The sequence below is a fragment of the Fimbriimonas sp. LA-C6 genome, from assembly GCF_055398105.1.
In genome coordinates this window covers 4015881-4246566 of sequence record NZ_AP038796.1, presented here as the reverse complement: position 1 = coordinate 4246566, position 230686 = coordinate 4015881, and the positions used below count along the sequence as shown (strand labels likewise).

Annotated in this window: 218 protein-coding genes, 4 tRNA genes and 1 riboswitch (2 of these 223 only partly in view); of the genes, 112 read left to right on the top strand and 110 right to left on the bottom strand. The window is 54.5% G+C overall.

Annotated elements, in window-relative coordinates; translation table 11 throughout:
- Positions 1-2191 carry the 5' portion of a WD40/YVTN/BNR-like repeat-containing protein gene (locus tag ACZ51B_RS19580; RefSeq protein WP_464295031.1) on the bottom strand. It extends 470 nt beyond the left edge of the window, so the window shows 2191 of its 2661 coding nt (coding positions 1-2191); the start codon lies at positions 2189-2191; its stop codon lies beyond the left edge, outside the window.
- 171 nt (positions 2192-2362) lie between these two features.
- On the opposite strand from ACZ51B_RS19580, the gene ACZ51B_RS19575 reads away from it, so the two are divergent.
- The 3 genes from ACZ51B_RS19575 (at position 2363) to ACZ51B_RS19565 (ending at position 7327) form a co-directional block, all read left to right on the top strand.
- Complete coding sequence (locus ACZ51B_RS19575) at positions 2363-2977, top strand: PEP-CTERM sorting domain-containing protein (protein WP_464295030.1); 615 nt, start codon at positions 2363-2365, stop codon at positions 2975-2977.
- A gap of 251 nt (positions 2978-3228) precedes the next feature.
- Positions 3229-3999, top strand: coding sequence for a hypothetical protein (locus ACZ51B_RS19570; protein ID WP_464295029.1), 771 nt, complete (start codon positions 3229-3231; stop codon positions 3997-3999).
- A 76-nt stretch (positions 4000-4075) separates the two neighbouring features.
- Positions 4076-7327 carry a glycosyl hydrolase gene (locus tag ACZ51B_RS19565; protein ID WP_464295028.1) on the top strand — a complete coding sequence of 1084 codons (3252 nt, stop codon included), beginning with the start codon at positions 4076-4078 and terminating at the stop codon, positions 7325-7327.
- 1 nt (position 7328) lies between these two features.
- Here ACZ51B_RS19565 and ACZ51B_RS19560 read toward each other — a convergent pair whose 3' ends face one another.
- Positions 7329-9290 (bottom strand): amidohydrolase family protein, encoded by a 1962-nt coding sequence (locus tag ACZ51B_RS19560; RefSeq protein WP_464297203.1) that lies wholly within the window; start codon positions 9288-9290, stop codon positions 7329-7331.
- 360 nt (positions 9291-9650) lie between these two features.
- Between ACZ51B_RS19560 and ACZ51B_RS19555 the strand changes: the two genes are divergently transcribed.
- Complete coding sequence (locus tag ACZ51B_RS19555; RefSeq protein ID WP_464295027.1) at positions 9651-10841, top strand: IS256 family transposase; 1191 nt, start codon at positions 9651-9653, stop codon at positions 10839-10841.
- Between the two features lie 942 nt (positions 10842-11783).
- Entirely contained in the window at positions 11784-12278 is a 495-nt protein-coding gene (locus tag ACZ51B_RS19550) for a Dps family protein (protein WP_464295026.1), read from the top strand.
- Between the two features lie 44 nt (positions 12279-12322).
- Here ACZ51B_RS19550 and ACZ51B_RS19545 read toward each other — a convergent pair.
- Positions 12323-12398 (bottom strand) — tRNA-Lys (locus ACZ51B_RS19545).
- Between the two features lie 65 nt (positions 12399-12463).
- Between ACZ51B_RS19545 and ACZ51B_RS19540 the strand changes: the two genes are divergently transcribed.
- Positions 12464-12982: a GNAT family N-acetyltransferase gene (locus ACZ51B_RS19540; RefSeq protein ID WP_464295025.1), complete on the top strand. Its 519-nt coding sequence runs from the start codon at positions 12464-12466 to the stop codon at positions 12980-12982.
- On the opposite strand, the gene ACZ51B_RS19535 is transcribed toward ACZ51B_RS19540, so the two are convergent.
- From ACZ51B_RS19535 to ACZ51B_RS19525, 3 genes are all read right to left on the bottom strand, one after another.
- A complete protein-coding gene (locus ACZ51B_RS19535; protein WP_464295024.1) occupies positions 12947-14254 on the bottom strand; it encodes a hypothetical protein in 1308 nt (435 codons plus the stop codon). The two genes, ACZ51B_RS19540 and ACZ51B_RS19535, sit on opposite strands and share 36 nt — an antisense overlap.
- A gap of 130 nt (positions 14255-14384) precedes the next feature.
- A complete protein-coding gene (locus ACZ51B_RS19530; RefSeq protein WP_464295023.1) occupies positions 14385-14849 on the bottom strand; it encodes a hypothetical protein in 465 nt (154 codons plus the stop codon).
- A gap of 96 nt (positions 14850-14945) precedes the next feature.
- Complete coding sequence (locus ACZ51B_RS19525) at positions 14946-15674, bottom strand: ABC transporter ATP-binding protein (RefSeq protein WP_464295022.1); 729 nt, start codon at positions 15672-15674, stop codon at positions 14946-14948.
- A gap of 55 nt (positions 15675-15729) precedes the next feature.
- Here ACZ51B_RS19525 and ACZ51B_RS19520 point away from each other — a divergent pair, with 55 nt between their 5' ends.
- A complete protein-coding gene (locus ACZ51B_RS19520; protein WP_464295021.1) occupies positions 15730-16116 on the top strand; it encodes a VOC family protein in 387 nt (128 codons plus the stop codon).
- Here the strand turns inward: ACZ51B_RS19520 and ACZ51B_RS19515 are convergent.
- Positions 16113-16832, bottom strand: a complete 720-nt coding sequence (locus tag ACZ51B_RS19515; RefSeq protein ID WP_464295020.1) for a DUF1003 domain-containing protein — start codon at positions 16830-16832, stop codon at positions 16113-16115. The genes ACZ51B_RS19520 and ACZ51B_RS19515 overlap by 4 nt on opposite strands.
- A 125-nt stretch (positions 16833-16957) precedes the next feature.
- On the opposite strand from ACZ51B_RS19515, the gene ACZ51B_RS19510 reads away from it, so the two are divergent.
- Positions 16958-18571: a DUF3142 domain-containing protein gene (locus tag ACZ51B_RS19510; RefSeq protein ID WP_464295019.1), complete on the top strand. Its 1614-nt coding sequence runs from the start codon at positions 16958-16960 to the stop codon at positions 18569-18571.
- 6 nt (positions 18572-18577) lie between these two features.
- Complete coding sequence (locus ACZ51B_RS19505) at positions 18578-20914, top strand: tetratricopeptide repeat protein (RefSeq protein WP_464295018.1); 2337 nt, start codon at positions 18578-18580, stop codon at positions 20912-20914.
- A gap of 3 nt (positions 20915-20917) precedes the next feature.
- Here the strand turns inward: ACZ51B_RS19505 and ACZ51B_RS19500 are convergent, their stop codons facing one another.
- From ACZ51B_RS19500 to glmU, 11 genes are all read right to left on the bottom strand, one after another.
- Positions 20918-22144, bottom strand: coding sequence for a helix-turn-helix domain-containing protein (locus ACZ51B_RS19500; RefSeq protein ID WP_464295017.1), 1227 nt, complete (start codon positions 22142-22144; stop codon positions 20918-20920).
- A 61-nt stretch (positions 22145-22205) separates the two neighbouring features.
- Complete coding sequence (locus ACZ51B_RS19495) at positions 22206-23813, bottom strand: ABC transporter substrate-binding protein (protein ID WP_464295016.1); 1608 nt, start codon at positions 23811-23813, stop codon at positions 22206-22208.
- A gap of 11 nt (positions 23814-23824) precedes the next feature.
- Complete coding sequence (recO, locus tag ACZ51B_RS19490) at positions 23825-24571, bottom strand: DNA repair protein RecO (protein WP_464295015.1); 747 nt, start codon at positions 24569-24571, stop codon at positions 23825-23827.
- Between the two features lie 49 nt (positions 24572-24620).
- Entirely contained in the window at positions 24621-25355 is a 735-nt protein-coding gene (locus ACZ51B_RS19485) for a hypothetical protein (protein ID WP_464295014.1), read from the bottom strand.
- A 1-nt stretch (position 25356) separates the two neighbouring features.
- Positions 25357-26307, bottom strand: coding sequence for a hypothetical protein (locus ACZ51B_RS19480; protein WP_464295013.1), 951 nt, complete (start codon positions 26305-26307; stop codon positions 25357-25359).
- Positions 26307-27221, bottom strand: coding sequence for a hypothetical protein (locus ACZ51B_RS19475; RefSeq protein ID WP_464295012.1), 915 nt, complete (start codon positions 27219-27221; stop codon positions 26307-26309). The genes ACZ51B_RS19480 and ACZ51B_RS19475 overlap by 1 nt, the downstream gene beginning before the upstream one ends.
- On the bottom strand, positions 27218-28144 hold the full coding sequence (locus tag ACZ51B_RS19470; RefSeq protein WP_464295011.1) for a DUF6754 domain-containing protein: 927 nt from the start codon (positions 28142-28144) through the stop codon (positions 27218-27220). The genes ACZ51B_RS19475 and ACZ51B_RS19470 overlap by 4 nt, the downstream gene beginning before the upstream one ends.
- On the bottom strand, positions 28144-28455 hold the full coding sequence (locus ACZ51B_RS19465; protein WP_464295010.1) for a hypothetical protein: 312 nt from the start codon (positions 28453-28455) through the stop codon (positions 28144-28146). Before ACZ51B_RS19465 ends, ACZ51B_RS19470 begins: the two co-directional genes overlap by 1 nt.
- Complete coding sequence (locus tag ACZ51B_RS19460) at positions 28433-28927, bottom strand: hypothetical protein (RefSeq protein ID WP_464295009.1); 495 nt, start codon at positions 28925-28927, stop codon at positions 28433-28435. The genes ACZ51B_RS19465 and ACZ51B_RS19460 overlap by 23 nt, the downstream gene beginning before the upstream one ends.
- Entirely contained in the window at positions 28914-29858 is a 945-nt protein-coding gene (locus ACZ51B_RS19455; RefSeq protein ID WP_464295008.1) for a ribose-phosphate diphosphokinase, read from the bottom strand. The genes ACZ51B_RS19460 and ACZ51B_RS19455 overlap by 14 nt, the downstream gene beginning before the upstream one ends.
- Before the next feature lie 35 nt (positions 29859-29893).
- Positions 29894-31264, bottom strand: a complete 1371-nt coding sequence (gene glmU, locus ACZ51B_RS19450) for a bifunctional UDP-N-acetylglucosamine diphosphorylase/glucosamine-1-phosphate N-acetyltransferase GlmU (RefSeq protein ID WP_464295007.1) — start codon at positions 31262-31264, stop codon at positions 29894-29896.
- A 114-nt stretch (positions 31265-31378) separates the two neighbouring features.
- On the opposite strand from glmU, the gene upp reads away from it, so the two are divergent.
- Positions 31379-31999, top strand: coding sequence for a uracil phosphoribosyltransferase (upp, locus tag ACZ51B_RS19445; RefSeq protein WP_464295006.1), 621 nt, complete (start codon positions 31379-31381; stop codon positions 31997-31999).
- 3 nt (positions 32000-32002) lie between these two features.
- On the opposite strand, the gene ACZ51B_RS19440 is transcribed toward upp, so the two are convergent.
- The 3 genes from ACZ51B_RS19440 to ACZ51B_RS19430 are packed head-to-tail and all read right to left on the bottom strand — an operon-like array spanning position 32003 to position 34285.
- The gene (locus ACZ51B_RS19440; protein ID WP_464295005.1) at positions 32003-33175 is read right to left on the bottom strand and encodes a glycosyltransferase; all 1173 of its coding nucleotides are present in this window, start codon (positions 33173-33175) and stop codon (positions 32003-32005) included.
- Between the two features lie 4 nt (positions 33176-33179).
- Positions 33180-33836: a glycerol-3-phosphate acyltransferase gene (locus ACZ51B_RS19435; protein WP_464295004.1), complete on the bottom strand. Its 657-nt coding sequence runs from the start codon at positions 33834-33836 to the stop codon at positions 33180-33182.
- Positions 33833-34285 carry an RpiB/LacA/LacB family sugar-phosphate isomerase gene (locus ACZ51B_RS19430; RefSeq protein WP_464295003.1) on the bottom strand — a complete coding sequence of 151 codons (453 nt, stop codon included), beginning with the start codon at positions 34283-34285 and terminating at the stop codon, positions 33833-33835. The genes ACZ51B_RS19435 and ACZ51B_RS19430 overlap by 4 nt, the downstream gene beginning before the upstream one ends.
- Positions 34286-34415: 130 nt before the next feature.
- Between ACZ51B_RS19430 and ACZ51B_RS19425 the strand changes: the two genes are divergently transcribed.
- From ACZ51B_RS19425 to uppS, 7 genes are all read left to right on the top strand, one after another.
- On the top strand, positions 34416-35066 hold the full coding sequence (locus tag ACZ51B_RS19425; protein ID WP_464295002.1) for a YggS family pyridoxal phosphate-dependent enzyme: 651 nt from the start codon (positions 34416-34418) through the stop codon (positions 35064-35066).
- Between the two features lie 37 nt (positions 35067-35103).
- Positions 35104-35520 (top strand): cell division protein SepF, encoded by a 417-nt coding sequence (locus ACZ51B_RS19420; RefSeq protein ID WP_464295001.1) that lies wholly within the window; start codon positions 35104-35106, stop codon positions 35518-35520.
- Positions 35521-35600: 80 nt separating this feature from the next.
- The gene (locus tag ACZ51B_RS19415; protein ID WP_464295000.1) at positions 35601-36683 is read left to right on the top strand and encodes a threonine aldolase family protein; all 1083 of its coding nucleotides are present in this window, start codon (positions 35601-35603) and stop codon (positions 36681-36683) included.
- A gap of 5 nt (positions 36684-36688) precedes the next feature.
- Positions 36689-37003, top strand: a complete 315-nt coding sequence (locus tag ACZ51B_RS19410; RefSeq protein ID WP_464294999.1) for an MGMT family protein — start codon at positions 36689-36691, stop codon at positions 37001-37003.
- Positions 37004-37212: 209 nt separating this feature from the next.
- Positions 37213-37941 carry a UMP kinase gene (gene pyrH, locus ACZ51B_RS19405; protein ID WP_464294998.1) on the top strand — a complete coding sequence of 243 codons (729 nt, stop codon included), beginning with the start codon at positions 37213-37215 and terminating at the stop codon, positions 37939-37941.
- Positions 37941-38501, top strand: a complete 561-nt coding sequence (frr, locus tag ACZ51B_RS19400; protein ID WP_464294997.1) for a ribosome recycling factor — start codon at positions 37941-37943, stop codon at positions 38499-38501. The genes pyrH and frr overlap by 1 nt, the downstream gene beginning before the upstream one ends.
- On the top strand, positions 38501-39256 hold the full coding sequence (gene uppS, locus ACZ51B_RS19395; protein ID WP_464294996.1) for a polyprenyl diphosphate synthase: 756 nt from the start codon (positions 38501-38503) through the stop codon (positions 39254-39256). Before frr ends, uppS begins: the two co-directional genes overlap by 1 nt.
- Before the next feature lie 42 nt (positions 39257-39298).
- On the opposite strand, the gene ACZ51B_RS19390 is transcribed toward uppS, so the two are convergent.
- Together ACZ51B_RS19390 and ACZ51B_RS19385 are read right to left on the bottom strand one after the other, a co-directional pair.
- Entirely contained in the window at positions 39299-40078 is a 780-nt protein-coding gene (locus ACZ51B_RS19390) for a prepilin-type N-terminal cleavage/methylation domain-containing protein (protein ID WP_464294995.1), read from the bottom strand.
- A gap of 65 nt (positions 40079-40143) precedes the next feature.
- Positions 40144-40254: riboswitch (TPP riboswitch) on the bottom strand.
- 12 nt (positions 40255-40266) lie between these two features.
- Complete coding sequence (locus ACZ51B_RS19385) at positions 40267-41289, bottom strand: isocitrate/isopropylmalate dehydrogenase family protein (RefSeq protein ID WP_464294994.1); 1023 nt, start codon at positions 41287-41289, stop codon at positions 40267-40269.
- Positions 41290-41401: 112 nt separating this feature from the next.
- Here ACZ51B_RS19385 and ACZ51B_RS19380 point away from each other — a divergent pair, with 112 nt between their 5' ends.
- The 6 genes from ACZ51B_RS19380 to ACZ51B_RS19355 all read left to right on the top strand — a co-directional run bounded on the left by ACZ51B_RS19380 (position 41402) and on the right by ACZ51B_RS19355 (position 47636).
- Positions 41402-42529 carry a hypothetical protein gene (locus ACZ51B_RS19380; RefSeq protein WP_464294993.1) on the top strand — a complete coding sequence of 376 codons (1128 nt, stop codon included), beginning with the start codon at positions 41402-41404 and terminating at the stop codon, positions 42527-42529.
- A 208-nt stretch (positions 42530-42737) separates the two neighbouring features.
- Entirely contained in the window at positions 42738-43889 is a 1152-nt protein-coding gene (sucC, locus tag ACZ51B_RS19375) for an ADP-forming succinate--CoA ligase subunit beta (protein WP_464294992.1), read from the top strand.
- Positions 43890-43916: 27 nt separating this feature from the next.
- On the top strand, positions 43917-45434 hold the full coding sequence (locus ACZ51B_RS19370) for an ABC transporter substrate-binding protein (protein ID WP_464294991.1): 1518 nt from the start codon (positions 43917-43919) through the stop codon (positions 45432-45434).
- Positions 45435-45669: 235 nt separating this feature from the next.
- Positions 45670-46347: a 50S ribosomal protein L10 gene (gene rplJ, locus ACZ51B_RS19365; RefSeq protein ID WP_464294990.1), complete on the top strand. Its 678-nt coding sequence runs from the start codon at positions 45670-45672 to the stop codon at positions 46345-46347.
- Between the two features lie 39 nt (positions 46348-46386).
- Positions 46387-46779, top strand: coding sequence for a 50S ribosomal protein L7/L12 (gene rplL / locus ACZ51B_RS19360; RefSeq protein WP_464294989.1), 393 nt, complete (start codon positions 46387-46389; stop codon positions 46777-46779).
- A gap of 113 nt (positions 46780-46892) precedes the next feature.
- Complete coding sequence (locus ACZ51B_RS19355) at positions 46893-47636, top strand: alpha amylase N-terminal ig-like domain-containing protein (protein ID WP_464294988.1); 744 nt, start codon at positions 46893-46895, stop codon at positions 47634-47636.
- 53 nt (positions 47637-47689) lie between these two features.
- Here ACZ51B_RS19355 and ACZ51B_RS19350 read toward each other — a convergent pair whose 3' ends face one another.
- The 4 genes from ACZ51B_RS19350 to topA all read right to left on the bottom strand — a co-directional run bounded on the left by ACZ51B_RS19350 (position 47690) and on the right by topA (position 53687).
- The gene (locus ACZ51B_RS19350) at positions 47690-47887 is read right to left on the bottom strand and encodes a hypothetical protein (RefSeq protein WP_464294987.1); all 198 of its coding nucleotides are present in this window, start codon (positions 47885-47887) and stop codon (positions 47690-47692) included.
- 81 nt (positions 47888-47968) lie between these two features.
- Positions 47969-50512: a glycoside hydrolase family 20 zincin-like fold domain-containing protein gene (locus ACZ51B_RS19345; RefSeq protein WP_464294986.1), complete on the bottom strand. Its 2544-nt coding sequence runs from the start codon at positions 50510-50512 to the stop codon at positions 47969-47971.
- A 35-nt stretch (positions 50513-50547) separates the two neighbouring features.
- Positions 50548-50976: a GNAT family N-acetyltransferase gene (locus ACZ51B_RS19340; RefSeq protein WP_464294985.1), complete on the bottom strand. Its 429-nt coding sequence runs from the start codon at positions 50974-50976 to the stop codon at positions 50548-50550.
- Positions 50976-53687, bottom strand: coding sequence for a type I DNA topoisomerase (gene topA / locus ACZ51B_RS19335; RefSeq protein ID WP_464294984.1), 2712 nt, complete (start codon positions 53685-53687; stop codon positions 50976-50978). Before topA ends, ACZ51B_RS19340 begins: the two co-directional genes overlap by 1 nt.
- Before the next feature lie 293 nt (positions 53688-53980).
- On the opposite strand from topA, the gene ACZ51B_RS19330 reads away from it, so the two are divergent.
- The 3 genes from ACZ51B_RS19330 to ispD are packed head-to-tail and all read left to right on the top strand — an operon-like array spanning position 53981 to position 57685.
- Positions 53981-55378, top strand: coding sequence for a transglutaminase-like domain-containing protein (locus tag ACZ51B_RS19330; RefSeq protein WP_464294983.1), 1398 nt, complete (start codon positions 53981-53983; stop codon positions 55376-55378).
- A 4-nt stretch (positions 55379-55382) separates the two neighbouring features.
- On the top strand, positions 55383-56573 hold the full coding sequence (locus ACZ51B_RS19325; protein ID WP_464294982.1) for a PIN/TRAM domain-containing protein: 1191 nt from the start codon (positions 55383-55385) through the stop codon (positions 56571-56573).
- Complete coding sequence (ispD, locus tag ACZ51B_RS19320) at positions 56570-57685, top strand: 2-C-methyl-D-erythritol 4-phosphate cytidylyltransferase (RefSeq protein ID WP_464294981.1); 1116 nt, start codon at positions 56570-56572, stop codon at positions 57683-57685. The genes ACZ51B_RS19325 and ispD overlap by 4 nt, the downstream gene beginning before the upstream one ends.
- Positions 57686-57690: 5 nt before the next feature.
- Here the strand turns inward: ispD and ACZ51B_RS19315 are convergent, their stop codons facing one another.
- From ACZ51B_RS19315 to ACZ51B_RS19300, 4 genes are all read right to left on the bottom strand, one after another.
- The gene (locus tag ACZ51B_RS19315; protein WP_464294980.1) at positions 57691-58230 is read right to left on the bottom strand and encodes a ComF family protein; all 540 of its coding nucleotides are present in this window, start codon (positions 58228-58230) and stop codon (positions 57691-57693) included.
- An 88-nt stretch (positions 58231-58318) separates the two neighbouring features.
- Entirely contained in the window at positions 58319-58813 is a 495-nt protein-coding gene (locus tag ACZ51B_RS19310) for a DUF1854 domain-containing protein (RefSeq protein WP_464294979.1), read from the bottom strand.
- 83 nt (positions 58814-58896) lie between these two features.
- Complete coding sequence (locus ACZ51B_RS19305) at positions 58897-59166, bottom strand: helix-turn-helix domain-containing protein (protein ID WP_464294978.1); 270 nt, start codon at positions 59164-59166, stop codon at positions 58897-58899.
- A gap of 271 nt (positions 59167-59437) precedes the next feature.
- Complete coding sequence (locus ACZ51B_RS19300) at positions 59438-60571, bottom strand: galactokinase (protein ID WP_464294977.1); 1134 nt, start codon at positions 60569-60571, stop codon at positions 59438-59440.
- A gap of 167 nt (positions 60572-60738) precedes the next feature.
- Between ACZ51B_RS19300 and ACZ51B_RS19295 the strand changes: the two genes are divergently transcribed.
- The 3 genes from ACZ51B_RS19295 to ACZ51B_RS19285 all read left to right on the top strand — a co-directional run bounded on the left by ACZ51B_RS19295 (position 60739) and on the right by ACZ51B_RS19285 (position 65623).
- Complete coding sequence (locus ACZ51B_RS19295; protein WP_464294976.1) at positions 60739-62136, top strand: Sapep family Mn(2+)-dependent dipeptidase; 1398 nt, start codon at positions 60739-60741, stop codon at positions 62134-62136.
- Between the two features lie 141 nt (positions 62137-62277).
- Positions 62278-62787, top strand: coding sequence for a glutathione peroxidase (locus tag ACZ51B_RS19290; protein ID WP_464294975.1), 510 nt, complete (start codon positions 62278-62280; stop codon positions 62785-62787).
- Positions 62788-63001: 214 nt separating this feature from the next.
- Entirely contained in the window at positions 63002-65623 is a 2622-nt protein-coding gene (locus ACZ51B_RS19285; protein ID WP_464294974.1) for a glycoside hydrolase family 3 C-terminal domain-containing protein, read from the top strand.
- Here ACZ51B_RS19285 and ACZ51B_RS19280 read toward each other — a convergent pair whose 3' ends face one another.
- Positions 65624-66616, bottom strand: coding sequence for a glycine-rich domain-containing protein (locus ACZ51B_RS19280; protein ID WP_464294973.1), 993 nt, complete (start codon positions 66614-66616; stop codon positions 65624-65626).
- 132 nt (positions 66617-66748) lie between these two features.
- Here ACZ51B_RS19280 and ACZ51B_RS19275 point away from each other — a divergent pair, with 132 nt between their 5' ends.
- Positions 66749-68047, top strand: coding sequence for a bifunctional folylpolyglutamate synthase/dihydrofolate synthase (locus ACZ51B_RS19275; RefSeq protein ID WP_464294972.1), 1299 nt, complete (start codon positions 66749-66751; stop codon positions 68045-68047).
- Here the strand turns inward: ACZ51B_RS19275 and ACZ51B_RS19270 are convergent.
- The 3 genes from ACZ51B_RS19270 to ACZ51B_RS19260 all read right to left on the bottom strand — a co-directional run bounded on the left by ACZ51B_RS19270 (position 68044) and on the right by ACZ51B_RS19260 (position 73395).
- The gene (locus ACZ51B_RS19270; RefSeq protein WP_464294971.1) at positions 68044-68292 is read right to left on the bottom strand and encodes a hypothetical protein; all 249 of its coding nucleotides are present in this window, start codon (positions 68290-68292) and stop codon (positions 68044-68046) included. The two genes, ACZ51B_RS19275 and ACZ51B_RS19270, sit on opposite strands and share 4 nt — an antisense overlap.
- Positions 68293-68390: 98 nt before the next feature.
- Positions 68391-70661, bottom strand: coding sequence for a CocE/NonD family hydrolase (locus tag ACZ51B_RS19265; protein WP_464294970.1), 2271 nt, complete (start codon positions 70659-70661; stop codon positions 68391-68393).
- Between the two features lie 178 nt (positions 70662-70839).
- Positions 70840-73395: a zinc-dependent metalloprotease gene (locus ACZ51B_RS19260; protein WP_464294969.1), complete on the bottom strand. Its 2556-nt coding sequence runs from the start codon at positions 73393-73395 to the stop codon at positions 70840-70842.
- A gap of 133 nt (positions 73396-73528) precedes the next feature.
- On the opposite strand from ACZ51B_RS19260, the gene ACZ51B_RS19255 reads away from it, so the two are divergent.
- Positions 73529-76237 carry an alpha/beta hydrolase family protein gene (locus tag ACZ51B_RS19255; protein ID WP_464294968.1) on the top strand — a complete coding sequence of 903 codons (2709 nt, stop codon included), beginning with the start codon at positions 73529-73531 and terminating at the stop codon, positions 76235-76237.
- A 42-nt stretch (positions 76238-76279) separates the two neighbouring features.
- Here ACZ51B_RS19255 and ACZ51B_RS19250 read toward each other — a convergent pair whose 3' ends face one another.
- Positions 76280-78346 (bottom strand): GH92 family glycosyl hydrolase, encoded by a 2067-nt coding sequence (locus ACZ51B_RS19250; RefSeq protein ID WP_464294967.1) that lies wholly within the window; start codon positions 78344-78346, stop codon positions 76280-76282.
- A gap of 267 nt (positions 78347-78613) precedes the next feature.
- On the opposite strand from ACZ51B_RS19250, the gene ACZ51B_RS19245 reads away from it, so the two are divergent.
- The gene (locus tag ACZ51B_RS19245; protein ID WP_464294966.1) at positions 78614-78799 is read left to right on the top strand and encodes a hypothetical protein; all 186 of its coding nucleotides are present in this window, start codon (positions 78614-78616) and stop codon (positions 78797-78799) included.
- Between the two features lie 139 nt (positions 78800-78938).
- Here ACZ51B_RS19245 and ACZ51B_RS19240 read toward each other — a convergent pair whose 3' ends face one another.
- From ACZ51B_RS19240 to ACZ51B_RS19200, 9 genes are read right to left on the bottom strand one after another with little or no spacing between them, the layout of a single operon-like run.
- Positions 78939-79856, bottom strand: coding sequence for a transketolase family protein (locus tag ACZ51B_RS19240; protein ID WP_464294965.1), 918 nt, complete (start codon positions 79854-79856; stop codon positions 78939-78941).
- The gene (locus ACZ51B_RS19235; RefSeq protein ID WP_464294964.1) at positions 79853-80647 is read right to left on the bottom strand and encodes a transketolase; all 795 of its coding nucleotides are present in this window, start codon (positions 80645-80647) and stop codon (positions 79853-79855) included. The genes ACZ51B_RS19240 and ACZ51B_RS19235 overlap by 4 nt, the downstream gene beginning before the upstream one ends.
- Positions 80628-82442: a GNAT family N-acetyltransferase gene (locus tag ACZ51B_RS19230; RefSeq protein WP_464294963.1), complete on the bottom strand. Its 1815-nt coding sequence runs from the start codon at positions 82440-82442 to the stop codon at positions 80628-80630. Before ACZ51B_RS19230 ends, ACZ51B_RS19235 begins: the two co-directional genes overlap by 20 nt.
- Positions 82443-83777 (bottom strand): class I adenylate-forming enzyme family protein, encoded by a 1335-nt coding sequence (locus ACZ51B_RS19225; protein WP_464294962.1) that lies wholly within the window; start codon positions 83775-83777, stop codon positions 82443-82445.
- The gene (locus ACZ51B_RS19220; RefSeq protein WP_464294961.1) at positions 83774-84472 is read right to left on the bottom strand and encodes an SDR family NAD(P)-dependent oxidoreductase; all 699 of its coding nucleotides are present in this window, start codon (positions 84470-84472) and stop codon (positions 83774-83776) included. The genes ACZ51B_RS19225 and ACZ51B_RS19220 overlap by 4 nt, the downstream gene beginning before the upstream one ends.
- 5 nt (positions 84473-84477) lie before the next feature.
- Positions 84478-84771 (bottom strand): acyl carrier protein, encoded by a 294-nt coding sequence (locus tag ACZ51B_RS19215; RefSeq protein WP_464294960.1) that lies wholly within the window; start codon positions 84769-84771, stop codon positions 84478-84480.
- On the bottom strand, positions 84768-86102 hold the full coding sequence (gene rfbH, locus ACZ51B_RS19210; protein WP_464294959.1) for a lipopolysaccharide biosynthesis protein RfbH: 1335 nt from the start codon (positions 86100-86102) through the stop codon (positions 84768-84770). Before rfbH ends, ACZ51B_RS19215 begins: the two co-directional genes overlap by 4 nt.
- 57 nt (positions 86103-86159) lie before the next feature.
- On the bottom strand, positions 86160-86957 hold the full coding sequence (locus ACZ51B_RS19205) for a class I SAM-dependent methyltransferase (protein ID WP_464294958.1): 798 nt from the start codon (positions 86955-86957) through the stop codon (positions 86160-86162).
- 26 nt (positions 86958-86983) lie between these two features.
- Positions 86984-88033, bottom strand: coding sequence for a LacI family DNA-binding transcriptional regulator (locus ACZ51B_RS19200; RefSeq protein WP_464294957.1), 1050 nt, complete (start codon positions 88031-88033; stop codon positions 86984-86986).
- A 281-nt stretch (positions 88034-88314) separates the two neighbouring features.
- On the opposite strand from ACZ51B_RS19200, the gene ACZ51B_RS19195 reads away from it, so the two are divergent.
- From ACZ51B_RS19195 to ACZ51B_RS19175, 5 genes are all read left to right on the top strand, one after another.
- Entirely contained in the window at positions 88315-88491 is a 177-nt protein-coding gene (locus ACZ51B_RS19195) for a hypothetical protein (RefSeq protein ID WP_464294956.1), read from the top strand.
- Positions 88492-88499: 8 nt separating this feature from the next.
- Positions 88500-90209, top strand: coding sequence for an RICIN domain-containing protein (locus ACZ51B_RS19190; protein WP_464294955.1), 1710 nt, complete (start codon positions 88500-88502; stop codon positions 90207-90209).
- A gap of 71 nt (positions 90210-90280) precedes the next feature.
- Positions 90281-90790, top strand: a complete 510-nt coding sequence (locus ACZ51B_RS19185; RefSeq protein ID WP_464294954.1) for a hypothetical protein — start codon at positions 90281-90283, stop codon at positions 90788-90790.
- A 310-nt stretch (positions 90791-91100) separates the two neighbouring features.
- The gene (locus ACZ51B_RS19180) at positions 91101-91325 is read left to right on the top strand and encodes a hypothetical protein (RefSeq protein ID WP_464294953.1); all 225 of its coding nucleotides are present in this window, start codon (positions 91101-91103) and stop codon (positions 91323-91325) included.
- Positions 91326-91449: 124 nt separating this feature from the next.
- Positions 91450-91677 (top strand): hypothetical protein, encoded by a 228-nt coding sequence (locus tag ACZ51B_RS19175; protein ID WP_464294952.1) that lies wholly within the window; start codon positions 91450-91452, stop codon positions 91675-91677.
- An 863-nt stretch (positions 91678-92540) separates the two neighbouring features.
- Here ACZ51B_RS19175 and ACZ51B_RS19170 read toward each other — a convergent pair.
- Genes ACZ51B_RS19170 through ACZ51B_RS19155 form a run of 4 tightly spaced genes read right to left on the bottom strand, consistent with a single transcriptional unit; the run spans position 92541 to position 96515 of the window.
- On the bottom strand, positions 92541-93314 hold the full coding sequence (locus tag ACZ51B_RS19170) for a class I SAM-dependent methyltransferase (RefSeq protein ID WP_464294951.1): 774 nt from the start codon (positions 93312-93314) through the stop codon (positions 92541-92543).
- 30 nt (positions 93315-93344) lie between these two features.
- Positions 93345-94619, bottom strand: coding sequence for a glucoamylase family protein (locus tag ACZ51B_RS19165; RefSeq protein ID WP_464294950.1), 1275 nt, complete (start codon positions 94617-94619; stop codon positions 93345-93347).
- 52 nt (positions 94620-94671) lie between these two features.
- Positions 94672-95460, bottom strand: a complete 789-nt coding sequence (locus ACZ51B_RS19160; protein ID WP_464294949.1) for a type II secretion system protein — start codon at positions 95458-95460, stop codon at positions 94672-94674.
- Positions 95461-95471: 11 nt separating this feature from the next.
- Positions 95472-96515: a LacI family DNA-binding transcriptional regulator gene (locus ACZ51B_RS19155; RefSeq protein WP_464294948.1), complete on the bottom strand. Its 1044-nt coding sequence runs from the start codon at positions 96513-96515 to the stop codon at positions 95472-95474.
- Between the two features lie 164 nt (positions 96516-96679).
- Here ACZ51B_RS19155 and ACZ51B_RS19150 point away from each other — a divergent pair, with 164 nt between their 5' ends.
- The 4 genes from ACZ51B_RS19150 to groL all read left to right on the top strand — a co-directional run bounded on the left by ACZ51B_RS19150 (position 96680) and on the right by groL (position 99458).
- Positions 96680-96883 (top strand): hypothetical protein, encoded by a 204-nt coding sequence (locus ACZ51B_RS19150; RefSeq protein WP_464294947.1) that lies wholly within the window; start codon positions 96680-96682, stop codon positions 96881-96883.
- Between the two features lie 67 nt (positions 96884-96950).
- Entirely contained in the window at positions 96951-97412 is a 462-nt protein-coding gene (locus tag ACZ51B_RS19145) for a hypothetical protein (protein WP_464294946.1), read from the top strand.
- 109 nt (positions 97413-97521) lie between these two features.
- Complete coding sequence (gene groES / locus ACZ51B_RS19140; protein ID WP_464294945.1) at positions 97522-97842, top strand: co-chaperone GroES; 321 nt, start codon at positions 97522-97524, stop codon at positions 97840-97842.
- A 23-nt stretch (positions 97843-97865) separates the two neighbouring features.
- A complete protein-coding gene (gene groL / locus ACZ51B_RS19135) occupies positions 97866-99458 on the top strand; it encodes a chaperonin GroEL (protein WP_464294944.1) in 1593 nt (530 codons plus the stop codon).
- Between the two features lie 113 nt (positions 99459-99571).
- Here the strand turns inward: groL and ACZ51B_RS19130 are convergent, their stop codons facing one another.
- Entirely contained in the window at positions 99572-100399 is an 828-nt protein-coding gene (locus ACZ51B_RS19130; protein ID WP_464294943.1) for a PEP-CTERM sorting domain-containing protein, read from the bottom strand.
- A gap of 229 nt (positions 100400-100628) precedes the next feature.
- Between ACZ51B_RS19130 and ACZ51B_RS19125 the strand changes: the two genes are divergently transcribed.
- From ACZ51B_RS19125 to ACZ51B_RS19115, 3 genes are all read left to right on the top strand, one after another.
- Positions 100629-101522: an LppY/LpqO family protein gene (locus ACZ51B_RS19125; protein ID WP_464294942.1), complete on the top strand. Its 894-nt coding sequence runs from the start codon at positions 100629-100631 to the stop codon at positions 101520-101522.
- Positions 101523-101882: 360 nt separating this feature from the next.
- The gene (locus ACZ51B_RS19120) at positions 101883-103097 is read left to right on the top strand and encodes a hypothetical protein (RefSeq protein WP_464294941.1); all 1215 of its coding nucleotides are present in this window, start codon (positions 101883-101885) and stop codon (positions 103095-103097) included.
- A 331-nt stretch (positions 103098-103428) separates the two neighbouring features.
- Positions 103429-105033 (top strand): alpha-L-fucosidase, encoded by a 1605-nt coding sequence (locus tag ACZ51B_RS19115; protein WP_464294940.1) that lies wholly within the window; start codon positions 103429-103431, stop codon positions 105031-105033.
- On the opposite strand, the gene ACZ51B_RS19110 is transcribed toward ACZ51B_RS19115, so the two are convergent.
- Complete coding sequence (locus tag ACZ51B_RS19110; protein ID WP_464294939.1) at positions 105030-106166, bottom strand: pentapeptide repeat-containing protein; 1137 nt, start codon at positions 106164-106166, stop codon at positions 105030-105032. The two genes, ACZ51B_RS19115 and ACZ51B_RS19110, sit on opposite strands and share 4 nt — an antisense overlap.
- A gap of 259 nt (positions 106167-106425) precedes the next feature.
- Positions 106426-109161 carry a TIM-barrel domain-containing protein gene (locus ACZ51B_RS19105; protein WP_464294938.1) on the bottom strand — a complete coding sequence of 912 codons (2736 nt, stop codon included), beginning with the start codon at positions 109159-109161 and terminating at the stop codon, positions 106426-106428.
- A 72-nt stretch (positions 109162-109233) separates the two neighbouring features.
- Here ACZ51B_RS19105 and ACZ51B_RS19100 point away from each other — a divergent pair, with 72 nt between their 5' ends.
- The 4 genes from ACZ51B_RS19100 to ACZ51B_RS19085 all read left to right on the top strand — a co-directional run bounded on the left by ACZ51B_RS19100 (position 109234) and on the right by ACZ51B_RS19085 (position 113884).
- Complete coding sequence (locus ACZ51B_RS19100; protein ID WP_464294937.1) at positions 109234-109857, top strand: TMEM175 family protein; 624 nt, start codon at positions 109234-109236, stop codon at positions 109855-109857.
- An 81-nt stretch (positions 109858-109938) separates the two neighbouring features.
- On the top strand, positions 109939-111579 hold the full coding sequence (locus ACZ51B_RS19095) for a M20/M25/M40 family metallo-hydrolase (RefSeq protein ID WP_464294936.1): 1641 nt from the start codon (positions 109939-109941) through the stop codon (positions 111577-111579).
- A 429-nt stretch (positions 111580-112008) separates the two neighbouring features.
- On the top strand, positions 112009-112644 hold the full coding sequence (locus ACZ51B_RS19090) for a formyltransferase family protein (RefSeq protein ID WP_464294935.1): 636 nt from the start codon (positions 112009-112011) through the stop codon (positions 112642-112644).
- Between the two features lie 100 nt (positions 112645-112744).
- Entirely contained in the window at positions 112745-113884 is a 1140-nt protein-coding gene (locus ACZ51B_RS19085) for an esterase (RefSeq protein ID WP_464294934.1), read from the top strand.
- Here ACZ51B_RS19085 and ACZ51B_RS19080 read toward each other — a convergent pair.
- Both ACZ51B_RS19080 and ACZ51B_RS19075 read right to left on the bottom strand, forming a co-directional pair.
- Positions 113881-114972, bottom strand: a complete 1092-nt coding sequence (locus tag ACZ51B_RS19080; protein ID WP_464294933.1) for a metallophosphoesterase — start codon at positions 114970-114972, stop codon at positions 113881-113883. The two genes, ACZ51B_RS19085 and ACZ51B_RS19080, sit on opposite strands and share 4 nt — an antisense overlap.
- Positions 114969-115169: a hypothetical protein gene (locus tag ACZ51B_RS19075; protein WP_464294932.1), complete on the bottom strand. Its 201-nt coding sequence runs from the start codon at positions 115167-115169 to the stop codon at positions 114969-114971. Before ACZ51B_RS19075 ends, ACZ51B_RS19080 begins: the two co-directional genes overlap by 4 nt.
- A 75-nt stretch (positions 115170-115244) precedes the next feature.
- Here ACZ51B_RS19075 and ACZ51B_RS19070 point away from each other — a divergent pair, with 75 nt between their 5' ends.
- Together ACZ51B_RS19070 and ACZ51B_RS19065 are read left to right on the top strand one after the other, a co-directional pair.
- Positions 115245-116636, top strand: a complete 1392-nt coding sequence (locus tag ACZ51B_RS19070; protein ID WP_464294931.1) for an FAD-binding oxidoreductase — start codon at positions 115245-115247, stop codon at positions 116634-116636.
- A 36-nt stretch (positions 116637-116672) separates the two neighbouring features.
- Positions 116673-117764, top strand: coding sequence for a TPR end-of-group domain-containing protein (locus ACZ51B_RS19065; protein WP_464294930.1), 1092 nt, complete (start codon positions 116673-116675; stop codon positions 117762-117764).
- Here ACZ51B_RS19065 and ACZ51B_RS19060 read toward each other — a convergent pair.
- Together ACZ51B_RS19060 and ACZ51B_RS19055 are read right to left on the bottom strand one after the other, a co-directional pair.
- Entirely contained in the window at positions 117744-118283 is a 540-nt protein-coding gene (locus ACZ51B_RS19060) for a DUF1697 domain-containing protein (protein ID WP_464294929.1), read from the bottom strand. The genes ACZ51B_RS19065 and ACZ51B_RS19060 overlap by 21 nt on opposite strands.
- A gap of 18 nt (positions 118284-118301) precedes the next feature.
- Complete coding sequence (locus ACZ51B_RS19055; protein ID WP_464294928.1) at positions 118302-118820, bottom strand: hypothetical protein; 519 nt, start codon at positions 118818-118820, stop codon at positions 118302-118304.
- Positions 118821-118930: 110 nt separating this feature from the next.
- Between ACZ51B_RS19055 and ACZ51B_RS19050 the strand changes: the two genes are divergently transcribed.
- Complete coding sequence (locus ACZ51B_RS19050; RefSeq protein ID WP_464294927.1) at positions 118931-120364, top strand: hypothetical protein; 1434 nt, start codon at positions 118931-118933, stop codon at positions 120362-120364.
- Here ACZ51B_RS19050 and ACZ51B_RS19045 read toward each other — a convergent pair whose 3' ends face one another.
- Positions 120365-121168: a hypothetical protein gene (locus tag ACZ51B_RS19045; protein ID WP_464294926.1), complete on the bottom strand. Its 804-nt coding sequence runs from the start codon at positions 121166-121168 to the stop codon at positions 120365-120367.
- 298 nt (positions 121169-121466) lie between these two features.
- On the opposite strand from ACZ51B_RS19045, the gene ACZ51B_RS19040 reads away from it, so the two are divergent.
- Together ACZ51B_RS19040 and ACZ51B_RS19035 are read left to right on the top strand one after the other, a co-directional pair.
- Positions 121467-122306 (top strand): prepilin-type N-terminal cleavage/methylation domain-containing protein, encoded by an 840-nt coding sequence (locus tag ACZ51B_RS19040; RefSeq protein WP_464294925.1) that lies wholly within the window; start codon positions 121467-121469, stop codon positions 122304-122306.
- A gap of 91 nt (positions 122307-122397) precedes the next feature.
- Positions 122398-123048 (top strand): trimeric intracellular cation channel family protein, encoded by a 651-nt coding sequence (locus ACZ51B_RS19035; protein ID WP_464294924.1) that lies wholly within the window; start codon positions 122398-122400, stop codon positions 123046-123048.
- Here the strand turns inward: ACZ51B_RS19035 and ACZ51B_RS19030 are convergent.
- Complete coding sequence (locus tag ACZ51B_RS19030; RefSeq protein ID WP_464294923.1) at positions 123045-124490, bottom strand: alpha-L-fucosidase; 1446 nt, start codon at positions 124488-124490, stop codon at positions 123045-123047. The two genes, ACZ51B_RS19035 and ACZ51B_RS19030, sit on opposite strands and share 4 nt — an antisense overlap.
- Before the next feature lie 115 nt (positions 124491-124605).
- Here ACZ51B_RS19030 and ACZ51B_RS19025 point away from each other — a divergent pair, with 115 nt between their 5' ends.
- On the top strand, positions 124606-125448 hold the full coding sequence (locus ACZ51B_RS19025; RefSeq protein ID WP_464294922.1) for a helix-turn-helix transcriptional regulator: 843 nt from the start codon (positions 124606-124608) through the stop codon (positions 125446-125448).
- Here ACZ51B_RS19025 and ACZ51B_RS19020 read toward each other — a convergent pair.
- From ACZ51B_RS19020 to ACZ51B_RS19000, 5 genes are all read right to left on the bottom strand, one after another.
- On the bottom strand, positions 125445-126077 hold the full coding sequence (locus ACZ51B_RS19020) for a PEP-CTERM sorting domain-containing protein (RefSeq protein WP_464294921.1): 633 nt from the start codon (positions 126075-126077) through the stop codon (positions 125445-125447). The two genes, ACZ51B_RS19025 and ACZ51B_RS19020, sit on opposite strands and share 4 nt — an antisense overlap.
- Before the next feature lie 259 nt (positions 126078-126336).
- Positions 126337-127236 carry a peptidase MA family metallohydrolase gene (locus ACZ51B_RS19015; protein WP_464294920.1) on the bottom strand — a complete coding sequence of 300 codons (900 nt, stop codon included), beginning with the start codon at positions 127234-127236 and terminating at the stop codon, positions 126337-126339.
- 50 nt (positions 127237-127286) lie between these two features.
- Complete coding sequence (locus ACZ51B_RS19010) at positions 127287-128291, bottom strand: alpha/beta hydrolase (protein WP_464294919.1); 1005 nt, start codon at positions 128289-128291, stop codon at positions 127287-127289.
- 37 nt (positions 128292-128328) lie between these two features.
- On the bottom strand, positions 128329-129606 hold the full coding sequence (locus tag ACZ51B_RS19005; RefSeq protein ID WP_464294918.1) for an AAA family ATPase: 1278 nt from the start codon (positions 129604-129606) through the stop codon (positions 128329-128331).
- Between the two features lie 92 nt (positions 129607-129698).
- Positions 129699-130508 (bottom strand): prepilin-type N-terminal cleavage/methylation domain-containing protein, encoded by an 810-nt coding sequence (locus ACZ51B_RS19000; RefSeq protein WP_464294917.1) that lies wholly within the window; start codon positions 130506-130508, stop codon positions 129699-129701.
- A 103-nt stretch (positions 130509-130611) separates the two neighbouring features.
- Between ACZ51B_RS19000 and ACZ51B_RS18995 the strand changes: the two genes are divergently transcribed.
- The 5 genes from ACZ51B_RS18995 (at position 130612) to ACZ51B_RS18975 (ending at position 135181) form a co-directional block, all read left to right on the top strand.
- Entirely contained in the window at positions 130612-131322 is a 711-nt protein-coding gene (locus ACZ51B_RS18995) for a helix-turn-helix transcriptional regulator (RefSeq protein WP_464294916.1), read from the top strand.
- A 45-nt stretch (positions 131323-131367) separates the two neighbouring features.
- Positions 131368-132426 (top strand): redoxin family protein, encoded by a 1059-nt coding sequence (locus ACZ51B_RS18990; RefSeq protein WP_464294915.1) that lies wholly within the window; start codon positions 131368-131370, stop codon positions 132424-132426.
- Positions 132427-132513: 87 nt separating this feature from the next.
- Positions 132514-132993, top strand: coding sequence for a redoxin domain-containing protein (locus ACZ51B_RS18985; RefSeq protein ID WP_464294914.1), 480 nt, complete (start codon positions 132514-132516; stop codon positions 132991-132993).
- Entirely contained in the window at positions 132990-133541 is a 552-nt protein-coding gene (locus tag ACZ51B_RS18980; protein WP_464294913.1) for a DsbA family protein, read from the top strand. The genes ACZ51B_RS18985 and ACZ51B_RS18980 overlap by 4 nt, the downstream gene beginning before the upstream one ends.
- A complete protein-coding gene (locus ACZ51B_RS18975; protein ID WP_464294912.1) occupies positions 133538-135181 on the top strand; it encodes an FAD-dependent oxidoreductase in 1644 nt (547 codons plus the stop codon). Before ACZ51B_RS18980 ends, ACZ51B_RS18975 begins: the two co-directional genes overlap by 4 nt.
- A 50-nt stretch (positions 135182-135231) precedes the next feature.
- Here ACZ51B_RS18975 and ACZ51B_RS18970 read toward each other — a convergent pair whose 3' ends face one another.
- On the bottom strand, positions 135232-135972 hold the full coding sequence (locus ACZ51B_RS18970) for a PEP-CTERM sorting domain-containing protein (protein WP_464294911.1): 741 nt from the start codon (positions 135970-135972) through the stop codon (positions 135232-135234).
- An 82-nt stretch (positions 135973-136054) separates the two neighbouring features.
- On the opposite strand from ACZ51B_RS18970, the gene ACZ51B_RS18965 reads away from it, so the two are divergent.
- Genes ACZ51B_RS18965 through ACZ51B_RS18955 form a run of 3 tightly spaced genes read left to right on the top strand, consistent with a single transcriptional unit; the run spans position 136055 to position 138006 of the window.
- The gene (locus ACZ51B_RS18965; protein WP_464294910.1) at positions 136055-136819 is read left to right on the top strand and encodes a helix-turn-helix domain-containing protein; all 765 of its coding nucleotides are present in this window, start codon (positions 136055-136057) and stop codon (positions 136817-136819) included.
- 45 nt (positions 136820-136864) lie between these two features.
- Positions 136865-137341: a nuclear transport factor 2 family protein gene (locus tag ACZ51B_RS18960; RefSeq protein ID WP_464294909.1), complete on the top strand. Its 477-nt coding sequence runs from the start codon at positions 136865-136867 to the stop codon at positions 137339-137341.
- 50 nt (positions 137342-137391) lie between these two features.
- Complete coding sequence (locus tag ACZ51B_RS18955) at positions 137392-138006, top strand: hypothetical protein (protein WP_464294908.1); 615 nt, start codon at positions 137392-137394, stop codon at positions 138004-138006.
- Here the strand turns inward: ACZ51B_RS18955 and ACZ51B_RS18950 are convergent.
- A complete protein-coding gene (locus ACZ51B_RS18950; RefSeq protein WP_464294907.1) occupies positions 137989-138849 on the bottom strand; it encodes a site-2 protease family protein in 861 nt (286 codons plus the stop codon). The genes ACZ51B_RS18955 and ACZ51B_RS18950 overlap by 18 nt on opposite strands.
- A 139-nt stretch (positions 138850-138988) precedes the next feature.
- Between ACZ51B_RS18950 and can the strand changes: the two genes are divergently transcribed.
- Positions 138989-139633, top strand: a complete 645-nt coding sequence (gene can, locus ACZ51B_RS18945) for a carbonate dehydratase (RefSeq protein ID WP_464294906.1) — start codon at positions 138989-138991, stop codon at positions 139631-139633.
- A gap of 33 nt (positions 139634-139666) precedes the next feature.
- On the opposite strand, the gene ACZ51B_RS18940 is transcribed toward can, so the two are convergent.
- Together ACZ51B_RS18940 and ACZ51B_RS18935 are read right to left on the bottom strand one after the other, a co-directional pair.
- The gene (locus tag ACZ51B_RS18940; protein WP_464294905.1) at positions 139667-140869 is read right to left on the bottom strand and encodes a hypothetical protein; all 1203 of its coding nucleotides are present in this window, start codon (positions 140867-140869) and stop codon (positions 139667-139669) included.
- The gene (locus ACZ51B_RS18935) at positions 140844-141392 is read right to left on the bottom strand and encodes an RNA polymerase sigma factor (RefSeq protein ID WP_464294904.1); all 549 of its coding nucleotides are present in this window, start codon (positions 141390-141392) and stop codon (positions 140844-140846) included. Before ACZ51B_RS18935 ends, ACZ51B_RS18940 begins: the two co-directional genes overlap by 26 nt.
- Before the next feature lie 303 nt (positions 141393-141695).
- Here ACZ51B_RS18935 and ACZ51B_RS18930 point away from each other — a divergent pair, with 303 nt between their 5' ends.
- The gene (locus ACZ51B_RS18930) at positions 141696-142082 is read left to right on the top strand and encodes an iron chaperone (RefSeq protein ID WP_464294903.1); all 387 of its coding nucleotides are present in this window, start codon (positions 141696-141698) and stop codon (positions 142080-142082) included.
- Here the strand turns inward: ACZ51B_RS18930 and ACZ51B_RS18925 are convergent.
- A complete protein-coding gene (locus ACZ51B_RS18925) occupies positions 142048-142440 on the bottom strand; it encodes an MmcQ/YjbR family DNA-binding protein (RefSeq protein ID WP_464294902.1) in 393 nt (130 codons plus the stop codon). The two genes, ACZ51B_RS18930 and ACZ51B_RS18925, sit on opposite strands and share 35 nt — an antisense overlap.
- A gap of 93 nt (positions 142441-142533) precedes the next feature.
- Here ACZ51B_RS18925 and ACZ51B_RS18920 point away from each other — a divergent pair, with 93 nt between their 5' ends.
- The 4 genes from ACZ51B_RS18920 to ACZ51B_RS18905 are packed head-to-tail and all read left to right on the top strand — an operon-like array spanning position 142534 to position 148813.
- The gene (locus ACZ51B_RS18920) at positions 142534-142953 is read left to right on the top strand and encodes a hypothetical protein (protein ID WP_464294901.1); all 420 of its coding nucleotides are present in this window, start codon (positions 142534-142536) and stop codon (positions 142951-142953) included.
- Positions 142954-143004: 51 nt separating this feature from the next.
- A complete protein-coding gene (locus tag ACZ51B_RS18915) occupies positions 143005-144201 on the top strand; it encodes a TolC family protein (protein WP_464294900.1) in 1197 nt (398 codons plus the stop codon).
- A complete protein-coding gene (locus tag ACZ51B_RS18910) occupies positions 144198-145724 on the top strand; it encodes an efflux RND transporter periplasmic adaptor subunit (protein WP_464294899.1) in 1527 nt (508 codons plus the stop codon). Before ACZ51B_RS18915 ends, ACZ51B_RS18910 begins: the two co-directional genes overlap by 4 nt.
- The gene (locus tag ACZ51B_RS18905; RefSeq protein ID WP_464294898.1) at positions 145724-148813 is read left to right on the top strand and encodes an efflux RND transporter permease subunit; all 3090 of its coding nucleotides are present in this window, start codon (positions 145724-145726) and stop codon (positions 148811-148813) included. Before ACZ51B_RS18910 ends, ACZ51B_RS18905 begins: the two co-directional genes overlap by 1 nt.
- Here the strand turns inward: ACZ51B_RS18905 and ACZ51B_RS18900 are convergent.
- Genes ACZ51B_RS18900 through ACZ51B_RS18890 form a run of 3 tightly spaced genes read right to left on the bottom strand, consistent with a single transcriptional unit; the run spans position 148810 to position 150233 of the window.
- Entirely contained in the window at positions 148810-149238 is a 429-nt protein-coding gene (locus ACZ51B_RS18900) for a DinB family protein (protein ID WP_464294897.1), read from the bottom strand. The genes ACZ51B_RS18905 and ACZ51B_RS18900 overlap by 4 nt on opposite strands.
- Positions 149239-149240: 2 nt before the next feature.
- Entirely contained in the window at positions 149241-149726 is a 486-nt protein-coding gene (locus tag ACZ51B_RS18895) for a DinB family protein (RefSeq protein WP_464294896.1), read from the bottom strand.
- Positions 149727-149753: 27 nt separating this feature from the next.
- Positions 149754-150233, bottom strand: coding sequence for a DUF4188 domain-containing protein (locus ACZ51B_RS18890; protein ID WP_464294895.1), 480 nt, complete (start codon positions 150231-150233; stop codon positions 149754-149756).
- 76 nt (positions 150234-150309) lie between these two features.
- Here ACZ51B_RS18890 and ACZ51B_RS18885 point away from each other — a divergent pair, with 76 nt between their 5' ends.
- Together ACZ51B_RS18885 and ACZ51B_RS18880 are read left to right on the top strand one after the other, a co-directional pair.
- A complete protein-coding gene (locus ACZ51B_RS18885) occupies positions 150310-150882 on the top strand; it encodes a TetR/AcrR family transcriptional regulator (RefSeq protein ID WP_464294894.1) in 573 nt (190 codons plus the stop codon).
- 24 nt (positions 150883-150906) lie between these two features.
- On the top strand, positions 150907-152082 hold the full coding sequence (locus ACZ51B_RS18880; RefSeq protein ID WP_464294893.1) for a glycosyltransferase WbsX family protein: 1176 nt from the start codon (positions 150907-150909) through the stop codon (positions 152080-152082).
- 1 nt (position 152083) lies between these two features.
- Here ACZ51B_RS18880 and ACZ51B_RS18875 read toward each other — a convergent pair whose 3' ends face one another.
- Positions 152084-152305 (bottom strand): RNA-binding S4 domain-containing protein, encoded by a 222-nt coding sequence (locus ACZ51B_RS18875; RefSeq protein WP_464294892.1) that lies wholly within the window; start codon positions 152303-152305, stop codon positions 152084-152086.
- 26 nt (positions 152306-152331) lie between these two features.
- Positions 152332-153909 (bottom strand): GH39 family glycosyl hydrolase, encoded by a 1578-nt coding sequence (locus tag ACZ51B_RS18870; protein ID WP_464294891.1) that lies wholly within the window; start codon positions 153907-153909, stop codon positions 152332-152334.
- A 159-nt stretch (positions 153910-154068) separates the two neighbouring features.
- Here ACZ51B_RS18870 and ACZ51B_RS18865 point away from each other — a divergent pair, with 159 nt between their 5' ends.
- The 10 genes from ACZ51B_RS18865 (at position 154069) to ACZ51B_RS18820 (ending at position 161805) form a co-directional block, all read left to right on the top strand.
- Positions 154069-155583, top strand: coding sequence for a nicotinate phosphoribosyltransferase (locus ACZ51B_RS18865; protein ID WP_464294890.1), 1515 nt, complete (start codon positions 154069-154071; stop codon positions 155581-155583).
- Positions 155573-156367: a hypothetical protein gene (locus ACZ51B_RS18860; RefSeq protein ID WP_464294889.1), complete on the top strand. Its 795-nt coding sequence runs from the start codon at positions 155573-155575 to the stop codon at positions 156365-156367. Before ACZ51B_RS18865 ends, ACZ51B_RS18860 begins: the two co-directional genes overlap by 11 nt.
- A gap of 1 nt (position 156368) precedes the next feature.
- The gene (locus ACZ51B_RS18855) at positions 156369-157010 is read left to right on the top strand and encodes an NUDIX hydrolase (RefSeq protein ID WP_464294888.1); all 642 of its coding nucleotides are present in this window, start codon (positions 156369-156371) and stop codon (positions 157008-157010) included.
- 29 nt (positions 157011-157039) lie between these two features.
- The gene (locus ACZ51B_RS18850) at positions 157040-157555 is read left to right on the top strand and encodes a DinB family protein (RefSeq protein ID WP_464294887.1); all 516 of its coding nucleotides are present in this window, start codon (positions 157040-157042) and stop codon (positions 157553-157555) included.
- A 55-nt stretch (positions 157556-157610) separates the two neighbouring features.
- Complete coding sequence (locus ACZ51B_RS18845; RefSeq protein ID WP_464294886.1) at positions 157611-157949, top strand: YciI family protein; 339 nt, start codon at positions 157611-157613, stop codon at positions 157947-157949.
- Positions 157950-158097: 148 nt separating this feature from the next.
- Positions 158098-158586, top strand: coding sequence for a hypothetical protein (locus ACZ51B_RS18840; RefSeq protein WP_464294885.1), 489 nt, complete (start codon positions 158098-158100; stop codon positions 158584-158586).
- Positions 158587-158603: 17 nt separating this feature from the next.
- Positions 158604-159092 carry a DUF1579 family protein gene (locus tag ACZ51B_RS18835; RefSeq protein WP_464294884.1) on the top strand — a complete coding sequence of 163 codons (489 nt, stop codon included), beginning with the start codon at positions 158604-158606 and terminating at the stop codon, positions 159090-159092.
- An 89-nt stretch (positions 159093-159181) separates the two neighbouring features.
- Entirely contained in the window at positions 159182-159712 is a 531-nt protein-coding gene (locus tag ACZ51B_RS18830) for a hypothetical protein (RefSeq protein WP_464294883.1), read from the top strand.
- Between the two features lie 723 nt (positions 159713-160435).
- Positions 160436-160813 (top strand): VOC family protein, encoded by a 378-nt coding sequence (locus tag ACZ51B_RS18825; RefSeq protein WP_464294882.1) that lies wholly within the window; start codon positions 160436-160438, stop codon positions 160811-160813.
- An 11-nt stretch (positions 160814-160824) separates the two neighbouring features.
- The gene (locus ACZ51B_RS18820) at positions 160825-161805 is read left to right on the top strand and encodes an ankyrin repeat domain-containing protein (protein WP_464294881.1); all 981 of its coding nucleotides are present in this window, start codon (positions 160825-160827) and stop codon (positions 161803-161805) included.
- A gap of 2 nt (positions 161806-161807) precedes the next feature.
- Here the strand turns inward: ACZ51B_RS18820 and ACZ51B_RS18815 are convergent, their stop codons facing one another.
- The gene (locus ACZ51B_RS18815; protein ID WP_464294880.1) at positions 161808-162146 is read right to left on the bottom strand and encodes a DMT family protein; all 339 of its coding nucleotides are present in this window, start codon (positions 162144-162146) and stop codon (positions 161808-161810) included.
- Positions 162147-162198: 52 nt separating this feature from the next.
- On the bottom strand, positions 162199-162387 hold the full coding sequence (locus ACZ51B_RS18810) for a hypothetical protein (RefSeq protein ID WP_464294879.1): 189 nt from the start codon (positions 162385-162387) through the stop codon (positions 162199-162201).
- A 182-nt stretch (positions 162388-162569) separates the two neighbouring features.
- Between ACZ51B_RS18810 and ACZ51B_RS18805 the strand changes: the two genes are divergently transcribed.
- From ACZ51B_RS18805 to ACZ51B_RS18785, 5 genes are all read left to right on the top strand, one after another.
- Positions 162570-163046: a DinB family protein gene (locus ACZ51B_RS18805; RefSeq protein ID WP_464294878.1), complete on the top strand. Its 477-nt coding sequence runs from the start codon at positions 162570-162572 to the stop codon at positions 163044-163046.
- An 83-nt stretch (positions 163047-163129) separates the two neighbouring features.
- Positions 163130-163621, top strand: a complete 492-nt coding sequence (locus ACZ51B_RS18800) for an AAA family ATPase (protein WP_464294877.1) — start codon at positions 163130-163132, stop codon at positions 163619-163621.
- A complete protein-coding gene (locus tag ACZ51B_RS18795) occupies positions 163618-164349 on the top strand; it encodes a tRNA(His) guanylyltransferase Thg1 family protein (protein WP_464294876.1) in 732 nt (243 codons plus the stop codon). Before ACZ51B_RS18800 ends, ACZ51B_RS18795 begins: the two co-directional genes overlap by 4 nt.
- Positions 164350-164522: 173 nt before the next feature.
- Complete coding sequence (locus ACZ51B_RS18790) at positions 164523-164660, top strand: hypothetical protein (RefSeq protein WP_464294875.1); 138 nt, start codon at positions 164523-164525, stop codon at positions 164658-164660.
- A 108-nt stretch (positions 164661-164768) separates the two neighbouring features.
- A complete protein-coding gene (locus ACZ51B_RS18785) occupies positions 164769-165296 on the top strand; it encodes a DinB family protein (RefSeq protein ID WP_464294874.1) in 528 nt (175 codons plus the stop codon).
- Positions 165297-165629: 333 nt separating this feature from the next.
- On the opposite strand, the gene ACZ51B_RS18780 is transcribed toward ACZ51B_RS18785, so the two are convergent.
- Together ACZ51B_RS18780 and ACZ51B_RS18775 are read right to left on the bottom strand one after the other, a co-directional pair.
- Complete coding sequence (locus ACZ51B_RS18780; RefSeq protein ID WP_464294873.1) at positions 165630-166562, bottom strand: hypothetical protein; 933 nt, start codon at positions 166560-166562, stop codon at positions 165630-165632.
- Positions 166563-167263: 701 nt separating this feature from the next.
- Positions 167264-168094, bottom strand: a complete 831-nt coding sequence (locus ACZ51B_RS18775) for an alpha/beta hydrolase (protein ID WP_464294872.1) — start codon at positions 168092-168094, stop codon at positions 167264-167266.
- A 131-nt stretch (positions 168095-168225) separates the two neighbouring features.
- Here ACZ51B_RS18775 and ACZ51B_RS18770 point away from each other — a divergent pair, with 131 nt between their 5' ends.
- Both ACZ51B_RS18770 and ACZ51B_RS18765 read left to right on the top strand, forming a co-directional pair.
- Positions 168226-168687, top strand: a complete 462-nt coding sequence (locus ACZ51B_RS18770) for an SRPBCC domain-containing protein (protein ID WP_464294871.1) — start codon at positions 168226-168228, stop codon at positions 168685-168687.
- Positions 168687-168995: an ArsR/SmtB family transcription factor gene (locus tag ACZ51B_RS18765; protein ID WP_464294870.1), complete on the top strand. Its 309-nt coding sequence runs from the start codon at positions 168687-168689 to the stop codon at positions 168993-168995. Before ACZ51B_RS18770 ends, ACZ51B_RS18765 begins: the two co-directional genes overlap by 1 nt.
- A gap of 104 nt (positions 168996-169099) precedes the next feature.
- Here the strand turns inward: ACZ51B_RS18765 and ACZ51B_RS18760 are convergent, their stop codons facing one another.
- The 7 genes from ACZ51B_RS18760 to ACZ51B_RS18730 form a co-directional block, all read right to left on the bottom strand.
- Positions 169100-169903 carry an SRPBCC family protein gene (locus ACZ51B_RS18760; RefSeq protein WP_464294869.1) on the bottom strand — a complete coding sequence of 268 codons (804 nt, stop codon included), beginning with the start codon at positions 169901-169903 and terminating at the stop codon, positions 169100-169102.
- On the bottom strand, positions 169900-170502 hold the full coding sequence (locus ACZ51B_RS18755) for an ArsR family transcriptional regulator (protein ID WP_464294868.1): 603 nt from the start codon (positions 170500-170502) through the stop codon (positions 169900-169902). Before ACZ51B_RS18755 ends, ACZ51B_RS18760 begins: the two co-directional genes overlap by 4 nt.
- A gap of 390 nt (positions 170503-170892) precedes the next feature.
- Positions 170893-172398, bottom strand: coding sequence for a cryptochrome/photolyase family protein (locus ACZ51B_RS18750; RefSeq protein WP_464294867.1), 1506 nt, complete (start codon positions 172396-172398; stop codon positions 170893-170895).
- Between the two features lie 245 nt (positions 172399-172643).
- Complete coding sequence (locus tag ACZ51B_RS18745; RefSeq protein ID WP_464294866.1) at positions 172644-172994, bottom strand: glyoxalase superfamily protein; 351 nt, start codon at positions 172992-172994, stop codon at positions 172644-172646.
- Between the two features lie 91 nt (positions 172995-173085).
- Positions 173086-173162 (bottom strand) — tRNA-Glu (locus tag ACZ51B_RS18740).
- 51 nt (positions 173163-173213) lie between these two features.
- Entirely contained in the window at positions 173214-175355 is a 2142-nt protein-coding gene (locus ACZ51B_RS18735; RefSeq protein WP_464294865.1) for a penicillin acylase family protein, read from the bottom strand.
- Between the two features lie 46 nt (positions 175356-175401).
- On the bottom strand, positions 175402-175563 hold the full coding sequence (locus ACZ51B_RS18730; protein WP_464294864.1) for a hypothetical protein: 162 nt from the start codon (positions 175561-175563) through the stop codon (positions 175402-175404).
- A 180-nt stretch (positions 175564-175743) separates the two neighbouring features.
- On the opposite strand from ACZ51B_RS18730, the gene ACZ51B_RS18725 reads away from it, so the two are divergent.
- Positions 175744-176607: an NAD+ synthase gene (locus ACZ51B_RS18725; RefSeq protein WP_464294863.1), complete on the top strand. Its 864-nt coding sequence runs from the start codon at positions 175744-175746 to the stop codon at positions 176605-176607.
- 125 nt (positions 176608-176732) lie between these two features.
- On the opposite strand, the gene ACZ51B_RS18720 is transcribed toward ACZ51B_RS18725, so the two are convergent.
- Positions 176733-178436 carry an ankyrin repeat domain-containing protein gene (locus tag ACZ51B_RS18720; RefSeq protein WP_464294862.1) on the bottom strand — a complete coding sequence of 568 codons (1704 nt, stop codon included), beginning with the start codon at positions 178434-178436 and terminating at the stop codon, positions 176733-176735.
- A 181-nt stretch (positions 178437-178617) separates the two neighbouring features.
- Here ACZ51B_RS18720 and ACZ51B_RS18715 point away from each other — a divergent pair, with 181 nt between their 5' ends.
- The 3 genes from ACZ51B_RS18715 to ACZ51B_RS18705 all read left to right on the top strand — a co-directional run bounded on the left by ACZ51B_RS18715 (position 178618) and on the right by ACZ51B_RS18705 (position 183287).
- Positions 178618-181866 (top strand): S41 family peptidase, encoded by a 3249-nt coding sequence (locus ACZ51B_RS18715; protein WP_464294861.1) that lies wholly within the window; start codon positions 178618-178620, stop codon positions 181864-181866.
- A gap of 81 nt (positions 181867-181947) precedes the next feature.
- Positions 181948-182808 carry a hypothetical protein gene (locus ACZ51B_RS18710; RefSeq protein WP_464294860.1) on the top strand — a complete coding sequence of 287 codons (861 nt, stop codon included), beginning with the start codon at positions 181948-181950 and terminating at the stop codon, positions 182806-182808.
- Between the two features lie 5 nt (positions 182809-182813).
- Positions 182814-183287 (top strand): Dps family protein, encoded by a 474-nt coding sequence (locus tag ACZ51B_RS18705; RefSeq protein ID WP_464294859.1) that lies wholly within the window; start codon positions 182814-182816, stop codon positions 183285-183287.
- Positions 183288-183377: 90 nt separating this feature from the next.
- Here ACZ51B_RS18705 and ACZ51B_RS18700 read toward each other — a convergent pair whose 3' ends face one another.
- The 4 genes from ACZ51B_RS18700 to ACZ51B_RS18685 all read right to left on the bottom strand — a co-directional run bounded on the left by ACZ51B_RS18700 (position 183378) and on the right by ACZ51B_RS18685 (position 186095).
- Positions 183378-183563: a hypothetical protein gene (locus ACZ51B_RS18700; RefSeq protein WP_464294858.1), complete on the bottom strand. Its 186-nt coding sequence runs from the start codon at positions 183561-183563 to the stop codon at positions 183378-183380.
- A 101-nt stretch (positions 183564-183664) separates the two neighbouring features.
- The gene (locus ACZ51B_RS18695; RefSeq protein WP_464294857.1) at positions 183665-184090 is read right to left on the bottom strand and encodes a response regulator; all 426 of its coding nucleotides are present in this window, start codon (positions 184088-184090) and stop codon (positions 183665-183667) included.
- A 306-nt stretch (positions 184091-184396) separates the two neighbouring features.
- Positions 184397-185164, bottom strand: a complete 768-nt coding sequence (locus tag ACZ51B_RS18690) for an N-acetylmuramic acid 6-phosphate etherase (RefSeq protein ID WP_464294856.1) — start codon at positions 185162-185164, stop codon at positions 184397-184399.
- A 34-nt stretch (positions 185165-185198) separates the two neighbouring features.
- Complete coding sequence (locus ACZ51B_RS18685; RefSeq protein WP_464294855.1) at positions 185199-186095, bottom strand: N-acetylglucosamine kinase; 897 nt, start codon at positions 186093-186095, stop codon at positions 185199-185201.
- Between the two features lie 108 nt (positions 186096-186203).
- On the opposite strand from ACZ51B_RS18685, the gene ACZ51B_RS18680 reads away from it, so the two are divergent.
- Together ACZ51B_RS18680 and ACZ51B_RS18675 are read left to right on the top strand one after the other, a co-directional pair.
- On the top strand, positions 186204-187112 hold the full coding sequence (locus tag ACZ51B_RS18680) for a glycosyltransferase family 9 protein (protein ID WP_464294854.1): 909 nt from the start codon (positions 186204-186206) through the stop codon (positions 187110-187112).
- Positions 187109-188860 (top strand): hypothetical protein, encoded by a 1752-nt coding sequence (locus ACZ51B_RS18675; protein ID WP_464294853.1) that lies wholly within the window; start codon positions 187109-187111, stop codon positions 188858-188860. Before ACZ51B_RS18680 ends, ACZ51B_RS18675 begins: the two co-directional genes overlap by 4 nt.
- Here ACZ51B_RS18675 and ACZ51B_RS18670 read toward each other — a convergent pair.
- Positions 188822-190498 (bottom strand): M61 family metallopeptidase, encoded by a 1677-nt coding sequence (locus ACZ51B_RS18670; RefSeq protein ID WP_464294852.1) that lies wholly within the window; start codon positions 190496-190498, stop codon positions 188822-188824. The two genes, ACZ51B_RS18675 and ACZ51B_RS18670, sit on opposite strands and share 39 nt — an antisense overlap.
- Positions 190499-190552: 54 nt before the next feature.
- On the opposite strand from ACZ51B_RS18670, the gene ACZ51B_RS18665 reads away from it, so the two are divergent.
- Positions 190553-191167 carry an N-acetylmuramoyl-L-alanine amidase gene (locus ACZ51B_RS18665; RefSeq protein ID WP_464294851.1) on the top strand — a complete coding sequence of 205 codons (615 nt, stop codon included), beginning with the start codon at positions 190553-190555 and terminating at the stop codon, positions 191165-191167.
- Between the two features lie 25 nt (positions 191168-191192).
- Positions 191193-191519, top strand: coding sequence for a hypothetical protein (locus ACZ51B_RS18660; protein WP_464294850.1), 327 nt, complete (start codon positions 191193-191195; stop codon positions 191517-191519).
- A gap of 3 nt (positions 191520-191522) precedes the next feature.
- Here the strand turns inward: ACZ51B_RS18660 and ACZ51B_RS18655 are convergent, their stop codons facing one another.
- Complete coding sequence (locus tag ACZ51B_RS18655; RefSeq protein ID WP_464294849.1) at positions 191523-192764, bottom strand: trans-sulfuration enzyme family protein; 1242 nt, start codon at positions 192762-192764, stop codon at positions 191523-191525.
- A gap of 70 nt (positions 192765-192834) precedes the next feature.
- Between ACZ51B_RS18655 and rpoZ the strand changes: the two genes are divergently transcribed.
- The 4 genes from rpoZ to ACZ51B_RS18635 are packed head-to-tail and all read left to right on the top strand — an operon-like array spanning position 192835 to position 196075.
- Complete coding sequence (gene rpoZ / locus ACZ51B_RS18650; protein WP_464294848.1) at positions 192835-193326, top strand: DNA-directed RNA polymerase subunit omega; 492 nt, start codon at positions 192835-192837, stop codon at positions 193324-193326.
- Between the two features lie 3 nt (positions 193327-193329).
- Positions 193330-194448 (top strand): molecular chaperone DnaJ, encoded by a 1119-nt coding sequence (gene dnaJ / locus ACZ51B_RS18645; RefSeq protein WP_464294847.1) that lies wholly within the window; start codon positions 193330-193332, stop codon positions 194446-194448.
- Complete coding sequence (locus ACZ51B_RS18640) at positions 194445-195380, top strand: 50S ribosomal protein L11 methyltransferase (RefSeq protein ID WP_464294846.1); 936 nt, start codon at positions 194445-194447, stop codon at positions 195378-195380. Before dnaJ ends, ACZ51B_RS18640 begins: the two co-directional genes overlap by 4 nt.
- On the top strand, positions 195377-196075 hold the full coding sequence (locus ACZ51B_RS18635; RefSeq protein WP_464294845.1) for an RsmE family RNA methyltransferase: 699 nt from the start codon (positions 195377-195379) through the stop codon (positions 196073-196075). The genes ACZ51B_RS18640 and ACZ51B_RS18635 overlap by 4 nt, the downstream gene beginning before the upstream one ends.
- Positions 196076-196944: 869 nt before the next feature.
- Here ACZ51B_RS18635 and ACZ51B_RS18630 read toward each other — a convergent pair.
- From ACZ51B_RS18630 to ACZ51B_RS18620, 3 genes are all read right to left on the bottom strand, one after another.
- Positions 196945-198825: a protein-disulfide reductase DsbD family protein gene (locus tag ACZ51B_RS18630; protein WP_464294844.1), complete on the bottom strand. Its 1881-nt coding sequence runs from the start codon at positions 198823-198825 to the stop codon at positions 196945-196947.
- Between the two features lie 77 nt (positions 198826-198902).
- Positions 198903-199991: a 4-hydroxyphenylpyruvate dioxygenase gene (hppD, locus tag ACZ51B_RS18625; protein WP_464294843.1), complete on the bottom strand. Its 1089-nt coding sequence runs from the start codon at positions 199989-199991 to the stop codon at positions 198903-198905.
- A gap of 81 nt (positions 199992-200072) precedes the next feature.
- Positions 200073-200801: a Bax inhibitor-1/YccA family protein gene (locus ACZ51B_RS18620; protein ID WP_464294842.1), complete on the bottom strand. Its 729-nt coding sequence runs from the start codon at positions 200799-200801 to the stop codon at positions 200073-200075.
- 125 nt (positions 200802-200926) lie between these two features.
- On the opposite strand from ACZ51B_RS18620, the gene ACZ51B_RS18615 reads away from it, so the two are divergent.
- A tRNA-Thr gene (locus tag ACZ51B_RS18615) sits at positions 200927-201001 on the top strand.
- 277 nt (positions 201002-201278) lie between these two features.
- On the opposite strand, the gene ACZ51B_RS18610 is transcribed toward ACZ51B_RS18615, so the two are convergent.
- The gene (locus ACZ51B_RS18610) at positions 201279-201695 is read right to left on the bottom strand and encodes a hypothetical protein (protein ID WP_464294841.1); all 417 of its coding nucleotides are present in this window, start codon (positions 201693-201695) and stop codon (positions 201279-201281) included.
- Between the two features lie 391 nt (positions 201696-202086).
- Between ACZ51B_RS18610 and ACZ51B_RS18605 the strand changes: the two genes are divergently transcribed.
- Positions 202087-202266 carry a hypothetical protein gene (locus tag ACZ51B_RS18605; protein ID WP_464294840.1) on the top strand — a complete coding sequence of 60 codons (180 nt, stop codon included), beginning with the start codon at positions 202087-202089 and terminating at the stop codon, positions 202264-202266.
- A 574-nt stretch (positions 202267-202840) separates the two neighbouring features.
- On the opposite strand, the gene pruA is transcribed toward ACZ51B_RS18605, so the two are convergent.
- The 6 genes from pruA to ACZ51B_RS18575 all read right to left on the bottom strand — a co-directional run bounded on the left by pruA (position 202841) and on the right by ACZ51B_RS18575 (position 211787).
- Positions 202841-204469 carry an L-glutamate gamma-semialdehyde dehydrogenase gene (pruA, locus tag ACZ51B_RS18600; RefSeq protein WP_464294839.1) on the bottom strand — a complete coding sequence of 543 codons (1629 nt, stop codon included), beginning with the start codon at positions 204467-204469 and terminating at the stop codon, positions 202841-202843.
- A gap of 74 nt (positions 204470-204543) precedes the next feature.
- Positions 204544-205101 (bottom strand): TlpA family protein disulfide reductase, encoded by a 558-nt coding sequence (locus ACZ51B_RS18595; RefSeq protein WP_464294838.1) that lies wholly within the window; start codon positions 205099-205101, stop codon positions 204544-204546.
- Between the two features lie 42 nt (positions 205102-205143).
- On the bottom strand, positions 205144-206484 hold the full coding sequence (locus ACZ51B_RS18590; protein ID WP_464294837.1) for a TolC family protein: 1341 nt from the start codon (positions 206482-206484) through the stop codon (positions 205144-205146).
- Positions 206485-206504: 20 nt separating this feature from the next.
- Positions 206505-206975: a MarR family winged helix-turn-helix transcriptional regulator gene (locus ACZ51B_RS18585; RefSeq protein WP_464294836.1), complete on the bottom strand. Its 471-nt coding sequence runs from the start codon at positions 206973-206975 to the stop codon at positions 206505-206507.
- Entirely contained in the window at positions 206968-210195 is a 3228-nt protein-coding gene (locus ACZ51B_RS18580) for an efflux RND transporter permease subunit (protein WP_464294835.1), read from the bottom strand. Before ACZ51B_RS18580 ends, ACZ51B_RS18585 begins: the two co-directional genes overlap by 8 nt.
- Entirely contained in the window at positions 210192-211787 is a 1596-nt protein-coding gene (locus tag ACZ51B_RS18575; protein WP_464294834.1) for an efflux RND transporter periplasmic adaptor subunit, read from the bottom strand. Before ACZ51B_RS18575 ends, ACZ51B_RS18580 begins: the two co-directional genes overlap by 4 nt.
- A gap of 195 nt (positions 211788-211982) precedes the next feature.
- Here ACZ51B_RS18575 and ACZ51B_RS18570 point away from each other — a divergent pair, with 195 nt between their 5' ends.
- Positions 211983-212744 carry a prepilin-type N-terminal cleavage/methylation domain-containing protein gene (locus ACZ51B_RS18570; protein ID WP_464294833.1) on the top strand — a complete coding sequence of 254 codons (762 nt, stop codon included), beginning with the start codon at positions 211983-211985 and terminating at the stop codon, positions 212742-212744.
- 13 nt (positions 212745-212757) lie between these two features.
- Here the strand turns inward: ACZ51B_RS18570 and ACZ51B_RS18565 are convergent, their stop codons facing one another.
- Positions 212758-213411, bottom strand: coding sequence for a hypothetical protein (locus ACZ51B_RS18565; protein WP_464294832.1), 654 nt, complete (start codon positions 213409-213411; stop codon positions 212758-212760).
- A 174-nt stretch (positions 213412-213585) separates the two neighbouring features.
- Between ACZ51B_RS18565 and ACZ51B_RS18560 the strand changes: the two genes are divergently transcribed.
- Positions 213586-216225, top strand: coding sequence for a response regulator (locus ACZ51B_RS18560; protein ID WP_464294831.1), 2640 nt, complete (start codon positions 213586-213588; stop codon positions 216223-216225).
- Between the two features lie 5 nt (positions 216226-216230).
- On the opposite strand, the gene ACZ51B_RS18555 is transcribed toward ACZ51B_RS18560, so the two are convergent.
- Entirely contained in the window at positions 216231-217391 is a 1161-nt protein-coding gene (locus ACZ51B_RS18555) for a PQQ-dependent sugar dehydrogenase (RefSeq protein ID WP_464294830.1), read from the bottom strand.
- 188 nt (positions 217392-217579) lie between these two features.
- Between ACZ51B_RS18555 and ACZ51B_RS18550 the strand changes: the two genes are divergently transcribed.
- A complete protein-coding gene (locus tag ACZ51B_RS18550) occupies positions 217580-218584 on the top strand; it encodes a glycoside hydrolase family 130 protein (RefSeq protein ID WP_464294829.1) in 1005 nt (334 codons plus the stop codon).
- 94 nt (positions 218585-218678) lie between these two features.
- Positions 218679-219746 carry a glycoside hydrolase family 130 protein gene (locus tag ACZ51B_RS18545; protein WP_464294828.1) on the top strand — a complete coding sequence of 356 codons (1068 nt, stop codon included), beginning with the start codon at positions 218679-218681 and terminating at the stop codon, positions 219744-219746.
- Here the strand turns inward: ACZ51B_RS18545 and ACZ51B_RS18540 are convergent, their stop codons facing one another.
- A complete protein-coding gene (locus ACZ51B_RS18540; RefSeq protein ID WP_464294827.1) occupies positions 219747-221234 on the bottom strand; it encodes an esterase/lipase family protein in 1488 nt (495 codons plus the stop codon).
- 137 nt (positions 221235-221371) lie between these two features.
- Here ACZ51B_RS18540 and ACZ51B_RS18535 point away from each other — a divergent pair, with 137 nt between their 5' ends.
- From ACZ51B_RS18535 to ACZ51B_RS18510, 6 genes are read left to right on the top strand one after another with little or no spacing between them, the layout of a single operon-like run.
- Complete coding sequence (locus tag ACZ51B_RS18535; protein WP_464294826.1) at positions 221372-221860, top strand: hypothetical protein; 489 nt, start codon at positions 221372-221374, stop codon at positions 221858-221860.
- A 2-nt stretch (positions 221861-221862) separates the two neighbouring features.
- Positions 221863-222333: a hypothetical protein gene (locus ACZ51B_RS18530; RefSeq protein ID WP_464294825.1), complete on the top strand. Its 471-nt coding sequence runs from the start codon at positions 221863-221865 to the stop codon at positions 222331-222333.
- A gap of 8 nt (positions 222334-222341) precedes the next feature.
- Positions 222342-222836, top strand: coding sequence for a hypothetical protein (locus ACZ51B_RS18525; protein ID WP_464294824.1), 495 nt, complete (start codon positions 222342-222344; stop codon positions 222834-222836).
- A gap of 6 nt (positions 222837-222842) precedes the next feature.
- Positions 222843-223376 (top strand): hypothetical protein, encoded by a 534-nt coding sequence (locus ACZ51B_RS18520; protein WP_464294823.1) that lies wholly within the window; start codon positions 222843-222845, stop codon positions 223374-223376.
- Positions 223363-223941, top strand: a complete 579-nt coding sequence (locus tag ACZ51B_RS18515; protein WP_464294822.1) for a phosphatase PAP2 family protein — start codon at positions 223363-223365, stop codon at positions 223939-223941. The genes ACZ51B_RS18520 and ACZ51B_RS18515 overlap by 14 nt, the downstream gene beginning before the upstream one ends.
- Positions 223907-224611 (top strand): M50 family metallopeptidase, encoded by a 705-nt coding sequence (locus ACZ51B_RS18510; RefSeq protein ID WP_464294821.1) that lies wholly within the window; start codon positions 223907-223909, stop codon positions 224609-224611. Before ACZ51B_RS18515 ends, ACZ51B_RS18510 begins: the two co-directional genes overlap by 35 nt.
- Here the strand turns inward: ACZ51B_RS18510 and ACZ51B_RS18505 are convergent.
- Entirely contained in the window at positions 224577-225182 is a 606-nt protein-coding gene (locus ACZ51B_RS18505; RefSeq protein WP_464294820.1) for a hypothetical protein, read from the bottom strand. The two genes, ACZ51B_RS18510 and ACZ51B_RS18505, sit on opposite strands and share 35 nt — an antisense overlap.
- A complete protein-coding gene (locus ACZ51B_RS18500; RefSeq protein WP_464294819.1) occupies positions 225175-226788 on the bottom strand; it encodes an N-acetylmuramoyl-L-alanine amidase family protein in 1614 nt (537 codons plus the stop codon). Before ACZ51B_RS18500 ends, ACZ51B_RS18505 begins: the two co-directional genes overlap by 8 nt.
- Before the next feature lie 90 nt (positions 226789-226878).
- Here ACZ51B_RS18500 and ACZ51B_RS18495 point away from each other — a divergent pair.
- Positions 226879-226954: transfer RNA gene (locus tag ACZ51B_RS18495), tRNA-Val, on the top strand.
- 573 nt (positions 226955-227527) lie between these two features.
- On the opposite strand, the gene murB is transcribed toward ACZ51B_RS18495, so the two are convergent.
- The 4 genes in view from murB to dapA are tightly spaced (at most 20 nt apart) and all read right to left on the bottom strand, a layout consistent with a single transcriptional unit that may run on beyond the window.
- A complete protein-coding gene (gene murB, locus ACZ51B_RS18490; protein WP_464294818.1) occupies positions 227528-228475 on the bottom strand; it encodes a UDP-N-acetylmuramate dehydrogenase in 948 nt (315 codons plus the stop codon).
- Complete coding sequence (gene tsaB / locus ACZ51B_RS18485; protein ID WP_464294817.1) at positions 228468-229025, bottom strand: tRNA (adenosine(37)-N6)-threonylcarbamoyltransferase complex dimerization subunit type 1 TsaB; 558 nt, start codon at positions 229023-229025, stop codon at positions 228468-228470. The genes murB and tsaB overlap by 8 nt, the downstream gene beginning before the upstream one ends.
- Positions 229022-230113, bottom strand: a complete 1092-nt coding sequence (locus tag ACZ51B_RS18480) for a hypothetical protein (protein ID WP_464294816.1) — start codon at positions 230111-230113, stop codon at positions 229022-229024. The genes tsaB and ACZ51B_RS18480 overlap by 4 nt, the downstream gene beginning before the upstream one ends.
- A gap of 20 nt (positions 230114-230133) precedes the next feature.
- Positions 230134-230686, bottom strand: the 3' portion of a protein-coding gene (gene dapA, locus ACZ51B_RS18475) for a 4-hydroxy-tetrahydrodipicolinate synthase (RefSeq protein ID WP_464294815.1). 383 nt of this gene lie beyond the right edge of the window; only the last 553 of its 936 coding nucleotides appear in the window; its start codon lies beyond the right edge, outside the window — the gene reads right to left on this strand; its stop codon occupies positions 230134-230136.

Here is a 230686-nt window from a genome sequence, read left to right as displayed (position 1 = left end):
CAGATGGCTTATAGAACGTCTCACTCGCCCCCAGAGCAGCAGCGTCCATCTGCCTCAACTGAGCAACATCATCCAAAATCCAAAACGACCGACCATGAGTCCCAACCACCACATCGTTCTCATGGATCACCAAATCTCGAATGGAAGTACAAGGCATATTCAGCCGCATGGACGTCCAATGCTCACCATCGTCAACAGAAAAGTAAGCCATCCGCTCCGACCCGCAATACAGAAGCCCCCGGCGAACAGGATCCTCCCGAACCGTATTAATCGGATCAACCTCTAACCCATTCGTGATCTCAACCCAACTCTTCCCAAAATCGTGAGTCCGATAGATATGAGGCCGCATATCATCAAGCCGAATCCGATTCACCGCAGCATAAGCCGTCCCTGCATCAAACCGACCAGCATCAATCATCGACACCTTGCTCCACGCCGACAAACCAGGAGGTGTCACATTCACCCAATGCTTCCCCCCATCCCGGGTCACATGAATCAGCCCATCATCCGTCCCAGCCCATATCACGTTGATGTCCTTGTAAGAAGGCCCAACCGTATAAATGACCCCACGCCGAGCCATCTTAGACATCTCCGGCGTCCGATAAACTCCCACCGACTCAGGAACCTCAAACTGCTCCCGACTCAAATCCGGTGAAATCACCTCCCAGTTCTTAGCTCCATCCGAAGTCCGATAAAGAAAGTTCCCCGCAAAGTACAACACGTGCGGATCCACGGGCGAGAACAGAAGCGGCGCAGTCCGAAGCGCACGCCCACGAGACTTCGGCCCAACATACTCAACAATGCCCGTGCTCTTGTGATACCGACTCACCTTCCCACCATAAACAATGTCGTGATCTAAAGGATCAGGAGCCACATACGCGTACTCCTCAGCTCCAACAGGATGCCACTCGCGGAAAGTGATCTGCCCATCGTTCCCCCGACTGGCCACCCCCGCCGAACCACTCTCTTGCTGCCCACCGTAAACCCAGTACGGAAACTGATTGTCCGTACTCACGTGATAAAACTGAGCCGTCGGCTGGTTGTACCAAGAGCTCCAAGTCTCCCCGCCATTCACCGAAATCGTCGCCCCTTGGTCCGTCGCCAAAAGGATAATGTCCGGGTTCACTGGGTTGATCCAAAACGTGTGGTAATCATCCCCACCCGGAGCACCCTTCCAAGGCTTAAACGTCTTCCCACCGTCAACAGACTTGTAGCTGCAAGTGTTCGCCACGTACAGTGTCTCTCGGTTCTTAGGATCTACCTTGATCTCCGCAAAGTCATCCCCACGTCCAGTAAGCCGCTTGTCCGTACTGATCCGCCGCCAAGAATCCCCCCGATCATCCGACCGATAAATGCCACCCACCTTAGGCTCATCCACCGTCGCATACAAAGTCGAAGGCACCGAAGGATCCACACAGAACCCGATCCGTCCCACTCCCTCCGCAGCCTGAGGCAAACCACCCTTCAAAAGCGTCCAGCTATCCCCACCATCCGTCGATCGATACAACCCGCTATTGGCACCCTGCCAATGCCCGTTCTCCCAAGGCCCCTGCCGCGCAGCCCACATATCCGCATAGATCACCCTCGGATCTTTCGTATCAAACGCCAGTGCCACAGCCCCAGTGTCCACGTCCTTATAAAGAACCTTCTGGAAGCTCTTCCCGCCGTCAACCGAGCGATAAACCCCGCGCTCCTCGTTCGGCCCATAGGGATGCCCCAAAACCGCCACAAACAACCGGTTCTCATCACTCGGATCCACCACAATCGCCGAGATCTGCTGCCCATCCCGCAACCCAAGCCGCACCCAGCTCTTCCCAGCATCCAACGACTTATACATGCCGTTACCAACCGACAGATCTGGCCGCTGCAACCCTTCCCCGCTTCCCACATAAACAACGTTCGGATTCGACGGAGCCACGGCAACCGCACCAATCGATCCAGTCGGTTGATCGTCAAAAATCGGCTTCCACGTCCGCCCCGCGTCGTTCGTCTTCCAAACCCCGCCGTTGTTCACACCAATATAGAAAACGTTCGGTTGAGAAGGAATACCCGCAGCCCCAACTGTACGCCCAGCTCGGTAAGGACCAATCATCCTCCATCTCATCCCACCAATCGCTTCACTCGGAATGGCCTGAGAACATGCTTGAGCAGCTAGAACAGCAAGGAAAAGAAAGGAGGCTTTTCGAAACACGGTGTAGTTCTACTACTTAGCCCAAGATCTTGCAACCCACGCCTAAAACGCCAACAAACGAACCGATAACGCAATGTCACGTTTTTGTCACGCCGAACGCCCGAGCTTGTTACGGCCATCCTGCATTCTCTTCACATTGCTTCCTGAAGCTTCGGGAGCTTGGTGTTTAAAATGAAAAAGAAGATTGTTGCTTCCCTGCTGATCACGACGATCGCGACCTTCGCAAGTGCAAACGCCATCCAGAACTCCGACTTCGGAATCGCAACTGGATCCCTCGCAAACTGGACACTCACCCAAGACTTCGGCGGCAACCCAGCCTCCGGTCTCGTAACGACAACGTCTCAGTACTGCAACTCCACCCGATTCTCAGCTAAGTTCGCAGAGAACTTCTCCGGCACGTCCGCGTACCAATCCATCCGACAAAACTTTGCCGGCCTCACAAACGTAACAGATGTCTCCTTCTACGGACTCAGTTTCGAGCAAGACATCTTTGCAAAGCTACACTACTCAGATAACACAGCCGACCGCTTCCAGATGCACTTCACAAATCTCGATAACTCGGGAGCGCACTGGACAAAGTGGGATCTCACATCCTCAGTCAATAGCGGCAAAATCCTAACCGGCATCGAGATCGGAACCGAAACGGGCATGTTCCATTCCGGAAATGCGGCATTCGTAGACGACGTAAGCGTCACCGGAACCCAAGCCGTCCCAGAACCAGCATCCATGACAATCCTCGGAGCAGGAGCCCTAGCCCTCCTACGCCGACGCAACCGAAAAGCTTAATAGATAACCTCGCAAAAGCTGTTTGTTAGTAATAGGGAGTTCCAAAAGAACTCCCATTTTTTTTGTATCCGCAAAGCTTGTTGGAACACGGAGCAGTCTCCCCTCGCGTCACTACCAGCATTCACCCCTCAACCCAGCAATAAGACCCACAACCGTCCAGTACCCACCGATCCATACCGAAAATACATTCGTTTCAACATGGAACAACAAACGGACCGACAACAACAACCGGTCACTCAATGGGCAATCATATGGACGATCTGAGACAACTGACAACCAAGGGACTACTCTTGATGGCAATGGGCTTTACACTAGCCTCCACAGCACCCGCAACCCACCAACAAGGGAAACAACCCGCATTCAAAGATCCCATGTTGAGTCCCCAAGACTTCACACCAGTCAGCCCATCACACATCAAACAAACCAAAAACGAAACAATCTTCTTCTACTCAGTCCCCAACAAGTGGCAAGTCGAAGTCAGATTCCACAAGTTCAGCAACAACACAGAACTCGGTAAAGCAGCCAACGCCGAACTCCTTAAGGAAGCAACCCAACAGTACAACTACAACGTAGCCAGAGAAAAGTACAGCTTCCAAAACGACGGACCCGAAGACACCGACCACCGCTCAACCTACCTTCTGACCATCAATCCAGAAATCAACCGGCCAGACCTAATCACCTACGTCGAAACCATCACACTCAAAGAAGGTTTCACCGAGCCACCCTTCAAAATCTACGGCGCAATCGGCAAGGTCAACGGAACGTTCAAGAAGCTTCAACTCGAAGACCTATTCCACCCAGGCACAAACCTAATCCCCCAACTCACCGGCGAAGCAACCTCAGATGAAGAGCCAAAAATCGTTCTCCAGCGCTTCAACGACCGCCTACACATCACCGCCAAAGGCCTAGTCTTCGACTTCACAGACGCCGACTCCAAACAAGTCATCACCCTCCCCTACAACGCACTCAAAGACGTAAACTCTACTGGCCCACTATCAGGATTCTTCACCAAGAAACCCTGAGCCATATAAACGCATAATCGTTGCTTAATACACCTTGGATCACGTAACATCCGGACGTCCAAGTACCAAGGTGTCTATGCTCATAACCATCGCACTCCTCGCCACCCTAGGCGCTCCGCAAACGGATACCCTTTCCGCTGCGTTCAAGAATCCCCCAGCCTCCGCCAAACCCCACACCTGGTGGCACTGGGTCGATGGCAACGTCACCAAAGAAGGAATCACCGCCGACCTAGAGGCCATGAAGCAAGTCGGAATGGGAGGCGCCCAAATGTTCAGCGCCGCCCAAGGCTTCCCCGCAGGCGACGCCAAGTACATGAGCAAGCACTGGCGAGACCTCACCACCCACGCCATAAGAGAAGCAGGAAGGTTAGGACTAGAACTCTGCATCCACAACTGCGCAGGCTGGTCAAGCAGCGGTGGCCCCTGGATCAAACCAGAAGACGCCATGCAAGTCCTCGCATGGTCCGAACTCAAAGTCCAAGGCCCCACTCACGTCTCACAGCCCCTTCCACAACCCAAAGCCCCCCAGGTCTACGCCAACGTCCCCTACTACAAAGACATCGCCGTATTCGCCTACCCCACCACCGAAGGCACCACCCGCCTGCCTAACTTCATCGAGCGAACAGGCGTAACCCGAGGCGACGGACTCCACGTAGAAACCACCCCAGTCACCGGAGTCATCAATCCCCAAACGGTCATAAACATTACAGACAAGTTCAGCCCAGACGGAACGCTCAACTGGGATGCACCCGCAGGAAACTGGACAATCCTGCGCATGGGCCACGTCCCCACCGGTAAAGACAACCACCCAGCTCCACCCGAAGGCGACGGACTAGAGGTAGACAAACTCAGCAGTTCCGCACTCGATAAGCACTGGGAAGGCATGATGGCCAAGGTCCTAGCCGATGCTGGCCCACTTGCAGGCAAAGTCCTCAACAACGCCCTCATCGACAGCTACGAAGTCTATAGCCAAAACTGGACGCCCCTCTTCCGCGAAGAGTTCACCAAGCGAAGAGGCTACGACCCACTCCCATACCTTCCCACCATCGCCGGACTCGTAATCGAAAGCCGAGAGCGAACCGAGCGATTCCTCTGGGATTTCCGTCGCACAATCGCAGACCTCTACGCCGACAACTACTACGGCCACTTCCGAGACCTCTGCCACAAAAACGGCCTGCAATTCTCCACAGAACCCTACGGCAACGGCGGATTCGACACCATCCAAAGCGGCTCCAAAGCAGACATCGTGATGGGTGAGTTCTGGATTGGCGGCGGCATGATGGAAACCACCAAACTCGCATCGTCAATCGGACACGTCTACGGACACGAGATCGTCGGAGCCGAATCTTTCACCGCAGACGAAGGACAAGGCCGCTGGCTAGAACACCCCTACGGAATCAAAGCCCTAGGCGATCAAGCATTCTGCAACGGCATCAACCGATACATCTTCCACCGCTACGCCATGCAACCCTGGCTTAACCAAAAGCCCGGAATGACATTCGGCCAATACGGAATGCACCTCGAACGGACACAAACCTGGTGGACCGAGGCCGCAACCTGGATGAAGTACATCTCCCGTAGCCAGTACCTCCTCCAATCAGGCCGATTCGTAGCCGACGCCTGCTACTACTATGGCGAAGATTCCCCAGCGGACCTAGCCTTTGGCGCATACCTCCGCCCCCAACTTCCCAGAGGCTACGACTACGATAGCTGCGACGCCGCCGCACTACTCTCCATGACCGTCAAAAACGGTCGCCTCGTACTCCCCAGCGGCATGTCCTATCCTCTCCTGATTCTCCCAGAGTCCAGATACATGACCCCAGCCGTAGCGCGCAAAGTCCGAGACCTTGTCAAAGCAGGCGCAACCATTTACGGCCCCAAACCAACAGGTTCACCTAGCCTCCAAGACTATCCAGCCTGCGATCAAGAAGTCCGCGCAATCGCCCAGGAAATCTGGGGCAAACCCGGGCTTGGCAAAGGCCATGTCATCTGGGGATCTCCCCTCGCCGAGGTGATGGAACACGCTCGCATCCTGCCAGACTTCGAATACTCCCCCTCTGTCGGAAGCAACAAGTTCATGCACATCCACCGGAAAACCGGCAGCGCAGACATCTACTTCGTCTCCAACCAAAGGTATCGCCCAACAGAAGCCCAGCTAACCTTCCGAGTAACCGGCAAGGTCCCCGAACTCTGGAACCCAGAAACCGGCAAGACCGAGGACGCTCCAGCCTACACCGAACAAGACGGCCGCACGTCTGTCCCCCTCCGTTTCGGCCCCGCGGAATCCATGTTCGTCGTCTTCCGCAAACCAGCTCCCAAAAGCCACCTCAAACACGTCGGCCCAGACCCAACCCTCAGCCCAGCACCAAAGCTGCCAACCGTGCAAATCCTGAAAGCCCGCTACGGCACATCCGACGGCCGAGGAGTAGATGTCACCCAGAAAGTCCGAGCGATCCTCAAAGACGGCCAATTCGAAGTCCCAGCCTCAAACGCCCTCTACGGCGACCCAGCAGTCAACGTAGTGAAACAACTCGATCTCGAATACCGAGTAGGCAACGAAACAAAGAAAAAGACCATCCGCGAGAACGACATCCTCACCTTGATCACCCTCCCAAACATGGACCCAGCCCCCTCCTACGAGGCACACGTGAAAGGCCAAAGCAAGCTAGAGGTCACCGCCTGGAAACCGACCAACCTCCTCATCGCCCCGCCAAACGAGCGATCAAAGGTAATTCGATACGGCACCGATGTCAAGTCAATAGATCTCAGTCACAACTGGCAACTAAGCTTCCCTCCCAACCTCGGAGCACCCGCCACAGCCCAGTTCAAATCCCTCATCTCCTGGCCGACTCATCCCAACCAAGGCATCAAGTACTTCTCCGGCAGCGCACTCTATCAAAAGGAGTTCAACGTCCCCAAGTCCTTCCTCACCTCCGGGAGATCCCTCCGCCTCGACCTCGGCGAAGTCAAAAACTTCGCCACCGTCAAACTCAACGGCCGTGAAGTAGCAGTCCTCTGGAAAGCCCCCTTCATCGCAGACCTAACCGGCCTCCTCAAACCTGGCAAGAACCGCCTAGAAATCAAAGTCACCAACCTATGGCCCAACCGACTAATCGGAGACGAACAACTACCTGAAGACGCTCAGTTCAACGGCCCACAAATCAGCGCCTGGCCCAAATGGCTAACCAACAGCGAACCCCGCCCCAAAACAGGAAGAATCACCTTCACCACCTGGCACCACTACGGCAAGGCTTCACCCCTGCTTGAATCCGGACTCCTGGGCCCAGTCAAGCTCCAATCAGCCCAGAAGAACACACTCCGCTACTAGATCAAGGCTTGAAGCCAACGATCTTCCACAACTCTGCAGGGACATACCGCTTCCCTGCAGAGAACACGATCACCACATGGCGACTCGCCTTAATATCTTCAAGCGGATTCCCATCAACCACAATCAGGTCAGCCTTCAACCCCACCTTAACAGCGCCCGTTTCCTGAGACAAACCCATGTACCGCGCGGGAACAACAGTGGCAGACTGAATCGCCTCGACAGGAGTGAAGCCAGCCTGCACATAAAGCTCTAGCTCCCGGTGCAAACTATGCCCAGGGATCGACTGATCCGTACCCGCCACAATAGGCACGCCAGCCTTGTGCAAAACCCGAATCACGGCCAAGAACTGATCGAAAATCCTCTGAGTCGAAGCCTTATCAGACCCCTCGGCCATCGATTCCATCATCGACTTCAACTCAGGTGGCACCTTCGCAATACCCGGTTCCAACTGCTCCGCAGGAATTGAGGATGAGTGCATCAGCAACTCGTAAAGCGCAACCGTCGGATCTGCAACAACTCCCTTTGCTTTGATATAGGCAATCTTCTGCTGAGTCTCCGGCAGGCTCTCATCAATCTTCCGCTCACTAAATCCGCCCGTCCCAGTTGCCAGGTCAACAAAGAAGTTGTCAATGTGATTGACCTGATCCATCCCCGCCTCAATCCCATCCCGCAACGACATCCCACGAGGGATATGTCCAGTCACAGTCATCCCAAGCTTGTGCGCCTCGTCGCAAACCGCCTTCACGTTGGCAACCTTCATGGAGCTATAGATCTTCATCTGCGAAAACCCAGCTTCCTTGCAACGCCTCACTTGCACGCGAGCTTCCTCAGCGTTATTCACCCGATTCACGCCCAAAGCCATCGGACTGTCCCCATCCACAAGCCCCGCCAGAAGCAGCCGAGGCCCGACGCCCTTACCACTCTGAATAGAGTCGCGAACAGCCGTAATGAACTCAAAAACATTCCCACAATCCCGAACCGTCGTCACCCCAGCAGCCAGATAAGTCGGCCCCCACTCCGCCTGCTCAAAGTGCGCATGCATATCCCAAAGTCCAGGCAGAATAGTCTTCCCCTTGAGATCAAGAACCTCAGCATCCTTCGGAATACCCACACTTGCCATCGGGCCAACCGCCAGAATCTTGTCGTCCTTCAAGATAACGGTCGCATTCTCCGTCGTCTCATACCCATCAAACAGCCGAGCACCAGTCAGAGCAACCACGTGCTTCGTCTTCTTAACCGCATTTCGACTTAGCCGCGCAAGCTCCGCCATCGAGTCCTTCCCAGCCAGTTCAGCAAACTTGGGAAGGTAAGCCTCATACCCATCCCGAACAGCTTCAAAGTGATCAAACTCCGCATCCCGACAAGCCAAACCAACAAGGTTGTAACCCTCATCAGTCCACAAACTCTCAAGCCCCCAAATCAGCCCCCGCACAGAAAACCCGCGAAGCCTGGTCTTTCCATCCGTCCCAAGCCGAACCATGCCCGTCTCCCGAATATAAACCGCCCCAGCCGGAACAAGCTCCATCCTCTGAGGCTTCCCTCGAGAAACCCAAGTCCGAATCAAATTCTGCTGAAACCCAACCGGCGCATATCCAGCAACAGCACAAGCCGAGTCCCTAACCGACTCCGTCCGCGAGTTCTTCCCTTCCTGAATTTGGGCCAAACCATTGGCAACTGCCACGCTCAATTTAATCGGCACCGTACGCGCTGTCTGCCCCCCAAGCACCATGCTCCGAGGACGAAACTTCTCATCAGTCACCAACTTCCCGGTCAAAGCCACAGCCGAGCCTCGATCAGTAAATTTGAACTGAACCTCCGTGCGCCGCTCCCCGCCTGAACGAGTAGTCGTAACCACCTCCTCCCCAATCGGCTGCATAAACTTGTGCAAAACAAAGTGCTCCGTCTGCACCGAAGCATCCTGAGCCACAAAAACGCTAATCAAGAGAGTCGCCAAGCTAAACACGTCCGCCAAGTGTATAACAACAACCCCCACCCAACAAAGCAAATCAAAATCGCCCTCCCCAAATGTTCTTAAGATTCCAATCAAACAAAAAACCGTCCAACCCAACCCCACACAAACCCAGAACCCCACAAACAACGTCCGAAAGCCCTGAAGGGGCGAAATATATCAGCCCAGGTCGGAGCGAAGCGCAGGCCTGGGAAAGCGCAGCTTTAAAATAGGGGTGTGGTGCGGCGAACGCAGCACCAGGGCGGGAACGAAACAGTCCCTTCCTTTAAAAAACCCAAATTAGCGTCCCATTAAGTGGTGTACGGGTTGCCATACCGTCCAGTTTCTTTGATGAGAAGACAACGGATAACGGATATGGCAAATAAGAATATATCTCTTCATGTGGGCGCGCAGGTCAAGGACTTTCTCCTTGAGTTGCTGGGTGAGGCTCTTTCCGAGGTGATGGAACTCGAAGTTCAGGCATTGACAGGCGCAAAGCACGGTGAACGTTGTGAGGATCGCAGGAACTCACGCAATGGCTACCGCGAACGTTCCTACGACTCTCGGATGGGTGAGTTGGCTCTTCGTATTCCCAAGCTTCGTCACGGCAGCTATTTTCCCAGCTTCCTGGAGCCGAGGCGTATGGTTGAAAAGGCTCTGGTCGGTGTCATTCAAGAAGCATGGCTTCAAGGTGTTTCGACACGTTCGGTAGACGAATTGGTTCAAGCTATGGGTTGCTCTGGGATCAGTAAGAGCGAAGTGTCTCGGCTGTGCGCTGAGGTGAAAGGCAGAGTAGATGAATTCCTGGATCGTCCCCTTGAGGGTGCATTCCCTTATGTTTGGCTCGATGCCACTTACGTAAAGGTTAGAGAAGGCTCCCGGATTGTTAGCAAGGCAACGGTTGTGGCCATTGGTCTGGCCGAGCATGGGAGACGAGAGGTGCTTGGGATGAAGGTTGGTCACTCTGAGACGGAAGAGTTCTGGACGGAGTTTCTGCGCTCCCTGCTCGACCGGGGTCTGCGTGGAGTTAAGCTTGTTGTGAGCGATTCTCACAGCGGGCTGAAGCTTGCTATCGCCAAATGTATGGGCTGCTCTTGGCAACGTTGCCGTGTTCATTTCATGCGCAATGTGCTGGCGCGTGTTCCCAGCGGCCGGAAAGAGTTGGTTGCTAGCTTTATCAGGACCGCGTTGGCAGAATCGACTCCAGATGACACGTCAAAGAAGTGGGATGAGGTCGCAGACAACCTTGAAGCTGGCTTCCCAGAAGTAACCAAGCTCATGCGTAGCGCCAAGGAAGATGTTCTTGCCCACAGAGCTTACTCACCCCAGTTGTGGCCCCAACTTGCCTCAACCAACGGACTAGAAAGGCTCAACCGAGAAATAAAACGGCGCTCTGACGTCGTCCAGATCTTTCCCAAAGATGATGGAGTCGTCAGACTCATCGGAGCCATTCTCATGGAGCAACACGATGAATGGCAGGTCGCCAAAAGACAGGCCACATCTTCAACCTTGGGGCTACCCTCAACAAAAAACGATGCACTCGTGGCAAGAGGAAGCGGGCGCTGATATCATGAACTGAACGGCGGCAATCCATACACCACCTGGTTGGACGCGACCCGAAGCAAAGCCCAGTCCCAGAAAAAGGCAGCGCTGCGAGGGCCTAGCCTGCTCCGAATGCGCCGAATGCTGCGGCTCCTGCGCCTGCAGCTAACTCAAGGCCCACACCTCAACCCACGTCCGGTAGCTCTGAAGGGGCGAAATATATCAGCCCAGGTCGGAGCAAAGCGCAGGCCTGGGAAAGCGCAGCTTTGATTAAAGGGGTGGGGTGCGGCGAATGCAGCACCAGGGCGGGAACGAAACCGTCCCTTCCTCATCAAGACAACCCACCAACCTTGAACTCAGGTCACAACGACCATCAACGCAGCTCCCTAACCCCGAACGGGTCGCTCCATCAGAGCGAAGACGCAGTCCTGGTAACAAGACCCCCCACGAAAAACCGCACAAACCACGTCCAAAAGCCCTGAAGGGGCGACCTATATCAGCCCAGGTCGGAGCAAAGCGCAGGCCTGGGAAAGCGCAGCTTTAAAATAAGGGTGGGTGCTGCGAATGCAGCACTTGGGCGGGGACCATAACTGTCCCTTCCTCATCAAGACAACCCACCAACTTTAAACTCAGGTCGCAACAACCACCAATCAAATCCCTAGCCCCGAACGGGGCGCTCCGTCCCAGCGAAGGACACAGTCCTGGTAACCAAACCACCACGAACCCGAAGTGCTTTAGGAACGCTCCTCAACTCAATAAACCCACCAACAACGTCCGAAAGCCCTGAAGGGGCGAAATATACAAGCCCAGGTCGAAGCGAAGCACAGACCAAGGAAAGCATCCCCCAACCAACGGCTACCCGGAACGCAAACCAGCCTAACTCGGAACGATCTGGATAACTGCCAAGGGAGAAACTACACCCAGACCGCGGACCAAACAGTCCAAAACAAGGTCAAGGCTCCTTAGATGTCAACCGAAAAACCAATTCTCATCGAACACAGCTTCGCCGTCGTCCCCGGCCCAGTCCGTGAGCACAACCACAGAGTCCTTCAGCCGATCCTCACGGACCTCATCGCGTTCAGCCTGAATATCAAGCAACTCCATTGGAACGTCACAGGCCCACACTTCAGACCCATCCACCTACAACTGGACGAGATCTACCAGGACGCCCAGCAATTCATCGATGACGTCGCTGAGCGACTCACCGCCTGCGGCCACAGCCCTCTCGGGACATCCACAAGCGTCGCATCCGACACCGAACTCACCGATACAACCCCGGGCTTCCACACAGGCGAGCAAACCCTCCTCCAAGCCAGCCACGGAACCCACGCCCTAGCCGCCCTCATCCGCTCAAGAATGGAAACCATCGAGTCGGAAGACACCGTCACCGCCGACCTACTTCACCAAATCGTGGCCAAACTAGAAAAGCACCACTGGATGCTCCAGGCCCAAAAAAGTTAACTCCCAAAAGCAAAAAAGCCACCCTAAAGGTGGCTTCAAAACTTTGGTGGACCGTGTAGGGCTCGAACCTACGACCCGCTGATTAAGAGTCAGCTGCTCTACCAACTGAGCTAACGATCCGTGAATAAATATGATACTGATTTAGGGCCTCGGAGTCAAGCCTCCAGGTCCGGTACTCTAGAAAAGTGATTCAGGAATGGGCTCCTCAGTATGAACAGGGTGCGATTGACGTCATTCGAACCGTCTACGAAGAATACAACTTCATGTGGGACGAAGACAGCTACCATGCAGATCTCTACAACGTCCCCACCCATTACCTCGCCAACAACTACCCCTTCTGGGTGGCAGTTGTCGACGGTCGAGTAATCGGAACAGTCGCCCTCGAAATCTACCCAACCATCGAAGCCGAAGAAGAAACCATCCAACTCGACGGCATGCTCCGACTCACAGGCACAGACTGCTCCCTGATGCGTCTTTACGTCCACCCCGAAGGTCGCGGAAAAGGCATCGGCTCCAAACTACTCCAAACCGCCATCGACTACGCCAAACAAAAAGGCCTCCAATCCATGGAAATCTGGAGCGACAAACGGTTCCACGACGCCCACCGCCTCTACGACCGCTTCGGAGCCAAAGTAGTCAGCGAAAGAATCTGCGACGACCCAGACGAATCACCCGAATGGGGATTGATTCTCAAGCTTGTCTGAAGACGATTCTGGCCAGAGAAAGCGGCGGTCTATCTTGTAGGTTTTGTGCCCGTCGGTAAAGGTGTCACCTTGAGAACCTGGCTGTGGGTCCCGGTTGGAGATCAGGTATTTGGAAGTTTTGACAGGCTCGCGGTTGAGGTGGAGGATTTCATTCTGCGTCGTGACAACGATGGAATCGTCCTCCACGCGGAACGTCCAATCAATTGTTTTTCGGAACGTGCTTGACTTAACCAGAGTCCAGACGCCAATTCCTCCCGTAAGTAGCAAATTAAGTAGTCCGAGAACAAGCATCATGACTTGATCGATTAAACGATCTGTAGATGCCGCCACGGAAACAACACCGGCCGAGAGCAACACAGCAACACTGATTAGGAACCAGCTAACGCCAACAAACTCCTTTGTAGACGATAGGATGGCGTCTGGGTCAAGATAACGGTAGGTCTTACCAACCTCGAGCTCTTGAGGCTTTGGGTATTGGCTAAGTAACTCAAAGGTCTCATGTAAGGATGGCCCGAAACGGGAGGGTTTCCGCATCCGTTTCTTGACATCCGCTTTCTCGGAAGATGACTCGGCTTTGAAGCTCAATAGGCCAAGCAAACCGAATGCACCGACCATAAGACAAACTATTGACAGGGTAGACGCACCTATTGCCATCCAATCTTTGATAGTCGGAGCATCTGTTAGGGATGCGAGGATATCAGTTGGCCTTCTGAGCAAAAATACACCTGGTAACCCCGCAGCCAGAGTAGCCGTTGAATAGACGAACCACTTCTTGGGATTAAACTCTTTTGCGGGAGGAGAATAGCTTTGCAATTGCCGCTGGAGGAGCTTCGCTTCACGTGTCCCGGATTGCATGATGAGGGTCGGAATTCTGCCCAGCAATCCATCACGTGATCGAATTTCTGAACTGAAGAACCTTGACTTATACGAAGCGATGTCCGTCCACCTGGACTCAAAAACGATGCCATCTACGCCGTAGATAACGATCCTTTGCTGGTCGCACTTAATTTGCGTCCATCGCCAGGTAACCAGGCCACTGTAGAGTCCAATTCCTATCCCAACAATCGATCCTAGGACGATCGTTGCAAGGTAAATCCCTGGCATCGAGAGGTTCGGAAACCAGATTGAGGTGATGGCCATGTACACCACCATAATGGGAATATGGATCAAGAATCCTAAGCTAAAGCCGAATAAGGCTCCATAGCCCACAGCTTGTGGATAAGCGTTAAGAGTGAACTCTTCCTCGGGGAGCTCGACGAGCTTGGACTTCATGGGTCGCCACTGACTACGCCCCATAAGAATATGAAGTTGCAAAAAACAAACAAAAAAAGGGAACGGAGTTCTCGCTTCTCCGCCCCCAAATGCATCTCTGTATGCTTTTACCTATCGGTCATAAGTCGTTTTAGCCGTTGCCGTTTCCAGAAGCCTTGTCAGTAGCCTTGTCACCAGCTTTCTTTCGGCCCTTCTTCATAGCCTCATCGTGGAGCTTGGTGTACTTCTCAAACTGCTCAGGAGTTAGGATTCCCTTCAGGCCATCGTTGTAGCCCTTCTGAATCTCCTTAAAGCCCTTCCGGATTGCTTTCTGGTCGTCCTTGTTCTTCTCATACAGTTCTTTGGTCTTGGCCGCAGTGGTCTTGTCGAGTTCTTTGATCTTGGTCTTCTCTTCAGCAGTCAAATCGAGCTGAGCAAGAATCTCCTGATTGATCTTCGACAACCGCTTCAGCATGTTCGCTGGATTGGCTTTGCCTCGGCCTTGCGCTCGCGCTGCAGGAGCTCCACCAGCTGGGCCAGCCTCCTGAGCGGAAGCGAGTGAGGCCATAGTCAAGGCCGCAACGACGACTGCAAGTGTGAGGGTTAGCTTTTTCATGATTTAAGTTCTTCCTATTTGTTGAAGGCAGTGAGCTTAAACGATAGGAAAAACCAACAGTTCACTAAATCTTCAGAAGATTTTCACGAACCCATCTCATAGCGTCGTCGCACGAGACTTCTCAATCAACTCTCTGATGCTCGGATGGTCCGAAGTCTCAAACTCACTAGGAGTCCCCAAAAACACGAGATGCCCAGCTTCCAAGAACCCAACACGATCCGCCACGCGCATCACCGAACTCACATCGTGGCTCACTATAATGCTCGTCATGTTCAGCTCCCGCCGCAACTGGACAATCAAACTATCAATCGTATAAGTCGTAATCGGATCCAAACCCGTGGTCGGCTCATCATAAAGCATCAACCGAGGCTGCAAAGCAATCGCACGAGCAATCCCCAATCGCTTACGCATACCACCGCTCAAGTCCGCGGGCATCTTCTTCCCGTCTGCCTCAACCAACCCAACCCTCAAAAGCGCATCCTGAATAGCCTGGGTGCGCTCGGCAGACTTCAATTTCAACCGCCGATCAATCCCAAAAGCAATGTTCTCTTCGACAGTCATAAAGTCGAACAAAGCCGCAGACTGGAACACCATTCCCATCCTGTCCCGAGCCTTCTCAGGATCCGTACGGATATCCACGTCGTCAATCACCACGGTTCCCAAAGTAGGAGGCAAAAGCCCGCTGATACATCGGAGAAGGGTGGTCTTACCACCGCCAGAGCTGCCCATCAAGGCCATAATCTGCCCCGGCTCCACCTGGAGATCGATATTGTTCAGAACACGTCGCTCATCAAAATCGCGGCTAAGACCCTGAACACTCACCATCTATCGGAGGTTACCTAGTCTTACCAACAGGATTGGACCTAGTAAGCTCAATCCCATGAAGGTGTTGGAAACCATCCTCTACGCAGAAGACCTCGCGGCGGCACATCAGTTCTACACCAACATCCTGGGCCTAGAAGTGATCGCATTCGATCCCGAACGCGACCTCTTCCTCAAATGCGAGGGAAGCGTGCTGATCATCTTCAAAGCAAGCAAAACCCGGATCCCAGACGCAATAGTCCCTCCCCACGGAACACAGGGCGTAGGTCATGTCGCCTTCGCAGCCACCTCAGACGAAATCGATCAATGGAAACTTAAACTGCGAAAAGCTAACATCGAAATCATCAAAGAAATTGAATGGAAGAACGGAGCCAGGTCCATCTACTTCAACGACCCAGCCCAAAACGTCCTAGAATTCGCCACCCCCAACCTCTGGCCGCTCTAGTCTTTCAGCTTCTGCTTCGTCAGCTCCTCAATCATCTCCATCTGCATCTGCTGAATCTCCAAAAGGTGCTTCCACTGGTCATTGATCAACTTATCCAGCTTCTCATTAATGTGCTGAATCTCCAACTCAGCCTTCAAGTTCACCTTATAATCGTTCTCACCCCGAATCCGGTCCTTAGCCTCCTGCCGGTTCTGGCTCATCATAATCACCGGTGCCTGAATAGCAGCCAAACAAGACAAAACCAAGTTCAAAAAGATGTAAGGGAATGGATCAAACGGCTTTCTCAACAACAATGTGGTGTTAATGCCCATCCAAGAGAACAGCAGAATCCCAAAAAGGATAATGAAAGTCCAGCTTCCGCCAAACGAAGCAACCTTATCAGCCAACCGCTCTCCAGCAGTCGAGTTCTGTTCAAACTCCCGATCAGCGTTCCGAGTCAAAATCTCGTGCTCAATCAAGCTCTTCGCAACCTGCTGCTTCAGCTCAACTAGCTCATCCTTCTCCTGCTGAGACATCGCCTCGGCATGCAGCAAACGAGCCTTGTTCAACTCCGACAACCCGATGTACCCGTTCATGTCCAAATCGCCGTGAAGCTGCTTTAAAGTCGGTATCAGCGAGTTTCGGACAAGGTCCACTGGCACAGCTTCATTCAGAGGAATATACTCCCCAGAAATCTGGCAACGGACAGTCATCTCATCTTGAGAAATAGGTGGCATTCTGATCATTGAGGACGTCTCACTCCCCCAGTTCGATGCACAATCCGACGAACCCGAAATTCCCATAAAATCGGCGAAACCTAAAGCGGATTCATACGACTACAATGGGTTGCTTCCCGCAGAACATGAAGGCCCTATTCCGTCAGCACAAGATTCTCTTTTTCCAGGCGCTCTTCGTCTTCGTGGTGCTGCTTGCCCTCCTACCCCTCGGAAAGCACCTCATCAACAGATTTCGCCCCAAACCGCCCTTCGAGCTCTCTTTCTGGTACTGGCACACCCCCTTCAAACTCTCCAAGCAACAAGAAACCGAACTCAAGAAAGTTGGCATCAAACAGCTCTTTGTCAGAGCTGGAACATTCACGAGCGACGGCAAAAACATCCTCTTGATGCTCCCGCAAACCTACGAATCCAGCACCAAAACATTCAAAACACATCTGGTGTTCAATTTCGATGCAGGCATCGTCAAACACTTCTCCGACTACGACCTCAACCTCATCTCTGGACAAATCACTACCCGCGTCCTAGCCCAAATCAAAAGAGCGAAACAAGCCGGACTCCAAGTCCAAGGCATCCAGTTCGATTTTGACTGCCCAACCCGCCTCCTCCCACGCTACGCCGACCTCGTCAAACGCATCCGATCCTCCGATCCCAGCATCGCCAAAGCCGGAACCCTACAGGTCTCATGCACCGGCCTCATGAGCTGGCTAGGTAGCCGAGGAGTCGTTACCCTCTCCGACCAGTTCGACTTCATGATCCCCCAAGCCTACGAAGGCATCACAGCGAGCAATATCGCCAACATGCGACCCGTGTCCGACCCTCGCGACTTCCAGAAAAGAATCGGACAGGCCGACAACCTCCATTGCCCCTTTTACATCGGAATTCCAGCCTACGGCCACGCCTTCCTCTTCAACGAAACAGGCAAACTGGCCGGCATCTACCGCGGCCTCACCCCCGAAGACGCACTCCGACATCCATCCTTCAAACTCCTCTCAGCATCCGCGTCAGATCGCTTCGGCGCTCCTGCAACCCATCCGCAAGACTCCACCGGCGAAGAGATCCTCAAATTCAAAGCCCTCCTCCCCGCCCCGGATGGCAGAGGACTCGGCTACATGCTCGGCTTCACAGTGCCAACACCAACGCTCCTCAAAAACGTCTTAGAAGACGCACGCCAACACCAATCAAGCAACTGTCTAGGTGCCGTCATCTATCGCCTTTCAGAAGGCGATTCTTCCATGACACTTCCCTTCCCCACCCTTATCGATACCCTCAGTGGCAAAAACCCCAAACCCAACCTGAAGATCGCCGTAAAATCATCCCTCGACAACTACGGTCTCATCGAGTCCGAAAAACCCAGCGACAGCGCCCCCAAAGACGTGTTCCTGGAAATCGAGAACATCGGTCGAGCCAGCACCTTCATCGGCCCAGATGCCATCAAAATCGAACTTGATCTCGATACCATAGGCATAGACGAAGCACGCGCCAGAGACATGGACGCAGTCACATTCAACCATCGAACAACCGACGCCGGCCTCATCCCAAGCCAACCTAGAAACGCCAACCAAATAACTTTCACCAAGAGCTTTCTAGCACCCAACAAAAAACTGTTTATTGGCCCAATAAGGTTATTGACATCGCACTCTAAAACCATCACAATCAAATGGACTATACGAGATAGTGACGGCTTCCAGAGCTACAGTTCAAAGCCAGAAACCTTTCGCCTAGCATCTCCCCCTAAGTAACCTAAAATGGCACATCGCGTTGTCCGCTTGGCTCGTCCTATCTTCGTTCTCGGCGCCGTAGGAGGCGTCATCACTTGTTTCGCATGCTACGGAGAAATAGTCGACTCCGTCCACTTCTACACTGCCTACGACTACCGGGAATTCGACCAGCACCCGATCGATTTCGGTCGCGTTCCCCAAGAAGTACAGATCATCGGCTGGACAGACAATGCACAGCGCTCGGGATGCGACATTTCAAGTGGATGGCACCTCGGAGAGTCTAACGGCGAATACGACACGAACAGCCTCAGGCTAGCCAACCATGCACGCAACTTAGAAGTGAAGGGCAAATTCAAAGAGAGCCTACAGGCATGGAGCCAAGTTCCGGAGTCCGCCAACCTTCGAGCATTCGTCCAAGACCGCAGAGAACTCTTCCAAGGCGAGAACCTCAAACATCCAACGGAACTGCAGGCCTACCTCCGCCAGACAACCATCATCGAATTCGGCGACTCACCCAGTCAAAAAAAGGCCGTCGCAGCAATCCAGAAGATGTCCGCCAACGCACACCTTCAGCCACACATCGACTACGCCATAGTCGAACTTACAGAACACAAATCCCGCCAGGAAGAATCCAATGCCTACCTCAAAGTAGCCCAAAACTACCCTAACTCTCCAAGAGCCGAGTCAGCCCTCGTCATGGCAGCCCGCTCCCTCCTAACCTCGGACCCAAAAACTGTTCCGATCTCCAAAGAAGACATCGAGAACGCAAAAAAGCTGTTCCACATTATCACCACCAAATATCCTCATTCACGCTTCCGAAACAACATCCAAGGTTGGCTCGGCAGGTGCGAATATCTCAGCAAGGACTTCAACAAAGCTTCCAATTACTACAACGCACAAGTCAACACAGCCACCACAGATCAAGAACGCTCCAAAGGCTTCAAATCCCTTGCGCAGCTCTGTCGAGACAGCGGCCTCCAAGACCGTGAAGCACAATACCTTCTGCGCCAATGGGGCCTCAAAGACAACAAGTCCTTGCATCAGGAAACCGGAATCGCTCTACGAAAGACCTTCGCCAGGCTCAACTCAACGCAAGCCAAGAACCTCCAAACCGCCGTACGCAAAGATCCCAAGCTCCTCACAGCCTATCTCGGCTTCCGCATCGAAGACACCACACTCAGCCCCAAGCAAGAAGCAAATCTAGCAACCTTCGCCACCTCAGCCCTAGAAACAACCCACCAAGCCTCAGCGGAACTACTCCAGAGAGTCGCGCAGCTCAACTACAACGTCGGTCACTACGGAGCCGCAAAAAGACTGGCAGCCAAATCAATTCGTCTCGGCCGTAAAACCGTTCCCGGAATGAAAGCGAAATACGTCCAAGCAGCCTCCAACGCCCGCCTAGGCAAATTCAGTCTCGCCCGGACCCAGTACGAAACCCTCCTCACACTCAATCCTCCTCCCTACCTCTTCAATCCAGCAGCCGAAAATCTAGCAGTCCTCGAAGAGAACCATGGCGACCCCGTACGGGCCATGCAACTCTATCACCGTCTGGCACCTGCGAACGAAGACTCAGAGTGCTCAGGTGATGTGAGCTACATGGCAGACGCCAGACTCACCCCCACACAACTTAAAAGATACGCCCTCCAACTTCCAAAATCGGAACACAAGAACGTCATGCTCTACACCCTGGGGATGCGCTACTTAAGGATTGGCCAGTATAAAAACGCCAAGTCAAGCTTCCAAGCCATTCGAGGCGACGATCGATACCGGTGGGGGCTCAACAGAGAAAGCTACAGAGAACTCTTGAAGCGATGGTACGCAGACGACGCAGTCCCTAAACTTCACCACCCTATCCAGATCGCAGACCGCCTCCGCCGATGGGACAACCTCTCCAAGCACGGCAAGACACCCAATGTCCGCGCAAAAGCGCTCTACGACATGGCCAGCTACATCTATCGGGAGCGAGACCTACTCTTCTACTCACCAGGTCTCTGGAAAGGAAACAGAGCAGTCACGCTCAATATTTTCTGGAGCAAGGCCCGAAACACTAAATCCGACAATGCAGCACTCTATCGCCACTCTTACGAGCACGAGTGCTTGGCCCACTCCATGCAACTGTGTGATCAACTGATAAAGAAATACCCTCACAGCAAATACGTGCCCAAAGCACTGTACACGCGGGGAATCTCAGCAGAACGCCTCTCCCACCTCAACAGCTGGTGGCGTAAACACAGCGCACCACTGGTCAAAACAGCGGTCAAATCAATGGAGCGCCTGGCAAAACACTATCCCAAGAACCCACTTGCCAAGCCAGCTAAAAAATACGCAGCCGAGTTCAAATCCGAAGACCGACCCAATTACTGATCACTACTCAATGGTCCGACGAAGGCTCGTCGGACTCACCTTGAACCGCTGCGTAAAAGCGCGGCTAAAGTGCGAAAGCCCAGTAAACCCAACCGCCCGAGCCACCGTACTAACCGCCAAATCGTTCTCCGCAAGCATCTGCCGCGCCTTCTCTAACCGCAACGCCACCAGATACTTGTGGAACGGCTGCCCAGTCGCCTGCTTAAACAAGAACCGAAAGTGCGACGTACTCAAACCCAGCTGACTCGCAACCACAGAATCCGTCAACTCCTTCGCAAAGTTCCTGTCCACAAAAGCGAGTGCCCGATCCACAAGATAAGAAGAAGGCCCTTCAGCTTCCTTAAACATAGGAGCAGCCACCTCTTCCACCCGCCTTCGAGTCACCTCAGCAACAAGCTGTTGAGTGTCAACCTGCTCCAATTCTCGAGCCGCCTCAAGCTGCTCCCGGTGCAACTGCCGACTCCCGCCCATCTCCAACATCCCAGCCGTAACCACCGCCAAAAACGTCAAAGCTTGCCCACGAGCCTCATCCAAATCCGGAGAGATCAAAAGCGAATTCTCAAGCTGAGACAGCGCCTTCGTAAACTTCACACGATCATTCAACCGAACAATCGGCCCAATCTCCGAAAGAGCAATGCCACCCCCCGAAGACCTAAACGGACACCCGCTGGGCACCAGTGTCTCCAAGAACACGTCAAATAGCCAGAAGCTTGCCGCACTGCCCAGATCCTTGAACTTGAAGTGGTCCACCTCAATGTTCTCAGGAACATCAATGCTTAAAAGGTCCACCCGAAGCGGACCCGACATCCCCTCAACCACCCCGACAGACCGAATCTGAGTGCCGTCTCCAGCAAACTGATCCACAGGGTCCAAAATCGAGGCGTCAAAGTAGTGCCGACCATTCACCAAGTCCTGGCGAAACTCAATGTCCTGCCCCTTCAAAAGGTGAACAGAAGCTCCCAACGTCCCAACCGCCTCATTGTCCTTGCCAGCGAACTCAGCAAACACACCCAGCAGGTGAAGTCGTTGAATACTCGACGTAGGCTCAGTAGCCACATCAAGCGTAAAGGGATAAGATCGAGCCGGATGCCCCCTCTGCGGACCTCCATGGCTACGCCAAGCAGGCAGGCAACTGCTTACAAGTTGCTCAATCTTACAGGTGAAGACTGGACTGTCGGCCTGCCGAGTAAAACTCAGTGCCGTAACGTCGGTTTGGGGCTGTCGGGACATCCGTAAATTAACACACTTCAATCTCCCCTCACAACCACACGGTTGTGAGGGGAAACCGATTCTAGTCTAGGGAGACTGTCTTATGAGGCAAGTGACCAAACAGTGACTCACGCAACCCCTTCACACGAGGACGAATCAACTCCGCGTCGCGCTGGATGTAAATAGGAATAAACGGAACATCCTGGATCACGAGATCCTCAGCTTCCGCATATAGCTTCTTACGCTTCTCCTCATCGGTCGAAGTATCTGCCTCGCGGCAAAGCGCATCGAACTTGGCGTTCTTATAGTTGATCTTGTTCTCAGGACCATAAGAAGCCAACAGAGTGCTCAAGAAGTTCTCCGCGTCCAAATAGTCCGCAGCCCATCGCATGTGGAAAATTGGCAACTTCTTGGTGTTGTGCTCATGAAGGTAGGCACCCCACTCCATCTCTTGAATCTTGATGTCCACACCAAGATTCTCTTTCCACTGCCCAACCGCATTCTCCGCAACACGGCGAATGTCAGGTCGGTTGTTTCGGAAGAACATCTTCACAGGCGTCATCCCCTTGCCACCGGGATATCCAGCCTCTGCCAATAGCTTCTTGGCTCCAGCCACGTCAAAAGGAATCCCCTTCACGCCCTCTCGATATCCAAATACGCCAGGAGGAACAATCCCATCCACACGCTTGTTCACGCCACCCAGGATGTCGGCAACAATCTTGTCACGATCCAATCCCATCGCGAGAGCCTTGCGAACGCGAACATCCTTAAACTCAGGAATCACATCGCAGTTGATGCCAATGTAAAACAGCGAAGGACGATCAAAGAACTTGAGGTCCTTGCTCAACTCGGGATCCTTCTGAATCCCATCCACATCCTGGCGCTCCAAAGCCACCAAGTCCACATCGCCCGTCTTATACATGTTCAGACGAGTCGCAGCATCATCCACAAAAGGACGCTCAATTTTATCGATCTTAGGCCGACCGTCGCGGAAGTTATCGCTCGCCACCATCGTAACGATCTGATCCACCTTCACGGTCTCAAATTTATACGCGCCAGTACCTACCATCTCAGAAACCACGCCCATCTCCTTCTTGGTGTCCTTCATCGCTTCTTTCGCGAATACAAACGCCACAGGATAGGTGAGCTTGCCCAAGAAGTAAGGCCGAGGCTTGTCAATCTTGATCTTCAGCGTATAGTCGTCAACGACCGAGATACCAGAGATCGAAGGAGCCTTGCCCTTAATGCGATCCACCACGCCAACAATGTCACTGAGGTAAGTCTCAGCAGTCGGCGAAGTAAAGTTGGGATCACAGTTGCGCTCAATGCAGTCCTTGAAGTCCTGAGCCTTAACCTCACGCCCATTAGAGAACTTCACACCCTTCTTCAGGTGGAACACATAAGTGGTCCCGCCGTCCAACACATCCCACTTCTCAGCAAGCTGGGGAGCGGGTTTGTTGTCCTCACCCCAACCGACCAAGCCTTCGTAGACCTGCTGGATCACGTCGATCGTGTCGCCGTCCTGGACCTTGCCCGGATCCATAGTGGTCGGCTTCGTCACAATCGCGTAGCGAAAAACATTCTTCTTAGCAGCGTTTGACTGTTTTGAGAATCCACCCTTCGAGCAACCTGTTACAACGAAGGAAACACTCGCAACAACAGCAACGGCAATCAATAAACCCTTGCGCATTAACAGCCATATTACATGGTTTCGGCGTGCCGTACATGCGCTACCGCCGTTTCGTTTGCAGGAAGCTGAGCTTCCGCAATATATTTCCAAAATGGCAACAATGTTGCGAGTGATTCTTCAGCAAATCGCAGGTTCGGCGGAGGACTCTCAAACTCCCCAATGCGAGACAATCCATACAAAACCTCAGCCCTCACCTGGAACCGATCAGTAAACGGAATCGCCGCCTCATCACAAACATATCCACCCGCACGAGGCGAAACAAACGCCATCGCCTCCTTCACCGGATTCCCAGTCACCACACACTCGGCAAACTGAGGCATGAACCCACTCACATCCAAAAGCAAGATCTGAGACCACACGGACGCGACAACCGGCTTAGGATGCGTCTCAAGCGCCAACAAACTCCGCATGATCAGCTGATACGCCTCAGGAAACGGCTCCTCCATCGGCAAAACCGCCGCATAAATCTCTGTCAGAGCCAGCGCCAAACACAACCGGTCATAGTCCGTCCGCAACCCGCGAAAGGAGTGGATAGGCTGCGCCTGAGTCACAAACAGCCGCTTCTTCCCCAGCGCCAAGCTCATCGAAGCAACCGAAAGCGGATCACTCGTCCCCGCCAACCGCGAAGCCGCCTTACGCGCACCCTTCGCCGTAACATCCAACTTCCCCAGCTCCTGTGAGAAGATGATCAAAGACCGATCCGACTCCCCACTATCCCGCCGCTTCAAAACCACAGCATGAACGGTTGTTTCAGACATAAGATCTCAACACAAGGCCACAGTGCGGGGCTGCAAACCCCGCACGCAATTACCTATGCAGGAGACCTGACTTCACGAACTCGATCCAGATGAAGTACATCCGGTCAATGAGCAGGGTGAAGCGCATCATGACGGTGGAGCCGAAGATTGCGCCGAAGCCGATCATGAGCAGCCAGCGACCTGAGGTACTGATTCGCAGGATGGCTTTGTTCTTGTGGTCGAAGCTGAACAGGAAGTATCCAACCACACTCAGAAGTGTGATCATGTAGATCCAGTTAGTGAGGGCTTGCGAACCGTAAACGGTGGACTTGACCACTGCGGCATCCGCTTTGCTGAGTCCTGCCAAGGCTGGGCGGAAGAACTCGGACGTTGTTGGCAACAGGGGCCGCATGGCATCGTCCAGCTGGCCGATGTAGCGGTTCTGCCAAGCTGCAAACTGCTGGCCGGAGTACATTCCTAGGATGATGCCGATTGGGATACGGCTGATCCAGTTGTGTTTCTTGTTAAACACAAAGTAGCCCATGAGGCCAATGGGGAGCAGGATCGCGTAGATCCAATAGCCAGGCATTGCAGGGGTCTTCCCTTCTGCGGCATGGCCCACCATCTTGTCCCACCAGTTGCTCTTGAGAGTTTCTGTCCAGATGGTTACCAGTGCCCAACCTGAAGCCAAACCAAGGAACACGTGCTCGAAGAACCGATAGGTCTTGTTCTCTTTGTAAAGAACGGTGTAAAGGCCAAGGGTGGCAATGACACCGATTGCATTCTTAATGAGTAAGTAATCCATCTTAGCGGCCCTTCTTCCGGGCGAGATACATGCCCAAGTTACCTGTCAAGACTGCAAGGACCAGCAAGGCTAAGCAGAAGTGCAAGGTGAGATAGTAGTACGTCCCCATACCCTTATTCGACTTTCCGGGCCAACCTGGAATCGGTTCGGTGTACTTAGAGGAAACAACCCCGTCGGGACCGCCATTATTAATGCCGTGCTCCATCATCTGCTCGATGTCGTACACGCCCTTCACACCACCACACAGACCCTTTAGCTGGCCCGAGTTGTAGTAGTTGGCCTGCTCTGGCACCATGACACCCGTCACAAGGAACAGAAGTGGAACCTTTTTGACACGCTCAATGGTTCGGTTTGCGGTGTCAGAGGCCGTTACCAGGACCAGCGCCTTGAAGTCAGCAACCGACTTGACCCCTTCGAATACAGGAGACTGGAAAACGTCTGTGGCACCAACCCCATCTTTCAGGTCCTTCTTGCCAGCGAATGCCGCCCGGATATCGTTGTTGATGGAGGTGAGGGTCGCCTCTGCGCTTGGGAAGTAGCCAAGACTCACGTAGTCATCGAAAGTCTTGTACTGCTTGCCCCCTTCCTTGGCCGTCTCAAGTGAGATGCGGCTGATTGCGTTGCGTGCAACTTCTGGTGCCTGCGGGTCGCCCACACTGTACACCGCGAACTTGATGTTCTTGCGCATCAGGATTCTGAGGACGCATTCCATCTCACCAAGACTTTCGCCTCGTGTGGAGTTGGTCCAGTCGGAACCAAGGAGCACTTTGGAGCCGTCTGGAATCGCCATCAACTGCGCGTACAGGTCGATGTTGGAATCGACCGGCTTGTTTGGCAGCGCGATTGGGAAGAACAGCGGCACCGATGCCACAACAAAGAGGATGATGTACAGAACCTGCTTCGGAACGGCCTGAAGCCGCTCACCAATACTCATATTCTGGACTTGCGCCATTACCGGTCACTTCCTGTCTTTTCGAGACTCAACCAAATACGAAGGCCCATCGCCATCAGGCCCACACCCACGCCGAAGTCGATGCCTCGAATGCTGGAGCCCTGAACGTTCTTGGTAAGCCATCCACCGATCTCGGTGAGCCTAAAGTTCTGAATAAAGTTGTTGGGATCGTTGTGGGCCAAGGCGTTGATACCCTCGTTCCACTTGTACTCGACCACACCCATGAGTCCAAGCACTACGATGAGTGCAGTGACGAGGAGGATGGTTGCTTCGACGGATCTTGCTCGGAACGCTCGGTAGGCGGCGGAAAGGATGTAGAACGCTACCAACGAGAACATAACCGCGTCCATCTGCTGAAGGAGACCATCAAACAGGAGGTCTTGCGCGTACTGCTGGAAGCCCCAACCTTCATGGATGGCCAACTGCGAACCGCGAGGACCTTGACGGTCGATCCAGTTCCAATAGCCGAAGAACGCCATTAATAGCACGCTGAGTAGAAGAACCACACTGAAGCCCCAGTCGCGCTGTCGCTTCAAGATCTTCTTAAGGTGAATGTTGAACAGCGAGTAGATGCCAAGACCGATCAGGAAGCCTGCCAAAACGTTGGTGAGCGTTCCAACAGGAGTCTGAGCATCTGAGACCCAGAAACTGACACTCTCCGCGATGTTACGGGGTGCATCTCCGGCTTGTCGAGCAACGGGCGCTGGGTACAGCCAAAAAACTACGTAGAACAGTCCGCTGACGAAAGTGACGCCCGAAACGATGAGTCTACGAAGCTGCGGAGGAGCCGCCATACATCCAAAGATGAGGCCAACACCTACCAAGAGGCTGAGGATGATCTTGACCCACAGGCCAATGGAACCGTGCTCTGCATTCCAGAAGGAAGGAGGAGGCACTTGCATAAACAGGTTCACTTGTCACCTCCTTCAGAAGGAAACTCACCAGCCGGGAGTTTATCTCGCTCGACCTTTACCGTTGGATCTGGATCTGGGTTTAGGAGACGACTAATAATCGTATCTTCCTTGCTCTTGTTGCGCTCGGCGCCAATTTCGACCTTTCCTTTGGACCACGTCTCTGTGGTCTTGCCTCGCATGAACACGCCATTGAAAAACGCTCCAAGGAATGCGAACAGCATGATCGCCAGCTTGCACCAGTCCTGACCGACCAGGCTACCGACCAGTACGGGCTGTCGAGTGAGGTAGGCGCTTGCAGCGTAGAACTCGTCGCCGATCAATACGTAATCGCAAGCTGCGATGAAGAACGGAGTCTGTGTGATTTCCGTTGAGCTTGCAACCTGGATAGCACCGATGGTGTTTGCAGTCTCGGCCAAGATCAGAGCTTCTGCGTAGAACTCACCCATGAAGAAACAGGCCGCGGCCTGCTCTCGCATGATCATTCCAGAGACGCCTGCAGCGAAAGCGAACTGGCGGTCTGAGACGAACCGGATGCTATCCGGATCGAAGCGGTCCATGGCTCCTTCCTGCTGGTAGACGTCGCGGATAATCTCTTGGGAGACGGCGAGGATGGATGCGTTGTAGCAGCAAACCAGGATTGGGTTTGCGAACCGCGATGCGACCCTCGACACGTAACCAAAGATATTGATCGCCTGCATGGCTTTGGCGTTGAGGTTCTCGCTTAGGCCAGGAACCATTAAGATTGGCTTCCCTAGCTCTGTTGCACGCCCCACAGCCTCGTCAATGCTGTTGAGTCCCGGAATGCGGCGGATGAATAGTTCCTTGCCGCCCCGGGCCCTAAGAATGTTGATGCAGATAAAGGCCACGAAAGTTAACGTGACCAATATTCCGAACCAACCGGTATCTCGATATTGCTGACCCATTAGGTGTTATCGTCCTTCGTCTCCTGCGCGTCTTTGGGCGGAGACTCTAATCGTTGAAGAAGTCGTTCGACATTGTGCGGGTTTTTGGCGAACCTTGAGTAGTCATTCACAAAGTCGTATCCCAAAAGCGGCACCATGAACGGAGCAAAAATGACGGAAGCCTGCGCACCAAAGCTGGAGAGAGGTTTGTGCATTTCCAGAGCTAAAATCGCAGGCGCAGTGAGGTGGCGGCGTTCGATTTCGTGCGCTGCTTTTTCGATCAGCGCCTCAATCTCTGGCTCTTCCAGTTCACTCTTCCAAAAGTCGAACATTTTCCCCACATTTCTTTCGAATCAGTTCCAATACGTCGGAACGATTCTCTTTCGTTACCCGAAGTCGGACTCCTCGAAAGGCGTCCACTTTGGACTTTTCTGCAAATGGTGAGAGCACCAGCAGCGGTCCATCTTCGTAGACCCGCTTGACCTCCCCCCATGTCATCGACACAACGCTTACCCCAACTCTCGTTGTGGCTCCGTTGTTATCGAGGGTGAACTTTGCCGGAAACAGATGCTCCGCCGCAGACCCCACGATCATAACAAAACCGACCAGCCCGAGCAATAGGTTTCGAAAAACCACGATGCCCACTATGGCTGCTAGGACTGCCACCGCGATGATGACAAACCTTTTTTTAGGTTCACCGTCGGATAGACGGACGGTCCAGCTTAATGATTCGATGCAATTTGAATGATTCTCGGTCTGAGAAGACCCAGAATCATTCGTGATCGGCTGATCATCGCCAGTCATGGAACAGTTCGCTTACCGACTCGTTGAGATGGATTCGGCGAATGGCGTCCGCAATGAGTGGCGCTGACGAGAGCGTCTTGAGCTTGGCAAACTGCTTGGATGGGTCGATCGGAATGGTATCCAACGCGACCACCTGACTCAGGCAGCTGTCCTGAAGGCGCTGAGCAGCATCTCTGCTGAACACTGGGTGAGTACAGCAGGCGATGACCTCTTTTGCACCTCGGTCCATGAGCGCCTGGGCACCCGACACGATTGAGCCACCGGTGTCAATCATGTCATCGATCATCACACACTTCTTGCCAACAAAGTCACCGACGATTTCGACGACTTCAACTTGGTTCGGAGCAGGGCGGCGCTTTGCAATGACAACAAACGGGCACGATAGTCGCTCTGCGAGGGACTTGGCGCGGGTGACACCCGCAACGTCTGGGCTGACGACGACGACGTCCTTCTCATCCCGGAGGCCTTTGCTGACGAAGTAGTTGCCCAGGATGGGGCCTCCGTACAGGTGATCAACGGGGATATTGAAGAAGCCTTGAATCTGGTCGGCGTGCAGATCGATGGCGACCACGCGGTTTGCACCACAGTTTTGGATGATGTCTGCGATGAGACGCGCTGTGATGGGCTCACGGGGCTTGATCTTCTTATCTTGTCGGGCGTAGCCATAGTAGGGCATGACGACCGTGATGCGGCGCGCGGATGCTCGGCGGAAGGCATCGAGCATGATGAACAACTCCATGATGTTGTCGTTCGTTGGGCTGCACGTGGGTTGCAAGATGAAGATCTCGTTACCTCGGGCGCTTTCGTCCACCATGATTCGGATTTCGCCATCTGCGAACCGTGTCGAGGTGAGCTTTCCGAGCTTGACACCAAGATTGTCAGCAATCTTTTTGGCAAGTTCTGGGTGTGCATTACCCGCAAAGAGTTTCATTCCCCCGAGCGCGTCGCCGCGCCCTTCGCTTGTAATTACTTCAGTTTCCGCCAATTAGCTGCCCATCCTTCCTTTGTTTCCTGCCTTGCACGTCCAAACCCTGCCGAATCATCAGGGATTGGTCGTGTGATCACACTACCCGCCGCTACCATGGCGCCGTTCCCTATGGTGAGGGGGGCTACCAGAGTGCTATTTGAACCCACAAAGGCGTCGCTGCCGATTTGAGTTCGGGACTTTACAAAACCGTCATAGTTACATGTGATCGTGCCCGCGCCGATGTTTGTTCGTGCACCGACTGAGGCATCACCGATGTAGGAAAGGTGCGAAACCTTTGACTCTTCTTCGAGGTGACTGTTTTTCACCTCTACGAAGTTTCCGATCTTCACTCCGTTATCGAGTTTCGTTTTCGGTCTTAGGTTTGCAAATGGGCCGCACCAGACTTCGTCACCGAGCGTTGCATCTGCGATGTTGCTCATGAGGATGGTGCAGTTGTCGCCTATTTGTGAGTTGGAAATCTGCGTGTTCGGGCCTATTCGGCATCCTGCGCCCACGGAGGTGTTTCCTTGTAGATAAGTGGAAGGCTCCAACACCGTATCTGGGCCTACGGTAACGTCGACTCCGACATAGGTGGTGTCTGGATCCATGATGGTGACCCCACTTAGCGCGAGGTCTTTCAAAATCGAGAACCGCAATGCCTTTTCAGCTTGCGCGAGCTGCCAGCGGTCGTTCACTCCTACAAGCAGGTCGGGATTGGTCGACACGTAGGCTCCGACTTTTAGGCCACGGCTGGCGAAATTATCCAGAACGTCGGTGAGGTAGTACTCACCTTGAGCATTGTCGTTTTTGAGGTTCGGGAGCGTTTCGTAGAGCTTCTGGGCATCGACGCAGTAGATCGCTGCGTTGATCTCGTTGATTTTCTTTTGCTCTTCCGTTGCATCCTTCTGCTCGACGATCTTGACTGGCTTGTTATCGATGCGAACGATTCTTCCGTATCCGTGGGGGTTATCGATTACCGCCGTCGCAACGGTGAAATCAGCGTCGGCATGGGCTTGGATCAGTTCGCGAAAGATCGTTTCATTCAGGAGGGGTGCATCACCTGGAGCGATCACTACTGGGCCAGGGTGGTTACCAAGCAGGTCTTTGGCCATCAGTGCGGCGTGGCCGGTGCCGAGTTGTTCGCGTTGCCAAACGTATTCGTATTTATCGCCGAGAGCTTGCTGAATGAGTTCGCCGCCGTGTCCGATGACGATAACGATTCGCTCGACTCCGGCCTTCTGCATAGACCTTGCAACCAGTTCCACCATGGGTAGGCCGCCTACTTTGTGCAGACCTTTCGGGAGGTCGGATTTCATCCGAGTTCCCTTTCCTGCTGCGAGAATAATTCCTGCTACGTTCTGGCTATGCATTACGGAAGAGTCCCAGAGGTCGCGTGGACCGGGGACATCATTGTGCCCTTTTAACAACCTTCGGGGCAAGGTTCAGCAACCAAGTTCCGTCCAGTTGTGCGAGAATCGAGGGGTATGTCGCTTCACGTGCTTAACCACCCTCTCGCAAAACACCTACTCGCGGGACTGCGCGAGAAACACACGGCTCCCGAACGATTTCGGACGTTATCGAAGGTGCTCACCACGTTGTTGGTGCTGGAAGCGACGCGCACGATCCGGACTCGCTCCGTGACGATTGAGACGCCGATTAAAGAGACGGAGGTTGAGGTTCTGGATCAGCCTTTGGCCGTGGTGCCGGTTTTGCGGGCTGGTTTGGGGATGTTGGAGCCCGTCGTGGAGCTGTTCCCCGATGTAGCTGTGGGGTACATCGGCCTTGAGAGGCACGAAGATACAGCTATTGCCCGCAGCTACTACAGCAAACTGCCGAATCTGGCGGGTCGTTTTACTTTGTGTGTGGACCCGATGCTTGCGACCGGTGGTTCTGCTGCGCAGGCGATCTCGTTGATCAAGGCGCATGGTGCCGATCAGGTGGTGATGGTCTGTGTGGTGGCTTCGCCTGAGGGTGTGGCGAAGCTGACCGAGACTCACCCAGACGTGCTGATTTTCACGGCGGCTCTTGATGAAGGACTGAACGACCGGAAATACATCGTGCCCGGTCTGGGTGATTTTGGCGACCGGCTTTATGGTACTCAGTAAGAGTTACCGGAGTGAAATGAGACCGCGCAGGGAGTTGTCTTGTGCGGCTACACGTTCGTAGACACGCAGAACGCTTGTGGCCATTTTGTTTGCGGAGTACTCCTGAGATTGGGCTCGGGCGTTTTCTGATAGCTTTGACATGAGCTGGGGGGAACTGAGTGCTTGTTCCAAGGCTGCTGCGAAAGAGTCGGCGTTTAGTGGCACTAGGTAACCAGTTTGTCCTTTCACCACCACTTCGCGGGGCCCTCCGATTTCAATTGCGACACACGGGAGTCCAGCCATCATCGCCTCGACCAAGACCATTCCCTGTGTCTCAGATGGAGAGGGCAGTGTGAAAATGTCGGCTGCGGCGTACCAGTTGCCTACTTCCGCGTGGGGGCGAGCGCCTACAAATTGGACTTTGTCTTTTACACCCAACAGGTATGCCATTTGCTCAAGTTTCTCGCGATCTGGACCTTCTCCTACGAGCACAAGGTGGAAATCCCGGATGCCTTTACGGTTGAGGATTGCCACCGACTGGATTAAGATGTCGAGCCTCTTTACGGGACAGATCCGGCCTACGTACAGCAGCAAGCGGTGTTCGGGGCCGATGGCGAGACTGTTTCGAAGCGAGTTTCGGGCCCCAGGTGAGATCTCTAGCGGGAGTATGCCGCTGGGGATGACGTCGATTTCTCGCGTGACACCTAGCCCTCTGAGGTGCTCTGCGGTGTACTGGGATGGGGCAATGACGGCGCTTGCTGCCTCGCAATAGCGGCGCAAGACTTGCTTAAACATCCGCGTTCCTGGCTTGCGAACCAGTGGAGTTCGCGCATATTGGGCTAGGTCGCCGTATTGAGCGTGGACGGTGTAGACCACGGGGATACTGTTTTGTTTGGCCAACCTCGCTCCGAGTCGACCAATGGTAAATGGATGCTGGCTGTGAATGACTTCGATGTTGAGTTTGCCAAACTCGACCGGCATCTTGGGAAAGGGTCTCGCGTAGTGATAGGGGTGGGGCGGGAACGGGAGTTCCGGTAACCGAATCACATGCGGATCGTCTTTCGGGTGCGGCTTGCCAGGCGTGAAGAGATAGACAGTGTGGCCCCAGCTTTGGAGCGTTTCTCGTAGGGTTACGATTGAGGTAACCACGCCGTTGGTCCATGGCAGATAACACTCAGAAAAAAGAGCTATTCTCATGCGGTTACGTGTCCTGCTTCACCCTCAGTCTTTCTCCAAGCTTGGGTTCTTGGCCATTAAGGAGTCGCCGGATGTTGTTCTTGTGTCTTATGAGAATAAGACTGGACATGCCGAAACTGAGTTCCACGAAGACTGTCTGCGGAGCAGATATCCAGACCAGTATAGGGGCCAAGCCCGTCGCGCACATCGTCGCCGGGGAGATGTAGGACCATTTGCCCGTGAGCAGTTTGGGTCCGAGAAGTCCTGTTATCCAAACTCCTAATACGATTGCCAACACCCAGATCGGAAGCACATGGACGCAGGTGAGTCCGAGCAGCACACCCATTCCGCTTGCGACGCATTTGCCCTCTGAGAACTTCTTTTCCCACAGATAGAAATATATGGAGTAGGCGTGACCGAGCAGAGCAACCCAAGCCAGCAGCGCCACTCCCCAGGGTTCAAAGAATCGGCTTGAGACGACTGTTACGAGGGTTGCTTTGCCTGCATCTGCAAGGATGGTGGCGATTCCTAAAGCTGGACCACCGACACGGAACACGTTGATGGCTCCAACATTGTTTGATCCGTACTTTCTGACATCGACTCGTTTGAAGATACGCACCAAGATGTAGCCGAAGGGGATGGAACCGATCAGGTACGCGATCAGTGCAGCTAGATAGATCATCTGAGAGTTGCGACTCCTTCTTGGAGCCCAATTTTGATGAGCTTGCGTTCGGAGTCTCCGCCTCTAAATTCGGCGGAAAGCCATGTTTCGACGATTTGGACTGCGAGGGATGGGGTTACGATTTGTGCGCCTAGGGTGAGTACCTGCACATGATTGCTTTGTTTCGCTGCCAGTGCAGAGACAGTGTCGGACACGCAGGCTGCTCGGATACCTGGCACTTTGTTTGCGGCGATCGCCATGCCAATGCCTGTTCGGCATATGAGAATCCCTTCGGAGATTTGCCCGTCTTGGACTGCCCTCGCTACGGAGAATGCTATGTCCGGATAGTCGCATGGTTCGTGGGAGTGAACGCCGAAATCGAGCAGTTCTCTTCCCTGGAGGGTTAAAAATCGTTGGAGCGCGCATTTAAGATCTAGCCCCCAATGATCGCACCCAAGACCTATCGCCATAAGTACTTATCAGGATATCAAGTTCTAATGCGATTGCAAGTCTGAATTTACTAAGACCCTTCACAGGAGGAAGGTGGGCGAATCGTGAGTCCGGTGTGTTCTCGGCAAAACGGGTACACCCTCAGTAGTGATGAGTTCACGACGCGAGAATCTCCAACGAATTGAATCTCAGATCGCGGCTGCCTGTGCTTCGGTTGGCCGGCGGCGTGAGGAAGTCACGCTGGTGGCGGTTTCGAAATTTCAACCGATTGAGGCGATTCAGGAGTTGTACGACCTGGGTGTTCGGAACTTTGGCGAGAGTCGGCTTCAGGAGGCTCAGACCAAGATTGAAGCTTTGCCCAAGGACATCATCTGGCACTTCATCGGCCCCCTACAATCCAATAAAGCCAAGAAGATCGCTCAGCTTTTCTCGGTGATTCACACGTTGGATTCTGAGGCTCAGTTGAGGGAGATAGCGAAACAGGACAAAAAAGTAGATGGTTTTATAGAGGTGAACATTGCAGATGAAGCGCAAAAACACGGCGTACTAGCAAAATCACTTGACGATTACCTGAAATCCGTCCTACACTGTAGCCAAGTTCAATACCGAGGCTTGATGACCATTGGTCCAGCCGGCATTGACCTTGAACAGACGCGGGAGTACTTCAAAAGACTCCGCAAGCTGAATGAGGTTCATGGCGGCAGTCAGTTAAGCATGGGTATGAGCGGCGATTTCGAAATAGCTGTCCAGGAAGGAGCCAGCCACGTTCGAGTCGGGACCGCGCTCTTCGGAGCGAGGTAGCTGTAGGTCTTAGCCTGTAGCTTATATAGGAAACATCATGGAAGAACTAGCAATACAAGATAAGCCAGGCATTTTTAGCCGCGTCGCCAACCTGTTTTCTCGCACCGAGGAAGAGTACGAAGACGAAGAAATGGAGCCTGCGCAAGAGCGCAACGCGCCGCTCCAGCTTAAGCAATCCTATCGCTACACCGTCACTGTACGGAAAGACATTCACTCATTTGATGATGCAATGTCGGCAGCAAATGGTTTGAAGCGTGGCGAACAGCAGATTTTGAATCTCTCAGCTACCGACGCACTCACGCGACAGAAGATCGTTGACTTCATGTGCGGCGTCAACTTTGCGCAAGAAGGAACCTGGGAAGAGGTGGGCGACCACATTTTCTTGATCGTGCCTGCAAACGCCTACGTGGAAGTGGCTCCTGCTAGCCCTCGCAGCGCCGCGATTCGCAACTAGTCTTATATCCCTCCTCTAACACACACAAGGACACCCAAATCTGGGTGTCCTTTCTGCTTTGTAAGTAACATGTTTTCAACATGACTCACCAGGAGTTCCAAGAAAGCGTACGTGCATGCACCTCTTTTCTGGGTGACCACTATCCCCGCACGGTTCAAGAGCGGATGGAGGAGATTGCGCGGAGTCCTTATGCTGAACTTCGATCTGACCATTATGGGAAGGGTGGATTCATCTCTGAATTCGAACAAGAAGTGGCGCAACTTCTTGGGAAGGAGTCGGCGGTGTTTATGCCGAGCGGGACGATGGCGCAGCAGATTGCTCTACGCATCTGGGCGGATCGGGCTGGCAACAAGACGGTCGGGTTTCATCCGGAGAGTCACCTCCAGAAGCACGAGCATATGGCTTACCAAGAGCTGCATGGCTTGGAGGCTGAGCTTGTGGGCGACAAGGACAGGCTGTTCACTTTGGAAGATTTGCAAGGGCTGTCCCGTCCGCTTTCCGCGCTTCTCATCGAGCTTCCTCAGCGTGAGATTGGGGGGCAGTTGCCGAGTTGGGATGAGTTGCAGGCCATTTGTTCTTACGCTCATCAGTCAGGCATGAAGCTCCACTTGGACGGAGCTCGACTTTGGGAGACCGGTCCTTTTTATGGTAGGCCGTATCACGAGATCGTGTCTTGCTTTGACTCCGTCTACGTTTCTTTCTATAAGATCTTGGGTGGGCTCGCCGGCGCGGCTTTGGCTGGACCGGCTGACTTTATTGCTGAGGCAAGGATTTGGCAGCGGCGCCATGGCGGGAATCTGGTGAACATGTTCCCCAACGCCATCTCGGCCAAGGTGGGCATGGACAAACACCTTCCGCACATAGGTGCGTATGTTGCAAAGGCTGCTGAGGTAGCTGCGATCTTTCGGGAGACTCCAGGGGTGGAGGTGTTGCCATTACATCCACCTACGAACATGATGCATCTGCGGTTCGAAGCGTCAGAGGCTCAGCTGATTGACGCGGTTGGCTCGATAGCCCAAGAGGAGAAGTGCGCCCTGTTTAAGTGGTTCGCAGACACTCCACGCGGATGCTACACCGAACTGACCATTGGCAGCGCGGCGCTGGATATTCCTACAGAGCGGATCCGCAAGCTGGTTTCTGAATTCGCGGATAAGATTCGGTAATCGCTATGGCACTCTTAAAAGAAAACCCTGAACCGCTTTGGGAGCTAGTGCGTTCGATCCCGCGCGGTCGAGTGGCAAGTTATGGGAGCATTGGGGCGGCGTTGGAGCAGCCTGCTTCGGGGTACATCGTGGGTCGGTACATGGCTAACTGTCCGGAGGGTGTTCCTTGGTGGCGCGTGGTGGCGAAGGATGGGCGTCTGCCTGTGGGTAAAGCGGATCCGGTGGCGGAGCAGAAGCAGGTCTTGAAGCTTCGGGAAGAGGGTGTCGAGATTGTGGATGGCTTTGTGGACATGAAGCGCTACGCCTACGATGTGGGTTGACGCCCACGTTGCAGTCACGCTGTGGGTGCGTCGTGCGATAGCGAGACGCCTGGGTGGGCGGGCATTCGTAACTGTCCCTTCCTTATTTGAGACAGCCTCTCGTGCTTCACGTGCAAGGTTGACGAGCCGACCACCCCTCCCTCCTGGTATACTTACGCACCGTCTGGGGTCGCTCTTGCTGTCCCCACCCAATTCCCCGGAGACGAAATTTGGCCTTAGAACGCAGAAAGTTTAAGCGCGCCCTAGTGAAGCTGAGTGGCGAAGCCCTCGCGGGCAACTTAGGGTTCGGACTTGATCCGAAAATCCTCAAATACATCGCCCACGAAATCGCCGAAGTACATCGCGCAGACGTGGAGGTCGGCATCGTCGTAGGCGGTGGCAACTTTGTCCGGGGCGAAACATTCTCAGTGGAGGGCAGCATTGATCGCACCGTTGCCGACCAGATGGGAATGCTCGGTACCCTCATGAACGCTTTGGCTCTTCAGTCGGCCATCGAACACCAAGGAATCCCTGTTCGTGTCCAAAGCGCTATCAATGTGTCCCAGGTCGCCGAGGCCTTCATTCGAAGAAAGGCGATGCGGCACATGGAGAAAGCTCGTGTGGTCGTGTTTGCCGCTGGAACTGGCAATCCCTACTTCACCACCGATACCGCTGCTGTTTTGCGGGCGCTTGAGATTGAAGCTCATGTGCTTGTGAAGGCCACTAAAGTGGACGGAGTTTACGATTGCGACCCGCGCAAGAACCCTGAAGCCAAGCGATACGATACTCTGGAGTACTCCACCGCTATTGAAAAGCGGTTGGGGGTCATGGATCAGACAGCGTTTACGATGTGCCGAGAGCACAAGCTGCCGCTGATCGTTCTCGATTTCAACCAACCGGGAAGCTTGCTCGATGCCCTCATGGGCGGCGACACAGGCACTCTCGTCGGAGGCGAATAATGTCTATCAGTGATGTATTAAAAGACGCAGAACACAAAATGAAAGGAGCCATTGATGCAATGGTTCACGACTTCGCGTCGTACCGAACCGGCCGCGCTACCCCGGCTGTTCTGGATCGCGTCCACATCGAATATTACGGAGTGGAAACACCCGTCTCGCAGATTGCAAACATCAGCATCCCTGAACCGCGTCAGCTGATGATCCAGCCTTACGAGAAGTCTACAATTCCTCTCATCGAGCGCGCGATTATGAAGAGTGACTTGGGAATCAACCCAGTGAACGACGGCTCCGGCATTCGACTTACTTTCCCTCAGATGACGGAGGATCGACGTAAGGAGATGGTTAAGCAGGTCAATGCTCGAATCGAGCAGGCTCGAATTGCCATTCGCAACGTGCGCCGCGACGCGATGGATCAGGTTAAGGCTCTCGAAAAGAAGAAAGAGATTACTGAGGACGAGGTCAAAGGATCCGAACCGAAGGTTCAGAAGCTCACCGACCAGTTTGTAGCTCAGGCCGAGGACCTTGGCAAGAAGAAAGAAGCCGAACTCATGAGCGTGTGATGGGCGACCTGAAGGTCATTCAACAGCAAGCACAAAGTCTGGGAGTCGATCTCGATCGGCTTCCAAAGCACGTTGCCATCATCATGGATGGCAATGGGCGATGGGCCAATAAGCGAGGGCTTGCCCGACTAAAGGGCCACGCAGAGGGGTACCGGACGCTTCGCGGTGTGCTGCTTGCTGCCGCTGAGCTCGGGATTGAGTACCTGACGGTTTATGCCTTCTCCGCCGAAAACTGGCGACGCCCTGAGGATGAGGTGATGGGCCTCATGAAGTTGATCGAGACGGCTGCTCGTGATGAGCTACGTGCGATGCACCAGAACAACGTTCGCGTGAAGGTGGCAGGGCGAATCGAGCAGGTTCCCGACGGGCTTAGAAAAGCACTGGTTCACGGCATTGAGACCACGGCCAACAACACTGGCATCACGTTTACGCTTGCGATCAACTACGGCGGGCGGGCTGAGATCGTCGATGCAGTGAAAGCGATTGTTGCGAGCGGGATGCCCCAGGATGCCATTACAGAAGAGACTATTTCCGAGCATCTTTACAATCCAGACCAACCTGAACCGGACTTGATGATCCGAACCGCTGGTGAGATGCGCTGGAGCAACTTCCTGATCTGGCAGTCGGCGTATTGCGAACTGGTCGTCACGAATGTGACGTGGCCGGAGTTCACCAGCAGTGATCTCGTCGAGTGCGTCGCTACCTACCAGCAACGCACCCGTAAGTTTGGCGCGGTTGTTGAGCCGGCCTCTTAGTCCACCGCAGCAAGGATTGTTGCTGCGGTGACTTTCAAGCGATCAGTCACACAGGCTGTACCAGGTGCCGCTCCATGCCGATGGGTCGGTGGTGGTTTCTCCTGATTTGTGCCCTGCTGGGTCTACGTAGGTGTTGTCGAACTGGCCCGCACTGTTGATGTGCTTAGCATGGCTGTCGGCGAAGATCATCGAGCCGCCGCTTGGGTCCCAGTTTTGGAAGTACGTGGCGCCGTAGCCGTAGTTTCCTGCTTTATCGATATCTGGGCCGAAGAAACTAAACATCTCCAATCGGATCACTCTTGTCTCGGCTGGGAAGGCGATGGAGGTTTCGGATACGGTGCCTGTTGATTTGTAGAAGCCGTTATTTTGCGACGATTCGTTGGCAGCAGTAGTGAAGTTGCAGTGGCCAAAGCGGTAGGACGTGCCGTAGCCTTCCCAGTAGGTCGTAGGCTTCTTGCTCAGCGATGCGAAGCCTGGGTCGCTAGCCAAATATGGGCTGCCAGTGTCTAGCGGACTCTTAAAGATCTCTTTGCTCTTGCTGTAGGGCAGGAGGAGGACTTCTGTGCCGTGGTGGACTGCCGGCGAATAGATGGTGGGGTCGCTATTGTAGGCGTAGAAAATCGGCATGGTGTCGTCGTTGTCGCCGAGGTAGAGCTTGACGCAGAGGCCGATTTGCTTGGCATTGCTGAGGTCTACGGTCTTCTTTGCCGCGAACTTGGCTTGTGCGAAGACTGGGAAGAGAATGGCAGCGAGGATCGCGATGATCGCGATGACCACCAGAAGTTCAATGAGCGTGAACGCTCTTTTCGAAAGGGAAATCATCAAGGCCTCCTAGGTTTTGTTAAAGACCCGCCCTCGCAGATTGCGAAGACGAGCCCTCCTAGTTCGGAGGCCTGCTTCCACAATCCCTACGCCGGTATTAACCGGATCAGGTTCCTAGGGTTATCTAACATTCCAGTTAGAACTCTCAGCCTATATAGGCTCCCCCTGCGGGCAGATCAATACTCTTATTATACGCTAGCGAGCATGGTGTCGATCACGGCCTTCGTGTATTCGGCCGTATTCGCTGTTCCGCCGAGATCGCCGGTCAAGTGCTTCCCTTCGTTCATCACTTGGAGCACTGCTCTACCGATTCGGTCGGCACGTGCACCTTCGCCGATGTGGCGAAGCATCATGACGGCGCTGAACAGGAGAGCGGTTGGGTTAGCAATTCCCTTACCTGCGATGTCGGGAGCGGAGCCGTGAACGGCTTCGAACACCGCGCATGTCTCGCCGATGTTAGCGCCTGGGGCGATTCCCAAGCCGCCTACGAGTCCTGCACAGAGGTCGCTGACGATATCGCCGTACAGGTTCTCCGTTACGAGAACGTCGAACTGCTCAGGGCGAGTGACCAGTTGCATACAGCAGTTGTCGACGATGATGTCGTCTGCCTGGATATCTGGATAGTCTTTGGCTGCTTTATAGAACTCTTCGAGGAACATGCCATCGGTGAGCTTCATGATGTTGGCCTTGTGAACCGCTGTCAGTCGCTTACGGCCCTGCTTACGAACCATATCGAACGCGTAGTGGCAGAGTCGTCGGCAGCCAGGTCGGGTGATGACCTTGATGGCTTGCGCTACGTCTGGGTGAGCCTGATATTCGATTCCAGCGTAGAGATCTTCGGTGTTTTCGCGAACAATGATGATGTCGATTGCGGTCTCGCTGAAGTGACCTTTAAGTCCGGGCAGCGATCTCGAAGGTCGCACGTTAGCAAAGAGGTCCAAAGCCTTACGGAGAGCGACGTTTGCGCTGACATGCCCTTTACCGATGGGGGTCGCTGTGGGGCCCTTGAGCGCGAGGCCAATTTCTTTCACTTTGTCCAGCGTTTCCTGCGGCATTGCCGGACCGCCCTTGTCCAAACTTGGCTGACCAGCTTCCAAGTAAACGTATTCAGCTTCAAATCCTGCTGCTTCTAGAATGGAGAGGGTTGCGTCCATGATCTCTGGACCAATGCCATCCCCCGGTATAACTGCTAATGTTCGCTTGGACATCATGATAGTTTACTGAGCAGATCGGGAGTTCAGGTGTTAACCTAGAGGGTGATTCTCTACCTTTGCGTAGAAACGGGCGATAATCACCGTCGTCATATAGATAAAGGTACACACGATGAAGAAGTGGACACTGCAATTATTAATCGCTACACTGACAATCGCTGCCGTTGTTACCCCTTCGATTGCACAAGATCCCGGTCTTGGTAAACGAAAACCAGGTAGCGGTGGTGGTGGAAATGGAGGCGGTGGCGGCGGCTCGACACCTCCACCCAAGCAAGATCCTCCTCCCCACACAGATCCCCCTCCACGCAGAAACGATCCCGACCGCAGCAATGGTGGCGGTAACGGTGGTGGAAGTGTAGGCTCTGGCGGTGGGAATGGCAGTGGCTCTGGCGGCAATGAGCGCGTCGAGGAACCCACTCGAACCGGCGGAGACAGCCGTGGCACTGTGATTATCGACCAGGACGGCGGTAAGCGACGTCCTCAGGGCAGTTCCCGAAGCGGTACCGTGCGGTACGGCACCGTCTCCAACGCCTCCCAGCGCGGGAATCCTATCCGAGTGGACCGAGTGCCAACGAATTTAGGAACTCAGGTCAATCGCTCCGAGAGAATCGTGCGATGGGGCACGTTGGACAATGGCATCCGGTACGGCTACTACCAGTATCGACGCGACTGGAGAGACGACTACTTCTGCTATCCGCACTACGTATTCGATCCCTATGCTGGATACAACTGCGTGGTTTCGCCTTGGTATTACTATCCGATGCTCCCACCTTATCTGAGCACCACCCGCGTGGTTTACGTGACGTCGTTCCCAAGCCCCTGGGTTGGCAGCGTCTACGATTACCGCCCGTACGATGAAGTAAGCCGCCGAGACCGTAGCGCGCTGGATGACTCACTCGATGATATGGTCGCTGCTTTCGAGCGCGGTGACCGCAAGGCAGTCGATGCGTTGGTTCCTCGTCGTGGAAGTGTGAACATGTACCAGGACGGTCGATACACCTATTCACTCTCCGTGGACGACTTTTACGACATGTACTATGACGTGATCGACTCGACACGAACGAAGACCTACGACATCGTGGACGTTCGGTGGGACGGAAATGAGGCTGCACGAGTCAAGACTCGCCACAGCTTTACAGACCCATGGGGAACAATTTCCCACGTTTATCACACCTACTACTTGGTGAAAGAGCGACGGAACTTCGTGATCCGCGAGTTCGGCACGAGCAACCAGCCTTAAGTTGCACTTTTGTGGCATTCCAGATTCGGTTCTGGAATGCCATGGCTTATCCATCAAATTACGCTGAGGGGTGCGTCGTGCGCTAGCGAGACGCCTGGGTGGGCGGGCCTACGCGACTGTCCCTTCCTTATTAAGGCAGCTGCCCAATTTCCTCTTAACAACAGGCGAGTACGAGAACGCTTCAAGCGGGTAACCTCTACGCCATACCATGAAGCTCCACGAGTACCAGTCGAAGGAACTACTGTCCCGCTACGGGGTCCCTGTCCCAGCCGGTGATGTCACATCTGATCCCGCCGAGGCGAAGGCGATTGCCGAAAAGCTAGGTGGCAACGTTGTTGTTAAAGCCCAGGTCCTGATGGGAGGCCGCGGAAAGGCCGGTGGCGTTAAGCTGTTCACCGACGCCGAATCTGCAGGTCAGTTCGCGAAGGAGCTCATTGGCAAGAAGCTTGTCAGCATCCAAAACCCCGATGGCATGGTTGTCGAGAAGATCCTCGTCGCCCAGACCGTTGACATTGCAAAAGAGTTCTACGTTTCCGTCCTGATGGATCGAAACATCCAGAAGAACATTGTGATGCTCAGCGCCGAAGGTGGTATGGAGATCGAAGAGGTTGCTGAGACCAACCCAGACGCGATTATTAAGCTCGCGATCGACCCAGCTTTTGGTCTTTGCGACTATGAACTCCGCAAGGCCGTCAAGGACGCGAAGATTCCTAAAGAAGCTGCCAACCAGATGGTTGCGATGATCAAGCAGTTGGTCAAGGCTTACATCGAGGCCGACGCCGAAATGATCGAGATCAACCCATGTGCGTTGGATACCAACGGCAAGTTGATTGCTGCCGACGCTAAGGTCGCGATTGACGAGAACGCTCTTTACCGACACAAGGATTACGCAGAAACCTCCAGCGACAGCGCTGAGGACCCAATTGAGGCTGAAGCCGCTCGACGAGGCATTGCCTACGTTAAGCTCGGTGGCGAGATTGGAATCATGGGCAACGGAGCTGGACTGGTTATGCAGTCGCTCGACGAGATCAACGCAGCCGGCGGACGCCCAGCAAACTTCCTCGACGTAGGAGGCGGAGCTCAGGCGGACCGCGTGAAGAGCTGTGTGGAGCTCATCATGATGGACCCTAACGTAAAGGGACTTCTGATCAACATCTTTGGCGGTATCACACGTGTGGACCAAGTTGCCATGGGTGTTCTCGAAGCATTCAAGCAGATGGATGTCACCATTCCAGTCGTCGCTCGAATTGAAGGCACAGCTGTTGAAGAAGGTCGAAAGATCCTTGAAGGCAGCCAGATCATCGCGGCGGCAACCGTTCGCGAAGCTGCCAAGAAGATCGTCGAACTGGCACACGCCTAAACGCAAGATCTCCCAAGGGCCAGAACTATGTCGTACGCTTTACGAACGGTTCTGGCCCTTTTTCTTTTTGGGGCCCTGCTAGGGTGCTCCAAGAAAACTCACATATCCAATCCAGATGAACTGCGATGTGCCATTTCGACCGACATCCTGACGCTTGATCCGGCGAACGCATCTGAACGGAACACGACGGATGTGTTGAAGCAGGTGGTTGAGACGCTTGTGCAGCTAGATTCTAGTGGCAAGCCCGTTCCTTGTGTGGCTCGAAGTTGGTCGGTAAGTCCAGATGGCAAGACCTACACCTTCCAGCTTGGAAAGCACACGTTTTCTGACGGTTCTCCCGTGACGGCAGAGGATGTTCAGGCCAGCTTTCAGCGCGTGTTTGTAGACGAAGTGAAATCGGCACTTGGCCCGAACTATCTGGGAGACATCGCTAACTCTCAGGTCGTTGATGCGAATACGCTTGTGGTGACACTGAAGACTCCTGCGCGTAGTTTCCTCGCCAAGCTGTCCTATCCTGTGTGCTCCATTCTCCCCAAGAGATTCTTACATCGGGCGATTCAGGATTCGAAGGACCTGATCGGTTCGGGACCCTATGTCGTCGCGAGCTACTCTCCCAAGCAGAGAATTGTGCTCGTTCCAAATAGGTATTGGGGGAGTTCGGGCGGGGCCTACAAGAAGATAGAAGTCTTGCCAATTGTGGATGGTGCCACTCGGCTGTCGATGTTCAGGAGCGGGGATCTGGATATTTGCCCAGTGCCTGTGAAGGATGTCCCAGGCGTTGATGCCGATCCGTCATTGAAGGGGCTCCTGCGCAATGTTCCACAGGCGAAGCTGATCTATCTACAGTTCAACTCCACAACAATGCCTGCTCTCGAGAATCCGATCGTGAGGCGAGCTATGGCGATGGCCGTTGATCGCAAGCGGATTGTGGAGTCGCTGATGTTTGGCAAACCTAAGCTGGCCAACCGCTACGTCCTCCCGCATCTCAACGAACCCGACTGGGCGTGGCCTTACGATTTCAACCCTGAGGAGGCGAGGCGGCTCCTTTCTAAGGCTGGTTACCCGAACGGCCAAGGTTTCCCTGCCATTCAGATTGCTTGCAACGAGACGAATCGGAATATGCCTGCCGTTGAGGCGATTGCAACAGATTTGAAGTCGAACCTTGGGATCAATGCGCAGGTGCATGTTTTGACCAGTGCGGGTCTCATGGACATGAACCAGAAGCACCAGCTTGCTGTATTTTTCACTGGGTGGACAGCTGATTTTGACGACCCGGAGAACACACTGGACGGGCTGTTCCATTCCCAGTCGGGTTCAAATGGTTCGGGCTTTGCGAATGCGAGGGTGGACCAACTTTTGGATGCCGCTTCGACGGAAGCAGATCCTCTGAAACGCTCCAAGAGGTATCGGGAGGCCGAGCAGAAGATCGTGCAGGAAGTGCCCATCCTTCCGCTTTTCTTCCCCGTGGACTCTTTCTTGTTCTCTCATAGGGTGAACGATTTGCAGTACACATCGTTTGGGTTTCAGCCTATTTTGAGGCGGTAACTTTAGCTAGTTGCAAACATTTGCCATCACGTGTCATACTTCGTGAACACTCTTAAGACAGCCGGTGGCAATTTGCCGTAATGAACCCTTGTGGTTCGCCTGCCGAGGGGGCGAAAAGCGTCATTTCGATGATGCCCATAAGGTTTTGAACAGTTGTAAAGCTGTATAGGAGCCTCCGCCATCTCTCGACCTGGGCGGAGGCTCCTTCTGTTTTAAGAGGTAGGTGCACAACACCATGCCAACCACAGAGAAAGCACGCACAATCGAGCAAGCTAAGGAGTGGTATGCCCAGTCCGCCGGTGTAGTCTTCACGGACTACCGTGGACTGAAAGTGAAGGAGATCCAGTCGCTCCGAAAGGACCTTCGAAAGAAGGGTGCTGAGATCCATGTTCTTAAGAACACTCTGTTCCGGATTGCTGCAGGCGAAGAAAATGCCAGCAAGCTGCCAGCAGAGCTTCACAACGGCACCACAGCCTTCGCATTCGTTTTCGAAAACGAGTCCGAAGTAGCCAAGGCTCTTCTCGATTACGCAAAGTCATCCAAGAAGCTCGTTATCAAGGGCGGATTCTTTGGCGGCAAAGCTCTCACTAGCAAGGAAGTCGAACAGCTTAGCGAACTCCCATCACGAGATGTCCTCATCTCGCAGGTGATTGGCGCTATCTCCGCTCCGTTGAGCAACCTCGTTGGAACCATCGAGGCACTCTACGCAGATCCAATCCGCACGATTGGTGCAGTTGCCGATAAGGTAGCTGAGGGAAGCCCACTTCCAGAAGCAACGGCCGAAACAACCGAGGCACCTGTTGAAGCTGCACCCGCAGAAGAAACTCCAGCCGAGGCACCAGCCGAAGTAGAAACCCCTAGCGAGCCTGCTGCAGAAGCATCTGAAGCTCCCGCTGAAACCCCTTCGGAGTAATCCGACCCGACCAAACTCACCAGAAGAATTAATAAAACCATGGCAACCACAGTTGAATCCATCGTAGAGCAGATCAGCGGCATGACTGCCCTTGAGCTTTCCGATCTCAAAAAGGCCCTCGAAGAGAAGTTCGGCGTAACTGCTGCTGCTCCAGCTTTCAACCCAGCAATGTTTGCTGGCATGGGCGGCGGCGCTGCTGCTGCTCCAGCTGAAGAAGAGAAGACCGAGTTCGACGTCATCCTCACCGCTCCTGGCGACAAGAAGCTTGACGTTATCAAGGTCGTTCGCGAGATCACCGGTCTTGGCCTCAAAGAAGCTAAGGACCTCGTTGATGGCGCTCCTAAGCCAGTTAAGCAGGCTATCAGCAAGGACGATGCTGAGAAGATCAAGAAGCAGATCGAAGAAGCCGGCGGAAAGGTCGAAGTCAAGTAAGTCTCGACTTCACTACTTTTCAAAAAATCCCATCCAGTTTTATGGATGGGATTTTTTGTGTTTAGGTTCCGGCTTTTCGGTATCCGAGGGGATCGCCGGGCGTCTTATTCAGTGTGATCACCCTTCTTGCACTGCTCGCTGTTTCTCAACAAGCCAAAGCCATGGAGAAACCTGAACTGCACGTGGTGAAGTTCCGATACAGTGCGCCTGTCGTATGCAAGAGTGTGCACCTGATGGGGAGCTTCAATGGTTGGAGTCGGACCAGTCATCCCATGACTCAATCCGCAGATGGCTTGCGGTGGGAATCTACAGCTTCCCTGCTTCCCGGCGTGTACTCCTTTCGATTTCTGGTGAACTCGCAGGATGAGTTGACAAGTCCGGAATATGCCATCAAGCACACCAAAGATCAGCCGGATGCAAACACCTTAGCGATTCGACCAAACGAGTACAGTCGCCTGCCAGGCCGGTTGGGAGATGGGATTGTTTCTGCGTCGGCACTTCAGCACCGGCCATCCACCGAAGACGTTAAGAGGCTCAGTGATCATGTCATGAAATTAACGTTTCGAACGCGACATTCGGATGTCGAGAACGTGCTGTTAGAGGTTTGGCAGGCAGGTGAACAGAAGATCTATCCGATGGTCCGTGCTGCAGAAGATGAGCTGTTCGATTATCACACGGTTCGCATCTCGGTAGATCCGGCCACCCAGATTGAGTACTTTTTTATATTGAAAGACGGCTTAGAATCCTTTCGATTCTGCAAGGATGGCTTAACACCTAACCTGCTAGTTACGTCTCGGTTCAAGATTCTGCCACGTGAGTATGCGATTGAGAAGAAAACTGAGAGCCTCAAGCACTGAAGGTAACGTGTATGTTTTTACACTAAGAGCTTCCAATTACTTACAACAGTTAATCAAATTAATTGTGTGTTTGCGTCTTTGGCGCTAACGAGTTCCTTCCTGAAGTCACCCTCTCGATTGGATCGGGCAAGTTTGACGTATTGGAGAAGCATCTCAGCGTGGACGGCCAAGAATTCGAGGTCGACTAGATCAGACTGGCCGATGTAGTCATGCAATAGCTCAACTTCTTCCACGGCGTACCGTGTATACATGCACTAACTATACCGAGTTATTACCAGTTTGACAACTCTATATTGCGCATTCAGAAGCAATTTTAACATTCACTCAAACGGTCATCTTCCTATTGTCGTCATGCCGTGAACTCTTAAACCCGCGAAGTTATTGCTTGTTTTTAACAATACTCGTTTAATATTTATAACTTTTTCGCTTAATCCTATCTCGAACGAACTGATACCGTTCTTCCTATCACAATAGAGCGTGGGCCTTGTATCGGTCCTAGCTCGCACATCGCGGCCATAGACAATTTTCTTGAAGAGGGTCTTTCCTTCATCAAGAACCACTTCTACAGTGGCTACTTCAGCACCTTCTTCACATGGAAGCGCACAATCCATGGCTATTGCTATCGTTTTCCCACGAGCTTGTACGTCAACGGCAATTGAATTGGGCAATGAGTAGCTTGACGACACAACTAAACTCTTCAGCGCTAACGGAGGTCCTACGAGATAGTTCACTCTCCCGATACGCATCGACTCTGCGTCCGCAGTGAAAGGTACACATTGCCCTGGTAACGGCTTAAGTTCGGATGGAACGCCGAAATATAGCTTTCGGAACAACTCATTAAAGTCGTAGGGTAGATCCTTCAAGGGTTCCTGTCGACCACTCCAAGAGTAATCCGCTGCCAACACCATGGGTGCAAACTGTTCAAACGCGTCAACGACGGACCGCTCGTTGCTCTCGTAGCCGCACCACGTGGTTTGTAAAGTTCCTACATTCTGGGTAGTCGCGGCGATGTTGAATGCCCTTACGTTCTCCGGTAGGTACCAACTGCTCGCGATGGGTCTTAGGCCGTTGTTCTTCCATAGCCGAATCGATTTTGCGAACTCTTCGGGCTTGGTTTCGGACTTATAGTGCCAGTCGCCAATGTACGCCCCTTTCGGGATGACGTCTCTTCTGGCTTTAGCGTCAGCGGGCGTGTCTCCCAGTGTGGCGTCTACCGCCTCACCCGGTGCCAATCCTTTGTCGCCCCATAGCATCATTCGCTTTTTGTTTTGGATAGCGATATCGCCGAGGAGTGGCAATTGCTTGGTCCATAGCTGGGTTACGAGTGCGGGATCGTGGGGCCAACCTAACATGTCTACTTCATCGAGACCGAAGTGGATCGTGTCAGGCTTTAGTAGACCGATAGCCTCACTCCAGAGAGACCTTAAGACCTGCTCTGTTCGTTCTTTACGTGGGTCCACGGAGTAGGGCACTTCTGGGTTGAAGGCGATGTTTAGGTTTTGCTTATTGGCGAAGATCCACTCCATGTGTCCGAAGCTCTGGATGAGGGGGATGGGTTCGACTCCTCGGTTTCGATACATTTGGAATAGATTGGCCAGTTCCTCGCGAGACATGGTGATGGGCGTTTTGATGCCCGGTAGGGACTTCCAATCGGTGCGCTCACATTGGAGCACTACTTTGTTGAACATGAGAGGCGACAGAACGCGATCCCAAAGCTTCGTTTGAAAAGAGCGCGCATTGGGCCCTACGAAGAGATGAACACCACGCCAAGCCGTGCGAGGCTCGTCCACCAATGTGCCTGTTGGGATCCAGAGTTTGCCGCCTTTGGCGTACACCAGGTTGGCTAGGCGTTGCACTCCATTTCTGAGGCCCTCATCTTCCTCCCCGAGAATGCTGATGGAGTCTCGGGTGATGGTTAACTTGTAGCCTCCTGGGGCCAATCCGAGCTTGGACTGTCCGCCATCCAGGTTCATTCTAGGTGTGGAAGGGGTTGGCTTGGGGAGCACGTATCGCCGACCGACCGATTGGAGAATCTGTTCGCAATGGTCAAATGTTCCTACGGGGTAGTTGAAGGCTGTGGTGAACTCAGTCGGTTCATCATAGTTCAGCTTGGATTTAGATGGGTAAGGCACCAAGGGGAGTTGGGATTCGTCGGGAAGTTTGGCTTGGTTGGTGTCAACGGGTTTCGCCGTTAAGGTTTGAGTTGAGGGGGCAGGATTGGGTTTTGCTTTGATCTCCCAGGTCAGATCGAATGAGGTTGTCTTCCCTTTCTCCAGATCGAGCGAGGGCGCTCCTGCCCACCAAAGCTGCTTTCCGCGTGCCCAATCTTGCGGGTAGTCGTTGCGGGCGTCGAAGAGATTAAGCCCCGCAGTACTGGAGAGACTCAGGGAGCCAAACGGTAGGGTGAACTGATACTCCTTTCCACCCGAGCCGTAGTCTCTGGAGCTGTTTGCGTCGTAAGTTTTAGCTAGGAGTGAGCGCGCGGGCTTTGAATCCACTGTAAGTGAACCGTTCTCTAAAGCTGGTGCCCAGAGGAGGCCAGAAGTGAGTTCCACTTTCGCTGCTTCCTCGCCCGACCAAGAAAATTCGTAGTGCGCGGTGAGCTTGTCCCCTTGGCGGTGGTAGAGGATTTTGCCGCTTGCAAGCTTGTCGGGTGAGGTGAAGGTCAGCTGGACTGTGTCGTTGTCCGGTTTGGTGATCTGCTGATCGTTGTACTGCGAGCTGTAGAAGCCCTTGCTCCAGTTGGGGGCGTAGTATTGGAACCAGCTGCCTTGCACGATAGGAATTCCCTGGACGGAGATCCGAAGTCCATCGCCTGAGCGCACATCGAACTCAAAACCGGGCGTCTGGAGTAGCGGGAGCAAGAGACACAGCACTCTTGATTATTGCCTGATCTAACTGCTGTGTTGCCCTAGATCAGTGACTTGGTCATGAGTTGGTGGGGGATTCCAACTTCCTCAAAGGGATCTCCGCTCGGCAGGTACCCAAGCTTTGTGTAGAAAGGGATAGCCGTATCTCTTGCGTGGAGGATCATTTGGTGGAAGCCTTCCCTTTGGGCGATCTTCTCGGAGAACTCCACTAGGATTCTGCCGATGCCTTTGCCTTGCTCAGCAGCAGCGACAGCCACCTGGCGCATTTGCATGGCACGGTCCGCTCTCGTAAGGATGAGACACGCGATCGCCTTCTGTTCGGCGAAAATTGCCAAGTGGATGTCAGAGGACTCTGCGGCCAGTTGCTCGGGAGTAAACACGAGCCCGAGCGGCTTTCGCAGGATTTCGGTTCTCAGATCCACGGTTCTCCAGTAGTCCGGAGAACCGTGCTCAACCTGACGGGGATCCATTAGCTTTTCTTTTTGGCGGCTGCTTTGGGCTTGGCTTTGGTGGCAGCTGGCTTCTTGGCTGCGGTCTTCCCACGCTTGACAGGTCGCTTCGATGGACCAGCCTCGCGTTTGATGCGCAGCATTTCCGTTGCAGCTTCTGGAGTGAGCTGGGCTGGGTCGGTGCCCTTGGGAAGCGTGGCGTTGGTCTCCCCGTCCGTCACATAGGGGCCGAAGCGACCACTCATGACTTTGACAGGTCCGGCGCACTCGGGTAGCTCACCGAACTCTTTGAGGGCGCTTGGAGCGGAGCGGAAACCTCGGACCTTGGGCTGGCTCAGGATTTCTAGAGCCTGTGCCATGGTCATGGTTTCGGCCATTCGCCAATCTTCCACAGTTCGCCTTTCGGTGCCCATTTCGAGATACGCGCCGAACTTGCCGACCTTGAAGAGAACCGGCTCTTTGGTCTCCTCGTTGATGCCAATGGTTCTTGGCAGCAGGCAGAGGAAGTTGAGGTCGGACTCCGATAGGGTTCTTGGGTCCACGTTGGGCGGAAGGGAGACCCATACAGGCTTCTCCTTCGCTTCAATCTCTTCCGGTGTTCGTTCGGCCTCTAGATAGAATCCTTGGCGGGACTTGAGGAGCAACCGTCGTCCCGAAACAGGGTGGATACCGATGGACTCGGCTGGGGCTGCTTTCTGGTTCAGAAGCTCCACCGCCATTTCGACTGTGAGATCGGCTGGCGCGGTGTCCTCAGGGACGTTGGCGTACTTCTTGGCATCGCCATCGCCTACCTGCAGGAACGGGCTTCCGTCTTTTCCGTTTCGGACAACAATCTGCTCGCCTGTCTCCGGGTGGTTTCCAACGATGAACAACGGATACGGGATCTTGCTCTTGCGTTCGTCGACCAGCTTCTTGAGGCCTGGCTTGTCGTCCTCACCCATGAAGAAGTCTTTGAGGTACTGCTTGCTATCGGCTTTGCCTTCGCTGATCTCGTCGAGCACTTCATCCATGCGCGCCGTGAACCCAAGGTCCATCAGCTCTTGGAAGTTTGTTTCGAGCACTTCCATGGCCATGAACGCCTTGAAGGTTGGCACGAGTTGCTTGACCTGCTTGCGGACATATCCTCGGTCCACGATCACCGAGATGATCGAAGCGTAGGTGGATGGGCGACCGATGCCCTGCTCTTCCAACTTCTTAATGAGCGTCGCATCGGTGTAGCGAGCAGGAGGCTTGGTCGAGTGTCCGAGCGCATCCACTTGGATTCGGTTGACCTCATTACCCTCTTTCAGAAGGGGCAACTTGCGCTCTTTGGGGTCGGCCGCATCGTCATCACGACCTTCGCTATAAACGCGAAGGAAGCCATCGAATGTGATCTGCTTTCCGGAAGCCAGGAAGGCGAGGGCCATGTTCTTGCCATCTTCACCTTTAGCCTGTGTCCCGATTTCAGCTTCTGTTCGGAGCACGCGGGCTGGCTTCATTTGGCAGGCGACGGTTCGTTGCCATATGAGCGTGTAGAGTTTAAGCTGGTCCTCGTTGAGGTGCCTTGCAACATCTTGCGGGCGGCGCTGCACGTCGGTAGGTCGAATCGCTTCGTGAGCTTCCTGCGCGTTCTTGACCTTACTGGTGTATTGGATCGGCTTATCGGGCAGGCAGTCGCTGTAGTCACGCTGAATCAACCCTCGAACACGTTGGAGGGCGTCGGCGGAGAGCGTCAAGCTGTCCGTTCGCATATAGGTGATGAGACCCACGGTCTCGCCGCCTAGTTCGATACCTTCGTAGAGACCTTGAGCAATCCGCATCGTGCGGTCGGCTGCGTAGCCGAATTTACGGTTGGCGTCCTGCTGTAGGGTCGTGGTCATGAACGGAGGCGCAGGCTTCTCGGTGCCTTCCGTAGTCTCCAATCGCGTGACCGTGTATGGCGAAGCAAGGTTTGCGGCCTTCGCAATGGCCTCGGCCTTCACTTGATCGAGCAGAACGACCTTATCTCCCCGACCAACTTTGAGTTCGCCGGTCGTGTCGTCAAAATCGCTTCCTGTAGCCACTCGAACGCCATCGATCAGCTTCAGATCGGCGGTAAATCGGGTTCCGCCGCTTTCCAACTCTGCTCGGAGGTCCCAGTAGCTGGCGCCTCTAAAGTTTCGGCGCTGGATTTCTCTTTCGACGACGAGCTTTACGGCTGGGCTTTGGACGCGGCCTGCGCTAAGGTTCTTGGTGACCCTAGACCAGAGGACTGGAGACAGAGTGTATCCGTAGAGCCTGTCGAGGATACGGCGCGTCTCCTGGGCTTCCACAAGGCAAGAATCGACATCTCTCGGATTGTCGAGGGCCTTCAGAATGGCGTCCTTCGTAATTTCATGGAAGGCGATTCTTCGGACGGTGACGTTCTTGGAAGGTTTCAGTACAGCGAGAAGGTGCCACGAGATCGCTTCACCCTCTCGGTCTTCGTCAGTTGCGAGTACCAGGGTGTCTTTACCCTTCATGGCCTCTTTCAGCTTTTTGACTTGTGCGAGCTTTTCGGATGGGACTTCGTAAAACGGTTCGAAGTTGTTGTCCACATCGACGGCATAGTCGGACCACCATTTCTTGCGAAACTCTTCGGGCAACCCCTTTGCATTGGGCATCAGATCACGGATGTGACCAATACTGGCCTGCACCTCGTAATCGCTACCCAGGTAGCTCCCTATTGTTTTGGCCTTTGCAGGCGACTCGACTATGACAAGCTTTTTAGCCATACGGTAACGTTTCCTAACTGACGCACCCACCACTAGGTGCGTATCCTCCGATTTCTTGCGCGTTAAATCGGTAAAGACGGTTTTTTGAACCCTGCGGACTCTACTTGCGATGCTTCTCTGGTGTCAAGCATCGTCATCTATGTACAGATCGAATCATAGGTCCAATCTGTTCCGACTATAGACTCAATTTGGGTCACTTTTGCGTATTTCGTCGTTGTTATCATTAACGGACGTCTTTTGTTCACTCCCCGAACGTTGTTTTTGCCGGGCTAGTATTAAAGAGGAAGCCACATATGAAATTATTTAGCACTGCGTGCCTTGCTCTGGTCGCCGCCTCGGCGTGGTGCCAGCAGACAACTTATCTCGGCCTTTACATGCAGGGCAAAAAAGTTGGATACGCCTCCTATACGTCTCGAAACGGCAACTATGACAGCAAACCCGCTGTGCGCACTGATAGTGTGACGGTGATGTCTGCTGGAATGCTGGGTTCGGAGATGGATATTCGCATCGATTCCACGACATGGGCCACCAAGAGCGGAGCGCCACTGAAGATGCGGTTCTCCATGAAGAGTGCTGGAAGGGGCCAACTTTTGGATGCAGTCTTTAAAGGAAAGAAGGCGTATCTGTCGATTGACAACTCCGGAACCAAAACCACTCGGACGTTGGACGTTCCGAATGGTCCCATTGTCGATGATCCGGTGACCCTGGTGCTTCATGGCGGGCCGAAGGCTCAGTCGTTCTACATTTTGGATCCGACGACTGCTTCGTTCGTGAAGAACCAGATCCGATTGGTGGGTAAGACCAAGGTCAAAGTCCGCAAGAACACCTTCAACGCATTGAAGGTGATCATCGACGACCCACGCGCTCAGACCACGGTTTACGTCTCTGGTAAAGGCGATCTTTTGAAAGCGGATGGACCCTTGGGCATGGAGATGATCCCGGAGAGTCGCGATGTTGCCCTGAAGGCTCCCGACAAGTATTCGCCGAGCATCGACCTTGCTTTCTCAACTAAGATTGAGACGGACAAGCAGATTGATGATCCTAAGAGCCTGACAGGGCTGAAGCTGCGTTTGACGGGGCCAGACCTATCACGAATTCCCTCTGATGCACACCAGACGGTGACCAAGGGCAGCTCTTCATGGGTGGTAGATGTACACCCAACCCGATTTGAGAACCCCGTTTCGATTGCTCAGGCGGCATCGGAGAAGGGGGATTGGATCAAACCCGGCCTGAATATCCCGTCGGATCAAGCGAACTTCAAAGCTCTTGCTGCCAAGATCGTTGGCGATGCAAAGGACGTCCAAACAGCAAGCCTAGCGATTCAAAGGTGGGTTTATGGGGACATGCACGCCAACGCGGGCATTGGCGTCTTGCGCAACGCAAATGAGATTTTGAAAACAAAAGAAGGCGTTTGCCGCGATTACGCAATTTTAACAGCAACTATTTTACGCGCAGCCCGAATTCCGACCCGTTTAGCAAGCGGACTGGTGAACTGGGACGGTACCTTTTATTATCACGCGTGGAATGAAGTGTGGGATGGCCACCACTGGGTGGGAATCGATTCGACAACTGACTTCACGCGACTTTCAGCCGGCCACGTCAAACTGGCAGATGGAAATGTTGAAGAGGCCTTTACTTTCACATTTCTTGATAAAGTGAAGGTTGAAGTTTTGGATACGAAAAAGGATTGAATAGATGAGTGGACTGAGAAAACGCCTTCAAGCCCTCCCCAATGCTGTCGGAGTGAAAGGTACAGCAAGACTCATTGTCTTGCTGATCTTCTCCGGTCTAGCTGGGTTTTTACTGGGATCAGCTTCCACAAACATCCTCGCCGCGTTGCAGAACGCCATGACGCGGGTGCTTAACTCGAACAGCACGGACGCTGCGCACTATCCGAACAGCCCCATTAATATCGCTCCTTTTGCCCTTCTCGGTGCGATTCTGGGTGCCTATCTTGGGACGCTTTTCCTCAACTGGCTGACCCGCATGGGTGAGCGTTGGGACAAGATGGATGTGGGCGATAAGGTCACGTTCTTTGTTGGGATCTTTGCGGGTCTCATTGGAAGCGTACCGTTCCTGATCCTGTTCCAGGCGCTTGATATCATCAGTATTTACCGTGCTCTCCTGGTGACTGGCATGGTGCTTGGGCTGGCCTCGTTGGCTGTGTACATGCTTCAGTCAATGGGGGACATACTTCCCTGGAATAAGGGCCGCGTTCGTACGAAGCGTAGCGGAATCAAGGTGATGGACACCAACATCATCATCGACGGGCGCATCTACGACATCGCCCAGACAGGGTTTTTAGACGGTCAGCTTTACGTGCCTGGTTTCGTGTTGGACGAGTTGCAATATATCGCGGATAGTCACGATGCCCAGCGCAGACAGCGAGGACGCCGAGGCCTCGAAGTGCTGAAGCACCTGCAGGCCGATTTCCCCCTTGAGGTCCGCATCCACGACCGGCTCGCGCCCGAAATGGATGACGAAGTAGATAGCCGCCTCGTAAGACTTGCTAAGGCTCTCGGAGCGGACATTCTCACGAACGATTTTAATTTGAAGCGTGTTGCCGAGCTGCAAGACGTGAAGATTTTGAGTCTGAACGACCTTTCTTTGGCCCTTCGACCCAACGTTCTTCCGGGTGAAATTCTGCACAGCCTGAAAATTCTTAAGGAAGGAAATCAGTTTGGGCAAGGCATCGGATACCTCGAAGATGGCACAATGGTCGTGGTGGAGAACGGACAGCCTCATGTGAGCGAAACCATGGATGTCGTTGTCACCCAGGTCATTCAAACTGAGAGAGGCAAGATGATCTTTGCGGAAGTAGATGGTGAGGAAGTTCCGATCCGCCCTGCTAAGCGCACCCCAAGCCCTCGAAGAACTCAACTATGAGTGTAACTGTTGCCATACTTGCTGCGGGCCAAGGAAACCGCTTTGGAGCGGACAAAACCGTCACCATCCTCGGTGGACGTCCGCTCTGGATGTGGTCTTTTGAAACCTTTGTTTCCCATCCCGAAGTGGATGAAGTGCTGCTGGTCGGGTCTCCTTCAAACTGCGAAAACCTGAAGTCCGTGAGCCCCAATGTGATTTTGGGCGGCGAGACTCGGCAGGCCAGTTCGCACAATGCGGTTGAGGCCGCCAAGGACAGCGATATCCTGCTGGTCCACGATGCAGCGCGACCGTTTGTCTCTCAACAACTGATCTCCAGCATCATCGCTGCAGCCAAAGAAACCGGAGCTGCTGCCCCAGCCGTCCCGGTGACCGATACCATCAAGCAGATCGCCGACGGCCATGTGACCACTTTGGACAGGACGAAGCTCGTGGCGATGCAGACCCCTCAGGCAGCACGCACTTCGCTCTTACGCGAGGCCCATCGACTGGCCCAACAGGAGTACACCGACGAGATGGCACTACTGGAGGCCATGGGCATAGAGCCTACAATTGTTTTGGGCGAACACACCAATTTCAAAATCACCACTCCCGAAGATCTGTACCGAGCGAAGTCGCTCCTGGGAGCAGGTGAATACCGAAACGGCTTCGGATACGATGTCCACCCGTTCTCCCATGACCCCGAGCGGACCCTGTTTTTGGGAGGCATTCCCTTCCCGGGTCACCCCGCTTTAGATGGTCACTCGGACGCCGATGTTCTGCTTCATGCAGCTACAGACGCTCTACTTGGCGCTGCTGGACTCGGTGACATCGGAGTTCACTTCCCGAACAACGATCCTCGCTGGAAGGGAGAACCCTCGCTTACGTTCCTTCGCCACGCGGCTTCATTGCTTTTAGAAGCCGGATGGAAGTTGGTCAATCTGGATATGACCGTCGTTGCGGAAGCTCCCAAGATCATGGCGAAAGCCATGGAGATCCGCGAGATGATTGCTCAGAACCTCGGGGTCGAGTTCGCGAGGATTAGCGTGAAAGCCACCACCAACGAGAAGCTCGGTTTCATTGGTCGCGGCGAGGGAATCGCAGCGCTCGCAACTGCGACGATTGTTCGACAGTAGTTCGCTTACTGGATCGACTCGCTTGGGTTGCCAGCGAAGGTGATGACTCCAACCTCGGATGCCCCTGCTTCTTTGAGGCATCGCGCGCATTCAAGCGCGGTGCTTCCACTCGTAAGAACATCGTCCACAAGGATACATCTCCTGCCCGCCACATTTTGATGCGCTCGAAAGGCACCTTTCAGGTTCGTCATTCTTCCCTGCAAGTCCAATGCGGCTTGAGGGCGCGTCACCCGTTTCCTTTGGAGTGCCCAATGGGCGATTTCTCTTCCTTCGATCTTTGAACAAAGGAGCTCCGCTTGATTGAATCCCCGCTCGTTCCTCCGGGTCCAGTGAATGGGGACAGGGATGATTAGGTCCTTTTCCTGAGATTTCTCGTGGACCAGCTCAGCCAATTTGCCCGCCATGAAGTCTGCGAGGGTGGTACTCCGCGAGTATTTGAGCCTTCGCACCGCGGTGCCGGCGGCACCTTCATATTCAAAAACGCAGGCGATGAAGGAGATCGACGCCTTGTCGCCGAAGCGGAACTCCTGGGCTAGGGGCACCATGAAGGATACGCAGACTGGGCAAGGATTGTGGTCTGAATCCAGACCACAGATCGTGCATTTTGATGGATAGAGACCATCGAGAATGGCTTTAAAGAAGGAGTTCAAGGAACTTTTGACTCTTCGCATCCAGCGCATCTAGGTTCATGATTTCGTATCGCTGACCGTCAACCGTCTGGATCTGCCATCGGCCAGGTGTCAGTTCGAAAGCCGAGTCACGCCAGTTGCGAACGTAGAACTCTGCGTCTCCTCGCTGAGTGGCGACTTCAAACTTCCACATCCCCGCTTCCTGGCGAAGCAGTTTGATGGTTTGAATCTGCGGGGTGAAGTAGCGTCGGTCGAGTTCTTCGTCTAGCAGGACTTTGGCTTCGGAGGGCAGTCCTTCTGTGGTTCTCAAGATCGCGACTTCTTTGCCATCGGAATCCTGGATTGATAGATATTGATTGGAGTTGCTGAGTGGAAAGGCTCGCTTGATGCGCGCCGCGAGGATGCATCGGTCGTCGGTAATGGTCACGCGCAGATGGACTGCGCCATTGGGTCGCTCTACGCTAATTTGCGCGGGCTCAAGGTATCGGAGTGCAGCCATAACTTCCAAGTATAGAAGGCTGGCAAATAAGAAAGCCCCCGTCTCTTACCAGAACGGGGGCTTTATACTTATTGGTAGTTGATTCAGGCGTCGCCGCGAGCGTGACCAAAGGTCGGCTCGAACGGAATCAGCCCTAATCGTGTCGCTGCCCGGAAAGCTTGTACTCTATTGTTAACCTGAAGCTTATCGTAGATATTCGCAAGATGGAAATCCACGGTTCGCTTGGATACATATAGAGCCTCAGCCGCTTCCTTGCTGCTATGACCCTGCGCGATGAGGCTTAAAACCTCTATTTCTCTCTTTGTTAATCGTACAGCTCGATGAGATCCTTCTGATCGAGTCGTTGTTGGCATTGGCATCTAACCACCCCTCACTGTCTTAACCGCCTGTTATCTTTGTTCCATATAAGCCAGCAGACTTGAGGTCGTTATTAGTGCTAGGTTGAAAAAACACATCTCGAGTTGACAAAGCAGGATCGCGGGCTATCAAGCCGTCAGAAAGGCGACTCGACGCTCAAGTACACACAAATTAATGCATGACCTGTGCCTAATACTAGTGACCAATGGATAATTCCGCCGCATTTAATACATTTTGCGACGTAACGCGCAGAAGCGCAAGGGATCGCTAAAGAGAGCGAGCCCCTTCTACAACGGTGCAGGCGATGGCTTCGCCCTTCAAACCAGATGCGGAATTATAGTTCTCCAATAGTGACTGCTGGAACTGCGGTAATTGTTCCGCGAAAACGAGAGAAACGCACGCGCCGCCGAAACCAGCTCCTGTCATACGTGCTCCAACGCATCCTGGAGCAGCCCATGCGGCCTCGGCCATGAGGTCGAGTTCTTTGCAGCTGACTTCGTAATCGTCGCGTAGGCTCACATGACTTCCCTTCATTAGTTCGCCGACCGATGGGAGATCCGACTTCTCAAGCGCTTCTTTAAAAGCGATACAGCGGGCGTTTTCGGTAATGACGTGCTTGGCTCGTCGGTAGACCACTTCTGAGAGCTGCTCTTTGTGGGCGTCTAGCATAGTCATGTCCGCGTCTCTCAGGGCTTTGACTCCCATAACGGCAGCTGCCGTTTCACACTGGCTTCTGCGCTCGTTGTAAGCAGAGTCGGTGAGTGCGCGGGGTTTCTTGGTGTCGCATAGAACTACCACCAGTTCACTTGGAATCGGTGCGTATTCAATTTGAAGAGTTCGTGTGTCGAGGAACATCGCGCGGTTGAGCTTGCCCATCGCGGAGGCCATCTGGTCCATGATGCCGCTGTTCACGCCCACGAACTTGTTCTCGCAGACCTTCCCAAGACCTGCCATGTCGCTTGGCGAGATCCCGAGTTCGCCGAACTGATTCCACACGACGCCAAAAGCCATCTCCAGCGCCGCGCTGCTGCTCACACCGCTGCCCATTGGGATATTGCTAGACACAACCGCGTTGATATTGGAGACTTGGTGCCCCGCTTCACGAAGCGCCCAACCCATGCCCGCTGGATATTTGCCCCAATCGCCGAGCTGGTTGGGTTCCACAGACTGGACATCAAAAGCAGCAGCCTCGCCCACTTGCAGGGAGAACAGATGTGACTCGGACTCAGAGCGAGACGCCGCAACGTAGGTCACGCGGTCAATAGCAGCAGGGAAAACGAAACCGTCGTTATAGTCCGTGTGCTCACCGATAAGGTTGATACGGCCGGGAGCAATCGCCAAAACTTCGGGCTCAGCACCAAATCGATCTTTGAACGCTGAAGCAATCTCTGTGGGAGTCATCGCAGAGTTGATACCCGTTTCTGAACAAAAAGAGCCAAACCCCGGGTGTATTACCGGGTGGTTTGTACGCTATTTGCGGAAAGTTCCTGGTAGCGTCGCGGGGGCTCTTACCAGCCGCCCGAGTTCCCCGTAGACGTGAACTACTCGAAAGTCGGTAGGCTATCCCTATGCCGGATCCTATCGTCGCCAAGATTCAAGAATGGCTTCGCCTTCACGAGGAAGAGCACCTCGAAGCCACACTCAAGATGCTTCGCATCCCTTCGATCGAAGGCGAAGCTGAACCGAATGCACCCTACGGCCGTGAGAATCGCCGCGCGTTGGACCGGGCCCTTCAGCTGGCGAAGGATGCAGGCATGACCACTACCGACCTCGAAGGTCACGTGGGATACGCCGAGTTCGGACAAGGTGACCGACTCATCATGTCATTGGGTCACCTAGACGTGGTCCCCACCGGTCCCGGCTGGAAACATGACCCATTCGGTGCCGAGATCGACGAGGATTACATCTACGCTCGTGGAAGCCTCGACGACAAAGGCCCCACCATCGCCAGCTTCTTTGCGATGCGCGCCATCAAAGAAGTCGTCCCAAACATCCCAGCCCGTATGCGGCAGGTCTTTGGATGCGACGAGGAGTCCGGTTTCGGCTGCGTGGAGCGGTACATGAAGACCGAGGAAGCACCCACCTTTGGCATCGCTCCAGACTCCGGCTGGCCCTGCTATCACGCAGAAAAAGGCATCGCCGATTTTCAAGTAAGCACCCCACTCAACGTGGGTGCCGAGATGGAGCTGATTGAGGTCACGGGTGGACAGCGGCCTAATATCGTGATCGACAGTTGTGCAGCAAAGGTAAAGGTTTCTGCTTCCGCAAGAAAACACGTTGAAGAGAAGCTGGCCGATAGCTGGGATCGCAATGTCACCTTCGGTTGGGACGGCGACGTCCTGGGTGTCTTTGCCATCGGAAAAGCCTGTCACGGCAGCTACCCCCACGGCGGCGATTCCGCTGCGATCCGGGCGTTCCGATTCCTCAACGAGATCTCGCCCCTCAGCGCGCAGACCTACTTCCAAGAACTGTTCGACACCACCCAGATTGGCGGTGCCGGGCTGGGGATTGCAGGGGCAGACGTGGTCAGCAAAGACCTTACTTCCAACCTGGGTGTCGTCACTACCGAGAACGGCGTGCTGAAGCTACTGTTCAACATTCGCTATCCCGTTACCTGGAAAGGTGAGCAGCTCAAGTCCATGTGCGAGGCGTTCCTTGCCACATTGCAAACCCCTTTCAGCCTCGAAGTGGTTCGAGACAGCCCCTCCCTCTACTTCCCCATCGACCACCCACTGGTCAAGACCATCGTGGATGTGTACGAGGAAGAGACCGGCGAAAGACGAACACCTGGCACGATGGGCGGCGGCACCTATGCCCGAGCGATTCCCAACACCGTCAGCGTAGGGACAGGCTGGGAAGGCGACGGCTACCCTCATGAAACCGACGAGCGGATGAAGGTGGAGCACATCTACAAGATGGCGCGCGTCTACGCCCACATCCTCTATCGCCTCGCGATCATGCCCTGAGTGTTAAAGGGCGATGTAAAAAATCGCCCTTTCCTCCCGCAACCTGCTATAAATTTCTGCAAAAAAGTGTAGAAAGGGTTGATGAAGGGAATTGCTCTCGCTTGCACTCTTACAGCTGCGCTCGGCTGTCAAACTTTAGGAATGGCCACAAGTTCTGAACCCAAAGCCAATACGATTTACGACTTCAAGATGGCAAACATCGACGGCAAGCCTGTCGCTCTCAAGAAGTTTAAGGGCAAGGTTTTGCTGGTGGTCAACGTCGCCAGCCAGTGCGGATTGACTCCACAGTACAAAGGCCTTGAGGAGCTCTACCGCAAATACAAGGACAAGGGCCTCGTGATCTTAGGCTTCCCCGCCAACAACTTCGGCAGCCAAGAGCCTGGAACCAACGCAGAGATCAAGACCTTCTGCTCCTCCAAGTACGACGTCACGTTCCCCATGTTCTCCAAAATCAGCGTCAAGGGCGAGGACACACACGAGTTGTACAGGTGGCTAATTGGAAGCAGCGACCGTCCGAAGGAAGACATCGAATGGAACTTCGCGAAGTTCGTGATTGGAAAGGATGGCAAGGTTGCTAAGCGACTTAAGCCCGGCGATGTACCGAGTTCCACTGCGGTAACAGAAGCTATCGAAGCAGCCCTCAAGGGTTAATCGCGTATTAAGTCCATCAGGTTCTCAACGGAATCTGATGGACTTATGAATTTGGGACTGCTCGAATCTTCCGAAATGCAAAAAACTGACAAATCGATCACCCGAATCAGGTCGAGAAACGAGAATATTCGATCTAAAGGACCAGTTCCGCCTCGTGTCCTTTTATTCGAGTTGATGATTGTTGTGTCTACATGGGTAACGTGAACGCAACGACATGTTTAGCCTTCTTCTGCTCACAACCATCGTCACCCCGCACGACGAAACTGCGCCGAGTTGCTGTGGAAAACAGTTTGTGATCACCGGGGAGATCCAGCACTATAAGAACCCTACCAAGGTGCAGGTCGAGGGTGAAAAGGAATCTGATTTTAGCGAAGAAGTCTTCGGAAGGGACTTCACTGCAACCATCAAAGACCTGAAATCGGGAACCTACCATCTCAAGATTTCCACCATCGAGACGTACTTCCAATCTGCCGGTGCGCGGGTGATGGACGTTGAGTGTGAAGGGGTGGCCGCCAAGCAGTTCGATATCTTTAAGCAAGCAGGCTTTGCGAAACCCGCTTTCATCAAGCTCGTGGTAAACCACGCGGGCGGACCTTTGAAGATCCACTTCAAGGCCATCACGAACAACGCCAAGTTCAACGCGATCCATGTGACAGACGACAAAGGCACTGCGATCGGATGCGTCGCGGCGGCTGATCTGGTCGATCTAGAAGCTGCTAAGGCAAATGTTCCTCCAGTCGTTTCCGGACCGGTTCTCTACACCAATCCCAAGCTAAGCCCCGAAGCTCGTGCCAAGGACTTGGTCCGACGCATGTCCCTGGCCGAGAAGGTGGGACAGATGACCAACACAACCAAGCCGATTCCCCGCCTCAACATCCCCGCGTACGACTGGTGGAACGAGGCTCTCCACGGCGTGGCTCGAAACGGGATCGCTACCGTGTTCCCTCAGGCTATCGGCATGGCAGCAACCTGGGACACGACCCTGGTCCATAGCGTTTTTGATACCGTCGCCACCGAAGCACGGGCCAAGTACCGGGAAGCTGCCGAGAAGGATCAGCGCAACATCTATCAGGGCCTCACCTTCTGGACTCCCAACATCAACATCTTCCGTGATCCACGCTGGGGCCGCGGCCATGAGACTTACGGTGAGGATCCATTCCTGACTTCGGAGATGGGAATTGCCGTCGTGACCGGCCTTCAAGGAAACGATGTTCAGCACCCCAAAGTCGTGGCGACGCCCAAGCACTTCGCGGTTCATAGCGGCCCTGAGCCTCTTCGCCATGTGTTTGATGTCAGCCCAACCGAAGATGACCTGTACGATACCTACCTGCCCCACTTTGAGCGAGTCGTCCGACAGTCAAAACCATGGTCCATCATGGGCGCCTACAACAGCGTGTTCGGCGAGCCTGCTTGCTCCAGCACGTTCCTTTTGAACGACCTTCTTCGAAAAAGCTGGGGCTTCAAAGGCTGCGTTGTCTCAGACTGTGGTGCCATCACAGACATCTGGGCAAACCACAAGCGGGTAGCGACCAAGGCTGAAGCTGCCGCTCGGGCGGTTAAAGCTGGCTGCGATCTTGAGTGTGGTGGCGACTACCCCGCTCTCGTCCAGGCGATCAATCAGCATCTGATCTCCGAGAAAGAGGTTGATCGTGCCGTGACCAGACTGATGGAGGCACGTTTCCGTGTCGGACTGCTGGACCCGATCGGCAGCGGCCCTTACGGATCCATTACCAAAGCCGACTACGACACGCCGCAGAACGACCAACTAGCTCTCAAGGCTTCGCGAGAGTCGATGACTCTGCTTAAGAACGACGGCGTTTTGCCTCTCGATAAGAGCAAGCTTAAGACCATCGCCATCATCGGCCCCAATGCAGATAGCACATCCGTGCTGGTGGGTAACTACAACGGCGATCCTTCCCACCCAGTGACCATCCTGGCCGGAATCAAAGAGAAGCTCGGCGGGCAGGTTGAAGTTCTGTATGCCAAGGGCTGCGACTACGCTTCGAAGAAGGGTGTGGGCGAGATTTCTCAGGATGCAGTCGAACTGGCCAAGAAAGCCGACGTGGTGCTGTTCGTGGGCGGCCTCACCGGTGACTTAGAAGGCGAAGAAGGCGCTGGAGACGGATTTGATGGCTTCCCTGGCGGCGACCGAGCGAAAATTGAACTACCTGCGGTTCAGCTCAAGATGCTGAAGGCACTCGAAGACACTGGAAAGCCCGTGGTGGTGGTGAACTGCACCGGCAGCGCCGTCGCCTTCCCTGGTGTCAACCCGAACGCGATCCTCCAAGCTTGGTACCCCGGTCAGCGCGGTGGCACCGCCGTGGCCGACGTCCTCTTTGGCGACGTAAACCCATCGGGCAAGCTGCCCGTAACGTTCTACGGTTCCACCGCCGACCTCCCCGACTTCACGGACTACTCCATGAAGAACCGCACCTACCGGTTCTTCGAGGGCAAACCGGCCTGGCCATTCGGTCACGGTTTGAGCTACACCAAGTTCACTTATGGACAGGCAAAACTTCTCAATGAGGGCGAAGCGTTTTCGATTTCACTCGATGTGAAGAACACCGGCAGCCGAGACGGGGCGGAGGTTGTTCAGGTTTACGCTCGTCCCGTGACACGCGGCGCCGCCAAACCGATCCAAATGCTCGTGAAGTTCTCGCGAGTAGAACTGGCCTCAGGCGCAAGCAAGTCTGTGACCTTGCAGATCCCACCTCAATCGCTCGCACTCTGGGACAGCAAGAGTAAGAAGCGAGTGGTCAAGCCTGGAGAGTACGAGCTGCTGATCGGTTCCAGCTCCGCCGACGTCCGCCAGAAAATCACCATCGGCGTGAAGTAGCTAGCCGCTACTGCAACTACTCGACGAGCTGCAGCTACTGCTGCTGCAGCTCGAACTGCTACTGCTACAACTGGAAGCGCTACTACACGAGTGGCTACTGCAGCTATGGCTACCACTGTCGTGAGAACCACTGTGGGAACCCGAATCGTGGCCACCGTGGTGCGAGCTATGCGAGTGATCCGTGGAATGGGGATGCTGTTCCCCGCCTGAGTCACTGGGAATGGACGGCGAACTGGTATCTGGAAAGAACGGGATATTACTCGAGCTAGACGTATCGACCGAGTTCAACGGTGGGCAGTCGGATGACCTGGAGTCTTGATTCTGGGAGGCAGCAACCACCGCTGCGATGATGATCATGAGCACCACCCCCAACGCCGCAACCGCGAACACGGTAAAGGTCGCGTCGGGCTGTCCCCCGGCCGCACTACACCCGTAGATGCCGCCAATCAGTAAGACCGCGCCGACCGCCATCATAAGAGTTCGTGACCTCGGCTTAGGCAGCACCCAGTTCCGGTTTGCGTCCACCGTGATCCATTGAGGCCGAACCTCAACTGGCGCACCTGCTATCGGCCAAATGTCTGCCGGTGGCTCCTCTCCAAAGAAGGATCGGTAAGACTCGAGAGTCTTGGTGTAGAGGTCTTCAAACTGCGCTGACTCATTCACTTCCCCTTTGCCCGGATTGTGGTGGAGCGGCTTGCTGAGCACCTTCCCACAAAGCTGGTTCCAGTAAGAATCGGTGTAGCAAAGGTGAAGGTGCCAAGCTTCGTCTACAGGGTTGCTGGGAGTACACGGGTGTCCCGAGGCATCGCATAGAAACAGAAACCGCTTGTACTCTGCAATCACCCGTCTGGTGTGGTGCAGGTCCCAACTGTTCTCCGCTGCAAGTCGCTTTGTGTAGGAGTTACTGGAGTCGATTTGAAACTTTTCGATTTGTGTCCAGAGCGCACTCTGCATGTCATTCATCTTCATCACACTCATGTTATGGGCTGTCATGTTAACAGAATGTAAAGGCCAGGCAAAGCTAGGACGTTTGGTTTTTTGTCCTATCGTAAGCAGACTCAAGGAAGTTCAACCCAGTTCATTTGAATCTGATGGTTTACTATCCCCGTATTCGCACTCCCTCCGATGACTTACTCTCAAGCCCTCGCGTACATTTCCTCCCTTGCTCCACGCGGATGGCGTCTCGGCCTGGACCGAATGGAGGAGCTGTGCCGAAGGGCGAATCTCTATAAGGGTTTAGGGGCGGAAGGCGGCCCGCAGTACATCCACGTTGCAGGGACGAACGGCAAGGGCTCCACCACGGCGTATCTCCAGAGCATTCTAGTCGAGCAGGGTTACCGAACCGGTGCCTTCTTCAGCCCCTACGTGATCGACCCGCGCGAGCGAGTCCAGTTCGGCCGGAACCTTATTGCAGAACAGGAGTTGGTAGACCTCGTGCTCCAACTTCAACCCGCAGCTGAGTCGTTCTCGGAGAAGGACTTCGGCGGCGTCACCGAGTTTGAATTTAAGACTGCCCTAGGCTTCAGTTACTGGATTCAAAAGCAGTGCGAGTGGGTGGCGCTGGAGGTAGGGTTGGGCGGACGATTGGATGCCACCAATGTCGTGACGCCTCGATCGACAGCGATTGTCAGCATCGGCCTCGACCACACCAGCATCCTGGGCAACACCTACGCCCAAATCGCCATCGAGAAGGCCGGTATTGTGAAGGAAGGCATTCCCCTGGTGGTGGGCAACGTGCCACCAGAAGCCCTAGAAGTGATCACAAGGATTGCTCAGGAGATGTCGGCACCTTTATGGAGAATTGGCCAGGAAATCCAATTCGAGAACACGGGTTCGCGTCAGATTTCCGTATCGACTCCCAGCAGCACTTACCTGGATTTAAGGGTCGGACTCCCAGGGGCCATGCAAGATCACAATTTGGCCCTCGCCGTAGCCGCCGCTGAAGCTTCTGGGGCCATTATCAACCCCGACGCAGTGAAAGCAGGTGCCGCAAACGCCTCCATTCCTGGGCGATTCCAAAAGGTGCTCTACCAAGGAAAGACCTTCATTCTCGATGGATCTCATAACGAAGAGGCTGCTCGTGTGCTTCGTCAATCTCTGCTAGAGCTGATCGCCAATGAGGATAGGCCGCCCAAAATCCGGCTGGTCACCAATATGCTAAGCGGACATGATCCCGTTGGTTTCTACAAGGAGATTGCCGATCTCGTCCAAAGCGTAGAAGTGGTCCCTATCGATTTCTTCCGAGCGCTGCCTGTTGAAGAGGCCGTAGCGGAGCTTAAGAAGTTGATGCCTGCTGCGAGGGGCCACGCATCCATAAACGAAGCGATCACCACGGTCTGCTCAGAGTCGAGTGATTCCGAGCTGATCGTGGTGACGGGTAGTAACTACGTGGTCGGAGAAGTGGCGCGGTTGATCCTGCGTTAGGACGCAACCAGGGTCCCTTCAAACACAATGTCGCGTATTTCCGGCCGTTGCCGGATGATGCGCATCACGTGGTGGATCTCTGTATCGAGATCCTGAATGCTGGAGTGCTTAAGCGCGGCAATGGTGCCGCGAAGATAGCAAATTCCGTGTGCCACACGCACATCGGCACGGTTGATATCGATACCTCGCTTCGTCAGCTCGGTACGTACCACACGAAGAGCACGAACGTCGTTCGGGTCAGTCATGGAAGATACCTCCACTGCTATTAGACGATGAAAATCACGTGAAGGGGGACTAATTCCTTAGTTAAATATTCGTTAAGTTCGCCGTTGAACTCAACAAATCACTTCTCCCAGAGCACCTGGAACTGGACCTTACTTGCGTGAACCTTGTCCATCAGAATCGTATTCTTCTGAATCAACATCTTCGTGGCACTAAAGATGGGTTCTGCCGTCCCCAAGTTCCTGGCACACATCGGAAACTCTGAACTCGAAAACAGCACACCAAACCGGTGTCCTTTCTTAAACTCATGCGCGGTATCCCAAGGCTCAACAACCGCCGTGTACACCTTGCCTGGCACAAGCGGTCTCACCTTGTCGTAACCTCCCAAATAGGAGCCGCGCTGCTTTCCGGACGCGCCGATCACCCTCACATCGCCGTTAGGGGCAATGTCTACAAAGCTGGCGAAAAGATCCGTGTCTTTCGCCGAAGTCGTGAAGTGGAACGTAACTTTGATTGGCCCCGTAATCGCAGTATCTTTCTTGAGGACATCTCCGATAAATAGCTTCTCGGCGATTTCCTTCTTGCTGATGTTCCCAACCTTCGTCGTCGCTTTGGTTTCGTCTTGTTTCAGCAACTCAGTGGGCACCTTCGTGTCCTTCGCTGGGTCGTAAGTGTATTTGAGGCTAGGATAGTTCCCCAGCTTCTCCGTGAGCACCTTCTTGTTCGACTTCATCGCGAAGTACAACGTCTTTGTCTTGGTTTGCTTACCGGGCCAATCGTCGAGCGTGACCCATTTGTTGGCTCCCGTGACGAACGCTCGGACATGGGGCACCTTTTCGAGGCCGACATTCTTGCCCTTGAGCCATGTGTCGAACCATCGAATGTAGAGGCTGTCCAGTTCGATAATGGCGTCCTTGCCGTAATCCACATCCCCAAGCCGACTCGTGGTGTTAAACGCGTGTACCCAAGGTCCGTAGATCAGCCACTGGTTCTTCCGCCCCATCTCGCGCATCTTCGCCCAGTTCAGCTTGGTCCCAATGCCATCGCCATCCCACCAGCCGCTAATATGCAGCGCTGGAATGGTTACGTTCTTCAGGTCACCTAGCGTGTCAAAGCCCTTCCAATCCTGGATCGTGGTCCGCTTGAGCCATAAGTCGAAGAATGGAACGTTCGCCCCGAGCACAGCATCGTCCACCTTGCTTAGCGGCAGGGTCGCAAACTTGTCCATGTGGGGCAACCCACCTTTCATGTTGCTCAGGTCCATGCGCTTGCCACTCACAATCTTCGACCACCACAGGTCGGAGTACAGCAAGAAGACCCCGTGATCGTAAGGCAGATTCGTCATCGCGTCGGGCGGGGAAACCTGAGGAATGATGCACTTCAGCCCCGCAGGTTTCTCGACAGCCGCAGCCCATTGCACGTACCCCACATAGCTCCCCCCAATCATCCCGACCTTACCGTCGGACCAAGGCTGTTGCGTAATCCAATTGATGGTGTCTGCCCCATCCTTTCGCTCGTGGACAAATGGATCCCATTCGCCGGTGCTGTCCTCTCGTCCCCGACAGTCTTGGCTAATGAATACATAACCGCGGCTTGCAAAGAACTCCGCTTCGCCCATCACCCCGCCTCGGCCATAAGGGGTTCGAACCAGGATGGTGGGGTACTTCCCTTCCTCAACCGGCCTGGCAATCTCGCAAGCCAACTCCGCGCCGTCACGGGTCTTCACCCTTACGTTGGAAAGCGTTTTCGTCTTGTGGGTGGGCTGGCTCAGCTCTGGGTACTTCGCCATGGGGTCCACATATAGATCCTCATAGCCCGAGCGAACGAATCTCAGCTTTTGAGTCGGAACGTTCATGCCCGCGATGGAGCCATCCGAAGACTGGTAATAGCTGATGTCGAGTGCCCCAATCGACACCTGAAACTGCTGAAGCAACTGCCATGCCCCTTTGATGAATAGCTTCTTCTCGGGCAGGCGGGTTACGTTGGCCACCAACTCCTGCCCTCCGTCTACCATGTAGGTTTTCACTTTTACCAAAGCAGGTGACTTGGGCTTGGCAAACTCTGTCCGGGCCGCATTCAGGAGGCTACCCATGAACTGTGGGTGGAGACTTCCGCTCAGCGAGGTGGTTCCTAACACATAGGGCAAAACCGTCTTCTTGCCCTTGTTGTCCACCGTCAGCTTCCCATCCGCGTAAGACATCTTTAACGAAACGCCCGCATTATTGGAGGTGCATTCGTAAGAGAGAAGCTGGTTGCCTTTCATGAGTCCAGAGATATCGGAGCTAATCTTGGTAGACCCCACATTGAGTACGGTCTTAGAAGAAAACTTCCCATCCGGGGCAAGGTCGTAGATGTTCTGTCCAACAGCTGACCCGTTGAGAGAGATCGACATCGTTACCGTTTCTGCCGAGCAGAAACTTGCGGCAGAAACAAGAAAAGCACACACCAAAAAGCGCATGCATTCATATTACGCCTGCGCCTTAACCAGAAGGGGCATTTAGACCCATGTCTAAATATCTAAGTAAATGCCCCCTCAGCGTACCGTCAAGGAACGCTGAGGGGCGAGGGAATTACTTCCCTGCTTTCAACTCGTCAATCAGAGTGTCGAGAGTGTTGTTAGACCAGCAACCCTTGTTTGAGTCGCCCCGAATTCCCATCAGGAAGTCGAGGATAGAACCGCCGCCGCTGGAAGGAACACTGAACTTCCCTTCCAAGATTCGACCAATGTCGCGTCGAACTTCGGTGAGGTGAAGAGCCGTGATCTTGTTGGCAGACTTCGGAATAGCTGCATCAATCGTCTTCGCTAGCTTACGCAGCGCGACCTTTGCCAGCGGCTTGAAGTCGGTCTTAGAAGCACCAGAACCGTTCACCTTGCCATCGATCAACGTGAGGAAGGAGTTGTGCAGGTTGCGTCGGTGAATATCGCTGTTCACCTTGGCACCTGAAACGTCCGACCAGATGCCTGCAAACAGGTCATCAACCAACTGCGAGATACCGTATGCATTCGCTCCGTACATCGCCTCTGCATCGGCCAATCTCTTAAGCCGAGACTCAGAAGTGAGAACCGTTATGAGCAACGAGTTCAATCCGCTGGCGCGATCCACATAACCCGTAGGGCTGATCTTGTTGATAACTGCGGGGGTGAAGATCTCAGAAGGAGTCTTCATACCCGTCGTCGTGAGGAACCGCACAGCCGCACGCTGCTGCGCTGCTGGCACTGGCTTGAACACATCACCACCACGACCTGCATGGTAGTCGGTCTCCACAACGCCGCCCACAAGGTTTGCCATGTGGATCAGCTCGGTCAGTCGCTGATTCTGCAACTGGCTGGCGTACTCGGTAAGTCGAGAGTAGTCCTCACCAAACCGGACAGTCGAGCTCATGAGGTACTTCGAAGCAATGCGATCGATGTTGAGCAGCCCAAGCCGACCTGCTTCCACAGGATCGTTCGAGATGTTCTCGCTCTGAGTTGTTGGATCGATTCCAGAATACTTGTAGTTACCAAACCGAAGCGTCGGGTCAGTTACCTGCCGAGCCAAGATGGTGTCGAGAGTCGACTTCTCATCATCTGGCTTGGTCGCATTAGGAATCGGCTTGTAGCCGTACTCGATCGCGAACTTGTCGTAAGGGCCGATGATGCCGATCATGCTGGTAACACCGTCGCCCGGCTGAGCCACGTAGTTGTACCGTGAATAGCTCATGATCGAGCCCGCCACGCCATGGGTGTCCGTGAACTTAGGATCTCGGAGCTGAGCAATCGAATAAGCAGTGCTCGCTTTGAAGTTATGCTCCAAGCCGAGCGTGTGACCGACTTCGTGGCAAATAACATACTGCAGAAGACGACCAACCATCGCGTCCGACATCGGCAGCTGTCGCGCCTTCGGATCCGTTGCTGCAGCCTGCGAGAAGTACCAGTTCTCCACGAGCTTCACGATGTCGTTCCACACAATAATGTGAGCCGAAATCGTCTCGCCCGAACGAGGGTCCTGAATGGAAGGTCCCATCGCATTGCCCACCGTCGAAGGTGCCCATCGGATCACGCTATACCGCGCATCTTCTGGATCCCAAGTTGGGTCCTCAGCAACGGTTGGAGCATCCTTCGCAATGATAGCGTTCTTGAAACCAGCTTGCTCAAACGCGGGCTGCCAATCTTCAATGCCCTTCTTGAGCCACTCGCGCCACTTCACCGGAACCTCACGGGACAGGTAGTAAACAATCGGCTTCACCGGCTCGCTAAGAGTGGCCGAAGGGTCCTTCTTTTCCAAACGGAATCGGTTGATGAACTCATAGACAACCGAGCGGTTCTCAGGTCGCCCGTACTCTTCAAAGCCAGTTGTGAAGTACCCAATTCGAGAGTCCTTCAGACGTCCCATCATCGGCTTGCTAGGCAACTCAACAAGGCTATAGTGAACCACGATAGTTGCAGCACTTGCCTCAAAGCCCCCAGGGACGATCATCGTTAGCTGAGATCGAGTCTCGATATTGTGTGGGAAAGCAGTCATGCGCTCGATGTAGGAACGACCTGGATCAACACCCACGCCTCGAACGGCACGCTTCACGCTGAAGTCCTGAGGATCGCTCAAAAACAGCTGCGAGACATCAATGACTACGGACTTACCTTCGCCCTCGGTCTGGATGTCGAACGACATGATGATCGGCTCGATGTTGTTGGCTTCGACACCCAACTTGGTGCCCTCATCGCCGACAGCTCTCAGCGAAGGGTCCACATTGCGCATGAACAACTTGTTGCCTCGTCGAGTGAACCGAATGACGCGAATGCCGGCAGCGGTTCCTGGATAGCCAAGGGCCTTCGGAAGCTGGGCAACCTCAGTCTGCCACAGAAGTTCCACGCCTACCTTGTTGGCAGGGATCTCCCAGAGGGTCTTCTCGTCAATCTTGTGGACCTTGAACAAACCCGTCTGGGTCTTGGCCTCTTTGGTGACGACGTCCTCGTACTTCTTAAGATCACTGGGCTTAGCCGCAGGTGGCTTAGGAGCGGTCTGTTCCGGCTTCTTGGCTGGAGCGTCTGTTTTGGCAGGAGGCGTTTGTGGATGAGCGACACACACCGAAAGGGCAAATGCCACAGCGAGTGCTTGAGTTTTAAGAGAGCTAATGTGCATGTTCATTGCTGAGAGTTCCTAATAGGAAAGGAGCAAATCACGACGAACGCAAATTCGTCATTTTCACCAGTCTACAAGGATCGTGCGTATTTCATACGTGCCAATTTCTTGCATCTGTTCCTTAGGGTAGTGTCTGCAAATGGGACGGGCTGGATTTTTTGGGTTTCGAGCACTTGCTGCTGGGACAATTTCACTTGCAATCATTCAAGGATCGCTGGGCCAAACCACCAAGCGAACCCTCAAGCTGGAGGACTACAAGTCGTGGGAAGTTCTAGGCGAACGATCCATCTCCAACGACGGTCGCTGGCTCACGTACATGCTGGGACAGGTTGATGGCGACCCCACACTCATCGTCAAGAACAACGACGAACCCAAGGTCATCCGAGTCAAAAACGGCGCCCGCGCTCAGTTTAGCGACGACAGCAAATGGTGCGCCTATCTCACTGGCCCAGGCAAAGCAGAGGTGGATAAGCTGCGGGAAGCCAAGAAGCCACCAGAACTGAAACTGACCCTTCTCAACCTGCCTTCAGGTGGAGAGCGTGTATTCGAAAACATCAGCCGCTACCTGTTCATCAAAGGCAGCAAGACCCTACTCGCCCTCAAAGCCCACCCAGGCGGTCGCCCCGATGGAGGCTCGGACCTCATCGTTGTCGATCTAGTCGGTGGCTCCACACTCACCATCGGCAACGTCGCCGATGCCTTCCCCAACCGCAAAGGCACCCTCGTCGCCTACACCGTCCAATCCGACAGTGGCGAAGGCGGAGTCCAACTGCTAGACCCCAACACTTTCTCTCTCAAAACCGTCTACTGGGGCAAAGAGCAGATCCGCCACGTTGACTGGGCCAAAGACACCGACACCCTCGCGTTCCTCGTTGGCAAATCCGACGAAACGCACGAAGGCGACTGGAACCGCATCTTCGTCGCGCACGATCTCAACAAGAAGCCGACCTTCGAAATGTTCGACCCTGAAGGCAAAGACGGCTTCCCCAAAGGATTCCGAATCTCCGAATCCAGGCCGCTCCAGATCAGCGACGACGCCACCAAAGTCAGCTTCGGCATGGCACCCTGGGCCGAAAAAAAGAAGCCAGGCAAACCTGGCGAGAAAGCCTTCCCCGAGGTCTGGAACTCCAAAGACATCCGAGTCGTCCCTCAACAGCGCCTCACCGCCGCAGCCGACCGAAACCGGGCCGACCTCGCGATGTGGAAAGTCGGCTCAAATGCCGTGCTACGCGTCACCGAATCAGACTCAGAAAACGCCTACGTCCTCGATGACTTCGCCCACGCCGTAGTGCTCTCCACCAAACCGTACGAATCCGCCGCCACCAACGGCTTCGGCTACCTGGATATCTGGGTTGTCGATACCGACACCGGCAAACGAACGAAGGTCGTCGAGAAAACCCACTGGAACCCCTCGGCCAGCCCCAAGTCCGGCTACCTGGCCTATTTCAAACAACGAAACTGGTGGGTCTACAACATCCAGAAGGACACGCACCACAACCTCACCGAAAGCATCCGAACCACCTTCGAGAACACCGAGGACGACCATACGGTTCCTGAGAAACCACCCGCAGGCGGCCCCATATGGCTTGCCAACGACGCCGGTCTTCTCCTAAACGACCTGTACGACGTCTATCTGTTCCGCTCAGGAATGCCCGGCTACACGCAAATTACCGACGGTCGCAAAGAGTTTCTCCAGTACCGCTACACCGAGATCGACATCGACCCAGAAAAAGAAGGACCCAACATCAACCAGCCGATGTTCTTCTCGATCTTTAACCGGAAGACGAAGGCCAGTGGGTACGCCACCTACGACGCCCTCGGAAAGGGCAAGACTCTTGCTTTCGACAACATGCGGATCTCCAACCTTCGCAGAGCCAAAGATGCTGATCGCGTTGTGTTCCAAATGGAGAGCTTCGAGAAATCTCCTAACCTGTATATCACCAACCTCGCCTTCTCCGCCATCAAACCCGAGAGCAAAACCAACCCGCAGCAGGCCAACTTCCTGTGGGGCAAAACCGAACTGGTGGATTACAAAAACCGCTGGGGAGTTCCGCTGCAAGGCACGCTCATCTACCCTGCCGACTACGTCAAAGGTCGCCGGTACCCCATGGTCACCTACATCTACGAGCGGCTCAGCGACAACTTCAACGCCTATATCGGCCCCAACGAAGCCAGCGCCTACAACCCGCAGGTCCTCAGCCAAAACGGCTACTTCGTGTTCATGCCAGACATCGTGTACAAAGGCCGAAACCCAGGCCTTAACGCAGTCGACTGCCTGGAGCCCGCCATCTCCGCTGTCCTCGCCAAGCAGGTCGGCGTCGATTCCGAGAAAATCGCGCTCATGGGCCACTCGTGGGGCGCGTACCAGACAGCCTTCGTCACCACGGTCAGCAAAACTTTCAAAGTGGGCGTCGCCGGAGCACCTCTCACCGAGCTCACCAGCATGTACAACACCCACTACTGGAACGTGGGAATCACCAACCAGGTGTTGCTGGAAACAGGCCAAGGCCGCCTAGAAGTCCCCTTCTGGGAAGACCCCAAGACCTACATCGCGAACAGCCCAGTCTGGCAGTCGCAAAAGCGGACCGCCCCCATCCTCATCACATTCGGCAACCAAGACGGCGCGGTGGACTACCACCAAGGAATCGCCCTGTACAACACCCTAAGACGTATGGGCAAGGACTGTGTGCTCCTCATTTACGATGGCGAGAACCACAACTTCACCAAGCGCCCAGACCAGCTAGACTACGCCCGGCGCGTACGCCACTACCTGGACGTGTACCTAAAAGGAGCCAAGCCAGAACCCTGGATCTCCGACGGAGTCCCTTACATCAAAACCCAAGACTGATGGAACTGTGCTGCCTCCCTGAAAGCGGAGGCAGCACAACCCTCACTCACCGTAAACAGAAACGATCTTTTGCCCGTTGATCAACTCCTCATGAGTCACCGACTCTGAGGTCCCCGCCTGGCCACCCACTTCCCGCTTTACAACCGTCTGAGTACTCGGGCTCCATCCGCTGGACTCGATCTCCAACGCACCACCCGACTCCAATTCCACCTTCGCATACTCAAAGATCGGAGCACCCAGCGTGTATTCCGGCTTACCAGGACATAGCGGATAAAGACCCAACGAACTCCAGAGATACCAGGCCGACATCTCGCCGTTGTCCTCGTCTCCAGGGAACTGGTCAGGCGTATAAAGCTCATCCATCACGCGACGCAGGTACTTGTGCGCCAGATCAGGCCGACCCGCTTCCACAAACAGATACAAAACGTGATGCACCGGCTGGTTGGAGTGTGCGTACTGCCCAAAATTGGCCTGCGCCATCTCGGTCATCTCGTGGATCTCAAAGCCGTACTCACCCACGGAGAACTTAGGCTCAATCTCCATCATCTGGACCAGCTTCTTCACGAACGCCTCAGCGCCTCCGTTCAGCTCAATCAGCCCTTGAGGATCGTGCGGCACAGCCCAAGAACTCTGCCACGCTCCACCTTCCACATAAGGCCCACCCCATCGGAACTCATCAAAGTCGGCCCACCTACCGTCACCGTGGCGAGCGCGCATGAACCCAACCGAGGGGTCGTACAGATTCCGATACTTCTGCGCCTCTTCTCGATACTTCGCGGCAACATCACTCTTACCCAGCGCCGCAGCCACCTGCGAGATACAGAAGTCGTCGTACGCATAGTCCAACGACCGCGCGACCGCCCCCTCGCACGTCTCCTCGGCGACGTATCCCAGCTTCAAGTGATCCAGCACACCCAAGCGACCATAGCTGCCCGAAGGATGCCCAACTTGAGTCGCATGCTTCAGCATCCCCTCTAAAGCCAGCTCCGCATCGAACCCCTTCACGCCCTTCACCACCGCATCCGAGATGATCACGTCCACGTGAGTGCCAACCATACAGCCCCGATACCCTGGGCTCGCCCATTGTGGGAACCAGCCACCTTCCTGATAGGCCGCATTCCAACCTTGCATCGCCAGCGAAGAACGCTTCCGGTCGAACAGGTTGTACCAAGGGTAAACGGTTCGATAAGTGTCCCAGAACCCGTTATCCGTCACGGCAACGCCCGGCACAACTTCACCGCTATAAAAGCTGTAATGGTGGGCTACGCCCTCCTGATCAAACTCATGCGTCTCGCGTGGGAACAGGTTCGCCCGGTAAAGACACGTAGCAAACACCTTCAAAGCGTTCGCATTGGGCGTCTGAAGCTCAAACTTCTCGTAAACCTTAAGCCAAGCGTCCAGCGCGGTCTCAGCCGCAGGAGCAAACTCCTGCTCTAGGTTCAACCGAGCCTGCTCGTAACCGATAAACGAAGTCCCTATCTGAACCGCTGTCACATCCCGATCGACCAACTGAACCAAAACGGAGAACTCGGTCTCCTCAAGAACCTCAAAGTTCCCATTTAGCCGAACCACGTAGTAACATGCAAACCCCTCAGGCGCGCCCCCAGAGTTTTGGGAACTGGCCACATGGATCTCGTTCAGATCCGCGCGAACACAGACGGTGGTATGCCCCTTTTGCCCCTCAATGAACAGCTGCGAATGACGCTTGTCCGGATAATGAAGATCGATGTTCGCACAAGAACGGGTCGGGGTCAGCTTCGCACGGATTCCGTACCGCTGTAGATACACATCGATCTCGTGCGGACGAAAAGTCGCCTGATAGCTGGAAGCCCGGCCATCCGCATCCAACCGCTGCGCCCCCGTTAAAGGAAGAATCGTCAGCCGACCGTAATCGCTGATCCAAGGACTCGGCTGGTGGGTCGCCCGAAATCCCTGGAACTTCTTGTGTGAAGAGTTAAAGAACCAAGACCCCTCACTCGTCTGAACAGCCCAATGCGTCAGCCCAAACGGCATCGCCGCAATCGGAAGCGTATTCCCCACCGAGAACCCAAAGTGAGATTGTGTGCCAGCCAAAGTGTTGACTAAGTCGTAAAGTGCCTGTCCTTTCATTGCGTTAAAAAACCCACACGAAGCACCGGCGAGTTTACTGGAAACCACCCCAGCAACATAGGCCCAATCCCGCGGTTTCTCAGCCTGATTCTCTCGGCGTAGTTCCAAACCTTGGTTACTGAGACTGTGTGCCCTATCAGCGGGCCAAACGACGCGCTACTAACGCCTGACATCCCTTGCCGCAATACACCAAATTTTTGAAGTAGAGCTATCAACCTAACCCGAGAGGACACACATACCGATTCCGTCCGAAGCATCCCGAATGGGATGCCAGAAAGTAGCCCTGGGTCAAAGACCCAGGGAAAGCCCCTCATCTACCCGACCCCGAAGGCGGTCGCAGAATGCCTCACTTCCGGAAACCGCAATCCCTCCCGAGCCCCGAATGGGGCGCTCCGTCCCAGCGAAGGGCAAGCGAACGCGCAGCCCTGGTACGAAACCCACATCCTTAGTTAAAGTGTTGTAGGCACGCTCCGAACTCCTTACAACCTCGCATGATGACAGGTCTTTAGGTCAGCCAGGAGGCGCAAGCCTTGGGAAAAACAAAAGCACCCCAAAGATAAAACCTCCGGTTAGACTTCCACTCACCCAAGAACTAAGCCGCCAACAACACATTCCCACGCGCGACCACAGCCGACACGGACAACCCACCCAGCTCACGCAAAGCGTCCTGAGATCCCGCGTGGTGGACCGGCTTCTTCGGGAGATGAAGCGACTGGATCTTCCCTACCCAACCGTGCTGCACCGCCAACTCCGCAATCGCCCCGGCAAGCCCCCCGGGGCCATGCTCCTCAAGTGTCACCAGACCACGGGTCTCACTCAACGCACACGAAATCGCCTCAACATCCAGAGGCTCAACGCAAGGGAAACTCAGTACTCGGACCGAAACACCCTGCGACTCCAACTCGGCGGCAGCGGCCATCGTCATCGCCAAGATCCCGCCAGTGCTCGCCAACGTGAGGTCAGAGCCCTCGCGAACCACAATCGCTTTCCCAAGCTCCGACGAAGGCTCAGCTCCATGAATCACAGGCTCGTTCGCCTTCCCAAGCCTCAGGTACGCCGGACCCGGGTGATGGATCAACCCACGAACCATGGCGCGAGTCTCATGGGGATCCCCCGGGGCGACCACGGCCATGTCTGGCAAGGTCCGCAAAATCGCCAAATCCTCCAGCCCATGGTGGCTGTATCCCAAGCTCCCATAAGCAAGCCCGCCGCCCACACTCACCACCCGAACGGGTAGCTCGTGGTAACAAACATCATTCCGAATCTGCTCCAAACACCGAAGCGTCGGGAAGTTGCCGATGGAGTAGGTGAACGGAATCTTGCCGGTCATCGCCAACCCCGCCGCGATCCCCGTCATGTTCTGCTCCGCAATCCCCACGTTCAAAAACCGGTCTGGAAACCGCTCGGCAAACGGCTCCAAAACGCTGTAACCAAGGTCGCCGGTCAACAGCCAAACTCGTTCGTCTCGCGCCGCCTCCTCAATCAAAGCCTGGATAAAAGCCGTTCTCATAGCTGCGCCAACGCCCTCTGCAAATCCTCATCTGAAGGAGACTTGTAGTGCCAAGCCAGGCTGTCTTCCATAAAGTCCACGCCCTTCCCCTTCACCGTATGAGCCACCACCGCTACGGGTCTATCCGAAACCTCCAAAGCCCCACGCAAAGCGGCATGATCATGCCCATCGACTTCCCGCACTTCCCAGCCAAACGCCCGGAGCTTCTCGTCCAATGGGTCCAGCCGCAAAACCTGGTCCACTGTCCCAAAGCTCTGGATCTTGTTGTAGTCCACCACCACCGTCAGGTTCTTCAAGCAATGGTGAGGAGCAAACAACAACGCTTCCCAATTGGAACCCTCGTCTAGTTCCCCGTCGCTGATCACACAAACGGCACGATTGTTCCGGTTCCCTAGCGCCAGCCCGCAAGCCACTGGAAGCCCATGCCCCAGCGACCCCGTCGAGAGCTCCACACCAGGCACAAAGTGACTCACATGACCGATCAACCGAGACCCATCCTTGCAATAATTCTCCAGCTCCTGAACCGGGATAAACCCGACCTCGGCAAGGATCGAGTACAAACCAACCGCCGCATGACCCTTGCTCACCACGAGTCGATCGCGGTCCTTCCACTGAGGCTCCTGGGGCCGTACACGAAGCACATCCGCATAAAGCACCGCCAGGATGTCGATCATCGAAAGCGCCGACCCGATATGCGAAGCCTTCGCGCGATGAACCATCTTCACCGCATGGATCCGAGCACAGCGAGCTAGCTCAACCGACTCCAGACCCTCAAGCGACCGCGCGACCAAAGCGTGAATCCTCCATCAGCGCACGGATCTGTTCACAAACATATTCCACCTGCTCACGCCGTAAACAAACTCCGCTAGGCAGGTTCAAAGCCTGATCACCAACTCGTCTTGCCACCGGCTTCGGCGCATGCTGAACGGGCCAAACCGGATACTGACTAATGGCCGGAAACACCGGTCGCGTATCCACATTCCGAGCCTTCAACTCCGCCCGAAACGCCTCGCGATCAATCCCCTCCGCCAACTCCAAACTGCTCATCCAGTAGATGCTCTTCGCGTACTCAGCTTCGTTGTTTAGACGAATCCCAGGCACACCCTGCAGACCATCTTCATACCAACTGAACAGCCGTCGCTTCATATGAACCAGCTCGTCCACACGCTCCAGCTGACCAAGCCCAATCGCCGCCTGAACGTTCGACATCTTGTACTTCCAACCCTGATCCGAAATCCAGAAAGTCCGATGAGGATCTCGCCCCTGGTCCCACAAAGATAAAGCCCGCTGGTACAAATCATCGCTGTCCGTCACCAACATGCCGCCCTCACCGGTCACCAAAAGCTTCGCACCCTGAAAACTGAAGCACGCAAATTCACCGAACGTTCCGGCCTTCCGACCGTTCACTTCAGCTCCAATTGCTGGCGCAGCGTCTTCCACCACAAACAAGTTGTGCTTGCGAGCGACCTCCATGATCGGCGCCATCCGAGCCGGATGCCCATAGAGATGGACCGGCATTATCGCCTTCGTCTTCTCGGTGATCAACGCCTCGACACTGTGCGGATCCATGCACCAAGTGTCCGGCTCAATATCCGCGAAAACCGGCGTTGCCCCCACATAAAGAACCGCATTCGCCGTGGCTACCCATGTGGTCTCTGGGACAATCACCTCATCCCCCGGCCCAATTCCCAAGCTCAACAGAGAAAGATGCAGCGCTCCCGTGCAGCTCGAAGTCGCAATGGCATACTTCCGCCCCACATACTCCGCAAACGACTGCTCGAACCGCCGCAGATACTTGTTCCACTGCCCGTTCCAACCGTTCACCGTCGCATCGTGCGCGTAGCTCGCCTCTACCGCCGAGATGGAAGGTCCTGCCGTCAAGATCATCTTAGAGCTATCCCACTTGCTCCTGGGGCAGTACTCCATTCGGATGAACCAGTCGTCCGGAGCCTCGTGATCTCCCTGTGCCACAGGCACATAAGAAGTCACTTCCCCCTCCACCTTCTTGCGCAAAGGCGTTCGAGAAACCTCTTCAAACCCAAGCCGCTGATCGAACTTGATAACCTGCTTCAGCGAAGCCAAAACCCGCAGATAGAAACCGTTCGGCCCCAACGTATCCTGAGCCCAGTTCAGCAGAGCCTCCGTCGCAAGTCGAGTGATCTCCCGATGCCCCTTCAACGATCCGCGCAGCAGGTTATCCAGCTCGAAATCGCCGTCCTCGTTGTCAACGTTCGCAAAACCCACATGCCCAACCGGGGTCCCGATCTTGTCCACGATCAAGAACAACATCCGATTCGGTACATCCAAAAGCCGATGTCGTAACCAAGACCGCGTCCCTTCATCCGTCACCGGAAACTGGGTGGGATACGCGTAATAAGCAGCCTCACGCCACTCTCCAAAAGTCTTAATCAGCGCATCGTCGTGTGTGTGCAACTCACAAACAGGCAAAAGGAACCCCGCGTCTTCCGCAAGAGGGATTGCCTTCGTCCACAGGTCGTTCATATGAGTCGTCGACTTCAAAAAGTCGAACATACGAATCGCAGCGTTCTGAACCGTCTGGTCTGATTTCTCTTGAGTTACTGGCATTTAGGCCACCCGTCGTTTCTTAAATCGGTCAGTGCAAACGTCATCGGCAAGCAGCTCAACGCGTTGCGGAATCATGAAGGAGGGCACTCGCCCCCGTAGCTCGGTCCGCATCCTTGTGCGGAACTCCGCCAAACTCTCACCCGTGTTCAGCACCACACCCACCGCAAGCATCGTGCCCACAATCGCATTCGGAACACCCCGAACCGTCGCACTCACCACCCCGGACAAAGACTCCACCAGACCCTCAATCGTGCTGGGATGAACCTTCTCGCCACCCACATTCAACACCTCTGAACGCCGACCAAGAACCCGAATAAATTCCCCATCCACCTCAACAGAGTCACCCGTTTTCAGCCACCCATCCGGAGTAAACGGCGACGGAGCATTCAGATACCCAAGCATTGCAGTCTGAGCCTTGATCTCCAAAAGCCCCTCAACCACACGCAGCTCAAACTCAGGTCCGCCCAGCTTCATCCACCCGTCCTCGCGAGAACGAGACCGCAACACGCCGAGCTCCGACATGCCGTACTGCTGAAGAAACTCCACGTTCGGCAAACTCGCCTTCAAAGCCGCAAGCGTCGAGTCGCCCATCGGTTCGCTTCCATAGCTCACCAACTTCAGATCCGCCAAACCGCCCTGCTCAAGCTCTCCACTCACCAGCAGTAACCGAAGGAACGTCGGCGTCGCCGGAAGAACTTCCACCCGCTGCTCTCGAACCACCCGACAGACTTCACTCGGACTGCGAGACTCCAACGCCACGAAACACCCGCCATTCGCCAAGGTGTAAAGCAGCGTGTTCAGCCCGCCAATGTGGTCCAGCGTCAAGAACCCAGCCGTCCGATCAGCCCGCCCAACCTTCTCAAACTTGCTCAGCAGGGTCTCAAAGTTGTGAACCACCGCCTTCGGCTCACCCGTGGTTCCAGAAGTAAACAGCACCACTCCCGGCGCGCCGCTCGCCCTCAGTTGGTCGTAAAGCGCGTGCTTGGCCTTCTGGTTGTAAGCCATAAAAATAGGCTGATCGCTGGAAACACGGATCATATACTCCGCACCTGCCAGCTTCCACGCATACTCATACCGAGCCAAATCGCCCAAGCTACAAGGGACCACAATCGCCCCAAGCTCCAGCAGAGCAATGAGCATGGAAACACCCACAGGTGACGGCTCAAACTCTAACGAGACGACATCGCCCGAGGCGATTCCCACCGTCTCAAGCCAAGCCAAGCACTCTTCCACCCACTCCAGGAGGTTGGCGTAGTCCATAGCGCTCTCACGCCAAACCAGAGCCTCGCGGTCTCCGTGTTCACTCAGTCGCTTCAGCAGTTGCTCTGTGTTCATACACCACCTAGATAAATCGTCTGTCCCGTCACAAAATCGCTCTCTGGCCGCAAGAAGAAATCCACCACATTCGCCACGTCCTCAAACGTCCCAAATCGCTTAATCGCCTGCCGATTCAAAAGCGCGTCCATCTTCTCTTTCGGAACGCCCTTGATCAAATCTGTATCCACAGGAGTCGGCCCCACTCCGTTCACCGTAATATTCATCGAAGCAAACTCGCGCGCCAAGATCTCAGTCAGACTCACCACCGCCGCCTTACTCGCCGCATAAACGCTCTCGCCCTCAAGCCTCAAGGGAGTAGCCACGGTCGCAAAGTTCACAATGCGCCCCTTCTTCGCCTTCGCCATCAACCGAGAAGCTTCCCGGCAAAACAGAAAAGTCCCAAACACGTTCGTCTCAAAAATGGTCCGAACCGTGCTCATCGGCACCAACATCGCATGGTTCATGGAGGCAATGCCCGCGTTGTTGATCAAGTTATCCAGCCGCCCAAACCGGTTCTTGGTGTCCAAGAAAAGCTCCTGCACCCCGCGCTCATCCGCAACATCCACGCAGTGATGCACATACCGCTCATGCACCAAATCGCTGCCCTGACGGCTACACCCAATCACCACGTGACCAAGCTCCAAATACCGCTCCGAAAGCGAGCGACCAATGCCCTTCCGCGTGCCCGTAATCAGCGTGACTGGTGCTTCCATATCCTTCAGGCAACCAGCGCAACCACGTAGTCAGTCAAAGACCCAATGGTTCGAAAAGGACTCTTGAACTGCGACATCGCACGATCATCTGCCAACGTCACCGGCTTCCCAGCCTCTTTCTGAGCCTTCTCTTCAACCAGCAAAATCAAATTCACCAGATCCAGCGAATCCAGAACGCCGTCACGGCCATACAGCACGGCGTCCTCAGCCGCCGCAACATCGATCTTGTCCTCAAGCGTCTCGTTCAGCTCAATGGCCGCATGCGTTACAAGGGTTAAAACTGTTTCTCTAGCAATCATGTGTTGTCACTCACAAACTGGTGGATCGATTCAGCAACGAAGTCAAGATGAACCTGCGTAAGACCCGGCCAAACGCCGATCCAAAACACCCGATCCATCACAAAATCTGTCTTTGTCAGGTCGCCTACCACCCGGTAATTCGCGTTGAGATAGGCAGGCTGCTTCGTAAGGTTCCCGCCAAACAACAAACGCGTCCCAATCTTCAACGACTCCAGATGCCGCACCAAACTATTGCGACTAAACGGAGCACCCTCCCGAACCGCAATGGGAAATCCGAACGGACTGGGCTCACTATTCACCGTCGCCTCAGGAAGGATCAGCCACTCCTGCAAGTCACTCAACCCCTGCCACAGCCAAGCAAAGTTCTGCCGTCGCGCCTCAATAAAATCAGGAACCTTGTGAAGCTGGCTCACGCCCACCGCCGCCTGCATGTCAGTCGCTTTCAGGTTGTAGCCAATGTGGCTGTACGTATACTTGTGGTCGTACCCACAAGGCAAAGCGCCCAAAGTCTGCCCAAACCGGTTCTTGCAGGTGTTGTCCTTGCCCGGCTCACACCAGCAGTCTCGCCCCCAGTCGCGGAAGCTCTCCACCAGCCGATGCAACCCAGGACCGTTCACCAAAACAGCCCCACCTTCACCCATCGTCATGTGATGAGCTGGATAGAAGCTCAAAGTGGAAAGGTCGCCAAAAGTGCCGATGTTCTGCCCCGCATACGTAGCCCCCAGCGCGTCGCACGAGTCCTCAATGAGCCACAGATTGTGCTCCCGAGCCACCCGAAGCACGGTATTCAAATCGAAAGGATTCCCCAGCGTATGAGCCAACATAATCGCCTTGGTCTTAGGCGTAATCGCTTCCTCTAAATGAGTCACGTCAATGTTGTAAGTGGGAACGTCCACATCCAGAAACACAGGAACCAAACCGTTCTGGATAATCGGGTTCACGGTAGTCGGGAATCCCGCCGCCACCGAAATCACTTCATCCCCAGGCTTCAAAGCCCGTGCTTCCAACTTGGGCGACGTCAACGCTGTCAAGGCCAACAGATTCGCGCTCGAACCCGAGTTGACCAATAGGCTGCTGCGAACCCCCACAAACCGCGCAAGGTCTCGCTCAAAACGGTTCGCATATCGTCCCGTGGTGAGCCACATGTCCAAGGAAGCATCCACCAAGAGCTTGAGGTCTTCCCCATCCAACACCTTGCCCGTCACAGGCACAGGATCTTCACCCGGTCGAAAGGCACGTTGAACTTGCTTCGCCTGAAAGAACTCAGAAGCGAGCCCTAAAATCTGCTCGCGAAGCGTATTTTCTAAATTTTGATCGGCTACGGCGGACATAGTAGTTCCACTCAGTTCATCGGTAGAACCACGCATTTCTGCAGGGTTTACAGAAAACTAAGTGGTCGACTTACGCGCCCACAACCTCGCCGTATACCGGTCGCCGTGCAGTCCTTCCCGAAATTCCAACACTTCCAGTTCGGGTACAAGTGTCGGAAGCTCGCCCATCTGCAACACAAAATCGTCAGACGCTGGCTTCCCAAAAGCCTCCCGATGCGCCTGAGTAAACGTCTCCACCACAAGACTTCCACCCGGTGCCAACCAATCCACAATCTGCCGAATCAAAGGGCGAGAGAGATAGTAAAAAATGCAAGCCAAATCGATGCTCTCAGGCTCAAACGGCTCCATCTGCTCCACATAAGCCTGCCGCCACTCAACACCCTCACCACCGTACTTTGAACCCAGATCCTGAGCACGGTCCACGGCATCCTGCAACCGATCAATCGCCGTCACCTTCCAACCACAGCAGCTAAGCGCGATCGCCTCCCGCCCCGTGCCACACCCAAAATCCACCCCATAGCCAGGCTCCAAGGAAGGCAATACCTCCATCAGAAACGCGTTCGGCTGCCACAACCTCAGCGGCCCACTCTTCGCCGGAACCTCAGCCGGATCCACCAGACTGACTCGCCTCCCCCCATGCTGAACAAACTCCAAGGCCTGCCGAGAAACATCCCCCCAATCCAAAATGAGCAATTCGGACGTTTTGGGAGGCAGTTCCTGCATCCGTGGGTGCAACTGACTCAACGGAATCCACACCGCACCCGACTGACACGCATCCTCACGCGGATCCAAATACACCACATGCTGAGAAACGTAGGTCGCCACAACAGGGTTCAGCACATCCCGCGAGTTCATCCTCACTATAATGTCGCAAGAAGCGGTTATCTGGCCGGAGCCAACGTGGTACCCATCGCAAAGCTGCCGGGAACCTTCACATGCACCGGACCTTGTTCGCCATTGATCAAACGGTGCAACGTGCCAACTGCTGCATCCGCGATGCCTCGAAAAGGCGCACAGGCCGAAGCAACAACCTGCCCCGCTGGATTGGGCCACACAATGCCGTCATAACCCACGATCGAAAAGGTGTCCGGAATGGAAACACCAGCCCGCTGGCAAGCCTCCAAAAAGTCGTACGCCGTGCGGTCGTTCCAAAAGAAAATCGACGAAGGTCTCGGAGAAATCGCCAACACCTCCGGCAGAAGCGCATCAAAATTGCGAGGTAGAGAGGCATCCAGAGTGAAAGTAATCACATCATGCGGCGAAAACCCAGAGTCGATAAGTCCCTGGCGCAGAAGTCGCTCTCGCTTCTGAGGATCGGGCCAACCAGGCGAGAACTGCGTGACAATCGCAGTACGCTTATGCCCCAAAGACACCAGATTCCGAACGACAAGGTCAATCCCAGCCTCCGCATCGTCCTCCACCGTGGAAAGAGTCTTCTCTTCATCCCGTGGATTAACGATCACCGTCGGCAGGTCCGACTCCCGCTGGAGGCATAGAAGTGGATCGTCGGGCGCTGGCGCAAACAGAATCAAGCCGTCAGAGAACCCACCGTTCAAGAACTCATACGTCTCCCGCGTATCTTTACTGAAACGGCAATGAACCAGAATGTTGTAGCCATACCGTCCTCCCGCCTGCTCAATTTCGCCCGTCATGCGATCCATGTACAGGTCGCCCGATTCCCGGTTCCGGAAGGAATTGAAGAACGACAAAATGTTCGTCCTGCCTTCTCGAACTGAGCGATGGAGAAGGCTTGGGATGTAGTTCAGAGTCTTAGCTGCCTCAAGAACCCGTTCCTGAGTGGTCTCCGAAATTCGGTGACGTTCTGATTTCCCAGCAAGAACAGACGAGGCGGTCCCAATCGATACACCTGCCAGTCGCGCAACATCGACCAATTTGGGCCGAGGCGCATTCTTCGGGACCAATGTATCCATAACGTAATTCTAGATTAAGACTTATAAAAATCGCCTGCTAAAACAGTTCAAATCCATGATAAAGTGTTTTAGCAACCGTTTTGGTCCAGGTTTGGACCACTTTTATGTTTATTGCAATAACCGGTCGAGCGAGTTTTTACCGCCCTTTTCAGAGGAAGAAATGCATCAAGACGATTCAATCTCAACTTCACGGTTTCCCCATCGTGACGCAAACGACATGAACGAATGGAGCTCCCCTTCCAATAGAACTCCGCACTCCTCGGAATCCCAGGAGGAATCGAATGGCTCGCCAAGCGATACGCGGAAGAGCACGCCTTGCCCGAAGCCCAGCGATGTGTCCAAACACCTTCCAGAGACTTCAGGCAGGGACGTCGAATGACAACTTGAATACACCCGCGATTGACGTGGTGCTCCGGGCAAGTAAGTCCGCTCGCTACACCTCGATCATTGGTCTATGAGGACATAAATGAATCGACTCACACAGATCTTATTACTATCCTTTGCCATAGGCACGGCCAAAGCTGCCCCGATTTCCGGCAAGATATGCGTCGGAACCTGGAACACCCAAGCCGAGTTCTCCGACGTTCGCGTCGTCCAAGGCAGCCAACGACTCTACTCAAGCAACTTCTACAACGGACTCTCCGGGTGGACCACCACAGGCGGAAACTGGTCAACGCAGAACGGCGTCCTTCGCCAGACGGGCGGTGACACCCCCGCAATGGCGAGCGTGGGAAATCCATCTTGGAAAAACTACACCGTCACCTTAAAGGCTAGAAAAACTGGAGGCAGCGAGGGATTTCTCATCGGCTTCGGCATGCCCAACGACACGGCCAAAAGCTGGCTGAACATCGCAGGATGGGGCAACACACAAAACGCACTCGAAGTACCAGGCGTGTCGCTTCCTGGTAAACCCGGCTCGATTGTCACCAACCGCTGGTACACCATCAAGATTGAGGTCCAAGGAAGCGATATCCGATGCTATCTGGACAACGTAAAGCTGTTCGATACTATGCGCATCCTGGATTCGGACGAGCTTGCCGCCCGCCGATCCCAAGTTGTCAATTCAGCAGGGCTAGCGCTTCTCCCAAACTGGGAGCAAGACCAGGTTCGAGAGCTACTCCAACGCTCCGTCTACATAGGTCGAGCAGCCCGCGAAACGTTTAATGCGATGCCCAGCTCGGCAACCTTCGCAGCCATGACCGCCACGGATCAAGCTCCGATCGTCCGTAAAATTAACCGATGCCGACTCACTTGGCGAACAGGTTGGGGCTTTGGAGGCGACGCGGGGCGAGATAACGCAATCATTCAGTCCGTGGATGACGCAGTCGCTCTCCACAACAGCATGGGTGTATTCGACCACCAACTCGTGGCCAACAACAGTCCCGGCACCCCAACAGCGGACGCGGGCTATGACGGAGAAATGCGGTACGGCAACAGCATCAACTACCGCGTAGCACTCCATGAGATCTCCCATGCCGTCGGCACCGGAACGTACTGGGGCTGGTCAAATCTCATGTACAACGGATCGTGGCATGGCACATACGCCAATCTCCAGCTTCAACAGATTCTAGGTGACCCGAACGCCGTTCTCAACGGGGATGGCGCCCACTACTGGCCATTTGGACTCAATTACGACAGTGAATTGGGATGGGGAGACGATGTCCGCCATGTCCTCATGGTTGCCGCACTGCGACGCGACATGGGCCTCAACGGGGTGCTCGACACGATGTACACCACCGACGTTCCCAACGGAACGTACCGATTGACTCCTCGTCTCGCAACCTCATCGGCAATCGAAGCCCCAACCGACACCGCTGGAGCTGCAATCGACATTCGCGCATACACGGGCAGCGCCAAACAGAAGTTTAAGCTGGAGAAACAGTCCGACGGAACCTATCTCATTCGCACCACTCTTGCAAGCGGCCGATGCGTGGACCTACTCGGCGGAGACACCAGCAATGGACAGACAATCCAATTGTCCGACTCCTCCGCAACCGACTCCCAGCGCTGGTACCTCATCCCAATGGGAGACGGCTGGTACAAGATCGCACCGAAGAACAACCCATGGAAAACGATGGACCTATACGGCGTTTCATCAGCGGACGGCACTCCTGTAAAACTCTGGGATTTCTGGGGCGGGTTCGGCCAGCAATTCAAGCTCGAAGCCGCTAACTAATCCCCCTCTATTCAACCTTCCCGACCATGCGTCACCCGTAGCATGCTCGGGATCGACACCGCAATTTATTTATGAGACATTCCTACCACATACCCGCTCTCCTGGCCATCGCTTGCCTAACGGCCGGTGCTTCCGCATCGACTTTGGAGTTCCCAGACCTCATCCTGCAACCGGGGACGTTCGATATGCCATTCACCACAACGGCCATCTCGACCTTTGGGAGCATCAACAACCAAGCGACCCTTTCGTTCACCCTCGAATCGGATGGGGGAACCTACATCAGTGACCTGCTCGTTTCGGTTACCGATCCGCAAGCCACCAACGATATCGGCACCCTCCCCGGAGCACCGGACGACGCTGGCTTCTACTCGGGAGTCATCCAGTTCGCAACAGCCTCACCAGGCTCCGGAACCTACGGCCTAACCTTCACCAACACCTTCGCTACTTCTTTTCCAGTAAGCCTCAAGAACATCCGACTGAAAGTAACACCCACCCCAGAACCCTCCACCGCACTCACGATGAGCTGCGCCATTCTCGGATTGGGTGCTCTTCGCCGAAGAACACGAAAGCCAGCCCTATAGCAAACGGATTCTCCGAATTGCGGCACTCACCGCAATTCGGAGACCGCCCCTCCCACCATTTACCAATCGCGGTAGCACACAGTTTAGAGCCCCAGCAACGCCGAAATCTGCTAGTACCATCCGCCTAACCGCACGCTCTCTGCGAGCGAAAAACGAACCAAATCAAAGGGCAACCAAATACCCAGAGTCGTTACGAACGACCCTTGACACCGCAACCTTCCCGTCCAAACAAACACCCAAGCGCCGAACAATGTGCTCAGTTGAGGCAAAGGACAAGCCAACATTTCCATCACCCCGCGCATTTTTGAACTTGGCAAACTCCCTAGCCCCGAACGGGGCGCTCCGTCCGAGCGAAGGACGCAGTCCTGGAAACCAACCACCACAAACCCCAAGTGCTGTCAGCACGCTCCCCATCCCCCTCCAAAGCATCCCAGTCGGGATGCCAGAAAGTAGCGGTGGCGTCGAAGACCCCTGGATAGCCGCCCCCAACTCCCCCGACTCCGAAGGAGTCGCAGAATGCCCCACTCACAAATAGAACCCAACCCTAGCCCCGAACGGGGCGCTCCGTCCGAGCGAAGGACGCAGTCCTGGTAACCAAGACCACCAGCCCCGAGTGCTGAAAGCACGCTCCCCATCCCCTCCAAAGCATCCCAAACGGGATGCCAGAAAGTAGCGGTGGCGTCGAAGACCCACCGAAGGCGCCCACCAAGAACCGCACCCCGAAGGGGTGCCAGAAGCCACCAACCCTCAACGACACCCAACCCCTCCGAGAGGTCCAACGGACCGCCATACCAACAGCCCGGCCCCGCAAGCCTTGGTGTCAAAAGCCACTCCGCGACCCTCTCTCCCCCGAATTCTCCGGAATTTGGGGGAGAGAGCCGGAGTGAGGGGGCAAAACCTACCAAACACCACCCGATTTCCAATCCAACGACAAGTCAGCAATGCACGTTCCCCAGCCCCGAACGGGGCGCTCCGTCCGAGCGAAGGACGAAGTCCTGGAAACGAACCACCACCAAACCCAAGTACTGCAAGTACGCTCCCCATCCCCTCCGAAGCATCCCAAACGGGATGCCAGAGAATAGCCAGGGCGTCGAAGACCCCTGGAAGGCCGACCTCTACTCCCCCGACTCCACAGGAGTCGCAGAATGCCCGACTCACAAATAGAACCCAACACTAGCCCCGAACGGGGCGCTCTGTCCGAGCGAAGGACGCAGTCCTGGAAACCAACCACCACAACCCACAAGTGCTGTCAGCACGCTCCGTTTCCCCTCCAAAGCATCCCAAACGGGATGCCAGAAAGTAGCGGTGGTGTCAAAGACCCCCCGAAGGCCCCACCAAGAACCGCACCCCGAAAGGGTGCCAGAAGCCTCCAACCTTCAATGAGGCCCAACCTTCTCCAAGTTGTTCAAGGAACCGGCACACTACACCCAAACGGCTCTGAATAGCTCTCAGCCCTAGAGCCACAAAAACGCCCACACTGTGGTCTTGACCAACATCAATTGGCCCTTTCGGGAGATTCGAAGAATCGGCATAACCTAGCCAAACGGCGTAAGCCTTGGGATAGCTCCCCAAACTCCCGAGCGCTGAATGCGCGATATACGCCAAAACCGCCCACGCGCATTCAGCCTCCGACAGCGACAAACGCGCGACCGACACGAGCAAACCAGGAACCCAACCCCCAGTTACGATAAGGGTCGCGTCGTGCGATAGCGAGACGCCGGGTGGGCGGGGAAACGAAACTGTCCCTTCCTTATTTCGAACCCTCCACAATCATCATGCTCAGTGGGATCTCGAACGGTGCGGACCCAAACACTCGAACTAACTCCACAGCCAAAGCCTCCCGAATCGCCTCAAGCCCAACCCCTTCCCTCTCGGCAAGCTCAATCACCAACCGATTCGTCCCAGCCATGCCCTCGGCGAACTGCTCAACATCCGACACTCGTCCAGAAATGGATCGATACGTCGCACTCGGCTTCTTAAAACGGGCCTGCTTCATCAGATCAATGTGCCGCAAATCGTCCCACATGGAAAACGGCTTCTGATACCAAACAGGCTCCTCGTTTGGGAAGAACCCGCTCAGCACACGCGTACAAATCTCGGCCCATGGATTCAAGGCCATCTCGCGCCAGGCGCTATAAAACAACTGCCCACGGCGGCCCAAAACCCGATGCGCCTCATTCAACGCATCCAGCGGATTCTCGACAAACATTAACCCAAACTGGCAAACCACCAACTCAAAACTGCGGTCTTCAAACGGCAGAGCCACCATATCGGCGGCCAAAAACTGCGTTCGAGGAATCAACTTGGATTCCGCCACAGCCAACATCGACTTGCTGGAGTCGATGGCCGTTCGGTTCGTACTTAACCTCACCAACCGTTCGGTGAGAAACCCGGTGCCGCAGGCGAGTTCCAAAACCTCGTCTCGATACGGCAAGAACCGGCACATCTGGTCGGCGCAAGGACTAAAAATCGCCTCCCCTAAACACCGGTCATACACCGACGCCATATCGTGCTTTGCTTCCATGCCGCACTCATTCTAGCTAAGAGCGAGACACTATTTCTGAGGCTCAACCAACACGGGACCACTGTTACTTCCCTTAACTACTTTCAACCCCGCACGCTTGAACCCTAGTTGAATCACCGGGTGCTTCATCGAAAGCCGGTTCGGCATGCCAGTCCGATAGTTCTCCACGCCCAGTAGCATCATCCCAAGATCGATCCCAATCACATCCGGCCCAACCCAACTACGGTGCGGATTCACGCCGTTGCTAAACCCGTATCTTCCCCACGCCTCAGGGTGGTTCTTACGCATCGCCACGGCAAACTCCATGCTCTCCGTGGGAGTAAACGGCATGCTCGCAATAGCACTGGTAGGCGTAATCGTTCCATTGTCATTGATCCAACCAGGAGCGCCAAAAGCGTTATATCCGTCCGGCCCATCACAAGCGGAAAGCCCCCAAAAGTTGCTTCCATAGTCTTTGAACTTCTTCGGGTTCTCAATGCAATAAGCACGGTTGGCCAAGGTTGCATTCCGGGTCTCCACCCAGTAGTTGTAACCTTCCTGGTCCCGCATGTCGCTAAAACTGTAGAACGACTCCGACATCTGGTGCATAAAAAGCGGACCACCCACCAGGAATGACTGTCCCCCGTACGTCTCCATCTTCTTCTTCACCTGTGCCCAACCGCCAGTTGGCAGGCTTGGATCCGCCCCATATGCTTGGATATAGAGCATCTTGTACTCGTCAAAGCCATTCCAACGAGCGCTGATGTACCCCGTCTCCGGGTGATATCCCATGCTGAACGTAAGCTCATCAGGCTTCTTCCCTTCGTCGGTCATCATCGCCTTCCAATCGATCCGCTTGAGGATCTTCGACGATAGCTCACTCACCTCTTTATCGCGCCAGTAGCTGTCTGCGATGATCATTCCGCCCAAGAAAATCGAGGTGTCAATGGAAGAAAACTCGGACTTCCACTCCCGCTTGCCGGTTTCCCAGTGGGTGAAGTGAACGAACCAGCCCTTGTACTGATCATGCTGCTCTAGCATGTGATGCAGTGTGTTGCGGGTTCGTTTGAGTGCCTCCGAGCGAGATGCCCATCCGCGCTCCACCCCAATCGTATAGGCGGCCAACGCGAATCCGGTCGAGGCGCAGCTTGCTACGGTGAATGTGTCGGAGTCTTTTAGGTTAGCTGCTCGATCCTTAGTAAAGCCTGTAACAGCGTTTGACTCGTTCCAAAAGAAGTTAAAGGCACGGTGTTGAAGCTCGTTCAACAAAGCCATATCTGGACGAGAAGCCACATAGAGGGCGACAGAAAGTGAGAAAAGAGGCATGAGATTAAAAAGAGCGGCTGCCGGGCAAGGCAGCCGCTTAATCGATTGGAACCTAGAAAGGTAGTGTCTGGCAGAAGGTATCGATCCAGCTGATATCCGCTGTTCCGCCTCCCATGGAGTAGTTGCTATAGTCGGTGAGGATCTTGCCTCGATCGTACTGCCACATGTTCAAGGTGCCAGCTGTGCCACAGGTCTGTCGCATCTGGGTGAACTTGGCATGAGAGTCTGCGAAACTAACCACCATCGCGTGGTCATCCCGCTTCAAACCACCCCAGTTAGATACAGCCCAACCCGGTGATCCGGCCTTAAGATAGGCCTGCCAGGGACCGTAGTCGGCGAAGACGTCTTTGTTTTCTGCAAACAGGAGACTATTGGAACTTTGATCGATTTGAGACTGGTTGTAGGCAGCGTTATCTTGCCAATCGTGCGTTACGAAGAAAGCGCGGTAGTAGAAATACCCTCGCTTGAATTTGGGTGTTACGTTTGCGTCGTAGAGCCAGTTTGCAGGATCGGCTTCATTGTCAGGAAGCTTTGCGGCTGGATTCGTGGTATCCGTAAACATATCGGCACTCTTCACGTAGGGAAACAGAGAGTGTTTATAGTTCTTGGTACCGCTCCAACTGCCGTTAAACTTCCAGTCGTACCGCGTGAGCGGGAAGGAGTCGTCGTTGTCGGAAAGATACATTTGTGCAGCCGTTCCAATCTGTTTTAGGTTGGAAAGGCTCTGGGTCAGCTTGGCGGATGCCTTAGCTTGGGCAAAGACCGGGAAAAGAATAGCGGCCAATATCGCAATGATCGCGATCACAACAAGTAGTTCTATAAGTGTAAATGCCTTACGCAATTTGATTCACCTCATCGAGAATCGATTTTAGATTGATTGAACGGAGCCGTTGACGAACGGACTTCCAAATTAAGTGGTAATAAAACCTGCCTACGAGTTAACTCCTCACCGCGAATGAGTGCTGCAAGCATCTTAACTGATTCTTGCGCCATCTCAAAAACAGGCTGCTTCACACTGGTGAGCGGAGGAATTGTGTGGTTACAAATCTCAAGAGAGTCGAAACTGACGAGTGAGAGATCCGCAGGGATACTCACACCGATGTCTCTGAAACGGCGCACACACGCAAGTGCGACGTCGTCTGACCAGATAAAGACTGCAGTGGGTGGGTCTTCAAGCGCCATCAGTTCGTTGATCGCGTCCAGGTCATCCGTAGGCTTGGCAATGGTGACGACGTACCTATCGTCCACCTTCAAACCTGCCTGTTCGATGGCATCTCGGTAGCCGTTGAACCGATCGTTGGAACTCATGGACTTCAGCGATCCACGGATAATGGCAATCTTTCGATGCCCCAAATCCAGGAGATGGCGCGTAGCAATCCTTCCACCGGAGTAGTTATCACTATCGATATACACCGCATGGGAATCGTCACTGCGGGTGAAGAACTGAACGACTGGCATCCCACGTTGCAAGAGTTGATCCAGCATGGGATCGCCTTGGTCTCGCAACACCAGTACGCCGTCTACCCTTCCATCAGCCAATACATCGGCCTCTGATCTAGCATCTGCAACCGACTTGGTATGAAGCATGAGGTCAAACCCCTCTTTCACAGCCTGGTCGCACACACCCCGCATGACCTCACCCGTAAAGCCCGACCATGTGGAGAAAAACTCTCCAAACTGGAATACAACGGCAAGGGTATTGGTTTGCTTGGTTGCCAACATGCGGGCAAGAGCGTTGGGCCTGTAGCCTAAGTCTTTGGCTGCCTGGAAGACCCGTTGGGCAGTGGATTCACTGATTCGCTCAACCGTCCCACGCCCATTGAGGACATAGCTGACTGTCACTTTACTGACTTTTGCTTTGTCCGCGACGTCTTGAATGGTGATGCGGCTTTGCATTGCTTAACCCATTCAGCACGTTACACCAGACTTCGAGAAAAACCAACCATTTTTTATGAAAAAACGTGAAAAAATGTAAAAAAACGTTTGCTTTTCCCTCGTTTCCACCCTTAGAATGGAAATGTTGCTGAAGTGGTTCAGCAACAACGAGAGAGATTTGAGAGATGAACAAAGAAGTTTCAACTAAGACCATCATCGGAATCGTCGGAGGTATCGCAACGGTTGCTGTTGTGGCAGTCGTGATTGTGATGGCGACCAACAACCGACCCAAGACCGCAGCGGAGTTGGGGATCGGCAAACCGGTGAAAGTTGGTGAGGGTTTTGTGAAAGGCGGACCCGATGCTTACCAGCCGCCTGCCGGAAAATAGAGGAACGGTCGTATCAAACTGAGGCTCCCAAACGTCCCTCATTTCGATGCTGAAAACCCATCACCTCTTGACAGTCGCCGCGGCGGTTCTGCTGCTCAACGGGATCCAAGCCAATAAGAAGGACCGGTACGATGGGTTTACGGCTAAGTATCTTGAGTTTTGCGCGCAGACTTCGTATCCAGTTCTCCCTGAAGATCTGCTAGACCCGTCCACCAGCACGACAACTTCAAAGGACGTGACCTCGTGTCTCTTTGGTAAGAAGAAGGAGCTTTTGAAGGCACTCTCCGCTGCAAAACAACCTGCGATCTACAACAACCGTCTTTCAAGGCTTGCGATCGTTGATGGATCGGATACCTGGCTGGTGGACTACAACGGTGTAGTTAGACACGCTGGGCAGGAGCGTGCATTGTCAGAGGAAGCATTCCTGAACCTAAGGATGATCTTGTTCTCTGCGCTTCCCTACAATTCCGGGGAAATGCTAACCGAAGACAGACACGGAAATCGACTGCCACCCCCTCCACGGCGTTAAAACAAGGTCTAGGACTAGACGCACTTTAGCAGTCTCGGCGGTATACTGCTAATCAATCTGCGCGCCAACCGGCGGCGGAAACTCAATACGAGATTTAAGAGGAAAACCCATGGCGATTCAACCACTGCATGACCGCATCGTCGTCGAGGCGGCGCCAAAGGAAGAAAAGACTGCCAGCGGCATCATTCTCCCTGATAACGCCCAAGAGAAGCCCCATCGAGGAACTGTTTTGTCTGTTGGACCAGGCAAGCGACTCGACAGCGGACAGCTTAGCGCAATGGACGTGAAGGTGAATGACACCGTTCTTTACGGCAAGTACGCAGGCACCGAAGTCAAAGTAGATGGCAAGGACTACATCATCCTCCGAGCCGATGACGTTCTGGCTGTTCTAGAGAGCGAGCCTGCCGTAGCTGGAGGCAAGAAGAAGTAATTCTTCTTTAACAGGAAAGACTCATGGCAGCAAAAGAAATTAAATACACCGACGAAGCACGTAAGCTTCTCGAAGCAGGCGTTGATAAGCTTGCAAACGCAGTTAAGGTAACCCTCGGCCCTCGAGGACGAAACGTTGTTCTCGAGCGCAAGTTCGGTTCACCGACTGTTATCAACGACGGCGTCACCATTGCTAAGGAGATCGAGGTCGAGAATCGCTTCGAGAACATGGGCGCTCAGCTCATTCGCGAAGTCTCCTCCAAGACCAACGACACCGCAGGCGACGGCACCACCACTGCAACCGTTCTCGCGCAGGCCATCTTCAAAGAGGGCATCCGAAACGTTGCAGCTGGATCCAACTCCACCCTCATCAAGTCCGGTATCGAGAAGTCCGTAGACGTTCTCGTGAAGGAGCTTCAGAAGATGAGCACGACCATCAAAGGTCAGGATGCGATCACTCAGGTTGCAACCATTTCGGCTAACGATGTCGAGCTCGGAAAGTTGGTTGGCGAGATCATTTTCAAAGTCGGCAAAGACGGTGTTGTCACCGTTGAAGAGTCCAAGTCCACTGAGACTTCCTACGACAACGTAGAGGGTCTTCAGTTCGACAAAGGCTTCCTCAGCCCTTACTTCGTAACCGACCCAACTCGCATGGAAGTGGTTTACGAAGAGCCTCTGATTTTGTTCTATGAGAAGAAGATCAGCAACGTCCAGGACGTGGTTGGCATTCTTGAGAAGACGATCCGAATGGGTCGACCTCTCATCCTCATCTCCGAGGACATCGATCAGGAGCCTTTGGCCACTCTCGTTGTGAACCGACTTCGCGCTAACCTTCAGATCGCAGCTGTTAAGGCTCCAGGATTTGGCGACCGACGCAAGGCGATGTTGGAAGACATGGCTGTTCTCACGGGTGGCCAGTTCATCAGCGAAGAGCTCGGCATCAAGCTTGAGAATGTCACTCCAGACATGCTCGGTAGCTGCAGCCGAATCGTCATCACGAAGGAAAGCACTACCATCGTGGGCGGAAAGGGCAACAAGAAGGGCATCGAAGGTCGATTGAAGCAGATCAAGGCTCAGATCGAGAACACCGAGAGCTCCTACGACAAGGAGAAGCTTCAGGAGCGACAGGCCAAGCTCAGCGGCGGCGTCGCTGTTCTTAAGGTCGGCGCTGCAACCGAGACCGCTCTCAAAGAGAAGAAGGCTCGAATCGAGGACGCACTTGCTGCTACTCGAGCTGCTCTTGAGGAAGGCATCGTCCCTGGTGGCGGTACTGCTCTTCTCAAAGCATCCAAGGCTCTCGACAAGGTTAAGTACGAAGGCGACGAAGAGATCGGCCGACGCATCATTCTCAAGGCCATCGAGGCTCCTCTGCGAACCATCGCTGAGAATGCCGGTGTTGAGGGTAGCGTTGTGGTTGCTCAGGTCAAGCGCGAGGGCAAGGGCTTTAATGCTGCCACTCTCGAGTTCGGCGACCTAGCTGCTCAGGGCGTAGTTGACCCAACTAAGGTTGTTCGACAAGCTCTCCAGAACTCCGCTTCCATCAGCGGCCTCCTGCTCACCACCGAAGCGATCGTCGCTGAGGTGCCTGAAGACGAGGACGAGGGACACGCTCACTAGTCTGTCACCAGACATACAGAAAGCGGCGAGGCAGAAATGCCTCGCCGCTTTTTTGTTGGTGGCTTCCTGCTGACGTAAGGGGCATCCTTTCCCCACGCGTCAGCACGAAGGATTTACTTCTTTGACTTGATAGACTTCCTGCGCACTCCAGCCATGACACCGAGTGCAAGCGCTCCCATGGTCATTGGCTCTGGAACTGGCTCGTAGTTGTGTCCACTTTCGGAGATGACTTTTACATCTGGAGAGTTAGACTTTACAAAGTAGTTGGCAGTGTGACCGTAATTAGCCTCTGAAAGTGTTCCACCATTGCCAGTAGTTGCGGTAGCCGTTAACACTCCATCTAAATAGATGGTGCTTCCTACATAAGTATTTAGTGTTGTTGACTGGTATAGCAGAGGATTCATTGCCGAGTCGTATACCAGATTGGCACCTACTGCGTCGGAACCCACTTCTCCGGCATAGAGTTGGAACTGGGCGGAAGCCCCTGTCCCGACTAGATTTCCGCTCACTCGGTACCACACGGTGAGACTGACATCCGTGCCCATCTCAAGCGTATCACTGGTGATATTGAGGTAGTCGATCGCTTCGGTCGACGTCTCCGTGGTGCTGTTCGAGGTGTTCGTAGTGTCCAATGTGTGGTCTGCATAGGCGTACGCTTTGAGCTGTCCCATTCGCGCTGAGACCCATCCTGCGGCCTTCCCTTGGTTGCCCATCACCGCCGAGGCGGTGCTTGCATACTCTGGGACGACGTTAGGTGACACATAACTGAACTTCTGATCATCTTTGACATAGTTCTCTCCATTTACGGAGTTTGTATATGACTTGGAATGACCTCTTAGTTCGGAGGCTTGAATCGACATCGGAGCAACGATCATTAACGAAAGGATGGATATCTTAGTGAAAGACGCTGGCTGCGCCATTTGGTCAGTCTTTCTGTCCATAAACTTCAACATAGGAATAGACAATACCAAATTGGATCTTTGAAAAGTGCCGTATCCGGATAATTTTATTCTTTCTGAGGGCCTTACTAGGACTTGAGGCTCACTTCATAGACTCTTAAAGGGAGGTTTAGTACAACTTTGAAGTGAACTAGGAGTCATCCTTAACCCCAGTGGTTGTTGACAACGTGATAGAGTGGTGTTGCTGCGAGCCGCTGCGGGAAACCTTATCATGAAAATACAAACTGCAATCCTTTTGGCCCTTTTTGCTTCACTTGGTCGCGCCCAACAGACTGAGGCGCCCTCCTACTATCAGGCTGCGGCCAAGGTCATCGGCAAAGCGGGAACCATGAATGCCGATGGGTCTTATCGCATCAATCTTCCGCGGACGGACGTTCAGTTCACAAACGAGAAAGGGATGCCAATTCCGCCGGATCTGGGGCTAGCCACTTACGCGGCTTTCATTGGTTCCGAGGAAAATTCGCTTGTCGTTGGTGACGTGGCCATGCTTCGGCACGAAATTAATGGAGTCATCGACGCTCTTCGGGCGGGGGGCATCGAGGTCGTCGCTCTTCACAATCATATGTCTGCGGAGAGTCCACGCCTGTTCTTTCTCCACTACCAGGGGCACGGCAAGGTTGCAGATTTGGCCAAGACATTGAAGACAACCTTTGCTGTCCTGAAGACTCAAGCAGGGGCGATCAGCCCGGTGGCAAAACCCGGAAAGCCGAAACTCGACACTGCGGAACTGCAAACCATTCTGGGTGTCAAGGCGACCGTCTTCCCTTCCGGTGTGCAGCGGTTTGCGTCGCCTCGTAAGGACCTGAAAGTCACCATTGATGACCTCGCCTTCACGCCAGGCATGGGTCTCGCAAGCTGGGCGGCGTTCAGCGCGTGCGAATGCGGTCTCACCATGGTGATGGGCGACACTTGCTGCGCAAACCGAACCGAGCTTCAAGCAAGCATCGATGCTTACCGAAAGGCTGGGATTAGCATCACCTCCATCCACAATCACACCTTCGGTGGTTCGCCTGACGTGATCTTCATGCACTTCGAGGCTGAAGGGGATTCGACGCAGATTGCAAAAGGAATCCGCTCGTGTTGGGACGGGCTCGGAAAGAAGTAGGTCAGAGTGGATTGGCTGATCGTAGATATCTGCCAAGCCCACTCAGCAGCTCTTTAGGTTCACTCCCCTGCTATTTGAAATCAGGGAAACATCTCTTTTCGTGTAGGTTTATGTGATCACCCAATGCACCCAGACACATTGAACGTCTTTTGCATCGAAAAAAGGATGTCGCAATACGAACCAAAAGGAATCCGCTAACGTTCTTTCTTCGGGATCTTCTTTGCGGATTATTGTGAATAAAGTTTTCACGATCAAGATACTTTAAGTGGAGCCGAATCTGTGACGCCAATCAATGGAAGAGTTAGATGGACATACTCTCAACGAACTTTCATCTGATTTCAGTTCAGACACTAAGAATTAATGAAAGCATATAAGCTACCAATTGCCGTTGCGCTACTTAGCTCGCTCGCTATCCGGGGTGCATTAGCTGACACCACTCATCCCCAGTACCCAGCAAATGCCATCGGAGTGTATTCCGACTTCGTCCTTCGTGCGCACGAAGTGATAGCTATTGTAAAGCCACTCGGTCGAACCGTCGAGCACCGAGAAAGTGCAGGCAAGTTTGCACATACATCCTTTGCCGTCGATAAGTTCTTAGTGGTTGATTCTCCAGAATTTGAACAAGGAGCGATCATTTATTCGGTTATTCCCATAACTGAGCCGGCTGAAAGCAGGCTTGGCATGCAACCAGGCATAACCTCTGCTAAGTTGCCCGAGCCACCCGACAGGAGTGCGACATTCCTGCTACTTGGAAAAAGAGCAACTTCAAAACGGTTGATGGTCGTAGGCTCGATGTGTTACAACGACTTGATCCTATGGAGCGAATCCGTACAGGCTAAGAGTGCCGTTGAAGTTTCTGGATTCGCTCTGGTTAAGACAGATCAAGCGCGAGTCGGAAGGAAGCCAGACATAGCAGAGAGTTTCCGCCAAACAGTCCTGGCCTCCTGCTCGTCGACAGATTCTGAGATCATTCAGCAATCAATCAATATTCTTGTTCGATTCGCCACGGGGGTTTCCGTTAAGTCAGAGATTGTCAATATGAACCGGGATCAATGGCTCAAGTCAACGGTGATTCCAACCTTGTCAAGAGTTGTAGTGAGTCAATCGAGTACAGGCAAGTTTCGTATCTACTCGCTGCTTGCTCGACTTGGAATGGGTGGGGTAGACGAAAGAGCCTTCCTGGCGTCTATCCAGGACTTCGATGCATCGGGGCAATCGCCAACAACGGATGACATGCTTGTGTTGAGTCGGGCGCGTCTTGGCGGTGGTAACCAGGTGCCGTCCGAAACCATCCAAATCGCATCTCGAATCAAGAATACTTTTCTTAGAAACTATGTGGTTGGGCAAATACCCAAGCCTGGCGACTCAGAGACGTTCCAGGCCTTTAAGGTTTTCTTTGACGATCCGAGTTTTCAAATACAAGATCTGGCACTCAGTCTCCTCGCAAGTTGGTCTGGACGTTCGGACCTGGTCCCCACTTGGGCTGGTCAAGACAGGGGCGATACAACGAAGCGGAACGACTTCATCTTGTTTTGGAGGAAACAAACGTTTCAGTCAATCACCAAAAAGAACTAACTCGATTGCCGCTCGAGCCTACGGTGAGTTCAATTGTGCGGCTACCCACCTCCACACCGGAGTCGAGTAGGCGGTGGGTCATACGTTGTTCGAAATGTATTTGCCTGAAAGACGCGTGCATACGTAGAGAATGAGGCGATACTATCACCTCCATCTCGGACCACACCTTCTGTGGTTTCTTTATGCATTTCGAAGCTGAAGAGGATTCGGCACTCGCTCTTGTTGGGACGGGCTCGGGAAGAAGTGAGTCGGGTGGGGGTGGATGCGCGTTTCCGAGCGCGTTCGCGGTGGCACTGGTAGAATCGATGTCGGCCCGTGGCCTGATTTCCCTATGACTCACCCATCACAGAAACCCTCACGCGACGCTGTTCAGGGCTGGCGCGATCTTAAGTTCGGCATGTTCATCCATTGGGGGCTTTTCTCTTTGGCGGGGGGTGTTTGGAAGGGGGAGAGGGTGACTCGCGGGTACAGCGAGCAGATTCAGATGTGGGCGGGGGCGTCTCATGAGGAGTACGCGGCGTTTGCGGAGGGGTTCAATCCGACGAACTTTGATCCGGATGCGATCTGTGCTTTGGCTAAGGCTGCGGGGATGAAGTACATCGTGATTACTTCGAAGCACCATGATGGGTTTTCGATGTTTCACACGAAGATGTCGGACTTCAACATCGTGGGCCGGACGCCTTATAAGAAGGATCCCATCAAGCTTTTAGCCGAGGCCTGCCGCAAGCACGACCTGAAGTTTGGAGTGTATTTCTCTCTGGTGGATTGGAGCCAGGGGCATGAGTTTGACGGGAACAACGAGAATCCTCTTTCGGATGAAATGGAGGAGTTTATTGTGGGTCAGCTGTACGAGTTGGTTACCCGTTATGGGTCGCTGGTGGAGCTTTGGTTTGACATGAGCTCGCCCACGCCTGCCCAGAGCAAGCGGTTTGCCGATCTGGTTCACAAGTTCCAGCCGAACTGCATGGTGAACTGGCGTGTTTGGAACAACCAGGGCGACTTTATTGTGATGGGCGACAACGAGACGCCGGATTACAAGATTAACGAGCCCTGGGAAACTCCTGCGTCGATCTACCATTCGACTTGGGGTTACCGCTCATGGCAGGAGCGAGGGGATGTTGCGGGCAAGGTGAAAGAGCTTACGACGAACCTGATCAAGGTGGTTTCGCTGGATGGTCAGTATCTGCTGAACATCGGCCCGATGGGGGATGGTTCGGTGGTGCCTTTTGAAGCGGATGTTCTTCAGGGTATGGGTCATTGGGTGAAGCGGCATGGCGAGGCTCTGTTTGCGACGATACCGAACCCCTATGAGACTCAAGAATGGGGTGTGGTTACGGCGAAAAAGGATGCGCTTTACCTCCATATTTTGGAGTGGCCTACCGGTGGCACGGTGACTCTTCCCCGCTTGCAGAACTCCGTGGTTGCGGTCAGCAGTGTTGACGGCTCGATTAGCGAGACCTTGAGTTGGCAGAAGGAGGGCGAAGACGTGGTGATCAAGCTGCCGTTGCGTCCTCTGAACCCGATTGCTACCGTGATCAAGGTGGAGTACTCGGGTCTTTTGAAGGTGTCGCCTCGGGTTGTTTGTGGGTTGGAAGGGGTGATTCCGGCGAGTGCGTGGACGGAGTTTTACTCGCAATCGGGGAGCAGCTACGAGGGTCAGCGGCGAACAACTGTGGAGCGGACGGTTTGGGTACGCGCTGGTAAGTCGGGGACATACTCGCTGGTGTTTCGAGGTGTGGAGAACACGGGCAATAAGCTGTGCAGCATCAAGTGCGGCAGGCAGACTCTGAAGGCGCGGATCGCGGACGGTGTGCCGGTGAAGGGGTTGGAGTTGGCTAAGGGTGAGCTTTCGCAGATTACGATCAAGTTAAGCAACCCGACGCACCGGCAGGAAGACCTTGGGTTTACGTTTGAGACCGTTGAGTTCTTAGGTTAGTCGAGCATGCCTTCTAGCCATTCTTCGGCTGGGAGGACTACTTTGTCGACCATGTCTTCGATGAGGTCCTCGGGGCGCTCGTAGGACTGGGTGGGCAGTACCCAGGGGCACGGTTCAATGCTGTCGAATTCGCCCCACTGCTCTTGGGTTTCCCAGTGGATGGGCTGCACGGGGAGCATGGTGTTGGTTTGGATAACCGAGGCGAGCTCGTGGGGGAGGCAGTCTGAGCCTGAGATGTCTACGATGATGAACCGGGCGCAGGAGCAGAGGATTTTGAGTGAGCGGCGTGTGTCGGAGACCGGTGGTTTGTCGTAGTTGTAGAACGCTGCGACGTAGCCGAACTCTTCTAGAACTGCTCTCAGGCCATCGATCACTGCGAGAGAGTCCAGGGCGAACTGGCCCATGATGAGGACGATTCCAGAGTCGAGTGGTGATGGGTGAATGTCGCCGTTTGGCGCCTTCATGAGTGTGGCGTAGGCTTCTGCAAGGCTTAGGCTGTCTACGGAGAGGGTGGGTTCATCGAGGTCGGAGAAGATGATGTTCCGTTCGATCGCACCGTCGAGGGTGAGTTCTGATGTGCTGATGCCGAGAACGAAGCAGCTATCGAGCACGGCGTGATCGAGTTGCGTGTTGTGGATGCTGCAGAGCCGCAGATCGGTGAGTGTGAAGTCGACTCGCCGGAGGTTGCAGTTGACGATGTTGGCATGGCGGAAGGTGGCCTCGCTGAAATCGGCTTCGCAGAAATTGGCGGAGTCCATGAGGGAGCCGGTGAGATCGCAGAACCTCATGTTGGCCCCGATGCCGACGGCGTTTGAGAGATTGATATCGAGGAGGGCGGCGCTTTCGAAGTTGGTGTCTCGCATGGAGGCACCGGCGAGGTCTGCTTCTACCAGGGCAGCGCTTTGGAGGATGGCTTTGTCTAGGTTGGCGTTTCTGAGATCGGCTTCGTGGAGGACGGCTTCGGTGAGGTCGGCCTCGCTTAGGTCGGCTTCCGAGAGGTTGTATTGGCTGAGCTCTAGGCCTGAGAGGTCTGCGCCTCTTAGATCGACGCGTTCGGCTGGCTCTAGATCGCGCCATGCGTTCCAGATGTCCGCTCCTTGTCGCAGTCGATCTAGCTGAGTTCGATCCGCCATTTTGGGGTGATTATGGGTGGATTGGTGGCGGAATTGTTTTCATTCTTCTGGAAAATTAACGCTTTCGTCCGTGAATTTTGCGTCGGGGGGTTGGTTTTTAAGTACGGGAGGGGCGTACAACACCCGGGCTATGGAGCTTTGACCTCGTCCGGGGTCATCCGGACGGGCGTGAGAGCGTTTGGGATTGGGACTGATTTGGTCAGTCGTCCACCCTCACCCAACCCTCTCCCTCACGGATGAAGGAGAGGGCTCGGCGGGGCTATTTGGCTTGGATTTTTACGGGGTGGCCGTCGTATTGGATGGTGGTATCGGCTTTTGTTGAGTTGGGGATGCCTGTTCCGTGGCCTGGCTTGACGAACACCACTTTGAAGGTGTGTTTCTTGGCCATTCCTGGGAAGGATCCTTTTCGTTTGCCTAGGGTGAGGGTTTGGGTGGCTTCGTTCCACGTGATATCGGTGGTTGCGTAGGCGCCGTGCTCGTAGGCATAGCCGTCACCTTGATCTTCGTAGAGTGTGAAGTGCCCGTCTGCTCCTTTATAGACTCTCAGCTCGGTGGTGGTTGTCTTTTGGGAGGCGTATTGGACGTCAGAGCCGTAGGGGATGATGGCACCTGCTTTTACGTAGATGGGCATCGTTTGGATGGGGGCCGACGCGGAGAGAGTTTGACCGCCTGCGAGTTTTTGTCCTGTCCAGAAGTCGTACCAGGTGGTTCCTTTTGGCAGGTAGACGTCGCGTTTGGACGCTTTCGGTTGGGTGACTGGGCACACCATGAGGGAGGGGCCGAACAGGTATTGGTCGGGGATATCTTGGACCTTGGGATCGTTTTGGAAGTCTAGGATGAGGCCTCGCATCATGGAGTCGTTGTTTGAGGTGACTTGCCAGGACGTTGAGTAGATGTAAGGGATGAGGTGGTAGCGGAGGTGGTTGTATTGGATGAGCACCTTTTGGGTCGCTTCATCGAATCTCCAGAACTCCTTGGGGCCGTCTGTTCCGTGGATTCGGAGCATGGGGCAGAAGGTGCTGTACTGGAACCATCTTGTGAAGAGTTCTCTGAAGTTGGGGTTGTTGGCGTTGTTGCCGAAGAATCCACCTGTGTCGGTGTTCCAGTAAGGGATTCCGCTTAGGCTGAAGTTGATTCCAGCTGGGATCTGCTTGGCGAAGACGTCCCAAGTAGAAGAGATATCTCCAGACCAGGTGACGGCAGAGTTTCTTTGCTGACCGGCGTAGGCTGAGCGGGTGAGGATGAAGACGCGTTTGTCTTTGTTTTCGGAGCGCTGACCCTCGTAGACGGCTTTGGTGTGCATGAGGGGGTAGGCGTTGAAGACTTTGGCGCCTGGGCCTGCGGCGGTTTTGAAGTCGCGGTATTCGCCCCATGCCCCGGAGAGTTCGGGTTCGCTGGCGTCTAGCCACCAGCCGTCGATGCCGAAGGCGGCGAGTTGACGGGAGATCTGCTTCCAGTAGACTCGGCGGCCTGCGGCGCTTTGCGGGTCGTACCACTTCCCTTGCCCGGCGGGAAATACGTAGGGGATGGTTTTGGCGTACATGCCGCCGACGCTTTCGAGTTCGGTGACGTTGCGGTTGGGGTTTTTGCCATCGGCTGGGACGTCGAACTTCGGCCAGACCGAGATGAGCATGTGGACGTTATCGGCGTGGAGGTCCTTCATCAGCTGAGCTGGGTTGGGGTAGCGCTTAGGATCGAATTCGTGGGATCCCCATGGTGCTGGGCTCCAGTATTGCCAGTCCTGGATGATTCCGTCGAAGGGGATTTTTCGGCTGCGATAGCCAGCAACAATGTCGAGGAGTTCTTTCTGGGATGTGTAGCGCTCGCGGCTCTGCCACATGCCCCAGGCCCATTTGCCAAACATGGGGGCTTGGCCGGTGAGTTTTCTGTAGTTAGATACGACCGCTGGGAGTTTGGGGCCGTACATGAAGTAGTAGTCGATTGCGTTGGCAGCTTCGGAGTTCCAGACGACTTTGTGGTCTTTGGAAGGGACCTGCCAGGCGAGTTTTACGACTGAATCACCGATGTTTTGGTTGAATTCGAACCGGATTTTGTGACGGGAGTTGGGTTTGAAGTTGAGTTTGACGGGGATTGAGACGATGGCTCGGTCGTTCCAGTCTTCGAGAACTTTCTTGCCGTCGATCCACAGTCGAATTCCGTCGTCTCCGGAAGCAGTCAGTACGTAATCGCCTCCATTTTTGACTTCGAACGAGCCTGTCCAGCGGACGCTGTATCGGTCATGTTCGAGGCCTGGAGGTGGTGTTTGGGTCCAGTTGAAGTCGATCTGGGCGTCTTTGCGGGTGCTGACCAGTTTCTCGAAGTTCTTGCCTTCGTAGTAGCGGGCAGTTAGGCCGCCAGGTTGGCCGTCTTCGTCATAGAAGTTTGCTGCTGGGATGATCGCTTCGCCATCGGAAGCAACGTTGACGTCGGTGACTGCGGGATTGTCCCAGAGGATGCCGTAGCCTTTACTTGACAGGAGGACGGGGACTGCGACTTCGCGGTTTTCTTGTTGCAGGTGGATGGTTCTGCCCACGTAGTTCATGCCCGCTTCTTGATGTTGGCCCAGACCGTAGATGCCTTCGCCTGGGGCCAGGGTGAACTCCTGTCGGCTCTTGTAGGTTTTGTAGGTGCCGATGGTGTTGGGGGTGAGGGTTCCGGGTGTTCGCTCAGCGAGGATGGGTTTGCCTTGGAGGTCGAAGAAGGCGACTGTTCCGGTTTTCTTGTTGACTCGCGCTTCGAGAGCGGAGGTTTTTAGCGAGATTTGGTTGCCTTTCTGTTGGGTGGTCCACTTCGTCTTGGAAGGCTTACCGATCACGGCTAGACTGGAGTCTGTTGGTTTGCTGCCCTTCCAGAACTGGACACGGACGATCTCGGGCGAGAAGACCTGCAGGCGAAGGGTGCCAGCGTTGACGGGGATGGAGAGTCCATCTTTGTCTTTGATGAATGGGGCTGCGTTTAAGACGAGCGACAATGCAACAGTCGAAACTCCTAGCATCTGCACTTGTTACCCCAACGGCGTTCGTTTGTACCCTGTTAATATCGGGCGATCACACTGTACTATTGAGCCGTGCAGACGACTCGACTAGAAGCCTTCAGTGATGGGGTGCTTGCGATCATTATCACGATCATGGTTTTGGAGTTGAAAGTGCCCCATGGGACCGATTGGAAGTCGCTTGAGCCTTTGTGTACGGTGCTCTCGTGTTATGTATTGAGCTTTGTGTATGCAGGGATTTATTGGAACAACCATCACCACATGCTTCACTTGACCAAGCGCGTGACGGGTGGGATTCAGTGGGCAAATCTTCACCTGCTCTTTTGGTTGTCGCTTGTGCCTTTTACGACGGCATGGATGGGAGAGAACCACTATGCGAAGGTTCCCACTGCCGTCTATGGGGTGGTTTTGTTTATGTCTGGGTTGGCCTACCAGATATTGCAGTTGACCATTATTCATAGCCAGGGTCCGGACTCTCCGTTGGCACATGCCATGGGTAAAGACTATAAGGGGAAGGCTTCCCCCGTTCTGTATGCGATTGCGATTGCCAGCTCGTTTTGGTCGGAGTGGATTGCCCTGAGCATTTATGCTTTGGTGGCTGTGATGTGGGTGATTCCGGATCGACGCATTGAGAAGCACCTTCAGGCTCACGAGGCACACATGCATCATGAGCATGGTGTTGAAACACGTTCTCAGTAAAAGCCACTAGATTGCAACTACCATTGGGGCAGCCTGCATGTTATGCTAGGTTCGATCGTTCACGATTGGAGCCTAAAACACATGCAGTTTTCTTTACGCTTTGCGGCCATGGGCCTTGCTGTTGCCGTTTCTTCTAGCCTGATGGCTCAGACGCCGGACGCTTCCGTTATTAGTCAGATCAAAGACGAGGGGATGAATCGCTCGCAGGTGATGCAGACGCTGAGTTACCTGACGGATGTGATTGGGCCTCGGCTTACTGCTTCGCCTAGTATGAAGCGGGCGAATGAGTGGACCCGGGACAAGCTGACTTCTTGGGGGCTTTCGAATGCTCATTTGGAAGCATGGGGGCCTTTTGGTCGTGGTTGGCAGCTGGATCGGTTCTCGGCTCAGGTGACCTCGCCGGTGGACTTCCCTCTGATTGCTTATCCGAAGGCTTGGTCGCCTGGAGTTCGTGGTTCAGCTGAGGTCGTGCTGGTAGATGTGGCAACCCTTGAGGAGTTGGCCAAGTTCAAAGGCAAGCTGAAGGGCAAGATTGTTTTGAGCGGGACTGAGCGACCGTTGCCTGCTCACTTTAAGGCGCAGGGTTCTCGTTATACCGATGAGGAACTGGCGGCGATGACCTCGGCGGAGGCTCCTCGTCCTCGGCGGCAGGCTGGTGCAGCGGCTGCTCCGGCTGCGGGGGCTAATGATTTTCGGGCTCAGATGGCTTTGGCGACGACCAAGCTCCGGTTCTTTATGGAAGAGGGCGTTTTGGCTGTCGTTGACGGGGCTCGGGGTGATGGCGGCACGATGTTTGTGCAGTCGGCTTCGGTTCCTCCTCCTGTAACTCCGGCTACTCCAGCATCAGGTTCTGGAGCACGAGCCGCTCGTGGTGTGTCTGTGTGGGACAAGAGTGCTCCCAAGACTGTGCCCCAGGTATCGGTTTCGTCGGAGCAGTTCAACCGGATGGTTCGGATGATTCGTCAGGGCGAGAAGTTGAAGATGAACCTTGATTTGAAGGTGAGCTTCTACAGCAAGGACCTGATGGGTTACAACACGGTTGGCGAGTTACCTGGGACTGATCTGAAGGACCAGGTGGTGATAATCGGTGGTCACATGGATTCGTGGCACAGCGGGACGGGTGCTACAGATAATGGGGCGGGTGTTGCGGTTGCGATGGAAGCGATTCGCATTTTGAAGGCGCTGAATCTGAAGCCACGGCGCACGATTCGGGTTGCGCTTTGGAGTGGCGAAGAGCAGGGTCTGTTTGGATCGCGCGCTTACGTTGCCGAGCACTTGGGTTCGTTCTCTGCTCCTGCTGCTGGGTCCACTGCACGAGAGTTGACGAAGAAGTCTGAGTGGGACAAAGTGAGTGCGTATTACAACCTGGACAATGGCACGGGCAAGATTCGTGGCATCTATCTACAGGGGAATGAGAAGGTCGGGCCGATATTTAAGGAATGGCTCACGCCTTTCCAGGACATGGGGGCCTCGACCGTGACCATTCGGAATACGGGAAGCACGGACCATGTATCGTTTGATGCGGTGGGTGTGCCTGGGTTCCAGTTCATTCAGGACACAATTGAGTACGACAGCCGGACTCACCATAGCAATCAGGATGTGTATGACCGCATTCAGGCGGATGACTTGAAGCAGGCGGCGGTGATTATGGCGACGTTCCTTTATAACACGGCTCAGTTGGATGAGAAGTTGCCGCGCAAGTCTCTGAGCGCGGGTCAGTAAGGGCTTCGTGCCCAGGACTCCGGGCTGCCTTAATGGCGGCCCGGTCTGCTCGGGTTGGGAAATAAGATTCGAGTTGAGTCGTCAGGTCTTGATCTTTGATGCAACGATTTCGCTTAAAGAACTCATCCTCTATCTCGGAGCATTCCTTCATCTAGCCACTCTTTTCAGCTGAGCAAATGTTAGAGCCTCATGTAAGTCCCTTTCAATCTCGGGGATAGCACTTTACCACGGGCATTTGCCGGGAGATTGACTTCATCCAAATTCACTTCTGCCTATCTCGTCTAACATGGATTTTGTAGATTTCAGCGGATCGGATTCCAATCTAATGGATTTCCGCCAGGAAAAGCAGCTGCAAAAAGGTCCACAATAGGACCTGATCAAGTCCAGCAACTATGATGGCTTCTTTTCGGAGACATGTTTCGAGCAGTTATGAAGATTACAATTCTAGTAGATAATCCAAGTTCCTGGATGGTTCCTTACGCTTTGGGACTCAAATCAACGCTTCTTGAAGAAAAGCACGACGTTTGTCTCATCCACTCCCACGATGAGATTGAACGTGGAGACGTTCTAGTCTTGCTCTCTTGCGAGCGGCTCCTTAAGAGAATTGATCTTAACAAGCACAATATTGTGGTTCATGCGAGTGACCTGCCCTATGGCAAGGGGTGGTCGCCGTTGACATGGCAAATTCTTGAGGGCAAGAATGACATACCCGTAACATTGTTTGAGGCCGACGAAACGATCGATACGGGTGAGATCTACTTCCAGGATTGGATTCATTTTGAAGGGCACGAGCTTGTCGATGAAATGCGAGCGAGTCTGGCCAAAGTCACGTTGGACCTCGTTTTAAAGTTCATACGCTCGATGCCAAATGTAGTCGGTAAAGCTCAACCTGAAGGAGTTGGTAGCTCTTACGGGCGAAGAAGACCCAAGGATAGTGAACTGGACATACACAAGTCTATCGATTCGCAATTCAATTTATTTCGCGTGAGCGACAATGAAAAGTATCCTGCTTACTTCGTACGGAACGGAGTGAAGTACATTTTAGAGATTCGGAAGGAACTATAAGTTTCCCTACACCGATTTAGAGGACAATCATGCAATGGTTGCACGGGTGCTGAATTCGAGGTGCTCACTACTTACGGGCGGTGTACGCTGTAGTTGTCAAATGATTAGACTTCAATTGGTTCTCTTTGCCGCCCTGCTCAGTTGTGTCACTTTCGCACAGACTTCGAGCGCACCACGGATCTTTAAGGCTGTTCGATCTCCTGAAGTTGCCGCCGATGGGAAAGTGACTTTCCGGTATGCGGCTGCGAATGCGAAGCGAGTGAGTCTTTCGCGTGAGGGCGCTGCGGATGTGCTGATGACGAAGGATGCGCGGGGGATCTGGTCTTATACAACCTCGGCACTTGCTCCCGACTACTACTGTTACTACTTCATTGTTGATGGCGTGCAAGTGAGTGATCCTGCCTGCAATTTACTGAAGCCGATGATCACGGGTGGGGCGGAGAGCATTGTTCATGTACCCGGTCCCGCATCCCTGAGTTGGGAGGAGAACGATGTCCCCCATGGTGTTATTCACCGTCAGCGTTACGCTTCAAAGATCTTGGGCGAGACGCGGGAGTACCTTGTCTACACACCTCCTGGATATGACCCGAGTAGTCGCAAGCGTTATCCGGTGCTTTACCTGCTGCACGGGGTTATGGAGAGTGAGATTGCGTGGACCAATGTTGGTAAGGCCCATGTAATCTTGGACAATCTGATCGCTCGCAAGCAGGCGAAGCCGATGCTTATTGTGATGCCGCTTGGTTATGGATTTGCTAATTCGGCGGACCGAGTTGGCGAGATATTTGTGAGTCCCACTGCGAAGCAAAAGGGTTGGTTCGACAGTTTTGGAGAGACGCTGCTGAATGAGGTGATGCCTCAAGTGGAGAGTAGCTACCGCGTTAGTAAGGGCCGGGAGTCGCGGGCTATAGCTGGTCTCTCTATGGGTGGTGCTCAGGCGCTTTATCTTGGACTGAATCACCTGGACAAGTTTGGAGAGGTTGCGTCCTTTAGTGGGGCGTTCATCATGTACGGCCAGAGTCTCGATTCCTGGTTTCCGGGTCTTTCTAAACCCCATCCCAAACTTGGTTCGCTCACCATCGACTGCGGCGCAGAAGATTTCTTGATCAAGAGCAATCGCGACACTCGCAGTTGGCTAAAAAAGCAGGGGTTTGTGGTGACTGAGGGTGAGACACCTGGCGCGCACACATGGCCTGTTTGGCGGCGTAACTTGACGGAGTTGCTGCCGAGACTCTTTCGTTAGCGCCACTGGATTGGCCCCTCTACGACGCCGTTTGAGTGGATGATGAGGTAGCTCTGGTCGGGGCTTCCTCCTGCCCAGTCGCCGGAGTTGATGTAGACGCGGCCTCTTGGGAAGGTGTAGCGGTCGGGTAGGTGGGTGTGGCCGAAGGTGACGACTTTGACCTCTGTTCCCTGCTCTTTTTGGATGCGTCTGAAGGCGCGTCTGGCAGCTTCGCGGTAGCGGTAGCGGGCTACCCAGGCTCCGATTCCGTCGCGGCAATCATGATGGATGTCACCTTCGTGTTCCCAAGGGAGAATTGCGCTCTTGGCCGATTGCAACTCGTGCGGTGAGAGTAACTTTTTCATGCCGACTTTGGCTTGGTGGTGCGAGGTTCGCACTGCGGATGGGCCTCGGAAAAGCTGGAGGATGGCGTAGCGGAGGTAGAGCCAGAGGAAGGGGTCGTAGCGGTGGCCGTGCTCGAAGTAGACCCAGCGGTCTTTGCTGCTTTTCAGGAGGATGGACGGGTTCCAGGCGACTCGGAAGGCGCTCCATTTGAGGGTTGGGCAGATGTAGCGCACCCCTTCGATGCCGATGTCGTGGTTGCCGGTGACGTAGGTGATGGGCTTTGCTATGGTAGCAAGTTCTTGGAGCGTGGGCTCGTAGGCAGCTTGCAGCACTCCTAGCGGGCCTTCGTTTAGGTCTGGATAGGGGTCCTGGGTTGGATCGCAGTCGATGGTGAGGGTGGTTACGTCTCGTTGGTTGACTGGGTTGGGCGGGGCATCTAGGATGTCGCCGTTGATGTAGACCTCGTTGACCCTTGGGTTGTTGCTAACCCATTGAAGAAAGTCGGAAAAGGTCTGGTATCGGGTGGGATCGAGGTCCCAGGTGTCGATGTGGATGTCCGAGAAGAGGATGGAAATGGGACCTTCTTCGGGCGGGGCGGGTTGTTGTTCGATGCCGTGTTTGCGACGGTAGAGGGCATCTAGGGTGTTTTCCCAGAGCCATTCTCGGACGGAGGAGCCAAGGCCTATCCACACAAACTCCAGCATGAAGACGAAGAGCATGCCGCAGAGGATGCCTATGGCATAGACGACGGAGTCGCCGTTCATATTTTTCCGCTGATCAGCTTATCCATGAAGCCAACGAGTTGGTTGAGGATGGTGAGTCCGACAACGATTCCGATTCCTGCGCCGATGCCGGATGCCACTCCTTGCCAGAGGTGGTCGGCTTTATGAAGCGTGAGCCAGAACATGGCAATAAGAAAGCCTGCAATCAGACCAAAACCAAAAACAACTATCCACTTCATCGCTTCTCCTAGCCCTGATAGTCTCGCACTTTTAGAGACTATTGTATTGATAACCAAGATACAGCATACTAGGTTATGCCGTTACATTTAACAGGTCGCGTCTTACACGCCGATGACCCCAGTTGGAACACCGCTCGACATGGATTTGCAGCTAGCGCGGATTACGATGCCAATGTGCCACGGGCGATTGTGTTTGCCCAGTCTGCTGAAGACGTTGCAAACGCCGTAAAGTGGGCTCGAGCGAACAACGTGAAGGTGCGGGCGCGGTCGGGGCGGCATAACTATGAGGGCTACTCTTCCCTGGCTAAGGATGGACTGATTATTGATATCAGCGAGATGGACCAGGTGAGTGCGAGTGACGATAGCGAGTATGCGACTGTCGGCGCGGGCATCGACATGTTGAGTTTGACGGAGAAGCTTGCCGATGTTGGTGTGACGATTCCCTTGGCGACTGGACCGACTGTAGGTCTTGGTGGGCTTTGTCAGGGTGGCGGATTTGGTGTGACGTCGCGGTTGTTGGGGCTGACGTGTGACAGCGTGGTGGACATTCAAGTGGTGAATGCGGATGGGCACATTCTGCATGCGAACGAGAAGGTGAATCCCGACCTGTTTTGGGCCATTCGCGGTGGCGGTGGTGGCAACTTTGGGATTGTCACTCAGTTCAAATTCAAGGTCCACAAAGTGGATCTGGTGGGGATTTTCAACATCTACTACCAGTGGAGTGACTTTGAGACCATTGTGGACATTTGGCAGAAGTGGGCATCGACGGCCGAGTGGGGGCTTACTTCGCTGATCAGCCTTCACAGTGATCAGACGATTGTGATTCAGGGGCAGTATACGGCTCCTCCTGAGGACATGCCGAAGCTGCAATCTTTGTTGATGCCGATTCTTTCGGGACCGGCACCCATTAACCTGCAGATCATGGTGGTGCCCGCGGTTGTTGGCGCACGCATTACATTTGGCGTTGATCCATCGAACCCGACTTGGGCGATTCGCAATCATGACGACATGCAGTTGTTTAAGAGCACCTCAGCGTTGGCTTACTCACTGTTTCCGCCTGAAGCGATTGCCAAGTTTAAGAAGGGTCTGGAGAGTGTGCCACCTCTTTCGGCACCCCCTAGTCAGCCTTCGATGATTCAGCTTCTGGGTGGTGGGGGCAAGATGGCTGAGCTGGCTACCGATGCGACAGCCGTGTTTTACAGGAAGGCGATGTTTGTGGTTCAGTACGACGGATATTGGACTGCGCCCCAAGATGAACAACCGACGGTTGACTGGGTGGTGAACTTCCGGAAGGAGATGCTGCCTTATGCGAAGGGAGCTTATGTGAACTATCAGGATTCGCAGCTGGGGCCGGATTGGTTGGAGCAGTATTACGCGGGCAACCTGGAGCGGCTGCGGAAGGTGAAGAAGGAGTATGACCCTTCGAACTTCTTTACGTTCCCACAGAGCATCCCGCCGGCGCCTTAAGGGGTTGCGCCGGCGCTATGGTATGGTCTTCGGGCGATGCGTTCTGAAGACCACTTCCAACAGGCCCTGGAATATAGCGAGCTTGCTCTGACGGCTACTGGCCCCGCGGAGGTCGCTCTTTTGCGCTTGGCGGTGGAGAGTTACCGGAAGTCGATTGCGTTGGGTGGTTTGGGGGCTGCTCCCTACTTTAACTGTGCGCTGGCTTTGAAGGTGCTGGCCGACTGCTGCGAGGCTGAGGAGGCTTTGGGGCTTCTTTTGGAGTCTGAGGCCATGTTTGAAACGGTGACTCAGATGAACGCCGGGGATGATGAGGCGTTTGACAATTGGGGAGTCAGCCTCTCTGCGAGAGGCGTTCTGACGTTGTCGCCGGAGCTTTTTGATCAGGCGATTGAGAAGTATCAGATGGCTTTGCGGATCAATCCGATGAGTCATGCCGCTTACTTCAATTGGGGCGTGACCTTGATTGAGCGGACTGAGATATCGGGCGAAGAGGATCCCGTTCGTTGGCTTCTGGAGGCTGAGCAGCTTTACGCAAAAGCGATTGAGCTCAAACCTGACTACGCCAAGGCGATCAACAATTGGGGATGTTCTTTGGAGGAGCGCGCCAAGTATGTGGAACCTGCGGAGGCTCTAGAGCTTTTGAAGCTGGCTGAGCAGAAGTACGAAGCGGTTTTACTCATTCGTGAGGAGGCGGATGCTTACTTTAACTGGGGCAATGCGCTCACTTTGCAGGGTGGAATCCTGGGTTCCATTGAGTTTTATGAGCAGGCGGTGTTGCGATATCAGCGGGCAGTGGAACTGAATCCTTATAAGTCTGAGGCGATGGCCAATTGGGGGATTGCTCTGATTGTGATGGCCAAGCTTTCTCCGCTGAAATCTGAGCTTTTCTTGCGGCAAGCATTCGAGAAGCTGTTGCAGGCCGAAGAGTTGAGCCCGGGTTCTTCCACTTACAACTTGGCATGTGTTTGCGCTTTGCTTGGGGAGGGGGAGCAGTGTTTACGCTGGTTGCAGGTTGCGAAGGAATTGGATAGCGATGGGCTGCTGGAGTTGTTGGAGGAGGATCCGGACTTCGATGGGGTGCGCGATGAAGCTTGGTTTCAGGAGTTTCTAGCCGCAGATTTCGAGTAGTTTTTGGACGGTATTCCAGTTGCGGCTGGTGTTGCTGGCTCCCAGGTGTTTCTCCATCATTTTGGAAGTGACTTTGGAGTGGCCGATGTCTTCGGGGAAGAACATGAAGACCTCTGTTCCGCCCGCTCTCACAAGCTCTGGGCCTGTGATGGCCGATTGTAGGGCTTCTACACCACCCGGAATTACGGGCTGTTTCATGAAAAGGATGAGGAGATGGTGGGGCGAGTGGGCTGCTTCTTCTGGGAAGGGGTTGCTGGCGACTGTGGCTCTTACGTGGTCTGCTGAGCGGACCATGAGGTCAACGGTGAATCCGAACTTGGTTAGGATCGCTTGTTCGAGTTGTTTTTCTAGCTCGGCAATGGAGGTTTGGTCGCTCTCGAAGACGGCGTTTCCTGATTGCAGGAGGGTTCGGGGTTTTTGCAGGCCGAGTTGTGACATCAACTCTCTCAGCTCGGCCATGGGGACTTTGTTCTTGCCTCCTACATTGATGCCTCGAAGAAACGCGATGTACGTGATCATGATAGGGTTATTATCGCTTTATTTCGCGAGCTTAATGGCGGTGAGGGTGCCGTTCTTTTCGAAGGTCTTGCTGTAGGAGACGGTGACGGTGGCCTTGAGATGTGGGAAGCCGGGGACTCGCACGGTTGGTGCGGATGAGTAGCCGGAGCCGCCATTGAGGATTCGGAAGCTTTTGATCTTGCCGTTTTCTACCGTCGCGGTTGCTCGGGCGGGGGTGGTGGGCCACATTTCGCCTCGGCCTGGGTTGTAGCGGTAGTAGTTGGAGACCGTGTCGAGGCGTTCGTTGGTGACGCCATATTTTCCGAGTGCGGAGAGGAGGGCGTGTTTGTTTCGGCGCACTTGCTCTGGCTCGGGCGCTCTGCCTGCGGAGGCTGGCGTGACGTGGGTGAAGGCTTCTCGGAACACCTGGGTGGGTACGCCGAGGGCAGCGGCGATGAGCACTACGGGGCGGCCTCTGTCTCTTGGGTCGGTGTTGAATCCACCTGTGAATTCGACTTCGACAGCCAAGGGCTGGATAGAGATGACGAGTGCGGACATGAGCGTGATCATTCTGGAGTCACTGTATCGGTTAGTTATTTGGAATTCGTTTAGGTGTGTGGCGGGTACCTCGTAAGACTACTTGGACGAATCTGATATAAAGTAATCGTATGCGTTATTTTGAGGAGACGAGGCAGTTGACGCCTGTGCCGAAGCCACGGGACAAGCGGGTGGCGGATGATCCGTTTGCGGTTCATCACTCCTCGGAGTCGCAGCATGTGAAGTTGCCTTCTAGCTCAGATCAGATGGTTCGCGTGCCTCGGGTGCAACCTCATCCTTTAGCAGCCGCTTTGCAGAACCCTTCCACACGTTTTCGGTTGCCTGAATTTAACAAGGTGAAGGCGGCTTATACGGACAAGGATCTCAAGATTCCGGAGTCGGTGATTCAGTCTCGAGTTGGCGAGTTGCTGGAGCGGATGGCACGCGAGAAGCGGTTGAAGAGCAGCGATCCTGTGCCTACTATTCTTGCGAGGATCTTCCCTAGCCCTGGGAAGCTTGATGAGGCGGAGTTCAACAAGGCGATTGATCCCGCTGATCGGAAAGAGATTTATATGAACCCTGCTGAGGCAGATTCGAAGGTGAAGCCGGTGGATCGCGCTGGTTTGAAAGGGTTCATTTCTGACTCTCAGAAGTTGATTCGTAATGCTCAGGCGGATGCGACGGGACTGAACGAGGTGTTTGGCGCGGAAGCGGCTAAGGCGAAGGCCAACTATGCCAAGGCGGATACGGCTTTGGATGAGGTCGCCAAGAACCTGGATCTGCACGTGACAACGGACTACAACTTAGACGACCCCGAGGTGAATCTTGGTGGGTGGGCCAACTTTTCGGATCAGAAGGTTCACTTCCTTGCCAGCGTGGTTCAGGCGAAGACGGCGGGGGATATTGCTGAGGCGAAGGTGACGATTGTGCACGAGTCGGCTCACTTATCCGATGGGTCAGTGATTGATCAGGGCTACTATGGGTCGCCTGGGTTTGAGTCGAAGCCGGAGACAACTAAAGTCGCGAATGCCGCGCACTATGAGGAGTTGCCTCGACGCGAGTTAAAGATCAGCAAGTTCCCGGGTGCGTTCACTCCTGGGGTGAAGAAGGGTGGGAAGAAGGCGACCCGCGAAGATTTGATTCAGGAAGCCGCTAGCGAGTATTTGCGCAAGGCTTGGGATGCGGGGGTTGATACCCATACTCTGATTCGCCAGTTGCGGTTGGAGTATTTGAGCGGGTCGACCTCGAACTTCACGAAGCGGAAGGCGTTCATTTTGGAGATTTCTAAGGTGATGGACTTGACGATTCACGAGCAGGCGGCTGGGAAGCAGCTTGTGACGACGTTGGACGTGACCTTGAGTGAGAGCGTGGCGCGGGCGGTTGGACTCATTGGGTCTCTGGCTAATAAGGTGCCCTTCCCTGCCCCTGGGAAGTTTACGGATCTTGAATTGCGCGACCAGATTATTGATGCTGCGGTGGTGAAGTATGGGAAGCTGCTTCAGGATCCGAAGCGTGACAAGGCGTTGTTAGACTGGCTTGTCACGCATTATCAGAGTGTTTTGTAGTTAGGCTCCGAGATCGAAGTTGTTGATGGATACGGTTGCGCCGGTTCCGTTGTTGAGCGAGATGGTGCCTGAGCCGTTGGTTTGCCAGGTTACCGTGGAGCCGTCTTGGAGGGAGCCCGTGCCCGAGCCATCCGCATTGAGCGTTAGGTTGACAGTGCCTGTGGAGCCGGTTGACGGGATGTTTGTGGTGGCTTGCAGTGTGTAGCCAGTACCGACCGTGGTGAGGACTACGTTTGAGAGATTGACCGTGGTTGAGCCGGAGACGACTGCAACTGACCCTGTAGCAACACCCGCATTGGTTGAGAGGGTGGGGGTCACGGTGAAGACTGAGTTGCCCGAACCTTCGGTGATGGCTCCCGTGAGCGAGCCTGGGACTCCGGTTCCGATGACGACGTTGATATTGCCCGAGAGGGGGCGGATTCCACCTGTGATGTTGAGGACCGTACTGAAGGTGGTTGGGTTGGCGCCGTTGGTGGACGTGTTTGTGGCGATGACGGTTCCGGCACCGATCGTACCGGCTGCGTCGGTGTAGTACGAGATGGTGGTGATGTTGCCGCTGAGGGTGGAGCGGGAGTAGAGATTTCCGTCAGAAAGGAGGGTGCTAATGGGACCCGATGTTAAGGGTGCGAGGATGGTGCTGGAGTAGGCCTGGTAGAGGCGGAGGCTCCGAATTGCTGCAACGTAGGCTGTTGTTGTGTTGTTGCTTGTGGTTGAATCGAGTGCTCCTCCGCACCCTCCAACTGTGAGTGCCATGGCGAGAGTAATCGCTGTGAGCGAGATGGGCTTAAACTGCTTTCTTGTCATTGCACGAGTCGTCCGTATTGCCGTTTCGGCACGTTTCCTCGGTAGACGGAGCTCGAAAATTGATGTTCAGTTAGCCTGGGGATTCTAACACTTAACTGTCACGGTGGCGCGTCATTCTGTTGCAACAATATTGAGTACTTACATCTCTATTTTATGGGCTGTTTTTGAATAATTTTAGAGTTCTGAAAGGTTGTTTTATATAAGTGACACGCGTTCATCTTGCTAATTCACGATATTCGTACTTTAGATAGATAATTTTCTATGAATACGATTTACATTTCCATGTTATATTCTTAACATGTCGTATCGCAGAGCATTTACTCTCATCGAACTGCTTGTTGTAATCGCTATTATCGCTATCCTTGCCGCTATTCTTTTCCCTGTGTTTGCGCAGGCCAAGGAGGCCGCTAAGAAGACTCAGTGTCTCAGCGGATCGAAGGAGGTTGGACTCGCCTCGAACATGTATATGAACGACTATGACGACATGTACATGGCTTGGGCAGCTCTGTCACCCGCTGTTAATGGTGGTGACACCGACTTCATGTCGCCTGACGCACAGGTGATGCCTTATATTAAGAACGATCAGATTTGGCACTGCCCCGATGACACCATTGCGCGCAAGCCGACCTGGGCCGTTCCGTTCAATGATGGTAAGTACCGTGACAAGGCGATCATGCGCTCTTATCAGTACGTTGGACCGATCTATACCGTAGAGGGTGGCAGCTTCCAGAACGACCCGAACACGGGTGCATTTACTTGGGTAGACCAGGGGTCCTGGACTTCTACTGGTCGCTCAGGCACATCCATGAGTGAGTCTGCGAACACCGTGGTTTGGCTTGAGGTTTGGCCTGTGACTATTGATGATCCTTACGTGGGCGGTATTTGGGGCTCCGGATTCATTGACTGTGATACGTCGAAGCTTGCGGGTCGAAAGCGCGGTTCAAGCAATCCTGACGATCAGGCTCCTCCTGCTTGCGGTGGTGCGTATGACAGCGATCCGACACCTGGACACAGCAAGATGTACACCAACTGCTCTTTTGCCGATGGACACTCGAAGTCTTTGACTTGGTCGCAGATGCGGCACAACGACTTTGCGGTCTTCAAGGCGCAGAAGTCGACTCAGACGTTCGTTCCGTAGGCGGTCGTCGATACGTCAACCAACCGGGTATGGCAGGAATCCCTGCCCGGTTTTGTTGTGATTTAGGGTCACTGGTTGGCGAGGTGTCAAAATGAGCTTGATGCCTAGCAAATCCGCGTTGCCTCCTAAGAACATCTCTGCCAAGATTCTTTCACTTGGGGATATTGCTGGGACGTTTGTTTTTGCTTTGGAGGGGGCTAGTCTTGGGGCGCGGCACCATTTGGATTTGTTGGGGCTGGTGGTGATTGCTTTTGTGACCGGGCTTGGTGGGGGGATTATTCGGGATGTGTTGATTGGCGATGTGCCTCCTCCTGGAATTCACGACTGGCGTTATGGGGTCACGGCTTTTGTGGCTGCGGTGACGGTGCTTTTCACCTTCCGGATGGGTTCGATTATTCCTGAGTCGTCGCTGGTGTATTTGGATGCGGCTGGGCTTGCGCTTTTTGCGGTGACTGGAGCTGCGAAGGCGCTTCGGTGTGGGATTTCCGTGTTTATGGCCGCGCTGATGGGGACGGTGACTGGGGTGGGCGGGGGCGTGATTCGTGACGTGCTGCTTTCGAGCGTGCCGCACATCTTGCAGTCGGATATTTACGCGTTGGCTGCGTTTGCTGGGGCTTGCGTGGTGGTGGTGGGGCATCGGGCCAAGTTGCGGCCCGATGCTTGTGCTGTGGTAGGTGGGCTTGTTTGCTTTGGCCTACGGATGATTAGCTACCACAACCACTGGAACTTGCCGACGCCTTAGCGTGGCTCGTTGTAGACGGCGAACTCGGCGATGTGCGGGCTCTCGTGTTGGCTCTCGATCACAAGTCGGATTTTGGATGCGGCCGTCCTGGGGATGGAGTGCATCTGGACTCGGCTTGGGGTTTTGCCTTCGGCGACGGTTAGCCATTCCGTGCCCGTCCAGGTTTGGAACTTGTAGCTGTCGATTCGGCTTACCTTATAGTCATCGAACCGTCCGACTGGTTCAACTAGGACGAGGGTGTTGAAGGCTGTTGTGTGCTTGAACGTGATTTCGAGCCAGTTCTCGCCTGTTCGTCCGGGGTACCAAGTGGAGCCGAAGCTGCCGTCGTTGGCCAGGTCTGCGCCGACGGTGTCGGGGGATGCGCTGGCGTGGATGATCTGGTTGAGCGCCAGGTTCGGGGTGGTGATGACGATGGAGGGGTCGAGCCTTGGTGCGGGGCCTTCGTGCTTCCAGGCTCTGCCGATCTCGGCTAGCCGGGCGACGATGTTGGGAGCGAGCTTGCCTTCTCGGTTCGGTGCAGCGTTCAGGATGAGGTTGCAGTGGCGCTTGTTTTGTGGGATGAGCCACTCTTCGACGATCTGTTTGGTTGCTTTGAGTTCGGCCGTTGCGTCGCTCTGCTTCCAGAACCAGCCGTCGGTGAGAGTGACGCAGGACTGCGCCGGGATGGCGCTGTCGTTGGGCAGGGCTTGGCCTGCGTTTTGCTCGAACGCCTTAATGTCGGAGTAGTACAGTGCTGAGCTTGGGTACTGGCTGGCGTTGAGCTCTGAGATGAGGCAGTTGGGTTGGAGCTTTTTCACGAGAGCATAGATCTCGTGGAAGGGGACTTCGCTGTAAGGGATTCTGCTCCAGGGGGCGTCCCAGCCATCGAAGATGAGGACATTGATTTCGCCGTAGTTGGTGAGCAGTTCGGTGAGCTGATCTTTGATGCGCTGGATCTTTTCGGGTGTGACGTTGTGGTGACGGATATCGCCTCGGAGATCGAGGATGGAGAAATAGAGTCCTACCTTCAGGCCATGCTTGCGGAACGACTCAGTGTAGGCCTTGACCACGTCAATCTTTTTGGGTGTTTTAAGGATGCTGTCGCTTTTCGTTTTGGTGGGCCAGATGCAGAAGCCGTCGTGGTGTTTGGTGGTGAGACAGCCGTAGGTCATGCCGGCTGATTTTGCAGCACGTGCCCATTGGTCAGTGTCGAGATCTGTTGGGTTGAAGGCTTCGGTTGGGCCAGTTGGATCGCCCCACTCTAGGTCTTGAAAGGTGGCCATGTTGAAGTGGAGGAACATGCCGAAGCGAAGGTCGACGAACTCTTGTTGCAGTTGCAGGAGCGGCTTGTCGGCTCGGTAGGGTTTCTGCGGCTGCTTCATGAGACTCTCTGGCACCTTGGGCATCACGGAAACGAGGGCTGCGGCTGCCATGGATTGGCAAAACTCTTTTCTAGTAGGCATGTTACGGGTTCCAATGCTCGATTGACGTCGTCATCGCTTCGAGGTAGGATCATTGTGACGACCAGCAATCGGAATTTGAGTTGGAAGAAATCGTCATCACTGGTATGAATCCGCAATGAGTCTTCTCTGGGACATTCCGCTTGGATCGCCTCCTCATGTTGTGAACATAGGGAGAAACGCTCATGGGTTTGAGGAGATGGACCGGTTTTGCCTGCCCGACCTGTGGAGTTTGCACCTTTACGGGTACGAGGCTTCCCTTCGGTTGGATGATCATCCCTTGCCGATTCGGCCAGGGTACATGGGGATTACGCCGCCTGGCAAGACGCTAGAGACGCACTACTACGGGATCTCCGTGCATATCTATGTGCATTTTCGGCTGGAGGCTGGGAGTGAATCCGTGCGGCAGATCCTTGCCATGCAGGACTTGGCGGAGGAGTACGACTCGATTTATAAGCGGGTTTACAGTGTTGCGGGGCTGCTGAGTTCGGAGCCGGAGCGGGTGAATGCGCGGATATGGGACCTGCTTTGGGATCGGGCGGTGGTCCAGAAAACGTTGCATACGGGAAGCGAGATTCATCCTGCTGTTCGCATGGCTACCGAGATCATTTCTCGGGACCTATCGCATCCGATCAGTGTGGACAAGCTTGCTCAGGAGGTGGGTGTTTCTTACAGCTACCTGGCGCGGTTGTTTCAGGATGCGTTTGGGGAGACGGTGGTCGCCTACGTTCGAAACCGCCGTTTAGAGCGTGCGGTTCACCTGTTGGAGCGTTCAACGCTGCCAATCAAGGCGATTGCTGCTTCGGTGGGCATTCCCGATTTGCAGCATTTCAATAAGGCTGTGCGGTTGCGTTTTGGTAGGAGTCCTCGTTCGATTCGAGAATTCCCCTCTCATGTAAAAAATCGTCCTCCGCTGCTTTCAGGGGAGGACGATTCGAGAATTGGGTTTCGGAGAGATTAGCTCTTGCGCTTGCGTCGGATGACACCAAGGAGTCCAAGTCCGAGTGCTGCAATGCTTGCTGGCTCTGGAGTTACCGCTGCTGTGGTGGTCGTTCCGATAGAGCCGCTTAGTCCGTTGCCAAAGCCTCGGATGTCTGCTGCGCTGTAGTAGCCGCCTGGGTTATTCCCGTCTGCAATGCTCTTGGAAAGGAAGGATGTTTCGGTGATGCCAGTGCCCGTGATGCTGTAAACGCTGGTTGTACCACCGCTCAATCTTCCACCGTTATTTGGGGTGGGAAATGTGAAGCTAATGTCAAAGAGACCACCTTTGATCTGTGCTCCACCGTTGAGTGAATTGTTGGAGTGCGAGACCGCTGCAGTCTTACCAGCAACATTTCCAATACTGAGTGAGGAGTTTGAAGTGGTGTTGAACAGCCAGGTCGACACATAATTGCTGCTTGGCATGTTGTTCGTCATGGTCAGTCGAACAGTGCCAGTGGAAATCGTCTCGAAGGTTGCCGTGAGAAATGGCTGGGTGCCGGTTGGGGTCGAACCATTGATAGTTACACCCAAGTTGAATACCACGGAAGCGGGGGCAAATGCTGCCAGGCTCAACGATAGTGCGCCTGTAATAAGTAATTTAGATTTCATGTACCGTTATCTCCCAAACTCCCCTATGGCATCAAGACACTGTAGGGTTGCCGAAGAACTTAAACTATACATAAGACGCGCATCATCCATCCATTGAAAGCTATCACTGGACACCAAATAGCCTGAAATACAGCATCAATACGGGTTGTGTTTGTGTGCATCAAGCAGCTTTTTGCTATTTTTCTGCATTATTGATGAGATCACCTAAAATGCTTGCTTTGCACTTCTAATAGGTTACCGTGCGACACTATAGTCTTCCTCATATTTTAGAATCCGAAAAGAGTTGCTTTTGTCCTATCCCGTAGACTTTGTGGAGTGCTTCTTCGACGCTTGGTTCGCCTAGGAGATTGATCTTGATTTCGCTCCAAAGGGAGTTGTTTGTAAATGCTCCGAGAAGCTGCGCGAGCTTGGCGTCTCCTCCCAGTTGGTGAAGATGGTGGACGAGTTGGAGCGATTGGACGTAGGCTTCGCCTGCGTGGGCTAGGCCTTGGGAGTCTCGGCGATCGACATCGAAGGCTGCGTTAATTTCGATGGGGTCCATCCAGACAGTTGGTGTGGTGAGCGGGGCTCCTTCCATCAGTTGAGCCATGCCTTCGTCAAGCCAGTGAGGGATTCGGCTGGCGGTCAGATTGTGAGTGATCACATGCGTGAACTCGTGGGCGATGACACGAGAGAGGCTGTCCGGGTGGATGGCTGCTTGGTGCGGGATGCAGATTTTGTCGTAGGGGTGCTTGTCGATGCAGTAGCCGTAGCGCGCACCATGCCACGGAGCATCGACTTCTTCCAGCAAGACGGTAGTCAGAACGGGCATCGAAAAGTCCCAGCCTAGGCGTTTGGCGACCGTTCTGCAGGCACCTTCGATGGCTTCGATATGGTTTTGGTGGAGGGCGAACTCTGATTCGGCGAACTCAATGGAGAGCCACGAGTTGATCTTCTTGATCTCGGCAGCCTCTCGGGTGAGAGCTTCCCCTTCGATCATTCGGTACCAGCGCAGAGCTGCGCCGCCAAAGCCTGCACCGAGACTCTCGGCCACCGCAAAGGCTTCGGGCAGTTTGTCCCAGTAGTAGGCTTCTATGGCCTCGTGCCATTCCCCATTTTGGCCAATGCTGCCGTACCGAGCAGTGAGAGGGGTGTAGGGTCTGGACTGGGACGATGCCATTCCCTATTATGGGATTGAAGCTTCCCCAACATGTTGGGGAAGCAGGGGATTTACTTGTAGCCTTTCCAGACCCATTCGAGTGCTGCGGGGAGCGTTTGGCGCACCACGCGACCGTCGACGTGATAGGCGTCATAGGCGTACACGAACAGGTAGGGGTAGCGCTTCTCTTTGAGGGCTGCTGCCGTTCGAATGTTTGCCATTGGCCAGTTGTGGTAGGTCGATTCTGGGTCTTGGTATCGCAGGTCCTTCTCGCCCACTTCCATCCAGATGCGGAGCGGCTCGCGCTTTTGCTCTCGGATGAAATGATCGTGGTATTCCCAGGCTCCGTGTGGGGACTCTGGGTTGAATGGGGACTGCTGATTGACGAACGTTCCTGAGTAGGAGAGCACTCGGTGATAGAGGTCTGGGTGGTACCAGGCCATGGAGAGTGCGCACGCACCGCCAGAGCTACCGCCCATGGTCATTCGGCCATTGGGGTTCTTGGTGAAGTTGACTTTGTAGTCGCGGGTGATGCGGGGGAGCACTTCGGTCTCGACGAACTCTGCGTATCGGCCGGACATCGTGTCGTACTCCAGACCGCGCTGGCTTCCTTGTGCATCTCCACCACCCGAGTCGATCATGATGGCGACCATGGCTGGCAGGCGGTGATCATGGATCATGTTGTCCAGGATGGTCGGGATTTCGCCCTGCGCCATGCTGTCTTGCGAGATCATGAAAGGTGCCTGTGTTCCGGGTTTGTATTGACTGGGGACGTAGACCGTGACGCGACGTGTGTAGGGCACAACCTGACCTGGCGCCGACTTGGCGATGCCCGGGTAGATCTTGCTGTCTCGTGAGTCCATCGTGAAGTGGTAGACGGAGCCCTTGGGGACTCCGTCTCGCTGCTTCAACTCGGGCGCATCGGAGAATGGCGGGGAGAGCGTGTAGTCTCCGTTACCTACTCCGGGGCTGTACACGCCGTACTTGGAGAGGTCGAACGTGGGTGCCTGGGGAGCTTCTGTAGCCGCTCCCGCCACCAGCAAACAATGGGTGATGCTCAGTAGTAATGTTGTCATCTTCGACTCTTGGCATACGCTACCTCATCGCGGGTACTTAGTAAAGCCCTTGTTTTCGCATCTTCACCATCGCCTTGAACGCGACACTTTCTTCTTCGGTGAATGCGGGAGTTGGTTCGGGGTCTAGTTCCATTTGTTCTTTGAGTGGGGCTGCTTCACGAATCATGACCTGGGCAAATGGCTCTGTGCTTCCGTGCGACATCCAGCTCATCATGCTGCTTAAGACCAGTTCCTTGAGATAGGCGAAACTGAAGCCATCTGTCTCTGCTCCGACAGCGTTAGCGTCGTCATCGCTCAGATGAAGGCTTTTATTGAGCGATGAGGTGAAGAACTGGAGGAAACGGCTTCGTTCCGTCAGGACTGGGAGCGAAAAAGTGTAGCGTCGGTCGAAGCGGCTGGGGCGGTTGACTAGGGCAGGGTCGAGCTTGGCTGGGTCGTTTGCTGAAGCAACGGCTAGGATTCCGGTGTTCTTGGCAAACCCATCCAGTTCGTTCAAAAAGAAGGACCTGTTTTCTGGGTTCACGAGGGTGTCCAAGTCTTCGAGGATTAGCATGGAAGGGGCATACTTGCGTGCTGTTTCAAACACTTTGGCGATGTTGTCGGAGTCGTTGGTGTATTCGGCGCTAAAGCTTCGGACGTATAGCGTGTTTAGCTTGAAATGATTTGCCAAGGCCTTGATCATGTGGGTTTTGCCGTTACCAGGGGGTCCCACGAAGATCATGCCGCGCTTCCAGGGCACTCCATGCTCTTCGTAGAGCGCACGCGAATCGAGCCACTGCTGGACGTCTGAGCGAATCTGTTCGGTCATGCCCGCTGGAAGGACGATATTGTCGAACGTGGAGCTTTGGATGTTCTCGAACAGCTTTTGTTCGTAGCGCCAGCAGCCACCCTGGAACACCAGGACAGCGCCATCTAGGGTCTGGCTGAACTCTTCAAGGGCGAGTAGAAAACGGCAAACTTCTTCCTGAGACTTTCCGATGAACAGTACGGATGCCTTTCGGTGATAGCCCTCTTGGATGTAGATTTTCACAAACTCGAAGGTTGATTCTTTCCATTTGATGATCCACCAGGAGGCGGTCGGAGTTAGTTCTAGCTCGCCTTCTTCAACGGAGAGATAGAAATCTTGGTCGAACTCTGGATGAGGCAGCAGTTCGCAATTGCCTTTGGCGGCGTAACGCGCACAGTCGGAGTAGGGGTCGGCTACTTCGCCCACAAAGTGGCCGGGCATGGCTTCTCGCACGGCTGAACTGAGACCGCGACGGATTGCATCCGTCGGCAACGATAAGACTTTTTCTACAATCCGATTCCGATCCATGAGTCGGTTTTACCGTCTTGTTGGCCCATTCAGAGTAGAAAGTCCTTGCTATGCTCTTGCCGTATCAGTGGCAAGAGCACGTTGTGTTTAGGCTAGTTTGTTGGTTTGGTGAGTAACCAGTAGTATTGGTCCAGCGGCGAGAGGTTTAGGCTGCTTCCATCCGCGTACTGTCTCGGGTATTTGAGAATGTCGCCTAGCGTGTTGCTGGTGAAGCAACTGAGAGAGTAGTTCGCGGTGGAACGATCCGTTACTTGAACCTTCATGGCCTTTGAGTGGCCGTCTAGCCAGCCAATGCTTGCGTAGCCACCGTGTCTGCCGTGGACATAGCCGCTGGAGGATCCGGGGAGTAGATAGACCGGAACCAACGCGCATGTGACCTTCTTGCGGTCACTGGCATCTGCCACGAGGATCGTTTCGGAGGTCTGCTCAACGGCACTGTAGTTGGCAGTTGTGTTGTTCACTCCATCGCCAAGATTGCCGTTGAGGGAGAGCCATCGGTTCTTGCCATAAACGCCGTCCACTTGGGAGGCAGCGGATGGGCAATCGGTAACTTTGAAACCTTTGAGGTAGGGGTAGATGAGCCCTTTTGTGGAATCGATGGTTCTTGTATTGGCATTGGATCCTGCGTACCAAGTGATGAGCCAATCATCCTGGTAGTAAGACCAGGTAGGGGCCATGCTGTCATCGGCGTCGTTGGCATAGAGCATCCAGCCAATTCCGATCTGCTTGGTGTTACTCAGACAACTTGTCTTTTTAGCTGCAGCCTTGGCTTGTGCGAAAACGGGAAAGAGGATCGCCGCAAGGATCGCGATGATTGCAATGACAACTAAGAGTTCAATAAGCGTAAAAGCACTGCGACGGTGGGAATCAATGCGTATGGGAGCATCTGGGAAAATATTCATCTTGGATACGGTTTAGGATATGACGGTTATCGCAAATAGTTTATGAAGGGTTAACACAGAACTCTCAATATCCAACGATTTCCGAGATATTATCGTTGAGTTCATGAAGAAATCTGATCCTCTGGAACTTCAGATCAAGAAAGATCGAGCGTTTGTGGCCGAGAGTTTCAAGTGGTCGAGGATTCTGCAAGGCTATTCGCAGGTAGAGGTTGCGAAGCGCTCTGGCCTCGGAGTGAGCACGATATATCAGATCGAGACCGGTAAACCTGTGCGGCTGTCGTCGATGCGGAAGCTATGTGAGGTGCTGGGCGATGAACTGGAAGACATCGTTTACCGCCGCGTGACGTTTCAGAGTGATACGGTCCGAACGCTTTTGCACACGAGTGACCGTGACACTTGGTTGGCTCCCATTGATGCCCGGCCTTCGGTACCTAGCGATAAGACTTCTCGGTTCAAAGATCCGGCTGAGCGTCAAAGACTGGGGAGCCAGGGGTTCATTCCTGCCTTCTTTTCCTTTCCCACCTTCATTTTGACCAGAGGACCCGGGCTTACAAAGATCGAGTTGTATCGGCGGTATCCGCATACCATTAATGAGGCGTATTACCGCCAGGGGACGTTGTATTGCATCTCTGGCTCGTGTGTGGCGCGAATCTCGGGCACCGATTCTAGGATAGAAGCTGGCGATATACTTGCGTTTGACAGCTCTAGTCTTGAGTACATAGAGCCATCGGAGGATCATCCTCCGTTGGAGCCGGTTCAGCTCATTTGGATTGGTGGTGATCGGGCGTCCCCAATCGATACAAAACTGCCTTAGCGGGCGTTTGGAACTTTACGGGGCGCTCGCTACGTCACTCTGCCAATGAGAAAAAGTCTGCAGATCTTTGCACTTCTTGGCATGGTTGCCTCTGCCAACTCTGCCGTTGCGTCGGATGTGAAACCGGGGTCCGAGGCTCCGGCTCTTGATGTGAAGACTTGGTACAAGGGCGAGCCGGTGAAGGCATTCGCGCCAGAGAAGATCTATGTGGTCGAGTTCTGGGCTACTTGGTGTGGGCCTTGTAAGGAGAGCATTCCTCACCTAACCAAGCTGGCACATGAGAACAAGGATGTGACGTTCATCGGAGTCTCCATCTGGGAGGATGACAAGGACAGTAACATCGCGCAGTTTGTGGCTCAGATGGGTGCGCAGATGGATTATCACGTGGGATATTCAGGAAACCAAGGCGGCATGGCGGAGTCTTGGATGAAGCCCTCGGGACAGAACGGCATTCCGAGTGCATTCGTTGTGAAGAACAACCACATTGCTTGGATTGGACACCCCATGGACTTGGAGAAACCGTTAGAGGAGATCAAGTCTGGGAAGTTCGATACTGAGAAGTTCTCCAAAGAGTACGACAAGCAGATTGAAGAGTTCCGTAAACAAGCAGCTATCCAGAAAGCAATTCAGACATGCGATGAGCTTTATCGAAAAGGTGATAAAGCTGAAGCTCGTAAGAAACTAGATCAGTTTGTGAAAGAGAATCCTACTGAGGCAAGTTCGGCCGAGACGTTGAAGTTTATGTGGCTCTCACGAGAGGATCTGAAGATATTCAAGGCGACTGCGTTGAAGTATCTGGAATCCAAAGATCGTAAGAAGTTACAAGATGTGCTGAGTTATGTGATTCGGCAGAGTGGCCAAGGTGGCAACGTTGAGATGGGGACCTTACTTCTGGAGGAAGCTTTGCGCGTAAGCAAGCGGCAAGAGCTACTGCCGTTGCAGTATGCGGCAGCGTTCTACAAGCGGCTTCACAAGAAGCGCGAGGCCCTGGATGCGGTGAATTCCATGCTGAGTCTCTGCGAGAAGTCTACGGACGGTAGTCTTGAAGAGATGAAGAAATCGCTTTTGAAACAGAAGTCCGAACTTGAGGCCAGTCTGAAATAAAGGCGCCGAATTGTCCTTTGATATAAGAAAAATATCGGGAACGGTTTCGGAACGTTCCCGGCTCGTTTGGTGTGGTAACAAGGGTAGGTGTCACCTACCACTATCCTTCAGCCTGGTGCCTTAGCACCGGAGTTTAGTCTGCATAGCACGCCAGACCAGCTCGTCTCGCTTTCGGAGTTCAAGGGTCAGAATGTGGTTTTGGCTTTCTACCCTGCGGATTGGTCTCCTGTATGTGGTGACCAGATGGCTCTTTACAATCAGATTCTGCCCGAGTTCCGCAAGTTAGGGGCGGAGTTGATTGGGATTTCGGTGGACGGAGTCTGGTGCCATAACGCCTTTGCAGCGGATCGCCATCTTCACTTCCCTTTGCTGGCGGACTTCGAGCCCAAGGGAGCTGTGTCTCGTCAATACGGAGTATTTCACGATGACAGCGGGACTTCTGAGCGGGCGCTTTTTGTGATCAATGGCGACGGCGTGATTGTATGGAGCTATCTGTCGCCGATGGGAGTTAACCCAGGTGCCGACGGCATTCTCCTCGCGTTAGAAGGACTGGTGGTTAAGTCATGAGCAACCTTACTCGTCCGGTTTCTGAAAGCGACCATATTGCGGGCAACCCAAATGCGGCGGTGACTCTGGTGGAGTACGGGGACTATCAGTGTCCTTACTGCGGCCAGGCGCATCCGATTGTGCAACAGATTTTGGCTCGGTTTGGGCACGAGATCCGGTTTGTGTTCCGCAACTTCCCTCTTTCCGAAATGCACCCCCGGGCACTGCATGCCGCTGCGGCAGCTGAGTTTGCCAGTGACCACGGCAAGTTTTGGGAGATGCACGATGCACTATTTGAGCGGCAGAAGCACTTGACGGACCACGATCTTTCGGCTTACGGTTCGGCATTAGGGCTGGACCCGGTGGATTTGGTTTCGGCGCTGGACGATGAGGGGATGTTGGGTCGAATTCAAGATGACTTCATGAGCGGCGTACACAGCGGAGTGAACGGGACGCCCACCTTCTTTATAGATGGTGTTCGCCATGATCGTTCTTGGGAGTTTCCTTATCTCTCGCTGGCGCTTCAAGAGGCGTTGGCGAAGGCATCACCGCCCGGAGAGCTTATATGAATGATGAATCGGTTTTGTCGGGTCAGTTCGAGAAGGCTTCTCAGGACAAGATAGCTTTTCCGACCCTTTCTGAGGCTGAGTTAAAGATCCTTGAGGCTTACGGTGAGGAGGCGGTTCTGCAGCACGATGAGCCGCTTTGGGAGGCTGGTGAGAGAGACTACTGCTTTTTCGCGATCTTAGAAGGCGGGTGTGTGGTTCGCGATGCTCAGAACACCGGGGTGCCCGTGGCTCATCATCACGCGGGGAGCTTTACTGGCGATGTTGATCTGATGACCGGTCGTCCGGCTCCTGTGAGTGGATATGCACATGGGACGACAAAGGTTCGTCGGATGTCTTCCCAGGACATTCGCGAGATTGTGCGTGTGGAGCAGGATCTGGGTGGCAAGATTTTGCTGGCGTTTATTCGGCGACGCGAGTATCTGCTGGAGTCTTCTGAGCACGGCGTGCTGATTGTGGGCAGCAGCTTTGACCCGGAGACGATGCGGATTCGAGAGTTTTTGGGCCGGAACCGGGTGGTCCACCGGTGGCGGCAGCCTGAAGATCCGACGACGGCTGAGATCATGGAGGCGTTTGATCTGACGGTTTCTGATACGCCGTTGGTTTTCCTGGGGCAGGGTCGGTTGGTGCATCCGACGATTGAGGAGTTGGCTGATAAGCTTGGCATTCGCCGGCAGACCGATAAGGACCAGTACGACCTCGTGATTGTTGGCGCTGGTCCGGCTGGGTTGGCAGCGGCGGTTTATGGTGCGAGCGAAGGGCTTTATACGTTGATGCTGGATCGGTCGGCACCAGGTGGGCAGGCATCTTGGTCTAGCAGGATTGAGAACTACATGGGGTTCCCGGAGGGGCTTACAGGGAGCGATCTCGCTGCTCGGGGGCTGATTCAAGCTCAGAAGTTTGGAGCGGAACTTTCGATCCCTGCGGACGTTGCTTCGATCGATTGCGACCCTGCGGGGCACCGGATTACTTTGACCACGGGCGATACGATTGGGGCGCGTGCGGTGATTATCGCGACGGGTGCGAAGTATCAGAAGCTGTCGGTTCCTGGCTTTGATCAGTTTGCGAATTCAGGGATCTACTATGCGGCTACTCGGTTGGAAGCTGGCTTCTGCGAAGACGCGGAGGTGGTGGTAGTCGGTGCGGGCAATTCGGCTGGACAGGCCGCGGTTTTCCTTTCTCAAAAGTGCAAGAAGGTTCGGCTGATTGTTCGTGGCGATCGACTGAATAAGGCGATGAGTGACTATCTGAGCTACCGGGTGGAGCAGATCAAGAACATTGAGGTCCACCTGGAGACGGAAGTGGCGGAGCTTAAAGGGGATGAGCGGCTCCAGACGGCTTTACTCCGTGGGAAGACGAACGAGGAGGTGCCTTGTGCGGGGCTGTTTGTTTTCATTGGAGCTACGCCCAATACGGAGTTCCTGAAGAACACGGTGGCGCTGGACCGAAACGGATTTATCCTCACTGGCGACTCGATGCGCGCCTACTGGGAGGAGACTCGGATTCCTTTCTATTTAGAGACGAGTTGTCCTGGAATCTTTGCGGCGGGAGATTGCCGTGTGGGTTCTGTGAAGCGAGTCGCGAGTAGTGTGGGTGAGGGCTCGATGGCGGTCACGTTTGTACACCGCATTTTGTCTCTGTAGAGTGAGTAGGTGCCAGTAAGCTTCCTTGCTAGCTGGCACCTACTTGGAAGTTACTTGTTCTTTCGTCGGCGCACGAGTAGGCCGCCGATCATGGTGGCGAGCACCGTCATGCTGGCAGGCTCTGGAACTGCATTGAACTTGCTTACCACTACCGAAACTCCGCCTCCGTTATCGTAGAGGCCGTTATCTGGGATGGCGAAGATCAGAGTTGTCGTATTGGCAAAGGTGTAACTTGATTGCTCCGTACCCGTAAAGCGACCACCCGTGTAGATCTTGCTCGAAGTGCCGCCGTTAACGAGGGCACTGTATGCCTGGTCTGCTGAATTCCATCCACCACCGTTCCAGCCAGGAGTGCTCCCAAAGTTTGGAATTCGTCCACCGATTGCGCCTGAGAATAGCTCAGGCTCAGACCAGTTTTGGGCCGCTGAAGAATCGAAGACGAAATAGTCCGTGACCCATGGATTGTTGTAGGTCCACGCTGTGTAGATCTGTGAAAGCTGTGTGCTGTCGAGCGTTGGGAACAACTGCGATGCATCTTTAGGATTGACGGTTTGGAACGTGTATGTTCCCGGGTCAACTGTTAACGACAAGAGGTGGCCGTTCACGGCAAATGGTTGGTACCACTGGTTCTGACCAGAGCCATAGTTACCGGCACCGTCATTTCTTGCATCGATATTGACGATGGACGTACCTGCTGGCAGGTTGGTTGAGATGACGGTCCCGGCATGGGCTGCACCGGCAGCGACCATGAGACTAAGAGCAACGATTCCCTTCTGACTAAAAATGTTCATATAAATCCTCGCAGAACTGTTATACAGAGGATTTCGAAACAGTTAGTGGTAGTAAGACGCATCTAGTGGTAGTATTTTTCGTATGTCAAGCGACGTCCGATGGGCCATTGCGAGCCTTCCCAAGCCTCCAAACCGTATCTTTGCGGGTGCTGGGGACCTCACCGAGCACCACCGAAACTGGACTCAAGATTCAAGACTTTGGATGCTCATTTACTACCACCATTGTAACGCCGTGACGATATCGAGCCACACCTATGCTGTTGAACCTGGTGATATTGCTGTGATGCCTCCGGGTGCCCCTTGTAGCCATTCGATTGTGGGTGACAACTACCGGTTTGACTATCTTGGATTTGGTTTTGAGGAGGTCACAGGGATTCGTGCAGCGATTCCTCATGTCTCTCGGAAGATGGAGTGGATTTTGCCGAATTTGCGGAAGGCATCAAACCGGGTGGTAGACACTCCTGCTCCGTGCCAGGCGTTTATCTGGAATTTTCTCTGGCTTGTTGGTCAGAGTCCGAGTTTGTTTCGGGAACGGGAGTCGCTTTATGAGGCTGAGGACTTCATCAGTCGTAACCTGCAGCGGAAGTTCACCGTGGTTGAATTGGCCGAAGCGTGCGGCGTTTCGGCGCGGACGCTACTAACGATGTTTCGGCAGGAACATGGTGTGACGATTCAGGAGTACGTCTTGAGGAAACGCGTTCAAGAGGCTTCAAGATTGCTTCTCAATTCTAACCTTCCGATTAAAGAGGTTGCGAATCGAGTCGGGATGAGTGATTTGCAGTATTTCAACAAGACAATGCGGGCTATCTCTGGACTTGCGCCTACTAAGTTAAGAGAACAGAAATAGAATGATTGGCTTTTCCTTTGTTGTTAAGAGGACTAGAATGTTCTCATGCGATACATCGTTTCTACTCTTTTCCTTGCTGGGCTTATGGTTACCGCCCAGGCAGATGATCTTAAGAAAAACCTCGAAAGTATGAACAAGAAGGTCTGTTCTGCTCTACTGCATAAAGATGTTGCGAAGTTTGAGAAGATCGTGGGGGCTATGGTGACTCCAGACTTTAAGTACATCGAGTCCGGCCAGACGATGGGATTCGACAAAATGGTTGCTGGCATGAGAATGGGCCTGAGCGGAATGGAGAAGATCACTAAGGCTGAAGCGAAGACGGTGAAGCTCGTTATCAAGGGTAATACGGCTACCGCTACCACTGCGCACACGATGTCGGGCATCATGCTTGGCCCTGATAAGAAGAAACATGTGATGACCTTCTCGGGTATGAGCACGGACGTACTGAAGAAGGTGGGTGGCGTCTGGAAGCTGGCGAGTATGACTTGGGGTAAGCAATCGATGAAGCAAGACGGAAAGTAGATTCCGTGAACTAACTTCCATTCTGGTGTTGTCAAGAAGGTGAGACTAGGATGGAAGATTCGACCCAATCAGACCGGCTGAAGGTAGCTCACGAGCTTGTAGGGGCGCTTGAGACGCTCGTCAAGTTGTCTGAGGAGTCTCACGAGCAGTTGGTGGAGACTAGGCGAAGTCATGCGGCTCAGCGTGGACACGTGGAACGGGCTTTGAAGGACTTTGTTGAAGGGTCTTTGAACTCGCTTCACGGTCTTGGCAACGAGATAATGAATAGACCAGGGAGTTCCTTGGAGGGTGTACACTCCAGGTCGGTCAGGACGGAGACAGCCTATTTGGAGGTGTTCCGAACTCTGATGTGCCTATACGAGTGGTCAGACGCGCGTGAAGTTGCCGACAAAGTGTTCACGAACGTTTCTAACGTTAGACTGTCCAACTTAGACCCTGGTCCAAGTTCTTTGCCGAGTGGAATTCCGCCCATTAAGGTCCCCGACGATTCGATCGTGAATCCGGAAGAGCGAAAGAAAGAGTATGTGAAATCCGTGCTGGAGCGCAGCATGCACTTCAGTTCAGGGTTTGAACCCCGTTTACAGTTTTTGGAAGAGCAATCTCCACGAAACCGTGAGCTTCTCGTTGAGGCTTTGGAAACTGCCAAGCTACTCGTCGTCGCTTGAGACACCGAGGAGCTTTTTGAGGCGCTCCTTCTCTTCCCTTTCTTTCATTCGCGCTTTCACGTCTTCCAGGTAGATCACGCTCCTTTCCTCTTCTCGAAGTTTCACTGCCCTAAGTTCCCGGCTGTGTTTGAGGTCTCGGAGGAACTCCCCGAAACGCACGCCCCCTGTGTTGGCGAGATGCGTGTAGCAGGAAAACACACCCATTAGGGCGAAGATGATGAAGAGCTGCTTGTCGTAGATGACGCCACACACCAGCGTGATTGGGGCGATGATGAGGCCGATGTGAGCGGCGAGCCTTCTCGCTTTGAATTCGGGGATCTTGAACTGGAGAATAGCCGCCAATGCGTTCCCTCCATCAAAAGGAAGCATCGGGAGGAGGTTTGCGAATCCTAAAAGGAGGCTGATGCGGCCGATTTCCTGCAAGATGAAAATCTGTAGTTGTGGTTCGCTCAGCGGGTCTAGGGGATTGTAGGCGTACTTGCCGATCAACAATCCGAGGGCCGCAATCATGAAGGTCACAGCCGGTCCTGCAAGCGTGATGATCAAGCTTTGAGTTGCTGAACGGTAGCCGCTGGAAGTGGCGAACCCTCCGAACCCGTGGAGCATGATGGACAGACCTCGGAGTTTGTAGTGCTTTGCGGTGAGGGCATGACCGAGCTCGTGCGCGAGGATGGACAGGACGATGAGAACCTCGAACTCAAGGGCGTGAGGGAAATCCCAGCCTGAGGGCATGTGACCCACTGCTATGAGGAAGAACAGGAGGGAGATATGCAATCGAATCGGAATGCCGAAAAGATGGCCCGCGCGTATTGAGTAATCCAACAGAGCATTGAGTCGATTCATACCGTTCACTTCGCAGAGAAAGACATTATGCAGTGTAGTTGGATCTATCAGTTTGAAGTTAGAAAACGCGGTTTGAAGCTTATGCTCGCTCTGCGCTGGTACATTTATCGACGGCGCTGACGGATGTTGGCATGCAGCTATGAAGACGCTACAGAAACTCTTTTCCAAGAACCGCGAGTGGGCTGCACGGGTCAACGCGGCAGATCCGACATTCTTCAAGAACAGCGCGACCGAGCAAGCACCGAAGATCCTTTGGATCGGGTGTGCCGATAGCCGAGTGCCAGCGAACGAGATTGTGGACTTGCCTTCCGGTGAGCTTTTTGTTCACCGAAATGTCGCGAACTTGGTGATTCACACGGACTTTAACTGTCTTTCTGTTCTGCAATACGCGGTGGAACGCTTGAAGGTGGAGCATGTGATTGTTTGCGGCCACTACGGGTGCGGTGGCGTTAAAGCTGCTTCAGAACCTCAGCAGCTTGGGTTGATTGACAACTGGTTGCGGCACATTCGCGACGTGTACAGCAAGTACGACACCCAGCTAGCGAACCTTTCTGATGAGAAACGGTTGGATCGATTGTGCGAGCTGAACGTGATTGAGCAGGTTTATAACGTTTGTCACACCACCATCGCGCAGCATGCATGGCAAAACAATCAGCCGCTCTCCGTCCATGGTTGGATCTACTCCATGGAGACTGGACTGCTGAAAGACCTTGGGGTCACGATTGATAGTATTGACGAGATCGAGCCGATCTACAGCACGGCTCATCAGCGTTCTGAAGAGTAGAAAGAGGCCATGAGATCATGGCCCCTTCTCGTATTACTGAGTCTTTACCGTGTCTGTTGAACCAGAGCCGGTAGGTCGGAACAACACCCGTCCTTGATCGTTTGCGTAGATCGGGTGAGCTACTTTGAAGGTCACGTGTCCGGCCAGTTTTCCAGTGGCAGTTATCACCGGAACCGACACTTTTAGAGGACCGGAGCGTGGAAGCGGTTTGTTGAACCAGACTTCGTCCCCACTGGCGTTTGAAGGAAGTGTGCCAGTCAGGCCGGGTGAGAAGATTGCCTTATGACCCACCAGGTTGATGTGACTTTGTGGGTTCGATCCTGGCTTTCCGCCCCCGGTCCAAACCGCGATCACGCCTGATTTTCCTACGATGAGGGCTTTGAATGTGATGGAGATTCCGGCGAGCTGTTGCGTCTGACCATCTGATGCCAGCTGCTCCGCAAGCGTCTTTCGAAGCGCAGGATAGTCGCACCAGTCGTGCTTTATCGCTTTGGGCGGATCAAAGGTGGAATCTGAAATGTCGGTTGGGTAGTCGTAATACTCCCTCTCTGTCAGCTCGCCTCCAAGCGTGAGCACGTCACGTCGAACGGGTAGGCCGCTCAGTGGATCGATATAGAGATCAAACTTCACGTTATTGAATGCCAGATGATAGACGTCGACGAGTTTGCCATCTTCAGCGACGCTTGCTTGGACACCTGTTAGTTTGCCGCCGGGGATCTTGAGATAGTCTTCGATGGTTTCCCGAGGAAGTTTCGACGGAATCGTGTCGTCGATGAAGGCGGAACCTACGGAGTCTGCGATGAACATTCGTTTGCCGTTATAACCTGACCATCGTGTGATTCTGTCGGATTGGTGAGAGACCAGGGAGAACTTGGCACCTTCCTCCCAGATCTCGTTGACCACGTTGAGGTGACCGTTGCCGTCTGGCCGGAGGTCCCGAGTGTGTCGGGTGGACTGGCTCCGATATGCTTCGGCCATGCGGTGGATAGCCGCTGCATTGGCAACATTGGGCTTCAGGAGCAGGAGTGCAGTGAGCGCTCCGACCGCCGTGAGGGCGGCTCCGGCACGAAGTGCCGTCAGGATATTGGATGATCGTCGGGGTGCAGTAGATGACTGTAGTGTTGCGAATGCTCTAGCGGTTTGCTCGACACATCGCTCTTGCGGCTGCTCATTTTGCAGCTTTGAAATTTCGTTGGAGATCCAGTGATCACTAGAGGACTGCTCGATTGGGTTCATGGTGTGTTACCTCCGATCCATCTTCAAGAAAGCGGCGTAGATTGCGCCGTGCATAGAACAAACGAGCCTTGACTGTCCCAACGGGGACACGGAGTACTTGGGCGACTTGTTGGACGGAGAGCTCTTCCACTTCGTGGAGAATGAATGCCTCTCGGTGCTTATCGGAGAGACTAGCGAGGGCTGCCAGGAGCGATTCACCTTCCACAAGCGCGCCATAACCTGGTTCATGGATTGCTTCGTTATGGGGGAGTTGAGAGGTCTGCTTCCGTCGCCGCTTCCATTGTAGGTACTCATGGAAAGCGATTCGGTGGAGCCAGGTTTTGAGTCCCGAGTTACCTCGGTAGGTTTCGATCTTGGTGCGGGCCACCAGGAAGGATTGCTGTGTTAAGTCCTCCGCATCCTCGACACTTCGGGTGAGGTGTCGCATGAGCCGGAACACAGCTGGATAGTGCGTTCGCACAAAGCGTTCGGCTATCTCGGACTCGCCTGCCGCGATTCGTTTGGCTGTTTCTAGGTCGTTCATTGCTTCCTATGCATTCGTCTTGAGAATGGAACGCCTAGATAGATGCTGGTGAGCAGAGTTTGGTTGAATACGACAGATAAATTACTTGGTATGGGGTCAAGAGATCACCTGTAGAATGATAGGGCGTTCCATTTACCTCCATGTTGGTCATTACAGCAGCAGGATAGATTACCGATTACCGGAAATCAGTAGGACCTTAAACATGTAAGGTCGTATTGGTGAAGCGGTATCGTTCTTTACACCAAGGGACGTCTTCATATTGATAGCAGAATTGGAATGCAATGAATCTATGTGAGTAATTCTATGCGAGTTAAATTCGATAGTGTTGATGATTATTTGAGCGAGGTGGAATCTGATATTGCTCGCTCCTGTCTAGAGCGTATACGTGAGATTATTCGGGATGAGATTCCTGATGCAGAGGAGTGCATCAGCTATGGAATGCCGACTTTCAAGCTTCATGGAACGTTGCTTTCATACGCCTCATTTAAGAATCATTGCTCCCTGTTTCCTGGGCATACGGTTGCCGATTTCGAACAAGAACTGAGAGCGTACAAGACCTCCAAGGGAACGATTCAATTTGATCCGAACGATCCGTTGCCGGAGGCTCTCCTCCGTGCCATTGTGAGGGCCAAAGCAAACGAGAATCTTGCCGTTTTTAAAGAGAAAGCTCGTCAGAAGAAAATGCGTTGAGCAGCTCTTTGGGGGCCTTGCAGCGCCATGCCTCTGTCAGTAGGTCTGTGAGTTCGTCGACGTCGATTTCGCTAAGCCTCACCAAGATAGCTGGGAAGCCATCGTAGTGAGGGTCTTCGACAAACTTTGGGGGACCCTCTGAGGTGATGAGGTCTTTGACTTGTAGGTTTGGGACCGAGATGGCGATCACGGAGGGATTTGCGACTTTAGGCTTCTTGGGTTCTTTGCGCTCCATCCAGACCCAGGCGAAGCCTCTTGCCTTTCCTTTGTTCATTACAGAAAAGTTGAGCGCTCCTTCCCCTTGGGTTGCTCCCGGCAGCTTTGAGGCAATGTTCTGGACGTCCACTTCGGTGGCCATGATGTCTATTCTAAATCCTGTTCCCTGTTTTTGGGTTGAGAAGTAATTGGAACGTCCCGAAGGTTTAGAGGGTTGAATGGTATTCTCAGCACAGTGAGGTGGTTACATCTTGTCCTCATATCGTTTTTGATCTTCGGCCAGGCTCAGCTTTGCAGCGTGGGCTACTCGTTGCCCAATGGTCAGGCATGCACGGTCTGCCCTGAGCTGGACCGCCAGGAAGTCCGTTCTGATTCGTATACGGTCACTTCCAAGCATGGCGATTGCCACGATTGCTGCGAGTTCAAAGCTTGTAAGTCAGATTCGAAGGCTCAAAAGAGTTCTTTTGCACCTACCCCGCATCAAGAGATCTTCGCTTGTCTTCAGACAGTGACGCTCGTCGTCCCGCCTTGCCCTGTTAGCGAGAAGATTCAGACTTGGTTCTTAGTCTCTGCACCTGCCAATGGCCCGCCGGGGACGAAGTCTTCCCGTGCGCCTCCAACTACTCCAAACCTTTCTAACGTCCGCTGGACGTAGGTTTGAAGCTTCATTCCTGCTCCAGCCTTGACCGAATTGTGGAGCAGATAATTGAAGAACTTATTCACGTTTTGCGTGTTGATGGCTGCGGCCGTCGGCAGCGCTGAAGAACCCCTGACCGCTCAGCGAGCCTTGGAGTTGGCAGCTGGCAATCGTAAGACCTTGCAGGTCGCTCGGCTCAAAGTCGAACAAGCGCAGAAGGCCGCGCGCGCATTGTGTGCCTATCCAGCCACCAGCATTGGAGTGGGCGCGTCTTCGCGGAGCGAGGTCGGAGCGAACGATCAGGACCTCGTACTGACTCAGCCCATTGACGTCTTCGGACGAAGGTCGGCTGGACGAAATATTGGGGAGGCGGGTGTCAAGCTTGCGCTTGCGGAGTACGTGGCTGCCGCGACTGAACTTCAGGCCGATGTGCTGACCGCCTTAGTGGAAGCAAGCTCTGCCAACCATCAGAAAGAGGTTGCGCAAGAGCTCCTGACGATAGCGGAGAGCCTTCTTAAGACCACCAAGCGAAGGTTTGACGAAGGCAAAGTGGCGGAGATTCAACTGACACGCGCGAACATCGAGTTTGAGCGTGCTCGACAGCTTGCCCACCTCCGGACCAATATGGCGCTTGCTGCCCAGAAGCGTTTGAACGGAGTGCTTGGGAATCCGCGGAACGAGTTAGTGGCTCCGTCAGAACTTTCTCTCTCAGTTCCTGAAAGCTCAGCAAAGGAGGCACGGGCTGAGCAGCTGCGGATTGCTGCCGAAGTTCAGCTGGCGGAAGCGGAGGAGCGAGTTGCTTCCCTATCCAACCGGCCCCAAGTTAGCTTGCAGTTGGTTCGGTCCCCCTGGAGCAACAACCCAGGCTACTTTGTGGGGCGTGCGCAGGTTACTTGGGAGTTGTTCGACCATGGTCGGGCACGCAATGAAGGGGGTTCTGCACGAAAGAAGGCTGAAGCTGCACGCAAGCAGTTGCAGGACACCAATGACCGAGTGCAGACCGAAATAGAGGCTGCTCAGATTGAAGTTGCGGCGCGGCAGGAGAGGATCAAGAGCTACGAGGCGATCTTGGTTTCTGCTAGAGACCTTGTGGAGAAGTCTCAACGAGGCTACACCGAAGGGTTTGGAAGTCAGATCGACATCTTGGAAGCAAGCCGTGCGCTCCGTGAAGTGGAGCAAGAGATGGTGGAGGCTCGACAGCAGCTATCGCTTGCCATTATCGGCCAGTACAAAGCCGCGGGATTCCTCTCGGAGGTGTTGAAATGAGGCTGCATTGGATGCTGGTTGGGCTGGTTCTTGGGGCCGTGGGATGTGGCAAGCAGGCGGTAACTGTGGAGGCGAAGAAAGAGGAGGCTGCGCATTCTGAAGAGATCAAACTCTCTGATGAAGCCCGGAAGATTGCCGGAATTGAGACGACGACTGTCGAGTTTCAGGAGGTTGTGGAGGAGCTTCAGGTTCCGGGGACCGTGACGAGTACGAGCCATGGTCGGGCGGTTGTGACGCCGCCAGTTGCGGGTCGGATTGTTTCGATGAGTGTTCAACTGGGTGATACCGTGCGCCAAGGACAACCGCTGGCTGTGCTGGAATCCCCGGATTTGGCACAGTCTTGGGCGACGATTGCCGAAGCGAAGCGACTGCGTGAGGTGGCGAGTTCCGACTTGAGGCAGTCTCGTTCTGAGGTGGCGCTAGCCCAGGCAAAGCTTCATTCGGCCGAGGTCAATCTGACTCGGCAGAAGGACCTTGCCAAAGCGGGGGCGTTTAGCCAGGCACCTTTACAGCAGGCGCAGAGTGAATTGAATGATGCGCAGAGTGAGCTGCTGAGTGTTCAGAAGGAACAGGCGAGCCATGCCGAGCAGCTTCGGCGACTTGAGAATCTGTATCGAGATGGCATCGTGTCTAAGTCGGAGCTTGAGGCTTCCCGGCTGGAACTTCAGCAGGATCAGATTCGACTGGACCGAGTGAAGGTCAAGATCGAGAACTTCAAGGCCACTTATGACCGTGAGAAGAACATCGCTTCGCGAGGTCTTTTGAATGCGAAGGAGCTTCAGACAGCTGAGGCGGAGGTTCGATCGAGCCGTCTGGAACTGGAGCGGGCACGCATACGAGAGCGGTCGGCAGAGTCGGCACTTGCCAGCGCGGGACGGTCCATCGCAAATGCTCAAACCATTTATCGCTCGAATAGTGGCGAAGGCGGAGGATCCCTTGGGCGCGTGGTGTTGGTAGCACCGATCTCTGGCACACTCAGCCGCCTCGATGTGACGAAAGGACAGGCGGTGGACCGGACTCAGGCGCTGTTCGAAATTGAGAATCTCCAGTCGGTTTGGGTGTCGGCGAATGTCCCTGAGCGTGAGTCTTCGAAAGTTATGAAAGGCGCGAAGGTTCGCGTGACGGTCGCCGCGCTATCAGGGCGGTCCTTTGAAGGGATTGTTCAGGTAGTTGGGAGCAAGGTGAACCCGAAAACTCGGTCGGTACCCGCTCAGTGTCTGATTCCAGGTGCTGCCGGATTGCTCAAGCCGGACATGTTCGCCACGGTTCACCTCGACGCCGGCAAGAAGACTCGTGCGCTGGTTGTGCCGAAATCTGCCGTTGTTGAGGAGGATGGTAAGTCGTTCGTGTTCGTGAAGCACGGCGAGGGGTTTGAGAAGCAGAGGGTTTCGCTAGGAGCCATGCGCGGGGAGTTGGTTGAAGTCACATCGGGAATCGAGAGTGGCGCGGTGGTCGCCGCAAAAGGAACCTTTGTGCTTTCCAGCGAGCAGAAGAAAGACGAACTGAAGGGGCACGACCACTGATGCTGGAGCGAGTGCTTCATTTCAGTCTCACCCAGAGGTTTATGGTGGTGATAGCGACGCTGCTGGTGGTCGTTTTTGGAGCGATCTCTTGGCAGCAACTGACGTTGGACGCCGTGCCCGACATCACCACGAACCAGGTGGCGATCAACACGGAAACGGGTGGGATGAGTCCGGAAGAGGTGGAGAAGCTCGTCACCTTTCCCGTCGAGACGGCGATGGGTGGGATTCCGGGGGTGGAACAGGTACGGAGTCTCAGTCAGTATGGGCTCTCCCAGGTCACCGTCACTTTTCGCGACGACGTAGACACCTACTTTGCGCGTAACTTGGTGAACGAGCGGTTAGCAGGGGTTAAAGAGTCGCTGCCGGCGGGGATCGAGGCTCCGCAGATGGGGCCGGTCTCCACTGGGCTGGGTGACATCTATATGTATGCGCTGGAGAGCAAGATGCGATCGCCTATGGAACTGCGTTCTCTTCAGGACTGGACTATCGCGCCGCAGCTTAAGACGGTTGCGGGTGTAGCGGAGGTGAACTCGGCCGACGGGTCCATTAAGCAGTATCAGGTTGTGGTCGATCCTCGCGCGCTGAATGGACGTGGGATCTCCGTGGACGAGGTAGTTACCGCGCTCCAGAAGAACAACAAGAACGCGGGCGGTGGCGTTTTGGAGCGCAATGGCGAGCGTGTTCTCATTCGGAGTGTTGGGCTTGCCACTTCGATTCAAGACATCGAACGCATTGTGGTCAAAACGGAAGACGGCGTCCCTGTTCTAATTCGCGATGTGGCGAAAGTGCAGCTGGGCATCCCTGTGCTGACCGGAATCAGCACGAAGGATGGGAAGGAGGCGCTGACTGCTACCGTCATGATGCTCAAGGGAGCGAACGGGCGGGCAGTTGCCGATGCAGTGGACGCGAAGATCTCCGACATCAAAACGCAGTTACCGAAAGATGTGAGCCTTACGACTGTCTATAACCGCTCTCATCTCGTGGGTGAGTCGGTCAAGACAGTCGAAAAGAGCCTCATTGAGGGCGGCATTTTGGTCATCGCCGTTTTGCTACTGCTGCTGGGGAACTGGCGGGGGGCGATCATTGTGGCGCTGGCAATCCCGCTCTCGATGCTGTTTGCGATCATTGGGATGAACCGGTTTGGCATTTCGGGCAACTTGATGAGCCTGGGAGCGATCGACTTTGGGCTGATTGTGGATGGCGCAGTGGTGATGATCGAGAACGCCGTTCGTCGGTTGGCAGAGGCTCGCGAGCACAAGGGATCTACGCTCTCGCGTGAAGAAGTGCGAGAGAGCGTTTATGCTTCATGCCGGGAGGTGGCGAAGCCGACGGTGTTTGCGGTGAGCATCATCACTGTGGTCTATCTTCCCATCCTTGCCCTGGAAGGCACGGAAGGCAAAATGTTCAAGCCGATGGCGTTTACGGTGGTGTTCGCTCTCATCGGGGCGCTGCTTTTGACCATGACGCTTGTCCCAGCGTTGGCGAGCACGTTCCTCTCAGGAGATACCCGAGAGGGGCGGAATGTGTTGATGGAGTGGCTTGGGCGGATTTATGCAGTTGTCCTGAGCTTTGCGCTCCGGAGCCGTGCAGTTGTGTTGGGCGGGGCGGTTTGTTTGCTGGGGCTTGCCGGGGTTCTGTTTACCAAGCTGGGTTCAGAGTTCATTCCTCAATTGGACGAAGGCTCTTTGGTGATCCAGCCAGTTCGGGCTAGGACGGTAGGTGCGGAGGAGACCGTGAAGCTGGTGACGGCGTACGAGAAGAAGGTGATTGAGGTCCCTGAGGTCTCCACCGTTTTCTCGCGAAGCGGGACGCCTGAGGTTGCCACCGACCCGATGCCTCTTAGCCTGACTGACTCCTTTGTGATGCTGAAGCCGCGCTCCGAGTGGCGACCTGGACTAACAAAAGAGAAGCTGATTCAAGAGCTGACGGAGAAGGTCAACCAGGTGCCTGGACAGGGCTACAACTTCTCCCAGCCGATTCAGATGCGGTTTGCGGAGTTGGTTTCGGGAGTGAAGGCGGATATTGGCATTAAGGTCTTTGGGGATGACCTCAAGGAATTGAAGTCTAAAGCGGACGAGATTGCCGCCATTGTCCGCTCCATTCCTGGGGCGCAGGACGTGGAGGTGGAACAGGTGGACGAGGTGCCGGTGCTCCAGATTGACATTGATCGCGAGGCGATCAGCCGTGTTGGGGTGAGTGTCAACGATATCCAGGAACTGGTCAAAGTCGCGCTCGGTGGCGAACCTGTTGGCCAGATATTGGAGGGAGACAAACGGTTTGCGCTCACGGTGAAGCTGCCCGATGCCGTTCGAAACGATGTGGACGCGATCAAGGCGATCCTCATTGAAACCCCTCAGGGTGGGAGCGTTCCCCTCTCTTCCCTCGCGCACATTGGCAACGAACCTGCACCTGCGCAGATCTCGCGCGAGATGGGCAAGAGGCGGGTGGTGGTCCAGCTGAACGTGCGTGGGACGGATCTTGGAAGCTTCGTTTTGGCGGCTCAGAAGGCGATCAAAGAGAAGGTACAGCTGAAAGAGGGCGACTACATTACTTGGGGTGGGCAGTTTGAGAACCTTCAGAAGGCGTCTCACCGGTTGATGGTGGTGGTGCCCTTGGCGCTCTCGCTCATCTTCGTGCTGCTGTTCTCCACCTTCGGTTCGCTTCGGCAGGCCGTGCTGATCTTCACGGGGGTTCCTTTGGCGATCACTGGGGGCATCATCGGGCTTTATGCGCGTGGAATGCCTTTTAGCATCACTGCTGGCGTTGGATTCATCGCGCTTTCCGGCGTGGCGGTATTGAACGGAGTGGTGATGGTTTCTGCCATCAACCGGCTTCAATCTGAAGAGAAGCGGGGAGTCTTGGATGCTGTTCGGGAGGGTGCAGCGCAGCGGTTGCGCCCGGTGTTGATGACCGCCTTGGTAGCGGCACTTGGCTTCATCCCGATGGCGTTGAACACGGGGATTGGCGCGGAGGTTCAGCGCCCGCTGGCAACGGTGGTTATCGGGGGGATCGTGTCGGCGACGGTGCTGACCTTGCTCGTTCTGCCCGTGTTGTACGCTTGGCTAGAGCGGGAGAAAGCTATGCCCTAACTCAGGTCATCGAGGTGACGCCGCTCATGGTCAACCATGCGTTTCGTCAAGGTTTGCGCGGTCCAGCTTCTTCGGCTCGTTTTGAGTTCACGACTCAGATCGAGCTCCGAGAGGATGGACCGCCATTCGGCTCGGTCTGCTATGAACTTGCTAAGGATAGAGTCCCAGGATGAACGGCTGAAACCGAGTTGCCGGTAGAGCGGATCTGGGTTGACTGGCACCGTGCCCGTTAGATCGCCGTTTTGTAGGTGGCGCATCAGGTGAAGCCACGCTGTCTGGCACACCGTGAGGTGTCCCAAAGTTCGATGCGCCGACTCTCGACAGAGCTTAGCGGACGGCGTGGGCTCCGCCGACTTCATTTGTTGGAGGCGGCGTTGAGTGTCCTCAAACTGTTCTAGGGTCTTGTTCCAGGTCGCTGGACTCATGGCTAATTATCCGATGGGGTGTGCCCTAAAAGGTGCCGGACAGAGTAGGCCTGACCACCGTGATAGGCGGCGTGGAAGCCGAGGTACTGCAAGTAGGCACCCCAAGTGGCATTCTTACGACCCGCGATGAGATCCTCGCTGTCGCGATCCACTTTGAGTACTGCGGCCTTGGCTTCATCATGGATTCGGGTGAGTTCGGCGAGGAGCCCTTCTGCCGTCAGATCTAACTGCACCGGCTTACGCACTTGAGTGGGGTAGTACGAGAACGACCGCTTTACCAGCGGGCTGCTAATGTGGACCTTTGGGCCTGCTGGTTCGTTGGTCATGACGGCTTCGTAATAGGCGACGTGCGCTGTCAGCTCACCTACGCTCAAAAGCGATGGGTGGGGTCGTTTCCAGACATCTTCGTCTGCTAGACCTTCAAAAACCAGACTGAATTCGCGGATAGCCTCGTCCCACGCGTTGATAAGAAGATGTAGATTCGCCATGCAAGTAGTATAAATACGTCTACCTATTTAGACAATACTATTTTTGTTAAGTCTTGTTCTTGCCTCTTTCATCTTCCCTGATGCTGGAACCAGCTCGCCTACTTTGCCCAGGCCGAAGGCTGGCATGTTGTTGTAAACGACTTCGAAGTTGTCTTTGCTCACGGGATACGTCTCGTGGTAGATGCCGATGTCGCCGTTGGTGCCGATGGAGCGGTTGAAGCTGCGCCAGGCTGGAAGGTGCTGGGAGTCTTTGTCGTGTGCGTAGCGGATGAGGTCTTCGGTGCTGCGCCAGTACTGAACCTGCATGATGATCCGGCCAAACGACATCTCTCCTCCCAAAAATCCTGAGTTGGGATCGGCTTGAAGCTCCTGGAGCATTTTGGGCATTGCAGAAAACACGGGGAGCCACTTCCAGAACTTCCAGAGGCGGTTGACCCTCATTCCGATGAGGAACACGACGAAGTCCCCTTCCATCGTCACGCTGAGCCGTTCGTTGTTGGTTTTCATCTTATTCACATATGTAGACAATGTCTATATTATCACGGAATCTAGACATTGTCTACATTTCAGGTAAAAAGGACCTATGAGCGTCGAGAGGAAGTATCACCACGGGCAGTTGAGGGTGGCGTTGCTGGAAGCCGCTGCGGAGATTGTTCTGGAGAGCGGCGCGGACGCACTCACCTTGCGCGAGTGCGCGCGGCGTGTGGGGGTGTCTCACAGTGCTCCGCTAAACCACTTTCCCGATCGGCACTCGCTTCTACTGGCATTGAATGAACGGCACTGGTCGGAGTTTGCCGACACTCTTGAGGCGGCCAGGGTAGGTGTAGCAGACCCACGTGAGGCACTCATCGCAGTGGGGCGAGCCTACATTCGATTCGGGAGGGCGAATCGGAACCTCTTCGACCTGATGATGCGGCCCGACCTGAAACAGACAAAAGCAGGTGCCATTCCCGACGGCGCTGTTCACTCTTCGGGGACTTTGAGGGAGAGCATTTTGGCGAGTACCACCGACCACGAGAAGGTTGATCAGTACTGCGCCTTCGCCTGGTCTGTGGTCCAGGGCTTCATCGAGGTTTCGCAGTTCTACCCCGAGGAGCTGATCACCGATGAGTGGCTTGATTCGCTTCTTGGACTGACTCTTTCGGGTATTCGTTAGTACCTGGTACGCTCGGCACAGCCCATGTCGTGCACCCTACTCCTCCTCGCCTTCCTTGCTGCAAATTTCAGTCAGGACAAGATCACCGTTGCCAGCTACTACTTTGGCAACTACCACCCTGGCGACCCGAGGAATGAGAAGACAAAGGGCGCTGGATGGTCAGAATGGGAGCTCGTGAAAGCCGCCAAGCCACGCTTTCCGGGTCATCAACAGCCCAACGTCCCGCTTTGGGGATACACCGATGAGTCGAACCCGAAGGTGATGGCGCAGAAGATTGATGCGGCTGCGAACAATGGTGTGGACGCCTTCATCTTCGATTGGTACTACTACAACGACGGCCCCTTCCTCGACCGCCCCATCGATCGAGGCTTCCTAAAGGCGCGGAACAACAAGCGATTGAAGTTCGCGTTTATGTGGGCGAATCACGACTGGCTAGACATTCACCCCTACCGAAAAGGTTCGCCTCAGAAGCTGCTCTACCCAGGCCGAGTCACTCCCGAAACCTTCGAAAAGATTGGCGACCATCTGGTGAAGGACTACTTCCGGCACCCTTCCTACTGGAAGATCGATGGCAAGCCCTACTTTTCCATCTACGAACTCACCAAACTCCTCGATAGTTTTGGTTCCGTCAAAGCATGCCGCGCCGCCCTAGATCGGCTTCGAGCCAAGGCGGTCGCTGCGGGTTTACCTGGGCTGCATCTGAACGCCGTCGTGTGGGGTCAGGCTATTCTGCCCGGCGAAAACAGACCTGCCGACACTCCCAAGCTCATCAAAGACTTAGGATTCGACTCGGTCACTTCCTATGTGTGGATTCACCACGTGGGTCTTCCGCAGCAGCAGACCGACTACAACTACGTCCGAGACGCCTACTTCCAGTATTGGGATTCCGCCCAGAAACAGTTCGATGTCCCCTACTTCCCCAACGTCACCATGGGCTGGGACCCAAGCCCAAGAGCCGACCAACGCGACGAGTTCGGAGACTCCGGTTATCCGTTCATGAACATCATCAGCGGCAACACCCCCGAGCGCTTCCGCGAGGCGCTTCTGCTGACTAAGCAACGGCTTCTGTCGCAGCCGAAGGGGCCTCGAATTCTGAATATCAACTGCTGGAACGAATGGACCGAGGGCAGCTACTTAGAACCAGACAAGGTGCATGGGATGAAGTATTTGGAGGCGATTAGGTCGGTGTTCCGACCTTAGGCTAAGCCGAGACCCGAATCATCCGCCCGTCGGGCAGGGTGACGAGGTCTTCGGGGCGTACCTTTCTTCCTCGTCGGTTGTCCTCTTCGCCGTTGACGAGGATGCCTCCGGCTGCGAGCATCTCCTTCCCTTCTCCGCCTGTGGAGACGATGGAGGCGGCTTTTAGGAGTTGCCCCAGCGTGATGTATTCGGTTCGGAGGGTGAAGGTGATCTCGTTAGACATGTGGGGTTAAGGATACCGGGGAGCGGCTACTTCCCCCGCTTTTCTAGGCTGATGAGCCACACATCGTTGGTGCGCATCGGGAGGCGTATCTCGGCGTGGCCGGTGCGGTCTACCACGATGTCTTGCATCTCTTCGGGCTGGCCGTCTGAGGCGGCGTTTAGCTTCTTTAGGACATCTGCGGGTAGGTGGGCGCGTGGTCCGGCGGGTTTGTCGAGGGCTAGGTAGGCACCGTAGACGTCGTTTCGGTTCCAGCCGGTGCCGACTCTGGTGACTCGATAGACTCCTTTGGGCAGTCCCTCGAAGGTGAGGGCGGCGTCAGGGAGTTTTGTGGGCTGCAGGTCGCGCTCGTAGAACGGTTTGTTGGGCGCGTCGGCTTTGGGTGGGGAGTAGTCCCAGAGGAGCGCTTTGACGTTAGCGCCTTTCTTGGTGACGATGGTGCGTGGCGCGCTGACGGGCACCTCTGAGTCGTAGAGTTCGGCAAGGAACTTGTAGGCATAGAACGCGGGCTTACGGAGGCCGTCTACGTTCATCAGGCCGAAGCCGCCATGGAACGGCTCACCAGGAGGTCCTGGTTCTTCGAACTGGTCGGTAAATGCCCAGTACGACATTCCATCCACCACTCCCTCGCACTGCCGCACCTTCTCTAAGATGAACGGGGCGCAGACGTAGCTGTCGTGGATCGGGTCGCGCGGCGAATAGCTGGGGCCCCACTCGGTGATGAACAGCGGAATCTTGGGGAAGGCGCTGCGGCGGATATCTTCACGGGCTCTTGTGAACTCCGCGATCAGCGTCTCGGGGGTGGTGACCAGCACCGTGCCGCCGCCTTTGCCTTGTTCATCTAGGAATCCTTGCGTAGCGGCGTAGCTGTGGGAGGAGATGAAATCGATGGGTACCGCGTTGTCTTTGCAGTAGGTGAGGAGCTCGGGGATCCACCCCATGCCAGCGGTGGAGGGTCCGCCGACCCGGAGGCTGGGGTCAACCGCTTTGAGGGCTTTTGCGGTGGTGGCGTAAAGCTTGAAATAGCCGCTTTGGCCGCCAGTCCAGAAGCCATCGAGATTCGGCTCGTTCCACACCTCGAAGTACCACTTTTGAACCTCGGATAGCCCACGCTTAGCGATTTCGTGGCGTGCAAACTCCTGGATGAACCGGGACCATTCGTCTTGGCTCTTGGGCGGGGTGACGTTGCCTTTCCACCAGAAGATTGTCTGCGTTCCACTGGCAAGAGGCTCCGGCATGAATCCGCACTCCACAAACGGGCGGAGTTTGGCGGCTTTCAGTTGGTCAATGAACCGATCCACATTCGTCCAGTCGAATCTCAACGATCCATTGGCCTGCCGGGTGACGATCTTCATCTCTTCGTTGAAGATGCCATGGCAGCGGAGGTAGCGGAACTTGGCCGCCGCTTGGAGGCTCTTGAGGTCACGCTGATGCTCGTCTCGGAGGAAGATCATGCTTCGGTCCGAGCCCACGCTAAAGCTAGGCATGGTGCTGCGCTTCAAAGTCTTGCGCTTCAGATCGACCGAGATGGTCTGGGCATTGACGGAACTGGCGGTGAGGGATGCCAGAACGATAAGACCCATGAGTGGAACTTGGTGTGTTTTCATCGTTGATTGACTGGTACCGAGTTTGAAGATCCCCGCCATTATATGCCGAAGACGGATCCATGGGTCTTTTGGTTAAGAATTTGAAAGCGACTATCCATAAGTGTTATTTAAACACTATAATAAATGTCAACAATACACTTATCAAATAGAGCATAGAAGATGTACCGAACCCCTTTTCAATTTGCAGACTCATACAAGCTCAGTCACTGGATTCAGTATCCGGCCGAGGTAGCGCACGTCTACTCCAACCTCACCCCTCGCTCTGGCTCACGCGCTAGCCACGACCGGTTCGTGCTTTTTGGCCTTCAGGCATTTCTTAGGAAGTTAGAGGCCACCTTTGCATCCACCTTCTTTAACGTGCCCTGCGAGGAAGCGGTAAGTGACTTCAGCATCTTCTACCGAGACTTTTTCGGGGAGATGCCCACTCAGACTCAGCTTGACTGTGTGAAGGATCTCCACGGAATTGGCTATCTGCCGCTCATCTTTAAGGCACTGCCAGAAGGGACCGTTGTCCGGCACGGAATTCCGGTTTTAACGGTGATGAACACGGATGCGAGAGTGCCCTGGCTGACGAACTTCATCGAAAGCTGGATGAGCGCAGAGTTGTGGGGGCCATGTACGTCAGCAACCACCGCCTACAACTACCGCTGCAACTTCGACCGATTCGCTGCCAAGACTTCAGAGCAGGATTTCATGCCCGAGTTTCAGGGACACGACTTCTCTTTCCGAGGCATGTTTGGACTTGAAGCCTCAACCCTGAGCAGTGCGGCACACCTCCTTTCTTTCAAGGGAACCGATACTCTCCACGCCCGAAACTGGATCATTGAGAACTATGACGCAGCGGAGTTCTTCGACATGAAGGAGTGGAATCCCGGGCTGGGGACCAGCGTTCCAGCTACGGAGCACAGTGTGATGAGCGCGGGCGGCGAGGAGAACGAGGAGCAGACTTTTGATCGCCTGCTTCGGTTGTATCCGACAGGCATCCTCTCTGTGGTGAGCGACACTTGGGACTTCTGGGCAGTGGTTACTGAGATTCTCCCTCGCCTCAAGGAGAGGATCATAGCTCGCAATGGCAAGCTGGTCATCCGTCCCGACTCCAGTCCAAAGACTCCGGTGGAGATCCTCTGTGGAGACCCTGATGCTCCCGAAGGAACTCCCGAAAACAAGGGACTCATTGAATGTCTGTACAAGACTTTCGGCGGCACGGTGAACGCGAAGGGATACAGGCAGCTGGACTCGCACATCGGGGCGATCTACGGGGATTCGATCACTCTTGCCTATCAGGAATCGATCCTTCAACGTCTGATGGACAAGGGGTTCTCATCGACCAACGTCGTTCTTGGGATCGGCAGCTACACCTACCAATACGTGACCCGAGACACCCACGGAATTGCCGTCAAGGCCACCGCCGTGGTGCTCCACGACGGCTCCGCTCGTCCGATCTATAAGGCTCCAAAGACCGACTCTGGCATGAAGAAGTCCCTCAAGGGATTCCTTTCTGTGGTTCGGGGCGAGACTGGCTTCCAGGTTGTGGAGCATGCAACTCCAGAACCGATTGATGGAGACTGTCTGCAACCCGTATGGGAAGACGGTAGATTCCTTCGCATTCAGTCATTTGAGGAAATTCGAGATCAACTGGCCCTTTATCGAGCCGAGGAAATCTATGGACTTTAATCGTTACATTCGATTCTTTGACAATTCCCAGTCCCCTCTGATCTATGGAGAAGACTGGGGCGTCTATCAGTTCCCCGACGGTCAGAACCAGATCTGGTTTTCAAAGGACTCTCAGGTTCGCAGTCTTCGTGTTTGTATGAATACGGCGACAATTCTCGACCTGGTCGCGCAGAGTGCATGGGCAGTTGGTTCTTTGGACATCTTTGTCACCTATCTTTATGGTGCGAGAAGTGACAAATCTCTGAGCGGGGAGAGGCGTGTACCGAACGTGGCCCAATATGCCCGTAGCATTCTGGCCGGTGCATCCAGCACATTAGATATTCTCGTTCCGCATGATTCGAATGAGAACGGCACGGCTTTGGCGCTCATCCCAGACATGTCTCAGTACGACGGCATTGTGTACCCAGACGAGAGTGCAAGAGGGCGCCAACCTTGGCTCCATAACAGTGGTTTGCCTGAGTACATCTTTGATAAAGAGCGAGATCAAGAGACGGGCAAGATCATTGGGCTGATCTGCCCTGCCGATGTTCGCGGCAATCGGCTGCTGGTGGCCGATGACATCTGTGACGGCGGCGCCACGTTTATCAAAGTGGCGGGTCTACTTCCCCCTTCTCAGCTGGACCTGTGTGTGGCCCACGGGATCTTCTCGGGTGGGGCGCTGGACCGTCTCACAGCTGCTGGGTACGATCAGATCTACACCACCAACAGCTTCGTGCAAAGCAAGTTGGAAGACGAAGTGCAGATCCAGTCACGATGCGTGGTGACCGACGTTTGGAACCCTTGAGATGAACGAACCTTGGCCCCTCCCAGACAAAGCTCTTGTCAGCGTCGACATTGTTTTGTTCACGATACAAGATGCCGAATTGAGGGTCTTGCTCATTCGGCGTCTGATTGAGCCGTTCGCCGGGGAGTTTGCTTTGCCCGGTGGCTTTGTGTTGGCGGATGAATCTCTGGATGAGGCTGCTGCTCGAGAATTGCAGGAGGAGACTGGGTTCAAGGCTCGATATCTGGAACAACTAAGGTCGTATGGCGACCCTGCACGTGATCCCAGAGGGCGGGTTGTCACCGTGGCTTACTATGCCCTGACCTCTGCAGACCAAACACTCCAGGCCGGGACGGACGCTCAGGAAGCTCATTGGCTTCCAGTCTCAGGCATCCCCAAACTTGCCTTTGATCACAATCAGATCCTTGAGGATGCTCACCAACGGTTGAAGGAGAGACTGGACCATTCCAACGTTGGATTTGACCTCCTTCCGAAGCAGTTCACCCTTTCTGACCTCCAGGGAGTTCATGAGGCGATCCTGGGCCATCACCTCGACAAACGGAATTTTGTTCGCAGGATGGAAATGAAGAATCTGTTAGTAGAGACTGACCAGAAGCGTGCAACCGGCAGAAAGCCCGCGCGGCTTTACACCTTTGCAGGATAGTGCAAAGCCGTTTATGATGGTGCGAGACCATGCTTGACACCTACCTCAGCCTTTTAGATCTCTGTTATTTCGAAGTGACCGAAGCCTTCAAGGGGCTGGCGGATGAGCATGTTTGGGCACGTCCGTCGCCTGAGCTGCTTTCTGTTGGAGAGAGCGCTGGACACATTGCATACTGGGAGGCCGTGCGGTTTGGTGGAGATGGGGCGGATGGCGGCGCGTTAAGGGACCTCTCGAACTGCAAGATAGCCAGTCCGTTACTGGACCAACGATTTGACTACTATCCGAAGACGCTTACTACCACACCAACCGAGGAGCAACTTGCACTCACTGCCAGCCAAGTGCAAGATGAGCTGTTGAAGGTCCACAAGGCGGCGATGGAGTTATTGAAAGCCCGGAACCCGGACCTCTCTGCCCCAGCCCCACACTGGTCCACGGAGTCTAACTTGGGTGAGCTGTTGAAGTACATGGTGTTTCATGTTGCTTACCACACGGGGCAAATGTACTCCGCGCGGCACCTTTTGGGCGAAGAGACTCCAGATAATTGATGTCCTACAACCGTTTGACCGTTCGTCGGGCTAATGACGTGAGGTTTAGAAACAAATGAGATTTATAGTCGCAATTCACCACCGGGACAACTACGACCCATCCACTGAAGACAAGGCGATGGGCCATGCCATTGACGTGCTTAACGATGAGATGGTCGCCGCTGGCATCCGTGTTTTCGTCGGCGGTCTGCACCATGCGAGCACCGCAAAATCGATTCGAGCCGATGCAGATGGAAAGATTGTTGTCTCCGACGGGTCGTATCTGAAGACAAACGAGCACGTAGGAGGCTTCTGGGTCTTGGACGTCGCAAGCCTAGAGGAAGCGATTGAGTGGGGCCGTAAGGCGACGATTGCTTGTCGTGCGCCCGTCGAGGTTCGTCAGTTCCACTTTTGAAGACTCGGGGTAACAGGTCGGACGTCTTAAAATTGCCATGCTATTTCTTCCTTTGATCGCCATTGGAGCGCTTGCGAATCAACAAACGAGTTGGCCCCTGCCTCCTGATAAACGACACAGGATTGTTTACGTTGGTTGGAATGATGAGATGGACACAAGGTCTCGCTGGGGTGCCCTACAGATGGATAACAAAGCGTTTGTAGCAACCCCAACTCCAGGGACCATCTTCCTCGGACTGGATAGGGTTCCACCCAACTGGCCCTATCACTTCCAGTGGAGCGGAGTTACTCAAGACGCTTACGTGGACGTTGCTGGCAACCCTGTGCTGATGGCCCGTGTGACCCAGGTCCAAGGTTATGCGCACTTAGATGTGGATGTGCTTGGCCCCAAGGATGAAGTCGTCAACACGATTCGTACATCCACTCTCAACACAGCAGGGATCTCGTCCGTGGACCTAGGCAAAGCGATCGGTCCAGGTTTCTATCGTTTGCGTCTTCGGCTGATTGTGGGCGGTCCCAATGAAGGTTGTTGCGCCACATACGATTGGGTCCGTTTCGTCAATCATGCAGATGCTGACTTTCTTACAAAGAACCCAGATTGGAGCTACGTCCGCCGCCACGGTGGAATGCATCGCTAGCTGGTACGATTTGCGCCATGACCCTTGCGCTTTTGATCTGTTCGTTCGCCCTGAGCAATTCTCCAAGAGTTGCCCCGCGTGACGAACTGCTGGACAAGATGGTGGGGACGTGGCGCATCACTCGCCAGTTTGCCAAGCGGAAGGCTGAGAACACCGCCAAGATCGCATGGACTCTCAACGATCACTGGCTGCGGATTGACATGGAAGACGTGCAGAAGCCAAGTAAGTACGCAGCGCATGTGTATATCACCCAAATGCAGTCCGACAAGAGCTACTCCATCCACTGGCTCGACACCTACGGTGGCACCCTCCCAGAAAGCCTCGGCGTAGGTCATCGTAAAGGCGATTCGATTGTATTCGTGTGGAAGGACTCCGATGGCGAGATGCGAAACACCTTCACCTGGCACCGAAAAGACGACACCTGGACCAGCAAAATCGAGCAGACAGGAAAAGACGGAAAATGGTCGTCATTCTGCACGGATACCTACGTGCGTTCAGGCTTATAATGGCAACCTAATGGGTGGATTGTTGCAAGGATGTAAGGTCAGCTTATGAAGGGATCTCATCCCCCGGGAGGAGAAGGTCGTTCACCTTCATGTGGCATATGATTTCAGTATATTTGGCCTTGCTTTGCGTTCCACATCGAGAAACGGAATCGGCCATCAGCCCTTCCAAGATACACATCTTCTCTTCACAGATTCGGCTACACAAAGTGAAGGGACAACTCTTTGGTGACGTGAGTTTAACTGTTTCTGGAAAGTACAAACAAACGCTATTTCGGCACTCATGTGAAGTGTTCAAAGCTGCCTATGGTGCTACCGTTCTGTTCAAAGTGCCTGTTTCCAACCATGAGGTCCACTTTGTATTGCAACAGTCAGACAGCGACCACAAAGAAATAGCGGTCGTCTCAATACGCGAGAAAGGCATCAAGCAAGTTTTTGCCTTTTCTACAAGAGGGTCACTTTCGATCCAACAAACCAACTATGGCTACTCCATCATAGAAAGCTGGGATGAGTATCAGGCTAAGTCGTTTGGCATAATTGATGAATTACACAAATCGAAACGTGGAACCTATTTCCGAGAGATGCAATTTAGAAGGTCGTCCAACTCCTTCTGGATCAACTAAACCATTTTACGTTTCTCTACAAGACATCCTGATGGCAGATGGCGACATTCTTCGATGATTCTCTTTACCCCACTAATCGCATACTACTCACCTCAACACATTTACAGCGCAAGATGCAAACAGTACCGAGCCGTCTTGACTAGAACTACAGAGAACAAGCTTGATCTCAGTGTCTTCGAAAGGAAGTCCGGATCCTCTGCCAAGATTTTGATTCGCCGTGGCTACAGGATATTGAACCCACGGGATACACACGACATTCCTTGGGGACGTGGTAGTTGTGGCTTCATGGCGACGAGAACAGGACCTGTTTTATGGGTTCTTTGCGCGAAGACAAACGACCCGAATTTATGGTCTTATACGAGCATCCAGCTATTTAGGCCCTTCCAAGGGAAATGGACTCAACTCAGTGCGCCCAAAGATAAGCTCAGTTTCTCACACAGAGGTGGCTGCTATTTTTCTAGAGGCAAGATCGTGAATTGGGATTTCACAGTAGACGGAGCGCATACCGGTGCTTCTCGCTATAAAGTAAGGGTCTTAGAGGTCCGTAGAGACCGAGCTGTCGTGAAGTTTAATGGAACTACCGAGCGGCAGTACTTGCCACACACTGGACCAGGAGGGATATGGCCGCCTCCCGACAAAGTGCCCGCTAAAGATGACCCACTTCGAGAATTTGGCTTGCGCTGGAGATGGTGGTCAGAGCGACATTAGTCTTATAATGGCGTCATGTTCCCTGCCGCTGTGCTCGAAATACCCGTCGGTACGGTAAGTGAGGCCACTGACTACTATGTCAAAAGGCTAGGCTTCGCCCTAGATTGGGGGGATGATGACGGCGGGATTGCGGGGATCTCGCGGGGGGATAGCAGGCTGTTCCTCACTAATCGCGTGTTCAGGGAATCTCTTGGAAATAGCGGCCCGGTTGTGTTCTGGATCAACCTTGAGAGCAAGGCGGCGGTAGACGAGCTATTCGCCGAATGGAAAGCAGCTCAGGTAAAGATGGTCTCGGAGCCGGAAGACAAACCTTGGAAGCTGAGGGAGTTTATCGCCTCGGACCTGGATGGGAACCTGATTCGTGTCTTTTACGACTTCCGACTGGACGCCTAAGGAAAGGGCAGATGCTTACAGAAGCCGCTTGCAGACTTTTGGCGAAAGAGTTTTATGGCCGCGTTGCGGCAAACCAGGAGCTAAAGCCGCTCTTTCCTGGCAAAAGCCTTCGGTGTGCGACAGAAGAGTTTGCTGCCTTCCTTATCCAGTTCCTGGATGGAGACCCAGAGCAAACCCAATACCGCTGGTGGCTCAGCCTGAGAGAATCCCACTCAAGGTTCAACATCACCGAACAGCATCGAACGACCTGGCTTCGCCTGATGAGTGAAAGCATCGATGCCGCTATCGAAGACGAATCCATGAGGGCGGCCTGGCGACAGTTCTTTCAAGTCAGCTCGGCCTACATCGGTGGTCAGGCCAATGAAGACCCGGAACACTCGGAACTCAAAGTACGCTGGCGCCGGCAGCAGATGCTCGATCAGCTGATTGACGCACTTGTAAACGAGCGCGATTTGGAAATCATGGAGCTAGCGAACCACTTCACTTCCCGTCCATCCGTGTTTGTAGGGATCCTCGCGCGCATGATGAAGACCGAACGTGAAGCCCTCCTTGAGTACACCCTTCATAGCATTGCGAATGACCCGGCCCTCACCGAGGCTCGCTTCAACGGACGAACCCTGCTCCACTTCGCTGCGGGCCATGCCTGCCTTCCGGTTGTCCAGCTGCTGCTATCACAAGGCGTCGATCCAGACGTGTTGGACAGCGGCAATCACACTCCGCTGTACCGGGCTGCAAGTTCTGCGCATGCCGCGAAGGTCGTCCAGGCACTTATAGATGCCGGAGCGAACCCAAACCACCCGGCGGGAATCAACCGCTCCTCACCGCTTCATCAAGCGGCCCGTTTCGGCACTCTCGAAGTCGCTAAAACTCTCGTAGCTGCCGGGGCATCGCCATCGACGAGAGACAAAAATGGCCTGACACCTCATGATCGAGCGGTCAATTGTCGCAGACACGACGTCGCCGACCTTCTGGCCTCCATAGCGTCGCAGTAGAGTCACTTCTTCGTCGCGAAATAGGCGGCGCCGATCAGGAAAAGGAACGCGATGCCATGGTTGATGGTGGGGCGCTCTTTGAACATCAGGAACGCGAAGACCACAAAAGTGACCAGGGTGATGACCTCTTGGATCACCTTGAGTTGCGTGACCGTTAACTCTCCACTTCCGATTCGGTTGGCAGGAACTTGGAAGCAATACTCGAAGAACGCGATGCTCCAGCTGGCTACGATCATGACGAGCATCGGTTTGTCTTTGAATTTCAGGTGGCCGTACCAAGCTAAGTTCATGAAGCTGTTAGAGCAAACGAGCAAGAACACGGCGATTAAAATCTTCTTCATCTGGTTTGAGTATCCACACCGGCTCTCGGGATAAGCGACTCGCTACAACTTTCTAACAGCGTGTTAACCGATCTGTGAGAGCAAAGGAGACAGGCTCACTGTATGAAACCACGAGAATCGTTGACTGACCGCCGGTGGCCCATCGGGTTGTGTAAAGGCGGTCCAAGATGTTATGGAGTTTCTGAGCTTCAGCACGAAGCTCAAGCACTTCCGCCAAGTACAGAAAATTACAGACTCTCATGAAAACTCAGCTCGCTCTTGGGTGACGACGTTTGCATAACTTCAGCCCGACTCCGCTGCCATCACGACTACATGAAAGTTCTTTTCTGGAAAAACAAGGAACGCCCACGTCCCAAAAGCGATTCGTCATTCGTTGATTATCAGTAAGAGACTTCAAAATTGGATTCGGAGATAAGGTTTGTTATGGAAGTTGAGATCTATAAAGTGAGCGCCGTGCAGGGGATGGAGATGTTTCTCAGGAACTTCTCATACGTCCCAGATGACAAGTTGACCTGGAGAGTCACCCCAACGGCAAAGTCAGCTATCCGGATTGCCGCTCACACCGCTCTCTATGCAGGAAGATTCGCTCAGATGATCAACAATCGGGCCCTACCAAAACCCGACAGTATCGAGGAGTGGGTAGCGCAACGTGAGGCGGAGGAAATCGCACTCACCGGCCGCAAAGAGATGGAAACCGTTTTCCGAAAAGGCACGGAAGAGGTGATCGCAGCACTCGACCTACTGACACCCGAAGATATCCGGACCACCCTAGATTCCGGAATGGGCTGGACCATGCCCATGACCCAACTGATGAACCTACCCGGCTGGCACGCGACGCTCCACACAGGTCAAATCGATTTCCTCCAGACCTGTTGGGACGACCAGAAAATCTATGTGTAATTTCCGACTCTAGGGTTTTAGCCCCGTCGTCCAAGTAGGTATTCGGTAACCTATGACGATGCAGGTGAAGTCAGGCGGCGAAATTGAGCACTCCTCAAATTGAGGTGATCTTGCTTGTGGGGCTGCCCGCTTCCGGAAAGTCGACCCTGTATCGCAATCGATGGGCTACAACTCACATCCATGTGAGCAAAGACAACTTCCGGAATCACTCGAAGCCTGCCAAACGGCAGGCTCGTGAGCTGCGCGAAGCTCTCGGAGATGGCCAGTCAGTTGTTGTGGACAACACGAACGTCTCAGCGGAAGAACGAGCAGCTGTGATTACCATCGCAAAGGAATACAGCGCGCGGATAATCGGTTACGTCTTCCCAATGGATGTGGGTGGGTGCTGTGAGCGCAACGATCAGCGAGAGGGCATTGCTAAGGTTCCGCTTGTCGGCATCTACGCGGCGGCAAAACGGTACGTCTGCCCCATTCTTGAAGAAGGTTTTGATGAGTTGTACGGTGTGCAGCTCTCGGCAGAAGGCTTTCGGGTTCAACCAATTCAGACCCAACATGCAGCAAGTGAAATACTTTGAATCCAAACGAATTTGAGCGCATCATGCGCAAAGGCGAATGCTTCCACGTCATCCGTGTACCACTCGGAATGTGGACCGTTGTAAGGGTGGATGGTCGTGGCTTTTCGCGCTTCACGGAAAGCCGCTTTGAAAAGCCGTTCGATCCCCGATTTCGGCAGTGCATGGAAGCCGCCGCCAAAGGGCTACTCCAAGAATTGGGGGGTATCTATGCTTACACCGAGAGTGACGAGATTTCCATGTTGTTGCCTCGAAACTGGGATGGCTTTGATCGTCAAGTCGAAAAGCTCGTTTCTCTTTCTGCCGGTGCAACAAGTGCTGCGTTTACGCATGCCGTTGGGGAACCTGCGACGTTTGACGCCCGCGTTTGGGTAGGTGCAGGCGAGGAGACTGTGATCGATTACTTCCGCTGGAGACAGGCCGATGCCACCCGATGCTGCCTCAATGGTCACTGCTACTGGACCTTACGAAAAGAGGGCATGAGTCCCAGCGAAGCAACCGCCGAGTTAGACTCCAAGAGCTCCTCTGCAAAGCAAGAGTTGCTTTTCCAAAGGGGCGTCAATTTCAATGATTTGCCCACTTGGCAACGTCGAGGCTTCTCGCTTCGGTATCAGTTGGAAAAGAGATCAGAACAAGCCACACGCCGTATCTTGTGTGTGGATGAAGAACTGCCAATGGGTAAAGAATATTCGGAGTACATCCTGAGTCTTCTTCGGGAAGGCCTAGCTTAAAGTAAAACTGTATCCCAGGGGCTAAGAGCCTTCAATCGGTCATTCTTAGGCAAATATCAAACGGAACCATTGGGGAAGATCTTCTTGGGAATGATGGACAAGTTCTTGGTGGCGCCCTTTGGATTCCCAAAAAGTTACGATCAGCTGGGCTTGGACCTCATCTCTTAGAAGTCATGGATCAACTGGTGATCCAGAAAGCTTCTGATCGCGTGGTTGTCGAAACGATGAGCTACCAAGCGGAACAGTTCTATCAAAAACGCGTCTACGTTGAACCTAGTCGATGGGTGAACTTTGCGTCCGGTTTCGATTGAATCTTCACGAGCAAAGCACTCAACCAAGAAAAATAGCCCAAAACTCGGTGTGCTCCCAGCTTTCAAGGTTGATTGCGGGGGTGTACTCCTCAGGTTTATAATCCTGAGATGGCTGACCGCGCGACTCTCATCGCTCTTTCCAATCTCGCTTGGGATACCCTGCGTGAATCCATCGACGGTTTGACAGAAGGTGTGGCCTGGGCATCCGTTCAGCTTCAGCCAAATGAATACATGCACACGGAGGGTTCGATTCTGAGCCAAATCGCTCACGTGGCAAACGGGAAGATCATCTACGGGAGCGTCGGATTTCGCGATACCGAAGTGCGCTGGCGAGAGCTGTCACCGAAGATCGATTCCCTGTGGCCAAGTCTCGACGCCGTGGTCTCCTGGCTCTACGAATCGCACGAATACTGGATGAGTTCCTGGGCAGATGTCGAAGATCTGGAAGCAGAACGCCCACGTTTTGACGGCTCCATGCAACCCGGTTGGAAGCTGATTGCGACGCAGATTCACCATGACCACTACCATGCGGGCCAGATTCAGCTTCAAAGGGCCATAGTGGCACCTTCCACAACCCCTCCTCCTATGGAGGGAGATCTTTGGGAGAAATACTGCAAAGACTTTCCGTGCTGGTAGCTGTAGGCAACCGATGTACTCTTCCTACTTAAGAAGTTTGTCTTTAAACCACTGAACCGCTTTCATCAATCCTGGCGCGAATGTCTTCTCATCATGGACACCATTGGCCTGATGATGCAGATTGGAGCCATCCCCGCGCCTCCCGGCTCCGTCAGTCTGCTGAAAGCACACTGGTGATCTACAGTCCCAGTTAGATGTGTATAAATAGCAGATGTTGGGGTCGCAATCTTAAGTTGCCAGTTTGTGGATCCAATCTCGCACCAGCAAACCATGCAGGACCAATTCCGTGTTCCAACGTCAGTGCTGAGAGGTACCACAGGCATGCCAGATGTGTTAATCAGGAGGCCACAAGGGTTCTACGAGGTCTCCACCAAGACTTGGAATGCTGAGAAGATGCTTCAACCTATCCAGACGTGCTGCAATTTTATCTGGATAAGCGAGGACCTCCTCATGCACGGTTTTCGCCCAATCGCTGTGGGGGAACGAAGAAAGGACAAACGCACTTTGTTCGACCATTTCCAATAGCCTTGGATAATCTATGAAGGCGCTGAATGCATCCAAGTTCTCAGCAAGGAACCCATGGTCAAAAATTGTTGCTGCAGAATCTGTGACGTAATCTAATCCTCCGTCGAAAGGAATCGACTCAGGAATAGGTGTGTACTCATTGTCATTCCAAGCAATGCCGGTTGAGAAGACTAGCCACCATTGTGCACGCCCGATAGTAGAGATGTTGGCCAGTCGGTCCAGTATCGCCTTGGTCACTGGGACGGACTGGCCAAGAGCGTTGAAACTGCACAGAGGGCCATGGAGATCATAAGGACCTTCTAGGTTGTAATCCACCGATAAATTTCCGCTCCAAGCATCTACACCCTCAATGTACGCATCGGTAATCCATGCATAGACTTGCTGCCGCCTAGATTCATTCATCATCTTGCTGAAGACATCTCCTCTGTCAATGGCTCGATAGAAATCGCATTCGGACTCTGGACCACCCAACCTACTCAGTTGCCCTTCCCACCAACGGATTAGGAACGCTGGAAAGAGGTAGTCAAAGAGATCCTGCTGCAATTCGACGTAGCAGAGGTCAAGTAAATAGTGCCAATAATCCTCCTGACCGATCTCGTGCCATTGCTTGGCAGCTGTTCTAATCAGATCGTCTTGCGCTTGATCAAATTGCTGCTGGATTACCTGTGTTGGCCGAACAGGGTGATCGAAAATGTCTATAATCCGTTTGACCATTGGCCGTTCGTAGAATCCGATGCTCACAAAGCGATTGTACTTGGCACAATACCAACGGCCCACTGACTAAGCAAGCGCATTCGGCAACCGTGGAATCTCAAATTCCGTCCCAAACCGCTTCGAACAGAGCGGAGAAAATGAGCAACAAACCTAAATGCATCATCGTGACCGGCCATCCAGGTGCTGGCAAGAGCACTTCATCCAAAAGACTAGACAGCATATGTGGTTGCCCGTTATAAGCCGTGACGAGATCATGGAGATATTTGGAACACCTTCGAGGTCAAACACGAAGATTTACCCGGTACCACCGATGGCGCAGTCTCAGACAATTTCTTCGAAATTGTCGGCCAGTTTCTGTCAAACAAGGTTTCTCTCATCATCGAAGCTGCCTTCCAACACCCAGTGTGGGAATCAAGACTGCCAATGCTCGTAGGGCGAAGCAATCCTATGTACATCGTTTGCTCTTGTCGAGAAGATATTGCCGCCGACCGACATTTACAGCGTGGTTTGGCAAACCCATTGCGAGAGTTCTATCACCAGGATAAAGCGGTTTCCACGTACCGTACAACGGGCCAAATCGAAACACCCAGCGAGTACCGGCCTCCAAGTTGCGATGCACCAACGATCCACTTTGCAAAGGACGGAGAAGATTCCCCTTCTATGGAAATTCTCGTCAAAGAGATTCTGGACTTCTACCCAACTTGGAATGCCATATGACAACGATTGCCTTATTTAAGAAGTTTGTCTTTAAACCACTGCACCGCTTTCGCCAATCCTGGGGCGAATGTCTTCTCGTCATGCCCGCCTCCTGGGATCACTTCAAGCTTGTGCTGAACGCCCGCTTTAGAAAGTGCCTGATCCATGTCTTTGGCCTGCTGCAGCGGGACCACCTTGTCGTCGTCGCCATGGACGATGAGTGTGGGCGGAAACTTGGAGTTCACGGTTGTTATGGGCGAGAGTTGCTTGGCCGTAGCTTCGGAAGCACTTCTCGGCCCTTTAGGGTCGATTCCGAGCGCAGGTGCGAAAAAGACCATCTGAGGATTGTCCGTAAGCATCAGCCCCGGTTTGCCCCAGTTGATTAAATCAGTCGGTGGTGCAATTGCAGCCACTGCGTTGACCGGTGAATCCGCAGAGCCCGCGATCATCAGTGAAAGATGTCCACCTGAGCTAATTCCCGACACGCCAACCCGATTTGGATCAATTCCATAGTCTGCCGCGTGAGAGTGGACGTACCGAACAGCAGTTCGAACCTGATCCACGATCTCGCTCACCTTGAATCGGGGCTGCGCACCGTGAACCACCTCGAATACGGTAAACCCGGCATCGGCAAAAGCCTTTTCAATGTCCGGCATGAAGCTCTTGAGCATGGTGTGGTCAGACATCCAGCCTCCGCTTACCATGAAAACCACTGCAGCCTTGTTCGGCTTCGCCGGCTTCAGAACGTCCATGGTGAATGCGGCGCCGCCTGCCTTCATGTAGACCACGTCTTGCGTTCGGGTCTGGGCCGAGGCAAAAATGGCGAAAGCAGAAATCAGGAGGGTAGCAAGCACCTTTGACATGGGGGCAGTATAACAGGGCCTCTGAAACTTCAGGGTTGCTACCATTCTAAAAGAGCGAGATCCACAAAATAAGCAACTAAAAGGTTGTACATCTTCAAACATTGCCGTATTATACAACCAGTAGGTTGCACATGAACACAACAATGCAAGACACCATCGAGAAAGAAATCGTCGTTCGCGCATCGAAGGAGCGGGTCTATGCCGCGCTCACAACGCCAGAGGAGTTCGTAAAATGGTTCTCACAGGGAGTGGAAGGCAAGTTCGAAACGGGTGAGCGGCCTGTCCTCGACTTCGGCGAGTACGGCAAGTTTAAGATCTACGTGGTCGCCGCAAATCCCTATGACTACTTCGCCTATCGCTGCGCGCAAGGTAGCATCTATTGTCCTCAAGGCTTCTTGGACGACGTGATGGAGCACCCGAACACCTTGGTCGAATTCACCTTAGAAACAGTACCGGAGGGCACCAAACTTCACCTTAAGGAAAGCGGTATTGCTTCACTTCCCTCGGAGGTCATCGAGCAGACATTGAAGGGTAATGCCGCTGGTTGGGACTTCATGATTGGTCGTTTGGAGGAGTATCTCAACAACGAATAATGGCAGCAGCAGAGATCTTTCGGGCGCTAGGGGACCCTATTCGTTTGGAGATGGTACAGCGGCTGTCACGCGGCAACCGCTGTACCATCGGCACCATCTCCGAGGGCCTCGGCATCACTCGCCAGGGCGCTCGCAAGCACCTCCAAGTGCTGGCCGACGCAAGGGTCGTTGCGCTGCAACCCGAGGGTCGCGATGTTCTTGTCTCCCTCGACACCGAAAGTTTAGATCAGGCGAAGCTGTTCATCGCCGAACTTGAACGCCGCTGGGATACCCGGCTGGACGCTCTCCGGAAGTTTGTTGAGGAGTGAGGATCTCTGATGTCTTTAATGACCCAATGGGCATGAAAACAGTTCGGCTTTGCGCGAACGAGCCGCTAAGCGCGGCTCGTCCGTACGTCCAGTAGAAGGGAGTACTAGCCTTCCATCGGGAATCGTTTCGTAAACCAGTCGCTCCACACGGGCTCCGCTTTGGCCACAGCCTCAGCCGAGTGGTCGCCATACAAGAAGAACCGAATCGAGAGGTAGGACTGGTCCCCCATCGGCACCGCAAAGAACTGGCAAAGGCCTGGCGCCGGTTCGCTGATACGGAGAATCATCGACATCTCATCGCCGCTGCGAACGACCTCGGCCCGGCCCGAAAGAGCGGGAGTTTCAGCGGTGGGACTGACCTCTTTCCCTTCCGTCGCGTCGGCCAACCCGAACGGCCCTGTGAGCGCCGCCCAACCATCCGATTCGCTGCCATTGCATATAGCCGTCACGTCGAAAGCTGCGCTCGGCTGACCGGGAAAGTGCTGCAGCTTGAGCCGAAGGATGGCAAAGAAGCCAACCCAACCGTTCTCAACGGATTCGTACTGACCATCCCACTCATCGGAACTGGCAAACCAACTATGAACCACCCGAACAAGGCACGTATCGCCAGACTTCGCTTCAACGATCCACTCGGTGGCCATCGGGGGTGAGTCTGGAGTCATGCCACTTCCCTCTGCCACAAAGTTCTGGGGTGGATTCCACTGGGTGATCTTTGACTCAGACTCCATCCCAGGCCCAAAGTTGGCCAACACCGTGCCTCCCACACGCTCTTCCACGGTCGTGGGCACGAACCAAGAAGAGATTCCCGGCCCCGTGGCGATCGCTTTCCAAACCTCTTCCGGTGAACCCGGTACCTCAACTTCAACTTGAACGGATCGCTTTCCGTTCGCTTCCACTTTAACGCTCATGATTGCTCCTTAACTGTGTTCTCGGATAGGGTGGGATGGGCGGCGACGATCAACCGATGCGACCGGCCGCCCGGGGACGATGCATCGTGGTAATGCGCGGCTAATGCGGTAACCGTGCGGGTTAAATCGGCAGTGAATGCGGCGCGATCGGCAGCGGAACGAAACCGTATCTCGGTATCGATCGAGAGCGTAGGCAGGTGCTTGTCCGCCTCCCGCGCTCTCCGTACAAGCTCGCTAACCTCCTGCACCACTCGTGCCGCGAGCGCTATCAGATAGCTCGCCGACAGCCGATCAGCAGTGCGTGCAGGGTCAGATGAAGCCTTCCCCATTGCAGCGGGCGCCACAACATACGAGGCCGCACTCGCCACAAAAAGCCTCTCCGTCAACCCTCCCCACTTCCGCTGTCCCGCTTCTCGCACGAGCTGGTGAGATTGCAGTGCATTAAGGTGGTAATTAGCCTTCTGCCGCGTAAGACCAACCTTCGCCCCCACGGACGCCGCAGACTCCGGCTGGCTCAATTCCGCCAACAATCGACTACGAATAGGCTCCAAAGCAACCGTTGCGGCAACCGGGTCCTGAATGACTTCGAGATCAAGCACGCCAGGATTCTAGCATTGACAACTTTTCTTGTCAATGCCTACTAAGATGAAAGTGAGTTGGTTTGAAAGAAGCGGAGTCAAATACAACCGAGGACTTTTCTTGTGTGTGCTGCAATCAGTGCCGAGACCAGATATTAGGACTCAAGCCATCTACTAAAATGAACGACAACCTCGCCGCCCACGAGTTCTATCACATCGGCCATTCGTCTCATCCGAGCTGCTTGCTCGACGTTCGCCGGGTAACAGCCTCCCGTCGAAGATGACTTTGCCGTTCCTTGCCATAGCCCCTTAAATTCCAACCGAGGGGCACGCCCGAGAGTCGTATCGGTGGCCTTCGAGCACCGATGAAAAAGCCATCAGTGCGATCATCTCAAAGAAATTGGTGCTTTGTCAGCAAGCGTCGGAGGGACTGGTATTGGTCCCGATGAACGCCTCGGCAGCGGCAAAGATGCGGTCGCGTCGGATCGGCTCCAGCCGCTCAACCCCACTCGCCATCGCCGACATGCGCGGGTTGGCTTCGAAGAACTTACGATTTCGGGCGACAAAGCGCCAATACAGGCCATCCCACACGTCGGTCCAGGCGCCCTTAGGCCAGTCCCCCATTTTTCGCAGATACGCGGAACCGGAGAAATAGGGTTTGGTCGCAAAGAGTCCTCCGTCAGCAAAGAGGCTCATCCCCATTACGTTTGGGGCCATGACCCAGTCGGCCGAATCGATAAACATCTCCATGAACCATCGATAAGCTGCTTGGGGATGAACGTCGGCCATCAACATACTTGCTCCCAGAATCATGAGCCGCTCTATATGGTGGCAATAGCCGTACTTGACTGTCCGCCGAATGACTGTGTCGAGGGGGAGGAGACCCGTCGAACCGTCGTACCAACTGGGGGAAAGGAGGCGCTGTCCACCAAAGGTTTGCGGCCAGGACTCCGTTTCGAACCCGCGGATCCCGTACTCCCGATCAATCCCTCTAACGAATTCGCGCCACCCGAGGATCTGGCGAACAAACCCTTCTGCACTAGCCAAGGGGATGCCCCCAGCCCTATAAACACTCATCGCCCGCTCGAGCAGCTCTGCGGGGGTAATCAGACCGATGTTCAGGTAGGGCGAGAGCACGCTGTGCCAAAGAACGGGCTCCTTAACACGCATCGCGTCCTCGTAAGGACCGAAGCCTGCAAATCGTTCTTCTAAGAATCGGTCCAACCACTCGTTGGCGGCACGACGTGTCACGGCGTACGAAAATTCGCGGGCATCTCCCGGGTGATCAGGAAAACGCTCTACCACCATTCTGATCACCTCCTGGGTAACTGCATCCTGCTCTGGCCGTGGGACAAAAGGAGCGGAGAGCCCCCGTGGGATCGGCTTCCGGTTCTCCTCGTCAAAGCTCCACCGACCGCCCACCGGTTCGCCATTCCCTTCCATCAGCAAACCCGTGCTCTGTCGCTGGAGTCTGTAGAAGTCCGCCATGAGGAGCCGCTTTCGGTCTCGAAAAGCATGCCAATCTTCTGAGGTCGTGAAGAATCCAGGATTTCGAATGAGCCGCACTTTCGCCCCGGTGCTCTCCGAGATGGCATCGAGGGTGGCACCAAAGAAGCGGTCCGCCGGTTCGTAAGCGACCAGCTCGGTCAGTCGGAGTTCCTCGATCCAAGTTCCAAGGGCCGTTGTGTAATCCGCAGGACCTTCGCCAAGGCTCTGATAAGTGACGGTGACACCCTCCGCCCGCAACTCCTCTGCAAAGTGCCGCATCGCGCTGAAGAACAGCACCAGTTTCTGCTGATGGTATCGAAACCGTGTGGCCAGCCCTTCATCCTCCCGCATGAACACGGGAGTATCCGGCGAAATATGGCTTCGCGCAGCAAAGAGTTGGTCGCCAAGAATCAAGACCCCGGTCGGCATGTCGCCTACTTCTACGCATCCATTTCGCCGAAAGCACATTCAGACTTAAAAGGCGAACCAAGTGGATCAGGTACCCTGACGACACCCGTACCGGTAGCTAAGCATCGCACTACACACTCGGATGAAAGCCCATTAACGAAGTTTGGAACTACTTGTGAAAACGAGCGGGCCCGAAAAGAAAAGATTGGTAGTCCGTGCTGTACGACTTACGAACTATTGCGACAGATGGAAAGGCTCCCTATCAGTCAGTCAGTCGAGCCGAGCACGAAAACGGTGTTATCGTCAGGGTCTTGAAAGCCGAAGGTGCGAGCGCCCCAAGGCTGATCTACCAATGGCTCTAGGTCCTTAAGCTTTGCAGCCCACTCCTCATGAAGAGCCTCGACATTGTCTACTTCTAGACTAACGCAGGCCTTCCTTCCGTGGCCGTCCATTGGCGAGTCAAGGTTAATTCTCATACCCTGGCGCTCAAGGCCAACAATTCCGGAATGACCATCCTCTGAGGACTCGAACACGATTGCAAACCCGAGGGTCTCGACGTAGAAATTCTTGGCTACAGCAAGGTCGAACGAGGGCAGGTTGGGGACTGCAATGTTCATCCTCCGATTATACTGCAGCAGTTCAGCGGTGACGGACACAAGCAAAAAGGTTAGACTCTCGCCTGATCTGACGGCATTGGGACGAAAAGATTGGTACTCCGGACGGGATTCGAACCCGCGACCTTCGCCGTGAGAGGGCGATGTCCTAAACCACTAGACGACCGGAGCGTCCTGCGAAAGATATTATACCCAAGCCGTTTCCCCCGCGCAACTCCCCCGCTACTTAAGCGGGGGCATCGGCTTGAAGGTCCAGGCGCGAGAGAGTGGGACCTGGTCGAACGCATGAGGGCCAGACTCGGCAACGCCAGGCGGCAGTACATTGCGGCCGCTGGGCCCACCCGCTAACATCTCAATGATCTGAATGTAAGTCCCTCGGTTGGAGTAGGGGATCGGAACCTGGTCGGGCACTTGGATCGATCCAGGTACAAATCGCCCCGGCTGACTCAGAGCGTCCGCCAGGGCCTTCGCCACGATATCCTTCGCCTTGCGGCCCTGCAAATAGTTGAACTTGGTCTTCCCTTCCAACGCTGCCAACATGACCGAAGGCTGCGCGACCAATCGGAAATTGTCGGGTGAGGCGAAGTTGCCTGTAGTCGGCATGAACAGCTCTTTGCGGAGGTTGTTCATGAACCGAAGGAAGGTCGAAGCCTGACGAGAGCCATCCACTAGACGACCATCGAATCCCGCGATCCCTTCATCTTTACTCTCGATCAACGGCGCAAAGAACGGCCAATCCTCATCGGTACGAGCAATCGACCAAGCTCCGAACTCAAGGTCCTGAGCGTTCAGCTTAGGCTTCTGAAGCGTCCTCGTCAGCTCGCTGACCCTAAAGATCCGCCCCCAGACCGGTGTGTCAAAGTTGGGCCACCACGAGACGGGCTTGTTGTTCCAGTTGGTGATCAACCCACCCTTCGGGTTCAAAACGTGGGGCATCTGCTCAAAAGGAATAAAGCCTTTCCACGCAAACTCAGACCCGGCAGGCGTCGGGAATCGAGGGTCCAATCCGGGTGCCCGCATCGGAACCAGGCCAGCATACTGGTACCCAATGTCGCCATCCATCGTCGCGTAGAACACGTTGAAGTTCATGGTGGCGTGGCGCAAGGTGGTGCTTACCTCCGCAGCATTCTTCGCCTTCCAAAGCCCCGAGATCGCCACAAACGTTTGCAACTCCTTCATGAAGTAGCTGGTCTTGTTGCTAAACACCGTGTTGCGGGCGCTCAGGATGACAGGACCGTCTACCGTGCGCTTCTGGATGATGGTCTGAGTCGCCCCGCCCTTCACCGGAAGTTCGCGCTTCAAAGTCACCAACTGCCGAACCGAATTGCCATCCAGATAGCTGTTCGCGTCCGGCTGTTTCGCAAAGATCACGTCATCCGTATCCGCCACACCCGTGGTCAAGCCCCAAGTGATCCGGTCCGTGTGACCAATAATCACGCCTGGCACACCCGGAACATCCATCCCCTGAACGTCCATTCCAGGAGCCTGAATCGAAATCTCATGGCAAATGCTCGGAGTGCGAAAACCCATCTGCGGAGCCGACAACAGCAACGCCCGCCCAGTAGACGACCGCTTGGGAGACACCACCGCACAATAGCTTCCGGTCTTAAACGGCACCGCCGCACTCATTGCTACCCGCGTAGAGGCTTCCCTTTCCACAATATTCACCGCGGGCAAAAGCTCAAACAAAGAAAGCTTCGGCAGCTTGTTCCAATGCGCCAATGTCTGTTGACGCGTCGGGGCGACAAAACTGGGGTGCGGCCCTTGCTCGTCTTCTTTCTGAACCGTGGTTGGCGACGAAGGATCGTTCTGCCAAGCAAAATCGTCGAACACATCAAACACCTTGTCCTTCGTTTTCGCCTGAGTCTGCAAATACGAAATCAGCGCCATATTGCGGATCTCGCCTGCCCCACCTCTCCCGAACTGCTGCAACAGCCGAACGCTAATCGCTACCGAATCAATAGGCGTCCAAGGTTTGGGCGACAACCCCATCTGCTCATACTGCTTTGGCAATTGCCCCGCGCGGATAAATTCGTTGACCCCATCCGCATAGCCCTTAAACGCTTCCTGATTCTCCGGGGGAAGCGCATCAAACTGTTGCTGAAGCTCCTCATCCGTATAGCCAGTGCTCAGCACCTCTTTGTCAGAGGCCACATACTTGGCCCCAAACGCCTCCGCCATACGGCCACGCGCCACGCGTCGGCTGTTCTCCATCTGCCACATCCGGTCTTGCGCCACCGCAAAGCCAGCCGCCTTCCAGGCCTCATAGGGTGTGTTAGCCCGAATGAAAGGCACGCCATAAGCGCCGCGCTCAATGGCAGGAGTTTGCAGGAGAAGCACAAACGACAACAGCGTGTAGGGCATACGCCTAATCTACACGCTGTTGAACAATTTTATGAAGGGGTCCGGTTTAAGGGAGCAGTCTTCGCCCGCCACCCAGGGCTTTTCGGCTGACGACGGCGTACAAAATTCCAGCCACGCCAATCACTACCAAGGCAGGAATCAACAGAGAAAGCATAGCCGCGATCAACTTGTACGCGAAGTACACAGCGAATACTGTTGCCAATAGCATCAATCCCAGTCTTATGCTTCCCGACATAAACGTCTATCTCCTGATTGACTAACCCCAGAGGACGGCCTCAATCTGCACGTCCACCATATTAGTTTTACTCTACTTTGTATTGACGGCAGAATCATTTAAAACCTCCCTTAAAGGGGTCTTTGTACCCGCTCGCGGTAGATTATAGATGCGATGGCTTTGCCCGTGATCCGATCCCGACCCTTTGATGCCTCTCAGGAAGACCCTTTGAGCATCAATGCTCCCCTCACTGCCGACTGGCTCATCCGTTTTCTTAAAGATGAGGTTATCCGTAGAAGGGGTATCGAAAAAGCGGTACTGGGTCTTTCGGGAGGCGTCGATTCGGCCGTGGTGGCCTATCTTTGCGCCAAAGCCTTTGGCCCCGAGAACGTGTACGCCTACCGAATGCCGTACAAAATCTCCAGCCAAGAAAGCATCGATCACGCGAACCTCGTGGTCGATGACCTCGGAATCCACGCACGCACCATCGAAATCACGAAAATGGTTGATGGTTATATTGAGACCTTCGAGCCAGAGATTGTTCCCGCTCGTCTCGGAAACGTCTGCGCCCGCTGCCGAATGATCGTCATTTTCGACCAAAGCGCCAAAGTAGGGGGCCTCCCCATCGGCACCGGCAACAAGAGTGAGCGGCTATTCGGCTACTACACCTGGCACGCCGACGACTCTCCCCCCATCAACCCCCTAGGCGACCTCCTCAAAACCCAAGTCTGGCAAGTAGCAAGAGAGCTAGGCGTTCCCAGCCAGATCATCGATAAACCAGCCTCCGCCGACCTCATCAAAGGCCAAACCGACGAATCCGACTTCGGCATCACCTACGCCAAAGCCGACAAAATCCTCTACTACATGACCCAAGGCTACAGCCGCCCAAAACTCATCGCCATGGGCTTCCCCGAAGACGAAGTCGCCCTGGTCTGGAAACGAGTAGACGGCACCCACTGGAAACGCCGCCTCCCCACCGTAGCCATGCTTAGCAGCACCGCTATCGGCGAATACTATCTGCGACCTGTCGATTTCTAACTGTATTCAGGTCTTTATCTGAACCCATCACGCCTCAGATAAAGACCACCCTCTTCTCGTACCCTCAGGGATGCGTCGTGCGATAGCGAGACGCCGGGCGGGCGGGAAACGAAACTGTCCCTTCCCTACTGAATCCCGCGCTGAGCACCAGCCGCGACCAACAGCCCCACAACATCCGGCTCTTCCGCTAAAAGCGCGTGGTCCAGTGCAGTCCTGCCCGCACTGTCCCTAAGCGAAACATCCGCACCGAGGTCCAACAAAATCTGAATCACGTCAGCCGCGCAGTAAGTAGCCGCATGCATTAAGGCAGTCGTGCCATCAAGTGTCTGCTCGTTTATATCAAAACCTAGCCCACAAACATACGGAACTAGGCGCCGGTCGAAATTCAGCACCGAATAGAGCATCGAACCGCCGCCTTTGCGATACCGATTTCGATGTTCGGAGGTCCTCGCGTTAATATTCGCTCCGCGATCCACGAGATGCTGGACAACTTCTAGTGGAGCGTTCTCCACAGCACACAAGAACGGACTTAAACCAATCGCAGTCACCGCATTTAACTCAGCCCCAGCACCCAACAAGAGTATGGTCATCTCCAGACTAACATTCTTCGACAACAGCGCCCTCATGAGCGCCGTGTTTCCTCGATAAGTTCCGCTACTATCCCTGAGTGACTCTCGGTTCACAACCGCCCCGGCGTCAAGGAGAACCCTCACGCACTCGATATGGCCACTCTCTGCTGCATTCTCTAAAGGAGTTCGTCGGTCACTGCCCACTTCGTCATAAGGCAACCCCCAGTTGATGAGAGTTTGAAGCACATCTGCTTGTCCCCAGGACGCGGCCTCTTTCACCATCTTGCTGGCTTCTCCAGCAAGATATGGATCGGCCCCAAACTCAAGAAGCACTTGAAGAGTCTCTGGCATATTCGCAGAGGCGGCCATGCCCAACAAACTCCTCTGCTCTGAATTGTAAGCTGCCACGACGTTCGCATTAGAGCCGTGTTCCAACAATTTCCGAACCGTGTCAACACTGCGAGAGTGCAGTAGAGACGTGACGAGCAACCCATCCAAGTCGTGTGGGCCAGCCGTTGACAGAAGCCTTTCAACAGCTACCGAATCACCCCAAACAACCGCAGTTTCAAGATCTGTTTCCACTGTAGGAGGCACGTGCGCTCCGGCCGCTATCAGTGCCTCTACAATGCCGGGTTTTCGCGCGTATAAAGCAAGATTCAATGGTCGGTCACCCTTCTCAAGCACTTGGTTTGGATCTGCCCCGTAAGCCAAGAGCAGCTTCACCATCTCCTCATTTCCATATAAGATCGCCTGACCAAGTGGACTCGAATACCAACCCAAACCTGCAATAAGGTTGGGGTTGGCACCAGCTTCCAAGAGGTGGCGTGCTGTCGCTAGATCGTCTTCATCGTGCGAGCCAATGCACATCGCGACGGGATAGCCACCTGTGGAGTCGATGTAATTTGGATTCGCACCGAGCTCAAGTAGGTACTGAACAATCGACTCGCGCTTCCGAAAATTGAGACTAGAGCAAGACGCCCAACACAACGCCTGGTCTCTTGCATCATCAGCCGTAAAAATGCTGAGAGCTAGCTCTACCATCTCAAGGGAGTCCGAATATGCCGCCATTTCAAGGAAGCCATGCCCTTCCTCATCCACGTAGTGCACATCGGCACCGGCGGTGAGGAGGATCAAGGCGATTTCTAGATCTCCACGAATAGCCACCAACAGGAGCATCTCGGATTTGTTGGATACACCTAGGGCCAGCAGTCGCGATACCTCAGCTTGGTTGTTGTTGATGCACGCTTCCCGTAGACGCATGTTGAGATCTATACGCTCCATTGAACTCACCCCGTAAGTATGAGATCCGTTTCCAACAAGCCTAGGACTGCAAGTGCATTAGCTTAAAAGCGCAACTGCTCACAAAGTCCCAGATGGTCCACGAAACCACTCCGCAGATTTACTGTCTTCATGGTAACTTGGTTGCGATTAGGAGACTCTCTTGAACCTGTCGCTTGCGTACTTGCTCATACCGCTTATCTCTCGCACCCACCAAACGCCCCAAAATGTGGGCTACTACATGCAGCCCGCCATTCGCGGGAACACCATCGTTTTCCTCTCGCAGGGGGACCTGTACAAGGTTAGTGCGGAGGGGGGAGTGGCGCATGCCATCACCACGCACGTCTCTCCTCAGTCGCACCCAGCCATCTCACCCGACGGAAAAACCATCGCCTACACGGGTAGCTACGAAGGCTCAAACGACGTCTACACACTCCCAATCGACGGCGGACTTCCCAACCGACTGACTTACGAAGCCCGCATGATCGTCAAAGGTTGGACCAGCGATGGCAAGGTGATCGCCAGCACCAATACCCACACCACCTTCGACGAGACACGCCTAGTCATCATCGACCCCGTCACCCGGAAGCAGTTCCCCACCCCGCTAGCTCAGGCCAGCGAAGGCGATTACGATGCCACCGGCAAGACACTGTTCTTCACAAGGCTCGAATTCCAAGGCAGTTACACCAAACGATACAAAGGTGGCTCGGCCCAAAACCTCTGGAAATACACGGAAGGCACCCCCGAGGCGATTCCGCTCTCAACAGATTTCACGGGCACCAGCAAGACACCCATGTACTGGAAGGGCCGCGTCTACTTCCTCAGCGACCGCGACGGAACCATGAACCTGTGGTCCATGGCCGAGAACGGCAAGGGCCTGAAGCAACACACCCGCTACGCCGGATGGGACATCCAAAGTGCATCCCTCGACGCTGGGCATGTGGTGTACCAACTAGGCGCCGACATCCACGTGTTCGATCTCACCAAAGGCACGGACCAAACCCTGAGCATCACCCTCGATTCCGACCTGGAGCCGATGCGCGAGAAGTGGATCAAGAACGCACCAGACTACATCTCCTTCGTCAAGCCATCCCCCAACGGCGATCGCGTCGCTCTCACGGCGCGCGGGCAGGTGTTTGTTGCTCCCGCAGAACAGGGTCGGTTCATTGAGGTCACCCACAAATCAAGCGTCAGGAACCGATTTGCACGCTTCACACCAGACGGCAAATCCATCATCACCCTCTCAGATGAATCTGGCGAGACCGAATGGTGGAAGCTCCCAGCAAACGGAGTGGGCACACCCGAAAAGCTCACCAAAGGCACCCACGTCCTCACCATGTCCGGCGAGGTCTCACCCGACGGAAAGAAGATCGCTTACGCCGATAAGAACTTCGAGCTGTGGGTCTATGATATCGAGACCAAGAAAACCACGAAGATCGCCACCAGCGCTTGGGACGTAATCGACGCCCCAACATGGTCGCCCGATAGCCAGTGGCTGGCATACCACCTCCCAACGGCAACCTTCGCGCCGATCTATCTGTATTCGGTCAAGACAGGGGTCAGCACCAAGATCACAACGGACCGGTACGACAACAACAGCCCTGCGTTCTCGCCAGACGGAAAGTGGCTCTACTTCCTCTCAGACCGCAACTTCAAGTCGTCCGTCTCATCGCCCTGGGGCCCTAGGCAACCAGAGCCTTACTTCGACGCGCAAACCAAGCTATTCATGATCGGCTTGCAGAAAGGGCTTCGATCACCCTTCCAACCGCACGACGAATTAGAGAAACCAGCCGAGGAGCCCAAACCACCCACTCCTCCAGTCCCAGGCCAGCCTGCAACACCGCCTACTCCGCCGAAAAACGAGATCGACCTGGACGGAATCCAGAACCGCCTGTGGGAAATCCCAGTTCCAGCTGGGAACTACAAGTCTCTCACCGCTACTGCAACCAAACTGTTCTTGCTTAGCTCGCCGGTCGATAAGATGCCGTCTCTGATGTCGCTCGACATCGGCAACACCGAGGTAGCCCTCAAGCCAGTTGCCCCAATGGTGATGGGCTACGAACTGACCCAAGACGGCTCCAAGCTGCTTCTTCAGACACCAGGGGGCCTCGCCTTCGTCCCAACAGCAGCGCCTGTGCCGCCTAAGCCAGTGGACCTCTCCGGCTGGACCTTCAGCCTAAAGCCACAAGATGAATGGCGACAGATGTTCCTCGAATCGTGGCGACTGGAGCGAGACTACTTCTACGATCCCAAGATGCATGGCGTCGACTGGGACAGCATGCTGAAGAAGTATCTCCCACTGGTAGACCGCGTTCGCAGCCGCCCGGAACTCAGCAACCTCATCTCCCAAATGGTAGGCGAACTGGCCGCGCTCCACATCTTTGTGTACGGAGGTGACCTGCCGAAGGCGCTCGACGCCATCTCAGTCAGCTTCCTCGGAGGCACATTCACCAAGGACGAAGCCGCAGGCGGCTACCGAGTGGACAAGATCTACCAAGGCGACCCGGACTTCCCCACCAGCCTGTCCCCTCTCGCACAACCAGGAGTGGAACTTTCGGTGGGCGATATCATCCAAGAGATCAACGGGATCAGCACCTTATCTGCCCCAGATATTGGAGCGCTGTTGAGAAACCAGACCGGCAAACAGGTCCTTCTCAAAGTGAAGGATGCCAAGACAGGAAAGTCGAGAGACTGTATCACGGTCCCCATAAGCGCCACAGATCTGCGCAACTTGCGCACGACCGACTGGGAAATAAGCCGACGCAAGATCGTCGAGGATCAGAGCAAGAACACCATCGGCTATGTTCATCTCCGCGCCATGGGCAAGGACGATATTGCCCAATGGGCCAGGGAGTTCTACCCAGCCTTCAACCGAGCCGGGCTCATCATTGATGTCCGAAACAACGGTGGCGGAAATATCGACAGCTGGATCATCGAGAAACTGCTCCGTAAGGCCTGGATGTACTGGAGCGGTCGCGTCGGCGACTCCTACTGGAACATGCAGTACGCCTTCATGGGACACGTGGTGGTGCTCTGCAACGAGTTCACAGGCTCCGACGGTGAGGCTTTCACTGAAGGCATCAAGCGACTAGGCATCGGCAAAGTGATCGGAACCCGAACCTGGGGCGGTGAGATCTGGCTCTCCAGCAGTAACTTCCTCAACGACGGCGGCATCGCCACCGCCGCCGAGTTCGGAGTCTATGGCCCAGAAGGAACCTGGTTAGTAGAAGGCCACGGCGTGGATCCAGATATCATCGTGGACAACCTGCCCCATGCAACCTATCTGGGCAAAGACACTCAGCTGGATGCAGCCATGGCGTATCTCACAAAGCTGATCAAAGACAAGCCAGTGGTCGTACCGCCTGTTCCGAAGAAGCCAAACAAGTCCTTCCCGGTTAAATCGGGAAGGTAAAGCACTCATAAGGGGCCATTGATGGTCCCTTTAAGTGACTTTTCAGCCCCTTAATAATGGTATCGAGTAGTATCTTGCAGCATGTCTCAAGACCCAAGCTACTACTCGAACTACCCGCGTGCTCAGTCCAATGGCCTCCTCCCCATCCGACCGTCAGGGGTCTATTGGGACTCAATCAATCTCGCAGCCAACCTTATCAAACAGGAGCCACTTCCCTACATCTTGGGCGGGATAACCGTTCTGGTCGTATACTTTGGTCTCACGTTATGCACCATGCTCATCGGCTCGATGGTGGCATACGGCAACCCGATGGGCTGGATGACCCAACAGCCTCCCAGCACCACCTACACAGTTGTCGCTAACGGCTTGAGTTTCCTGATGGGCGGCTTCTACCAGGCGCTCATGGGTGGATTTGTTGCCATGATGTTCTCCCATGTCCAGGGTGAAAAGCCCACCATAGGAACCATCTTCTCCAAATTCAACCGACTCCCGAAGTTCTTTGCCCTCCACCTGCTCTATTTGCTGGCATTCATCCCAGCGCTCATCGTGGTCGGGCTTGTGGCAGCGCTCATCGCCCCGCTTCTTGGCCCCATCGTCGCCTTTCTCATTGTAGCGATCCTAGCATTCGGGCTCTTCCTATTTATCACCGGTCCTCTAACACTTCTACCTGCCATCGGAGCGATGGAAGACCTCAGTCCGATTGAGTCGATCAAATCCGCGTTTGAGCGCACCAAAGGCTCCAGCCTATCCCTCTCAGTACTGATCTTTGTGGCAGCACTCATCGGTGGCATTGGCTCAATTGCATGCTGTATCGGTCTCATCTATACAGTGCCGCTCTACATGCTTATCATCGGTGTGCAGTACTTCTACTTCTCACCATTTAACATTCCAGCAACTCATCAAACACAAGTCGAAATGGGACAACACCCTCCGACGTACTAGTAATCATGCCGAATAGCAATAAGCCACTCTTTGACGAAAAGACACAGGAAAAACTCGCAAAATCGCTTCAACCGACACTTTTCGATCTTGTATCGCTTGTCGCAATCACTAAGCAGTGTCATTGGAACGTCACGGGTCCGAATTTTCGACCCGTCCACCTCTTTCTCGACGAGATCTATGAAACCGTCTCGGAGAACGTCGACACCGTAGCAGAAAGGCTCCTCGTGATCGGCGTCCCCGCCTCCGGACAAGTCCACGATGTCGCCAAGAACACCAAACTCAAAGACGTCCCAACCGGATTCCTCAAAGACACCCAGGCCCTCGAACTCATGACCGACCGACTAGGTGTCGTCATCACCAACACACGCAAACATATGGACGCTATAGAAGATGTCGACACAGTCACTGCCGACATGTTCCATAGCATTGTGGAAGGCCTAGAAAAGCACCACTGGATGCTCCGCTCGCACCTCGTCTAGCCAGAGAAACAGAACGGGGTCACGAACTTAACGTGACCCATCCTGGGTAGAGAAATGAGTGGCCCAAAATAGCCACCCACCGTAACCAGTCTAGTTAAAGGCTGGCACCTTGATGACCAAAAACTCTCCATCCGGGCCAGACTTCCGGCCCAAACTTAAGAAGGTTGCTCGCATCAAATCGTAACTCTGCTCGTCAGGCATAGAAACTTCAAAGGCCGTGTCCTTGTAAGTATCTAAAAGGTTCATGGCCATGTCTTTGGCTTCCTGCTCGGTCATTAGGTCTACCTCGGCACGTGTTAGCGTGCAAGATTGGGAGCCGCGAGTATCCATGGATATCGAATATTCGATACTGACTTAACTCGGCAGAGGATCTTAAATTAAGACTTACCGGTCCGATTATCGACCGTAAGCCAATACCGCAGGATGAGGACCGCATGATCCACATAACTTTGTGGGTCGGTCGACTTTGGAACGACGCTATTCGCTCCTTCCTCGATACATTGAGCCATCTCATTCCGGCTCACACTTTGACTGTGCATCACAATTGGCACAGAGCGAGTTTTCTCATTCTTCCGCAGCGCCCGAAGAACCGCAAGGCCATCCATTCCAGGCAAGTGAAAGTCGAGCACGATAAGCTGCGGTACATCACTGATCGGGGAAAGAAGCACCTCAAGGGCTTCCGCACCATCCCGAAGCAAAATGATCTCGCAACGAACGTCACACCTGGACAAAGCTCTTGTAAAGAGAGCCGCATCATCAGGATTATCTTCAACCAAAACGAGAGAAGGCAGAGAACTATCCATTACTTCTCCACGGATCTAAGCCAAAAAAGAGCTATCTCAAGTGAATGGGCAAGGGATAGAACGGTTCAGTCACCTTATCCGGCGAGTCAGCATGTGGGTTAATGCCACATCCGCATGTTACTGCGTATCCACTGCAATAAGTACATGAATGGATTTTCACTTAAGTTTCTAATAAACACATTAAAGCAAAGAGGTTTTAAGATAGTGTCACAACCCCGGCGGGTCCCGCTCTGTACTCCTTCAGCAAACAAGGTCCATCGAACTCACCTAGAAAGCAACACTTAAACGTGATGCAACCAAGTGTGCTCAAACGCTCGTCTTCAAGGAATCAAGCACAGTGCGAATGTTCCAATCATTCTTCTCAAGCAACTCCTGAGCCTCGTCCTTGGTCACGTTCGTTAGCTCGCAGACAATCCTCGCACAGCGATCCTTCAGTTTCGCATTGTTGGCCTTCACGTCAACCATCAGGTTCTCAACTACCTTGCCACTCAACACCATCGCCGCCGTGCTAATCCGGTTGAGCACCAACTTCTGAGCAGTACCCGCCTTCAAGCGCGTCGAACCCGTCAAAATCTCCGGCCCTGTATCCAAAAAGATCCCAAGATCCGCAGCCTCTAACAAAGGCGTTGAACGGTTATTCGCAATCCCGCAAGTCCAAATACCTTTCTGCGATGCATGCTTCACCGCAGCCACCACAAACTTAGTCACACCGCTCGCAGCGATGCCGATCAGAATATCGCTCGGCGTCAGATGAAGCGCATTCAGAGCCAAAATCGCAGCGTGAGCATCATCCTCAGCGTCCTCAATCGCCACCTGACCAGCGCTATTGCCACCCGCAATCACCGCAACAAAACGATCAGGGTCTAAACCAAAAGTAGGCGGCATCTCCGCGGCGTCCATCGTAGCCATCCGACCACTGGTTCCCGCACCCACATAAACAACCCGCCCGCCTCGCTGAAACGCCTCGGCAGCCTTCTCCGCAACCTCAGCAATCTCAGGCTCCGCTGCTTCCAGAGCATGAATGACAGATCGCTCTTCCTCATTCATCAGCCGCACAATCTGCCTCGCGTTCATCTTATCAAGGCCATATGATCGCGAGTTCCGTGACTCAGTTCCCAATCTGCATCTCCTTTGCTAATTCCACCGCTCCATGCAGGGGTGGCCTGGACAACTTGCTCGTGGTGACCTTCCTGCCACCGAGTGCTTCTTCAACCATTTTCGAAAACGTTTCAGGATAGATACACGGCCCCTTCCAAAGGCCTCCCGCCAAACTAATGCTCACCTTTTCAGCATCAGCGAGATATCTATCAACATGACCCTTCACAACGTCAACTAATTCCCCAAAGTTCCGCGCCAGGCTCTTTGTCGCGTATTCTTCACCTGCCAAAGCATCATTTCCCAACGCCTTTGAAAGCTTACTGAGAATCGATGCAGGCGTAGCAGATTGATAGATTGCGGCGATTATAGGCCCTTCATCGGTGGTTCCAAGCGTTTCCCGCACTGCATTTGTAAGGGTTTTCGAGCTTGACTTGGGATTATCTAGGAAATGGATCAAGGCATCCCGCCCAAAACCGTAGCCAGATCCAAAATCACCCAGGATGTACCCACGCCCCCCACTCTTCACCACCCGCCCTTCACTCAACGAGCAAACCAGCGAACCTGTCCCCGCGATCACACACAGATCAGTGCCCTCAGCAGAAGCATAAAACGCAGCCGTATAGTCCGGCTCCGCACGCACCATAGCACTCGGGAATACTTCCTGAAGAAGCGAAACACCGCGCTCACGAATGTCGTCATTTACCAAACCAGCAAAACATCCGCACACGTAAGTAGGAGTCGGACAGCCGTTGGTAGCAATCTGCAGGCTACGCCGCAGCTTGTGATCCGGCGTCGAAATCAAGTTCGCCGCACCACTGTGACCATGAAAAAGTGAGTGACCGTGCTCGTCAACCGCAAGCACACGGCTTGTTGAACCTCCGCAGTCTAGGCCAACGTAAACGTTCATGAATCCCAAAAGATGGTACCAGTCTTCCCGGTAAGAACCTTAGGTACAACATATCAAGTGATGTAAATGGAAGCGATCACCCAAAGTGACAGGAAGTTGGTGTTGTCGATGAAAACCTTCATTGGCGACGCCGTCATGACCCTGCCGCTCATCACCGAACTCCAACACCACTTCCCCACCCGCTCCATCATCTCATCCCCCGAAATCCTCCAACTGCTGCCTCCTACTACCCAACCCTGGAACCTGGTCCCCTTCCAAAAACGTCACGGCCCCGCAGCGCTCCTTAAACAAGTCCAAGAACTCAAACGCCACCGCTTCGACCTGGTCATCCTCGTAAACCGAAGCTTCCGCAGCGCCCTCATCGCACGCATGGCAGGCATCCCCCGCAGAATAGGCCATCTCACAGAAAGCCGAAACTTCCTCCTCACAGACTGCGTCCCCAACGACTCCACAGACTTCGAAGCCAACGCAATCTCAACACTGGCCAACCCGCTCGGCCTAGTCATCAACTCACCCAAACCCAAGATCCAAATAACCGACCAAGAGCGTGAGAAAGGCAAGCACCTACTACGAGGAGCAACCGTCGGCATCCAACCCGGTGCCAGGTTCACCACCCGTCAACTTCCCAAAGAAGCCGTCATCCATCTCTGCAACGAACTGCATCTAAATGGCCATCGAATCGCCTTCCTAGGCGGCAAAGCAGAACGGGCTCTATCAGAAGAGATCGCCTCCTCCCTCAGCTTCGAACCGACCAATCTAGTGGGCAAAACAGAACTCCGCGAGACCCTCGGCTGCCTAGCCAACCTCCAAGCAATGGTAGGCAGCGACACCGGACTCCTCCATCTCTCAGCAGCCTCGGGCACACCCACCCTACAAGTCTTCGCCAAAGCAGACCCCCGACGTTGGGGCCACCAATACTCCCCCAACCGCGTCATCACCGCCCCAGCAGGACAGATGCAAAATCTCGAAAGCTGCGCCCTCGTCGAAGAAACTATGCGACTCCTAGGTGCCGAGTGAACCGGTTCCTCGCTCTCCTACTGCTCCTTTTCATCGGATACGTCTCGGCTAACGCCGCTGAAGCGATCATCCTCATCCAGCACGACAAAGCAGGACCCAACCTCCCCACCCCAGACTTCATTCACCCCACCTGGATCCTTTGGCCGCGCGAAGATCCAGAAGGGTCCCTCAGCCAGCTCCAATCCCTCACAACAGGAATGGACTGGTCGGGCAACATGAAGAACCTCAACTTCAAACGCACCGGCCCAACCTGGCTGTCCACCAACTACGGTGACCTCCAAAACCAAGGCTACTTTAAGGCCAGAAGCCGAATCATGGGAGCAATCCCAACCCACATCGTCACAAACCCAGCGGCGGTTGTGAGCTACGCCAGCCTCCTTCTGTCACTCACGGAAGACTCCCCAAAAGTCACCCCCCTCCCCTTCACAAAGGAACTCCCCAAGCACGGACTCATCGTCTACGAAGCCGTCGATTGGAACGACACATTCGACATCGTCAAAGCCTGCCACGGTCGAGCACTCATCGTCGAATTCCCAGTCCCCAAGGGCCAAACCTGGACCCGATGCTGGCTCAAAGGAGTCGATTGGCCCCAAGGAGTCCCCGTCGATCACGAAACAAACGTCCCAGGCCTCATACACGCCCGCAACGCCGTCCGACTACTCATCAATCCTCAAACGGCAAACTGGTCCGCCGACACAGCAGGAGCCTGGGGTGGCCCCAACCGCTGGCTCGAACACGGCGACTCGATCTCCCCCATCCTGGAATTCTGCCTGTTCACCTTCACCATCTTGGTCGCAGCAATCGCCCTCTCCCTCGCCGCCAACGAAGATAGCGGCCCCATCTACAGCGCCCTCATCCAACTGATCATCCTCTCACCCGCCATCCTCACACTGAGCGGAACCCTGAGCCACTGGGCAGGGCTAACTTCCTGGCCCCTATGGCTTCTGATAGCCACCTTATGCCTGGGAGGGTTCGCAACAGCGATCAACTGGGCTTTCCAAAGGCACCTCCCCGAAGTCCATCCCCTCTTCGTACCATGCCTCATAGGCCTGGTAACCATAAGCCTCCTAGACCCCGTTTGGTCCGACATGAGCGGCGTCTTCCGCACCTCCCAATCCGACGTCTCAGGAGAATCCCTAGGCGCCTGGATCGCCTACCTAGCAGGTACGTGCACCCTCCTCCGAGGAGGCTCCCACCGACGGGCCTGGATCAGTCGCCTCATAGCCGTCACAGCACTAACCGTCTCAGTCATCGGCAACGTCTGGTGGATCATGAGCCACACCTCAGTCCTAGCAATCCCAGCCGTCTGCCTCCTCGCCTCGGAAGACCTCGTCCGACGCCAGATCGTCTACATCTGCGCCCTCCTACCCTCCAACTGGCTCCCGATCCTCAAATCCGGCATCGCCTGGAACCCAAACGATCTCATATCAAACGTCGCAAACTGGGGCTCATACAACCTAAGACACGTCGTGCTTTTCCTCATCTCACCCGCATTCTTAGGAACGGCGCTCACGGTCTTCGTGATGTACCTCTACGGAAACAAATTCATCGCCTACCGCATGGGACGACTGCTCCAAACCGACCCCAGGCGCAAAGCAATCCTCTGGACAGCCGCCTGCACCGCAGCCATCGGTATCACCGACACAGTAATGCTCCGCGCCAGCCTAACCATCGCCATCGGAGCAGGACTCATGCTCCTGTTCGACGCCCTAAGGTCGCCTGAGCCATTCCTGAAGTCGCTTCGATGATTCAGCACTCGGCTTAGGGTCAATAATCAACTCAAACCGAGACGGCTTGTTCCACACAAGCTGAATATGAAACGTCGCCGTGGTGTCCCCTCGATTAACCACAACCGTCCCCACATTGTTGGAAGCACCGGCTTTGTAGTACAGAAACTCGTCCCCTCGATGAAGTCCAGCACGCACAGCAGCGTCCGTCATCGTGTCAATCCGACCATTCGTCAGATGAAACGGAGCCTCAAAACTACCCTCATCAGGATTCCGAACAAACAGCCCCAAGTGCCTCAACAGCCCGTAAGGCAACTCAGCCGTCGAACGTACCGCCGTGTTGTAAAGGTGGTTCAAGCTCGAAGAACTGACGTCATTGATAGCCGTCAAAACCCCATCCTCCGGATACCCGCCCGCCGACAACGGATACTCGGACCGAAGATACTTGATCACGTCATCCATCGACCGATCCCCACCCGTCTCGTTCCGAATCGCAGCATCCATCAACAGCCCAATCAGTGAGCCCTTGTTGTAATAATCCAGATCCCCATAGTTAAACCCGCCATGCTCCCAAGCAAACCACGAAGCGTCCTCCACGGTCACTTCCTTACGGGTCTTCCCTCGCTGGTAACGCCGAATCTCACGACTGAAAGCATCCAACAACCACGTAGAATCCTTCGCCCCACTCTGATAGCAGTGTCGCTTGGCAAAGTACTCCGTTACACCCTCGGCAAACCACAACGTCTTGGTCCGACAAGCCTGGCTAAAGTCAATCTTCGCCAAGGCACGAGGCCGAATCTCCTTGGCATTCCAAACGTGGAAAAACTCGTGGCAGAAGAATCTGGTCAAGTCAAGATTGGGCTTATTAGGCACATCCAACACACACCCAGACCGATGCTCCAACCCCCCAAAGAAATCCGTCGCCCCCACATGAAACAGAAACTGATACCGAGAAAAGGGAGCGCGCTTCATCATCCGTAGCGCAGGCCTGCACACCGTCCGGATCTCGCTCACCGTCTTGTCAACATTCAGCTGGCTCACTTCACCCGGCTTCGTCACAAAAACCGCTTCAAACTGACGACCTTCCACCGTGAACACCCGCCGCTGGAACTCTCCCATCTGAATCGGCGAATCCACCATCTCCTCATAGTTGGCCGCCGTATAAAGCCCCGTGCCACCTCGTGGCAAATTCAGCGACACCCGCCAACTATTCGGAACATACACCTTCAAACTCACCCGCTCCGCTAGCCGATTAGGCAAGTAAACAAACGCAGCAGGCCCATTCACAAAAGCCACGCTCGGGAAGATACTCGTGCCCACAAAGCCTAGGTTTGGATTCTTCGGAGTCACCCGATAGGTGAAGTTAATCGCACCACGCCCACGAGCCACCTTCCACGTGCGCGGCCCCACCTTCGTGATGGTCAGACTCTTCCCTCTCCGATCATAAGCCCGAGGCTCACTCAGCTTCTCCTCAAAAGTCTGCAACTTATAAAGACCAGGAGTCCAAGCAGGAAGCGAGAAAGTCTCAACGGAACGGGGACGATCAATCGAAACCGTAACACCAAACGACTGACTTTGAGGACTAGCAATAAGGACGTATCGAACAGTTGCACATGCCGAGGCAGGCAAGAGCAATAAACCGGCAATCAGAGAGCGCATAAAAAGTAAACAGGAAGCCAGAACCTAATCACATAGCTGGGGTAAACCGAACAAATGCTCGCTCCTGCGTTCCTCCTAGGCCTTACTTTTGTGAATCTTCAGTCGACAGATCCACGAATTCCAATGCCGAGTGCTAGTGAATGGAAAGATCCTGGCTTTCTCAAAGTAGTTTGGATTCAATCGCCCAATTTTGGCAAGCGCCCGGGGGGCATTTGCGACGTAGACACCATTGTAGTTCACTCGACTGTCATCCCCACGCTACAAAAAACCACCGCTGCCTTCCAACGAGGCGAGAAAGTCAACAACAATCCTGTCAGCGCGCACTTCACCATAGGAAAAGACGGGAGCATCGTCAAGAACGTTACGACCTTTGCACGAGCATGGCATGCAGGCGTCAGCGTCGGCCCCACAGGACGCAAAAACGTGAACGACTACTCCATAGGAATCGAACTGGTCAACCTCAACGACGGCAAAGACCCATACCCCGACGCCCAAATCTTAGCCCTCAAAGGCATCATCGCGGAAATGAAACGCCGCTTCCCCATCCGACAGATCGTCAGCCACGAATACATCGCCCTACCCAAAGGCCGCAAGAACGATCCGATGGGGTTCCCCTGGGAAAAGTTGGAGGATTTGAAACTCCCCATCTTCAAAGGGCCAAAGCCCTAAACCGCTTCAGCGGTACCATAAACACATGGCATCCACACCGAAAGAAACCGCGCGCGTCATCATCGCCCGAGATTCCCAAAGGGATATCAAGATTCGCGGCCTGGAAATCTTCGTGGACGGAGACTTCAAAAAAGACCTGCTGTTCGGCAAAGAACTCCCACTAGAACTAGAAGCCGGCAAGCACGCCATCAAAGTAACCAACCGCCTCTACACCGAAGAGATCGACATCGACCTCAAACCAGGCGAAACCACCAACATCCAAGTAGGCAACTTCGTCACAGGCTTAGGGGCCATCATGATGGGCATCCTAGGCACCGGCCCCTACAAAGTCTTCATCGAAAAAGTCGCCTAAGCATCAGGCGAGGAGAGGCATCGCCGATTCAAGATCTGCAATCAGATCAGCCGCCTCTTCCAAACCACAGTACAGCCGCACCAAATGGCGAGGGCTCGAATAATCCTGCGGCTGAATCGACAGCGGAACCACCAGGCTCTCAAAACCGCCCCAACTGATACCCCGACCAAACCATTCCAGCTGATCCGCGAACGCCCTCAGTTTGCCCGGATCCTGCGTCTTCGGCTCGAACGACAGCAAACCGCCAGTCCCGCGCAAGTACTTCTCCACCAAATGACGCTGAGGATTGCTCGCCAACCCAACATGGTGAACCGTCTCAATCTCCGGCCGAGCCTCTAGCCAATTGGCCACAAAATTCGCCGTCTCCTCATGCTGCTTCATCCGCAGCTTCAAGGTCCGCATCCCACGGTTCATCAGCCACGCACTGAACGGGTGCATGATGTTCCCCAGCAAATTGACCTCGTTCATCATGATGTGGTCAATCCGCTTCCGGTCAGCCACAATGGCTCCACCCGTAATATCACTGTGTCCACCCAAATACTTGGTGCAACTGTGACAAACAATATCCACCCCAAACTCAGCAGGGTTCATATGGATCGGCGAGTTATACGTATTGTCAAAGATCGTGACAATCCCCTTCTCGCGAGCAATCTTGGTGATCGCGGACACATCCTGCATCCGGAAAAGAATGCTGCTGGGCGACTCCAAATAGATAGCCTTCGTCTCAGGGCGAATATGGTCGGCAACGTCTGCAACGTTCGCCCCATCCACATAACTCACAGAAACGCCAAACCGCTCCAAATAGGTGCTACAGAAAGTCCGAACCGGACCATAACACGTATCCACCACGATCAAATGAGAACCCTGCTCCACGCAGTTGATGATCGCCGTACCAATCGCGCCCATCCCAGAGCCGATCACCTTGCACGCTTCCATCCCCTCTAGCTTCGCAATCTTCTGCTCAACCACATCCAAGGTCGGGTTCGAAAGGCGGCTGTAGTGGTGAGGAGGTCCACCCGGCTTCTCCATCATCGCCTTCAACAACTCTTCGGAAGTCTCAAAAACGAACAGGGAGTTCTGAAACAGCGGCGGGGTCACGGCCCCTTTGATCTTCTCTTCTTCTGCGTAGTGGGAGAGGAGGGTGTTCACCCCAACCTCATCAAAGCGGTCCATTAGCTCCACATTGTTACTGATTTCAGGCGCAAAACACCCAGCCCCTAACCCAACCAAAACGCATTCGCGCAACAATTTGCCCGAAAGTGCCTCAAGCGGTTAAGAGAGAGGGGTAAACTGGCTAATTCCGGAATCTCGCCTTATGCTGCCAAGTCCAGACATCCTGAACAACTACGAACACGGAAAATTCGTGCTCTCCAACCTAGCGGCAAAGCGTGCAAAGCAGCTCCGCGAAGGCGCACCTGCACTGGTACAGATCGATTCGACTCACCCCCTGACGATCGCTCTTGCCGAAATTGCCGCTGGCAAAATCAAACCGATTATGCCAAACGTTAACGACGCGTTTGAGAACATTGATGACACACCAACCCTGCTGATCGACGAAACGTTGCCAGCAGAGCTCGGAATGCTCCTCCCTGCACTCGATGAAACTGAGGCTGCACTCATTTCAAGCGCAGCGCTGGAAGAGGATCACGATCCAGAGCTAGACGGCGAAGAGAGCCTGAGCCTCTCCGACCTGGTTGGCGAGGAAGACGAAGAGGACGTGGTCGCTGTGGCCGGCGAAGACGACACCCTTTCGCTCTCCGATATTGCTGAAGCTGAAACGGCCGAAGAAGAAGGCGAAGAAGAATAACCTATGGCTCATCGGGATCCTTATGAGGTCCTGGGGGTCGCACGAGATGCGGCTGCCGACGAAATCAAGTCGGCATACCGTCGCTTAGCTCGGCGATTTCACCCAGACGTAAATCCAAACGATCCTGAGGCCGAAGAAAAGTTCAAGGAGATCGGAGAGGCATACTCAATCCTCTCCGATCCAGAAAAACGCGAACGATTCGACCGATATGGATCTGCTGACCAACAGGCAACCGGAGACTTCTTCGGTGGTCAGGCCGGAGGCTTCACCGATCTGTTCGATATGTTCTTCGGAGGCGGCCAACAAGCTGGCGGACGACGAACACGAGGACGAGACGGCGACGACCTCACCACGAACCTCGAACTCACCCTCATCGATGTTCTAAACGGCGTCCAGCGCGAAATCACCATCGAACGCATGACCGAATGCGGCTCATGCGCGGGGACCGGTAGCGACGGCGGCAAAACACCCGAAACCTGTGGCACCTGCCGAGGCCAAGGCATCGTTGGAACCGTCCGAAACACCTTCTTGGGCCAAGTCCGCACCACCACAACCTGCCCAACCTGCCACGGCGAAGGCCAGATCATCAAGAACCCATGTAAGGTCTGCCGAGGTCGAGGGGTCACCCCCAAAGACGAACGCGTCCTTCTCAATATTCCTGCAGGCGTGGATGATGGGTCAACCATGCACCTCCCCGCACAAGGCCACGAAGGCAGCGGCGGCGGAAGACCAGGCGATCTCTACGTAGTGCTGCGAGTCAAACGCGATGCCAGATTCGAACGACGCGGTCAAACCCTGATCACTGCACTCGAACTCACCTTCGCACAAGCAGCCCTCGGAGACCAACTCCAAATCGAAGGCGTCGACTCTGTTCTGAACCTGGAGATCCCCTCCGGCACCCAACCGAACAAGCAGATCGCAATCAAAGGCGCCGGACTCCCACCCCTCCACGGCGGCAAACGCGGCGACCTTATCGTACAAGTCATGGTCAAAGTCCCCGAGAAGCTCTCCGAGGCCGAAGCAAAACTCATCAAAGAGTTCGCAGAGCTACGCGGTGAAGCCATCCCCAAGGGCGACGAAAAAGGAGGCATCCTCGGTGGCCTCTTCGGAAAGAAGAAATGAGCTGGATCGAAGTAAAGGCGCGGTACGAACCCGCGCCCGCCGATATGTCGCCCTTCATCGACATCTTCCTCAACTACGGTATTGAAAACACCCTCGAAGATGGCGGGCAACTCATCGGCTGCCTCGTAGATGTCGAAGGCTCCCAAGAGCGAGTCGACGAACTCCAAGCAGCCCTAGAAAACTCCGGCGCAACCGAGATATCCATCAAGCCACTGGAAGAAGTCAACTGGGAAGAAGCCTGGAAGCAGTTCTTCAAACCCCGCCGAGTCGGTAAGAAGTTCCTCATCCGACCAACCTGGGAAGAGTTCGCCTCCGAACCAGGAGACATGGTCATCGTGCTCGACCCCGGTCAGGCATTCGGAACCGGCGACCACCCCACCACCCGCATGTGCCTCGAACTCATGGAGGCCGTCCCAATCGAAGGCAAAACCGTCGCCGACATCGGCTGCGGCAGCGGAATCCTAGCCGTAGGTGCCTGCCTCATGAACGCCGCATCCGTGGAAGCCGTCGACATCGACCCCCTCGCGGTAGAAGTGGCCAAAGAGAACGCCGCTATCAACAACGTCAGCTTCCGAGCCATCGCAGGTGAAGGCGTCATCGCCCTCCTAGACGACGCAGCAGCAAACGCCAGCGCCGGAACCATCGTTCAACAAGACGACGCCCCCCTCACCGGAGACGTCAAGCCCTCCACCGAACTCAAATCGGCCGACCGCCAATTCGATCTCGTGATCAGCAACATCATCAGTGCCACGCTCATCCGGATCTCCCCAGACGTCGCCCTGATCACCAAACCCAGCGGATACTGGATCGTCAGCGGCATCATCGTCCAAAACTGGCCCGATGTCCTGGAAGCAGCCGGTAAAGTGGGATTCACCCTAGAGCAGCGATTGGAAGAAGACGGTTGGGTGGCGGCCCGCTTCATAAAAGCATGATCCCCATCCGCGCACTGCCCCGCCTCTTCATCCCTGGCGCCGACGCCTCCGGCCCCATCGACATCCCTCAGGAAGAGATCGATAAACTCCGCAAAGTCCTCCGGCTCAGCGCAGGCGCACAAATCGCCATCCTCCCCAACGACGGCACCCTCATCCGCTGCGAGTTCCAAAACAAAATCGCCATCCCCCAAGAAGTGCTCTACCCCAAGGTAGAAGCCGATCTGAAACTCACCCTCATCCAAGCCCTCCCCAAAGGCGACAAAATGGACGAAATCGTCCGCTCCTGCACCTCAATCGGAGTAGCCCGTTTCGTGGTCTTTCCTAGCGAACGAACCATCGTCAGATGGGACGAAAAGAAGACCGCCGACCGAGTCCGCCGCCTAGAAACCATCGCCAGAGAAGCCGCCGAAGTCTCCTTCCGAACCCAGATCCCTGTCTTCGAAGTAGCCAAAGACCTCCAAGAAGTCCTCAAATCCTTCCCCAACGCAACCGTCCTCAGCGAAGTAGAAGGCGAATCCAAACCCCTCAAAGCCCAAGGCTCCGAAATGGAAATCATAGTGGGCCCCGAAGGCGGCTGGTCCCCCAAAGAGCTAACCCAAATAGGCCCAAGAGGCATCACCCTAGGCCCCCGAGTCCTAAGAGTAGACCACGCCGGAGCCGCCGCAGCAGCCATCCTACTCCTAAACCACGCCTAGCCACCGCCACGCACATTCCCCCGGCCAGTATCGCCTCCCCTAAAATAGCCCCCACGACAACTCACTCGATCACACGACTCTATAAGAGCATCCCTTAGAGGCCCGAGGCGATAGAAAAGCACAGCTGTACCCAGAGAGTGAGGTACGACGAATGCAGCACTTGGGCAGGAACCATCACTGTCCCTTCCATACTTGGACAACCCACCATCTCAACCACCAAATCCACAAAACACGTCGGCCAGCGCCAACCGGCGCGCCCCATATCAGCCTGGGTCGCAGCGAAGCGCAGGCCCAGGAAAGCGCAGCTTTCAAACCAGGGGTGGGTGCTGCGAATGCAGCACTAGGGCGGGGACCATAGCTGTCCCTTCCTATCTAAAGACAATCCATCAACCTAGAACTCAGTTCAAAACGACGTTCCCACCAAATCCCTAGCCCCGAATGGGGCGCTCCGTGCCACCGAAGGACAAGCGAAAGCGCAGTCCTGGTACCAAGACCAATCGCAATCCCCAAGTGCTGTATGCACGCTCCCAAAAGCCCTGAAGGGACGGGATATTGAAGCCAAAGTCGAAACGAAGCACATTCCCAGGAAAGCGCAGCTCTAGACCAGGAAGGGGGTGCTGAGAATGCAGCGTTTGGGTAGGAACGAAACCGTCCCTACATTAAATAAGACATCCACCATTCCAACCACCAAGTCCAAAACTCACATCCGAAAGCGCCAACCGGCGCGCCCCATACAAGCCTGGGTCGCAGCGAAGCGCAGGCCCAAGAAAGCGCAGCTTTCAAACCAGGGGTGGGTGCTGCGAATGCAGCACTTGGGCGGGAACCATCACTGTCCCTTCCTTACCCAGACAACCCACCAAACCCCAGCCCTACTGAGCCAGACCCTTGTCCAAGAACTCCTCGAACTTCCCGCGATCCCGGGTAAACGCCTGAACCACGTTCGTCCCATCAGGACGAACGATCACATACGCAGGCAACGTAACCGCCCCCGTCAACGTGATCATCATCTTCTGGTTCGCCATGTCGCTCTCGGTGGGCCGATCCGTAAACAGCTTCGCACGCGTGAACTTGTTTAGCCGACTCTCCACAGAGTCCTTCGGGAACATGTTCTTCTCCATCCAACGGCAGTTCGTACAATACACGCCCGTAAAGTCGATGAAGATCGGCGTGTTCTTCTCCCTTGCTTCCTTCTGAGCCGCTTCGTAGCTGGAAATCCAGCTCAGCCGCTCCGTAGAAACCACGGCAGTCTTCTCATTGCTCGGGTAGGGCGAAGGCGGCAAAAACGCCTCCAACTCACCAAGCGAAGCACCATTGATGGCGTAAAGGAAATACCCCGCACCCAACACAGACGCCACACCCACAATACGCCGCAAAATGCCGATCTTGGGTCCCTCATCCACCTTCGGCAACTTCACCATGCCGACCATGTAAGCGCCCGCAATCGTCGCGATAATCGCCCACAACGCAAGGTAAACCGGCCGAGTAATAATCCCCAAACCGCCATGAACTCCAAGATCCACGGAGCTCAAGAACTTAACCGCCGCCGCAAGCTCCACAAAGCCCATAAACGCCTTGGTCGTCGCCAACCAACCGCCTGACTTAGGCAGCTTCGAAAGCGCCTGCGGGAACAATGCGAGGAAGAAGAACGGCACCGAAAACGCCGCACTAAACCCAGCCATCCCCAGAATCGGCCACCAAAGATCACCCTTGGACGCAGAAACCAAAACCGCACCGACAAACGGCAACGTACAGGTGAACGAAGTCAAGCTGAACGTAAGCCCCATAAACACAGGCCCAAGGAAACCGGCCCGGTTACCCTGCAATTTGTTCGTCAACCCCGCGGGGAGACCAAGCTCAAAGAACCCGAACAAACTAAACGCCAGCGCAATAAACACCACCGCCAGCGTCCCGTTCAACAAAGGCGCATTCGCAAACTTAGAAAGCCCCGCCGCACCAAACACCAACGAAACAATCACGCCCAAAGCCGAAAACGTGGTGACAATCCCGCCGCAGAACCAAAGCGCCTGCTTAATGCCAGCGCGCATGTCCTCCTGCTTCTTCTGCTTGCTAAAGAAGCTCACGGTGATGGGGATCATCGGGAACACACAAGGCGTCAGCAACGCCACAAATCCCGACACCACAGCCAACGCCAGGTAAGAGAAAATCCCCTCAGAACGCGCCTTATCCACATCGGTCTGGATAGCCTTCCCGCCATTCTTCGTAGACGCGGCATTCAGAGGAGTTGAATCATCAACCGCTGCTCCCGAAACATCAAACTTAACCGCTACGATGTCGGACTTAGGAGGCAGACATCCTGAATCGTTACATGCTTGGTAATTGACGTCAACGGAGACTTCAACACTCCCACTTGCCGTCTTCGACAACCGAACCGGCACTCGAAAGCTCGCCTTGTCCTCATAGAACTCCAGCTCTTTGCCAAAGTTAGGGTCCTGCTTCTTCACAGGAGTCGACTGAGTAGGCGTCCCGATCTCCTCAATCGCCGGGCTCTGCTTAACCGTGATGACGGTCGGTCGGTTCGCGTCAGGAATATTCTTCAAGGAATAGATGTGCCAGGTCTTATCAATGGTCGCATCCAAAACCAACTCAACGCGCTGCCCAGGCTTGGGATTCGCCGGTTCAATGCTGCTAGTCCAGTGAGCGCGGCTGGGAATTTGCCCCATCACCAAACCACTCAGAACAGTTGCCGTTAGCACCAGCAACATCCGAATCAATCGAAATCTCAAGTTCATGAATTACCTAATATCTAAAGACGCAAGAGGTCTATGCACCGGCATAGACCTCCTGAGAAATAGCGAAATTTGCTGGGTTAATCCAGAGTTCCGCGCAGAGCTTGCTCGCGCTCAATCGCCTCAAACAGGGCCTTAAAGTTGCCCTTGCCAAAGCTCTTCGCACCCTTCCGCTCAATGATCTCGAAGAACAACGTAGGTCGGTCTGTAATCGGCTTCGTAAAGATCTGAAGCAGATACCCCTCGTCATCACGGTCCACCAAAACCCCGAGATCCTGCAAGGCCGCAATGTCCTCATCAATCTTTCCAACTCGACTCGGAAGATCCTCGTAATAAGTCGCCGGAACACGCAAGAACTGCATGCCTCGATTTCTCAGTTCGGTCACCGTCGCCACAATGTCGTCCGTCCGGATCGCCACGTGCTGAACACCAGCACCGCCAAAGAACTCCAGATACTCATCGATCTGAGACTTCTTCTTCCCTGCCGCAGGCTCATTAATGGGGAACTTCACCCGACCATCGCCGCCCGACATCACCTTCGACATCAGCGCCGTATACTCCGTCGAAATCTCCTTATCGTCAAACGAGATCAACTGAGTAAAGCCAAGCACGTCCTCGTACCACTTCACCCATTCGTTCATCTTGCCCAACTCAACGTTGCCCACAATGTGGTCGACTTCCAACAACCCAGTCGGCACGCCAGGATCAGACCGCTCAATAAAGCCTGGCAAGAAGTGGCCCGTGAACTTGTCTCGATTGATAAACGTGTGCAGCGTGTCACCGTAGGTCCGAATACTCGCGATCCGAACCTCACCATTCGCGTCGCAAAGCGAATATGGCGCACGGGCGGGCACCGCACCCCGCTCAACAGCTGTCTTAAACGACCAGTCCACATCGTCCACTTCAAAAGCGATGTCCTGCACATGGTCGCCATGAATGGCCAACTGCTCGGCAATAGGGTGTCCGGGTCGAACCGGGGCGGAAAACAGGAACTTGATTCCGTTCTGCTCCAACAACCAGTCCACCTCGTGCTTCAAACCAGTCTCCAAACCATGGAAGGCAGTTACCGAAAAGCCGAAGATCTGCTTATAGAAAGCAGCCGATTGTCGGGCGTTGCCGACATAGAACCGAATGTGGTCGATTCTGCGAATAGGAAATGTGTCTTGCATCGTTGCATGCTCCAAGGCTATTACTGTAGAGTTTACTGCCTTTGCCCTGGAGCCATGCCCGATTGTTATGAAGACTCGATGTCAGTTGTTCCGCTGAAGCTTCAGCAGCAATTCCAACACGCGCACATAGATCCAAACCAGAGTGACCAGCAGAGCAAAAGCCCCGTACCACTCCATAAACTTAGGCGCTCCCTCATTCACTCCCGTCTCAATCAAATCGAAGTCAAGGATGAGGTTCAACGACGCGATCACAATCACCACGAGGCTGATTCCGATGCCTAAAGGACCGCTGCTGTGCAACATCAACATGTCCGATGCACCAAAGATCGAACCGATGAACGAGATGAGATACACCAAGAAAACCGCACCCGTAGCCGCAATCACCGTCTTCACAAAAGTAGGTGTCGCCCGGATCACACGGCTCTTGTAGAGCAGAAGCATCGTGAGCAAAATGCCTGTGGTGATAAACACCGCAAACAGAACCAAATTCTGGTACTTGGAACTCACGATTCCAGAGATCGACCCCACCACCAGCCCGGCAAAGGCCGCATAAAGCGAACCCGTCACCGCAGCCCACTGAGGCTTAAACGACGTGGTGATTCCGAAAGCCAGCGAACCAATCGCGCCAACCATCAAAAGTGGTCCCCCAAGCCCCGAGATCCACGCAAAAGTCGCCGAAATCGTAAGGATGATCGCAAGGATCAACCCACGATTAATGGTCCCGTCAATCGTCATCCGACTCGTGGAGTCGCCCGTCAAATAGGCGAATTTGTTGAATGTCTTTTCGTTGAAAACTGGGTTTCCGGCCATGTTTACTGTCCTGATCTATAGCTTACTACGCCCCACCGCACCCACCTGGGCCATTTCGAAACGATTTCCAGCCCAAAGACCCGGAGCTTGTGGAATGATCTCTGAGCGGGTATAACTTTATCCACGCCGATGTAGCTCAGTGGTAGAGCAGCTGTTTCGTAAACAGCAGGTCGCGGGTTCGATTCCCTTCATCGGCTCCACCCCCTCAATTTCCCTTCCCACCTTTGCAACAACGCTCAACTGCGGCTCCTATCCCCTGCCTGACTCTGGACGAGTCCGCCCCCCCCCAGCGGATTGACACCCTCAAGTATCTCTGACTTCTCAGCAGACGCCGTTATCGTCCTCTTACCACACCGCCTCCCATCGGTCACATGTTGTGGCAGTCGCTTAGCACCGTGGAGTGACCTGGGAAGAAGTTACTATCCAATTAGAGAGTACGGAATCGAAGTCATCACCGAATGTCCAAGCCCGCTCAAATCACACTACACTTCCCTCACGCGCAAACCACTCCCACTTGCGCGCCGCTTCCTCCAACCATTCATCAAACGCATCCACGCCTTCCCGAAGGAACCGCGCAATCACTAGGCGTTGATCCTGCTGAAGCGGCCCGTAATAAACCATCTGCTTCCGCCTCAACGGAAACCAAATGGACCTAATAAACGAATTCACTTCCCAGGACTCGATCACGCTCCAGCCGAAAGAATCCACACGCCGCATAACTTCTACAGCAGCATACAAACGCTCCAACTCCTCACCAATAGTCAGAATCCCCGCACCCACACGCACAAGCTCTCGCCCATCCATATCGGGAAACCCCAATTCCGCACCCCGGGCCAATTCGCGCGCGAACACCCCGGGAAACTCCTGCTGCCATTCAAGATTTGGAGAGGACATAGCACCAAGATTCTGGCACCGACAACTCAATCCCCCTCCCCCTAAAGTCCGGACCAGAACGATGCATGCCCAGGATAATCGACGCCTCATTAGGACAAAACGAGACTCAAGGACTGTATGCACACCCCCATCCCCTCCGAGAGGTCCAACGGACCGGCATACCCACAGCCCAGCGGCGTAAGCCCTGGGAAAGCCCCAAAACGGACCGAGGGCTGAAAGCCCGACATACGCAAACACCCTGACAGTCCCTTCCGCTAAATCTCCCCAGCCCCGAACGGGGCGCTCCGTTCCAGCGAAGGACAAGCGCAAGCGCAGTCCTGGTACCAACACACCCACAAACCCGAAGTGCTGTCAGCACGCTCCCTATCCCCTCCGAAGCATCCCAACCGGGATGTCAGAAACCAGCGGTGGCGTCGAAAACGATCCCTTCCTCAAATCCCCCCAGCCCCAAACGGGGCGCTCCGTCCGAGCGAAGGACACAGTCCTGGTAACCAACCACCACCAGCCCCGAGTACTGAAAGCACGCTCCCCATCCGCTCCGAAGCATCCCGAATGGGATGCCAGAAAGTAGCAACGGGTCGCTAGACCCGTTGAAAGCCCACCCAGAATCCGCACCCCGAAGGGGTGCCAGAAGCCACCAAGCCTCAACAAAACCCAACCCTTCCGAGAGGTCTGAAACAACGGCATACCAACAGCCCAGCGGCGTAAACCCACGAGGAGACGTGATATGCAAAAAGAACACTAACACTCCCCACTCAAAAACTAAAGTGCGGAAAGCACACTCTTGCAAGCCTTGGAAGAAATCAAATGCCAAATCGGGTAGCTCTGTGGAGCGCGCCATAAACGCCTAGGTCACTGCATAGCGCAGGCTCAGAGAAGAACAGCCTTAAACCAGGGGTGGGGTGCGGCGAATGCACCACTTGGACGGGAACGAAACCATACCTTCCTCATCAAGACAACCGATCAACGACCACGTCCAAAAGCGCCAACCGGCGCGACCTCATAAATGCCTAAGGCAAAAAGAAATGACGCCCTAAGAAAGCGCAGCTTTAAAACAGGGGGTGGGGTGCTGCGAATGCAGCACCTGGGCGGGGACCATAACTGTCCCTTCCTTATCAAAACAACCCACCACCCGCTGAACGAACTTACGACTCTTGCATGAACGGATAACGGTAATCCGTTGGCGGATTGAACGTCTCCTTCACGGTACGAGGACTCAACCAACGGTACAGGTTCAAGATCGAACCGGCCTTGTCGTTCGTGCCACTCGCCCGCGCGCCGCCGAAGGGCTGCTGGCCGACGACAGCACCGGTCGGCTTATCGTTAATATAGAAGTTCCCAGCCGCGTTGCTCAGCTTCTGAACCGCCAGCTCCACCGCGTAACGATCCTGCGCCAAAACTGCTCCGGTGAGCGCGTAAGGCGAAGTGCTGTCAACCAGCTCCAAGGTCTCTTCAAACTTGTCGGCATCGTACACATAGAGCGTCAGAACCGGCCCAAAGATCTCTTCGCACATCGTGGTGTACTTGGGATCCTTCGCCAAGATCACGGTTGGCTCGATGAAGTAGCCGACCGACTTGTCATAGCCTCCACCCACCAAAATCTCCAAACCGTCTCGCTTGGCGCCATCAATATAAGCAGCGATCTTGTCGAAGCTCCGCTCATCGATGACGGCGTTCACAAAGTTGCTGAAGTCCTCAACCGAACCGACTTTGAACGACTGAACGCCCTCAACCAGTTTCTGCTTCACTTCTTCTGCAATGTTGCTGGGAATATAGGCGCGAGAGGCAGCAGAACACTTCTGACCCTGATACTCGAAAGCACCTCGCAACAGCGCGGTCGCGACAGCATCCGCCGAAGCACTCTTGTGTGCCACCACGAAGTCCTTGCCGCCCGTCTCACCCACGATGCGTGGGTAGCTTCGGTAGTTCGGAATGTTCTCCCCAATGGTCTTCCACATTGAGTTAAACACACCCGTGGAACCCGTGAAGTGAACGCCCGCAAACTCGCGATGCTTGAAGCAGATGTCGCCAATCGTAGGCCCATCCACGTAGACCAAGTTGATCACGCCATCGGGCAAGCCAGCCTCGATCAGGATCTTCATGATCATCTGAGCGCTGTAAACCTGGGTATTCGCTGGCTTCCAAACCACCACGTTGCCGCACATCGCTGCGGAAGTCGGCAAATTGCCAGCAATCGCCGTGAAGTTGAACGGAGTCACAGCCAATACGAACCCTTCCAAAGGCCGATACTCAAGTCGGTTGTGCATGCCAGGACTGCTGATAGGCTGCTGTCGATAGATCTCGCTCAAGAAGTGAACGTTGAACCGCAAGAAGTCAGCAATCTCGCAGGCGCTGTCGATCTCAGCTTGGTAGGCGTTCTTACTTTGAGCCAGCATCGTGGTGCCGTTCATGTAAGGGCGATACTTGGTGGCAATCAGGTCAGCCGCACGTAGGAAAATATTCGCGCGGTTCTCCCAACTCATGTTGGCCCAGGCCTCTTTCGCCGCCAAAGCAGCATCGATAGCCTGCTGGACGTGGCTGGCGTCCCCAAAGTGGAAATGCCCAAGAACGTGAGCTTTCTCGTGAGGTGGGTTCATCGGCAACGTATTGCCGGTTCGCACCTCCGCGCCGCCGATGTACATCGGCACGTCAATCTGCTGTCCCTTGAGCTCCGCCAAAGTAGCCTTCAGCAGTTCTCTTTCTTTGCTTCCCGGAGCGTATGAGAGCACGGGCTCGTTCACCGGCAACGGGTAGTTAAAGTAGCCTCGATCCATTGTACATATGAGTGTACCGAGATCACGCTAAACCAACACAAAACGAGGGGGCACACAGCCCCCTCAAACCGGACTTACTTTACCTTCGCTTTGGAAGCAGCAATGATCTGCTGAAGCTTCTCGCTGGTCAAAGGATCCTTGTCGTCCAACGGGAAACCCTGCCATCGCACAATGCCATCTGCCGAAATCACCATGCAGTGAGGAATCCCCTCGACGCCAAGGATGTTCTTCATCTTGGCACTCGTGTCGATAGCGACGTGATAATCCATCTTCCCTTTGGAAGTCTTCATGAAGTCCGAAACGGTAGCGGCCTTCTCATCGCTCACGCCGATGACGATCAAGTCCTTCCCAAACTTCTTGTGCCACGCATTCATCTCTGGGATGAGCTCGCGGCACGGAGGGCACCAAGTAGCCCAGAAGTCCACCAAAATCACCTTGCCCTTCATGCTTTTGGGCTCATTCTGAAGCCACTTCTCAACCACAAACTTCGGAGCAGCCTTACCACGGAAGTCGTTCTTGGCGTAAAGCGTCTTCGCCTTCTCGTAGGGCGGATACTTCGCATCATCGGCCACGCGGGCAATGCCGAGGCCAACGCCCAACACGAGAGCAATACAAGTCAATGATTTCTTCATAAACATGATACGTTTCAGCAATCCATTAAGTAACAGCCAACCTCAAAGCTTCGTACTCTGCCTGCCCAACGCCCGCAACATGGTCGCTCTAGAAAGCTGCAGCGCGTAGTTCGCACTCACCGCATTCACCTGGGCGCTCACCAAAGCTGCCTGGGCATCCGTCACTTCAATGAATGCCGCAATCCCCGCCTTAAACCGCCCCTCAGCCAGCCGCACACCTTCCTCCGCGTTCTTCACCTGGCCGTTGGCAATATCCGCCTTCTGCTGGTTCGCCTGCAAAGCTACAAAAGCCTGAGCGACATCGGAAACCACGTTCTGAGCCGTCAGTTTGTACTGCGCATCGGCTGTCAACACATTCGCCTTCGACTGATTGATCTGCCCAGCACGGTTCCCACTATCAAAAATGTCCCAGCTGAGGAACACTTGAAATGTCGCGTTCTGCGTATTCGTCGGAATCTCTGTCCCACGCCCGTTCACGCCCAAAGCAAGGTTCAGAGAAGGAAACACCGACTGCCGAACCGACTCCAGGTCATACCCACTCGCCTTCAGATTGGCCCCTGCCTGCAAAAGCTCCGGTCGATGATCCAAAGCCTCCTGCACAAACGCACCTAAATCGTTGGTCGTCAAGGGAGGCTCGACGGATTCCGTGGCACTCAAAGGTGTACGAGCATCAATCCCCATCGCCACAGCCAGCACTACTTGAGCGTTCAAAGCAGCCTGCCGCGCACTCACCAAACTCAATGAAGCATCCCCAACGCTCGTGGTAGCCCGAACCACATCAAGAGGCGCCCCAATCCCTTTGTCCAGCTTCGCCTGAGCCAATTCCAGCTGACGCTTACGACTTTCCAAGTTCGCCGTCTGAACATCGATCACCTTCATGGCGTTCAGATAGTTGTAGAAAGCCTGCTTGGTCGAGATCACCACATCCGCTTCCGCCCGCGTATATCCCCACTTCGCCGAATCACGCCGAGCCTCCGCCTCCCGTACCTGGTTCCGCGTCCGCTCAAAGTCAAAGATCAGTTGCTTCACAGCTAGCCCAGAGTTGAAACCAGTCGTCGTCCCCGATTCTGCAACCCCACCAATGAAAGCCATTTTTGAGTACCCAGCCGAGAGCGAAAGATCAGGCAAAAGCTTCGACTGACTGATCTGAACCTGCCCCTTCGCATTCAGGATATTCGCGTTCGCGACTTTAAGCGATAGCTGGTTCCGAAGCGCGATCTTCACCGCCTCCTCAGCCGACAAAGGCTTGGAGTTCGGATCGTTTTGAGGTCCCGGCATCAGCAAAGGAGCCATGGTCGGCACTCCCTGCAGGTTAGGCTTAACCGGCGGCGTCTGCGTCACCGGGGTTAGAGCGATTGCGAGTCGAATCAGTAGTAGAGACATAGCTTCTGTGAACACTCAGGTCATGAAATGGGAGGGATAGAATCCTGCTCAGGATCAGCCGTTTTGGCTGCCGCTAGCAATTCAGAAATAGCATCGAGGATCTCCGCCTGGCGGTGAATGGGGATGTGGGAAAGACGAGACCCAGCGCGGTGAATCCGCACCTCCCGACGAAGGCGCATCTTCTCTCTGCCCTCATCACTCAGCCGAACGCGCCGCACCCGTCGATCGGACGGATCCTCGTACCGTTCAACCAGATGCATCTGCTCCAGGCGATTGAACATCTGAGTCACCGCGCTCATGGTCAATCCCAACTCGCTACTCAGCTCGGACGGAGTCACCGATTCCGACTCCTCAAGAATCCGCATCAAACGAAGCTGGGCAATCGTGATCTCTGCCAGCGGATCATCGGGCGTAGCCCAAAAGATGCGACGCATCGTCTTGGGCAACATCTCCTCTAACTTAGAAACAAAATCAGCGGTGCCGTCACTCAACTGGTTTCACCTCTACAGGAGGCTCCGTATTCAAAACCCCCAGGTCCGGCCCCACCACGCTCGATGCCGCCAGATCTCGCTTGTTCCCTCGTAGCTTGCGAGCGAGGTCATCAAACATCGTGTACACCGTCGGAACGATGAACAGCGTCAAAAGCGTCGAAGTGGTCAGACCGCCAATAACGGCAGTGGCAAGGGGAGCTTGAGTCTCGGAACCGCGACCGATGGCCAAAGCCAAGGGCAACATTCCCAAGATCGCCGCAAACGTCGTCATCAAGATCGGCCGCAACCGAGTGGGAGAAGCCGTCAAAATCGCCTCATCCCGGCTCATCCCACGCCCTCTCAACTGGTTCGTGTAATCCACCAACAAGATGCCGTTCTTCACAACGATACCAATCAGCATGAGGAGTCCGATAAAGGCCGTAAGCCCAAACGCCCGCCCGCTGATGAACAACGCCAACACCACGCCCAGCGCACACAGCGGCACCGAAGTCAGAACAATCAGCGGATAGATGAACGACTCAAACTGAGACGCCAGCAACATGTAGATCAGCGCAATCGCCATAAAGATGGCAAGCCCCAACCCCGCAAACTCGTCCTTCCTACGCTGCTGGTTAACGCCAAATCCCCACCGAGAGCCTGTCGGGAACTCAACCTTCTTTAGCGCAGCCGAGATATCGTCCTGCACTTCCGACTCGCTTCTTCCCTGCAAGCGCCCGACCACGGCGATATACCGCTGTCGATCCAACCGCGTAATCTCGTTGGGTCCAAGCCCATATGCAGGCTTCGCAATCTGCCCAAGCAAAATCGGCTTCCCACCCTTGCCGGGTCCCGAGGAAGGGGCAATGGGCAGATTCAGAAGTTCGTCCACCGTCTTTCGAGACTTCTCCGGGACCTGAACATAGATCGGATACTGATACCCCTTCTCCTGGAAGTAGGTAGAAAGCGCGCCGTTCGTGCTGGATTGCAAAGCGTTCGCAAGATCCTGGAAGCTCACACCAAACGCGAGCGCCTTATCACGGTCCACCACCCACTTAAGCTCCGGAGTCGCCTCCTGAACACCCAAGTCCACACTCTCCAGCCCAGGGATCGACTTCAGGACATCCAGCACTTCACGTGCCTTGGCCTGAAGAACCTCCTGGTCCTGCGCAAACACGTCCACTTCCATGTTCGTCGCGCCGCCCGTCAAGATCTGAGTAACCAGGTCGTAGGGAGTCACAATCACTCGGGTTCCAGGGATCGTGCTGAGATCCTTCTGAACCGCCTTGATCACGTCCTGAGTCGAGTGCTTGCGGTTCTCCTTAAGCCGAACCGTACCACCGCCCTGGTATCCCGTCTGCGAAGTGCTCGTTCCGCGAATGCTTAGCGTCGTTCCAGCCGCAGCAAACAACGTCTCCACGTCGGGATTCGAAAGAATCTTCTTTTCAGCGATCTTCATCGCCGCATCCGTCTGCGCAAACGACGTCCCCACGGGAAACTTCAAGTTGACCGTAAAGTCGCCACTGTCCGTCTGAGGCAGCATCTCACTACCAATCATCGGAACCAAAGGAAACACCAGAGCAGTCGCCAAAAACGCCCCACCCACCACTAGGTACCGATGATGAATCGCATACTTCAAAGCCCGCTCATACGCCGCATCTAGCTCATTGAACTTCCTGCCAAACCAGTCGAACATCTTCAGGAGTGGACCGGTCTTCTTCCCGCGCTGAGCGCGAAGATCAGGATGCGCCTCTTCCTCAACCTCTTCTCTTCGGATCAGCCGAGAAGCAAGCATCGGAACGACCGTAGTCGCATCCAGCAAAGACACGGCGATGGAGAAGATCACGACCATCGCAAACTGGGTAAACATCTGCCCCGACTGCCCCTTCAGAAGCAGCAATGGCAAGAACACGATCATAACCGTCAGCGTGGAAGCCACAACCGCAGCCGCAATCTCCTGCGTACCGCTCACCGCGGCATCCATCGCCGAACGCTTGTCACGCTCAATGTGCCGGAAGATGTTCTCCAACACAACAACCGCGTCATCCACGATCAGACCCGTAGAAAGCGCCAATCCACTTAGCGAAATCGTGTTCAGCGTAAAGCCGCAGAAGTACAGCAAAGCGAAAGTCGAAACAATGGAAATCGGAATCGACAACGCAACCACCAACGTGCTGCGAACGTTCCGCAAGAAGAACATCAAGATGATGATCGCCAGCGTTCCACCGATGATCGCCTCAGTCTTCAAGTCATCAATCGAGTTCTCAATGAATCCCGACTGCTCATAAGCCGTCCGAAACTTCAGCTGCGGATACTGCTTATTGATCTCCTCAATCTTCTTGTGAATCGCCTCAGAAGTCGCAACGGTATTGGCCGCACTCTGCTTGGTGATGATGATTCCCGCCGCGGGCTCGCCGTTCAACCGCGTATTAATACGCGTCTCCTGGTGCTCATCCCGAACAGACGCAACCATGCCCAAAGACACAATGCCGCCCTTGTAGCTGCCCACCGGGATCTTGTTCATCTGGGCAACGGAAAGGAAATATCCATCGCTTCGAATGGTGTACTCGGTGTTGCCTTGCTTCGCGATTCCAGCCGGAAGACTCAGGTTCTCCTGCACTAAGCGCCGCTGAACATCATCCAACGTCACGCCGTAAGCCTGCAACTTCCCAGGATCCACATCAACGATAATCGAACGCTGCTGACCACCCGTAATCGTCGCAGCGGCCACGCCACCCGCAGACTCAATCATCGGGGAGATCTCGTTGTCCAAGATCGTCCGCAACTTAACCGGATCCTTGATGCCCGAAACACCGAAAATCAAAATCGGCAAAGTCGATGGGTCGTATTTATAGACAACGCTGGGCTGAAGTGTAGGGTCGGTCGGAAGCTGAGACTTCGCGCGCTGAACGAGTTGCAAAACGTCAATCGCCGCCTGACCCACATCGGCACTCCAGTCGAACTGAACACGCACGGTGCTGCTGCCGTTCGTAGTGCTGGAACTCACCTGATACACGTTCGGCGCCGAAGAAACCGCCTGCTCAATCGGACGCGTAATCTGCGTCTCCATCTCCTCAGGGGCAACGTTCGGCCACGTCGTGACAACCGCAACCGTCGGAATGCTGATCTTCGGCAACAGGTCGATGGGCAGCTTGGTCAAACAGATCGCGCCCAACAAAACCAGCGCCGCAATACGCATCGTCACCGCAACGGGACGCTGCACCGAGAATTTTGCGATGTTCATTGTGCCTTGCCCTTCTTTCCGACATTCACCTTCTGACCGTCACGCAGCTTCTGGTAAGAAACCACCACCACCTTATCGCCAGCCTTCAAGCTGTCTCCTTTCACCTCGAATCCGTTCGCATCAGAAGCCCCAAGCACCACCGGAGTCTCCTTCGCAGTGCCATCCGCCTGAACTACACGAACAACTTTTTCAGTCCCCGACCCGCTCACAGCCTCTCGAGGCACCACCACCACGTTCTTCACCGACTCCATCGTAAAGACCACCCGCGCATACATTCCAGCCCGCAACGCCCCGTCCTTGTTCGGCAACGTAACGCGAACCAGAAACTGTCGGCTCTGAACGTCCGCAGCCGGGTTAATCTCCGTAACAACGCCACTAAAATTCCGACCGGGCAACGCGTCAAACTGGATCGAAACCGTTTGCCCCTGGCGGACGTTCTGGCTCTCTTCAATCGGCACATTCGTCGTGACAAACACAGAGTTCACGGAAGAGACCTGCAATATCGGTTGCCCCGGAGTCGCAATCATTCCAGGGTCCATATAGCGGCCCGTCACGACACCATCTGCGGGGGAAGAAAGCTGCGTATCCGCCCGCCGAGCCTGGGCCTGTCGTAACTGACCCTCGGCCGCCCTCACGGTCGCCTGCAAGGCGGCAATGTTCGCCCTATAAGCTGGCAAATTGGCACGATTCGCATTCGCAGAATCCAAGCTGGCGTTCGCCTGTTTCAGTCGGGCCTTCGCGGCGGTAATGTCCGACTTCCCTTTCGTGCGCACGATGCTCGCCTGATACTGGGCAGACTTCAACCCAGATTTAGCGGAATCCAAAGCACTGTTGGCCGCAGCCACCTTGCTCTGTGCCACCTTCAAGGCGCCTTCCGATACAGCCACCTGCGTCTTGGCGTCGTCCACATCCTGCGCAGCAATGTAACCGTCCTTATAAAGCGAGTAAATTCGGTCGTACTTCGTCTTGCTGTTTGTCAAGTTGGCCTGAGCACTCTCAAGATCCGCCTTCGCACTGTTAAGATTTGCCTCAGCCGCCGAGACCTTCGCCCGGTTGTCATCCACCACGGCGTCCGCAGCAGCCACCTGAGACACAAAGTTCTGCGAGGTCTGCTCAAAGTCTGCCGACGACGAACTCACCGACGCCTTCTGCTGGTTGATCTGAGTCCCAATGCTCACATCGGTGGGCAACATCCCCAACTGAGCCTGAGCAAGTCGAGATCGAGCCTCGGCCAGGGCCGCTTCCTGCTGCAAAACCTGACCCTCCACCTCAGCCGGATCAAGCCGCACCAACACCTGCCCCATCTTCACAGGCGCGCCTTCGCGAAGCTGAAGGAAATCAATACGGCCCGCAACCTTAGGGGACAGCTTCACATTGAGTTGCGCCTCTACCTGTCCAACGGTCTCAAGCGTGCGAACAATATCCCGCCGCTCCAGCGTCGCCAACACAGTATTTGCCGGAGCCTTTTTCCGTTGCTCCTGAACTTTGGCAAGAGCCGCCGCCTCCGCGTTTTTCTGGGAAAACCTCCAGGTCAGAAGGCCTCCGAATGCGAGAACAGGTACCCCAATGTAGAGAAACGTCTTAAAATTCAAAATGCTTTACTCGCCTAAATAGTTTAGTTAACTTAACTATACTAAGCAGACGTTAAAACACGTGCCTGGTTTTGTGACGTATGGAAAATCTTACGAAACAACACCGCGAAACTCCGAGACATCTTGGATAATGCTGTATCGCATTTATATTGCGTGAACGGTCAAGCTCCCCTTGACCGTCCTTTCAACATTCTTATGATTCGTCGCGCATTTACCCTGATTGAACTTCTGGTCGTCATCGCAATCATCGCAATCCTTGCCGCCATCCTCTTCCCTGTGTTTGCACAGGCGAAAGGAGCTGCAAAGAAAACCCAATGTCTCAGCAACGCCAAGCAGATTGGAACCGGTCTCTACCTCTACGTAGGAGACACTGATGACACCCTGCCCATGGCAAACTACGACGCCACCACCTACGTTGGCCCTCCCTACACACTCTTCTCCTGGCACGCAGGCGCAGGCAAAGGCGAGCTCAACTGGGCAGACGTCCTCCAGCCCTACATCAAGAACACTTCCATGTTCAAGTGCCCTGAAGACAGCACAGGCGCATCCGACTGGCCCAAAGGCAGCGGCAACAAAACAAAGGGAGAACTCCTTTCCTACGCGCTCAACCTGTTCTTCTTCAGCCAACCTGGCGGAGTGAGAAGATTCTCATTGAGCGGCGGCAACATGAGCGAGATCACCACACCTTCCAGCAAGATCTTCGTGGTGGAGACCTCGTCCAACACCAACGCTGAGCTGATGTCCCCAGCACGCTGGAAGACCCCAGACGGCAAATCCACCTACGAGCGACACCTCGGTGGATCCAACTACGTCTTCGCCGACACCCACGCGAAGTACCACAAGATGCCGCAGTGGTGGAAAGACACCACCCTCGTCTGGTCCCCGGCCGAAACCGCAGCACTCAACCCATGCCCACAGTGGTTCCCATGGGTCTCAGAAGACAGCGAGAAGTGGTGATAGAGAAGGGCGCTTAGCCCTTCTTACCTTTCCAGCTGATGCCCGTTCCAGGCATCAAACGAGCGCTACTGGACGACCCAGAACCGGGTCGTCCCTTCCATCCAAAGAATCCAACGCCTTGGATCTTCGCATCTTCATTCACTTCCTTCACAACGGAAGTCGGATGGAACCGCTTCTCAATGTCTGCCCGAGTAGCAGCAATCTGTGGCTCAAACTTACTTCCTGCGCAGAGCTTTGGATCTGGCACTTCTACAACCGTACTAGCGCCGCCCTTGCTCTCCAAAACCATGTAGTAGTCGCCGTCCTTCTTCAGAACAACGCTCTTCACCTTCGCGTCTACGCTCCACACAGTCTTCTCAAAAGAACCTGCACGCTTCTTCTGGTACTCAGACAGATCACCCTTCTGATCGTCTGGCATCTTCTGCGCCAGCATCTCTTCAATGGTCGTCTCCTTGGGGTTAGGATCGATACCGGCGGCATCAGGGTCCAACGCGTGCTTCACATCGACCCTTGAAGGTCCATGGAGGGGCTTCTTAGCCACCTCTCCCTTCACATCGGTCTTGGGCTTGGGTGATTCTGCACTAGTAGTCGAGTCCTTGGAACCGCATCCACTAACACACAGAACAACAATCGAAGAGCCGACGAGGGAGTTGAGAAGCCGTGACATACAACCCAGCTTATCACAACCAAGACCCTCTGAAAGAGCAACTCAGCTACCTAACAATAGAGCTAAAACCGGCCCCACCACAGAAGTACTGCATTACGATAATTAAAGCACCTCAAACCTACATCTTTCTTATCGCTGCCCGATAATTTTAGAGCAACTAGGAAGTGCAATGATTTGAAGTTCTTGGCGAGGCTGCTGATATTGAGTCTGCTACTGGCGAGCTGTTGGCTCGTCCAGCTCAAGTACACCCAAGACATCAAAATGGCCCGCCGCAGCTTCCAAGCAAGCTGCGACAAAGAAGGCAAAAGAGTCGCCGCAGACATCTTCTACACATTCCGAGTCACCTACCAAGACCTCCGAACCATCGCGCGCATGCCCGGAATCCGCAATCGCGATTGGACAGGCGACAGTTTCAGCGCGAGGGACCAAGACGAATTTGTAGAGGTTCACGCCAACCTGTTTTCATCAGTGCCCGTGGAGGAGATCCATCTGATCGCTGCCTCCAAAAAGCAGGGCGTCCATGGGACCGACACCAAAGCTTCGCGAAGACAGTTCCTTACCTTCCTCAAAAACGTAGGGCAGGTCTCACTCGAAACCAGCCGCACAGACCCTTACGGAAACGTCCACGCTTCTGGCGAAGCAGCAGTCATAAGAGACTCGGTCGAAGACCTGATCCGAACAGAACCGTCGCTTGCGCTCCACAGCAGCCTCAACTACATCGCTGCAATCACCCGCCCCGTCCTCATGGATGAAGCGTCGAAAAACACGTCGTCCCACTCTATCGACGATTTCGTGGTCTTCTATTGCGTCCCATGTTACGATCAAAAGGACCAAATCAAGGGAGCCATCGTCGCTGAAATAGGAATCGAAGCGCTCCACAATATCCTCCCCAAGCGAGGCTTTGCCCTCATCAACGACAAGACGAACCTCTGGGCAGGAGACACTTCCAGCGAACGCTCACCAAACGACTATTCGCATTCCATCCCCATCGACGTGGTGGACATCGGGGGGAACTGGAGACTCGTCGCTTACGGCTTTGAAGCCGATTTCCGCGCGCTGCCCGAAGTCGTCGCTGCAAACAACTCAAGACTCCTCTCATGGCTCATCATCGGCCTCGTCTCAGCCTTGATCTCGGGAATCGTCGTCAACAACAACCGAACCAAACAGCGACTGGTCACGATCAACGCCGAACTAGAAGACCGAGTGGCAGCACGAACATCCGATCTCAAAACGTTCGCAAAAGAGTCTCAGAAGCTAGCCGAAGAAGCACTTGCCGCCAGCAAAGCCAAGTCTGAGTTCCTAGCCAACATGAGCCACGAAATCCGAACACCCATGAACGGCGTGATCGGCATGACAGACCTCCTGCTTGAAACCGACCTCAGCCAAGAACAACGAGAGTACGCCGAAACCGTGTGGTCAAGCGCCGATGCACTGCTCAGCATCATCAACGACATCCTCGACTACTCCAAGATCGAAGCCGGACATCTCTCCATCGACGAAATCCCATTCGATCTCCAAGATCTCGTCGAAACAGTCACTTCTCTGTACGGAAAAGCAGCCCACCAGAAAGGCGTCGAACTCGCCATAGACATCTCCGATGCAGTCGAAGGTTTCAGAATTGGAGACCCCCTCCGGGTCCGACAGATCCTCAGCAACCTCATCGGCAACGCGGTGAAGTTCACGGCGGAAGGACACATCCTCGTCTCGGTAAGACAAGGTGCTACAAAGAACTCCATTTACCTGGCCGTCAGCGACACCGGCATCGGCATTCCCCAAGATCGACAGGGAGCCATCTTCGATGCCTTCACACAAGCAGACGGTTCGACAACGCGCAAGTACGGTGGGACCGGCCTTGGACTTACCATCTGCCGGCAACTCGTAAGCCTCATGAACGGGGAAATCGGTCTCAACAGCAGCCTCGAAACGGGAAGCGAATTCTGGTTCGAAATCCCGCTCCCAGTTGCAGAGCAAGTGGCACCCATCCCATGTCCGAGGGATCTCATGGGCCGGACCGTCCTCGTGGTGGACGATTCCGACTTAAACAGAAAGATCATTCGCAAACAAATCGAGGCGACAGGATGCATTGTGGAGGAAGCAAGCAGCGGGGCGGACGCCCTCAAACGAATGGCCAACATGGCGCTGCCGACGCCCGATCTGATCGTGCTCGACTACATGATGCCGGACTTCGACGGCGAAGAAGTGATCGAGATGCTGAGGGAAAGCATGTCCACAGTGCCGCCTATCGTGGTTCTCTCCTCGGCCGGATCACTCATCGACTCCCATCGGATGAAGGAACTCGGAATCAGTACCTGCATGAACAAGCCCGTTCGTAAAGGAACGTTCCTGGCCACCATCCGAAAGACGCTGGGCATCATCACCCACACAGTCGAGCGAACACCCGCCACCAAAGTTCCACGCCCCGTCGCAGACCTGAGAGTGCTCCTAGCCGAGGACAATGAAGTCAACCGAAAGGTAGCGATCAACATGCTGGAACTCTTTGGATGCGTGGTCGATGTAGCAAACGACGGTCAAGAAGCAATCGACCTGGCGAGCAAGCACAGCTACGACCTCATCCTCATGGACTGGCATATGCCCAATGTGGATGGCATCGAAGCGACTAAGAAAATTATCGAACAAGCCAACGCCCTCGGTAAGACCACGAACATCGTCGCCATGACAGCCAACGCAATGCCCGAAGACCGAGACAAGTGCTTCGCAGCAGGTATGAAGGGCCACGTCGCCAAACCAGTCAAAAAGAAGGACCTGGAAAAGCTCATCGCCGAAACACGAGAAAACATAAGATTAGCCGCCTAAAACAGCTATCCCTTCGACACTCGCCAAATCCGCCCACCCCAGTCGTCGGCAACTAAAACACTCCCATCGGGCAACAACGCCAACCCAGCTGGCCGCCCATAGATCTCCTTGTTAGAGCCTCCAGGCAACCACCCGGTCACAAAATCCTCCACCTTCCCGGTCGGCTTCCCGTTGGCCCCGAACTTGATCCGCACCACCTTGTATCCGTTCAACTTACTTCGGTTCTGCGATCCGTGCAAAGCCACCAGCGCATCTCCCTGGTAGAACTTGATATCAATCGGCGTGCTGTGAGCCGCCTGCAATACATCCGGCACCAACACCTTCTCCTTCAAGTCTAACCGCTCCGGCACCCGACGATCGTGGTGCTTCCCAATGTAGTAGTAGGGCCACCCATAAAACCCACCCGGCCGAATCGAGGTCGTAAAGTCGGGCACCAAGTCATCGCCCAAATAGTCGCGCTCCGCCACATTAGCCCACAAAGTGCCCGTCGTTGGATGAATCGCAAGCCCAATGGGATTCCTCAACCCCGTCGCGTAGGTAACTGCCTTCCCCGCAATCAAACCCTGAGAGTTCAACGGGTACCGCTCAATCACCGCCCTCCGTGGCCCCTCGACTGCCACGTTCAGCTCGCTCCCAATCGTCAAGAACAGATGCTTGTTATCAGGAGCAAACAATATGTTCCGAGTCCAGTGGTTCCGATACCCCTTCTGAGGAATCCCATCCAACACCACCTGGGGTTTCGTAGAAGCCATCCGCTGCCCAGCCCGATAAGGCCACCGAACAATCGAACCCGTGTTCGCCACATATAAATGCCCAAACCGGAAACCAATGCCGAAAGGCATATTCAGCCCATCCGCCCAAAGACTCTTCCCCGACGCCCGCTCACCACCCGACGAATGCCACAAAACCTGCACCCGATTCGGCTGATGCTTCTCCCGAACCTCAATCCGGGTCTCCACCACAAACACATCCCCATTCGGAGCCACCGCCATCATCCGTGGATGGTGCAACCCGTCCGCAAACAGGTTCACCTTGAACCCCTTGGGCACTCGCAGAAAACTGGCAGGTGCAGGAACCAACTTAGGAACAAGGATCACACTTCGAGAGGGAGCTGGAAGCTTCTGCTGCCCCAGCAAAGCAGCGCAAACGACGGCGGAGAGAACCACGGATCCATTCTATCCATAGGATCGTCCAAACAAAATCACCTGTCCAGTACGGAAAACCTCATCTAAACCGAGAATGAGAGCGTCAATGAACTGAAGAGGTAGCAAAACTGCTCCCAATTCAAACATCCCACTGGAAATGTGTCGAATAAACGCATCTTCCAACGCGACAGTATCCAGGTTAAACAAAAATGAAACCTTCAAAATTTGAGGTTCTGTTCGAGAGACATCCGAACAATCCAATCCTGACCGCGGACATGTGGCCCTATCCCGTTCACTCTATCTTCAACCCCGGCGCAGTAAGGCTCCCAGATGGAACCACCCTTCTGCTGTGTCGAGCAGAAGATAGACGTGGAATCTCGCACCTCTGCGCGGCTCGGTCAGCCAACGGTATCGACGGCTGGGTCATCGACAAACAACCCACGCTCGCACCCGATCCCATCGACCACCCCGAAGAACTTTGGGGCATCGAAGACCCGCGTATCACGTACATGCCCGACATGGACAAGTACCTGATCACCTACACCGCCTTCGGCAAGTCCGGCCCTGGCGTGGCCCTCGCATCCACCACGGACTTCGTCAACTTCGAACGGTACGGCCTCATCATGCAACCGGACGACAAAGACGCAGCCATCCTTCCCCGCCGCATCAACGGCAACTACACCCTGATCCACCGCCCCGTCTCCGATATGGGAGCCCACATGTGGATCTCGTACTCGCCAGACTTAACCAACTGGGGCGGCCACAAACTTCTCCTCCCCGCAAGACGTGGAGCCTGGTGGGACGCCAACAAAATCGGGCTCTCACCCCCTCCTATCGAGACCGAAAAAGGCTGGCTCGTGCTGTACCACGGCGTAAGGCACCACGCCTCGGGCTCACTCTATAGACTCGGCCTCGCCCTCTTCGACCTGGAAAACCCAGAGGTCTGTCTCTCAAGAGGACAGTCTTGGATCTTCGGCCCCGAAGAACAGTACGAGATCGTAGGCGACGTCTCCAACGCGGTCTTCCCCTGCGGCTACACCGTGCTCGACGATGGCGACACCATTCACATGTACTACGGCGCCGCAGACACCTCCATATGTCTCGCCACGGGCAGCATCAAACACCTCCTGCAATGGCTTGAGAAAGACGGAACCGAGTTCACCGGCGTAGCCGGCCAACTCGCAGAACGAATCCAGCTCAACTCACCCATATGAATCCCCAATTCCTAGGGCACACCGCTGCCCTAGGAATCTCAGAAACCTGTTAGTAACCCGTCATTTACCAGGTACTTAGCGTATAGTCAGCTTAATGATTACCGCTTTTGTGGCCACAATGCTCTTCACCGCCCAACCCGCGTGGGTTCTCGGGCCGTTCACCAAAGCCGATGCCGCAAACCCTGTGCTCTGGCCCCAAAAGCGACTCCCCTTCAACTGCCCCATGCGCAAAGGGCCCGTCAACTGGGAAGAGAACGACGTCTTCAATCCAGCCGCAGCCATCAAAGACGGCAAGCTCATCCTCCTCTACCGCGCCGAAGACAAACTGAAAGAAGGACTTGTCTCAGGCCAACGCACATCCCGCGTCGGATACGCCGAAAGCTCCGATGGACGCACCTTCGCACGAGACAAATTCCCTGTCCTATACCCCTCACAAGATCTTTACAAGCAGTACGAGTGGGAAGGTGGCTGCGAAGACCCACGCATCGTCCAATCCCCCGACGGCACCTGGGTTCTCACCTACACCGGCTGGGACCGCAAAACCGCCCGCCTCTGCGCAGCAACCTCACGCGATCTCAAACATTGGAAAAAACACGGCCCCGTCTTCACCGGTCCAGCCAGAGACGTCTGGTCCAAGTCCGGCAGCATCGTCACCAAACTCACCAACGGCAAACTCGTCGCCACCAAAATCCAAGGCAAATACTGGATGTACTACGGCGAAGGTGACCTCAGCATCGCCACCTCAACCGACCTCACCCACTGGTCCCCCGTCGTCGACAAATCCGGCAGCCTCGTCAAAGTCCTCCACAAACGCAAAGGCATGTTCGACAGCGAACTGGTTGAGCCAGGCCCCCCAGCCCTCCTCACCCAACACGGCATCGTCCTCCTCTACAACTGCAAAAACAGCGCCACCGAAGGAGACAAAACCCTAGCTCCAGGAACCTACGCCCCCAGCCAAGCCCTCTTCTCCCCAACCAACCCCACCAAGCTCATCGCCCGCCTCAACACCCCCTTCATGAAGCCCGACCGCAACTACGAAATCGACGGCCAAGTCAACCACGTCTGCTTCATAGAAGGCCTAGTCCCCTTCAAAGGCAAATGGATGCTCTACTACGGAACCGCCGACTCCCGAATCGCCCTCACCACCGCACCTCTCAAGTAACTAATCCGTCACAATCTGAAACGCCTTCGGACCAACCGTTCGAGTCAAATACACATCAATAATCGTCGTCTTATCAGCCTGAATAAACTGAGAAACCCGCTCAGGGGCCACTTCAATCTCAACAGGCACATACTTGGCGTTCTGCGTAAGGCTCTCCTCCGCATCCACATGAATCGTAAACCCATTCACACGACTCAAAAGATCAACCCGCTGATTGCCGTCCCAAGTGTTCAGCCTCAAGAAGTAAGTTAAACAGTTCGGCGTCACCCGATTCTTGTGAGTGTCCTCAACGAGGTCACTAAACGGCCCGGCAGGCTCGCCCCCACTGTTGGCATTGAAGTAGATCGAGAAGTCCGAAACCGGATTCCGATTCTGATCCCAAATCCGAAACACAATCATCGCATGCGTATCGAAGAAATTCGGCATGCTGTACCGATGCAACAGCACCATCCCCTGCTGATTCTCCTGATCCACCTCATCACGCGATAGCTTCAGTTCCGCAGCAAACGAATCGATCGCCCCCGCCATCCCAGCGCGGTCCGTGCTAAAAGCCGTCTTCAGAAGCCGCAACATCTGCGCCTCATTGTTCGCGCCATTCATAATGGCGGTCTCATCATTCACCGGAGGCAGACTCAAAGTAGGAGCACCCACATGCGAAGTCGATTTCACAATCGCAAAAGGCTTGGGAGCAGGCACCTCCACGCTCCAATCGTAGTGGCCATTCGAATCCGAATCTAAATCCGAAACGTCGTTAATGGTCCTAACACCAGCAGCCCCGTCCACATCTCCTGCAGCCTTCTGAATCGTCACGTAAATGTAGTTCAAGTTCCCCGCAGGCACGCGAACCGTATCATCCGACCCGTCCTCCTTAATCTCAGGAATCGGTGCCAACAGAAAAATCAACGAAGGCTGACTCCCAATCGCAAGAAACTCCAAAGGCCCTTTGTCGCCCGCAGCCGCAATCTTCCGATCAACCTCCAACTGCATGTCAATGGTCCAACTTGCCCCCAACTCCAGAGCCTGCAACACCTTCTGCCCCACGCCCGTCCCAGCCTGAAAATGCCGAAACCACTTGGCCAGAAGCGACTGCCCAACCACCGCAACCGCACTCCCAAAGTTCGCCCCCGCCAGATGAACAATCCGCTTAATGGGACAAGGCTTGGAAGAGTCCCAATACCGCCGCAGCCAAGCCCGAGTCACCAGCGCCCCCGTGCTGTGAATCACCACATTGAAACCAGAATCGAGCAGATGCTCGTAAGCGGGGGAACGTAAAGCATTGTCCAACCCCTGAGCAATATCCTCAATGGACAGCCCGTCATCCAAAGACAACCACCGCGAAAGGTCGATCTCCACCACATCCAGCCCAAGAGACCGCAACCGATCCACCAGCCCGCCATAAATGTCCCGAATATTCAGCCGTAACTGATCTGGATCATCCGAATCCCGCCCCTCGGCGCTGTATCCATGAATAAGCAGTACTGGTTCCACAGCACCGATCCTACTAAATCACCGCCCACATATCAAGGACCATAAAGGGAGCTTCAAGACACCCATCAAACTAACTTCAATAAAATTACACGAGAACAACTAAACCTTTTGTCAAAACTCACGCGTCTGTAGTGTGCATGTCTGAAGCCCCTCCTCCACAGCAGTTCGCAAACTACCCTCGCGGCCAATCCGCCGCCCACTACGGCACCCCCGAAAAGCTGCGTGCCCTCCATGAAGGCGATTCAGGCCTCAACCAAGCGTTCGTACTCAACGTCGTCCTTGCAATGGGTCAGAGCTATTTCGTCAGAAGAGCGAACTCATTTGAAGAAGTTTTGGGCATCTACGCAGCAATGATTATCCTAATGGCAGCGGTGACTTATCCGCTCAATAAGAAAATCGGGATAGGCAAAGATTGGCCACCTTCTTCATCCATCATCGCCTCAGTCTTTTTGGGATTAAGCTCAATCCTGTGCTGTGGGGCCATCGGCACCATCGTCATGCAGCAAATCACAAGCACGGAAATCAAGAAATACGGCGTCAAACGAAGCCTCTTCAGATACCGCAAACAAGATATCGAAGCAGCCATCCAAAAAATGCAACAACCAACCGTCCCACCCACCGTCTAAAAATGGATACGCCTCCAGAACAGTTCGCTGCCTACCCGCGCAACAACCTACACACCTACGGAACTCCCGAGAAGCTGCAAGCCCTGTCCGATGGCTACTTCTCGCTCGTACCCGCGTTTGTGTTAACCGTTATCTGCACCATCATGTCGTCGAGCACCCGCTCTGAAAGCACATCCGTCGCCTATCTCTTAGGTCAACTGATGGGGTTCGGCTTCATGGCAACAATCGTCGCTTACTTCCCTACCAAGAAGATCGGACTCGACATGAACTGGAGCTCCACCAAAGTCGTGCTTTGTTCCTTCATGGGAGGTTTTCTAGGACTCATCGGTTACGGCATCCTCCAACACATCGCAGATAAAGAGATCAAGAAATACGGAGTGAAACGCGGCACCTTAGGCTTCCAAAGAAAAGACGTCAAAGAGACCATAGCCCAAATGAAACAAGCCGCCGCCCCTCCCCCTTACGTGATGTAGCAAACAACATGGAAGACCCAAATGAGTTGTATGCAGCCTATCCACGGACCATCGGAAACAACTACGGATCCGTGGATAAGCTCCGCTCGTTAAGCAACGGCTACTTCGGGCTATACAGAGTCTTCTTAGTAAACATAGCCCTAGCTATCGTCCTAGACCGACTGCACGCTTGGGATCTCCAAACCAGATTCTTCACCGTCCCTTTGCTGCTCGCATCGGTATCCATCGGACTCCTCAGCTATCCGAAAATGAAGCAACTCGGCTACGCGCTTGGATGGGGTCGATTTGAGCCTGCCTTAGCCTCTGCGTTCCTAGGTCTCCACTCCATCTTCTGTCTGGGCCTCATCAGCTACGCCATCATCCAGCTCTCAGCATCCAGCGAACTCAAACGCTACGGCATCCAAAAAGAGTTCTTCGTCTACCGTAAAAAATCAGTCGACGAAGCAATGAAAGCCATGCGCGAATTGCGAAGCAACCCCTCAGGCGTCCCGGACAAGACATAATCAGACATGGATCCCGACCCGCGTAGTCGCCACCTCCGCTTCATCATCCGCGGACTTCTTATCGGATTCATCGTGGGACTTGTCCTCAGCGGAGTAACAGCCTTCCCGCTCGCCCAGGAACTCAACCTGCTCACCCACTGGCTAGGCATAATGCCAGACGCCACCCCAGACCAATACACCGGCCTCACCAGTTGGATCGTCCAAGTCCGCAATGCCGTCACCCTAACCGACGCCAAATACCCGTTCCTTGCCTACGGAACCGACTGGCTAGCATTCGGACACCTCGTCATCGCTCTTGCCTTCATCGGCCCGCTCAAAGACCCTGTCCGCAACGTCTGGGTCATCCAATGGGCGTTCATGGCATGCGTCGCAGTCCTCCCGCTCGCCCTCATCTGCGGCCCCATCCGAGGCATCCCGCTCTCCTGGCAACTCATCGACTGCTCTTTCGGTGTAGTAGGCATCATCCCACTCACAATCTGCCTTAGAGCCATTAAGGAACTCGAACAGAGACAGTACACTCAAACAAGTGCAAGCGTTTAACCTGCAGCTTTTCCGTGCCATCAACGGATGGTCCCAAGACGCGGCCCCCTTCTGGCGCTTCTTCAGCGAAGCCGCCAACTACACCTGGATGAAGCTGCTCCTTGCCGCAATGACCATCGGCATGATCGTCGCCAAAGGAAAGCCCAGAACCGCTGCCATCATCGCCCTACTTTCAGTAGGTCTGGGAAACCTGTTCACTGACTTCTGGAAGCATGGCCTCCCTATGCACCGTCCCTTCCAAGAACTCAACGACGTCCTGCTCCGCGCAGGCGAATCCCCCAGTTTCGGCACCGCCTCGGCCCACAGCGCCAACATGGCGGCCGTCGCCTTCGTCTTCTGCTACCACCTCAAATGGTGGGGCACCCCATGGGTGGTGGTCGCCCTCCTCACCGGCATCTCGCGAGTCTACGTAGGCGTACACTATCCCTACCAAGTCCTCCTGGGCTGGACAACCGGCGTTGTCGCCGCCCTCCTAGTGACTAAGTCCTGGGAACTCATCAAGAAGCGTCGCGCCGATGTTATAACGAGTAATGGACCTCAACAGCCCACAGCAGAGCAACACTAAGAGCCTAAAACCACACCAAGTGGCGCTGCTCACGGCCTCCGCCGTCTCCATCGTTCTGATGTGGATCCCATTCGCACGTGAAGTCCTACTCCCCATCACCTACCTCAACACGTTCATCCACGAGTTCTGGCACGCCTTTGCAGCAACAATCACAGGCGGGCAAGCCTCATATATCAAAGTGTTTAGAAATGGAGAAGGAGTGACCTTTACCCGCGATGGAGTCGAGATACTCATCTGCTCAGCGGGCTACCTTGGCGCAGCACTCACCGGAGCCGCGATGATCTACTTCGGACGCACTCCCGAAAAAGCAAAAGCAGCCCTGCTTGCAATGGGAACACTCCTGCTAGGCTCCATGCTCATCTGGGTACGGGGCGACGCAATCGGAGTCATCGCGGGTCTGCTCTGGCTCCCCATCCTCTTCGGCTGCGCCCTCAAGCTCAAGAATTCAGCCCTACTCTTCGCCTGCCAATTTCTAGGAGTCCAGCAGTGCCTTAACTCGCTGAACTCCATTTACGATCTCGTCCAGATAACCGCCAGCTCAAACAGAGAAAGCGACGCGTTGATCCTGGAGCACATCACAAAAGTGCCCGCAATGCTGTGGGCACTCGCTTGGAGCTTATGTGGACTAGCGCTGGTTATATCTGCGGTTCGGAAGGCTTGGAGCCAGTAGAAGGTTTGTCGCCAGGTCGAATCACATCCAACGCATCCGTCACACCCACGTGACCAGATTCCATCGGCTTGCCACCGGCCTCAATCATCACCTTGTCCACATCAGGAAACTGGCCAAACGCAGTCTGCAAAGCCTTGTAAAACTTGCTCTCCAGCCCGCTACCCATCGTGTCCTCACCAACGGCCGAGTTAAAGCCCACAATCGCCGTGTGGTCGCGAAGATCAACGCCCAACACCCGGAAGTTATCCAACTTCAAAGCCTTCACCACGGACTCCGCAGCAAAAACCATGGGCTTGGTTCCGGCAGGTACAGGAACCTTGGAAGCGGATAGCGACACAGAATCACCCGAGGACTCAACCAACCAAATACTCTCAGTGGCACTGGTCTCGCTCGCCTTGCGAACACCACTCTCCGGCGCAGGACTGTTTTTCACAGGCTCCTGAACCCGAAGATCACCCGAAACCCGTTGCGCACTTGGCGTGGTCTTCACATACCAAGCCAGCGATCCCGCACCCAGCGCACCCACAAGGAAGAGCGCGAAAACGGCCTTCCCACTGGAAGACTTACTCATGACTGTTCTTATCTCCTAAATAAACTCGGAGGGCACGCACTACGGCCTGCCCCACCGCCTCGCGAAACTCCTGCGAGTTCATACGTTTACGGTCCGTGGCATTGGATATAAATCCAAGCTCAACTAACACTGCTGGCATGTGGGCATTTCTCAAAACGGATAGTCCAGATTTATGGAGGCTCGTGTCCTGATGAACACCCCCACCTCTCAGCTTACTGACGCGCACAATCTCCGTTTGGATGCACTCACCCAGCAACTTTGAGACTCCATCCCCACTGTGATAGAAAGTCATCGTCCCATTACTAGTGGAATTGTCCATCGAGTTAATGTGAAATGAGATGAACAAGTCCGATTTCGCCTTGATCGCAATCTCATTCCGCATCAACAAGTCAGTCCCCAAATCATAACTGAGCTGTGTATCGGTCTTGCGAGTGAGAATCACCGTAGCCCCAGCCTCTGCAAGCCGCTGAGCCACAATCTTGCCTACCGCAAGCGTCATGTTCTTCTCAAGCAACCCACCACCAGGCGCACCCGTGAACTTACCGCCATGACCGGGGTCGATGGTAATAATCTTCCCAGCAAGCTTCCCATCACCCACATTGGGTTTGAAAAGGTTGATCACAAACTTCGAGCCATCCCGAGAAAGCTCCGCCCCCATCGCCCGAGTTAAGTGCAAAGTCAAAAGAGTCGATTCCCCTTCCTGCGTCACCTCAGTCTTCTCAACCGCCTCTGTGCCCAGCTTAAACTCGGCGGGCAAAGTAAATGCCGTCCCGGGAATCACCACCTGCAACGTCCCAGGGTCCGACTTTCTAAAAGTAACACCTGAGATCACCTGGTCAAAATTCAGCCCGATACTCGTCGTGGTCTTCGTGTCGGCATTCACCATAATCGGCAAAATGCCCGAAACACCAGAGCTCTGAGGAACCACGGCAGCAGGCTCCGGCGCCTTCTCCGGCTTCAAAACCGTCTCAACATCCGCAGACCGCTTTGCCTCTAGAACAATCTCGCGGGATGGCTTCAGAAGATCCTTAGGAAGCTCCGGAACAAACGGCGTCGGAAACGAGATCCGGACGACGTTGGTTCGATACTGAAAAGCCTTCGCACCTACAGGTAAGGAGAGTTTGGTGCTGGACTTCAGACGCACGCCCACCAGGTCCACCATGGTCCGTCCTGGGTCAGTCAAATAAAACGTAAACGGCTTGATCGGCAACGGAGCTTTGGCTTCAAGCTGGAACGACTTCACGGAGAGCTCGTTCAGCACCGAATAAACACTCAAAGTGTCATTCGCACTCTGCCACTCGGACTCACCGCCAAGAAGCGTAATCGCCTTGCGTAGAGGAAGCGTGCGTCGATTATTGACGCTACGGATCGGAATGGTGATGGTCTTCCCATCGACTTCCACTTTCGCCTCAGAAGCAGTCGGAGAAATCTTCCAACCCCAAGTCTCCGCGTTCTCGATGGGTACAAAGCACTCATCGCCCAACCTAAATGCAGGCTGAGGAACCGTTTCTTGGTGCAGGTAGAGAACGTCCGCGCTTCGCACTTGAGCGACCGCAGAACCCGTTAGTGCCATCCATGGAACCAGTACGAGTAATTTTGTTTTCATCCTAAGGGTTGAACTCAGTGTACACGGCAGATCATAATAAGCAAGTTAACTTTTCTTGCACTACGCAAGATTCTGTTTAACTTTCAATTCGGGCGGTTAGCTCAGTTGGTAGAGCACCTCGCTTACACCGAGGCTGTCGGGGGTTCGAGTCCCTCACCGCCCACCACCGATTGATATCCCCAGAACGCTCCCCGTCGCCCACGGAACCGTTCCCTTCTACCAGGATACATCGGCCTAAACCCACAGGATTCTCATCCCACCCTCCAATACCCGACGCCCCAATCCACAAGTTCCCCGCACATCACCTGGCAACTGGCATTGATAGACAAGGCCGAGACACCCAACACCACGTCCGAAAGCCCTGGAAGAGCGACATAGGCCTGGGAAAGCGCAGCTTTACAACCAGGGGCGGGTGCTGCGAACGCAGCACATAGGCGGGATCGAAACAGTCCCTTCCTTCATAAGACAATGCATCAAACTTTGAACTCAGGTCACGACAAATCCGTAGCCCCGAATGGGGCGCTCCGTGCCAGCGAAGGACAAGCGAAAGCGCAGTCCTGGTACCAAGACTCGCAATCCCCAAGTGCTGTATGCACGCTCCCAAAAGCCCTGAAGGGGCGAAACATACAAGCCTAGGTCGGAGCGAAGCGCAGGCCTAGGAAAGCGCAGCTTTATGAAAGGGGTGGGGTGCTGCGAATGCAGCACTTGGGCGGGAACCATCACTGTCCCTTCCTCATCATCAGTCTTCAAATAAAGACCAATCGCCCAAATACAAAACCTCTTCCTCTAACGAAACCCCAAACTTCTCGCGGACCGTGTACTTGGCAGTCTGAGCAAGGCGCCGGATCTCGGTTGCGCTGGCATTCCCTACGTTCAAAATGAAGTTCGCATGGCGCGTCCCCAGCATCGCGCCGCCCTGTCGGTAGCCCTTGAGACCGGCCTCCTCAATCAAGTACCCAGCAGGCACCACACCCGCCTTCTTCAAAGACTCAGGCAGAGTAGCCAGCCGGCCCGCTAACTCCCCATCGTTCACGTTCTTAAAGAAGCTCCCGGCGCTGGCACTTGGGGGTTGCTTCCCGATCCGTTGCCGCTGATACTCGCGCGCCTCGTCGTAGATCTTCTTACTCTCGCCACTCGGTAGCTTCATCCGGGCCCGCAAGATCGTCGCCTGAACTGGCGTCGCACTCCGAAGCTTGCTGTCCCGATATGAAAACTCCATCCAAGCAGGATCCACCCACTGTCGGCGACCTTCAGAAACAATCTCAAGCTCAGTCAAAAACTCGCTGATGTTGCTCCGATACGCCCCCGCGTTGCTCACAAGTGCTCCCCCAACCGTCCCAGGAATCCCAACCGCAAACTCAAGACCCCGCAGCCCAGCCTGTGCCGTCTTCAGAAACAGCTCCTGAAAAGCGCAACCAGAATCCACCGTCAGGTCCCCACTCGACTCGATCTCAAGAGATGAAGCTTGGTTCAAAACCACCAGCCCAGGCACGCCACGATCACTCGGTAGCACATTGCTTCCCCACCCCAAGATCGTCTGGCACAACCCCGACCCTTGGGCATAAAGAGAGGCCTCAGCCAACTCATCCACCGTCCGAACGCGCACAAACTGCTCGGCATCACCGCCCGCCTTCAAGGTGGTGAACAGACGTAAGGAAACGTCTCGCTCAACTGGCAGACTAAGCACCTGGCACCAAAACGTAAGGCTTCTTCGGAGTCGAAATGCTGGGGTCGATCAAATACTCTGGGACAAACGCTTCAGCCGAAACAGGCTGCAACTGCCCTAGAAGACCTGCGAACCCGCTCGCCTTTGGATACTCCTCGCCGCCCTCGAACCCAAATCCAACCACCGGGCCATCGGGAAGCACGGTACTCCGAAACGGAGCCTCACCGGGAACGCGAATAAACCACTCGTTCTTCTTACTGGGTACCACGCTCGTCACCGTTGTCGAAAGCAGGTCAAAGCAGTTCGCGCCAGCACATGGCTTGCCATAAAGCCAACCAAAACTCTTGGCCAAAACAATGCCAACACGAACGCCTGTAAAACTTCCTGGGCCGGTGTCGGCAAGAAACATCGTCACCTGGTCCAAGCTCAGGCCAGACTCACTGAGCATCTCCAAACAGGCCCCACTCGCAGCCCTGGGAGAGACCTTCTCACGGGAGAAAACGATCTCTCCACTCGCATCGATAAACGCGATGCTAGCCAACGGACTGGAGGTGCTGAAAGCGAGAATCACGGGGCTGGCTCGATACTCAACGACTGCAACAGACTCAGAAGCAGCTTCTTTTCAGACTCAAAATCCTTCAACTTGGTCGAAGGTCGGCAGCGCAAGGTGATGTAAAAGTCGTCCGTCTTCACCAGCCCTTCCACCGTCCGAAGGTCTTCATTCTTGCCCGACTTCCCAGTGCGCCAAACACTCGCAACGGTCATCCCAGCCGCATTGAGGTGAACTACTGGATCCTCTCTCAGATCCACCACGCTGTAATCGTTCAGCGTCTCGCTAGTCAGCTTGGCCAAAGCAACCGCAGGAGCATCCGAGTCGCCGTTCCAATACAACCGCAACTCCACAGCATACGGCAGGTTCTTGTGGCTCATCTTCCAATTGCCGTTCGTATCCTTCGTCGCTGTCCACCCCTCAGGGAACCTCAACACTGTATTTCGGTTTGAGATAGTGATCGGCAACTGCTGCTTCGCCTTCACCACCGTGGTCTTGTTCGTATCGACCGAGATGACGCTCTTCTTAGGTGGTTCGGGCGTCACGACAGGCACTACACCCGGTTTCTGCTCCTTGGGAAGGTTGTTGTCCAGAGTCCGGAGCGTCTCCATGCTCTTGGTAAACTCGTACTCGGCCTTATCAAAATCGTTGGAGGGACCGGCCAGCCGGAACAGGAACTTATAAGGCGTGCTCGTATAGAGCAGCCCAGTAAGAGCCGTTTTCGAAACACCATCTTCACTATAAGCAATTCGAGTGAGCAGCATAGGCACACCCAAAATCTCTTGCTGATACTGCTTCTGAACCTCGCGTTTCAGGGTTCGATTAGCATCCACCTGAATCTGTTGCCAAGACTCAGGCGAACCAGCAAACTCAGCGCGTACCACCGTCAACTCCGCTTCAGAAGAGGAGTTGACAATGGGCACGCGGAAGCTAACAACATCACCCTCGGAGCTTCCCTTCTTTGGCTTCTTCTTCTTCGTGACTTTCTTGATCACGGTCCAGGTCTTGGGGTGGCTAAACTCCAAGCCAGTTTTAGGGTCGGAATACTTCTCGGTCACGTCTTGACCGTGTACTCCAAGAATAAGGCTCGCCAGGATGAGTGTCTTCATAGGTTCATTTCACAAGACGATCAGGCGTGCACAACAGCTTCAACTGGTAGGGCAGATGCCTCAAAGCTTGCCAGTGCAGCTTGCACCGCGTCTTTCTCTTGGTCAGTCAACTCGACCAGCGGAAGTCGAACTGATTGGCAGTCAAACCCCTTGGAGCTGGTGAGATATTTGATAGGCACAGGGCTCGGCGCGCTGAACACAGCCTTCACCACCGGCATCAGTGCATGATGAATCGCTTTGGCCTCTGCCGGATTGCTCTGGAACACGGAGATCATGCGCTTGAAGTGCGCACCGACCACGTGCGCCGAAACGCTCACCAAACCGTGTCCACCTAGACTCAAAATAGGCAATGCCAAGGCATCGTCTCCGCTGTAAACGCGGAACCCTTCCGGTGCCTGACCGCATACATCAGAGATCTGCCCCACGTTCCCGCTCGCTTCCTTAACCGCCACAATGTTCGGAATCTCAGCTAGGCGCAAGAGTGTTGGGGTCTCTAGGTTGATGGCTGCGCGCGGCATGATGTTGTACAACATCACTGGCAAACCAGTCTCGCGTGCAATGGTGCTGAAGTGC

Bases quoted from the DNA above. Each gene is read 5' to 3' on its own strand.
- ACZ51B_RS19575 (WP_464295030.1), top strand. From the start codon at position 2,363: ATGAAAAAGAAGATTGTTGCTTCCCTGCTGATCACGACGATCGCGACC.
- ACZ51B_RS19570 (WP_464295029.1), top strand. From the start codon at position 3,229: ATGGACGATCTGAGACAACTGACAACCAAGGGACTACTCTTGATGGCA.
- ACZ51B_RS19565 (WP_464295028.1), top strand. From the start codon at position 4,076: ATGCTCATAACCATCGCACTCCTCGCCACCCTAGGCGCTCCGCAAACG.
- ACZ51B_RS19555 (WP_464295027.1), top strand. From the start codon at position 9,651: ATGGCAAATAAGAATATATCTCTTCATGTGGGCGCGCAGGTCAAGGAC.
- ACZ51B_RS19550 (WP_464295026.1), top strand. From the start codon at position 11,784: ATGTCAACCGAAAAACCAATTCTCATCGAACACAGCTTCGCCGTCGTC.
- ACZ51B_RS19535 (WP_464295024.1), bottom strand. From the start codon at position 14,254: ATGAAGTCCAAGCTCGTCGAGCTCCCCGAGGAAGAGTTCACTCTTAAC.
- ACZ51B_RS19530 (WP_464295023.1), bottom strand. From the start codon at position 14,849: ATGAAAAAGCTAACCCTCACACTTGCAGTCGTCGTTGCGGCCTTGACT.
- ACZ51B_RS19525 (WP_464295022.1), bottom strand. From the start codon at position 15,674: ATGGTGAGTGTTCAGGGTCTTAGCCGCGATTTTGATGAGCGACGTGTT.
- ACZ51B_RS19520 (WP_464295021.1), top strand. From the start codon at position 15,730: ATGAAGGTGTTGGAAACCATCCTCTACGCAGAAGACCTCGCGGCGGCA.
- ACZ51B_RS19515 (WP_464295020.1), bottom strand. From the start codon at position 16,832: ATGCCACCTATTTCTCAAGATGAGATGACTGTCCGTTGCCAGATTTCT.
- ACZ51B_RS19510 (WP_464295019.1), top strand. From the start codon at position 16,958: ATGAAGGCCCTATTCCGTCAGCACAAGATTCTCTTTTTCCAGGCGCTC.
- ACZ51B_RS19505 (WP_464295018.1), top strand. From the start codon at position 18,578: ATGGCACATCGCGTTGTCCGCTTGGCTCGTCCTATCTTCGTTCTCGGC.
- ACZ51B_RS19500 (WP_464295017.1), bottom strand. From the start codon at position 22,144: ATGTCCCGACAGCCCCAAACCGACGTTACGGCACTGAGTTTTACTCGG.
- ACZ51B_RS19495 (WP_464295016.1), bottom strand. From the start codon at position 23,813: ATGCGCAAGGGTTTATTGATTGCCGTTGCTGTTGTTGCGAGTGTTTCC.
- recO (WP_464295015.1), bottom strand. From the start codon at position 24,571: ATGTCTGAAACAACCGTTCATGCTGTGGTTTTGAAGCGGCGGGATAGT.
- ACZ51B_RS19485 (WP_464295014.1), bottom strand. From the start codon at position 25,355: ATGGATTACTTACTCATTAAGAATGCAATCGGTGTCATTGCCACCCTT.
- ACZ51B_RS19480 (WP_464295013.1), bottom strand. From the start codon at position 26,307: ATGGCGCAAGTCCAGAATATGAGTATTGGTGAGCGGCTTCAGGCCGTT.
- ACZ51B_RS19470 (WP_464295011.1), bottom strand. From the start codon at position 28,144: ATGGGTCAGCAATATCGAGATACCGGTTGGTTCGGAATATTGGTCACG.
- ACZ51B_RS19465 (WP_464295010.1), bottom strand. From the start codon at position 28,455: ATGTTCGACTTTTGGAAGAGTGAACTGGAAGAGCCAGAGATTGAGGCG.
- ACZ51B_RS19460 (WP_464295009.1), bottom strand. From the start codon at position 28,927: ATGACTGGCGATGATCAGCCGATCACGAATGATTCTGGGTCTTCTCAG.
- ACZ51B_RS19455 (WP_464295008.1), bottom strand. From the start codon at position 29,858: ATGAAACTCTTTGCGGGTAATGCACACCCAGAACTTGCCAAAAAGATT.
- glmU (WP_464295007.1), bottom strand. From the start codon at position 31,264: ATGCATAGCCAGAACGTAGCAGGAATTATTCTCGCAGCAGGAAAGGGA.
- upp (WP_464295006.1), top strand. From the start codon at position 31,379: ATGTCGCTTCACGTGCTTAACCACCCTCTCGCAAAACACCTACTCGCG.
- ACZ51B_RS19440 (WP_464295005.1), bottom strand. From the start codon at position 33,175: ATGAGAATAGCTCTTTTTTCTGAGTGTTATCTGCCATGGACCAACGGC.
- ACZ51B_RS19435 (WP_464295004.1), bottom strand. From the start codon at position 33,836: ATGATCTATCTAGCTGCACTGATCGCGTACCTGATCGGTTCCATCCCC.
- ACZ51B_RS19430 (WP_464295003.1), bottom strand. From the start codon at position 34,285: ATGGCGATAGGTCTTGGGTGCGATCATTGGGGGCTAGATCTTAAATGC.
- ACZ51B_RS19425 (WP_464295002.1), top strand. From the start codon at position 34,416: ATGAGTTCACGACGCGAGAATCTCCAACGAATTGAATCTCAGATCGCG.
- ACZ51B_RS19420 (WP_464295001.1), top strand. From the start codon at position 35,104: ATGGAAGAACTAGCAATACAAGATAAGCCAGGCATTTTTAGCCGCGTC.
- ACZ51B_RS19415 (WP_464295000.1), top strand. From the start codon at position 35,601: ATGACTCACCAGGAGTTCCAAGAAAGCGTACGTGCATGCACCTCTTTT.
- ACZ51B_RS19410 (WP_464294999.1), top strand. From the start codon at position 36,689: ATGGCACTCTTAAAAGAAAACCCTGAACCGCTTTGGGAGCTAGTGCGT.
- frr (WP_464294997.1), top strand. From the start codon at position 37,941: ATGTCTATCAGTGATGTATTAAAAGACGCAGAACACAAAATGAAAGGA.
- uppS (WP_464294996.1), top strand. From the start codon at position 38,501: ATGGGCGACCTGAAGGTCATTCAACAGCAAGCACAAAGTCTGGGAGTC.
- ACZ51B_RS19390 (WP_464294995.1), bottom strand. From the start codon at position 40,078: ATGATTTCCCTTTCGAAAAGAGCGTTCACGCTCATTGAACTTCTGGTG.
- ACZ51B_RS19385 (WP_464294994.1), bottom strand. From the start codon at position 41,289: ATGATGTCCAAGCGAACATTAGCAGTTATACCGGGGGATGGCATTGGT.
- ACZ51B_RS19380 (WP_464294993.1), top strand. From the start codon at position 41,402: ATGAAGAAGTGGACACTGCAATTATTAATCGCTACACTGACAATCGCT.
- sucC (WP_464294992.1), top strand. From the start codon at position 42,738: ATGAAGCTCCACGAGTACCAGTCGAAGGAACTACTGTCCCGCTACGGG.
- ACZ51B_RS19370 (WP_464294991.1), top strand. From the start codon at position 43,917: ATGTCGTACGCTTTACGAACGGTTCTGGCCCTTTTTCTTTTTGGGGCC.
- rplJ (WP_464294990.1), top strand. From the start codon at position 45,670: ATGCCAACCACAGAGAAAGCACGCACAATCGAGCAAGCTAAGGAGTGG.
- rplL (WP_464294989.1), top strand. From the start codon at position 46,387: ATGGCAACCACAGTTGAATCCATCGTAGAGCAGATCAGCGGCATGACT.
- ACZ51B_RS19350 (WP_464294987.1), bottom strand. From the start codon at position 47,887: ATGTATACACGGTACGCCGTGGAAGAAGTTGAGCTATTGCATGACTAC.
- ACZ51B_RS19340 (WP_464294985.1), bottom strand. From the start codon at position 50,976: ATGGATCCCCGTCAGGTTGAGCACGGTTCTCCGGACTACTGGAGAACC.
- topA (WP_464294984.1), bottom strand. From the start codon at position 53,687: ATGGCTAAAAAGCTTGTCATAGTCGAGTCGCCTGCAAAGGCCAAAACA.
- ACZ51B_RS19330 (WP_464294983.1), top strand. From the start codon at position 53,981: ATGAAATTATTTAGCACTGCGTGCCTTGCTCTGGTCGCCGCCTCGGCG.
- ACZ51B_RS19325 (WP_464294982.1), top strand. From the start codon at position 55,383: ATGAGTGGACTGAGAAAACGCCTTCAAGCCCTCCCCAATGCTGTCGGA.
- ispD (WP_464294981.1), top strand. From the start codon at position 56,570: ATGAGTGTAACTGTTGCCATACTTGCTGCGGGCCAAGGAAACCGCTTT.
- ACZ51B_RS19315 (WP_464294980.1), bottom strand. From the start codon at position 58,230: ATGGTGCCCCTAGCCCAGGAGTTCCGCTTCGGCGACAAGGCGTCGATC.
- ACZ51B_RS19310 (WP_464294979.1), bottom strand. From the start codon at position 58,813: ATGGCTGCACTCCGATACCTTGAGCCCGCGCAAATTAGCGTAGAGCGA.
- ACZ51B_RS19305 (WP_464294978.1), bottom strand. From the start codon at position 59,166: ATGCCAACAACGACTCGATCAGAAGGATCTCATCGAGCTGTACGATTA.
- ACZ51B_RS19300 (WP_464294977.1), bottom strand. From the start codon at position 60,571: ATGACTCCCACAGAGATTGCTTCAGCGTTCAAAGATCGATTTGGTGCT.
- ACZ51B_RS19295 (WP_464294976.1), top strand. From the start codon at position 60,739: ATGCCGGATCCTATCGTCGCCAAGATTCAAGAATGGCTTCGCCTTCAC.
- ACZ51B_RS19290 (WP_464294975.1), top strand. From the start codon at position 62,278: ATGGCCACAAGTTCTGAACCCAAAGCCAATACGATTTACGACTTCAAG.
- ACZ51B_RS19285 (WP_464294974.1), top strand. From the start codon at position 63,002: ATGTTTAGCCTTCTTCTGCTCACAACCATCGTCACCCCGCACGACGAA.
- ACZ51B_RS19280 (WP_464294973.1), bottom strand. From the start codon at position 66,616: ATGACAGCCCATAACATGAGTGTGATGAAGATGAATGACATGCAGAGT.
- ACZ51B_RS19275 (WP_464294972.1), top strand. From the start codon at position 66,749: ATGACTTACTCTCAAGCCCTCGCGTACATTTCCTCCCTTGCTCCACGC.
- ACZ51B_RS19270 (WP_464294971.1), bottom strand. From the start codon at position 68,292: ATGACTGACCCGAACGACGTTCGTGCTCTTCGTGTGGTACGTACCGAG.
- ACZ51B_RS19265 (WP_464294970.1), bottom strand. From the start codon at position 70,661: ATGTCGATCTCTCTCAACGGGTCAGCTGTTGGACAGAACATCTACGAC.
- ACZ51B_RS19260 (WP_464294969.1), bottom strand. From the start codon at position 73,395: ATGAACATGCACATTAGCTCTCTTAAAACTCAAGCACTCGCTGTGGCA.
- ACZ51B_RS19255 (WP_464294968.1), top strand. From the start codon at position 73,529: ATGGGACGGGCTGGATTTTTTGGGTTTCGAGCACTTGCTGCTGGGACA.
- ACZ51B_RS19250 (WP_464294967.1), bottom strand. From the start codon at position 78,346: ATGAAAGGACAGGCACTTTACGACTTAGTCAACACTTTGGCTGGCACA.
- ACZ51B_RS19245 (WP_464294966.1), top strand. From the start codon at position 78,614: ATGCCAGAAAGTAGCCCTGGGTCAAAGACCCAGGGAAAGCCCCTCATC.
- ACZ51B_RS19240 (WP_464294965.1), bottom strand. From the start codon at position 79,856: ATGAGAACGGCTTTTATCCAGGCTTTGATTGAGGAGGCGGCGCGAGAC.
- ACZ51B_RS19230 (WP_464294963.1), bottom strand. From the start codon at position 82,442: ATGCCAGTAACTCAAGAGAAATCAGACCAGACGGTTCAGAACGCTGCG.
- ACZ51B_RS19225 (WP_464294962.1), bottom strand. From the start codon at position 83,777: ATGAACACAGAGCAACTGCTGAAGCGACTGAGTGAACACGGAGACCGC.
- ACZ51B_RS19220 (WP_464294961.1), bottom strand. From the start codon at position 84,472: ATGGAAGCACCAGTCACGCTGATTACGGGCACGCGGAAGGGCATTGGT.
- ACZ51B_RS19215 (WP_464294960.1), bottom strand. From the start codon at position 84,771: ATGATTGCTAGAGAAACAGTTTTAACCCTTGTAACGCATGCGGCCATT.
- rfbH (WP_464294959.1), bottom strand. From the start codon at position 86,102: ATGTCCGCCGTAGCCGATCAAAATTTAGAAAATACGCTTCGCGAGCAG.
- ACZ51B_RS19205 (WP_464294958.1), bottom strand. From the start codon at position 86,957: ATGAACTCGCGGGATGTGCTGAACCCTGTTGTGGCGACCTACGTTTCT.
- ACZ51B_RS19200 (WP_464294957.1), bottom strand. From the start codon at position 88,033: ATGGATACATTGGTCCCGAAGAATGCGCCTCGGCCCAAATTGGTCGAT.
- ACZ51B_RS19195 (WP_464294956.1), top strand. From the start codon at position 88,315: ATGGCTCGCCAAGCGATACGCGGAAGAGCACGCCTTGCCCGAAGCCCA.
- ACZ51B_RS19190 (WP_464294955.1), top strand. From the start codon at position 88,500: ATGAATCGACTCACACAGATCTTATTACTATCCTTTGCCATAGGCACG.
- ACZ51B_RS19185 (WP_464294954.1), top strand. From the start codon at position 90,281: ATGAGACATTCCTACCACATACCCGCTCTCCTGGCCATCGCTTGCCTA.
- ACZ51B_RS19175 (WP_464294952.1), top strand. From the start codon at position 91,450: ATGCCAGAAAGTAGCGGTGGCGTCGAAGACCCACCGAAGGCGCCCACC.
- ACZ51B_RS19170 (WP_464294951.1), bottom strand. From the start codon at position 93,314: ATGGAAGCAAAGCACGATATGGCGTCGGTGTATGACCGGTGTTTAGGG.
- ACZ51B_RS19165 (WP_464294950.1), bottom strand. From the start codon at position 94,619: ATGCCTCTTTTCTCACTTTCTGTCGCCCTCTATGTGGCTTCTCGTCCA.
- ACZ51B_RS19155 (WP_464294948.1), bottom strand. From the start codon at position 96,515: ATGCAAAGCCGCATCACCATTCAAGACGTCGCGGACAAAGCAAAAGTC.
- ACZ51B_RS19150 (WP_464294947.1), top strand. From the start codon at position 96,680: ATGAACAAAGAAGTTTCAACTAAGACCATCATCGGAATCGTCGGAGGT.
- groES (WP_464294945.1), top strand. From the start codon at position 97,522: ATGGCGATTCAACCACTGCATGACCGCATCGTCGTCGAGGCGGCGCCA.
- groL (WP_464294944.1), top strand. From the start codon at position 97,866: ATGGCAGCAAAAGAAATTAAATACACCGACGAAGCACGTAAGCTTCTC.
- ACZ51B_RS19130 (WP_464294943.1), bottom strand. From the start codon at position 100,399: ATGGACAGAAAGACTGACCAAATGGCGCAGCCAGCGTCTTTCACTAAG.
- ACZ51B_RS19125 (WP_464294942.1), top strand. From the start codon at position 100,629: ATGAAAATACAAACTGCAATCCTTTTGGCCCTTTTTGCTTCACTTGGT.
- ACZ51B_RS19120 (WP_464294941.1), top strand. From the start codon at position 101,883: ATGAAAGCATATAAGCTACCAATTGCCGTTGCGCTACTTAGCTCGCTC.
- ACZ51B_RS19115 (WP_464294940.1), top strand. From the start codon at position 103,429: ATGACTCACCCATCACAGAAACCCTCACGCGACGCTGTTCAGGGCTGG.
- ACZ51B_RS19110 (WP_464294939.1), bottom strand. From the start codon at position 106,166: ATGGCGGATCGAACTCAGCTAGATCGACTGCGACAAGGAGCGGACATC.
- ACZ51B_RS19105 (WP_464294938.1), bottom strand. From the start codon at position 109,161: ATGCTAGGAGTTTCGACTGTTGCATTGTCGCTCGTCTTAAACGCAGCC.
- ACZ51B_RS19095 (WP_464294936.1), top strand. From the start codon at position 109,939: ATGCAGTTTTCTTTACGCTTTGCGGCCATGGGCCTTGCTGTTGCCGTT.
- ACZ51B_RS19090 (WP_464294935.1), top strand. From the start codon at position 112,009: ATGAAGATTACAATTCTAGTAGATAATCCAAGTTCCTGGATGGTTCCT.
- ACZ51B_RS19085 (WP_464294934.1), top strand. From the start codon at position 112,745: ATGATTAGACTTCAATTGGTTCTCTTTGCCGCCCTGCTCAGTTGTGTC.
- ACZ51B_RS19080 (WP_464294933.1), bottom strand. From the start codon at position 114,972: ATGAACGGCGACTCCGTCGTCTATGCCATAGGCATCCTCTGCGGCATG.
- ACZ51B_RS19075 (WP_464294932.1), bottom strand. From the start codon at position 115,169: ATGAAGTGGATAGTTGTTTTTGGTTTTGGTCTGATTGCAGGCTTTCTT.
- ACZ51B_RS19070 (WP_464294931.1), top strand. From the start codon at position 115,245: ATGCCGTTACATTTAACAGGTCGCGTCTTACACGCCGATGACCCCAGT.
- ACZ51B_RS19065 (WP_464294930.1), top strand. From the start codon at position 116,673: ATGCGTTCTGAAGACCACTTCCAACAGGCCCTGGAATATAGCGAGCTT.
- ACZ51B_RS19060 (WP_464294929.1), bottom strand. From the start codon at position 118,283: ATGATCACGTACATCGCGTTTCTTCGAGGCATCAATGTAGGAGGCAAG.
- ACZ51B_RS19055 (WP_464294928.1), bottom strand. From the start codon at position 118,820: ATGTCCGCACTCGTCATCTCTATCCAGCCCTTGGCTGTCGAAGTCGAA.
- ACZ51B_RS19050 (WP_464294927.1), top strand. From the start codon at position 118,931: ATGCGTTATTTTGAGGAGACGAGGCAGTTGACGCCTGTGCCGAAGCCA.
- ACZ51B_RS19045 (WP_464294926.1), bottom strand. From the start codon at position 121,168: ATGACAAGAAAGCAGTTTAAGCCCATCTCGCTCACAGCGATTACTCTC.
- ACZ51B_RS19040 (WP_464294925.1), top strand. From the start codon at position 121,467: ATGTCGTATCGCAGAGCATTTACTCTCATCGAACTGCTTGTTGTAATC.
- ACZ51B_RS19035 (WP_464294924.1), top strand. From the start codon at position 122,398: ATGAGCTTGATGCCTAGCAAATCCGCGTTGCCTCCTAAGAACATCTCT.
- ACZ51B_RS19030 (WP_464294923.1), bottom strand. From the start codon at position 124,490: ATGCCTACTAGAAAAGAGTTTTGCCAATCCATGGCAGCCGCAGCCCTC.
- ACZ51B_RS19025 (WP_464294922.1), top strand. From the start codon at position 124,606: ATGAGTCTTCTCTGGGACATTCCGCTTGGATCGCCTCCTCATGTTGTG.
- ACZ51B_RS19020 (WP_464294921.1), bottom strand. From the start codon at position 126,077: ATGAAATCTAAATTACTTATTACAGGCGCACTATCGTTGAGCCTGGCA.
- ACZ51B_RS19015 (WP_464294920.1), bottom strand. From the start codon at position 127,236: ATGGCATCGTCCCAGTCCAGACCCTACACCCCTCTCACTGCTCGGTAC.
- ACZ51B_RS19010 (WP_464294919.1), bottom strand. From the start codon at position 128,291: ATGACAACATTACTACTGAGCATCACCCATTGTTTGCTGGTGGCGGGA.
- ACZ51B_RS19005 (WP_464294918.1), bottom strand. From the start codon at position 129,606: ATGGATCGGAATCGGATTGTAGAAAAAGTCTTATCGTTGCCGACGGAT.
- ACZ51B_RS19000 (WP_464294917.1), bottom strand. From the start codon at position 130,508: ATGAATATTTTCCCAGATGCTCCCATACGCATTGATTCCCACCGTCGC.
- ACZ51B_RS18995 (WP_464294916.1), top strand. From the start codon at position 130,612: ATGAAGAAATCTGATCCTCTGGAACTTCAGATCAAGAAAGATCGAGCG.
- ACZ51B_RS18990 (WP_464294915.1), top strand. From the start codon at position 131,368: ATGAGAAAAAGTCTGCAGATCTTTGCACTTCTTGGCATGGTTGCCTCT.
- ACZ51B_RS18980 (WP_464294913.1), top strand. From the start codon at position 132,990: ATGAGCAACCTTACTCGTCCGGTTTCTGAAAGCGACCATATTGCGGGC.
- ACZ51B_RS18975 (WP_464294912.1), top strand. From the start codon at position 133,538: ATGAATGATGAATCGGTTTTGTCGGGTCAGTTCGAGAAGGCTTCTCAG.
- ACZ51B_RS18970 (WP_464294911.1), bottom strand. From the start codon at position 135,972: ATGAACATTTTTAGTCAGAAGGGAATCGTTGCTCTTAGTCTCATGGTC.
- ACZ51B_RS18965 (WP_464294910.1), top strand. From the start codon at position 136,055: ATGTCAAGCGACGTCCGATGGGCCATTGCGAGCCTTCCCAAGCCTCCA.
- ACZ51B_RS18960 (WP_464294909.1), top strand. From the start codon at position 136,865: ATGCGATACATCGTTTCTACTCTTTTCCTTGCTGGGCTTATGGTTACC.
- ACZ51B_RS18955 (WP_464294908.1), top strand. From the start codon at position 137,392: ATGGAAGATTCGACCCAATCAGACCGGCTGAAGGTAGCTCACGAGCTT.
- ACZ51B_RS18950 (WP_464294907.1), bottom strand. From the start codon at position 138,849: ATGAATCGACTCAATGCTCTGTTGGATTACTCAATACGCGCGGGCCAT.
- can (WP_464294906.1), top strand. From the start codon at position 138,989: ATGAAGACGCTACAGAAACTCTTTTCCAAGAACCGCGAGTGGGCTGCA.
- ACZ51B_RS18940 (WP_464294905.1), bottom strand. From the start codon at position 140,869: ATGAACCCAATCGAGCAGTCCTCTAGTGATCACTGGATCTCCAACGAA.
- ACZ51B_RS18935 (WP_464294904.1), bottom strand. From the start codon at position 141,392: ATGAACGACCTAGAAACAGCCAAACGAATCGCGGCAGGCGAGTCCGAG.
- ACZ51B_RS18930 (WP_464294903.1), top strand. From the start codon at position 141,696: ATGCGAGTTAAATTCGATAGTGTTGATGATTATTTGAGCGAGGTGGAA.
- ACZ51B_RS18925 (WP_464294902.1), bottom strand. From the start codon at position 142,440: ATGGCCACCGAAGTGGACGTCCAGAACATTGCCTCAAAGCTGCCGGGA.
- ACZ51B_RS18910 (WP_464294899.1), top strand. From the start codon at position 144,198: ATGAGGCTGCATTGGATGCTGGTTGGGCTGGTTCTTGGGGCCGTGGGA.
- ACZ51B_RS18905 (WP_464294898.1), top strand. From the start codon at position 145,724: ATGCTGGAGCGAGTGCTTCATTTCAGTCTCACCCAGAGGTTTATGGTG.
- ACZ51B_RS18900 (WP_464294897.1), bottom strand. From the start codon at position 149,238: ATGAGTCCAGCGACCTGGAACAAGACCCTAGAACAGTTTGAGGACACT.
- ACZ51B_RS18895 (WP_464294896.1), bottom strand. From the start codon at position 149,726: ATGGCGAATCTACATCTTCTTATCAACGCGTGGGACGAGGCTATCCGC.
- ACZ51B_RS18890 (WP_464294895.1), bottom strand. From the start codon at position 150,233: ATGAAAACCAACAACGAACGGCTCAGCGTGACGATGGAAGGGGACTTC.
- ACZ51B_RS18885 (WP_464294894.1), top strand. From the start codon at position 150,310: ATGAGCGTCGAGAGGAAGTATCACCACGGGCAGTTGAGGGTGGCGTTG.
- ACZ51B_RS18880 (WP_464294893.1), top strand. From the start codon at position 150,907: ATGTCGTGCACCCTACTCCTCCTCGCCTTCCTTGCTGCAAATTTCAGT.
- ACZ51B_RS18875 (WP_464294892.1), bottom strand. From the start codon at position 152,305: ATGTCTAACGAGATCACCTTCACCCTCCGAACCGAATACATCACGCTG.
- ACZ51B_RS18870 (WP_464294891.1), bottom strand. From the start codon at position 153,909: ATGAAAACACACCAAGTTCCACTCATGGGTCTTATCGTTCTGGCATCC.
- ACZ51B_RS18865 (WP_464294890.1), top strand. From the start codon at position 154,069: ATGTACCGAACCCCTTTTCAATTTGCAGACTCATACAAGCTCAGTCAC.
- ACZ51B_RS18860 (WP_464294889.1), top strand. From the start codon at position 155,573: ATGGACTTTAATCGTTACATTCGATTCTTTGACAATTCCCAGTCCCCT.
- ACZ51B_RS18855 (WP_464294888.1), top strand. From the start codon at position 156,369: ATGAACGAACCTTGGCCCCTCCCAGACAAAGCTCTTGTCAGCGTCGAC.
- ACZ51B_RS18850 (WP_464294887.1), top strand. From the start codon at position 157,040: ATGCTTGACACCTACCTCAGCCTTTTAGATCTCTGTTATTTCGAAGTG.
- ACZ51B_RS18845 (WP_464294886.1), top strand. From the start codon at position 157,611: ATGAGATTTATAGTCGCAATTCACCACCGGGACAACTACGACCCATCC.
- ACZ51B_RS18840 (WP_464294885.1), top strand. From the start codon at position 158,098: ATGGACACAAGGTCTCGCTGGGGTGCCCTACAGATGGATAACAAAGCG.
- ACZ51B_RS18835 (WP_464294884.1), top strand. From the start codon at position 158,604: ATGACCCTTGCGCTTTTGATCTGTTCGTTCGCCCTGAGCAATTCTCCA.
- ACZ51B_RS18830 (WP_464294883.1), top strand. From the start codon at position 159,182: ATGTGGCATATGATTTCAGTATATTTGGCCTTGCTTTGCGTTCCACAT.
- ACZ51B_RS18825 (WP_464294882.1), top strand. From the start codon at position 160,436: ATGTTCCCTGCCGCTGTGCTCGAAATACCCGTCGGTACGGTAAGTGAG.
- ACZ51B_RS18820 (WP_464294881.1), top strand. From the start codon at position 160,825: ATGCTTACAGAAGCCGCTTGCAGACTTTTGGCGAAAGAGTTTTATGGC.
- ACZ51B_RS18815 (WP_464294880.1), bottom strand. From the start codon at position 162,146: ATGAAGAAGATTTTAATCGCCGTGTTCTTGCTCGTTTGCTCTAACAGC.
- ACZ51B_RS18810 (WP_464294879.1), bottom strand. From the start codon at position 162,387: ATGAGAGTCTGTAATTTTCTGTACTTGGCGGAAGTGCTTGAGCTTCGT.
- ACZ51B_RS18805 (WP_464294878.1), top strand. From the start codon at position 162,570: ATGGAAGTTGAGATCTATAAAGTGAGCGCCGTGCAGGGGATGGAGATG.
- ACZ51B_RS18790 (WP_464294875.1), top strand. From the start codon at position 164,523: ATGGATCAACTGGTGATCCAGAAAGCTTCTGATCGCGTGGTTGTCGAA.
- ACZ51B_RS18785 (WP_464294874.1), top strand. From the start codon at position 164,769: ATGGCTGACCGCGCGACTCTCATCGCTCTTTCCAATCTCGCTTGGGAT.
- ACZ51B_RS18775 (WP_464294872.1), bottom strand. From the start codon at position 168,094: ATGTCAAAGGTGCTTGCTACCCTCCTGATTTCTGCTTTCGCCATTTTT.
- ACZ51B_RS18770 (WP_464294871.1), top strand. From the start codon at position 168,226: ATGAACACAACAATGCAAGACACCATCGAGAAAGAAATCGTCGTTCGC.
- ACZ51B_RS18765 (WP_464294870.1), top strand. From the start codon at position 168,687: ATGGCAGCAGCAGAGATCTTTCGGGCGCTAGGGGACCCTATTCGTTTG.
- ACZ51B_RS18760 (WP_464294869.1), bottom strand. From the start codon at position 169,903: ATGAGCGTTAAAGTGGAAGCGAACGGAAAGCGATCCGTTCAAGTTGAA.
- ACZ51B_RS18750 (WP_464294867.1), bottom strand. From the start codon at position 172,398: ATGCCGACCGGGGTCTTGATTCTTGGCGACCAACTCTTTGCTGCGCGA.
- ACZ51B_RS18745 (WP_464294866.1), bottom strand. From the start codon at position 172,994: ATGAACATTGCAGTCCCCAACCTGCCCTCGTTCGACCTTGCTGTAGCC.
- ACZ51B_RS18735 (WP_464294865.1), bottom strand. From the start codon at position 175,355: ATGCCCTACACGCTGTTGTCGTTTGTGCTTCTCCTGCAAACTCCTGCC.
- ACZ51B_RS18730 (WP_464294864.1), bottom strand. From the start codon at position 175,563: ATGCTATTGGCAACAGTATTCGCTGTGTACTTCGCGTACAAGTTGATC.
- ACZ51B_RS18725 (WP_464294863.1), top strand. From the start codon at position 175,744: ATGGCTTTGCCCGTGATCCGATCCCGACCCTTTGATGCCTCTCAGGAA.
- ACZ51B_RS18720 (WP_464294862.1), bottom strand. From the start codon at position 178,436: ATGCGTCTACGGGAAGCGTGCATCAACAACAACCAAGCTGAGGTATCG.
- ACZ51B_RS18710 (WP_464294860.1), top strand. From the start codon at position 181,948: ATGTCTCAAGACCCAAGCTACTACTCGAACTACCCGCGTGCTCAGTCC.
- ACZ51B_RS18705 (WP_464294859.1), top strand. From the start codon at position 182,814: ATGCCGAATAGCAATAAGCCACTCTTTGACGAAAAGACACAGGAAAAA.
- ACZ51B_RS18700 (WP_464294858.1), bottom strand. From the start codon at position 183,563: ATGACCGAGCAGGAAGCCAAAGACATGGCCATGAACCTTTTAGATACT.
- ACZ51B_RS18695 (WP_464294857.1), bottom strand. From the start codon at position 184,090: ATGGATAGTTCTCTGCCTTCTCTCGTTTTGGTTGAAGATAATCCTGAT.
- ACZ51B_RS18690 (WP_464294856.1), bottom strand. From the start codon at position 185,164: ATGAACGCGAGGCAGATTGTGCGGCTGATGAATGAGGAAGAGCGATCT.
- ACZ51B_RS18685 (WP_464294855.1), bottom strand. From the start codon at position 186,095: ATGAACGTTTACGTTGGCCTAGACTGCGGAGGTTCAACAAGCCGTGTG.
- ACZ51B_RS18680 (WP_464294854.1), top strand. From the start codon at position 186,204: ATGAAAACCTTCATTGGCGACGCCGTCATGACCCTGCCGCTCATCACC.
- ACZ51B_RS18670 (WP_464294852.1), bottom strand. From the start codon at position 190,498: ATGCGCTCTCTGATTGCCGGTTTATTGCTCTTGCCTGCCTCGGCATGT.
- ACZ51B_RS18665 (WP_464294851.1), top strand. From the start codon at position 190,553: ATGCTCGCTCCTGCGTTCCTCCTAGGCCTTACTTTTGTGAATCTTCAG.
- ACZ51B_RS18660 (WP_464294850.1), top strand. From the start codon at position 191,193: ATGGCATCCACACCGAAAGAAACCGCGCGCGTCATCATCGCCCGAGAT.
- rpoZ (WP_464294848.1), top strand. From the start codon at position 192,835: ATGCTGCCAAGTCCAGACATCCTGAACAACTACGAACACGGAAAATTC.
- dnaJ (WP_464294847.1), top strand. From the start codon at position 193,330: ATGGCTCATCGGGATCCTTATGAGGTCCTGGGGGTCGCACGAGATGCG.
- ACZ51B_RS18640 (WP_464294846.1), top strand. From the start codon at position 194,445: ATGAGCTGGATCGAAGTAAAGGCGCGGTACGAACCCGCGCCCGCCGAT.
- ACZ51B_RS18635 (WP_464294845.1), top strand. From the start codon at position 195,377: ATGATCCCCATCCGCGCACTGCCCCGCCTCTTCATCCCTGGCGCCGAC.
- ACZ51B_RS18630 (WP_464294844.1), bottom strand. From the start codon at position 198,825: ATGAACTTGAGATTTCGATTGATTCGGATGTTGCTGGTGCTAACGGCA.
- hppD (WP_464294843.1), bottom strand. From the start codon at position 199,991: ATGCAAGACACATTTCCTATTCGCAGAATCGACCACATTCGGTTCTAT.
- ACZ51B_RS18620 (WP_464294842.1), bottom strand. From the start codon at position 200,801: ATGGCCGGAAACCCAGTTTTCAACGAAAAGACATTCAACAAATTCGCC.
- ACZ51B_RS18610 (WP_464294841.1), bottom strand. From the start codon at position 201,695: ATGTCCTCTCCAAATCTTGAATGGCAGCAGGAGTTTCCCGGGGTGTTC.
- ACZ51B_RS18605 (WP_464294840.1), top strand. From the start codon at position 202,087: ATGTCAGAAACCAGCGGTGGCGTCGAAAACGATCCCTTCCTCAAATCC.
- pruA (WP_464294839.1), bottom strand. From the start codon at position 204,469: ATGGATCGAGGCTACTTTAACTACCCGTTGCCGGTGAACGAGCCCGTG.
- ACZ51B_RS18595 (WP_464294838.1), bottom strand. From the start codon at position 205,101: ATGAAGAAATCATTGACTTGTATTGCTCTCGTGTTGGGCGTTGGCCTC.
- ACZ51B_RS18590 (WP_464294837.1), bottom strand. From the start codon at position 206,484: ATGTCTCTACTACTGATTCGACTCGCAATCGCTCTAACCCCGGTGACG.
- ACZ51B_RS18580 (WP_464294835.1), bottom strand. From the start codon at position 210,195: ATGAACATCGCAAAATTCTCGGTGCAGCGTCCCGTTGCGGTGACGATG.
- ACZ51B_RS18570 (WP_464294833.1), top strand. From the start codon at position 211,983: ATGATTCGTCGCGCATTTACCCTGATTGAACTTCTGGTCGTCATCGCA.
- ACZ51B_RS18565 (WP_464294832.1), bottom strand. From the start codon at position 213,411: ATGTCACGGCTTCTCAACTCCCTCGTCGGCTCTTCGATTGTTGTTCTG.
- ACZ51B_RS18550 (WP_464294829.1), top strand. From the start codon at position 217,580: ATGAAACCTTCAAAATTTGAGGTTCTGTTCGAGAGACATCCGAACAAT.
- ACZ51B_RS18545 (WP_464294828.1), top strand. From the start codon at position 218,679: ATGATTACCGCTTTTGTGGCCACAATGCTCTTCACCGCCCAACCCGCG.
- ACZ51B_RS18535 (WP_464294826.1), top strand. From the start codon at position 221,372: ATGTCTGAAGCCCCTCCTCCACAGCAGTTCGCAAACTACCCTCGCGGC.
- ACZ51B_RS18530 (WP_464294825.1), top strand. From the start codon at position 221,863: ATGGATACGCCTCCAGAACAGTTCGCTGCCTACCCGCGCAACAACCTA.
- ACZ51B_RS18525 (WP_464294824.1), top strand. From the start codon at position 222,342: ATGGAAGACCCAAATGAGTTGTATGCAGCCTATCCACGGACCATCGGA.
- ACZ51B_RS18520 (WP_464294823.1), top strand. From the start codon at position 222,843: ATGGATCCCGACCCGCGTAGTCGCCACCTCCGCTTCATCATCCGCGGA.
- ACZ51B_RS18510 (WP_464294821.1), top strand. From the start codon at position 223,907: ATGGACCTCAACAGCCCACAGCAGAGCAACACTAAGAGCCTAAAACCA.
- ACZ51B_RS18505 (WP_464294820.1), bottom strand. From the start codon at position 225,182: ATGAGTAAGTCTTCCAGTGGGAAGGCCGTTTTCGCGCTCTTCCTTGTG.
- ACZ51B_RS18500 (WP_464294819.1), bottom strand. From the start codon at position 226,788: ATGAAAACAAAATTACTCGTACTGGTTCCATGGATGGCACTAACGGGT.
- ACZ51B_RS18480 (WP_464294816.1), bottom strand. From the start codon at position 230,113: ATGAAGACACTCATCCTGGCGAGCCTTATTCTTGGAGTACACGGTCAA.